Here is a 230686-nt window from a genome sequence, read left to right as displayed (position 1 = left end):
CTCAGTATGCCCAAGATGAAGGCATGCAGTTAATTTGGAACTTGGAACAAGACTTTGTTATCAAGCATCAGTTTCAGTTAGATAACACCATAGCGGGTTCGCTAGCCAAGATAGCAAGCGCGATAGACAGTAGCTTTGAAGGTGAAGTTAAAGCCTACCTATGCGCCGAACAACGCTCTTTGGTAGTAACGGCAGAAGAAACCGACTTCCTTAAAAATCAGTGCGAGCAGGTGGATTAAAAAACAACATTTTCCAGTGTGTTTTAACCTGCTCTCGAATTTCATCCAATTCTTCTGTTTGGTCTGCAAATTTGGAATCAGCCAACGTTAGGTGATGATACTGTTCTCTTAGTTTCAAATACGCTTTTTGTAACCCCTTTGCGGTGCTTGATTCGATAATGCTGTTTTCTACTGCACTTTCCAATATTCGAAGGTTATCGGTGTATTGGGTTAGACCTTTCGTGTCGTGAGAATAGGCTAGCACCCAGTACTGTGTCATAAACTCAATATCGGTAATGCCACCAACACATTGTTTTAAATCTACCTTTTGCTGAGTTTTAGACAGTAAGTGATCACGCATTTTTGTGCGCATTTTACATACATCGTCTGCCAGAGCTGCTTTGTCTCTTGGTTTTGTTAATATGCGCTTGCGTACGTCATTAAACTGATTGAGTAGGGAATGGTCTCCACAAATGGCTCTTGCTCGCACAAGCGCCTGATGCTCCCATGTCCAGGCCTCTTCATTTTGATACTTTTCAAAACCTGTTACATGACAGCATAGCAGGCCGGCATTGCCTGAAGGACGGAGCCTTAAATCGGTTTCGTACAACTGACCAAATAATGTTTTTGTGTTAAGCAAGTGCATAATGCGCTGGGCTAGCTTGATGTAAAACTGCTGGGCCTCAATTTGCTTTTTGCCGTTGGTAGTAATGCTACTTGGCGCGTTGTGCAAAAACACTAAATCTAAATCTGAGCCATAACCTAACTCATAACCGCCTAGCTTACCGTAACCAATTACGCCAAACCCTTTATCGGTTCCCTCTAAGTGAGAGGGCGTGCCGTAGCGTTCGCTCATTTGCATCCAGGCAGCACTGAGAATGTTTTCAAGTATCACTTCTGCCAGCACGGTAAGTTTGTCACTTACATTGGCAATAGGCAGAGAGTCACTAATATCGCTTGCCGCTATTCTTAACTGCTGACAAAGTTTAAACTGACGCCACGCATCCATGAGCAACTCAACATCGTCTTGTTCAATGCGCAACATGGTTTGTCTGAGGTCTTGCTCATACTCTCGCTTGCTGGTAACAATATCGGTATTTTGTTGCCCCAGATATAACGGCGTGAGAAGTTCATCAAGCAAAAGGGGAAAGCGCTTAATTTCTTGTGCTACCCAACCGCTTCGCTCACATAATTTAACCAGTTGTTTAAGTACATCTGGATTTTCTAGCAGCAAGTCGAGGTAAGTTGTACGGCCAGTTATAGCCTCTATAACACCTAATAAACGACTTAAAACCTGAACAGAGTTGTTTGGATGCTGAATAACCAATACATACAATATCTCGGGGAGAAGCTTACTCAGAGTATCCTCTCCACGTTGACCCATTCGATAATTTCGCTGAGTATCTTTAAATTCAACAAGGGTATCGAAAATGCCCATTGCCTCTTTACGAGAAAGATGGTCGCTAAATGCATCTACAAATTCATCGCTTTGAAGCTCTAATTGCCATGCGTCTAAGCAAGCACTAAATAATTCATCTTCTTCACTGTGCGTTTCATGAGACTCTTCCACAAGCTCGTTAAAGTGGCCGTGAATTTGCTCCATTGCTATGTTTAGCTTGGCTAAAAAGTCGTCGTAATGTTTAAAACCTAATACGTTAATGAGCGCTTGTTGCTCCCATTCGCTATCGGGCAGTGTTTGAGTTTGTTTATCTCGGCTTTGTTGCAGCGTATGTTCTATTTTGCGCAAAAATAAATAGTTCTCACTAAGTTGCTCTGTAACGCTACTTTCAACAATGCCTAGCTCGCTAAGGGCATTTAGAGTAGTAAGTAATGACTTACTTTGTAGCTTGGGCTCTCTTCCGCCGTGTATAAGTTGAAAGCTTTGCGCAAAAAACTCAACCTCCCTAATTCCACCGGCCCCCAGCTTAATATTATTGCTTAGCTTTCTGCGCCTGATTTCTGTTGCTATTAATTTTTTCATGTTGCGCAGCGCATCAAGCGTGGTGAAGTCTAAATAACGGCGAAAAGTAAAAGGCTTGAGTATGTCTTTAAGCGTTTGCGTATCGTTAGAACCATCATCATTAATAATGCGTGCTTTAACCATGGCAAACCGTTCCCAGTGTCGCCCTTGGTCTTGGTAGTAATCTTCCATGGCCGCAAAGTGCATGACTAACGGGCCAGAGTCTCCGAAGGGGCGTAAACGCATATCAACGCGATAAACTTGCCCGTGAGTGGTTACCTTATTGAGTGCTTGAATAAGCTTTTGGGCGAGCTTGGTAAAGAACTGCTGGTTTTCAATGCTCTTTCGTCCGCCTTGAGTGTCACCTTTTTCTGGGTAAGCAAATATCAAATCAATGTCGGAGGAGAAGTTTAGCTCCCTGCCTCCTAACTTGCCCATACCCAGTATGTACATTTGCAGCGGGCCATTTTCTCCCATGGGGCTACCATAGCGTTTGCATGCATCTTGGTATAGCCACTTGTAGGCAGCGGTTATAAGGCAATCAGCTAGCGCAGAAACTTGGGCCAAAGATACCGAGATAGTTTGTAGGTTCAGCACATCGGCATAAGTAATTCGCGCCATTTCTTCATTTCTACATTGGCGCAGCGCAACTAATAGCTCGTCTTCTGTTTTAACATTATCCAACCATTCTAAGATACGCTGAGTGTAGAAATCTTCAGCGTTATTGTTGGGTGGGGCAGTAGTTACATTTTCAACACTCTTAAAAGATAAAGACGGTTGTGTAAGAAATTCTGCAAGAAACTCGGAGCTGGCGAGGGCGGTGAGAAGATTGTCCTTATTGCCTTCTAATAATGCAGTTAAATCGTTATTTTCGTTGTTGTTTTCTATTGAAGAAGTGCCACTATGTGACAACAATTGATGCCAGTGTTTTTCAGCTCTTTCAACGTTTGTCATGCTATTTTGTTCGTCTCTTGGCATAATACTCGCATCAACCTTAGGTCAAAATTTATAAATACTCACTTTATCGCGCGTTGAGACCGTGTATTTGAATCATGCAACGCCATATTTAATTACAAACATACACGGTTTGATTGTCAGTCAGCAATACGCAGAAAAATAAAGTGCAAGGAGCAAAGATAGCGTGGAAGCGTTAGTAAAACTAGTACCCTTAACTCGAGAGCTGTTGATTTATCTTGCTATGGATGTAGGCATTGCTCTCGCCTTACTTATGATCATGAAATGGTTAACCGGCGCATTCCGGCGCTTCTCAGTAACTGATGAGCTAGGAGTAAAAGATAACTTTGCATTCGGCATCAGTATTGCCGGGGGCATGCTGTCACTGTGTATTGTACTAAGTTCAGTAGTGGGCCGGCATGTCGGTATGGGTTACCAAGAAGCCGCCATTGGCATGGTTACCTTCGGATTGATAGGTATAGTGCTGGTGAAATTTGGCCGTTTTGCCCACGACAAACTAGTGCTTAATAAAGTCGATACCCCTGAAATGATTGCAGAGCGCAGTGTAAGTGTTGCTCTTGTCGACGCTGCAAGTTTGGTAGCAAGTGCCATCGTGCTTCGCAATATCATGCTGTGGGTAGATGGTAGCGATATGAATGCAATCATCGCCATTGTCACCGGTTTCGCGGTGGTGCTGACCATGTTACTCGTGATGACCCGCATTCTTGAATACAGGTATGCCAGAGATAATCAAAATGATTCGTTCCAAGGGGCTTTAGAAGGTGGGCAAATCGCTTTAGCGGTAGAGCACGCAGGTAATTTGTTAGGCACTGCCATGATAGTCTCTGCGGCAAAAAACTTACTAGTTTACGAGCCTTCGGGCTATGTAAGTAACGTCACTGGCTGGTTAATAGTGAGTGTAGGTTTAACAATTGCGCTTCATCTTTTAGTGTTGGTAAACAAGAAAATTATACTCTATGGCATGAACTTTCGTCAGGAAGTAGACCAGCAGCACAACATTGGTGTGGCAGCCCTTGGCTTTACGCTAAGTATTGGTAACGCAATGATTATAAATGCTGTACTTGGCGGATAGCGCGAAGAGTAGAAGAGGGGCTTGGCTCTTCAGTGCTAGTAAGGGTTAACAAGCCTGTTTGAATAATTTTATTCTTTTGTACTCTACTTAGCTTTTTAATACGGCACTCCAATTTGGCGGCATCGGATTTACTGTTTAATTCAAAAATTGCCCTAAAGGCTAGCGGGCTTTTGCCCTTTAATGCCTTTGCGCCGCCAGGTTTTTCACCTCGATGCTGTGCAATTCTGCGAGCGGGATCCGTAGTAATACCTGTGTAAAGTTGCCCTAGCTTATTTTCTATTAAATACAAAAACCATCTACCCTCTTTATTCACCTCATTTACATCAGGCTCTTCGTGGGTTTTCACGTTAGTTTTGCATGGCTTATCAGACCGACTTGAATCAACGGTTTTACTTCGCTGGTGGGTATTGGTGAACTTGCCTGTTATACTTGTTGTTTCTTTTTCCACAATTTTTTTCAAAATCGAAAGGGTTGTTTTGCCATGATATTACCAGATTTTAGTAAAGCTAATGTGCTTATTGTCGGCGACCTTATGTTAGACAGATACTACAGTGGTGGTACAGGGCGAATATCTCCCGAAGCGCCCGTACCTGTAGTTAACGTTAACAAAACTGAGGATCGCCCCGGAGGCGCAGCGAACGTAGCGGTAAACGTGGCTACCCTGGGTGCAAAAGTGACGCTATTAGGCATGTGTGGTAACGACGAAAATGCCAATATACTCAAAGACCGTCTGCATTCTCACGATATTAACTGTGAGTTTTTCCCAGTTGATGGCTTCGACACCATTACTAAATTGCGAGTGATGAGCAGAAACCAACAGTTGCTGCGTTTAGATTTTGAAAAAAGTTTTTCGGATACTGATAAATCTGATTTAGAACAAGCTTTTGATGATGCCCTAGATGTTTGCGATATCGTTATTTTAAGCGATTACGCAAAAGGGTGTTTAAGTAATCCTCAAGCACTGATTAAAAAAGCATTGGCTAAAGGAAAGCGTGTAGTTGTTGACCCTAAAGGGAGCGACTTTGCTAAATATTCAGGCGCAACATTAATTACACCGAATATGGATGAACTGCAGGGGATCGTTGGTCCTGTGGTATCAGAACGGGAGTTGGTGGAAAAGGCGAGCCAGTTAAAAGACGAACTAAAGCTAGGTGCACTGCTTATTACCCGCTCTGAGGAGGGCATGACGCTTTTTGAAGGGGATAATACTGAATTTCATTTGCCTGCAAAAGCCAAAGAAGTGTATGACGTTACTGGTGCTGGCGATACTGTAGTATCTACCATTGCGGTGGGAATGGCATGTAAGCTCCCTCTTCAAGCCTCATGCGTGTTAGCTAATTTGGCCGCGAGTGTTGTGGTGGGCAAGCTAGGCACATCTACAGTGTCGAATACCGAGCTAGCGTTAGCCCTAGGCGAAGAGTCTGTTCACCTAGATGGCGGCGTAATGAACGAAGACCAATTAGCAATTGCTGTAGAAGCAGCGAAGGCCCGTGGTGAGCGAATTGTTATGACCAATGGCTGCTTCGATATTCTGCACGCTGGACACGTGGCTTATCTCGAAGAAGCATCTCAGTTGGGCGATAGGCTGATTGTTGCTGTGAACACAGATACTTCGGTAACTAAACTAAAAGGCCCTGGCAGACCGGTAAATAATGAAAGCCGAAGAATGGCTGTGCTCGCAGGGTTAAGTGCAGTAGATTGGGTTGTACCTTTTAGTGAAGACACGCCACAGCGTATTATTTCACGCCTATTACCCGATGTATTGGTTAAGGGCGGCGATTACAGTGTTGGCCAAATAGCCGGTGGCACAGAAGTTATGGAAAACGGTGGCGAGGTAAAAGTGCTCAGCTTTGCTGATGGGGTTTCTACTACCGGAATTATTGAGCGAATAACTAAAAATAAGCTGGGCTAGGCCAATCAAAAAGTGTTGTAATAAACACTCAACAGCTAGCTTATCTTAAACGCTAATTTCAAGCGAATTGCAGCCTTAAATAGGCTGCAATGTGTTTTATTAACGGAACAACTACTCGGTATTTTGCATGTACGAAAGTTACTACGGACTTAACTCGAAACCGTTTCAGCTAACACCTGACCCCGCGTTTTTCTTTGCCAGTAAGTGGCACAAGCGCGCTATGTCATATCTTCAATACGGTTTATCGCAGGCAGAAGGTTTTATTGTCATAACCGGTGGTATCGGCACAGGAAAAACAACCGTAGCAAATAGCCTGCTTGAAGAGATTGAAGATGATATCGCCGCTGCGCAAATTGTTACACCTAAGCTTTCGCCCGATGAATTAGTGAAAATGGTGGCGTCTAAGTTCGATATCGCCACCGAAGGTAGAAGCAAAGCCGATATTTTAAAGGCGTTAGAAATATTCCTCTTTGAATTAAACAGGGCAGGGCGCCGAGCATTGCTTCTTGTCGACGAGGCGCAAAACTTGCCGTTAGAGTCTATCGAAGAACTGCGGATGCTAAGTAACTTTCAATTTAACGGAAAGCCGCTTATCCAGAGCTTTTTATTGGGGCAAGAAGAGCTACAGCCTATTTTACGAGCGCCTAATATGGAGCAGTTTAGGCAGCGTATTGTGGCGTCGTGTCATCTTGCTCCACTTACCATTGAAGAGTGTAGAGAGTATATAGAGTATCGATTGCATCATGCTGGTTGGAACGGCTCACAGCTTTTCTCAGATGACGCGTATGAGCGCATTCATATGTTTACCCGAGGCATTCCTCGCAAGGTAAACACGCTGATGGATAGAATAATGCTTTACGGGTTCTTGGAAGAGCTAGAAACGTTCAATGCGGAATCGGTAGACGAAGTCATCGAAGAGGTTAAATCTGAAATGTTTGAGCCCGATAAAACCGGTGCTGAGGTGACTGAGCACATGGGGTTTGCAGACAGCCCAGAAAGCAAAACCATCATGACGCCAAAAGGCAATGTTATCCGCGATACAAAATACTACCTGGATATGCTGGCAGAATTAGTAGACGCGCTAGATGACGCCATATCGCAAAAAGTCAAAATGACTCAGTATGTTGATAAGCTGATGAAGAAGAAGTTTAAGACGTATGTGCGGTTGAAGAGTGATGATGGGAAAGAGTAATAGCGATATTACTCTTTTGAAATCCATCTTATTTAACACTGCGAGTAAGCGAAATATTTAGCTTATAGTTAAAAAAGACACAGCAGATTTACTCAAATACATAGGTAACACCTAGCGTTAAGCGTCTATCGGTAAAGTTAGCACCAAAAAAGCCGTTGCCAATTCCAACGCCGCCACCACCGTTTAGCAGGTCTCCACTTCTATCAACATAGTTTAAGTCTGCGTTTACAGTAAGCGACCTACCGAAGGTTCTTTCTAGACCAAGTGAAGCATTCCAGTTTTCACTGTCACCTCCTTCAAAAGTATCGGAGCGTTGGGTTATGTCTGCATAGTTTACGCTGGCATTAATATTGGTGTAGCTGCCTAGCTGGTAGGCAAGAGTGGAGCCAACGGAATAAGTGCGAGTTAGCCTGTCTTGATCAATAGCATCGTCTTCTGAATATCGAAAAGACATACCAACCGTTACCCGAGAAAAGTCATATCCCATCTGAAAGTTACTGGCTTTTCGAATAATGATGTCGTCGTTAAATTCTAAGTTTTGGGTAGTAATTTGAACAAACTGTTCATCTGCGTTTGGCACATAACTTAAGCTGTTGGGTTGGAAACAACTAGCAATTGAACCAGAGTTAGCAGGGCATACAAACACCCCTAAATTTTCAGGGTTAGCCAACAACCGAGATACGTTGGTTACATCTTCTGAATATCCAAACGCGGTACGAAAATATTTTGAGTTGTAGCTGATGTTTGCCGACGCAGTTTCACCGAAAAAGCGCCTGCCGTAAGTAGCACTCACTTGCGTGCGGGAACTCAATGCCCACTGCATATCGAGACCTATGAATGTTTCATTGTCGTCTTCTTCTAAGTCTGAGTTAGTGGTGTTGGCCGTTACAGAAATAAAGCGATTTTGACTCTGCCGGTACGTAATACCAGCTCCGTAAGAATCAAATTTACGCACGAGGCTTGAAGTGTCTGTTCGTGCTGATATCTGGTTACCTTCGTGATTTGCAGTAACTCTGACAGCCCAGTTTTGTAAAAAGTGAATATCAGCAAACCCAGAGGCGTTACGTGAAATAAACTCTCCCTGATTTGCTTGCGCCCTATCGGTGTTTTGAAAACCGCCGGTTAGGTTCCAAATAAAGTATTTGGCTTCATCACCGTTCGTTAAAGTGCCGGACAATTGATAAGTGTCGTTATTTAATGCAAACCCGTTGTTCAACGCATTGCGTTCAGAAGCAACATCTGAATATGATGCTTGCCCAGTACCGCGGATCCAATCGCCTTGAGATATAGTGGTTGACACTCCAAGTCTATTCGAGCGAGTTTTTGCTAGGGCATCTGCATTTGTAAAAAAATCAGACACTAAAAAGTTACCAGCCTGTGCATTTTGGTAATTTAGCGCTCCTGATGCTTGAAAAACTAACAACTCATCAAATGGTGCCCAGTTAGCGGAGTAGCTGTATTCGCCATAGGTATCTTCGCGACTTAAGTCGTTTTGATCACGTTCTAAATGCGTAAGCTTTCCCTGCCAAAGGCCGTTAAACGTGCGCGACTGGTAAGACGCATTTACGCTCGGGTTTATCGACAGAGTTGTAAAAGAAAAGTTTCCATTTTCTTGTGACTGAACGTCTTGAAACACGCTTTCGGCAAAGGCCGTTGCCGTTACCTCTAAGTTGGCAGTGGCGTTGCCACTAAAGGCAAGGGCTACTGCAGACGATAGAGTAGCCGCCACAAGTTTAACTGGGCGCGTGTTAATTGGTTCGCTCGGCATAATAATATCCATAATATCCGCTTCCATCAGTGTCATTATGCACAGACTTATTAACCACAAAGCCAATGGCCATATCGGGATTCAGCCGCTCGACAGACAGCTTTATATCTGCCATTTTGGCTCGGCCTTCTTCAACTACTACTACCGCTTGCCCAGCAAAATTTGCAAGTATGGCACTTTCATTTATACCGATTAAGGGGGGGGTATCGAAGATTACAACTCTGTCGGGGTACCGATTGGCAAATTCGTCAACAGTGTCATGCATTTTTTGGCTTGCTAATAGTTCAGTAGACAAGTGATGAGATCGACCTGCCGGAATAATTTTTAACTTATCAATGTTAGTTGAATAAAGTACGTCAGACACGTCCTCTACATCACCCTTCAAGTACTCCATTAACCCCTGTCTATTTTCAAGGCCTAAGGTGCGAAGCACATTGGGTTTAAGTACGTCAGCATCTACCAGCAATACGGTTTTATCTTGCTCTGAGGCGATACTCATAGCAAGGTTAGTAGCAGTAAAAGTTTTGCCTTCAGAAGGCCTGCTGCTTGTAACCATAATAATATTGGGGTTGTGCAGAGTTTTAGAGAGCGCCCCAAAGGCATTTGCCAGTAGTTTACGTTTTATTTCGCGATACTCTTCGTTTATCTGCTTCCGCTCACCGTTTAATGAAATATGACCGTTTCTATCCAAACGCTCGAAATCTATATTAAATCCATATTCCTCAGAGGCTATTTTGCTGGTTTTTTCAAAATTATCAGTCTTGCTCGTTTGGCCTTTGACACTATTGTCGTCTTGAATATCTTCAGGGTTTGTAGTTCCCTTACTAGATGAGTGTGAAGTTTCACTCGATAGCACGCTTTTCGCTTCTACAGGCACGTCTCTCGAAACGTCAATTTCTTCAGCGCTTTTGGCTTTTTCAAGTTCGGCAGCTTTGCTTTGCTTCTGTTTTTGAAGTGCCTTCTCAATCGTATTTTTCATTAAATCAGGCCTCCAATTAAATCAATGTTCATCACTTCTGCGGCTATCAAAATACTATACATGGCTAAAATCGCGCCGCTCGACATCAGAAACACGATAAGGCGTGTACGGTTAACTTTCTTAATCTGCGCTATGTTTAGGTGAGTAACAGTTCCCCAAATGGGGTAATCCGACACAGACAACAATTGCTTGGGCCTTATTAAAACCGGGCTTAGTTGACTGATTAAGAAGGCCACGCCAATACCTGAGCCGAAGCCAACAAGCAGAACTGCAGTATAAAATATCAATCTATTAGGGCCTGATGGCCTTTTAGGTAACAGCGGAGGCTCTATTATTCTAAACTGCAAATCTTCTGAAGACACATCAGCACGTCTAGATAAGTCGGCAGACTCCTTTCTTGATAAAAGTTCTTGATATTTCTGCTGGGTAACACTGTAGTCGCGATTAAGTGCAGTCGACTCTGCTTCTATTTGAGGAATTAAATCAACTTTGCTCTCAAGCTCTATAATTTTGCTTTCTAAATCAGACTCTTTTACGCGTAACGATGCTATCTGACTTTCTAGCCTGCTCGCTTCAAGCTTAATCTCTCTATTGAGTTCCGTTAAAGGTTGGCTTCCATCTTCATCCGATTGGCTAAGAAATGCTTTAATTTCTTTTTCCCTTGCATCTTCCAAACTATCAAGTAGCGCCTTCGTTTCCACTACATCTGGATGAAGATCTGTAAATCTAAGTGTAAGCCTGTCTAACTCCTCTTCAAGGGCTCTAATACGTTCGTCGTATCTCGTTCTTAGTACAGGCTCGTCTTGGTTAGTGACATCAAAGTTATCTGTTTGTTTAGCGCTAGTAATCTGTTGCTTTAAAGATGCAGCTTGCTGCTGTGTTTGTTTAATCTGCAGTTGAGTAGTTTCAAGCTCAGTATTCAAGCCCTGTAGTCTTGAATAATAAGTACCAGCTAATGGCAGTATGTCATTATACTGTCTCTTGAAGCTTGCTAATCGCTGCTCTGCTTCACTTAATCTAGACTCATACTCAGCAATTTGCTCGTCTAAAAAGCGACCTGCAGTATCTGTGTCTCTTCGGCTATTACCCAACGAACCTTCAACGAACAAATCCAGCGTCTCTTGCACTACGCGTTGGGCTACAACGGGCTTTTCGTTTGAATACGAAATATTGTAAATATTACTGCGCCCGGTAGATGAAAGGCTAATATTCTTTGTTAGCGAAGTAACGAGGTCCTCAAATTCACTTTCCGTAGCGGTAGTAATATCTAGATCGCTCTCGCGGGCTATTTTTTCAACATTACTCCTGCTCAGCAGTGTTTTTGCCATCATTTGAATTTCTTGATCGGGATTAGTTTGTATAGCAAGACCTCTAAGCAAAGGCTGCAAAACTGAACGAGTATCTACAAATACTTGGGCCTTAGACTGATATGTGTCGGGAAGAGTGGCGACATAAAAAAAGCCGATAGGACATATCAGCCACGAAAATATAATAACGTAACGCTTTTTTATCCAAACCCCTTTTACGTAATCGAGTATTTGGGTTAGCGTTTGTTGTAAATCCTGCATTTTATAATTTGTTCCGTTTACTACTTAAACATCAATAACTAATCGCAGATTAGAACCAAGCTTCAGGAATAATAACAATATCGCCGGGTAGCATATCTACGTTTTCAGTAATGTCACCCTCACGGATCAGGTCATCAATGTTTACCTCGTAAGTTCGCTGCTTACCTTCAACTACACGTACTAATTTGGCGCCATTACCGTTGGCAAATTCAGTAAGCCCACCCACCGCAATCATTAAGTCTAGCAGTGTCATGTGCTCCGTGTAGCTAACAGCGCTAGGGTTAGTGGCTTCACCAATTACACGCACTTGTTCACTAAGTGGACCAGAAAAGTTATTAACGCTTACGGTTACCCTTGGGTTGTTAATATAGGTAGAAAGCTGCTCTTCAATTTGCCTGGCAAGCATAGTGGGAGTTTTGCCAGCTACGTCGATATCTTCAACCAATGAAGTTGTAACCTTGCCGTCGGGCCTAACAATGAACTGCCCCGATACTTCTGGGTTTCGCCAAACAAAAATAGTAAGCGAATCGCCTGGACCAATTAAATATTGATAGTCGTTAACGTCAGTAGTTAACGATGCTCTTGTTGTGGCTTCAGGGAGTACACCGGTGTTACTACAGGCACTTAAGCCTAACAAAACAAAGGGTGTACAGCATGTAAGTAGCGTTTTAATGCGTGACATAAGAGATCATCCTACACTCATTATGGTTAATTATTGCTTTTGGCGTTTACCCTACGGTAAATGTCACTATAATGCCAATATCAATTCTAGTCTATTACTATAAATCCCTTTATGATGGGTGAAATGCTGTAGTTTTTTGGAGGCCAGGGGTGGCAAGCAACAAGCGTAACCAAAGTAAACGTTCAAATATTCTTGTTTTATCTGAAGCATTACTTATTTCTTATATGGGATATATCTCCCATTTTATCCTCACACAAATAGGCATGGCTGAGACTGTTACTGTAGAGAAGCTTATTGTGAACGTGGGCATGCTTACTGTTGCAATCTTACTTTGTTCGCTATCTGTTGGCTTATATGAGGCCAAATTACGCGAAACATTTCGTGGCATAATACGACGCATATTTGTGAGTGTAGGTCTCAGTTACTTTTTAGTAGAAGTAATAAGCCGCGCCTTTTTTGACAACCTTCTTATGAATCCTTATTTCCTACCTGCGGCGGTGGGAGCAATCATCATCACGCTCGTTATTTTCAGGTACTTTACTAACAGACTTGGTTTGCTGGGTTTAGGGAAAGCCAGAATTTTAGTACTTGGTGCCGGCGAACGCGCTTCTATTATCGAAAAGCGCATGCGCAGAGATGTTGATAGAATTGGTTTCGAGTTAGTTGGATTTGTTCCTATTCCTGGGGATAACCGCGAAGAAGGAATACGAAAAGAAAAGTTAATCCACCTCAAAATAGACGACAGCTTTCAGCAATTTATATCCGACAATGAAATAGAAGAAATTGTAATAGCCTGCGACCAACGTCGCGGCACACTACCCGTAGAAGTATTGTTCGACTGCAGGCTACGCGGCATAGAAGTAACAGAACTGCTTGATTTTATGGAGCGTGAGACAGGCCAAATAGTGGTTAATCTTATGTACCCGAGCTGGGTAATCTATTCCAATGGCTTTCAAACCCAAAACTATTTGCGAGATTCTCTCGACTATACGTTTAACGCGTTGCTGGCATTTATAGTGTTCTTTTTTGTTTGGCCGATAATGCTGTTTACGGCTTTAGTTATTTATCTTGATGATGGCAGAAGAACGGGCGTTTCAGTATTTTATAAGCAAGAGCGAGTAGGGCTAAACGGTAAATTGTTTAACATTATAAAGTTTCGCAGTATGCGCCCCGATGCGGAAAAAGACGGCGCTAAATGGGCAAGTAAAAATGATAATCGCGTAACCCGAATTGGTAACTTTATTCGCAAATATCGGGTAGACGAATTGCCTCAGTTACTTAACGTGTTTAAAGGCGAGATGTCTTTCATTGGGCCACGCCCAGAACGACCGCAGTTTGTAGAGCAACTAGTGCGCGAAGTACCGTATTACAACCAACGTCATAACGTGAAGCCTGGCTTGGCAGGGTGGGCGCAACTAAACTACCCCTACGGCGCAAGTGTGGAAGATTCCATGGAGAAGCTTAAGTTCGATTTGTATTACGTAAAGCATCAAAGCTTGTTGCTGGATATTCTTATATTGATACGTACCGTTGAAGTGGTGCTTTTCGGCAAAGGCCGATAAATAAAGGGCGATAAACAATGAAGCTAGATAATCGCCTTAATGCGATGACAGTAGACGTAGAAGATTATTTTCAAGTTTCTGCGTTCGAAGGTGTAGTAGATAAGAAAGACTGGAATTCAATAAGCCTTCGCGTTGGCGATAATACAAATCGTCTTTTAGATTTGTTCGCAGCTAATAATGTAAAAAGTACGTTTTTTACTCTTGGGTGGGTAGCACAGCGCTGCCCCGATGTAATCAAGCGTATAGTGAGAGAAGGGCACGAATTAGCCAGTCATGGTTTAGCGCACCAACGCGCTACAACCATGACAGAAAAGCAGCTGTACGACGATATTAAGCAAAGCAAAGATATTCTTGAAAATATTGGTGGCGTAGCCTTAAAGGGGTACAGAGCCCCCAGCTTTTCCATTAACGATTCTAACATTTGGGCCTACGATATTTTAAAAGACTTAGGCTTTACCTATTCTTCAAGTACTTACCCAATTAGCCACGATTTGTACGGCGTGCCCGAGTGGCCACGCTTTAAATATCAACGAGACAATGGGTTAATAGAAATCCCCATACCTACCATTCGCAAAAAAGACACTAACGTTGGCATTGGTGGGGGTGGGTATTTTAGGCTTTACCCCTACTGGCTATCGAAACGTCGTATTAGCGAATTTATGAAAACGGAAAGTGCACCATACAGCTTTTATTTTCATCCGTGGGAGATAGATGCCCAGCAGCCTAGGTTTGATAACGCGCCGTGGAAGTCGAAGGTTCGTCACTACATTAACCTTTCGAAAATGGAAGGTAAGATAGAAAAACTAATAAAAGACTTCAATTGGGTAACCATGCAAGAAGCCTACGACATTAAATAAGCCATAAAGAATAGATAATAATAAAGCAGGGCAGGGAAATACTCATGAGTAAAAGTAAAGCGCTGAAAGAAAAAGAAAGGGATGGAACTGCACTTACGTTTGCTGAAAATAAAGCGTTTTTTATATCTGGTTTTGCAATATTCTGCCTGTGGGTAGTGTTTAGCTGGCAGGGGCTACGCACTGTAGTTGAAATTTGGTATGGCAATGAAATATTTAATCATGGCTTTTTTATTGTACCCGGTGCTTTTTATCTCATTTATTTAAAACGCAAAACGCTTTTGGCCCAGCCTATTCAAACTTCTCCCCTAGCTTTTATCGTTATCATTCCCGCCTTATTGCTTTACATAATTGGCGTAGCTGGCGACATACAGCTGTTTCTTCATGCTGCTACGTTCACATTACTACCTGCACTTATTTGGTTATTGATAGGTACAAAAGCCGCTAAAACTATTTTATTCCCACTTGTGTTTATGTTGTTTAGCATTCCCATTGGCGAGCAGCTTATTCCCTATCTTCAAGAGATTGCCGCCGATGGCTCTGTGTCGCTGCTTCAACTGACTGGCGTGCCGCTTTATAGAAGCGGTCTATTCATAGAGATACCTCAAGGACGTTTCTTGGTAGCCGAGGCCTGTTCTGGCGTAAGTTTTTTCATCGCCAGTTTTGTGATAGGTAGCTTGTATGCCTACCTAAACTTGGTATCAACAAAACGCAGAATAGCCTTCGTTGCAATATCGTTAATCTTCCCCGTACTGGCAAACATAGTGCGCGTATATGGCATTATTCTTATTGCTTACTGGACAGATATGGAACACGCCGCGGGTGCGGATCACCTTATTTACGGCTGGTTTTTCTTTGCGTTTGTTATTGTGTGTTTGTTGGGTATTGGGGAGTTAATGCGTGAGACTGTTCAATCAGAGCGGCAAGCCTATTCAGCGCCTAAAAAGCCTTCAATAAGTTTTACTATTTTTACAGTTTTATTCGCGTTGTTTATTGTAAGTACGGCTTGGGCAATGAATATAACAAGCGCCAATAATGCAGCGAAGTTACCATCAAAACCACTACTCAATAATCTAAAAGTCGAAAACTGCAGCACCACGTCATGGCAGCCGATTATTGTAAATGCAGATGTAGAAGAGACTATTTATCTAAGTGATACTAATTGTGGTGTTAAAGTTTATGCTGCATGGTTCAGTGAGCAAGATAATGAGTTAGTGAGCGACTTACATCGCATTTTCGACCCTGAGCAGTATTCTCTTAGCCACACCACCAATATGAACAAAAATGGTTCAACGTTCTCTGTTTATCATGTTGTATCTTCAAATGGCGAAAAGCTCAGTATTGTAAGGTGGTATAACGTGGATGATAAGCTATTCACGAGTTCGGTAAAAACCAAAGTACATCAATTGAAGAATGTACTTTTAGGGAATGCCAGTAGCGGAAGAATGTACGTGCTTGCCGCAGAGGGGCATGATGCCGGAGAGTTAGAGAGTGCAATAACAGTTATTGTTAATGGGCTGTGAATAATGCTACCTCAGTTTAGGAGTTAAACTCGTCATGACTAACGCCATATCATATGGGCGCAATATGATAAGCCTAATATTTGCGTTGTTATTGTTAGCATTCGTGGTTTATGGGATAGCTACTTATCCTGCCTATCAAATAGTACTGATAGTTTCAGTTGTGATGTACTTGTTTGCTTTAAGGCTATTTCCGTTCCTTTGGTTATATGTTCTCTTATTCATAACCATAGCGGTTAACTTAGCACCTTGGACTGGCCGATACATCGTAGACGAACTTGATTTTTTTGTTGCCGCCACGGGGATTTATTTTTTACTAATTAATAAAAAGCGTCAAAAAAATACTCGCCACTTTTACATTGCTAGTGGTTTGGTATTCCTCTGCTTATTTACATCTTTTGATTTGAGTTGGTTAGGTGCGTTTAGCCCGATGCACTCAAACTTTTATGTTACACCGTTAAATGGGCTGGTTATTTTCAAAGGCTTGCTTTGGGCATTACTGCTGTCGTGGGTTTTTTATCAACAAAAAGCAGATGAGCCCGAAAAAGCATTAAAGCATTTGTTACTGGCCGCTATGCTGGGTGGCTTTGTGATGTTTGTGGTTATTATGTGGGAAAAACAAGTGCTTGGAACGCTGTTTTCCGGCGCAGACATTTACACCAAGGTGAATACCTTCTTCAACCTGAGCTCAGCTTATCGTACTACAGGCATTATAAGTGGTATGCATACTGGTGGTGAGAGTATCGACGGTATGTATCTGATTTTGCTGCCACTAACACTTGGCGCTTGTTTTTACTTTAAAAATAATGTCGTTCGATTTACTGCAATCGGCGCCGTAGTGGGTGTAATGTACGGTGTGTTAATGGGTTTTACCCGTGCAACTTACGCCGCTAGTTTTATTGCTATTGCCGTGCTGTGCGTTATGTACTTTTTGCAAAAATGGCGCAGTGCTGCTGTATTGGAAACAGGCAGCAATGCTACTAGGCCGTCTGCCAATAATGTGTCTTTAATGATGGTGTTTGGCAATGTAATTAGCTACGCGTTGCTTTTCTACGCTGTTTATCAGTTGCATAAATTCGCCGGTTACTATGCCGAGCTCTCTGCTGGATTTCTATATGCACTCATTCTGCTCTTAAGTACATATCGCCGTGTAAGCACTCTTATTGCATTGCCTATTTTATTATTAGCCTATCTAGGTTTTACTTATATTAACCTCGATAGTTTTCAAAGCAGTCAGTGGGTAGATAAAGATACTGTGTCAGAACTATCACTGTATTTCCATATTGCTTTACCATTGTTAGCTTTTGCTGGTGTGTTTATGTTTAACCGTAAACGGGAAACAGACTTAGCGCGAATTGGAATGGAAACAATTGTTGTGCTACTTGTTAGTGTATTACTCGCAGCGGCTTTCTCAGGTGCTCGAATTAATATACGTGCCGAAACCAGCACAAGCGATTTAAATACTCGTCTTGAGCATTGGCAAGGCATAATCGACAGTGGCAGGTGGAATACCTCTGATATTCTATTCGGGCATGGTTTGGGTACCATGCCCACAAATTACGCGTTATCAGGTGCCGGCGAGCTAGAAAAAATAGGTACGTTTGAGTTTAACAAACAGCAAGAAACGTTAACAATAATCCCTGGTTCAGATCTGCTGTTCTCACAACGGCTGAGTTTAGATAATCAAGGCGCCTATCTGTTTGAAATAGCATACAAGGCAACTGAAGAAGTAAGAGTGGCAGTAGCGTTGTGCAGACGTAACATGATTATTTTTGAGTTTTGGGCCCACGGCTGCGGAAACATAATTAGGCGCACGCTACCTTCAACTGGCGCTGATGAGAGCAAGACCTATTTAATGGGACTCACCGCTACCAAAGACACCTTTTTCGGCTTACCCGGCGCACTTACCATGAAAACAACAGCGGGTAATGTGCCGATAACGATTGAGTCTATTTCGCTACTTAATGCAAATGGCGAGCAACTTCTTAAGAATAATTCGTTCGATTATGGGGGCGACTTCTGGTTCTTTTATTATGATTTTGAGCATTTAGTTTGGCACATTAAAAATTTATATTTGAGTTTTGCGTACCAGTTTGGCGTTATAGGGGCATTATTAATAGGTGCTTTGATTGTGTCGGCTGCTATCGCGTTTAGCTCGAAAAACCAGTTGCTTAGTTTACCCGCAGCCATATTTAGTGCATTTTTAGCCGGGCAGTTTGCTTTTGGCTTATTTGGAGACCCTTTAGATTCATCACGTACCAACATGTGGTTTTTCTTTTTACTCTTTGGTGCGTTACTTCCGTCTCATAAAAGTCCACCTCGACAGATTTAGCCATGCTGAATGCCAATAAGCTCATTAATAGTGCTTTTTTCTCCGTTGCAGCCAAATTACTGGGTAAGACTCTTGGCCTTATAAGTACTGTAATTGTTGCGCGTATTTTAACGCCGGAAGACTTTGGCTTTATTGCTATAGTAAGTATGGCATTATATTTTTTTGATATTCTCTCGCACGCTGCTGGTGAACAATACATTATTCAAAAGGGAAGGGTAGCATTCTACGATTTACATACTGCTTGGACATTGAACTTAGTACTTAAAGTGTTGATAGCAATAGGACTTGTTATAAGTGCAGGCAGTGTTTCTTTATTCTTTGATAAACCTCAGCTAAGCAGTGCGATAATGTTTAGCGCGACTATTCTGCCACTTCAAGCGCTTAAGTCGCATAAAATAATGCTACTTAAACGGCAACTTCGCTTTAAACCTCTATTTTGGCTATCTTTTCTTGAGCGGTTTTTCGCGCTTCCTGTATTAATAACATTGGCTATTTTAGTGGGCGATTACTGGGCATTCCTTATAACCGATGTGATGGTTGCTATGTTTGGTTTGCTGCTTTCGTTTTTCATGCTGAAGGGGATGCCACGCTTAACGTTAAGGTGTGTTGGAAAACAGTGGCGCTTTTCTCAATGGATGCTTGGTAAGCACCTATTAGGCTATGCACGTTCTCAAATAGACACATTGGTAGTTGCAAAAGTATTCAACGCTTCAATGTTGGGTAATTACCACATGGCGCGCGACCTTGCCATGATGCCCGCACATTATATACTCAGCCCCGCTATTGAGCCATTACTCGCCGTGTTAAAAAATGATAGGGCAAACAAACGTGAATTGTTAAACAACGTTGCGTTTGCATTGTTAGTTGTTGTTTCTATTAGCCTTCCTATTCTAGCTGTTTTGGCACTGTATTCGAAACCTATTGTATATGTACTTTTGGGCGAGAAATGGCATATGGCAGCGCAATTACTGCCGGTGCTGTCCATATTGTTTTTTTATTGGTGCATTGTTCAAGTGCTAGATGCCGCTTTAATTGCCCTTGATAAAGTGCAGTTTTTATTTCTGTTTGATTTAGCGTCGTTAATGGTAGTTGCCTTAACGCTAATGATGGGGATTTTTTATAACGCAACGTTATTAGAGCTTGCCTGGTATCGTGCGCTATCTGGCCTGTTCACCGCTTGTGTTTTGTTGATATGGGTATTTATCGGGCATTGGAACTTACTGAAAGCCCTTTTAATGCTGGTTACCATCGTTGTTGCCCTTGCAGCGCTTGCGCTTAGTATGGTTTGGCTTACAGGCTTTAACGAATTTTCTAGTGCTTCTGTATCAATTAGTTATATCTTACAAACTGGTGTTTCTCTGGCTGCATTCTCTTTCATATATACAGCTCTGTTCTTACTATTCCTGACAAAATCGAAGCACTACCATATAGTAAGGCTAAAACAGCTAGTTGCGTTGTATTTACCTACCTCATTAGCACGGAAGTTTTAGATGAAAAAAACAGTAGTTATTCTTTGGATATTCTTATTTTTGCTATTCGGCCCTAACGATGATGCACGAGCAGATGCAGAGGGCAGTATACTTAGCGCAACGTTGGCCAAATCACAAATGATGCAGATCATTACCCCACGACTAGACTGGGCAATGGCGAATAACAATTATGCAGTACAAACGTTTGACGCAGATTGGGAGGTGGTGCCTAACGACTCTATTGCCTTATATCAGCAAGCAAGACAAGTGTATATTTTCGCAAAAGGCTTTGAGGCCACAAACGATAACCGTTACCTCGCTGCAATGATTAAAAGCGCTGATTTTATGATAGACCACATGTATAACGAGTCGACGTCAAACTGGTTTGCTAGCGTTGATAGAGATAATTATCTACAACGCAGCCAATCAAAGGAATATGACACTGCATTTGCGCTTTTCGCCATGGCGCATGCGTACGACGCTTCAAAAGAAAAGCGCTTCTTAGACAAGGCTTTGGCAACATGGATGTTGAGTGATTTGGCGACTGGTTTTTTGCTTGCCAAAAGTAAAGAGAATAGTGATACCGAAAGCACTCACCATAACGAAACATGGTCTACTAACGCATTAATGCACTTGTTTGAGGCATTTCTAGCCTTACATGACGCCACAAAAAGCAGCATTGTTTGGCAGGATATAGAGACAATTGCGAACTTTGTCGCGACTCCTTTAATACAAGATGAAGGCTACATAGCTGAATATTATAAAAACGTTGACCAGCCGCTGGCAATTAGCAATGGTGGTTATGTGGAGTTAGGCCATCAAATAGAGTGGGCGTACTTGTTTCATACTGCGGTGGATAATGGACTTGATACTAGGTACAGGACGCTAGCAAACTCGCTAGTTGAATATGCATTAATGATTGGCTGGAATGAGTCCGAGGGTAGCCTGAGTGGAAGAGCGGATTACAATCATCAATTGATTGAGAAACAACCGGTTTGGTGGGCGCAGGCAGAGTTTATGAAGCTGAATCTTTACCTCCTGAATCAGAGGATTGAAACGGATAGATCTAAATTACTTTTGTCCCGAAGCTATGGTTTTATAGTTAATAATTTTCTTGCTCAAAATACAGGTGGCTGGGTTATACGCGATCGCAAAAACGAAATAAGACCCATTGGATACCATTCCGTGGCAATGTACGATGAAATTAATGATGAATGAAGCTTATTAGGGAAGGGTTTAACCCAATGAAATTTAGTGTTTTTAAAGACAAATTAGTTAGAAAGATTGATGAATCTCGATTAAATAGTGCATTGGAAGGGTATCTAAATTTAGATCCTGTAGAGTCTAACTCGAATGCAGAAGTTACGGTGATGACTCAGTTATATGCAAAAGCTATCTATATGGGTGTTGCTGCTATTCACTCTTTGATACGAAAGTTAGAGTGTTCCGTAAATATTGAGGTTATTGATGATGGAAGCCTGACGAATGAGCACCATGTAATTCTGTTCAACGCGTTCCCTGGTCTGACTATTACAAAAATTGAAAATATAGAACGCTACGGTTGCCCCGCTGGCGGTTGTTGGGAGCGGTTACTTAGAATTCAAGAGCTTACAGATAACTATTATGTAATACAAGTTGATACAGATATTCTAGTTGTAAATGAGATTCCAGAGATTAACGATTGTATTAATGCTAATCGTGCTTTTATTTCGTCTTCACCAGATTGGCCGAAGACGGTTAGCATTGATGAGATAGTGGATTACTCTTCAAAGTCTGGCAGTCAAAATATTCAGTTTGAAGCAGAAAGACAATTGTCAAAAATCACTTCAATAGATTTAGCCCATTATGTGAGGGGGTGTGCAGCGTTTACCGGTTTTCCTAAAGGAGCAGGACTTACAGATAAGCTTTCTAAATTCTCTCAAGAAATGGAATCGATATTGGGAAAGCGATGGCATGAATGGGGAACGGAGCAGTTTGCATGCAATACCATGATAGCGCTGTGTGAAAATCTTAATGTCCTTCCTTGGCCAAAGTATCAGAATTTTTGCTTTCCAGAATTTAGACCATTAATAGAAGGGACTAATTTTAACGAAGAGGTCGCCGTTATCCACTTTATAGGGAGTAACCGCTTTAAATATAATGTATATTTGAATTACGCAAAGAGCTTATTAAACTTGTTGTCGAACAAATAGCCATGGCTGGTGTGGCGTCATATTATTCGTTATATAGTAAACGAACTTCATAACCGCGGCTCATATAAAATAAAGCATATCAAGTTATTATTAATCCTCAGTCTAATTCCCGTAAATTTAGTTACCGGAGAAGTTTTGCACATTGGAGCACCATGAACTTGGAAAATTTATGTCTACCGGTCTCGGTAATCGTTCCACTTTACAACCGAGAGGCTTTTCTTCCTCAACTTTTTAGGACCTTGGAGTCTCAAACATTTAAAGAGTTTGAGGTTATTCTTATTGACGATGGAAGCAGCGATGGCACTCATGCGTGGATAGAAAAACATTTTCGGGAATCTGTTCTGACCTATCAATATGTTTATCAGGATAATGGTGGGCCCTATAAAGCAAGAAACAACGGTTTAAAACACGCAAAAGGTAAATATATCGTCCTATTTGATAGCGACGATGAATGGCCAGATTATCATTTAAAGCAATTTTTTGATGCTATGGAGTCGAACAAAGATATCGACTGGATTTTTGCGAGTATAAAGATAATAGAGCACGAAAGCCGAAATGTATTGCAAGAGTCAAACTTTGTTGACAAACGTGGCAATGAGCACCCTGTCATTTCACTTCAATCTGAAAGTAGGCTCGTTGGGGACAGAGAAATTAAGGTCATTATAGACCCGAGGCTTCCTGAGACGATGATAGAGCATACACTTCCCGGTAGCATGCAATGTTCAATAATCAAAAGATCTGTGTTCGACAGTCATTTGTTTGATGAGAGCTTTAGAACTGCTTACGACCGTTTCTATTGCATGAAGACTGCCATCAAAGGATTTAAGTTTGGGTACCTCAAAAATACTCATCTTATCTATCATGTGCATGACGATAACATTTCTACCGTATCAGCTAATACCCCAGCTGAAAAACTTAAGAAAAGCGCGATAACAATGATTAGGGGATATAGATTAATTGAAAAAGAAGCAGTGAATTCGAAACAAAAAAAAGCAGCAAAAAAGCGTGTTAGCGAAGTTCATGCGTGGGAGCTCTCTATGGCTGAACAATCTTTAGGTGATTACAAGGCAAGTATAAGTGCCATTTGCGTCGCTATAAACAATAGCCCTAAAAATTTTTCGTTTTACAAAACACTGTTTGCAACTTATGTCAAGTTAATCTTATCTAATCTCATCAGTTTTATTAGGGTAGATAAATAATGTATGAAGTTACGATGGATGCAGTAATTCCTCATTATGGCGAATTGACGCAACTATTAAATATATTGGATTGTTTCCAATTGGCTGATAAGCCGATTGGTTTTGGGAAGATAATAGTTGTCGAGAATGGACAAGAAGCAAACGCTTCAAATGTTACCAATTTATATCCTAGCTTAAACATCGTTTATATTTACACAGAAACCGCAGGTCTAACCAATGCGAGAAACATGGGTGTTAAATCTAGCGAGGCTAAGTTCATCTTACTTCTTGATAACGATCTAAGTTTCAGTAAATCTTTTCTCAGCCACTATTACGACGCATTCTCACAGCGCGGGCAAATGTATTTTTATGGTGGGCAGATAGAGCCTGTGTTTGAAAGCAATCCTCACGAGTGGTTACTTGATTACTGTCCTACGTCTGTAAAGGGGTTGTTTTTCGATGAAGATTCAGAAACGAGTAAAGCAGAGTTTTTAGGTGGTAATCACGCCATTTCTAGAAAAGCTATCGAGTTACTTACTAAGGAAAATGGTCAAGTTTACGATGGAGAATCAGCTACCGCTGAATCAGGCGGCATTGGAGAGGAGACGCGCCTTCAGAACTATTTGCTGGCTAAAGGCTTTAAGGGATGGAAAGTGTCAGGGGCTACGGTGCTACACCCCGTTCCAACAAAGTCTTTAACTTATGAATGGGTGTGTAATCGTAGATATCGTGCTGGTGTAACTACTGGATGTACAGAGTTATTGACTCATAAGTCTGTTCCTGTGTGGCTTTCTAAAATATTTTACTCAAACTATATTAAAGAGCAGTTTTTTTTGTTGTTTTCACAGCGACTAGCCCTTCAATATGGCGTCTCTCGGGCTTGGGCTAAAGGTGCTATTGACGCTATTAAGAACAGGACTCCTAGTTAGTGGCTTCATTTCGTTCAGCATTAAAATTTTCTTACTTCGGTGGTTATGCAGTAATAGTATCCCAGCTCTTGACGTCAATGGTTGTAGCTCGATTACTAGAACCTTCAGACTTTGGACTTTATTCAGTTGCAATGGTATTTGCAGTAATAGCCGAGTTAATCAGAAACTTTGGGGTGAGTAATTACATAATAAAAGAGAGGGAACTCACAACTCAAAAGCTCGAGTGTGCACTTTTTCTTTTGATAGTAACGAGTTCGTTTGTTGCTGGGCTGCAATTTTTTATGGCAGTCCCTATTGGCAGCTTTTATAACGAAGAACGTTTGACCGCAGTATTACAATTATTATCGCTTAACCTCGTACTTATTCCTTTTGGTGCTATTACGAAATCTCGTTTAAGGCGAGAATTACGTATGAAAGAACTATCCATTATCGATGTAACTAGCAATTTAGTGGGCTCTCTCGTTACGCTAAGTCTTGCCTATTTGGGGTGGGGGGTGTTTTCACTACCACTAGGATTAATAGCCGTATCGCTTACTTCAGTCTTTATCACATTTTTTTTCCGGTATGGCGATAACCCTAAACGTTTGAGAGTGAAGGGAAGCAAAGATATCTTCTCTTTTTCATCAATAGTTGGACTTACCGGAATCGTAAACCATATTGGGAATAGTTCTCAAGACTGGCTGTTAGGTAAACTTGTTGGAATGGAGAGTGTCGGTTTGTATTCCAGAGGTTCTTCCACTGTAGCGTTGTTTGATCGGTTGGTGTCTAACCCTGTAAATTTATTGATAGCTCCAGTTTTTGCAACTAAAGCAAATTCGGGAGAGGCAATAGTACCCACGTATATTAAGTTGACTTGTATTCAAGCATCAATTGCTTGGCCTTGCTTGATAACGCTAGCATATTTTTCAGAACCAATAATAAACTTACTATACGGCGCGCAATGGTCCCTCGTTTCAGATTTACTGATTTGGATTTGCCTGGCAAAAATTTTGATGACTATTACTCAATATGCGAATGAGATCCTCGTCGGAATAGGTAAGGCTAGAGAAGTTTTCTGTGCGAACTTGCTTATGATGATCGTGAAAATATCAATTTTAATAGCGTGTATTGACTTAGATTTAGTCTATATAGTCATGGCTGTATCGCTGTCTGTTCAAACGATTAGATTATTCACGTATTTATATATTCTCAATCTCTCAATCAAGCTAAATGTTGCCGTGTTAGCAAAAAAGCTTGCGAAAGTAGCTTTTGTTTGTATTTTATCCGTTAGCCCATTATTTCTATATGATAGAAGTGAGGTAACGTTGAGACTGGTTCCTCTACCATTCATTTCTCTTCTGATTTGGTTTTTCTTCTCAAAGGTGATGAAGTTAGATGTTTATCTTGAAATAGACAAAGTAATTGAAAGGATATACTTACGTGAAAACTTTAGAAAATATTTTTCTAAATAACAAAGATAAAAAGCATATATTTGTTCAACCTGGGGGAAATTGGGGGGATCATTTAATATACTTTGGGCTTGAATGTTTGGCTGATAAAATTAATCTTAGATATGAAACATTTAAGATTAATGAGTTTTTTGATTACGCACCTGAACCGAATGAAGTGGTTTATATTCATGGTGGCGGTGCGTTCAACTCTTGGTCGACTGATGCAGGGTTTAGAGCGTTAAAGCACGCGATAAACTCAGATGCATTAGATGTAATCTATGGCCCTTGTACATGTTCACAGGATGTTGAGTTTCTAGAAGGGAAATTTGGCGAAATCATCAACACGAAGCGCAAATTTACTTTGTTCGCGAGAGAGCTAATAACCTATTCAATATTCAACAACTTAAATAGTTTGAAGGGAAGCGCTGAAGTATTGTTAGATAATGATACGGCATTCCATTCGACCAAAAAGGCGTTACAGGCGCTTGCTGGAGAAGAAAAAAATGAATACTCTCTTTATGGTTATAGAAGTGATAAAGAAGATAGCGGTATAACGTTTGTACCGACCCCGCAATTTTTACTCGTGGATCCGCCTGAAATAGCTAAGAGTTTCGCACATTGGGTAAGAATTCATCTGCATGCAAGAGAGATAGTAACTAATAGAACACACTCTTCAATTGTTGGTTCTATCCTTGGGAAGCCCACTACGTTATTTGATAATAGTTACCATAAAAATCGAAGTATATGGAAGCATAACCTTGAAGTTCGTGGGGTGAAATGGATCGAAGCTTCAGAGGCAATTAAGATTGTTGAACCAAAAGGGATAGCTAGGTTTATTCCCAAAAAGTTAAACAATAGTTGGAAAATGAATGCGCTCTTTAGAAGGTTGAGAGGTTTTCCTCAGTGCTAAAATATAATATTTCGACTTATTCAAACAAAAATTTACGAACATATGCTCTAGATACTCTAGGAATGATTTGATGAAATACTGCTTATACGAATATTCTAACTCTGATAACTTGGGCGATGAAATACAAAGCATCGCAGCCAAGCGATTTCTTCCGACAATAGACTACTTCGTCGACAGAGATAATTGGGATTCAAGTAACGTTAAGGAGCCTGCGAGGCTTATTGCTAACGGTTGGTATACACATAACAACGATATGTGGCTACCTTCAAATGAGTTTATTTCTCCGTTGTTTATATCATTCCACATTACGCCCCAAGCGCGTCCGGTTTTTGAGAAAAAGGAGACGTTGGAGTTTCTTCAGCGCCATGGACCTATCGGTTGTCGTGATTTTGAAACTAAAGAGTTTTTGCAGAGTCGAGGTGTGGACGCATACTTTTCTGGCTGCTTAACGCTTACCTTACAAACTCGCGATATACCGAACAAACATAATTCTACTGTATTCATGGATATCCCTGAGCGTCTAGTTTCAAAGATGCCGAGCAAACTGGTAGATAATCAATTAACTGTAAAGCAATACTACGATAAGACTCTACTATTGCTTCAAAAGGTCGACAATAAGTTGGGTACCACATTAGCCCGAAATATCGGTTTTAAACGAGCACAAAAGCTTTTGGATACCTACAAAGGTGCCAGTCTTGTCATAACACAAAGGCTGCATTGTGCTTTACCTTGTACTGCCATTGGGACTCCAGTAGTTTTCCTTGTGCCGCATTACAATGATGCTCGTTATAAAGGTCTTATTTCGCTGACTAATCATATGAGCTATGACGAATTTTTAGAAAATCCATCGAGCATATTAGAGATGAATAACAGAGAGGCGGATAAAGCAAAACTACTAGGTGAAAAGCTTTCTACTATTTGTAATAAATTTATCGCTGATGGCATAAAACCAGAATGCTATGACCTATTGTAGTTTGTGATTGAGTTCTTAAGATAAATCTATTTAAATTATTTTGAATAAAGCATGTAATCGAAATGTATTTACTATTTGGTCTGGGTTGAGATTTATGTTTTTTACGCCATATTTATGCAAATTATGGCGTAGTTAAAGTTTTGGCTACGAAGGCCTTAAAATTTCGCATGATTACTCTTGTTGAGCGCCCGCTCTTTTTTGCATACTGTATAAATCCTCTATCTTTAAGTCTCCCAATATCAATTTTGAACCTTCAATCGTCAGGTGCCCGTTGTCTCTATACAGCCACGTTTCATTCTTTGAAGTGATACACCTACCTTTTTCACAAAATAGCGTTGAGACATCAAAAACGGCACTAACGCTCTCCAGTTCTTTTAAGATGGTTGTTACACCGTTCTGGTGCTTTTGGTAAGTTTCAAAACTAATAGTACAGTCGCCTAGTAGTAATAGAGCAGGCCCATACTCTCTCTCTAAACACTCTCCAATGTTTCTGCCGTCTCTAGGGGGGGGGGATACGAACACAATAGATTTCCCAGCTTTATTTAGTTCATTTATCATAAATTTATATGAGTCAACGAGTACTGAGCTACCAGTTATAATTCTACCATCATTCGCTAGTATATCGTTCTGTAAGTAAAACTCGATTGAGGAACTTAGAACTACGTTTCTGATATTGTCGTTTTTTCTAATAAAATCGAAAGCTAATGTATTGAAGTGAATACAATCTTTAGCCCATTGTTCACTGTAATTCGAGTTGACAATAGCAATATTTAAAAATGGACCGCACATACTTTTCGTTATTTGGGCAATGTTGTTTTTTATGCTGAGCCCAGGCACCAAATGCATGGCGTAACTATCTCCCCAAATAACAGTGTCGAACGATTCACTATTAGTACACTTAATATTCATATTTAATCTGTCATCTATTGCATCTTGGCACTCTTGTGAAAACCCATAATTCAATTCCTTTTGGGTCATAACTCTATTATCAAAATTTTCGTTTATTGGTAGTAAGGTAATTATGATAGGAATAGTTAAAACAAGGACGGTAGCGAAAACGAAGTTCCGTAAGCTCGATAGCTGTAACGGAGCACCTTTGTGACGAAAAGGTGTTTCAACATATTTGTATTGAATTTGACCCAAAAAAATCGAAAAAATTATGATTAAGCAACTCACAAGGAGTGGTGTTTGCCCAACGTAAGCTAAATAGGAGAATGCAAATAAAGGCCAATGAATTAGATAAATAGAGTATGACCAGTCACCAACCTTAATTACCATTCTATTAATAAAGTTTTGCGAGAGCCATAGATCATCGCCTAATAGAATAACAGCCGTACAGCATGCAATGATTAGTGCTTCTATGCTTGGGTGGGAATGCGTTATTTGTAGATAACCTAAGGTCAGTATTATAGAAAGGCAAGCAATCTTAGTACGCGGAGTGACTGCAATTCGTTTATTTAAATACAACCATGCAGTGACTGAACCTGCTAGAAGCTCCCAAGCTCTTGTTGGCAACATATAAAATGACCACTCATATTTGCTGACATCGCTAAAACGCCAAAGAAAGGGTACGTTTTGGTCAGTAGCATTAGACCATGAAAAACACATGTAAATACTGGCCATAAAAACAGATATTAATGCTGCGACTCGAAGCCCTTTGGGAGTTAAAAATAATACTAGAGGCAACAAAAAATAGTATTGTTCTTCGAGAGATAAGGACCATATATGGAGGAGTGGTTTTCCTTCTGCTGCTGCATCAAAGTAACCAGTCTGCGTGGGAAGCACCATATTTGCACTAAATGTTACTGCACCTATCAATTGATAGGAAAAGTCTTTTAGCTGTGAAGCGGTAAGAAAAAGTATACTTAGTAGCGATGTTAATATAAGTGTTACATATAAAGCAGGAAGGAGTCGGTTCACACGTCGTTGATAAAAGTTTAAGAAGCTAAATTTATTCTGCTCTATTTGCTCTAGAATTAATTTAGTGATTAAAAAACCTGATAGAACGAAAAAAATATCTACGCCGAGAAAGCCTTGCGGTAAAAAGTCTAATCCGCTGTGATAAAAAACTACGTAGAGAACGGCAATACCTCTCAAAAATTGAATATCGTTGCGCACATTATCCTTTTTTATCTAATTATATGAACTTAAAAATACAATTCATACATTGAAGTTTATTTAGTTTTCCAATGAGAAAGCTCAATCTGCAGTAACTCTTCAAGTTTTTCAATATCTCCCAAGAACTTGCTTTTGTGAACATTGTTAACTTTCAACTCTTTTTTCCTACCTCCAGTATTATACTTTTCCTTAATTACACTTCCTAACCAACCGGACTTGATATATTCAACTAGTTTAGATAAACCCAATTTTTTAAGAAACTCTTGGGTACGGGGAAATATAATTCTATTCACACGGCTATTCAGAATAGAGGGGGTAAAGCTATCATCAACATCTAAAAAACCATAAACCCTCTTTAAGAATGATCGAGGTTCATTTTGAAGTTCGTCATAAAATGCTAGGTGTATATTGTTGCGAGGGAAAGACTTAAGGATGTGTTCGACAAATGTCGCTTGCATGCTTAGCGTACTAATTATTGGTACTTGCTCCATTGCTTCGTCAAAGGTCATTCCATTGCATTGATTTGTTAGGCTTAATTGATAGTGGGAATAACTTCTCGCTACCGGTTCTCGTAAAATTAATATAATTTTGGTATTCGGCAGGGCAGCAGATATTCGGTCAATAGCTGTTTTAATATGGTAATAATTTGGTGAAAGTTCACCTATTGCTTTATGTTCAGCACCAGCGTCTTCAAAAAATGACGCATAATATTCTATTCCTTTTTCAAAATGACTACTGAAGAAATTTAGCTCTTTTACCTCTGGCACATACACCTCAGGGTGTTCTTTTAGGCATTCATATAACCACGTTGTGCCAGCCCTTTGTACGCCTACACAAATAAAATTAGGAAGGGTCATAGGTTATTCCTTTTTCTTAAACTAGCTTCTTGCTTTGAAGGTTGGTGATCGCTCTTGGATAAATACATATTGAGACAGCAAGCGGAAAGTGCAACGAGCCAATATAATACTTCCGCACGCATTCTATTAATGAATGTCATGCAAACGATAAATGTTACAAAGCCACTAGACAAAGAAAGAACAAATGAACTAGCAATAAAGTCTTTTCGCTTCCACAATTCTTTTCTAACACGAGCGAAAGCTTTGAATGTGTACCATATCATAAGCGTGAAAAACAAAAGGCCAAGAAAACCAGCTTCGGAAAGTGTTTCAAACCATGTCGAATGAACAGCGCGTTGTCGAGACTTTCCAGTGTCGATATGAGTTGGAATATAGTATGTCCCGTAATATTGAAAGGCTCCTGCTCCCGCTCCCAAAGGGTAGTCTTTGGCCATTTCTATTGAGGCAAGCCAGAAAAAGACGCGAGTTGACCCCGTTTCTTGCTCTTCGTTCAGTGTTGATTGCTCTTGAACAGTCATCATTCGATTAATAAAGGTATCGTCTGCTAGCCTGAAGAAGGCACCCACAAAAAGTAGCATACCAAGGAAAATTGTACCTTTTTCCTTGGCTGTGAAAGCTTTATTTCTAAAGCTAATGAATAGAAAATAAGAAACGCCTGCGACAACTCCCAAAAATGCGCCTCTACTATTAATCAATATCAGCGAGTTAAGGGAGAAAACTAATCCAATAGAATATATCCCACGTTGGATTAACGATTTGTGAGCAATAAGCTTGGCTATAAATATCACGATTGTTGGGGCTAGTGCCGCTGCCACTAAATTAGCATCGGGAGCATCTACCATTCCAACACCGGCCACTCGACCTGAGTTATCACGGCCCCAGCCAAATATATAAAAGGCTAAAAGGAAAGCACTGAGAAGATATGTATCGACTATCCAAGAGATATGTTTTTTTTGAGTACATAATTTGACTATGAGAAATGTCACTGCGGCCACTGTAAGCAGTGCATCCATCGCTGAAATATGATATTGAAGATATGGCGCATTAAAATAAGCTGCACAAAAACAAATAATGGTAAGCCACATAAATGCAATTTGAGGGTGTTTAAAGTATTTGTTTGGCCAGTATTTTCCAAACCCGATGAAAAATACGATTAACATTGTTAACACAAGATAAAATTGTGCGCCCAAGAACGGTAAGTAGCTTCCCCACCACTTATTTTGTGGGTTCAAGAAATAATCTAGCTGGTACACCATAAAAATGAGCACTGGGCCATGCCGTAAAGACATTGCCAAGCCCGTTAAAAACGGCAGTAAGTATAGTAGTGCCGATATCACTTGTTAGACTCCAAGCGTTCTATGTTCTGAATTACTTCAGGGCCTTTTATCTCCCAGTCGAACTGCTCTGCATGCTTACGGGCACATAACCCCATTTTTTCGCGCTTTTCATTATCATGCGCTAATAAAACTACATGCTCAACAAGTTCATCTGGTGTACTACAAGTTACGCTAAAGCCAGTTTTGCCGTGCACTAATGTTTCGGGTGTGCCGCCAGACATGCCACCTATAACAGGTATGCCGCAGGCTTGTGCTTCTATCATTACTATTCCAAAGCCTTCAATATTACGCCCTACATCTCTATTGGGCAGAACGAATATGTCTGCTTGCTGATAGCACGCCACCATGTCTTCATCGCTCACGTTGGGCATAAACCTGATGTTATCGTGCAAGTTCAGTTCGTGTGTTAGCTGTTTAAGGTATTCAATACGGGGGCCACTGCCAATAATGGCATACAGCGCATTGGGAACGCTTTTCACAATATCTGCCATGGCCTTAACCATCATATCGTGGCCTTTGCGTTCCTCGAGCCTTGATACAGTCACCAATACAAACCTGTCTGTCCATCCAAGCTTTTCGCGAGTAAATTCACAACGGGGGGCTGGTACGAATGCAGATGTATTCGCCCCAGGATTAACAATACAGCATTTATCTTTTTGAACATCCCAATGTTCAAGCAGCAAGCGATGTGAATTTTTACTATTACAAATGAGAAGGTCTGCTCGCTTAAGCACCGGCCGTAGCATCGCAGTCATGCTTCGGCTAGTCGCACTATTCTCAATATCTTCACCATGTATATAACAGTAATAAGGAATACCTTTGAAAAGCTTGAACAGCATGGCAACAAAGCCTTCAGGAATGCATCGCCCGCAATGAATAGCGGTTACATTGTATTGTTTAATAATCTTTCTAAGTTTTAAAAAAAGTTTTGTGTAGAAAATTAGGCCGCCTAGGGAAAATAACGCCCAATCAGACCAAGACGTGTAGTCAAAAGAAATTCTATGGATATTTAGTTCGGCTTTATTATCAAAAAGTGCGTCACCTTCTGCACTGCCGGCCACCACAACATACTTATCGGCATCTTGACGAGAGTATACCTCCCATAACCAGCGACCGCTTCCGCCATGCATTGGTGGGAATACTTCAGAGAAAACCAACTCTACTTTTTGTTTATCTTTCACGTTAAATTCTCATTGAACCGACGGTATGAGGTAGTTGTATTGAACTCGGAATGCTTCGTTCATTTTTTGTGCACTAAATTGCAATTCAAATTTCTCGATCGCATTTTTACCAAAATTTTCGCGCATTTCATGGTGCTGTGTTAATTGTGATATTGCTGCTGCAAATGCATTCTTGTTATCGTTTTCTGTTACTAGGCCGTTAGTATTGTGAGTGACAACTTCAGCGTTGCCGCCTGCATCGGTTACTACACAAGGTTTGCCTAAGCTCATTGCTTCAAGCAACGTCATTGATGTCCCTTCGCTTAACGACGAAAGTAAAAAAACGTCCATTAGCGCTAAATAGTTTGCAGGCTTGGCAATATAGCCAGTAAAAATAACGTTATCATTAATGCCTAACCTATCTACTTCTTGCAGCAGTGCTTCACGCATTTCCCCGTCACCAACCAGCAGTAGATAAAGGTCGTTTCGGCCTTTTGCGGCATCTGCAAATGCATTAATCATCATAAGCTGATTTTTAATCGGGTCGAACCGTGCAATGGTACCCAGTATTATATCGGTTTCATTAAACCCTAGCTGCGTGCGCAACGCATCTACTTCGTTCTGCTTTACCACTAATGGTTTAATGCCGTTGTAAATCACGTCAATCTTACGGCTAGGAATGAATTCATAGGTAGCCAATGCATCGCTTGTCGCCTTTGAGATGGCGGTTACCTTCGACGTAAAAGAGAGCAATATTGGGTTAACGAGCTTTCTTTTCCAGCTTGTAGAGTCAGGGTAAAAGCGCCCATGTTCCGTAAAAATAACCTTGGTTTTTGTAAAGGCGGCTGCTAATACACCATAAACCCAAGGGGTGTACTGGTGGCAATGCAAAATATCTATGTTGTTTTCTTTAATGTGTTGTCTTATTGCTTTAATTAGCGAAGTATCAAAACCTGGCTTGCGTTCTTGTGTGGTAATGGAAATGCCAGATTTCGCTAACTCTTCACCCCATGGGCCTAAAGAGGCTTCTATGCAATAAATTGACATGCCAATATTGGCGTCGGTGTTGCCCTCTATGATGTTCTTGATCACCATTTCAGTGCCGCCAATGCGCATGTCGTAGGTAACGTGCATTACTTTCATTATGATGCACGCTCTTGTATAACGGCATATCTGTCATACCACATTTGGTACATCAGCATGCTCCACAATACAATGCCGTGGTCTTTCGTACGGCTTTGATGTTCCTGCCAAATAGAATTAATGGCGGCTGTATTAAATACATCGCTTAAACCCTCATTGCATTGAAGCAGTTTTGATTCTGACAATGCTTTTAACTCGCCCCTGAACCATTCATCTAAGGGGGTGCTAAACCCCATTTTTTTTCTATACAGTAAAGTATCGGGAATAAACGGTTTAAACACTTCTTTAAGTAAATACTTCTTTTCCCCATCACGGTATTTTTGTGAAGAGGGGAGGGTAGCGGCAAATTCGGCTACTTGATAATCAAGAATAGGGGCCCGTACTTCTAGAGAGTTTGCCATACTCATTCTGTCTACTTTTACTAAAATATCGCCCGTCATATAGGTTTTAATGTCGGTATACAATATTTTACTTAAATGATCTGGGCCATCGGCTTTGTGATAAGTGTCGATAGTGTAATGGCTAGGATGGTAGCCTTTCAGCTTTTCGGCTACGTCGGGTTTTACCAGGCTATTCCACATTTCGTCGGTAATCATGCTATTGGTGATATAAAAGCCCATAGCAGCGTCGTGGCTCAGGGTAGTTAATAGCGATTTTGCTTTTTTGCCTATTGTGCCTGGTACTTTTCCAGCAATCTTCGCCAAAGTAGGAAATAGGGTTTTGCGCACGCTTTCTGGAAATTTATTGCGTAGCTTATTTTCAATATCGTCAGTAGTATATTTTTCGTACCCTGCAAACATTTCATCGCCACCGTCACCGGCTAGTGCTACGGTTACGGCTTTTCTTGCCAATTCTGATACAAAGTACGTGGGTACGAGCGATGGGTCGGCGAAGGGTTCATCAAAAAAGCTGACGATGTGTTCTAGCCGGTCGGCAACATTTTGATTCACTGTATATTCGTGATGTTCGGTATTGTATTTTTCTGCTATTTCACGGGCAAAGTCCGCCTCGTTAAAGTCTTTGTTATCAAAGCCGATGGTACAGGTTTTTACCGGTGTTTCGCTTGCCTCGCTCATCATGGCAACTACGCCTGAACTGTCTACGCCACCGCTTAAAAAAGCCCCAAGCGGTACGTCGCTTATCATACGCAGTTTGGTTACGTGTTCTAACAGAGCTTTTAGCTGTTGTTTGTTGGCATCTTCGCTAGCTGTGCTGATGTTTTTAAAGCTTAAATCCCAATATTCTGTAATGGTAAATCCATCTTTGTTCAGCACCATGTAGTGGGCAGGTGGCAGTTTATGAATATGCTGAAAAATGCTTTTAGGGTCTGGCACGTATTGGTAGGCAAAAAAGTCGTAAACGGCGTCTAAGCGAATGTCTCGAGGAATATCTTGTAAGGCCAGAATGGCTTTAATTTCTGATCCAAAGGCAAAGCGGCCGTTGTCAGAAAAATAGTAAAGGGGCTTTTTGCCTAATCGGTCTCGGGCAATAAATAGCTCTTGTTTTGTTTTGTCCCACAAGGCAAAGGCAAACATACCGTTCAGCTTTTGAAGGCATTGAATACCTTCGCGGGCATATAGCTCAAGAATAACTTCAGTATCGGTGTGGCTTTTGAAGGCAACGCCTTGCTGCTCAAGTTTTGCCCGTATTTCTAAGAAATTATATATTTCGCCGTTAAACACAATAACTAAGTTACCGTCGGCAGAAAACATGGGTTGGTTGCCCGCCTCTGAAAGATCCAGAATGCTTAAGCGGCGATGACACAAGCCAATGTGCTCATCTAGATAGGTACCGCTGGCATCGGGCCCGCGGTGCAAAATAGCGTGATGCACGTTATGCAGCGCCTTTTCACCACCTTCGTTGTAATTAAATAAACTAAAACCTGCAATGCCACACATGTTCTCTTATTCCCTATAAACTGATATGCGGTCTGATTGCCGAACCAACGGTTACGGTAAACGTAAGAGGAAGCTTTTGCCACATATTTTCTGCAATGGGGCGCAGTTTACCTGGCGATGTAGCCGCTAGCTGCTCTTTTACTAGAGCACCGTGTTGATCAAACTTCTGCCAATTTAACAACTGTGGCTGTGCTCCCCACTGCTTTTTAAATTTGTAGGTGCCTTCTTCGTAGGTAGAGCGGCCGAAATCGAAGGTTTCAATACCTGAATCTGCGCAGTGCCCTAGTAGCGACCAATATAGCAACATGTTTGGAGCCAGTTTATTGTAATCGCGCAGGGTAGAAGCCCATGGAATAGATGCATTGGTAGTATTCTTTATTACCAGGCCGCCACCAATGGGGGTGTTGTCTTTATACACCACGCTAAGAATACAGCTCTCTTCGTAAGCATTGACTATTTGCTCAAACCATTTTTTTGCATGCACAGGCGAGCCCAAGTCACGCATGTTCTTGGTGTATACCGTATAAAAGTCGTTAATTAATGATTGCTTAGTACCCAGCGAAACGGTGAGCCCGTTTTTCTCTGCCTTTCTTATTTGGCTACGAAGCTTAGATTTGAAGCCTGCTAGCAGTTCTTCACTGCTATTTGGTAATGGCAGTAGCATTCTTACTTTCTGATTTTCTAAACTACTAGGCGGTTGTGGCTCATTATTTATGTTACGTATTTCCAGTGCTTTACTGCCGGTTATGGAAAGCTGCTGCGTTAAAAATTGCTGCAGTTGAAGTGCTATATCGAGGTTATCTGTCAACGCATAGCCCACATCACAATATGGCAGAGCGCACAGTTTTTTACCTAAAAAAGGCGTTTTCATTAACACTGCTGGCAATACGCCCACAATTTTTTTTGAACGCTGGTTTATTGCCATAAGGCCTAAAGCCTTATGGCCGTAAGCATGCTTTACAGCATTTAGCCATGCAAATTTATGATAAGCAGAGGCTAGTGAGTGTGCACTTACATAAGTATCCCACGCTGCCACATCTGATAGCGATGCAACCTGAATGACTATTTGATCATCACTGTTGTTATCCACAATGCTGTCCTCGCGGGAGCCGTGTTGTTACAGCCCCTTCTTTTGCCTTAAGTCGCGCGGCGGCCTCGGAAATAGTGCAATACGAAACGTTTGCTTTTGCTTCTAGGTGCGCAAGAAACTGTGCGATGCGAGAGCAAATTAACTCATAGGCATTGTCGACGTTTAATAGCCCAGTAACCCCATCAATTAAGCTAGAACTATGCAAGTACATGTGAATTACATCGTGTTGCTTATCTAAACAGGTATCACTCAGCTCAATCATACTTTTTGTATCAGATAGCTCAGGGCTTAAATATATTTTCTTAAGAATTTTAGTGTGCCAAAGAAGGCCTACTGCTCTTAGTGTAGAGAATGGAGGTTTTGATAAAGTAGAGTGAATTTTATCAGCCTTACTAAAATTTTTTACGTTAAACCCTGCTGTTACCGGCAATTCCATAATGTTTTGCTGTTCACCTGGGGCAAGGGCATTATCAAAACTGGGGTAGTAGGGTGTGCTAGGCGCCCCTTTACAATGAAAAAACGGGTTTTCGTAAAACGGATATACACTGCTGTCTACGGTAATGCCTCTCGAGGTAAGGAGCTCAAGGGTTTTACCCTTCATACCCCAACGGCCGCTTCTAAAGGAACGTGGCGTTACCCCAATTTTTTCATTGATAACCCGGTTTAGCTCATCTAGCTTTTGTACAACTTGCTCTTCCGGCAAATTAATAACATGGGATTCCGCTTCTGTCGTTTTACCAAAGTACGGTGGGTTACACCATGGATGCAAATGCGCACCAACTTCTGCTTGCTTCGTGTTTACAAATTCTCGAAGAATACGGCTACCGTCGTCATTGTTAGCGACTGCATAGTCAACAAAGTAGGTCGGTCTTATCCCAAGTGATTGGCAAAATGCCTGAAACGCAGGAAGCTTTTCTACATTATCTACCGAGCAGTCATGCTGGGGAAATTCATCGTCCCACTGCCATTCTTCTTCCGTGTCTATGGTTAGCACAAATAAAACGTTGGGTTTACCCATGGCGTTTCTCGTTTAACATAGTTGAAAACAAGGCATAGTATTCGTCGGCCATGCGCTGTGCCGAAAAGTGTTCTTGCACAAAGTTACGGGCATTTTGTGCTAGTTGCTGGGCGTAGTCGGTATCGTCTAGCAGGGTTTCCCAGTCTTTTTGTAATTGTTCGGTGTTATGCAAAGGGGTAAGTAAACCGCTTTCTTTGTGGGTAATGAGTTGATCGATGCCCGCAATATCGTAGGCCGACACCGGAATTTCCATGGCGCAGGCTTCCATTAAACAGCGGGGAATGCCTTCTAGGGTGGAGGTCATTACAAACATATCAAAATCGCGAAGCTGTTCTAGTCTGTCATTTCTAAAACCCAAAAATGAGATAGCGTGTTCACTATCAAGGGTATCCGCATACGATTCTAATTTAGGGCGGTCTTCGCCATCACCAAGAAACACCAGTTGAATGTCTTGTCGTTTTTTATACAACGCATCGAAACAGTCGAGTATGGCGGTAATGTTTTTACGGCTTATCATTTGCCCCACAAAACCTATTACCTTTTTACTGTTTTCCGGCTTTGGTTTCTTGGTTACTCTTACAGCCTCAACTTCTGATAAGTCTACGCCATTTTGAATATAAGCAAGCTTGTGCTCGGCAACGTTAAACTTTTTCACGTCTGCCAGTAATTGCTTAGAAAGGGGAACCACTTTATCGGCAAAGCGCATGGCTTGGCAGCCAGCCCAAATAAACAGGCGAAGCTTTAAGTCTGCCGCATTTTCAAAACCGTGGGGCGTAACTACACAGGGGATACCGGCTTTTTTAGCGGCCATAACCCCTAAAATATCCGATTTGTAACCATGGGTGTGAATAATGTCGATATTGTTGTCTTTAATCAGGGTTGCCAGTTTTTTTACCGCGCCTAAATCGAAGCGTCCATGCATAGGAACATGGTGGGTTTTACCAATGGGTTTAAATTGCTTAACAAGCTCTAGGTCTTCCGTGCCCGGCTCTAATGTTACTGCCAGCTCGCTAGTCACATTGCTAGGCATGTGTTTAGACAGCGCCAATACCCAGCGCTCTGCGCCGTAAAACCCTGTAGAACATATAAACTGCAATATTTTCATTATTATTTATGCGAGCTGGTGGTTACCGCGCCGCGTACTCCCAATACTGTTCCTATGGCTCTTGCTGGAAAATACACAAGGTAAAAGCGTAGGCAATTTAAAAAAGAAACTGTGTTGCCTACCAACTTTTTAAGCCTAAATGTATATGCCAGAAGAGGTGCTCCTGCGATTATGCTAAACATAATAGCGAAGTTAGTGTGTGAATACAGCAGGCAAATTAATAAAAATAAAACGCCCAAGGTGAAAGCAAAGGGCACAATAAAACTAGGCAGCTCACGAAGGGGAATGGGCCTGCCGCTTGTTGATGCAATATTGGATTGCCCGCGCCATATTTCTTTTTTAAACATGGGGCTAAAGTCTTTATCTTCCCCTAAGTGCACGTAATGTGTTTCGGACGTGTAGTAAAGGCCGCCATATTCACTCACTTGCCCGGTAAAATAGTAGTCTTCACAGGTGAGCAGGTGTTCTGGAAACCCGCCTACGGTTGCAAACGTGTCTCGGTGTAAAAAGAGATTTCGCCCGGGTAAAAAGTTAACGGTGGTATCAAGCTCGGCGTTACTTAGCGCTGTTCTAATTCGCTCTAAAGGTGGTGCCTGTTCTGAGTTTACTTGCATAGCCGCAACAAGGGCGAGTGAAGGTGTGTGTTGTAGCGTTTGCAGCATGATGGTGGTGTAGTTTGCCGCTAGGCTTACATCGGCATCGAGGAAGGCTAAGTAGGTGCCAGTAGCCTTCGCTGCCCCTATGTTTCTAGAGTGCGAGATGCTTTTAGCATCGTCGTTATGCATTACTGTGAGCGAGAAATGCTGTCGGTATTCGGCTAAGGTTTGCGATACGTTTTCGTTTTGGCTAACAATAATTACTTCAAATTTTTCAGCGTCTAGCGTTTGCTGTTTTATGCTATCCAGCGTTTGTAGCAGCATAGTCTCGCGGCCTTTATGAGGAATTACAAAGCTGACTACTTTATGTATTTGAGTGTTACTTGTACTGCTGCTCATAGGGCTGCTTATATCGCTATTCATGATATTAAACGGGTTGTTGTGGCAATCATGGCTTACCCAACCATTGCTGAAGTTTCGGGAATCGTTTAACCGCTTGGCTGCGCTCTCTGCGCAGCGAAAACTTACGAAGCGTGCGCATAACGAAAGTGGTTAGGCTTTCTGTATTAGCAGAAAACGGTCCGTGGTCATTAGCGCCATGAGCTTTTGAGTTGTGCCCGCGTGAGAGTGTATTCAAAAAATCTGTGGCGGGTGATGCTACTTGTTCGTAGTCATTAAAATTCATATTTTGCATCATAAGGCATAAAAGACGGGTGGTTTCGCTTTCTTCTGAGTTTTGCAGTCTTTCAATAATTTGCTGTTGCAGGCTTTGCTTTTTTTGTTCTAATGCCGGTGCAAGTACTGGCATGTAGGCCTTTGCAAACGCGAATAAGCAAAGTTTGCGCAAGTCTTGGCCTGTCCAGGTTTCGTTGGGAAACTCTAAAATATCGGGCTTGTCTAAATACGCATACTCATGCTCAAGCATGTAAGTTACGTAATGGGTTAATGAATATACCGCATAGGTATAGTCGTAGTCGCTTTGGTTAAGCTGTTCTTTTATTTGAATAAAGCGGCACGCAGCTTGGAAAAAGACAGTATAAAACCAGGTGGATTCAACATTGTGTAGCTGGCGCTGAGCAATGTCATCGCCTGGCGATACCGTGTGCTTAATAATATGGGCACACTTTTTTAGGTCGCTTATATCGTTTAATACCGCGTACCTGTCCATTAGGGCCTGTAGATAATTGCCGGTACCCCTATCGAGAGGGTATTGGCCGGTTTTTACGTTTTTTAATCCTTCTGTACCGGCATTTTTGACTAATAGCAGTGCATTTAGTAGCGTGCCATCGCCCTCGTAATAACCCTCTATCCATCCGCAAATTGTCAGTAAGGCCTGTTTAGAGGTAGTACTGCCGGTTAACAGGTAATGATGCAGTAACCCGTTAGTGTAACAATGCTGCCCACCCGGGCCGCCGCCGCCCGCGTGATCTTCATATACCCCAGTGGGCTGATTTTTGGAGTAGGTTCTGTGTGTGGCCGTATGGGCAGGCACATAATGATCGGTATGCCAAAACAGCCCGCCAGAATATTCAGGTTTATCTAGCGTGGTGTGATACACATCTATGTTTGCTACATGCTTGGCTAAGTTGTCGGCAAGCTCCTTCCAGCGCTGCTCGCCGGTTACTGCCCACTGATACAGCATGCCGCAGAGGGGGTCGTACTGATTATTGTAATGCGACACAAAAAATGGCGTATCAGGTGCCAGAGCTTTTTCATGATCTGCATACAATTCGCCAAAATGCCGCCAGCCGTACTCGTCAATAGCGTCCCGTTTGTGAAAAAATGAATTGTCACCACTTATTCCCTTATCCACCAGTTGCTGAAGCTGTTGAGGCGCATTAAAGGGGGCAAAAGGAAGGCAAGAAGAATGCTGAACCCAGTTTTTGCCAAGTGTCACGTCAAAGGTTGTAAGTGGGCCTGCCGATAATGTTATACGGCGTGTTAATTGCTCACCTGGTTGTAACTCTTGCGGTTCACTGCCTTTTGCGCCCAGTAAGCTCACGAATGTACTATCTTTTGTGACGGTCATTACTGAGGGAAAATGCTGCCAAAACTCTTTCGTTTCAAGCGCAAGGCAGACGCTGTCTTCTAATTCGAATGTGGCGAGCGGTTGGCATTGCTCAGTTTCGTATTCCAATTCGCCATTGCAATAAACGTTAACCCCTTTGTGGGCTAAGTTTACTTCGTCTGCTGCGTTAACGTGCACAGGGCTTTGCCAATGGGCTTTTCCACTAGATGCTTGATGAATGACCGTCTTATTAAAGGGAGCATTAAGTTTCAGTTCATCGTTTACAACTAACGTGCTCGCTTGTTTGTTTACCGCGAGTGACAGTTCATTAATGTAAATTGATGAAGGGTCGCCTAAATCCCATTGCCCATTTGGGTGCAAAGATGCCGCTGGATTCGTTATGGTGATGTCCCTTAGCACGTCACCATCTGCTAAAAAAATTGTGCTTTCAATTTCAACATCCAGCGCTTTGTTTTGTATTTCAAGCTGCCCTTTGTGCTTAATTTTTACTGCTACATTGTGGCAATGGTTTCGTAACACCTCATAACTGAACTCATTAATATGCACAAAGGATAGGGTTTTGTATTTACTATCGCTATGGTGGGTAAACGAGGTTGTAAGTTCGTTATTAAAATTGATAAACCCCGCCCGATTTCGACTTACTGTAACCACCTTGCCGTTTGACAACTGTATTTCTAACTGACTATTCGAATTGATGGGTTTAACTGGGTTAATGTAAGTGGGCTGAGAAGTTGTCGCCAATTTAAGCGAGTATTTTTTCGATTCATGTGACGATAAAGACGTTATACCCGTGATGTACAGCCACTTAACTGAACCATCGTGCCACAAATGCCGCGCTTCTACAGAGGCTTGTACGTAGTCGCCATTTTCATCAATCAGTGCAACTGGATCAGATACCGATAGTTTACCTTGAGGGCAGGGTACACCAACACAGAATGAGCCGCGTTGAGTATGCGCATTCGCGTTATGTAAACTAAAAACATTATACTGCATTGGGCTACTTATATTTCATCCGTGATGGGTAATGTAATATCTTTCCGATACTTTATATTAGTTGTTATGGAATGCCAATGTGTTTGCCTGCTTGTGCATGCGCACAATAGGTTGGAATCGAAACTTCTACTGTCCGTATTTTTGACGAGTTACAGCCTTCGACGTACTATAGCAACGGGAAATAAAAATTTTATTAATGGACGCAAAAATGGCGAAGCCGCACAACATTACTGTCGTATCTCAACGGGTGCCCTATCCGCCGAATAAGGGCGAGAAGCTTCGTACTTATCATCAAATTGAGTTTTTAAGTCAACTGGGGTATCGCGTTGATGTGCTGTGTTTAGGCGAAAGCGAACAAGACCACGCCGATGCCAAAGCGCTTGGTGAAAAGCTGAATATTTCAGTCACCGTATTCCCATTGCCTCACAAAGTTATGCGCTACAGTTGGGCACTGCTTCACCGGCAAGCCATTAGTGTTGGCGCGTTTTATAGCAGCTCGCTTCAAAAGGAAATAAATGCGCGTTTAAAAAGTGGCTGCGACGCACTGCTACTTAGTGCTTCAAGCCTTGGTTATTATGTGTTTAACGCTACTAATTATCACGAGAGAACGTGCGCTCTTTTTATGGATATGATGGATGTAGATTCTGATAAGTGGCGTCAATATGCTTCATCTAGCGCGTTTCCCATGCGCGGGGTGTACACCAGAGAAAGCAAAAAGATTAACGCGTTAGAGGCACGGGCGAATGCTGAGTTTGAGGACACCTTTTTGATTGCCGATGAGGAAGTGCGTTTATTTGCACAAACGGTAAGTGCCCATAAACCTGTTAGCGTATTAGGAAACGGATTGGATTTTTCAGCTTTTTTTCCTGCTACAACGCCGACAACTAGGGTTAACTTCTTATTTACCGGTGTAATGAATTATAAACCTAATGTGGATGCAGTTATGTGGTTCGTTGAACACTGTTGGCCCACCATAAAGCAACGTTTGCCTGGCGCTACTTTTACAGTAGGTGGCATGAACCCCACCAAAGACATAAAGCAGATAGCTGAGCGTGATGAGGCTGTTTATGTGACTGGCTTTGTCGACGACATGTTGCCGTACTTTCATAAGGCCACTGCGTTTGTAGCCCCGTTTAGATTGGCCAGAGGCGTGCAGAATAAAGTGTTGCAGGCTGCTGCATGCAAATTACCTGTAATAACCACCAGTATGGGGGCTGAAGGAATTAGCTATGCGAGCGAGAACACTATGTTCATTGCCGACGACGATGGGGCCTTTACTGATGCATGCGTTAGATGTGTAAAAGAAGCCGACACTGCTCAACAAAAAGCAGCGAGTGCCTTCAATGCACTTCATAACACCTATAGCTGGCAACAACAGTTGCAGCCCCTTAAACAGGCGTTGGAAAAAATATGAAGCCATTTATTAAGCGTTGTGTTTTTTTGTTGCTAGCACTGTTAATCAGTCCAGTAACCATTTCCTACCTACTATTGTCGATGGTTTTAAATAAAGATGCCCTGATAGCAAGCTACAGTCAGTGTTTATCACTGTTACCCGGCAAATTGGGCAGTTACTTACGCAGTGGTTTCTACCGCTTTGTGTTTTCGCATTGTTCGCCAGACGCTGTGATTTCTTTTGGTACGTTGTTTTCGCAGCAAGACACAAGTATTGAGGAGGGCGTTTACATTGGCCCTCAATGCAATATTGGTAAATGCAGTATAGGTAAAAACACACTGCTAGGCAGCGGCGTTCATATTATGAGTGGAAAAGGGCAGCATAACTTTTCAGATCCATCAAAGCCGATCAAAGATCAAGGTGGTATATTTACCAAAGTGGAAATAGGTGAAAACTGCTGGTTGGGAAATGGTGCACTGGTAATGGCTAATGTTGGCAAAGGCAGTGTTGTAGCTGCGGGCGCTGTGGTGGTGGATGATGTGCCCGAAGGCGTTATTGTTGGGGGAAATCCGGCGAGGGTTTTGAGAGACAGTGCCTAATTTTCTTATAAGTGGATAGCACTTTCCCAGTAAGATTATTAAAAATAAACGTTTCTGTGAAGAATGAGACCTCTCTATTTGATAGAGAACTCTTATACCTGCTATTTCCGCCTAAAAAATCGTAAGTTTTAAATCCACGATTAGCGTAATAGTTCATTATTTCGTGATGCATTACATACCCTGCTTTCACCTTATTGTCGTTTCGAAAGTAATTAATGCCAGAGCAGTAAAAAAAAACGGTTTCACTTAGAATTAAGTTAATAGAAAAACCTATGGTTTTGTTACCTGCTACACACTTAATAAGCTCAGCAAAGTGTGGCTTAGTCAAAAGGATACTTTTTTGGTGCTCCATAAATATTGAATTATCAAATCCGCTTCCATTTTCGGTACTTCCCCAGCGCAAACGATGGAGTTCTGCCAACTCTTTAAGTCCCTCCAATATTTCAGTAGGAGTCGAACACTTAAGGATATCAATGTCTCCAAACTCGAGTTTCAATAATTTTTGGCTTCGTTTTATTTGGGTGCGTGAATTCTTACTCATAATTTTACTCGGATATTGAGTAAAAACATCAAGACTTGTTGTAAATCCTTTTGTAATCAGAACGTCAGTGTGGGCTATATACTGCGACTTAGAAAATTGAAGGTAACTATTAGTTTTCATTGACGTTTTAAATCTATGAAACCTCCTTTTTCGTAATTCACTGACGAGTAACTCAAAAAATTCAGTTCTAAATTTTTCTGGGCAAAGCAAGTCGTTGTATTCTATCCAAGCTTGATCTTCAGTTTCAGTACCAGCTTGATTTAGGTAAGCATTATTTATCTTTAAGCCTAGTACTCGTTGTGTATTTGTTCCTATCAATGCAATACCTTTTATGTGATTACCACAATAAAATAATGCTGTTAGTAGGGGACTACTGATATTCCGCAGCCAGCCTTCAATCCAATGAGGAGATAGGAAGGGACTTGAGCAACGTGTATTTAGATACACATCTTCCCATATAGCTAGTTGCTCTTCTAAACGAAGAGATTCTCTCACCACAACAGAATTACTCACCCAGTCTATTCCCTTTCTTTTATAAGAATGCGGCAAATAATGACGCATACTCAATTGTAAAACTACTCTTGTGTGATACCTTAAATTAAATAGATAAAAAGTACTACGATGTATAGTTATCATGCCTATTAGGAAGAGCAAATGAAGTTTCTAAAGTTGTTTATCTTAGTCCCCGCAATTCTAGCATTGGGTTGTGAGCAGGAGAGTGTCGAGTCATATAGACAAGAGGCGGTGGGTTTTATCAAAAATGGAAAAAACAACGAAGGGCTTATCACACTTAAAAACGCACTGCGACTTGATGAGGACAACGACTACTTAAGAGCAATGTCGTCGTTAGTCTATTATCGCTTAGGAGATTATTTAGAAGCAGTGAGCATGATTGAGCGACTTAGTGATCCCAACAAGATAGTTCTACCCTTCAATCCGCAAATAGATGATATTTATCTATTATCTAACTTCCAACTAGAAAATTATGAAGTTGTGTTAACTGAGCTAGAACGAGGCCCAGATAAAGACCTAGAACAGAACGAAGCTGCACTCAAATACCTATCTTTGCTACAGATTAGGAGACCAATCGCTGCGGAGAGTTTTGCAAAAAATTTTATAAGGGACAATCCGAGTGCATCTGATTTTCAATTGTTTTTTAAATCTTTGTCAGAAGTAGATGGCATAAAGCCTGAAGTTCAAACGTCAGTTGCCTTGCTAGAGTCGATAAATGACGAGTTCTTTGAAAAGTGGCCCGTGCTTGGCAAATTATATTTTATGAATAGAAGTTATGAACGTTCTATTGAAGCCTTCGAGCAGTATCTCAAAAAGTTTCCAGGTAACAAACGTGTAAAGATTTATCTCGCGAATTCAAAGGTTCAAACTAAGAGTTATGAAGAAAGCACTACTCTTCTTGAAAAGCTTTCATTAGAAATCGGTAATGCACCTATTATTGATCATATGCTTGCTGAAAATGCTTTCAGGGCAAATAAGTATGATGAAGCTAAAACAGCTACCGAAAAAGCAATCGCTGCAGGTTTCGATAGCCCTATGCTAAAGTATATTCAAGCTGTGTCTTCGTACTATCTTGGTTTATATGAACAGTCTTTCGATTCACTGAAGGCAATTCCAAATATCGTATCAAAAAGTCAGGGCCTTCAAGACCTCGAGACGTTGCTTAGAGTTAGGTTGGGGTACGACATCGAAATTAAAAAAGGCAGTAAGTTACTTAATAGTGAGTTTGGCGAAAACATTGCAATTGCGCTTTTACTTGACGGTCATAAAGATAGAGCTGAAAGGGTTTTGGCTAATACAGAAGAGTTGGCGCAAGGAGAAGTTAGCATTTCAAGGCTAATGGAGCGTGCCGCATTAGAAATGGGGCTCGGAAGAGGAGAAAATACGCTACAACTCTCGAATACCGTCCTTGATCTAGACCCTTCCAACATCGAGGCAAGGCTTCTTCTAGCACACAACTACATTACTGAAAAACGTTACGATACAGCTTCAGATGTAATTAAACAGGGCTTGAGTATCGACAGTGACTATATTCCCTTAATAGAGTTGGCCATAAAAGCATCATTGCTCAATAAAGATTACAATGAGGCAAATTATTACAGCGAAAAATTAAGTAGAATTGAGCCTTTAAGTGAAACAGCATTGTTATTCAGAGTTTCACGACTAATAGAAGAGAACAACTTTGATGGTGCTTCTGAAGCGATTTTAAAATATGTGGAACAGGCAGGTTTGACAATTAATATTGCCGAAACATATTTTGTACTTGCAAAACGAAATCAAAAATGGAGTTCTTTCATTAGGCTATTAGCTAATCGGAGCTTAAAGTTAAGTGACAGGATGAGGTTGCTTTTAGTGCGTGCATATATAGATGACGAACAATTCGACGCTGCTGAAAGTGAACTGAAAAGTATAGGCGCTAAAACTGTTGGCTATTTTGAAGTAAGTGTTGAGTTAGCTAATGCACAAAAAGACAAAGAAAAAGTTCGAAGGCTCCTAAATGAATGGATTTCCAAGGAGCACGCCTCTCCTTTGGCTTATATAACGAAGGTACAATTATTGGATTCTAACAATGATTTTACTGAAGCGCTTCGAACTGCCGCTCTTGGTGTAAAAAGATATCCATCAAACAAACTTCTTCATTTTACTTATGCGGAACTCCTGATCCAAAAAGGTCGCATAAATATTGCGAAGCAGGTTTTAGGCTCGTCAAAATGGAAAGATGACCCAGTATTCACTCTTTTAGATTCAAAAGCCGAGGGAGCGGAACTGCTCAGGATGGGTCAAGAAGATGATGCGTTCGCTTTACTCCTCAATTACTATAAAAACTCTATCAGCCCTCAAAAAGTATCTACTTTGATAAGCCTTGTCGAGGAGTTTAGTAGTAGAGCGGGTGCACTTAGATTTATTGAGAGATTATTAGAATATAGTCCTAACGACTCGCGTGCACTCCATTATCTTGCTGATGCACTTATTTTTATCAACCCAGATAGAGCGGCCAATATTTACAAACAGATAGTCAAAACTGAAACCAATAATATCGAAGCGCTTAATAATCTGGCGTGGTTATTGTCTAGTAACGGAAGTTTAGAAGAAGCTCAAATATACTCTACAAAAGCATTTCAATTAGCATCAAAAAACGTAAGCGTAAGATCGACACACGGAAGAGTGCTTCTTGGGCTTGAAAAGTATGCTGAAGCTGAAAAAATCCTACTCGATATGATTGAGAGAGACAATGTTATGTCGATAGAGGTTCTTCTCTTATACGCTCAGGCTTTGGTTGGTCAAACTAGGGAAGAGGAGGCAATAGCATTTTTAGAGAGTATGGCAAAAAAAGAATTCCCGCCCAATATCACTAATTCGCTAATTCAATACAAGGAAAGTATTGAGAACGTCAATTAAATTCGTCAGACTTTTTTACATAATTCTTTTCGCCTTATAAAAATAGTCTTGATATCAGTAACTTAATTTTTGGCACGCTAATGGCATATCTAAGTTACGAAAATATCGTTTAATGTACGGAGTTACAAAATGAAAAAGTTACTAATCGCAGCGGCGATGCTTGCTACAACTTCTGTAGCGGCAGAGCCAATTCTTCTTCCTGGTGGAGTGAGTGTGCAAAACCCAGCAACTCCGAGCGGCGATACAGGAAACGTTAATAACGGTTTAAACCTGGTGCAATATTATTCTGATTCTTCTGGCTCAATTGTAAATATCAGTGACTTGATTAGCGTCAGCCAAGACATGACTTTTGCTAACACAGATGGCCTAGTTGGATTAAACTTAGAAGGCTTCGGTATAATCAACAACAATGTCGATACTGGCGACCTACTTTGCCCTTCTTGCCAGCTTGTGTTTGAGTTTGGTGGTTTGGAGATAGTAGAAGCAAATGATCGAGGTCCTTTTGATAACGCACTAGATCTGTCGCTAACTGATTCATTCTTTAATGTTTGGTTAGTTGATTCGTTGGGTTTATCGACACCAAGCGCTGAGGCTCTTCTTCGCAACAGTGACGGAACTCTTAACCAAAGCGCGTTAACAAGCTTCATTGATAGCACATCGGACACGTTGTTTTTATCTGGCGCTTTTGTTGATGCCAACTACAATGCCGAAACTGGTGGAACAGTGGGCGGAGTGAACGTTGCTTATTACGGTGGTATTGCGGAAGGCGAATTGACGACAGCAATTGATATCGCAGATGAAGCGCCTGGCGAAGGTATAGCTAACGGCAACATAGTCTCTAACTCGTTAACTAGAGCAGACTTTAACGAGTTCGGTTTCGTGCCGGGTCAAGGTATGGTACCAACGGTTGTAAATTATTTCGACGCGTTCGCGTTTAGCGTTAGTGCTTCTTTCTTTGACTCGAACTTGAGAACTACTGACGTTGCAAGTGGAAATAGTGGCGATTTGACTGCAAACGTCGTCTCAACTCCAGCAACATTAGGCTTATTCGGACTTGCGTTAATGGGTATGGGTCTTGTTCGCAGAAACAAGAAAGCCTAAACGCCACTAAGAGCAAAAGCGCTCCGCGTGGAGCGTTTTAAATAGAATCCCTGCCAGCTATGCTGTTGGGGATTTTTTGTTTGGCGGTTCACACAAGCATTGAATATTAGTACTTCTATAAGAATTTAGTTGATAGCCAATGGATGGCCATTTATTTGTAAAACAACTCAAATAGTTTTGTCGCATTGCTTCATAATCGTGCTCTATCTGTCTGTATAAAAAGTGTTCATATTTTTTACAAATATACTGCCGTGTGCCGTCTGCCTTTGTTTTTATGCTTAAAAAACATTAGCTAAACAACTTGGAACGGCTTATGCAGCTGTCTTATGAGAAGTAAAGAAGATCTTGGGCAAACAGACAAAGGACATAATTATGTCAAATTTAAAATTTTTAAAAACAGGTATCGCCGCATTGTTATGCGGTGCTGCGCTCTCATCACAAGCAGCATTGATTACGTTTGATTTTGATGTTGCAGGCGACAATTCTGGTAAAACCAGCCAGTTTATAGACCCCACTCAGGCTGTTAATGGTAACGGAGTATTTGGCGTCAACGGCTATTTTATAGAAACGTTTGACGCAGCAACTGCGATGAATGGATTTCTCGATGGGACGGAGGGTTTTAACAATCCAGCTGATAGTGCTGGTTGCGCCATCAACTCTACTGGTGCGGGAATAACTGTAGGTGGAACTGGCTCGTTTGAAGTTCGCGCCACTGGAAAAAGTGGCGTTGCGGCGGCTCCTGCAGATGATGAAACTTGCTTCGCCTACACACCAGCAGAAAATGGTATTCTTGGTAGTGTAGAACTTGATTATACAAATTTATTGACTAACGCTGGGAATATACTTAATACAACAGTAGGAATAAATTATTTCGGTTTTTATTGGGGGTCAGTTGATGATTACAACGACTTTTCCTTTTTCAACGGGGACGACCTAATTGTTGAAATAACTGGAGAGTCTTTGCTTGACAAATTGAACGGAAACTCTGGTAATCAGTTAGCCGATAGCTCGAATGTTTATGTAAATGTTGCTTTCGAAGCTGGAGAGTCTTTCACCAAAGTAGTGATTAACAGTACTGGCGTTGCAGGTGAAGTTGATAATATTGTGGTTGGTTTTGATACACCCGTACCGGTATCTGGCCCCTCTACTATCGCGCTCTCTAGTTTAGCACTGCTAGGCATGGCCGGATTACGCCGCCGCAAGATAAAAAGCTAAATCTCGATTTATCATAAAAAAACATCCACTAGTGTGGATGTTTTTTTTGGAATTTTTTAGCTCAAAATTTTTAGTGATTTCTGCTGATGCCAGTTCTTATATCACTTAGCATTTTTGCAAAGCTGGGCGATAGGCTAGTGTTTAGCAGTTTTTGATTGATGTAATAAGGCGCTCGTTTGCCGTGATAATCTACCACGGGCCCAATTTGCTGAAACTTTATGCCTACAAAACCCATACTGCGTGCTAGCCGGGGTTCCATCATCACATACGCATGCTTGATCCCCTGTTCTAAAGCCATACCTGCAGCTGCAAAATAAAGCCCAACAGCGATAAAAGGGAAGCACCTAAGCTCTGTTTCAGAGTAGGACTGCTGATTTATAATACCCACAGCTGCTCCGTCATGGTCGTCCATTTGTCGTCTTCTAAATGCTTTTGGTACTGCAAGACGAGATACTTCACAAATGTCCTCTCTTGCGAAATTCGCTGGGTTTAGCTCTTCATGGGTAATAGAGTTTAAACAGTATTTTTCAATGGGTAATTTTTGGTGTTCTTCAGTAGGCCTAACTATTCTCACAGTGCCCGCATAATTTTGGGAGCTGACGTGCTGAATCAAACAATGCATAGAGAATGCATCAAACTCGTCAAGCTCTAGCCCATCTTCGCGAATAGGTTCAAAAGCTAGCTCTTCGCAGTAAACATTGTGTCTTATTCTGTAAACCTCGTTTTTTAGCTCTTCGCTACTTGCAATGGTGGGTGTGAGGTAAGTAGAAAAGTGCGAGGAAATATAATTAGCTTCTTTGAGTTTACTGTAACCAGAGATGAGTTTACCTAGCCTGTTGTTCTTGCCGACAAGCTCAGACACTCTATCTAAAACGCTCTTTTGTTTCGGGCTACTCATATTTTTATGCAAATTTCCATGTTCACTGCATTACCGTAAGCTTAGCAGATCGTAATAAAATTAATATACAATTAAAGAACTATTAATTAGTCTAATTTACAAATTGCCTTGAAAATAAACTATTAATAATTAAGGGTAAATTTCACCCTAGCCATTAATTCATACATAGCTACTCTCGCGTTTTCTAATGCACTTTGCGATGGCAATGTCAGGTATGGTTCTAAACTGCCTTTACTATGGTAATCAACAGCGAAGAATGTGGTACTAGCTGTGATGCCAGCAAGTTCTCTTTTTAAGCGATAGATATGGGTTGCAGATGAAACTACCCAAATGTTTTTATTCTCGAGATATTGTGTTGCTGATAAGATTTCTTCATGGGTATTTGTACCCTCATTTGTTGTAATCAGATTATTTTTATCGATATTCATTGAGGTAAAGAAGTCATGAGCCACTTCGCTGTAATTTATTGAACTGTCGTGTAGAAAGTTGCCGCCAGTAATAATAATGGGCGCTTGCGATTTATTGTGAAGCCTCACTCCCTCTACGTTTCGTTGCAGTGAGCACTCCGCCCATCGGCTAATTTCAGGCACGTAACCTTGCGTGCTGTAGTAACAAGCAAGTATGAGTATATAATCGGGCTTCTGTAAAGCTTGCTCGTTTCTAGGCTCGGGTTTGTATTCAACAAAATGCAGTAATACATCGCTTGCGTATGGTTGAGACCAAAGTAATACCCAAAATAACGCTACTCTTTTTGTGAATGTTGCGATACGTTGTTTTGAAATGGCTTGAAGTATTAAAGATAGCACTAACAGTATTAATGATAGCTTCAGTGGTGTTATTAGCTGCAGAGCTACAAGTTTGAGAAGTTCCATATCCTTACCAAAACACAATTAATCGGGGTGTTCATAATGTGTGAGACTACGTTATTTATGAAACGTATGCGAATAACAATTCTTTTGTTGATTTTTGGCACATGTCAGGTGGCTTCTAAAGAATTTACGAAAGTTGTTGAAACAGTCACACCGTCAGTTGTTGCAATAGGGTTGTACACACCTTTAGAAAACAGTGGTAATCAGGTTTTAGGTACTGGTTTTGTGGTTGCAGATGGAAAGCGTGCTGTAACTAACTATCATGTGGTGTCCAAAATACTCGATCCTCAAATAGTTCAGCATTACGTTGTGATAACAGGAAAAGGAACAAAAATACAAGCATTTAAAGCAGAGGTTTTAGAAATAGATCCGCTGCACGACTTAGCGCTTCTCGAGTTTGATGGTTCATTACCAAGCGCTATGCTAGCGTCTGACACAATGCTTAAACCTGGCACTGATGTAGCCTTTACCGGGTTTCCTATTGGCGCGGCTTTAGGTATTTACCCTGCAACACACAAAGGTATGGTATCAGCAATAACACCCGACGCTATACCTGCTCAGAACGCCAATCAACTGACTTCTGCTATGCTCAATCGCTTAAATAAACCAGAGATGGTGTATCAGCTAGATGCTACTGCGTATCCTGGAAACTCGGGTAGCCCAGTTTATAGTGTTGAAAAGGGCGAAGTTGTTGGGGTAATTAATAAGGTTTTTGTCAGCCAAGGTAAAGAGTCTGCTCTATCTGCACCTAGCGGTATTAGCTATGCTATTCCGATTAAGCACGTGAATGCCCTTTTGAAAAAACGAAATTTGTAGCGTTGTTTCCAAAAAATTATAGCTAACTGTCTTTAATTTTATATGGGTTATATCTGTCTGGGCTGATGATTCCGTTTGGATCTAACGCGTGAGCGATTTTGCCGGCAGTTTTCCAAAACGTACTATCCGCATTGAGTGCTTGTTGCTGTTTTATGTTAAGGCGATACGGAATGAACCCATGTTTTAACCCTTCTGTGACCAGCGCATCTAAGCAGTCATGTGCATCTTTTGTTGCTTGAGGGTTTTCCTTATCAAACACAATTGGGATGGTACTGTCTGTTGAAATGCCACTCAAGTTTGTAAACGTAATCATTGGTTCAATATTGTACCGAGGTGCAATAGTTCTAATCATATCAACAAACTGTTTCATAGCATCTGCTTTTGCTGGAACTAAAGGGGCGTACCACAGTAAGCCGCATCCGTCTTCTGCAGGGTTCATTATTCGGGTTTTGTCTGGCTTTATCCGAGGGTTTCTCCAATATGCTAAGGGTAACGCAACTTGACTTGGTTTGCCTTGCATAACTTCTATACCAGCCGACAGCTTTTCTAACTGTTCTCTCGCGCTAGATAAAAAAGAAAAGTTTGTATTTTCAGTCACAAATTTGCCCATGCTAACCAGTAAGCTATTTGAGAAAAGAAGCTGGTCTGCTTTTTTAGCTGCAATTCGTTTGACATCTTTTTTGGCTGCCTTCGCTACCGCTTTTGTGCCGTATATAGTGCCCACTATTGTCCATTCTGGAACATCGTATTTTTTAGCAATGCTGTTAACTTGTTCGCTTGTCATGACAGCGTGGTTGCCTGGGCCTTGTGGGTTTTCTGCCACCATGGCGGCCACGCGGCGTTTATCCATTAGATTTATGGAGCCTACAACGCCTTCTAAATTTTGGAAGATATCTTGAACTACGCCGTATGCTGTTTCGAAACTGTCTTTATCAAAAAAGCGCATGTAAAAAGAATCGAAAGCGGGCTTTTTTCTTGCTAAAGCAATGGTTACTTCGGTGACTACCATATTGCCAGATTGAGTGAAAATGCCATCGAGGTAGGGGCCATGCTTCCATTTGAATGTCTTGTCTACATAACACTCTTCACCATTTGAATTTGCGGTATTACTCATCGCTTGTAACGAAGATTCGTAAAAACTCCCATCAGCCAAATAACCTTTTATGGCAGTAACAGCAGTGAAATGATCGGCAATTGGCGTAATCCCATACCCTCGTTCTAGAGCGTTGCCGAGAATACTGGTAGTAGGACCTGCTCCCGTAACTGGCACCATAAAGGGGGCGTTTTGCTCTTGTAAAAAGTAATAAAGCTGTTGTTGAGTAACGCCTGGCTCAATCGTCACTAAGCCATTTTGTTTGTCGAAGTAATTAATGCCGTTAAGTGCAGAAAGGTCGAGCAATACCACGTCGCCATTAATTGTACTTGGCAATGCAGAGCCATAACCCCAATTCTTACCTGTTGCTAGTGGATATATAGAAAAGCGACGTTTTGAACAGTTAGAAACCTTGTTCGCTAGTTCTATCAACGAGTAAATTTGCTCTTTGATAGTAATTTTTACCAGAATATGCGGTACTTCAGAGAATGCTTCAGTATTGCTGGTGGCAAAATTAGTAACAACATGTTCAGCGGAGAGCTGTAGTAAATTTTTGATTTCGACCGAAAGTTGTTCCATAAACGCCTATAACAAACTAAAACCATAGCCTAAAATAAGCATTGAATCATTCAAAAGCAATTGTAAATGCCATTTACTCGTTAGTTTATGCGAGGTATTATCCTGTCTACTTTTTTTACAAAAAAAGAAAGGTGTGCACAATTTTTTTTAAGTCCTTGAATAAAAAATAAAAAAATAGTGGCTCGAAATTTGCTTTCATTCTGTTGGTGAATGCTTGTTTAAGAAAAGGATCTGATAATGACCGACCCAGTTGTAAAAAATAGTCGCAGAACGTTTGTAAAACGCGTTGGTGCTGGCGTAATTTTCAGTTCTTTACCCGCCCAATCTGTGTGGGGTGCATGCAATGCAAGTGGCATTTCAGGTGGGTCTAGAGTTGTAGCGGTCACGTGCACTGTGCCACAAGTCGACGGTGGTTGGTCACCCGGTACATGGCAGAAGTTAACTTTTAAAGCAAGTGGTGTTTCAACTGATACTGCTAGTACTTTCAGTACTATTGCCTCTGTCGATGATGTTAAGAAGAATAATGGTCGTGGTTCTGGTTCTTTTAAAAAGAATTCAACAACTAGTATAGATGATTCAACGGAGACTACAGGCCTTCAGCATGCTCTCCATGCAATCAAGAAAATATTTGGTGACGCTGGTGAGGCAACCAATTTAAGGCGTATCAAAGCCGTTGCCCAGTTTATGCGTGATACAACAGTAGTGTTGGGCGATGGTAATACGGTAGAAATGATTGAATTTAATCTGGAAGACGTTTTCGACAAGACCGTTACGGGCGGGAGCCTAATGGATTTAGCGGCTATGTATCTGAATGCACATTACGGCTTATCTAATTGGGATACGGCGATTAATCCGACAGCTGATAATATTATGGAGGATTTTTGGGGGTCTACAGCCGTTACTTATGCATTGAAAAACAACACTGAGAATAGAGATGGAACGCCACGTTTCCCAATGCCTGATGACTTAGAATTGTCTGATAGTATTACCACACAATACTGGAACGATAATGATTTATCAGTATCACACGGCACATTTTGAAAAATGCTGGAAGGATCTTGGTGAGGTCCGCAAATAGCATGTGCAATGTGAATAGGATCGATATCTTAAAGTGCTAAAGTTACACGACGAAATTATTTATGCATTAATGCCAGATTTTTCTGGCATTATTTTTTTTATTATTGTTTCTGGTGAAACTGTTTTTGTCTCTCATTCGTCGGTAAAATATCTTGTGGTTCGGAATAATAAAGTGGATTGGGAGGCAAGTAACAAGTCAGCCAAAAAGGATCCACTCTTAACAGAGTTGCTAGCAGAACTTAAAAACAGTGGCTTTTTAACAACAATATGCATGTAAATTTAGACACCGGCTTGTATAAGTTTCGGTTTACTGGCGTACCTCGTTTTTTACTCAACCAGTTAACATTGCTCTATGATAGTGGACTTGTAGATTCTTGGAACGAGCCTGTCGATTACACCATCGATTTACTCGGTAGCGGACTGCTTAGGCGGCTTTTTAGAACTCAACGAGTTTTGTCTCTAGACGGTCAACGCATTTTTAACCCAGTACCTGTGATGAAGTGTCTTCCTTCGATGGAATGGGCAATGAATTGGTGCATTGGTAGTTTTGACCATCGACATCTCCTGATCCACTCAGCGGTCGCAGAGAGGGACGGAAAAGCGATATTGTTTCCAGCTTCGCAAGGTTCAGGGAAAAGCACGCTATCGGCATTTATGGGCTTAAAAGGTTGGAATTTATTTTCTGATGAATTGGCTATTGTTGACCTTGAAAGCAATACCGTAAATCCAATCTTTCGTCCTGCGTCACTCAAAAACAAATCCATAGATATAATTAAAGAAGCGGTCCCCCATTCAGTATTTTCTAATACCACGACGGGCACACAAAAGGGGAGTGTCGCTCATTTAAAGACGTCGAACTTTACGCAATTTCAAACATTTGCTCCAAGTAAAATATGTGCTGTCGTTTCTCCGAAGTACAAAGCTAACACCCAGTTAGCAATAAATAAGTTAAATTCAATGCAACTTTTTGCTTTACTTGTCAAAAATAGTTTTAATTATAGTGTTTTGGGCGTGAGTGGCTTTAAAACTATTGAAGAGATAGTGAGGCAGTCTGAAGGTTATAGTGTTAACTATTCAGATTTTGAGCAAATTATTCCTTTCTTGAGTGGGTTGATAGATTGACGTTTTGTATAGAGCCTAATTTTGTTGAACGGTGTTTAGAGGAGCCTACATTACTGTGCAGTCTTGACGATATTCAATGGCAAGACCTTTTTAGGATACTGAGGTACAACGATTTAGTCGCTACTCTTGCAAGCACAATTGCTATCTATGGTGTTCCAATAGAATCAGATTACGCACAAAAGCACCTCATTTCCGCTAGGACGTACAGTAATAGGCAGTCTCAACAAGTAATAAATGAGGCGCATAATTTAACTAGCCTATTAGATGAGATTAAAATCTATCCAACGTTTTTAAAAGGCGCAGCATATTCAATTGCGAAGGATAAAAACGCGCAAGGTCGACTGATGTCAGATGTCGATATATTGGTTACCAAAGCATACTTGCCAGATATTGAAATGAAACTGAAAGAGCATGGCTGGCATGAAAAAGAGGTTTCTGATTACGACGACAATTACTATCGCAAATGGAGTCATGAGCTCCCACCTTACTACCATCATGAATCTGGAACTACGCTGGACATTCACCATACGTTAATTCCTCCCATCACTGGTAAGCGAGTTCCAATAGAGCATATCTTGGATTCTGCTGAGGTTCACGAAGGGCTCTACATCCTCCCTTTAGAGTGGAGGTTACTGCATTGTATAATTCATTTTTTTTACAACGAAGACTACGATAAGCCATTCAGAGACTTTTGGGACATCAAATGTTTGATAGACTTAGCTTTTAATGAAAAAAAACTTGAAAATGTTTTGGAAATAGCAAAGCAATATGGATTTAAGTCTGAATTAGTCTATTGTCTGTTGTTGCTCGAGCTTAAATACGAAAGACCCTATTCAAGGCAGTTAAATGGTTTACTGAGTATAAATTTAAAAGAAAAGCTTTTCGTAAGGTATGTGCTGTCCCATTGTGTGGTTTTAAGGCACAGACTAACTGATACAATTCAAACTAAGGTATGTGCTTTTATTATGTTTATTCGTGGTCACCTTAAAAAAATGCCTTTAAAGATTCTGATACCACATGCAGGTATTAAGTCGTACAGAGGCGTTGTAAGTTTGTTGCTTGGCAAACATCATTTTGATTAGAAGGAAGCTTAATGAAAATTCTAGTCACCGGCGCAGCCGGCTTCATTGGCGCAGCCGTATCTCAATACCTGATTAACCGCGGTGACGAGGTAGTCGGTATTGACAATATTAACGATTACTACGATGTAAATTTAAAACATGCACGGCTAGCCGAAATTAAGTCATCGAGCGCCTCACCTCGTTTTTCGTTTATTGAAATGGGTGTGGAAAACCGCGAAGGTATGGCTGCACTCTTCGAGCAGCAAAAGTTCGATGGCGTTATTCACCTAGCAGCTCAGGCTGGTGTTCGCTACTCTCTTGAAAACCCTAACGCGTATATTGATAGTAATGTCGTTGGCTTTATGAACATTTTAGAGGGATGTCGGCATACCAATATTCCGCACTTGGTTTATGCATCTTCAAGTTCTGTTTACGGCTCAAATAAAGAAATGCCTTTTTCTGAAAAGCATAATGTGGATCATCCGGTTAGTATTTACGCCGCCACCAAAAAAGCTAACGAGTTGATGGCACATACCTATAGCCATTTATATGGCTTAGTGACAACCGGCCTGCGTTTTTTTACTGTATACGGGCCTTGGGGCAGACCAGATATGGCCCCCATGAAGTTTGCCAAAGCAATATCATCAAAAGGAAGTATTGATGTTTACAATTATGGTGAGCATAGACGAGACTTTACATACATAGATGACATTGTTGAGGGTATAGTGAGGTCGTTAGATAGAGTCGACTGCAAAGGTTCTAACACAAATATCTCTGGCGATAAATATGAAGTAATTAATATAGGTGCTCAAACGCCAGTGCATCTTCTTAGCTTTATCGAATTGATGGAAAAAGCGTTTGATAGCACGGTAAGTAAAAACTTGTTGCCTATACAGCCGGGTGATGTACCAGATACCTATGCAGACGTATCTCGATTGACTGAACTGACCGGGTATCAACCTAAGACGTCGATAGAAGAAGGGGTAGAAAAGTTTGCACAGTGGTATAAAAGTTACTATTCAAACTAGGTTATGATCGCCTGTTACTTTGAACATACTCCGCATATTTTATGGGCAAAAACTCCCTAGTCGTAGAATATCCAAGGTCGAAAAGGGCGTTTTTAATCTCTGGCGTGAGTGAAAAATCAACCGCAGATATTTCGCCTGTATTCACGACCACTGTGTTGTGCCAGTAGCGCGCATTTACATACTCCCTCGACATGGCTGTCATGAAAGTGCGTATTAGCATGCCCACATATTGGGGAAGTTGTAATACGCTCTTTTTTATTTCTCTACGTTTTTGCTTGGTGCTTTGTAGTCGAAAGCACACGGAGGGCGTGCCGTCGCCTTGCCAGTCTTCAAAAAGAGCGTCTTCAGACAGTATAGCGCCGTCTACCAGTAGGTATTCTTTAAAAGGCTTAAACGAAAAGATGAGCGGAATAGACATAGAATAGCGAACTGCCTCGGATACTCTCATGTCCGGTGTAGTAGTGCGGTTAAACAGAACCGGCCCGCCGCCATTTACATCGGTCGCTAATATATTCAATGCCATGGGCATATCGTTGAAAGTGGCACCCTCTAGTTGCTCATCAATCCATTCCTGAAATACATCGCCAGATGAAAGACCGCCTTCCCGGAGTAAACGGAAAATAGAGAACGCCGTAAATTGTTTGAAATCGGTATTAAGGGCTAACTCTCGCATTTGCTCAACGGAATAGCCTTTGGCAAACAACGCAGCAACGATGGAGCCTCCCGAGACACCTACCAATGTTGAAAAGCTTATATTCATATCTTGCAGCGCTTTTAATATACCAATGTGCGCACTTAACCGGGTTCCTCCACCAGAAAATATAGGAACGATGTGGGTGCGAGGCGCAGGCTCTGTTGGCATAGGTTTTCTTAGCATACTGGTCTCAGGTTTACTGCAAAATGCATTGTAAAAGTAGGTAATTACAATGAATTATCTAATCATAGTGTAGGCAAGGTAAATAGCCACTAATTGGAAGCAATTATTATCGCCAAGGGCTAGGCTACTCTTGTGTTTTACAACTAAAAAACGGGCGTCCTATGGCGCCCGTCTTTGTAGTTCCCTGCTTTCTTACTCTCGAAAAAACTAGCTAGCCAGTTTAGCTTTCATCTCACGGCGTTTAGCATGCAGTAAAGGCTCGGTATAACCAGATGGTTGTTCTTTCCCTTTAAAAATTAAATCGCTAGCAGCTTGAAAGCCAATAGAGTTTTCTAAGTCTGGCGCCATCGGTATATACTCTGGGTCGCCCGCGTTCTGCTCGTCTACTAACACAGCCATACGAGAGAGCGACTCTTTCACCTGATCAACGCTTACAATGCCGTGCTCTAGCCAATTGGCAATGTGCTGCGAAGAAATACGCAGCGTGGCCCTGTCTTCCATTAAGCCCACATCATTAATGTCAGGCACTTTCGAGCAGCCTACACCTTGATGCACCCAGCGAACAACGTAGCCTAAAATTCCCTGAACATTGTTATCGATTTCACGCTTTATTCCGTCACGAGTTAGGCTTGACGTGTCTTCTAAAAGCGGAATAGTAAGAATGTCACTTAAACCATCGAAGTTTTCATCTAACTGCTTTTGTACATTAAATACGTTTACATCGTGATAATGCAGTGCGTGCAGCGTTGCAGCAGTAGGAGAGGGTACCCATGCCGTATTCGCCCCCGCTTTAAGGTGACCAATTTTGGCCTCCATCATATTTTGCATTTCATCAGGGGTTGGCCACATACCTTTACCTATCTGAGCTTTACCAGATAGTCCGCAGCGCAAGCCAACGGCTACATTTGCCGTTTCGTAGGCTTTAATCCACGGCATGGTTTTCAATGTTGCTTTTTCTGCAAACGGCCCAGCTAGCATAGAGGTGTGTATTTCATCGCCGGTGCGATCTAAAAAGCCAGTATTGATAAACACAACGCGAGATTTTGCCTCGGCAATACAAGCTTGAAGGTTAACGCTGGTTCTGCGCTCTTCATCCATAATGCCCATTTTAAGCGTGTTGCGTGGAACATCAATAATGTCTTCAATACGTTCGAACAATACGTTGGAGAACGCCACTTCTTCTGGCCCGTGCATTTTAGGCTTAACAATATAAACACTACCTTCACGGCTATTTTTAAACTCGCTGTTGCCGAGTAAGTCGTGCTTAGCAATAAGAGAAGTGATAAGCCCGTCCATAATCCCTTCTGGCACTTCTTCACCATCGAACAGCATGGCGTTGTTTGTCATTAAATGACCTACGTTACGAACGAACATCAAGCTTCTACCTGATAACACTAATTCGCTTTGAGATGTTGTCTCCTGAGCCGCATGCTTTGATGGGTGGTATACACGGTCGCTGTGCATTGCTCGAACTATGCTTTTACCACCTTTTGTCATTTCAATGCTTAGTGTGCCTTTCATTAGGCCTAGCCAATTGCTGTAAACCAATGTTTTATCCTCAGCATCTACGGCTGCCACCGAATCTTCGCAGTCCATAATAGTAGTCAAGGCAGCTTCAACCAGTACATCTTTCACATTGGCTGAGTCACTTTCACCAATGGGATGAGTAGGATCTATTTGAATTTCAAAGTGAAGACCATTGTGAGCAAAAAGCAGTGCTGAAGGCGCGTTAATATCACCTTGATAGCCCAGCCATTGTTCTGTGTTAGCCAGTGTAGTGATATCACCGTCTGTTAGGCGAACTGATAGCTTACCCGTTTCTATTTTGTATTCTGCGGCGTCGGCATGACTACCTTTGGCAAGGGGGATCATGCTGTCTAGGTAGGCTTTCGCTTTCGCAACTACTTTAGCGCCGCGCACAGGATTATACGATTTGCCAGGTTCGGCTCCGTCTTCTGTACCTATAACGTCTGTGCCGTATAGAGCATCATATAAGCTTCCCCAACGGGCGTTAACGGCGTTTAGTGCGTAGCGAGCATTGTTGATGGGCACTACCAGTTGTGGCCCCGCCATAGTGGCAATTTCCGCATCTACATTCGCTGTAGTTGCGGTTACGCTTTTGGGTTGCTCTACCAAATACCCAATTTTCTTTAAGAATGCTGTGTATTCGCTTCCCGACGCAGGGTTGCCCGCTTTATGGTAGTCGTCGATGGCAAGCTGGAGCTGTTCACGCTTTTCAAGCAGCGCACGATTTTGAGGTATGAGCTCTGCAAAGAGTGCTTCAGCGCTTTTCCAGAACGTATCTTGCTGCACGCCCGTGCCTACAATGGCCTGCTGATTAATAAAATTATCGAGTTGTTCTGCAACCTGTAGACGGCCGCGAGTGATATATCCTTGCATAACTACCTCTATACGTTGTTTTTTATAGGTAAGTATTCTTACTGCTGTGTTTTTGCCTAGGCTGTTACAGAATAAAGTAGCCAATCGATATTTAACCTAGTTCGATATTTAACTTATCGGTACTTAACTTAATTCAGTACTTGGCTTAGAGCCGAGTTCATCATTGGCGTGTTTCCAAATTGCCCAATAAACTCAGCGAACATTTAAACAGTACATAGCCTAGAGTGTAGTGCGTCTAGAGATAGTTTTTTAATTTATGGTTTGTATCTTTGTCATAATCTGGGTGAATGTTATCGCTTTCCCTATTTCGATGTGCAATTACACGGCATTCATTTCACTGGCAACGTCGCTAATTAACCTGCGCAGCCAAATGTGACCGGCGTCGTGATGAAGCAGAGCGCTCCATGCCATCTTCAATGCAATAGGCGGAATATCAAAAGGAGGCTCTTTAATTACCACGTCCGGATCGTGTTTGAATAACTTCGCTGCTTTACTAGGTAATGTAGCAATAAGCTTTTGTTTTTTCGCAATTTGAAGCGCAGCGTGATAGTGGCGGGTAAACACGCGAATAGCACGCTGTTTTCCTATCTTAGTTAGCTCTGCATCAACCCAGCCTAACTTTTGTACTTCATTAGGATCGATACCTACTCCTACACCGAAGCCTGTTTTACTTACCCAAATATGCTGGGCGTTCAAGTAACTCTCTAAATCGCAGCGTTGCACTAAGGGGTGATCGGCGCTCATTACACAGCTAAACGTGTCGTACCAAACTACTTTCTGATGGAATGAAAGAGGCAGTTCGTCAAAGCGGTTTATTGCCATGTCTACTTTGCCCTGCTCAACATCGTGAAAGGTTACGTCGCTCGGCGTAATTAAATCCAGCGTAATATTAGGCGCTAACTCGGCAAGTCTGCCTACCAGCTCGAGTAAAAGAGTGCTCTCTGCATAGTCACTAGTCATTATGCGGAATGTTCTTTCACTGGTTAGTGGATCGAATTCGGTTTCTGGCTGAATAGAGCTTTCTAAACGTCCTAATACATCTCGTATGATTGGCTGAAGTTCTAGTGCACGTTTAGTGGGCGTCATTCCATCGCTTGTTCTTACCAAGAGCGGATCTTTAAACAGGTCGCGAAGGCGTTTTAAGCCGTTACTCATAGCGGGCTGAGTAATGCTGAGCTGGTTAGCCGCTTTTGTAACGCTGCCCTCACGTAATAAAACGTCTAAGTAAACCAGTAAATTAAGGTCGACCTTCGCTATATTCATAGTTGGAATGCTCTTTATGAAGATGATATTTAAAACGTATTATAAAGGGTTTTACAGCGCTTGTCAGATAAGCGTTTAGTCTTATGCTGCTTTTTACGCTTAAATCTAACTATATGAAATGCTGTTGTTATTTTTTATTGTAATATGAGTTGGCGACAGTTTTTGATTATTTAGCTGGGCAAAGGAGCTTATTTAACGTGTATGTAAATATATATTTCATAAGAGTTATGAATATAGATTTTCTAAACTCATAAAAAAGGGCACCCGAAGGTGCCCAGTAAAGGAAAGGTTGGGAACTTTCCGTTAAACGTCGAACTGGTTCATGGTGTTATCTTCACCCGATGCTTTAAGTGCCGCATCACCAGAGAAGTACTCTTTGTGCGTATCACCTAAATCAGAACCTGCCATCGCTTGGTGTTTAACACACGCAAGGCCTTGGCGAATTTCTTGGCGCTGCACGCCGCGAACGTAAGCTAACATACCATCTTCGCCGAAGTAGCCTTTCGCTAGGTTGTCTGTAGACAAGGCGGTAGTGTGGTAAGTTGGAAGCGTAATAAGGTGGTGGAAAATACCTGCCTCACGTGCTGCATCAGCTTGGAAGCTCTTAATCTTCTCATCAGCAACTGCTGCAAGCTCGGTATCGTCGTATTCCACAGCCATAAGGCCCGCACGGTTGTAAGCAGAAACATCTTTACCTTCTTCGCTCCAAGCATCGAATACTTGCTGGCGGAAGTTAAGTGTCCAGTTGAATGATGGTGAGTTGTTGTAAACTAGTTTCGCATTAGGTACTTGCTCGCGGATAGCGTTAACCATTTCGGCAATTTGACCTACATGTGGCTTTTCAGTTTCAATCCATAGTAAATCTGCACCGTGCTGTAGCGATGTAACACAGTCTAGTACCACGCGGTCGAAACCAGAACCGTCTTTAAATCTGAACAAGCCATTTGGAAGGCGCTCAGGTTTTACTAACTTACCACCTTGTTTAAGCAGAAGGTCGCCTTCGTTAACATCGTCGGCACCGCTTACTTCAGTTGTTTTCAGGAACGCGTTGTACTGTGTAGCTAAATCGCCTTCAGACTGAGACACTGGGATTTTTTGAGTAAGTCCTGCACCAAGTGAATCTGTACGAGCCACAATAACGCCGTCGTCTACACCTAGCTCAAGAAACGCGTAACGTACTGCGTTAATTTTTGCTAAGAAGTCTTCATGAGGAACCGTCACTTTACCGTCTTGGTGACCACACTGTTTGGCATCAGATACTTGGTTTTCAATTTGAATACAGCATGCACCCGCTTCAATCATTTGCTTTGCAAGTAAATAAGTCGCTTCTTCGTTACCAAAGCCTGCATCGATATCGGCAATAATTGGAACAATGTGTGTTTCGTAGTTTTCAATTTCTGCTTGAATAGCAGCCACGTCACCGCCGTTTGCTTTGGCATCGTCTAGTTTGTGGAAAAGGTCGCCTAGTTCTCTTGCGTCAGCCTGGCGTAGGAAAGTGTAAAGCTCTTCGATAAGCGATGAAACGGTAGTTTTTTCATGCATCGACTGGTCTGGAAGAGGTCCAAACTCTGAGCGAAGTGCCGCTACCATCCAGCCAGAAAGGTAAAGGTAGCTTTTACTTGTTGTACCCTGATGCTTTTTAACCGACAACATTTTTTGTTGGCCTACAAAACCATGCCAGCAACCTAAAGACTGTGTGTATTGCGATGAGTCTGCATCGTACTCTTCCATATCTTTACGCATAATTGCGGCAGTGTAGCGAGCGATGTCTAAACCGGTCTTAAAACGGTTTTGAAGCTTCATACGAGCGGCATACTCTGGGTTAATGCCTTCCCATGTGCCTTTTTGTGCTGCTTTCAATGTTGCGAAGTTATCAATATCTTGTTGGTATTGCGACATGAGCGTCTCTCCCGTCTATGTTTATATTTTTTTACGTATAACGCGCTTTTGTCATTCACTATGTGCAAGCTGTAGGGCGTTTCCGCGAGTTCCATTTCATCCTAGTGGGGTTGTGTGAATAATAGAAATATATATTTTGCATTGCGGTCATTTATTTTGTGAATGGGGGCGACATTAGAGGCTATATTAGAGACTATATTAGAGGCTATGTTAGACGCGATAATTGAACTTAGAAAAGCAGGAGCCGCACTTACAAGATTTCGGTATTTTAATTTATCAGGAAGATTCCTATGTTTAACGCTATAGTTAGGGTATATATGGAAAGTTGCGACACTCTAAAAACAAAGTAACAGCAAAGTAATAGCAAATGTCTATTGCGGCTTCAATTTTAGGCATCTTTAAACAGAGTAAAAGTGAGTAGTATGAGCAAAAGTGTATTGTCGTCTGTTGACCAAAGAACCAAGTTAGTTGGTGAAAATAGACTGGAACTATTGATGTTTCAGCTAGGTACACGTCATATATTCGCGATGAACGTTTTTAAGATAAAAGAAGTTATTAATATGCCGAAGCTAAACTCAATGCCGGGCTCTCACGATAACTTACGGGGAGTAATGAATTATAGGGGCAGCGCCATTCCTGTTATCGACCTGCGCCAATCAATAAAAATGCGCGGTGCAGCGACCGATGAAATCGCCAGAAACGTGATTATTACCGAATACAACCGCAGCGTGCAGGGCTTTATCATTGGTCAGGTGAAAAGCATTGTGAATACATCATGGGATACCATTCAGCCCCCGCCAAGTGGCATGGGTAAGTCTAATTATCTTACCGCCATCACGCAGGTGAATGTTGAAGGTAAAAATGAGATGGTGGAGATCATCGATGTAGAGAAGGTGCTAGCTGAGATCATCGATTACGATATCTCTATATCAGAAGAAATACTCGACACCGAAATTGTTAACCACTTTGTTGGCAAGAAAGTATTGATTGTGGATGACTCCAGCACTGCTAGAAAACAAATAAACGATACGCTTTCTCAGTTAGGTATAAGCATTATTGAACGTAAAAACGGTGCTCAAGCGCTTGCGCTGTTGAAGCAGTGGGCCGATGAGGGCAAGAACCCCGTGGATGAGATTCTACTTATGTTCACCGATGCTGAAATGCCAGAAATGGACGGTTACAGGCTTACCGCTGAAGTGAGAAGTGATCCGCGAATGAGTGCTCTTTTTATTGCATTAAATACATCGTTAAGCGGCAGCTTCAACGATGCGATGGTGGAAAAAGTGGGATGCAATCGCTTTATATCTAAATTCCAACCCGACATGTTGGTCGATGTTGCGCAGCAACGCATGCGAGAGTACCTTGCAGAACACGGTGAGTAAGGTTTAGCGTACCAACCGCTGTTTACTCGCAAGTAATCGCTGACTTATCTTAAAGTTTTGTGGTTAATGCCTGTGTGCTTTACAATCTCCTGCTATAAAACATTCTTTCTATCTAGGGCGTGTTCACCTTTGTTGTACGAGTTTTGGGTTAAATGTACAGCAAAGATCAACACGCCCTAGTATCTATTTAAATTATTGCGTAACGGTTTGCGCTTTCAGGTTTTGCTGTAGTCAGTTTTTGCTATGAGCCTCCTGATATGTGCATGTTACTTACTCAGGGAAGCTATTCATGGTTAAAAAAGTTGTTCGTGCGTCGTTAGTAAGCAGCGCCTCTATCGCATTACTCGCTGGATGCACAGTTACTGAGCCAAATAATAATATCGATAAAACGGTGGCAACTAACACTCCCAAAAATATCATTATGGTTGTTGCAGATGGAATGGGCCCTGCGTATACCACTGCTTATCGCAACTTTGTAGATGATAAAAATACCCCTGAAATAGAAAAAGTGGTTTTCGATGATATCTTAGTGGGTAATGCATCTACTCACCCTGCACATGTATCAGGCTATGTTACCGACTCAGCTGCTGCGGCTACAGCGCTGGCCTCCGGCACCAAGTCGTATAATGGCGCTATTGGTGTTGATGTAGAAATGGAGCCAGTAAATTCAGTAATGCACTATGCGAAGGGCTTAGGCATGAGAACCGGTTTGGCGGTTACATCGCAAATAGTTCATGCTACGCCTGCTTCTTACATTGCCCACAATGAAAGCCGCAAAAACTACAACGACATTGCCAACGATTTTTACGACATTAAAGTGAATGGCGAGCCAGTGGCTGACGTCATGTTAGGTGGTGGAACTACCTACTTTAAGCGCGAAGACAGAGATATTCTTGCCCAATTCATCAACGATGGGTATCAGTACGCAGATTCTTATGAAAACCTTGCTGATGTGCCCAAAGGTAGCAACGTAATTGGTTTATTCGCACCGGTTGCATTGCCCGCAGTTCTCGATGATGTGCGAAAAGATCGCCTAGCTTATTTAACTAAGCAGGCTGTTAGGCATCTTGAAAACGATAACGGGTTCTTTTTGCTCGTAGAAGCAAGCCAGGTAGATTGGGCTGGGCATGCCAATGATATTGGCTCTGCAATGGCCGAAATGCATGACTTGGCGCAAACCATAGAGTATTTGCGTGGTTATGTTGAAGATAACCCAGATACGCTTGTTGTGCTCACCGCCGACCACAGTACTGGCGGCCTAACAATTGGAGCTGGAGGCGACTATCGTTGGAGCCCGGAACATTTGCATAAGATGTCGGCATCGGCACGCACAATTGCAAAAGGCATGGTGGATAACGAAATGTCTGCTGAGTACGCAGCTGAAAAGTTAGGGCTTTCTCTTACAAGCGACGAGCTTGCTATGTTGGACAGCGTATCGGATCAAGATGAAGAAACCCGTTACTCTGCTATTAAGTCATTTCTTGACGTGAAAACCAATACAGGGTGGACAACGTCTGGTCACACTGGCGTTGATGTTGAAGTATTTGCGTTCGGTGCGGGATACACATCGTTTATCGGGCAAATAGACAATACTGATATCGCTAAGAAAATATTCGGCCTTTTAGAAGAAAAGTCCGTATCAAAAGCAGCGCCTTAGATTAATTTGAGCACTAGGGCTGATTAGCGTTAACAATGCTACCTGGCCGGCTTTATTGCTCAAACGTAGCGGTAAAGTTGGCGGCACCATTGGCGGCAAAATTGGCTGAATAGGGTTTCTAAATACGTAAAATAGGGAAGACATAACTTGATGAATGACGATATGCGAGCGCTACTTCAAGATATTTATAACGAAGTAGAACCCATGCTTGGTATGGGAAAGGTTGCCGACTATATACCCGCGCTTGCTACCGTTAACCCTCGTCAGTTCGGCATTGCCATATGTGATATTCAAGGGCATATCACATCAATCGGTGATGCCGGAGTTCCCTTTTCCATTCAAAGTATTTCCAAAGTATTTAACTTGGTACTGGCCATTAACCATTACGGCGAGACCATGTGGGATAGAGTTGGGTGCGAGCCCTCGGGCCTTCCATTTAACTCACTGGTGCAGCTTGAGTACGAAAATGGACTGCCAAGAAACCCATTCATTAATGCTGGTGCGCTGGTGGTAAGCGATATGGTGCAGTCGCGGTTTGCGTCGCCGCATATTGCCATGCGCGATTTCGTGCGTCGCTTGTCTTGCAATGGCGAGATAATGGTGAATAAAGTGGTTGCGGAATCTGAGTTTCAACATCGCTCACGCAATGCAGCAATGGCTTACTTAATGAAAGCTTACGGCAATTTTGAAAATGAAGTTGAAGATGTGCTTCACAATTACTTTCACAACTGCGCTTTGGAAATGAGCTGTGAAGACTTAGCTCGCTCAATCAGCTTTCTCGCCAATAGTGGTAAGTCTGCGTGTGCCGACGAACAGGTATTAACGCCTTATCAAACCAAGCAAGTTAATGCATTACTTGCCACAAGCGGCATGTACGATGAAGCCGGAAGTTTTGCCTTTAAAGTAGGTCTGCCGGGTAAAAGTGGCGTAGGTGGCGGCATTGTTGCTGTGGTTCCCGGGCGTTTTACTATCTGCGTATTTTCGCCAGCGCTAAATAGTGTGGGTAATTCGCAGCTTGGCGTAGCAGCATTAACTTCGCTAAGTGAGCGGATTAACTGGTCTATTTATTAGGCGCTACTGCTTTTTTGCAAATTAATATCCAGTTAGTTCCATGAAACCCTTGCCGTCGTGAGTTCCCGAGATTGATACTCGCCCTTCATAGTAGGGAAATAAACTGTGGTTCCACTGCCCAGTTTTAAATGCAGCCACGTTTACCTTAAGCTTTTTACTGGGGATGGAAATCTCCCAAGACGTTGGCACGCTATGTTCAGCTTCATGCTTAGTGTTGTTTTTGTCTGAGGCTTTTTCAGTAACAATTCTCTCTCTTTTTAACGGGCGAATGTGTATATCGTTTTGCTGCAAGGTTTTTGCTTTACCAGTTTTGGTAATGTAAGTTCCCGTTGTATAAATTTCGTTTTGTGTTCTTCTTGTGTCGCTGGCTGTGTTGTTGGCAATTTGGCTGTCGTCTAGCGAGTGCATGCGAAAAGCCATTAGCTTACTCCCGTCATTCAAATGCAGTGAAAACCAATCCCAGCCCATGGCACTGTCGTTAGCAAGATGACTTGTCCATTCATGATCGTACCAACCCAGGCCTTTTACGTTAAATGATTGATTGTTGATAGTAACCGTGCCGTTTGCATCAATAAAAGGCTGGCTATAGTAATAAGAGCGAAGCTGCTCATTTTGTGTTTTTTTGCTATAGCCACTTTCTCCCTGCTTTATAAAAGGTCCGTAAGTTGATAGCGATAACGCCACATCAACCTCTTGGTTAATTGAAAAAGCAAGAGCGGCGGGGAAGGGCGATGCCCCCTCAGATGTCCAAGACCAGTTGTCTATTACAGCGCTAAATGGAGAGGTTTTGACAAAGGCGTTGCCTACTCCTCCTGCGGCCAATCGCTCTTCAAAGTAATGTTTGGTTTTGCTGTGCAAAGAAGCATGCCCCATCCACTGCTGAGGCTCAGACCATGCAGTTTTCACCATGCTATCAGCCGCATTGCTGAAGCGAAATAAAGTGTATTGAAGGCCATATTCGTTATTCTTCTTATCTTCTAACACAAAGGTGAGATACCACCATTCTAATTGGAATTCTGGGTGACTTTTGTGATCTTCTGGCAGTGTCATGGGGCGTGCCTTACTTACAGGCATGTACACATTTTCAGTTTCTTGTGAAAAAGCACCAAAAAACTGCGAGGGCCCTGTGTCGGCTGATTCGGCAGAGCCTTTAGCGGAGTTAGAGCCTTCAGCGAGATAAGAGCCTTCAGCGGAATGAGAGCCGTCAGCGGAGTCAGAGCGTTCGCCAGTGTTATCTGTGCAGGCAGCGCATAGTAGTGTTATCGCAGAAAAAATGACGACACAGGCCCGCTTCACTTGTTTGACAATGTATTGCTTAAGAGCAGATTGCTTAAGAACAGTTTGTTTAGCACTTTGAAAAATCACAGTGGGGTATCCTGACGTAAATCGACTTTAGGTTTCATTCTGCCTAGCGGAAGCGCAATAACTAGGCAGATAATGCCAAGAGACACGGCTACGCTTGTAATAATAACGCCAGCATCAATCGAAAGGGGGTAAACCCAGTTAAAAGCCAGCCTGACGTGGTCAACCAAAATTGACCAACCCAGTTAAGCTACTTTCTTCTGTTTCAATGCTGCCACTTCATACTGATTCGGACTCATATATCCTAAGTATGAATGTAACCGCATCGGATTATAAAACATCGCGATGTACTGCAAGATATCTTGCTGTGCTTCGAGACGGGTTTGATATGACTTCCAATGCACACGTTCTTGTTTCAGTGTACCGAAGAAACTCTCTACCACGGCATTATCCCAACAGTCGCCTTTTCGACTCATGCTGCCAATAAAACCATGGCCTTTCAATAATCGACGATACTGGTCACTTGCATACTGACTTCCTCTGTCAGAATGAACAATCAATCCTGGCTTCGGGCGACGTTGCCAAATCGCCATTGTCAGTGCATCGCAAACAAGCTTGGCCTTCATTCGTGAACCCATACTCCAGCCCACAACCTTCCGCGAGAACAGATCAATAACCACGGCTAAATACAACCAACCTTCACGTGTCCAGACGTAGGTAATATCGCAAACATACGCTTGGTCCGGTGCGTTAACGTCAAACTCACGGTTGAGTACATTGTCGAATACGGGCTTGTCGTGATCACTATTGGTGGTGATTTTATACTTCTTCTTGTATCGAACCTTTACGTTGGCTTCTTTCATTAACTGCCGCGTTTGCTGTCGGCCTACTGGATAACCTAAACAGTTCAATGCTCGCTGCATTCTGCGGCTACCGTATGTATGCTCACTCGCAACATCTATGGCTTCAATCCATTCGAGCATCTCAGCTTTTTCGTTATCCTTCTGCGTCTGCGGCCATTCCTGCTTCTTCATATACCGGTAGAAGCCATTTCTATTCACGCCCAACAGTCGACACATTAAATCGACTGGATAGGTCTTTTTACGTTGCGCGATGAAACGATATTTTATTTCGTTTCCTTGGCGAAAAAGACCGTCGCTTCCTTTAATATGCGCTTTTCCATTTCAAGCTGTTTGACCTGCGCTTTAAGTCGACGGATCTCTTCTTGCTCTGGTGTTAATTTACCGTTGCCCCTAAATGCTTGCCCATCATCATCTTGCTGGTATTCCTTGACCCAGCGACTGATCATCTGATTGTTAACATCTAACATTTTGGCAACATCGGTTCTGCTATGGCCTTGATCAAGCACAAGACTAACCGCATCGAGTTTAAATTCTTTGGTGTAACGCTTTCTTTCAGGCATCTCTTTCTCCAGTTAAGCTGATATTATACTCTTAACTGGACTGGTCAATTCAATTGGACCACGTCAGCCTATTTACCTGAAAAATAAAGACATAGGCGAGGTAAATGCCAAATGGCACCGCAAGTAAGGCGGTTAGTATGCACAAGAAAATATATTGTCCCAGCAAGCTTAACTTTACCCTAGTTTTACTCACACCAAGTGCCCGCAACACAGACAGTGACGAAGCATTGCTTAGCGACAATATGCTCAAAGAGACGGCAAACGCAATGCCGGCCACTAGCAGCGTAGTAATATTAAGCCCGTCAGTTAAGATAAAGGTCTTATCGAAGGTATCCATGGAAAGCCTGAGTAGTTCGTCTCTGGTGAATAAGTTTCCCTGAGCATCCAGTATGTCGGTATTCGATAGGTAAGCTGACATTTCCTCATTATTGTACGAAATTGCAAGCACTCCAGAGAAAGCTTCATCGCCAATAGTAGCCCTGTTGAACTGGGAGAGTGGAAGTAAGATTTGTGAGCGCATGCTGCCATAGTCAGGATAGATACCCAGTACATTAAACGACGGCGTACTACTGAAATAATGGTCATTCGTCATTTTGGAATACGTGTTTCCAGAAGCAATATTTCCAGAGGCAACGTTTTCAGCGGCAATGCTGTTTATTGTAAGCGTATCGCCAATTTCTATATCGTGAGCAAATGCAAGCTGCTGATTTATATAGACACCTTTACCTTTTTCAAATTTTGTCCATGCGTTCTGCACTTCGCTATCTACCACAAATGCCAGCTTCCCCTCGTTATGAGTAGGGTAGCTGCTTATTGATACAGCAAATGCGTTTGCCTTCGAACTTTCAAGTTTATTGCCTGCTAATTTACCCTGAAGTCTTAAAAGGGGCGTGGCTACTGCGCCTTCAGGCAGCGCAATTTCAGAAAGAGGTACGTCTGTGTATAGATACGCTGGTGCATAAAGACGTTGTGTTAACCAGCTCTCTGTTGCCGAGCGAAAGCTGTCGGTCATAACGTTCATTCCAATATTGGCGGTAAGCGCAATGAAAAAGGCACACACTGCCAGTTTTGTGCGAGAGGAAAGTTGAGCCGTGCTGGCAATAATAAAATGCAATACAGGCTTGTGGGTGGGGGTGATAGATATCACCCAGTTTGCCAGCAAGGGCAGCCATAAAATCACCAGCGTACAGCTAACCAGCAGCAACAATGCAACAAATAAAAGAGCATGCAGTGTTGATGACACAAACCATTGGGCAACAAGTAACAGACTTAATCCAGCTAGCGTAATGCTAAGCACAAACCGTTTAGTAAATGCAGGTGCGGCTTTTACATTGTTAACTGAAAGCGCCCCTGAAAGCTGCTTCGCAGGCAGCAGAGCAAAAATACCTAACGCCAAAAAAGTAATGCACACCGATAAAGACAAGGTTGTAAGCAAGCTAACATCGGGTGTTACAAATACCGCGTCGAACAATGAAGAAAATGTTCCGCTAATAATGGGAGACAGCATAGACGCTGCATAAAAACCTAAAGCACATCCTATGGGAACACTCACTAAGCAATATAAAAAGAGCTCTATGAGTAGCCCTATCGTTAAGTACCGGCTTGCTATACCAAGCTGTCTAAGCCTTATTATGTTGGGAAGTCGTGTGCGATACATTAAATTCAATGCGTTTAACACAATAAAAAGTGCCACCACCGCCATAAGCGCTCCCATTGCCCACAGGTTAAGCTTAAAACTGTCGGGCAACGAGCCGGTGTCTTGCTGTGAATTATTCAGCTGCTGCACATTGATGGGCACGGGAATAATGCTTTTTAGATCTTTAATCTGTTCTTTTGATAAAGGCGTTAACGAAATAAACCCTGAAAGTGGCAAGGTTTCTGTAGTGACATCCTGACGATAAAAATCTGCAATAGAAACTAATATGTTGTCTTTAGGTACTGCAGTGCTTATACCTAATCGAAAGCGCGGTGTTGCATGGTTTAATGTTGTCGCCGCGATGTCTGTTTTTGCAATCGACACGTTGTTGCAGGCCAGTTTCGCCATGGTTAAAGGGTGTACGCCTGCTGTTATCGCAGGAGCGACCTGTTCATATTTTAATGTGGAGGCAGTTTGATTAGCTATACCGTTAAACAGGCCGATACCTGAGTTAGCTATATTTTTGGTGCTGTCTCTGCTCTCTCTACCATTTTCGCCATTAGTATTATCAAACGGGTAGCTGTATAACACTTGTGTGTCTATGCCGAGTAAGATGAGTGAGCGCACGGAAGCTTTAGCTCTATCGGCATCGGCTCTATTGGTGTCCGTTCTATTGATATTGTCATCAGACTGCTCACAATAAAAAGGGTACTCTTTTTGAGCGAAGGCAATCAGCTGGGTGGCTCCGCCTATTCTTGCTTTTGCATAGTGGGCCTTGGTGAGGGTATAGCCTTCGCTTGCGGTAACAACACTGCCGCTAAACAGAGAGCTTTGCCCGTTTACAAGTTCACCTTGCGACGCGCCCTCATTAATAAGCAGTACAGTGATAAGCCCAGCGTTGGCTAAAATAATGGCGAACATGATGAGCAATGGCTCCCACGGCCGCACCCGCGACATCGCCAATAGGGTTTTTAGAGTTAGCGCTAATGTTCTTTTCAAGATCATTCCTATGGGCTATTGACTATAGACTATGGCTCCATGGCGTTGTTAATGCTTTGTCTGTATAAAGTTTGCCTGCGTGCAGCCAAAGTGGATTGTCAGCTTTTAGAGCAACATCAGCGCTATGGGTTACTACCAGCAAAGTGGTATTCATTTTACGGCACACGTCGAAAAGTATATCTGAAACCGCCTGGCTGGTGGCCTCATCTAGGTTACCAGTTGGCTCGTCTGCCAGTACCAGTGAAGGTTTGTGCACTAACGCTCTTGCAATAGCGCAGCGTTGCTGTTCGCCGCCGGAGAGCTGCGAGATAGGCTTTTTAGCAAGCTGCAGTATATTTAATTGCTGCATAAGTTCAGTCTGATAGTGCTTGTTATAGTTTCCTTTTAGTCTTGCGGTAAACGCAATATTGTCCCACGCATTGAAGCAATCAAATAAGTTGTAACTTTGAAATACAATTCCCAGCTCGTTTTTTCGAAATTCGTCTACGTATTTACTTTGTAGCGACGCGCTTTTGTTGTTATCAATTTCATGGGCAGGGTCTTTTACAGGCCGTAAACAGTAATCGTTGATAGTAATGTTGCCCGAGGTTGGACTATCAAAGCCGGCAATAAGCGAAAGCAGCGTAGATTTACCGCAGCCAGACGCCCCCTGAATGGTCACAGATTGCCCACTTTCAACAACCAGATCTAGCGCAGAAAGAATAGGGGTACTAACGGTATCGTAGGTTTTAGATAATTTTTCAATTTTTAGCATATGGAGAATGCGCCGCCCGTGCATTTGAGGTCAAACGATATTTAATAAAAAAGCATAGAGGCAAAGCACTGGTGCAGCGCTTTTCAGCCCGCCTCATTTCGAAAGCTTATACGCTTAGATGGTGCTTATGGTGCAATGCTTATTCGCTTTTAAAGAGGTGACTTGAGATGAGGGATAACTTGAGATGAGGGATAGAAGTAACGTTCAAGCCACGGCAAAAGAAATGCCATGGCTTGTTTTAAAGATAGGGGGCCCGCCCTACTGATTAATTGTTACTGATTAATAAAGTTATCTAATTCTTCACCGGTAACTTTTTTTATCTGTGCAAACAGATACCACAAGGCTGCAATTAACAACACCATGCTGGGAATCACAATAACTGGGTAACTAAGTGCAGTCATTCTACCTAGCTCTTCCGTGTAGGCTGTAGTGCCAGGTTCGCTAACCAAAATCATTTTTGCGAGAATATAGTTAAGTGCCGAAGACAAAAAGAAAGAGCTGGCAACAATGTAGGAACTTACTGCCACTTTTTTACTAAATTCAACCTGCTTGCCTTTGGCATCAAGCACCTCGTTTAAGTGCGGCCAATTTATTATTTGGTCGTTAAGAATAAGCATCTTTACCAGCGGTTTTTCACTGTATTGCGTTACTAATACCGCAATGCCTATTACTGCAGGTATCGCTGCTTCTTTTATGGCAATGTATTCTGCTGGAAGTTTTAAAAGGCTGAAACCACCGGTAAGCAATACGCTGATTATCCCTAAGATCGAAAAGCCGTTTACCTTACCCGACTGCTTTAAATCGTAAAGTCCATATCCAATAGGAAAGCTCAGCGCGGCAACAATACTCCATGCCGGTCCTAAATAATCTTCAGAGCTTGCGTAGCTCATCAGTACGACAGGGATAATAATGTTGAAGGCTAGGTTGCCAAAGAACCCCTGATTTTTTTGTGAAGGTTGTTGTACTGCTGACATATTAATCTATAACGTCTAATTTCATGCTTTGATTATACGGAAACTTATTTGCGTGCCCAGTGCCATGCGGCAAATAACCCGCCTAGAAAGCCAAATAAATGATATTCAAAAGAAATAAATTTTGAAGTAGGCAACACGCCTACCAACATTCCACCGTAAAGCGCCGCTACCACAAGAGAAATTAACAAGTATCTAATTTTATTACTGCGAAACCCTGCCAGTACTAAAAAGCCGAAATACCCATATACCATGCCGCTAGCGCCTATGTGAGTTGCACTTCTGCCAAACACCCACACGCCTAACCCGCCTATAAGCAGCGCGCAAAGGGTAGCAATAATAAAGGTGCGTTTACCCCATTGCATAGTAAGCCACATAAACAGCATAAGGGGTAAAAGGTTGGCCATTAAATGTGTGGGCGTGCCGTGCAGAAACGGCGCTGTAAAAATAAAAGGCAAGTGCCCAAGAGAACGGGGAACAACACCAAATGCATTGAGTGAATTGCCCGTAAGAAGGTTTGCTACTTCAATAAGAATTAACAGCGCACCTAGTGTGAGAATAATACGAATCTGCATAGACAGAGACTTCATAGTGAATCCTTTTTATTTATCGTTGCCACGTACCTTTTTACAATTTTTAGCGTGTCTTGCTTGCTTAATGAATCTAGAGTTAGGTAAGCAATACTCAAGCTATGATGCTAAAACGGTGATAACGCTATAAAATAATGTGCGGCAAATAGCGAGATAGGTCTTGGGTAATCGACGATGTATCTTCTCTTACTGAAATACCCGCGGGCATGTCGTCCACCAACCAGCTGCCAATTAACGTATAGTTTTCCCCAAAAGTTGGCAAGGGCTCAAAGGCTTGAATAATAAACCCCTCTTCGCCGTAGGGGCCACTGCTAAGCTCGCTCTCTTTACCGTCTTGGATAATAGAAACATTTGCGCCTTCTCGTGAGTAAAGAGGCTTTTTAATCCATTTACCCTGAGCGGTGGATTTATGGGCTTCATCGCCAAAGTAGGCAGGCAGTAAGTTAGGATGACCTTCGAACATTTTCCACAGCATGGGCAAAAGAGCTTTGTTAGAGAGAACCGATTTCCACGGTGGCTCTAACCAATTTACGTCGGCGTCGCTTAATGCGTCACCAAATTCCTCTCGCAACATGAATTCCCAAGGATAAAGTTTAAAACAGTCGGTAATAGGAGAGTCGTTTAGGTCGGTAAATACGCCGGTGTCAGCAATGCCAATATCTTCAATAAAAACAAAGTCTGTCAGCAACCCAGCTTCAGCGGCGCAATCTTGCAAATATTGTACAGTGCCGCGATCTTCGTCGGTATCTTGGCAGCAAGCCATATGCATTTGCTGGATGTTATAATGCTTGGTAATTTCACGGAACCGGTGAACTAGTTTCTCTTGTAGGCTGTTAAACTGATCAGCATGCCTTGGCAGCTTCCCGCCATTCACGTTTTGTTCAAGCCACAGCCATTGCCAAAAGCCCGATTCATACAAACTGGTAGGGGTGTCGGCGTTATTTTCCAGTAGTTTGGCCGGGCCAGAACCGTTGTAAACTAAATCTAAGCGAGAATATAAGCTAGGATCGGCATTAAACCAGCTAGAGCGAACCAGCTCCCAGTGTTGTTGAGGAATAGCAAAGCGTTGGAGTAGGGCTTCGCTATTTACCACTTCCTCTACAACAGCTAAGCACATTTGGTGAAGTTCGGCTGTAGGATCTTCTATGCCTTTTTCAATTTGATCAATAGAAAATTGATAGTAGGCGCTTTCATCCCAGTAGGGCTCACCGTACATGGTGTGGAAATTAAAGCCAAACTCAGAAGCAAGCTGCTGCCAGTCCTTCCTTGGCTGGCATGGCATTCTAAACATGCTAGCCGCCCCATCCGCCTTTGCGGCTGCTACTGCCCCACGATGATTTAGCGCGTACGCTACTTCCAAAGCCGCCTCTTTTCATTGTGCGGTTCACTGTTGGCTTAGGCTTAAGGGTTTCTTTTCTTACTCGATAGTTGCGTTTGCGAATATCACCGTCGAACACGTAACCGTCTGCCGTTATCCAGCGAGAGCGAAAAGGGGAGTTATAGGAGGATGAGGTATAAAGTGGCTGTGAGTAATACCGATTAGGTGAAAGTAGCGAACTCACCATATAACCAGCCATAAATGGCATAAAAAAACTGCCGCTATTGGTATTTACACTTCTGCACTGGTTGGGCCCGAATTCATACTCACAATCGTATTCTGAGTTGAATCGTGGGCTGGTGCGCATGGCCTCATCAACGGCTGTTTGATATGCAGCTTCACACTTTTCAAGTGCGTCTGGATAATCCTGCTTACAATCGTCTATGGAAGTATAAATTTTTGCTTCTTCACGCTCGGCACCGCATGCAGAAAGTAAAACACTGGCCACACCTAGGGTAAGTGGCTTCACACTAAACGCCTTACGCATGCGATTTAAGTTTATGTGTTTACTTCGCTTTGTTGTGGCCACGGGCTCAGGGTTTTCAGAAGGCTGAGCCGACGTGATTTGACTGTCGGCCTTAATCACATTACTGCGTTGTGTAAATTTTTTATCGATTGAGTCTGTCATTGCTGCCCCCTTAGTAGGTCATGCATGCCGCATTGAGTAGGCCTACAGCAATAGACATACTGGCTAGCATAATGCCTGCCGACACCTCGTTGTTGTTAATGCGCTCAGCGATTTTGGGCATAAAACTAAAACGCAAAATACCAAACGCCAACGACTGAGCAATAACTGCCACTATGGCCCATATGGCAAAATCTACTACCGCAACGGAGTTAGAAGCAGCGCTACCTAGCGCAATCGCAAAACCGATAATCGCGCCGCCATAACCTATTGCAGCTGCGGTATTTTTCTCTTCTTTTACCAACTTCCATTCGTCGTGAGGAGTAACTAATGCGTAAACAAGTTTAAAAATAAACAAGAACACAATAGAAAGGCCAAAGTACAATGCGAAATTGTCTAAGCCCGCGAGCGATTGCATGATTGTATCCATCATAATTCTGTTCCTATCCGTTAATCGTTAAATCTGCTGGTTCAATGTCAATGCCGGTTGAAATAACCAAGCATCTGTCTAAATTATTACCCACTTGTTTTTCCTCACCCACAACAAGCAGTGTCTCAACGCGATCGTTATCTATTGGGCGCTCGTAAAGCATCATAAACTGGTCTGTTTTACTAATGTCACCATCTTCTTCATAGGTGGTCTCTGTTACGGCAACGGGCGGCGACTCGTCGCCAATTGCTCCCCACACCCTTGTAAAAACAGCGCCGTCAATTTCATAGGTAGGCTGACTAATAATATCCGATAGGCATTTGTTCCACTGCGCATCGCTACCAATAGTTTGAGTGTCGTAAAAGTGCCATAATTTCACATCAGTAATGTGATTTTCACTCATGCCACCGTCGAGGATCACCTGCAAAAAAGCATCGTCGTCGGTGTAAAATCGTAAAATGGTACCGCCAGTATCAAGAGGCGCCTCGCCAACAGCCTGTATGAGGTGAGAGCGCGCGGCGCTTTCAATGGTTAGAGACGGTTCTAACAGAGTCATTTTCAGGTTGTCGAGTTCAAACGAACCGCCTAAATACAAGCCCATGACTTCTGGTGTTTTGGGCGCTTCGGGTTGTGTTTTTTTAAATAGTTTACCGAACATAGCAAGCCTCTTAATCTGCGTCTAATGTTAACCAGTCAATGGCATTAATGCGGCTAACTGCAATATAAAACAAGGTGTCTCCCGGGTTGAGTTTTTCATCAAGGGGAGGGTTGACCACCATATCTTTTACCTGCCCACCTGGGGCATAGCCAATAAATATTGCGTCGTGTTTGCGCTTTAAATTAATGAACAGCTTTGCCACCGAAATGGTTGGGCTTGAGGCCGGTATTTTTACTGAGAACTGAGCTTGACCCTCATCAACACTTAATAAGTCGTGATGCAGCATACTCGAGCCAGGGTCAAAAGCTGCTTTTGCTAACATTTCTACCGCTACGCTTGGCGTGCACTCAACCTTCGGACAATGATCTTGTAATAAGCCCACTAAGCTTTCGTCTTCGAAGTAAGCTACTTGATGGGCGCCTGGGTTGCGTCTAGAGCAGTACAGCGCCGTGGTCATGGTTACATCATCTTGCGGGTTATCAATCAAAATCGTGGCGGCTGATGCAACGCAGGCTCGGTCCATATCTTCGTCTTTATTGAAGGAGTCAACTTTGACGAACTCCACTATGCCTGGCATAGGGTTGCTAATATCAGCTTTAACGCAAAGCACAATGTCTGGCCGCGGCACCATGGCGTCGCGCTCTTGAAGCAGTAAGTTAAGCAATAGCATGGTGCGCTGCTCGTTCCAGCCAATGACCAATATATGATTTTCTACAGCTAAGTTAGTCATACCCAATAATCCTTTTCTCCATTGTTCAGACACCCAAGCAGCCATTCTGCCAATTACCATGGCAAAAATACTCAAGCCTAGTGGAATAACGTAAATGGCGACAATTAGTTTACCCGCTGAGGTTACGGGCGAAAGATCGCCATAACCTACGGTTGAGGCAGTAACGGCTAGCCAGTAAAGAAAATCGACATTGCCGATGAGTTCGTTTTCATTTGCAGCATACAGCAGCCAATAGCTGCTGACGGCATAAAATGCTGTAGCACCTAATATGGTGTACCAGCGAGATTCTGCAAAATATTGCAGCATGATTTTGCGCAGTTTTATCCATGGAGACATAAACGAAACAACCCCTGTTATGCGTGCTGCTACTGTGCCCTGAAGCCTTTGATTTGTCTAGGGGATGTTGAACGTTGCTTTAGATTGTCGCAGCGGTCTTTGTGCCGTCTAGACAAGGCGTGTGTTAAGAGTCACGCCCACTAAGTGCTTTTTACTAGCAAAAAAGGGGAGCTGCTAAGCTCCCCTTTGATTTGTTATTACTACTTACCTAAAATTCTAGCAAGCTCATCGTCGGCAGACGTTTTGCCGCCTTTAATGCCAGCTTCGGCAAGACGCTTTTCAAGGTCGCTGCTAGACTCTTCGCTTGCCAGCTCTTCTGCGGCCTGAAGTTCGGCATTGCGCAGTTTCTGTTTGTCCTGAATGCGAGACAAAGATTCCGTCGCTGTCTTCATTTTGCTGTTCGCGCCCATGTGTCTAGATGACACGGCCACTTGAGCCTTTTGCACGCTTTCTGTCGCTTTCACCATATCAACCTGCTGCTCTAAGCGACGAAGATTCGCTTTTGCTTGTTGAATATTGTGCGCCAGTTGTTTCTCCGACTGTTTGAACTGATCTAAGTAAGATTGCTCTTGCGCTCGCTCTTCACTCAACTCTGATACTTTTTGTGCACAATCTAGCGCTAACTGGCGATCGCTATCCACCGCTTTTCGCGCGTGTGCTTCGTATTCAGCAATAGATGCATTGAAGCTCTCTACCTTTTGTTGCGAAAGCTTACACTTAGCAAGAATTTGCGTGCGAGCGTGATCAGACTTGCGTAATTCCTCTTTTGCTTCTCTAATTTCTTGCTCCAGAATTCGAATAGCCTGGCTATCGGCAACAGACTGAGCGGCTTCGGTAGCGCCACCTTTCACAGCGGTAATTAATTTTTTCCACACTGACATATGCTTCTCCTTAAAAGAAAATTTTAGTTAAGGTGAATTTCGTAAGCATCTAAAAACGATGCGACATTCTGAAACAAGGTTTCAACTTCAATAATGATACTTTCGCTTTTTGACTGCGCACTTAATGCGCCAAAAGCGGTGTAGTATTCATCTCCACCTATTGTAGAAATGCCTACCGTGGTGAGTGGAAACACCATATGAGATGACAGAATTTCATGGTCAAGAGCGGCTTTGTCTTTAACTTCAGAAGCGGAAAATAATAGGCTTTCTACTATTATTTGTTCACCGCTTATTGCTAGCCAAGCGTCTATGCCGTCTTGATTTGCAATGAGTAAGCAGTTCTCTTCTCGTGTTACCACAAAGTCATCTACCTCTTTTAATAAGGTTTCGATGCTTTCCAGTTCCCAACTCATAGTGTTCTCCTTAAATGATTGAAGCGATAATGTCGTATGTGAATCAATGTCAGTTGACAGGTTAATACGCCTTTAGCAATTGCTACTGTAACCAGTATTTTTCACATACGCCAACATCTTGACTTGAAGTGTAGATCCTTTGTGCCATAATCGTCAATAACAAAAACACTTCATAAGTGTAAAAAAGTGTGTTTTTGTAAATAATGATTCACAAATGGGTGCAGTTTAGTGGTGTGGTTTAGTGGTGGAGGTGGTTTTGGAGAGCGAACTGAGTGCAAAAAATGCGTGGAGACAAACCGTGGCACGGGTTGTTAAATCAGAAATGTCAGTACGCGGTGTGAAGTATCAAGATTTGAGCCAGCGTCTTGCTGCCATTGGTATAGAGCAAAGCGCTGATAATTTAAGGAATAAAGTGAATAAGGGAATAATGGGAGCAGATTTACTGCTTCAAATACTTTTAGTGTTAAAAGCTAGGCCAATAGATGCCTCGGTTTTAGAAGAGATCCTGACTGACCTTAATGCTTACTGACCTTAGCGCGTAAGTTAGGTAAACTATGCAGCAAAGCAATGAACTAACAATATAAGCTAAAGAGCACGCTTGTTGAGAACGCGAGTAGTTCTCTCGGTGGTTCTCTCGGTAGATCACGCGGCAGATTTCGCAGTAGATAAAGACAGCAGATAAAAAAATACCCAGCAATGCTGGGTATCAAAAGGGAATAAAAAAGATAAAGAATTGTCAGGGAGAACGTCATCACTATCTGACAAGCATCTTAACCGATTAAGATTGATTGTGCTAATTTTGAGCAATGTTGTTAGGTATGTGATTTTATAATGAATTATCCAATCTTATACATTTTTAAATTCTAATAGAGTACGCCGTAACGTTATGAAACTTTCTGATTTTAGCTTTGAACTTCCCGAAAAACTAATAGCAAAATATCCTACTGAACAACGAGCTGCAAGTAGGCTTCTGCGCCTAGACGGTAAAACGGGAGATGTGGCGCACTCAATGTTTGCCGACATGATTGACCTTGTTGAACCCGGTGATCTGTTAGTTTTCAATAATACTCGTGTCATTCCTGCGCGCTTGCTGGGCAAAAAAGAAACGGGTGGACAGGTAGAGGTACTGATTGAGCGTATTACAGGTAACAATTGTGCCCTTGCTCATGTGAGAGCAAGTAAAGCGCCTAAGCCCGGTACTAAGCTGGTGCTAGAAGATAAAGTAAACGTGACGGTTACAGGTCGAGATGATGCGTTGTTTGTTCTGCAATTCGACCATGATGAAACTGTGCTTGAGTTACTCGAAGCTCACGGTCATATGCCGCTACCACCTTACATAGACAGGCCCGATGAAAGCTCAGATAAAGAGCGTTATCAAACGGTGTACAACGAGAAGCCGGGTGCTGTTGCAGCGCCAACAGCGGGTCTTCACTTCGACGATGAAATACTGAATGCACTGAAAGAAAAGGGCGTTAATTTGGTGTTTGTTACTTTGCATGTAGGTGCAGGTACTTTCCAACCCGTGCGTGTGGACGACATAACAGAACACAAAATGCACGCAGAGTATGCAGAGGTGCCTCAGGAAGTTGTAGATGCAGTGCTACAAACAAAAGCCGCCGGTAAAAGGGTTATTGCGGTAGGCACAACGTCGGTACGTTCACTAGAGTCTGCGGCAAAATTCAGCACCGAGCGCAAAGAAGATGATGTTATCGGGCCTTTCTACGACGACACCGAAATCTTTATATATCCTGGCTTTGAGTTTAAGGTGGTCGACGCCATGTTTACCAACTTTCACTTGCCAGAATCTACGCTCATGATGCTTATCAGCGCCTTTGCTTCCAAAGACCATGTTATGAAAGCCTATCAAGAGGCTATTGAGAAGGAATACAGGTTCTTTAGCTACGGTGATTCCATGTTTATAGAAAAAGGCGAATAGCGAAAAGTTCCTTCTTATTCGTTCACTTCAGTAGAAATATAGATACAAGGCATGATCTCATACAAATTGCTGGTATAATCTCGCGCAATTATTTTTATTGTCCAGCGCTCGGTCTGTAATAAGCGTCGAGCTATAACAAGCTTCAATATTATTAAGCGGTAGTAAGTGTAGATATTAAAGCTTTTATATCGGGCGCAGGTTTTTACCAAGCGCACTTTTTGTTGTTGCTAAAAGCAAAAATAGCAAGAACTAAAAAAATGTGAGCTAAGACGGGAAAGTTCTTACATGCAATTTGAGTTAGTAAAAACTGACGGTCGCGCCAGACGCGGTCGTCTTAAATTTGAGCGTGGTGTTGTTGAAACTCCCGCATTTATGCCAGTAGGTACTTACGGTACTGTAAAAGGCATGACGCCAGAAGAGTTAGAAGAAAGCGGCGCGCACATATGTTTGGGAAATACTTTTCACCTGATGTTACGCCCTGGTACCGGTATTATCCGTCAACACGGCGATCTTCATGATTTTATGAATTGGGACAGACCCATTCTTACCGACTCTGGCGGTTTTCAGGTATTCAGCTTAGGCGATCTGCGCAAAATTACCGAAGAAGGCGTTACGTTCCGTTCGCCAATCAACGGTGAAAAAATATTGCTTACGCCAGAAAAGTCTATGGAAGTTCAGGCAGACCTTGGTTCAGACATCGTCATGATTTTTGATGAATGTACGCCTTATCCTGCAACCGAGCAAGAAGCTCGTGTATCTATGGAAATGTCGTTGCGCTGGGCGAAGCGCAGTAAAGATGCTCACGGCGACAACCCTGCTGCTTTATTTGGCATTATCCAAGGCGGTATGTATGAAGGTCTTCGTGATGTGTCGCTTGCCGGGCTTGAGGCAATCGGCTTCGACGGATATGCCATCGGCGGTTTATCAGTAGGTGAGCCTAAAGAAGACATGATCCGCATTATCGACCATACAGCACCAAAAATACCTGAAGATAAGCCTCGTTACCTTATGGGTGTAGGTAAACCTGAAGATTTGGTGGAAGCAGTACGCCGCGGTATCGATATGTTCGACTGCGTTATGCCAACGCGAAATGCACGTAACGGACATTTGTTCGTAAGCGAAGGCGTTATTAAGATCCGCAACGCTAAACATCGCAACGATACATCACCATTAGACGAAAATTGTGACTGTTACACTTGTAAAAATTATTCTCGCTCTTATTTACATCACTTAGATAAGTGTAACGAGATATTAGGTGCGCGACTAAACACTATTCACAATTTGCGTCATTACCAGCGTGTTATGCAAGGCATGCGCGATGCTATTGAAGCAGGCACAATGGATGAATTCGTTCACACCTTCTATGAACAGAAAGGGTTGCCGGTACCGGCGCTTTAATGTTGAAAAACAAAGAAAATATTTAAATAACAACAATACTCGGGGAATTTTATGAGTCTATTTATCTCAAACGCATACGCGCAATCTGCTGGTGGTGCATCTCAAGGCGGTGGCATGGAAATGCTAATTATGTTGGCCGTTTTCGGTTTAATTTTTTACTTTCTTCTTTATCGCCCACAAGCTAAGCGCGTAAAAGAGCACAAAAACTTAGTAGCTTCACTAAGTAAAGGCGACGAAGTGCTTACGCAAGGTGGCCTAGTAGGAAAAATTACTAAGGTAGCCGACGATAAAGACTTTATTGAAGTAGCGCTTAACGAAGCAAGCAACATCGTTGTACAGAAATCTTCAGTGACTGCTGTATTGCCAAAAGGCACAATGAAGTCGCTGTAAGTAACAAACGTCGGCGCCAAGTTGTTGCTTGGCGTTGGCACGAAAGGATTATCCAGTGCTAAACAAAAATTCAATATGGAAAGTGTTAAGTGCGCTTATTGTGGTTGCAATGTGTGCACTTTACGCTCTTCCCAATATTTACGGCGAAGACCACGCCGTTCAAATTTCCGCAGGCCGCGACGCTGTTGTTACTCAATCAATGGTTGAGCAAGTTAAAACTGCGTTGGCTGAAAAGTCGATAACGCCAAAACGCATCGAATTCGAAAATGACCAAATTCTAGTTCGGGTTTCCGATTCAGATACACAGCTTATTGCTCGTGAAACGCTAGAGCGCCTCCTTGGTGACGATTATTTTGTTGCAATGAACCTCGCCCCAGACACGCCAGAATGGCTTGAAAGTCTGGGAGGCACGCCGATGAAGTTAGGTCTAGATCTTCGTGGTGGCGTTCACTTCCTCATGGAAGTTGATATGTCAGAGGTAATCACTAAATCCCTTGAAGATGCAGAAAGCGGATTTAGAACATCACTTCGTGGTGAAGAGATTCGCTACCGCGGTGTAAAACAAGTGGGCAACCATATCGACATTACCTTTCGCGATGAAGATGCGTTAGATAAAGCGAAGTTTTTCCTCCGTAATCAAAGCCGTGACCTTACGTTTGATGAAGTTGGTGAATTGACGTTGCGCGCAACGTTTGCTGAAAGCAAGCTGCAAGAAATTCGTGATAATGCAGTGAAGCAAAACATCACAATTATCCGCAACCGTGTAAACCAATTAGGAGTGGCCGAGCCGCTTGTTCAAAAGCAGGGTGCCGATCGTATTGTGGTTCAATTACCAGGTATTCAAGATACAGCGCGTGCAAAAGAGATTTTGAACGCTACGGCAACGCTTGAGTTTCGTATGTTGGATCAGAAAAACGATGTTCGCGATGCATTAAACGGTCGCGTGCCTCCGGGCTCTCAAATTATTGAAGACCAACAGGGCGTACCGCAGCTATTAGAAAAGCGCATCATGCTTACTGGTAGCCACATTATTGATGCAAACAGCGGTGTAGACGAATACGGCCTACCCAATGTAAACATCTCGCTAGATTCTGAAGGCGGAAACAAAATGTCGCGCTCTACTCGCGGCAACATCGGTAAGCCAATGGCAACTGTTTTCATTGAATATAAAGCCACGGGCGAGCGCAATAAAGAAGACAAGCTTATCTTTGAAAAAGAAGAACAAGTTATCTCTGTTGCCACCATCCGCGCTCAGCTTGGCAGTAAGTTCCAAATTACAGGTTTAGACTCGCCAAAAGAAGCCCGCGACCTTGCGTTACTTCTTCGTGCTGGTGCACTTATCGCGCCTATTCAAATTGTTGAAGAACGCACAGTGGGCCCAAGCTTAGGTAAAGAAAACATTGAACTTGGCACACAGGCCATTGTTTATGGTTTGCTAGCAGTACTTGCCTTTATGCTGGTGTATTACAAAGCCTTCGGTATTGTGGCTAACGTTGCGCTGGTGACTAACTTGGTCATGATTGTGGGCATTATGTCTATGATCCCAGGAGCAACATTAACCCTGCCTGGTATGGCTGGTATTGTACTTACCGTTGGTATGGCGGTAGATGCTAACGTGCTTATATTCGAGCGAATCCGAGAGGAACTGCGAGACGGTCGCAGCCCGCAGCAAGCTATACACCACGGGTACGACAGTGCATTTTCGACTATTTTAGATGCCAACATTACTACCTTCATTGCGGGGCTTATTTTGTTCGCAGTGGGTACAGGTCCAATTAAAGGGTTCTCTATTACGCTTATGATTGGTATTGCCACTTCTATGTTTACCGCTATTTTAGTTACGCGCGTTATTGTTAACGCTGTGTATGGTGGAAAACGTCTAGAGAAATTGGCGATTTAAGGAGCGTAACATGCAATTATTAAAACTATCCGAAACCGTTAATTTCATGCGCCTTCGCATTCCTGCGATGGTGCTATCAACTCTACTTATTTTAGGCTCTATCGTTTCATTAGGCGTTAACAGCTTAAATTGGGGCCTAGATTTCACCGGCGGTACGCTTATTGAAGTGGGTTATGAAGGCAGTGCGAATTTAGAATCTATTCGCGTTCAGCTAAATAACGCCGACTTTGAAGATGCGATTGTACAAAACTTTGGTAGCAGCCAAGACGTGCTAATTCGCATTGCGCCTCGCGAAGGTGTGAAAGCGGTCACTATTGGTAACCAAGTTATAGACGCATTGAGAGCAGACGGTACGGCAGTTGAAATGCGTCGTATCGAATTTGTTGGCCCAAATGTTGGTGAAGAGTTAACAGAGCAGGGCGGGTTAGCTATGCTAGTGGCGCTTATCTGTATATTGGTTTACGTAGCAATGCGCTTCGAATGGCGCTTCGCGCTGGGCTCAGTGTCTGCATTAGCCCACGATGTTATTTTAACGTTAGGCTTGTTTTCAGTACTGCAAATTGAGTTTGATTTGACGGTACTTGCTGCGGTACTTGCGGTTATCGGTTACTCACTCAACGATACTATTGTTGTGTCTGACCGTATTCGTGAAAACTTCCGCAAAATTCGTAAGGGCGAGCCCATTGATATCATCAATATCTCGCTGACTCAAACCTTAAACCGAACAATAATTACCTCACTAACCACAGTTTTAGTGTTGGTTGCTTTGTTCTATAAAGGTGGCGCCTTAATTCACGGTTTTGCTACGGCACTATTATTTGGTGTGGTAGTAGGTACTTACTCATCGGTTTACATTGCAAGCTCTGTTGCTTTAGCACTGGGTATTAGCAAAGAAGACTTAATGCCACCGCAGGTGGAGAAAGAGGGTGCTGACCAAGAGCCGCTGTAAAACGGTTTGGCTTAAATGAAAGTTGGTCCAATTACCAGAGAAAGACAGCGTAGCCTGATAGATTGAAGAATTTTTCTGGCTACGGTTATCAAGAATAAAAAAAAAGGTCGCTGTTTTCACAGCGACCTTTTTTTATTTGTTGCGTTTATGTCTTAAGTGATACTTAAGTAAGACACAGATAATAAGTAAGGTTTACTTAAGATGCTTAACCAGACCTTGAACTACCTTTCCGCTTCCAGCAACGATTTCGCCCTTGTGCAGTGGGTCGTTTCCGCCTTTAAAGTCGGTAACCAAACCGCCTGCTTCACGAACGATAAGCTCGCCCGCAGCGATATCCCAAGATTTAACACCGCGCTCGTAATAACCGTCGTGACGGCCAGCAGCAACGTATGCAAGGTCAAGTGCGGCACTGCCTGCACGACGCAAGTCGCCCACTTCATGGAAAATTTTATTGAGGCTAAGGGCATATTCGCCAAACTGTGATTTGTTTTTAAACGGCAGGCCAGTAGCAATGATGGTTTCGCTTAGGTCGCGAGGCTTAGATGCACGAATTCGGTAACCGTTTAGCTGAGCGCCTTGACCGCGGCTTGCAGTAAATAATTCACTTCGGATAGGATCGAATACAACGGCTTGCTCTAGACGGCCCTTATGAAGAAGCGCGATAGAAACAGCAAAGTGGGGAATGCCTTTCACGAAATTGGCGGTACCATCTAGCGGGTCGATTATCCACTGATAATCAGTGTCCGAACCTAATATCTCTCCTGACTCTTCACCTAAAAAGCAATGATTGGGAAATGACTGCTGAATTTTATAGATAACTGCTTGCTCTGCGTCTTTATCAACTTGAGTAACAAAGTCGTTAAGACCTTTCGACTCAGTTGCAATTTCATTATGTTTCTCAAAACCACGAACAATAACTGTTCCAGCAGCACGCGCAGCACGCACTGCAATATTCAGCATAGGATGCATAGATAAACCACCAATTGTAAAAGACCAATGAAATGAAGAGCTGTATAAAAAATAGCTCACCATTTGCGAAAACGCGCGGAGTTTAACAGAATAGGCATATGATGCAAATGAATTTGCCTCAACTGACTTGATCTTAAACCATTCGCTTTGTCCAAATATCGCCATCTATACCGCCGCTATGCTACACTTCACGGCAATAACGACGTTCCTACGCTCCGTGCTTTTGTAATAACAACTGCGCATAACTGTGTGTGCAATTGCTCTTTTATCATGAAAAGCTTCTAAGCCTAACAAAAGCAAAATAAGGTATAGCGTAAAGAGCGTTAATCACATTTAGTCAGTACGTAGGTATCGTAAGCATGCTTGAGAATATTCGCATCATTTTGGTCAACACTTCACACACAGGAAACATAGGCTCCACGGCACGCGCTATGAAAACCATGGGGCTAAGTAGCCTGTATTTGGTTGACCCTGTTAATGAGCCCGATGGCCAAGCAAGCGCGCTAGCTGCAGGTGCCGGTGATGTGCTGGCTAACGCGAAAATAGTAGGCACGTTAGAAGAAGCTGTGAAAGATTGTGGTTTAGTTGTAGGTACCTCTGCACGCTCTCGCACGCATTCATGGCCTATGTTAGGCCCGCGTGACTGTGGTGAAAAGTTGATTCAGGAGGTGAGTAAGTATCCTGTAGCATTAGTTTTTGGCCGTGAAAACAGCGGGTTAACTAACGAAGAGTTGCAGCAGTGTCATTTTCACATGTGTATTCCGGCTAATCCAGAGTACAGCTCGCTGAACTTAGCTGCAGCGGTGCAAACCCTGTGTTATGAAATCCGCATGGCTTATTTGAATAGAGAAACTTTTCCGGAATTTCAGGAAGAGTACCCTTTGAACGAAGACTTAGAGCGTTTTTACGTGCATTTAGAATCTACGTTGGAGAAAACCTCTTTTATACGCAAAAGCCACCCTGGTGTGGTTATGACCAAGTTACGTCGTTTGTTTAATCGCTCACGTCCTGAATCTCAAGAGCTTAACATTTTGCGCGGAATTTTAGCGTCCATTGAAAAGTCGGTTCAAACAAGTGAACAAGATCCTAATCGTGAGCCCTCGCAAATATTAGCAGACGACGCTGCTGCTAAAACGATAAGTCAGGATGATAATTAGCCAGAAAAGCAATTGGTCAGAATAGCAATCAGTCAGAAAAGCAAAGAGTAAAGCATGTTCAGCCGAATAAAAGATGACATTCAAGGCGTATTTCATCGCGACCCCGCAGCTCGCAATACGTTCGAGGTATTAACTAATTACCCCGGTTTACATGCAGTGTGGCTGCATAGAATTAGTCATAAACTATGGAATGCACAGTGGAAATGGCTAGCTCGAACGCTGTCTACATTTAGTCGTTGGCTTACGGGTATTGAAATACATCCGGGCGCCACGCTCGGTCGTCGCGTTTTTATCGACCATGGCATGGGTGTGGTTATTGGTGAAACAGCAGAAATTGGTGACGATGTTACGCTTTATCACGGAGTAACGCTTGGGGGGACAAGCTGGAAAGCCGGAAAGCGCCACCCAACCCTCAAAAACGGTGCAGTAGTGGGGGCCGGTGCAAAGGTTCTTGGACCAATCACTATTGGCGAAAACGGCAAAGTGGGTTCTAACTCTGTGGTAGTAAAAGATATTCCCGATGGCGCAACCGCGGTGGGTATTCCAGGGCGGATAATTGTTTCCAAGCAAAAAGATGCCAGCGCCTCAATGAACCCTCAGCGAGATAAAATTGCGCAAAAATACGGTTTCGATGCCTATGCTGTAGCGCAAGATAATCCTGACCCTGTTGCAAATGCCATGGGTATTATGCTCGAGCATATGCATCAAATGGACACAAAAGTAGAAGAGATGTGTAAGGTTATTCAATCTCTAGGTGGCGATGTGTGCACAGAAAATCTTCATAACATTAGCGCGGAGGATTTTGCTGATACAGGAATAGAGTTTTCAGAATCGAAAACGAAAGATGGTGAGCATGCGTCTTTTGACCCTGCAATCTAGGGCGTGCTCTTAATCTTTTTAACACCGACTCAATAAACTAAGCTAACCGCAGTTGGTTTACAGTGCCAATAAAAATAGCCAGTGATGCATCGATAACATCGTCAATGCTGGCTTCGTATTGGCTGTTTACCCATACCATTGCACTGTTGATTAAACTGCCTGTTAGCGCCGCGCCAATAAACTGCATTTGAGTGTCTGAAAGCTGCTTTTTGTCGGACACAGGTGAGGTTAAGTAAGACATCATTAATGCGGCAAAGTCGGCGGAGCAACGACTATAAAGTCTATCTACGCGCTCACTCACCCCTAATACTTCAGCATGAGTTATTCTGGCAAACTTTGGATCTGCCATAGATGTAAAAAAACAATTCAGGCCCGGGCGTATACGCTGCGATGGCTCGCTGTACTTGCTTGCTCTTTCAAGCTCTTCCTCTAGTCGAAGACGGAAATCATCCATAAGCTTTTCATAACAGGCTACCAATAAATCTTCTAAGTTAGTGAAGGACTCGTAAAAGTAGCGGTTTGTTAACTCGGTCTGTGCGGTCAACATGCGCATAGTGGTTGACTGAAAACCGACAGTACCAAAAAGTGAAATCCCCGCTTCGATAAAACGCTGTCGGCGCAGCGCAATGCGTTCGGACATTGAAATGCCAGAATATGTGCGTTCTGTGGCTGCTTCACAAGAGATAGATGTATTTTTCATAGCTGACATATTATGCATTGACGACCTCGTTACAACAACATACATTAAAGTGATAACGTTTGTTATCACTTCTTGAGGCGAGCATGCAAAACACAGTGCCAATTTTAGATGTATTGATTGTCGGAGCCGGTATTTCAGGTATCGGTTGCGCTTACCACGTGCAAAATAAGTGTCCGGATTTGACTTACTCCATCATAGAAGCTCGTGCAGACCTTGGTGGAACCTGGGACTTGTTTAAGTACCCTGGTATTCGTTCTGACTCAGACTTGTTCACTTTTGGGTACGACTTCAAGCCGTGGAAAGAGAAAAAGGCAATTGCCGATGGAAGCTCAATAAAAGCTTACGTTGAGCAAACCGCCGACGAAAATGGCATCAGAGAAAACATACGTTTTTTAACGCGCGTTGTGGACTTAGATTGGCACAGTAATAAGCAGTATTGGCTGGTAACGCTGCGTTCAGAAGAAACGGGGCATACCGAGCAGGTAGCCGCTCGATGGGTATTTAATGCGTCAGGTTACTATCGATATGACAAGGGGTATGCGCCTGAATTTAGGGGGCAGTCGAATTTTTCGGGCGACATTATACATCCTCAGCATTGGCCTGAAGATCTGGATTATGAAGGTAAGCGTGTGGTTGTAATTGGCAGCGGTGCCACTGCTGTTACTTTAGTGCCGTCGCTAGCGAAAAGCGCTGCTCATGTGACTATGTTACAGAGAACACCTTCGTATATCTTACCCGTTCCAACTCAAGATCCTGTCGCAAAGTATTTGAGGCCTCTATTTGGTGATGATTTAGCTTTTAAGGCTGCTCGACGCTTTAATATAGCAAAGCAGCGTTGGGTATACGCGTTTTGTCAGCGCTTTCCCAATCGAGCTCGAAAAATTATACGCAATTTAAACGTGAAAATGCTTCCAGAAGGATATCCTGTTGATAAGCATTTTAATCCACCCTACAACCCATGGGAGCAAAGGCTTTGTGCAGTGCCTGGCGGCGACCTTTTTTATGCGATATCAGAGGGTGCGGCGTCGGTTGTCACCGACAACATCAACAATTTCACCCACACAGGTATTCAGCTTGAATCTGGCGACCATATCGATGCAGATTTGATTATCACTGCAACGGGTCTAAATTTGCGTCCCCTAGGTGGCCTAATTCCAAAAATAGATGGAAAGGTGGTTTCGCTTCCTCAATGCGTTACCTACAAAGGAATGTTGCTAAGCGGAGTGCCAAACTTTGCTATCGCCGTGGGATATACATCATCATCGTGGACCCTCAAAATAGGGCTATTGTGCGAGCACTTCACACGACTATCAAATCATATGAAACAGCACGATTATCTGCAATGCACACCTATTGCAGACCAGAATATGGAAACACAACCGTTGCTTAATTTTGGCGCCGGATATATCCAACGTTCAATAGATAAGCTGCCGCGCCAGGGTGTCAGTTTCCCTTGGTCTATGTCGTGGAATTATGCTGAAGATGTAAAGATTTTTCGTAAAGGTAGGGTAGACGACCCGGCGTTAAAGTTTGAGAAAAGCGTTGAGTTAGAAGGCACGGTGAGAGAAGAAGAGTGAAAGAAGTACAGTGAGAGAAGCACAATGAGCTTAGCGCAACACAAAGAACAGTTTATTACATTGCAAAATGGAGATACGTTCTGTTATGCCGAACATGGGCAAGATAAAAATGGCACCGTTTTACTTATTGCGGGGCTTGGGCTTCAATTAGTTTATTGGCCCAGCGCATTGATAGAGCGGCTGGTAGCAAGCGATTTTCGTGTAATTTGCTTTGATAACCGCGATGCAGGTCGTTCTGTAAGAAGCACTACTCCACACCCTAGTGTACTGCAACAATTGCGTGGGAAAGCGCCAAAGGGAGCATACGGGTTAGAGCGCATGGCAGAAGATACTGCGCAACTTTTAGCCGGGCTACATGTTAAAAGCGCTCATATAGTAGGTATGTCGATGGGGGGAATGATTGCGCAGACACTCACAAGTATGTACCCAGACGTTGTTGAGTCAATGACATCCATATTTTCGACAACCGGCAGCAGAAGGGTAGGCCAGCCTTCTTACTCAACGTTATGGCGAATGGCGAGAGCAAAGGCCCCCAGAAGCGAACATGAGGCAATTAAAAATTACCACGCCATGATGACACACATTGGCGATAGCACGGCAGAGGGCGCAATAAGTCAATGGCAGCAGTATGCAAAACTGGCTTGGCAACGAAATGGCTCAAAGAGCGACTCAAAAGCTATGTTTCGACAAATAGGTGCGATCATGAAGTCTGGCGATCGTACCCAATTACTGAACAAAGTGGCAGCTCCCACATTGGTTATTCATGGTGATGTGGACCGGATGGTGCACCCCAGTGGCGGTGCTGCAACAGCGAAGGCTATTGCAGGTGCAAAGCACCAAGTCTTGCGTGGCTTACGTCACCAAATAGATACGATACAAGGCCATCGTATAGCCGATAGTATTTTAGCGCACATTCAATTAAACAAGAGAGCTTAAATAAGCGCCAATAGCATGAGACTTCACGATACTGTTGTGATGCTGATAAGCAATGCTGGTGTAGCGTTAAGCGGCGATTTTGAGCAAGTTAGTGAGACCGATTTTAATTGGCTAAAGAAAATAAAATTTGATGCGCCTGTCAACCTTATGCTTATGATTACGGTAGGTTTTATAGTACGAGAGAAATTGTCAGACATTTTTACACAACATATAAGATTAAATTTACTTAAGCTCTTAACGTCTGAATTGTAAAGCTTTTTATTGTTGGAATAATTTTTGCTTGGTTTGGTGTCTAATAGTAATGTAGTAAAAAGGCTAATTATGAAAAGAACACTTATTGGGTTGGTATCTATTGTCAGTGCGTTAAGCTTCAACGCGAACGCGGACCTTATTTTCTCGACTGACTTTCAAGGTTCAACAGTTGTTGATGAAACACTGACGAATATTAATTGGACGACGGAAGGTGTTTTGTCCCCTGGCGATATTTCTGCTGACTGGCCACTGTTTTCAACTGCGGATTCCAGTAATAAAGTTGGCGTAGACAGAAACCTTCACAATGAAGGGGCCTGGAGTGTTTTTATTGCGATTAACACGTTGAACGAAGGAATTCTTCTCGACTTTTTCAGTCTAGATGCCTTTATTTTCAATAACGCAGGAAACTACCAGGGAGCCAACGCGTCAAGAGATCTAGACTACTCCGTATCGATTCAAAACGCACTTGGAGATATATTGGTATCGACTACCGTTGACAATATTTTTAATGGCAGCGGTACATGGGAAAGAGGCAAACTCGTGATATTTGACCTGAATAATACGTATTTAGGTGCAAATAGTACCTACGAACTAGTTCTCACGGCAAGTGGTCAAGGCCCTGGGAACAATGCAGGCTTTGATAACGTATCACTTGTCGGTCGAGTTCCTGCTCCACAAACGTTCGGTTTAATGGTGATATCGCTTGCCCTATTTGGCTTGAGAGAGTGTCTTAAGCGAAAGTAAAACTTAAAAGGGTAAAATCTGGACACGATTCAGTCTAGAACTAGCTTAGCCCTCTCTTAGCTGTAGAGAGGGCTATTATGATTTGTGTTATGCCTATCCTGACCTAACTTAAGACTCTATTCCACTGTGTCATAGTTTTCAGCTGTCATGTCCTGCACTGGTTGATATCGGTTTGACTGCACACATTACTACCTTTCTGAAAGCATAATTTCCTCTAAAAATGGCAACCGTCTAGTACGCTTTACAGCTTAATTTTTCATTTGGCCTTACTTATTGATAATTACAGAAAATATTAGTTACTTTTTTTCCACTCAATTAGAAACAGAGCATTCCCGCTCTAAATTGAAATTACTATAATACCTGACTAATTTACTAGGTCTTATACTTGACCATTTTAGTCAGGTATGTGAAAATTCCGCCATACAGATAAAGGCGGGAGACAATAATGAAACTTACCTCTAAAGGTCGCTATGCGGTAACCGCAATGCTAGACGTTGCATTACATTCCAAGCGTGGCCCCGTTCCCCTTGCCGATATATCAGAAAGACAAGAAATATCACTTTCCTACTTAGAACAGCTGTTTTCTCGACTGCGCAAAGAGCAGTTGGTAGAAAGCGTACGTGGTCCTGGCGGCGGCTATTTACTGGGTCGCAGCGCTAATGAGATTGCCATAGGTGAAGTGATATCTGCGGTTGACGAATCGATTGACGCTACACGATGTCAAGGTCAAGCAGACTGCCAAGGCGGCGATCGCTGCTTAACACACAGTTTATGGCAAGATTTAAGCGATCGTATTTCTAGCTTCCTACATTCCATCACCCTTGGTGAGTTAATGGAAAAGCATGATGTACGAGAGGTTGCCGGTCGCCAAGACAGTAACAGTTCTCTTCGCAATATAGCTAATGACATTGAAGTCAGCATTAGACTTTAAATAGGCATTTATAAATATGGCATTATCACCCCCTATTTATTTAGATTACGCAGCGACAACCCCCGTCGACCCGCGCGTAGCCGACGCAATGGCAAAGTGCCTAACGTTAGATGGCAACTTTGGTAATCCTGCGTCAAGAAGCTATCGTTTTGGGTGGATGGCTGAAGAAGCTGTTGATATCGCTCGCAATCAAGTTAGCGATGCGCTTAACTGCGATCCAAGGGAAATTGTATTTACCTCCGGTGCTACAGAGTCGAATAATTTAGCGATAAAAGGCGTCGCAGATGGTTATGCATCGAAAGGCAAGCACATCATTACCGTTAATACGGAGCACAAAGCAGTGCTTGATACCTGTGAGTATTTGCAAGCACAGGGCGTTGACGTCACTTATCTTCAGGTAGGCGGCGATGGCCTAGTTAACTTATCGGAGCTAGAGGGCGCAATGAGAGACGACACTATCTTAGTCTCTGTCATGCATGTAAACAACGAACTAGGTGTAACCCAAGACATCGAATCTATTGGAAAACTTTGCCGTCAACATAATGTGTTATTTCATGTGGATGGAGCACAAAGTGTGGGTAAGGTTGCCATAGACCTCAATGAGCTACCGGTAGACCTATTGTCTATGTCGGCACACAAGTTCTACGGGCCGAAGGGCATGGGAGCGCTTTATGTGCGCCGCCGTCCTAAGATTAATCTAGAGGCACAGATTCATGGAGGCGGTCATGAGCGCGGCATGCGTTCGGGCACGCTGGCGACGCACCAAATTGTGGGTATGGGCGAAGCACTCGAATTAGCTAGTCGAGACATGGAAGCTGAAAACGAGCGTATTAAAGCGCTTCGTATCGCATTGTGGAATGGGCTAAGCAAGATTGAGGGCGTATACCTAAACGGCCATGAAGAAAAGCGCATAGCGGGTATTTTAAATGTCAGCTTTGCTGATGTAGATGGCGAAAGTTTGATGATGGGGCTAAATGATATTGCTGTGTCATCTGGCTCAGCATGCACATCGGCAAGTTTAGAGCCTTCGTATGTGCTCAAAGCATTGGGGCGAAGTGATGAACTGGCCCATGCAGGAATTCGATTTAGTGTGGGCCGATTTACGACCCAAGACGACATCGATTACGTAGTAAATAAAGTAACAGATGTAACAAACCGATTGCGGCAAGTGGCGTTAGCTTAAGATTTTTTAAAGCAAGTAGCGCAAAATACGTCGCTGAATATTTGAGTGGAATACTCAGGTATTATATAATACCGCACCAATTTTTAAGGCTGCCACCATTGTAAAATGCTTACTGCACGAGGTTTGTGCGGTGAATTAAGGGAAATTACCAAGACCGTGGGGTAATTTTCCAAGCCAAGGTGAATGGAAGGCTTAGGCAGTAAATGCAGGCAAACAAGCGAGACCCAAACATGAGTGAACAGATCGAACAGGCGTTAGAAAGAAAGTACGATGCTGGTTTTTATTCAGAGATCGAATCGGACACGTTTGAAAGCGGCCTAGATGAGTCGATTATTCGTCGCATTTCCGCAATGAAAAACGAGCCTGAGTGGATGCTCGAATGGCGTCTAAAGGCTTATCATGCATGGCTTGAAATGGAAGAGCCTGATTGGGCCCATGTGGAATACCCAAAAATTGATTTTCAGGCAATTTCTTATTACTCGGCACCAAAGAGTATGGAAGACAAGCCTCAGTCGCTAGATGAAGTCGACCCAGAGCTACTGCGTACTTACGAAAAGTTAGGTATTCCGCTGCACGAACAAGAAATGTTAGCAGGCGTTGCGGTAGATGCAGTATTTGACTCTGTATCAGTGGTCACAACGTTCCGCTCTAAGCTAGAAGAAGCTGGCGTCATTTTCTGCCCAATTTCTGAGGCAATTCAAAAGTATCCAGACCTTGTTAAGAAGTACATTGGGTCAGTAGTACCGCGTACGGACAATTATTTCTCTGCACTAAACTGCGCCGTGTTTACTGACGGTTCATTTGTTTACATTCCAAAGGGTACTCGTTGCCCAATGGAGCTTTCCACCTATTTCCGTATTAACGAAATGAACACCGGTCAGTTTGAGCGTACGTTAATCATCGCCGATGAAGGCAGCCACGTGAGCTACTTAGAAGGTTGTACAGCGCCGCAGCGCGATGAGAATCAGCTGCATGCCGCAGTGGTTGAGTTAGTCGCAATGGACGACGCCACAATCAAATACTCCACGGTTCAAAACTGGTATCCAGGTGATGAGAACGGTAAAGGCGGTATTTACAACTTTGTGACCAAGCGCGGTATTGCACACACCAACGCTAAAATCTCATGGACTCAGGTTGAAACTGGGTCAGCAGTAACGTGGAAGTACCCAAGCTGCATCCTTAAAGGCGACAACAGCGTAGGCGAATTCTACTCTGTAGCACTTACTCGTGGACGCCAGCAGGCCGACACCGGTACGAAGATGATTCACATGGGCAAAAATACGCGCTCAACCATCATCTCAAAAGGAATATCTGCAGGTAAAAGTAACAACGCTTATCGTGGTTTAGTGCAAATGGGGCCTCGTGCAGACGGCGCGCGTAATTTTACCGAGTGCGACTCGCTACTTATTGGCGATAAGTGTGGTGCACATACATTCCCGTATATCGAAAGTCGCAACCCGTCGGCAATAGTTGAGCACGAAGCAACAACATCGAAGGTAAGCGACGAACAATTATTTTTGTGTCGCCAACGAGGTTTAGACACAGAGAAGGCCGTTTCTATGATTGTTAACGGTTTTTGTAAAGAAGTATTCAAAGAGCTGCCAATGGAATTTGCCGTAGAAGCCGGCAAGCTGCTCGAAATTAGTCTTGAAGGTTCAGTGGGGTAATCAATGCTTAGTATAAAGAATTTACATGCCAGCGTAGAAGAGAAAAACATCATTAAAGGTCTTAACTTAGACGTTAAGCCTGGTGAAGTACACGCTATCATGGGCCCCAATGGTGCCGGTAAAAGTACGTTAGGTTATGTGTTGTCAGGTCGTGATGGCTACGAAGTAAGCGAGGGCGACGTAACGCTAAACGGTAAAGATTTGCTAGACCTTGAAGTTGAAGAGCGTGCCCGCGAAGGCTTGTTCTTAGCGTTTCAATACCCAGTAGAAATTCCAGGTGTAAGCAACATGGAATTTATGAAAGAGTCTGTTAATGCGATGCGTGAACAGCGCGGCGAAGAAGCACTTTCTGCTGCTGAGTTTTTAAAGAAAGCAAAAGAAGCCTGCAAGCAGGTGCAGCTGCCATTAGATTTTCTTAAGCGCGGTGTTAACGAAGGTTTCTCTGGTGGAGAGAAGAAACGCAACGAAATCATGCAGATGATTTTGCTAGAGCCGTCATTGTGTATCCTTGATGAATCAGATTCTGGCCTTGATGTAGATGCACTTCAGGTTGTTGCTAATGGTGTAAATAGCCAGCGCGACGGAAAACGTAGCTTTATTGTAGTAACGCACTATCAGCGTTTGCTCGATTACATTAAGCCAGATTTCGTGCACATTCTTGCTGATGGCAAAATTGTGAAGAGCGGTGACGCATCACTCGCCCACGAAGTAGAAAAAGAAGGTTACGCATTCCTAGGGAAGGCGTACGAGGAGGCTGAGGCATGAGTCAATGGCTAGATCAGGTCATTGGCGGGGCGCAGTTCGACGATTATTTAGCGCCCGTGCGTCAACAGGCCTTAACCCAATTAAAAGCCGATGGTTGGCCCGCTCGTCGAAATGAGAGCTGGCGTTTTACGCCGCTTACTTCTGTAGAAAAGCGCGAAGCGAAAACGACAACACAGGCCGACGTTCTGCCGGTACCCGATATCGATAACCTAAATGCTATCGACTTGGTTTTCGTTGACGGCGTATTGATCACGCAAGTGAATACGCTAGATGTGCCTAAAGGCATGACCATTACGTCGCTTAAGCACGACGATAAGGCAACGCAGCAAGCAATATCAAGCATTTACGGGCAAATTAAGCCTACTCGACACATGTTTGGGTTAGTTAACGATGCACTGTGCGAGCACGGTATTTTTATCAGTGTTGATGAAAATACTAAAATCGACACGCCTGTTCGTATTGTTAACATGGCCACGCAAAATGTCGATGCACATACTCGTGTTGTTGTGAAAGTAGCAAAGGGTGCAAGTGCCACTGTTATTGAGCAGGGCGTGGGCGACGTAGACAGTTTAACTACCGCCTTTGCTGAATACGATATTGCTGATGATGCGCATTTGGAGCATTATCGCTTTGCCATGTTCACAGCCGCGGCAAAGCAGCTCGGTGGAAGTCATTTTAAATTGCACAACCGCTCAACGCTAAATTCAACCATGGTAGGCTACGGCAGTGAGTTGTCGCGTTTGGATGTAGACATTCACCACGCTGGTGAGTTTGCTGATGCCAAAATGAATGCGATTTATTTGTTGGCGGAAGGTGAATTATTCGACCTTCACTCAACCATTGAGCATGCAATGCCAAACGGCACTACGGAAGAAAACGCTCGTGGTATCGTGGGTGATAAGTCTCGCGCTGTATTCAACGGTCGAATTCATATTCATCGCGATGCACAAAAAACGCTGGCAGAGCTAAATAATCGCAACTTGTTGCTTTCTCGCCGTGGTGTGATTAACACCAAGCCTGAGTTAGAGATTTATGCTGATGATGTTAAGTGTGCTCACGGTGCTACCGTAGCTGAAATTGACGAAGAAGCGCTCTATTACTTGCTAACTCGCGGTGTACCACGTAGTAAAGCACTGGTAATGCTTAACTTTGGGTTCATCCAAGAACTGGTCAACGATGTACCAAATAGCGCAATTCGCGAGTGGCTACAGCCGTTACTAAGCAAGCGCTTCTCCCAAATGGAGGTTAAATGAGCTTAGACGTTAACGCACTTCGTGCACAGTTTCCTATTCTTTCCAAAACTGTAGATGGGAAGCCTCTGGTATATTTAGATAACGCTGCGACCACGCAAAAGCCGCAGGCGGTTATCGACGCCATTGTCGATTTTTATACTGGCACAAATGCTAACGTTCACCGTGGGGCTCACCATTTATCAGACGAAGCAACTCGTCGCTATGAAAATGCGAGAGCAAGTGTGGCAAGTTTTATCAACGCCAGCGCTCGTGAAGAAGTTATTTGGACTGCGGGTACTACCGAAGCTATTAATATAGTGGCAAATGGGTTATCTCAGCTTTTAGCTGAGGGCGACGAAGTCATGGCTACAGAACTCGAGCACCACGCAAACTTGGTAACATGGCAACAAGCCTGTCGAAAAGCCGGCGCTACGCTCAATATCGTTCCTATTTTTGATAATGGTGAGCTAGACATTGAAGCGTTTGAAAAGCTGCTTTCTGACAAAACAAAGCTAGTTGCATTTCCACATGTTTCTAATGCATTGGGCACAGTGAACCCTATTAAAGTGTTGACTGAAAAAGCAAAACGCGTTGGAGCTTGGGTACTTGTTGATGGTGCGCAAGGTATTGCTCATGGCGGTGTTGATGTTCAAGACATCGACTGCGACTTTTACGTGTTCTCTGGTCATAAACTTTTTGGTCCTACTGGCATCGGTTGCTTGTGGGGTAAAAAAGAAATATTAGAGTCTTGGCCCGTTTGGCAAGTAGGTGGTGAGATGATTAAAGATGTCTCTTACCACGAAGCTACTTGGGGAGCACTGCCGAATAGACTTGAAGCAGGCACGCCTAACATTGCCGGTGCTATTGGTATGGGCGCTGCCGTCGAGTGGTTTAAACAACTCGATATCGAAGCTCTTCACGAGCATGAGACTGCACTTCTAAACTATGCTACTGAGCAAGCCGAAGCCCTTGATGGTATGCGAATTGTGGGTACAGCACCCAACAAAATTGGCGTGCTGAGCTTTTTATTAGATGGCGCTCATCCAGCGGATATTGGTTTTATTCTAGACAGGCAGGGCGTTGCCATTCGTACCGGCGATAACTGCGCTCAGCCTCTAATGAAGCGATTTGGTATTCCAGGTACTGCTCGTGCTTCATTTTCAATTTATAACACGCTTGACGAAGTGGACAGCCTTTTTGCTGCACTTAAGAAAGCAAAAATGATGTTGGCCTAAGGAGGCACCATGAGTGTTGAAACGTTTGTTCCAAGTACACAGCTCATCTCGCTTACTGACAGTGCCGTTAAGCATTTTGAGAGCAAGCTTAAAGATAAGCCAGGTCAGATCATTCGTCTTTCTACAAGAGTGAGTGGCTGCACAGGCTATGCTTATGTGCTGGATTTTGCTGACAGTGCAAAAGACGATGATGAGATTGTTGAAATATCGTCTGTGCTTAATGTGGCTATTGCGGCAGATGCAACAGACCTCTTAAAAAACACTGAAATTGACTACGTTCAAGAAGGTGTAAACGGTGTTATTAAATACAATAACCCAAATGTTGTTGACGAATGCGGTTGTGGCGAAAGCTTCAACGTTGGTTAACTTTGCAAAGACAAAAGAGCACTAGCAGTTTATGAAGCAAAAAATGGTGGTAACTGAGCGCGAATGTAAAGCGCGCTTGGTGCCGGCTGGAAACCCGACAGTCATTCCTGAGGGAGAATTTGTCAGCATAACCCAAGAGCTTGGCGGAAATTTTACCATCACCTGGCGAGGCAATATGTACCGCATAGACGGCACTGACGCTGGCGCCATTGGCCGCAAAGAAATGGTGTTAAGTTTCGAAGAGCCTAGCGATGGTCAGATAAGTAAGCAGCAGGTGTGGGATGCGTTGGAGACTATTTTCGATCCAGAGATCCCCATTAACCTAGTGTCACTTGGCTTAATTTATAAAGTCGACATAGACCAAGACAGCGGTAACGTAAACATTGATATGACGCTGACAGCCCCCGGATGCGGTATGGGCCCAGTTCTGGTTGGTGATGTTGAATATCGCGTTGCCATGGTTCCACATGTCAATGATGTAAACGTAGAGCTTGTATTCGATCCTCCTTGGTCTCGTGACATGATGAGTGAAGAAGCGCAGCTAGAAGCCGGTCTCTTTTTTTAAATACAGGACATAACATGCAATTACCAAGCAGTGAAGAAATTGTAGATGACTTGGCGTTCTTCGATGATTGGGAGCAACGCTACCAGTATATTATCGACTTGGGTAAGTCTATTCCAGGCTTGCCAGAAAACGAAAAGACGCCAAACCGCTTGGTTAAAGGTTGTCAAAGTAGCGTATGGCTAGTTGAGTCTTATGAAGATGGTAAGATCACATTCGACGTAGACAGCGATGCTGTTATTGTTCAAGGCCTATTGGCACTTGTGCTAGCAGCTTACAACAATAAATCTCCCCGAGAGATAACTCAGTTTGATGTCGATGGTTATTTTGAAGCGCTAGATTTAGAGCGCCACATTACGCCCACACGCGGAAACGGATTGCGCGCTATTGTCGGCAAAATACAAGACCTAGCGCAAGCTAATTTGTCGTAAAATAAAAATTGCAGACAAAGATAGCGCTTCTTTAGCGAAAAAATAAAGCGTACATAAAAGTTTAACAGAGATAAATAAACTTCAATGAAAAACTGATTTTACTTTAAATTCAGTGCTTTATTTCGCTCCATACATATAAAGCAACAGGCTGGTTTGGCTAAATCCAAGGCTTTGTTTTGAGGTTTCATAATAGTCACTAGTAAACGCGATAATTATTGCCTATAATTCGCCGCCAAAATTGAAAACACACTTTATTTGTTTGGAGAAAAAACATGGCTCTTGAGCGCACTTTTTCGATTATCAAGCCTGATGCGGTAGCTAAAAACGTAATCGGTGCAATTTACAACCGTTTTGAATCTGCTGGTCTTCGCATTGTTGCTTCTAAGATGATCCACATGAGCAAAGAGCAAGCGGAAGGTTTCTACGCAGAACACAAAGAGCGTCCTTTCTTTGGTGCTTTGGTTGATTTCATGACGTCTGGTCCGGTAATGGTTCAGGTTCTTGAAGGTGAAAACGCTGTTCTTGCAAACCGTGAAATCATGGGTGCTACAAACCCTGCTGATGCTGCTGCTGGAACCCTTCGTTCTGACTACGCTGCATCAATCGACGAAAACGCGGTTCACGGTTCTGATGCACCTGAATCTGCGGCTCGCGAAATTGCATACTTCTTCTCTGAAGAAGAGATTTGTCCACGTACTCGCTAAGTACAGACAAACAAAACCGACACAGAGTAGTTAATACTCGAAAACGAGGCTTCGGCCTCGTTTTTTTATATCTGGAAGAGGGTAAAGATACTCATCACTTTTTATGCAGAGCCATATATGATAGTATTTGCGCAAATTTTAAACACGTAAGCGCCGCTTAACACGCGTTAAAAATATGACTTCTTACTGCATGGCTTTTGTTATAAACGCACGGGTATTATGGTTTATAAAAATTAGCGTTTAAATACAAACGATAGTCTTATAAGCCTCTCTCTTCATTACATTTTTGCAGTAATAGTAATCTAAATTAAGCAGTTCGAGGTCACTTCCTCGCAAGGTAAAAGGGTCATTTTATTCATGGCAAAAACAAACTTATTAAATCTAAATCGCGAAGGCTTGCGCAACTTCTTTAAGGAAAAGGGGGAAAAACCGTTTCGCGCCGATCAGGTGATGAAATGGATATACCAGCACGGCGAAAGCGATTTTGAAAAAATGAGTAATCTCAATAAAAATCTTCGCGCCATGCTGATTGAGAACTGTGAAATAAAAGCTCCTGAAATTGCCTACTTCCAGGAAGCAAGCGATGGCACAATTAAGTTTGCGCTTACTCTTGAGGGCGGCCAAGAAGTCGAGTCTGTTTGGATCCCCGAGGAAGAGCGCGCTACATTATGCGTATCATCTCAAGTAGGCTGCGCCTTAGAATGTACTTTCTGTAGTACCGCGCAACAAGGTTTCAATAGAAACTTGAGCGTCAGTGAGATAATTGGGCAGGTATGGCGAGTCGCAACATTCTTAGGGCTTTCTAAAGATACTAGCCAGCGCCCCATTACCAATGTGGTGATGATGGGCATGGGAGAGCCGCTGCTTAATTTGAAAAACGTAGTGCCGGCAATGGACATTATGTTAGACGATTTCGGTTTCGGACTGTCAAAACGTCGAGTCACTTTGAGTACGTCAGGAGTCGTCCCTGCATTAGACATGCTGGGCGACCAGATTGATGTTGCCTTGGCTATTTCATTGCATGCGCCGAACGACGAGTTGCGTAATGAAATTGTACCTGTGAACAAAAAGTACAATATTGAAGCATTTTTGGCGGGTGTACGTCGCTATTTAGCGAAGTCTAAAGCGAATCAGGGTAGGGTCACCGTAGAATATGTTATGCTCTCCCACATAAACGACAGTACCGAGCAGGCTCACGAACTAGCGAAAGTACTTAAAGATACTCCGAGTAAAATAAACTTAATTCCGTTCAATCCTTACCCGGGTTCTCCCTACACATGCTCGAGTAACTCGCGCATTGATAGGTTTGCCAAGGTGCTGATGGAATACGGCTTTACCACGGTAGTACGAAAGACCCGTGGCGATGATATCGATGCTGCCTGTGGTCAATTAGTAGGCGATGTGGTTGATAGAACGAAAAGAATGTTAAAAAAACAGGTGAAGGGCGAAGCAATTTCGGTAAAAATAGCCCAATAATCATTAGGATATTAGTGTAAGACTATGCCAACTGGATTGCGAATGGGATTTAAACAAAGTGTGCGCGCCACAATTGCTGGCGCATCACTGTTTATCGTAGGCTGCGTAAGTAGCAGCCAGTCGGGTATTAATAGCGCAGATTTCGACGCGGAAGAAGCAGCTAGAACCCGCATGTCGCTGGGTCTTACCTATCTACAAAACAATAATTATACCCAAGCTAAACGCAATCTTGATAAAGCGATAGCGTTCGATCCGCGTTCTGCGGATGTCCAATATGCGATGGCCTACTATTATCAGCTTGTTGGTGAAAATCAGCGAGCTGAAAGCTATTACGAATCAGCGCTCGATCTGGAGCCCAATAACGGCGATATTGCCAACAGCTTTGGCGCATTTAAATGCCAAAATGGGCAGTACGAAAGCGCTAAAGACTTCTTCCTACAGGCTATCGATAATCGCTCTTATTCAAACGCAGCGCAAACTTACGAAAATTTAGCCCTTTGCGCGCAAAGCCAAAATAACATGTCAGATGCTATCGATTACTTTAAAAGCGCTTTGAAGCATCAACCTACCCGAGCAAAGACACTATTTTTACTTTCTGAACTTTATGCAGCTACGGAGCAGTGGAAAGACGCGAAGTCCATACTTAGACGATATGAGAGAGTTGCCAAAGTTTCTCCAGATTCGCTATGGCTCGCTTTTGAGATAGCCAAAGGAGAAGGTGACAAAGCCACTGCAAAAGGCTATGGCGATATGTTGATTTCCCTATTCCCAGACAGCACATTGACAAAACGGTATTTGGCGCAGCGTTCGCAGCTAGATGCTAAAGTGATAAAAACGGTCAAGTCTGTTGGTAAAGATAATACGGTTGAACAAACGGTATTGGTTGTCGAAAGTAGTGATGACGGGCAAAAGGGTGATGAACCTGCGCCTGAAATTACTTCGGGTGAAGTGGTATCAGAGACCGCGTCTGCTTTAAGAGCTGGCGAGGATATACAAAACAAAACCGCCGTTGAAACAACAAAGAGTGAAAGTAGCGGTAAATCAGACGATTTAACTGCGCAATCACCTAAAATCCATGTAGTAAAACCAGCAGAAAACTTATATCGTATTTCGCTATTATACAATATTAGAATGGCGAAGCTGCAAAAGTGGAATAACCTAGGGAATACTGGCGCTATTATTGCTGGTCAAAAACTTTGGTTAGTACCACCGAGTATGCAGGAGGAATAGAGGTTAATGGTGTCAGAAGAAAACGCGAGCAAAGAAGTTCATTCGCAAGAAGAAAAAAGTACGCCAAGCCCAGGAGCCTTTTTAAAAGAGCGTCGCGAAGCGCTGGGTCTTTCACAGCAAGATGTCGCGACAAAATTATTCTTAAAATCGTCACAAATCAATGATTTAGAGAATGATGCTATTGATGAGAAATCGTCGATAACCTTTACCAAGGGTTATGTAAGAAATTATGCAAGGCAGTTGGGGTTACCGTCAGATGAGGTAATTGAAGCCTTCGAGAAGTTTCATAATCAAAGTGAAGTGCCATCTTCTGAAAAGCTGCAGAGTTTTTCAAAGCGTGTTGCAAAACAGACACATGACGATCGCTGGATGATGGTTACCTATATCATTTTATTGCTGATTATTGGCGGTGTAGTGGTGTGGTGGTATCAACAGCCAAGTGACGATTCACCAACTGACGCTTCACTTGTGCAGTCGGTTAAAGATGAAGTTATTGCCTCGGCTCGCTCCCCTGAATCGAGTGATGAGATAGCGGTGACGAATGGTACTGTTGAACTCGATAATGCTTCTGGCACTGCAGGCCAAAGCACCTTTAGTCAAAGTGAGAATGCCCCCCAATCTGAAGAAATAGCCGATCAAAACCCGCAAAACAGCGCCGTTGTGGCCAATGCGCTGGACGATGGTCCAATTAATGCTCCGCCCTCAACAGTTGACGACAGTAATAATTTAACTGCTCTTGTTAGCGATATTACGGAAGACGACAACGTTGAACTGAATTTGGGTGAAGCTGAACAAGACTTAGCCTTTGGTGACGGCCCTTCGGCAGCCCCAATCTCTATGACGTTCACCTTTGGTGAAGATTGCTGGGTAAATATTGAAGACGCCACTGGTGAGGTTATCGCCACTGGCGTAAAGCGACAGGGACGCGTAATGGACATTCAGGGCATCCCGCCTGTTGCAGTTACACTTGGCGCGCCTGATAATGTGCGCATATCAGTTAATGGCGAGCCAGCGAATATCGCGTCATTCCAAAACGGAAAAATTGCTCGCTTCACGCTTCCTTTATAGGTATTTAGATGTTTGCAGAAAGCCCTATTAAACGCAGAAAATCAACGCGCATTAATGTGGGAAACGTTCCCATAGGCGATGGCGCTCCCATTGCTGTTCAGTCAATGACGAATACGCTAACCACGGACGTTGAGGCTACGGTTGCGCAAATAAATCGCATCGTTGCTGTTGGTGGTGACATTGTGCGTGTTTCGGTTCCTACTATGGACGCGGCCGAGGCCTTTAAAGAAATAAAGCGTCGGGTCAATGTGCCCTTAGTTGCAGATATTCACTTCGATTATCGCATAGCGCTGAAGGTTGCCGAGTATGGCGTGGATTGCCTGCGAATTAACCCAGGTAATATTGGCAATATGGAGCGCGTGCGCTCGGTAGTCGATTGTGCGAAAGATAAGAATATCCCCATTCGTATTGGTGTGAATGGGGGGTCTTTAGAAAAAGACTTGCAAGAAAAGTACGGTGAGCCTACGCCAGAGGCGTTAGTTGAATCGGCCATGCGTCATGTTGACATCCTCGATAAGCTAAACTTCGACCAGTTTAAAATTAGCGTTAAGGCTTCTGATGTGTTTTTAGCCGTGGGGGCATATCGCCTTCTCGCTCGACAAATCGATCAACCTCTGCATCTGGGTATTACCGAAGCCGGTGGTCAGCGTGCCGGTGCAGTAAAAAGTGCCGTAGGGCTGGGAATGCTCCTTGCCGAGGGGATAGGCGACACCATCAGAGTGTCGCTTGCTGCCGATCCGGTTGAGGAAATCAAGGTAGGTTTCGATATTCTCAAGTCGTTGCGTATCCGTTCACGGGGTATTAACTTTATTGCATGTCCAAGTTGCTCTCGTCAGGAGTTCGACGTTATCGGAACGGTTAATGCGTTGGAAGAGCGCCTGGAAGATATATTAACACCTATGGATGTGTCTATTATTGGCTGCGTGGTTAACGGTCCCGGCGAGGCGGAAGTCTCTGATTTAGGCCTTACTGGCGCTAGAAACATGAGCGGATTGTATGAGGATGGTAAACGCGTAAAAGAGCGCCTACCTAATGATGACTTAGTAGATAAGTTGGAAGCAAAAATCCGCGCCAAGGCTTCTCGCATCAGCGACCAAAACAAAATTCAGGTATCGGTGAAAGACTAAGCCTGTAACGTTGTTGTTTGTTCCCAAAGCCCCTATAATGCGGGGCTTTTCACTATTTAGCAGTATGAGAATTTCACGTGGCTAAGACTATTCAGGCAATACGAGGCATGAATGACTGCCTTCCGGAAATATCCGGTACATGGCAGAAAGTAGAATCGGTACTTCGCCAAGTCGTTGCGAACTACGGTTATCAGGAAATACGTACCCCTATTGTTGAGAGTACAGATCTCTTCAAGCGTTCTATCGGTGAAGTCACTGATATCGTTGAAAAAGAGATGTATACCTTTGAAGACAGAAATGGCGACAGCTTAACACTTCGTCCAGAGGGCACAGCGAGTTGCGTTCGAGCCGGCAATGAGCACGGACTTTTGTACAATCAGCAGCAGCGCCTTTGGTACATGGGGCCTATGTTTCGCCACGAGCGTCCGCAAAAAGGACGCTATCGCCAATTCCATCAGTTTGGTGTAGAAACCTACGGTATTGATGGTCCGGATATCGATTTAGAAGTTATTTTGCTAAGCGCTCGTTTTTGGAAAGCGTTTGGCATTGAAAAGCACGTTAAGCTTCAAGTTAACACGCTTGGCTCTAATGAAGCACGAGCGGCGTATCGCGATACACTGGTCGAGTTTTTAAAAGCAAGAGAAGACCAACTTGATGAAGACTCAAGACGCCGTTTAGAAACTAATCCTCTTCGCGTACTCGACAGCAAAAATCCGGACGTTCAAGCTGCAATAGCCGATGCGCCGTCTTTAATCGACCATTTAGATGAAGAGTCGAAAGTACACTTTGAAACCTTGTGTGCAAGGCTGAGCGAAGCCGGTATCGCATACGAAGTTAATCCGAGATTAGTTAGAGGTTTAGACTATTACAACCGCACTGTTTTTGAGTGGGTAACCGATAGCTTAGGCGCTCAGGGAACTATTTGTGCAGGTGGACGATACGATGGCTTGGTAGAGCAGCTTGGTGGTAAGGCTACACCGGCGGTTGGCTTTGCTATGGGTATAGAGCGTTTAGTGCTGCTAATCACTACGCTGAGTGAAGAAGCGCAAGACGATAGCTTCGCCGATGTTTATGTAACTGCTATGGGCGATGATACTCAGTCGTATGCCATTGAAGTGGCTGAACACCTAAGAAATATATTGCCCGACGCACGCATCATGATGCATTGTGGCGGCGGGAACTTTAAAAAACAATTAAAGCGCGCGGATAAAACCGGTGCTCGTCTAGCGCTACTTTTAGGCTCGGACGAAATGCAGTCACGCAATGTGGGAGTAAAGCCACTACGCGATGGTCAAGAGCAAGTTACAGTGAGTTTTGATAGCCTTTGCGAAAAAGTATCTGAACTGCTGGGCGAGAAATAAAAAGAGGACATCATGGAACAGTTCGCAACAGAAGAACAACAAGTAGAAGCGATTAAGCGTTTTTGGAAAGAGCATGGCACGGCTATTATTGTCGGTGCAGCACTTGGTTTAGGCGGTCTTTTTGGCTGGCGCCAATATTCAGATATGCAAACTGAAAGCAAAGAAGCCGCTTCAGTCGCCTATCAAAAAGCGGTAGAGAACTTCTCTGAGCAAGGCAACAGCGCTGGCTTAGAGGCGTTCATCGAAGAAAATAAAGATACTGGCTATGCTAGTATTGCAAGTCTTTTGGCAGCGAAAAAAGCAGTTGAGGATGGCGATCTTGATGCGGCAGCATCTCACTTGAATCAAGTGATTACATTTGCTGACAACGCTCAAATGAAAGAGCTAGCATCTGTTCGACTAGCGCGAGTACAAATTGAAATGAACCAGCTTGACGCTGCGTTGTCTACGCTTGGCACGGTTGCAAACGAAGCGTTTTCTGCACAGGTATCGGAATTGAAAGGTGATATCTATAAGCAGCAAGATAAGTTCGACGAAGCTCGTTTAGCATACTCAAGTGCACTAGAAGAAAATGCCAACAATCCGCTTTTGCAGATGAAACTCGATAATCTTGCTGTTGAAGCAGCACAGTAATCGCGCTTTGAAAGGCTGATAAAAATTAAAGAGGTACGCAATTTGTTTCACAATACCAGTGGCCGTAAAGGTCGTTTTGCTCGCGCTGTTACCATGGCGATGGCGGTATCGATTACTCTATCTGGATGTTCAACGGTTTCAGACTGGTTTGCCGATGAAGAAGAACTTGAAATTCGTCGCTTAAAGCCCATTGAAGCGAAGTTTTCGCCAGCCATAGAGTGGGAGCGAGATATTGGCGACGGGGTAAATCATTACTTTTCTCGTCTAACCCCTGTATACGCGTACGACAAACTTTATGCAGCAGACCGTCACGGCAACGTAGTGGCAATGAAGCCAGACTCTGGCGAAGTAGTGTGGGAGAAAAACTTTGCTACATTTCGCTCAGAAGGCATGCTTAGTTCGGTAAGTAATTTGTGGAGCAGTGGCGAAAGCGCTCGTATAGGCGGTATCTTTGTCGCTGATAAGCACCTTTTCGTTGGCACTGAGAACGGATATATCGCAGCCCTTGATGCCGAAACAGGCGATTTGGTGTGGGATGCAAGTGTGCCTGGGGAAATTTTGGCAGCGCCTGCGGCCGATGACGGTATTTTGGTGGTAAACACCGGAGCTGGAAGTTTATTCGGCTTTAATATTCGCACCGGCGAGCAGCTGTGGCGTCATGAAGGTGATACTCCGCCACTAACATTACGCGGTATCTCCGGTCCCATTGCGTCGAATGGCGGTGTCATTGTTGGAGCGCCTACTGGAAAAATCCAGGTGAATCTTATCGACTCTGGTGTACTGGCATGGGAAACCGTTATTTCAACCCCAACAGGCGCAACAGAGCTAGAGCGGATTGTAGATATTGATACTACGCCGGTACTGTATGGCGGAACTATCTATACCGTATCGTACAACGGTACGCTTGCCGCAGTAGAACTGCGCTCTGGTCGTGTCATTTGGAAACGTGAGTATTCATCATTCCGTAACTTGAACATTGACGGCAACCAAATCTTCGTTGTTGATAATACCTCTAACGTTTACGCGTTAGACAGACGAAATGGCGTAGAGCTTTGGTCGCAGGGGCTGCTCAAGCAACGCTCGCTAACAGCAGCTACACCGGTTGGTGAGTATGTAGTTGTTGGTGATAATTGGGGCTATCTACACTGGATAGAAAAAGAGAGTGGAGAAGTTGTAGCTCGCTTGGATGTGGGTGGCGACGATGAAGACGACGCTATCTATGCTGCTCCTATTGTAGTAGAAGACTCTATTGTTGCTGTCACACGTAATGGTGTGGTGGTGTCGGTGAATGTCCCTTAAATTGAACGCTCCCTGAGTAAGTTGTCTTAAAAAACAGTAAACAACCTTACTCGAAAAGCATGACATTTACAGTACTCAAAAAGCGTCGTTTTTAACGGCGCTTTTTGTTTTTAAGTATTTCCCTTTGCTATTTCTTTCTCCTGTTAATCTGAATTGGTATTAACCCCCTTAAAGGGTATAATGCGCCCATTCAAAAACCGCAAGTAGTAAACGAAGCATAAGTGCTGGTATTTTTAGCACGGATAAATTCGTTGTTTAACGCTTGCGGTTTGTGCTTTTTAGCTTTCATGACCTCTAGGATCTGATAAATGTTACCCGTTGTTGCTCTGGTTGGCCGTCCCAATGTGGGAAAGTCGACCTTATTTAATCGTCTTACTAATACTCGCGATGCACTTGTTGCAGACTTTCCCGGCCTTACGCGGGATCGAAAATATGGCCAAGCCAAATTCGAAAGACGTCAATTCATTGTAGTTGATACCGGGGGCATAACAGGAGACGAAGAAGGCATAGATGCTGAAATGGCTCAGCAGTCTCTTCTTGCCATTGAAGAGGCTGACGTTGTGATGTTTTTGGTTGACGCCAGAGCTGGCCTGTTGCCGGCAGACCAAGGTATTGCGGACCATCTTCGTCGCATTAATAAAAAAGTATTCATTGTTGCCAATAAAGTAGACGGCATTGACGGCGACAGTGAAAGCGCTGAGTTTTATAAACTTGGCCTGGGTGAAGTGAAGCAAATTGCTGCCGCTCATGGTAGAGGCGTAAGCCAGTTGTTGCAAGATGGCTTGGCACCTCTTGAATCTGAATTTCCAGATATGGAAATTGTAGAAGAGGTTGAGCATGAAGGAGAAGAGGACGCAGAAGCACAGCGTCAACGGCTTCAAGACTTACCCATTAAGCTCGCTATTGTAGGAAAACCTAACGTTGGTAAGTCAACGCTCACCAATCGCATTTTAGGCGAAGAGCGAGTAGTGGTATACGACGAGCCGGGTACAACTCGCGACAGTATTTATATTCCAATGGAGCGAGATGAGCGCGAATACGTGCTTATCGATACGGCTGGGGTGAGAAAGCGCAAGAAAATTAATGAAGCGGTAGAAAAGTTTTCTATTGTGAAAACCCTTCAGGCTATTGAAGAAGCTAACGTTGTATTGTTGGTAATTGATGCAAGGGAAGGAATTACAGATCAAGACTTAAGCCTACTAGGGTTCGTTTTAAACTCTGGTCGCTCTTTGGTTTTAGCGGTAAACAAGTGGGACGGTTTAAGCACTGATGTTAAAGATGATGTAAAACGGGAAATGGACAGACGCCTAGGCTTTGTTGATTTTGCGCGTATTCACTTTATTTCGGCACTTCACGGTTCTGGCGTGGGAAATTTGTTTGCATCTGTGCAGGAAGCGTATCAAAGCGCGACTAAGCGAATTAATACGTCAATACTAACGCAAATTATGGAAATGGCGCAGGACGACCATCAGCCACCTCTGGTAAGAGGAAGACGCGTGAAGATGAAGTATGCTCACGCGGGTGGGTATAACCCTCCTGTTATTGTTATTCATGGCAACCAAGTTGACGACTTGCCTAACTCCTATAAGCGATTCTTGATGAATTATTTCAGAAAGGCGTTGGAGATCATGGGAACGCCGATAAAAATTGAGTTTAGAGAAGGGAATAACCCCTTTGAAGGTAAGAAGAATAATCTTACCCTTGCTCAGCAAAGAAAACGCCGTCGAATGATGTCGTTTTATAAAGATAAAAAATAGCTGTTTAGATCTAACTACTTTTGCGCTGCATTTGAGCAATTATATTGTGCAGCGCGCTAAAGTAACTCTCTTATGCTCCGCGCTAAAGTAATTCTCTTATGCTTCGCGCTACAGTAACTCTCTTATCTTCGCGCTAAAGTAACTCTCTTATGCTTCGCATAAGTACCGACTCTTTTGGCACATCGACGTTCTGCATAAGTTCGTCGACAAGTGGGTCGGAAAAGTCAGCTGGAAAAGTTGTCGCTATCTTGATTATTTTATCGTGTTTTCTGAATACGTAAGTTGTCGCATAGAGCGTGGGGGATTTTTCTGATTGTGCTGCAATACCCAGCCTCCAGCCGTTTTCCTCTCCTTTAGATTTATAGGGCGCAGCTGGATTAGCAAGAGTTAACGTCAATTCCTGCGCCTTGGCTATCTCACCTGTTTTTTCTAAATCTGCCTTCAACTGCTCATTAAGTAGTAGGTTATTCTCCTTGCTCAACTTATGCGTGAAGGGATATACGATGATATCAAGTAACGCTTCTTCATAAGTGGGGTGAACATATCTTGTGATAGCCCCACTAAAAGGGTCTGCATACAATTGAGTGTCGAGTTTTTTGAATTCGCCCACCGTTTGTGGCACAACAAGTTCACGTTCGTAGTTGCTAGCGTCAAGTGCTTGGTAAAGGTAGCTGGCAGAAAATAAGTTTTGCTTAATTGCGAGGTCTCGCCATTGAGCTACTAATTCAGCGGCATAGTGTGCTTTCCCGTTTTGCGAAATTTTCGGCACATTTACTTGAAGCACGTGTGAAGCTATCTCCATACTGCGCCACTGCAATGTTATTTCCGCTAAGTGTGCATTTTCGTTACTCACATTTGCAATAAGCAGCTGATAGTCACTTTTTTCTTCATAGGGATGTAAAGAAGAGAAGAATGACGATTCCCGGAGCGCGTCAATAAATGTATCTGGCGCAATGATGTCTTCTTGGCATGCACTATTTTCTGCAGCCGATTCTGTTAACGTGTTTTCTTCACACTGCCTTACAACAAGAGACGACGGATAAGTGGAAAATGCAGATACTGGAACGGCTATAACGCTAGAGCTTGAACTCGCGTTAATCAAATCTTGTGTGGCAGCATTTATACCTGAAGCCACAGCTTTAGTACTAGCGGTGTGAGCAAGCAAGGCCAAACAAGTCGTTACCAAACACGCTTGCCTACCCAATGTCATCCCCAATGCCATCCCCAATTTAAGCAGTGTGAGTCGGGATGCTTTTTGCGAAGCACCGGCATTTATCGCTAACTCCTTGCGACACCAATTCATCATTGAATTGGCAACTTAGAAATCATGCCGTATGGACAATACTGTTTAACTATCATGTTGATGAACTATTCTTTCCGAGTTTTAGTTACTGTACTGGTTATTTCACCGTCCGTCACCCGAGTTGTGATTGTATCGCCAGTATTTACCGCTTCAACACTAGTAATGGCAGATTTATTCGCCAACGTAATGCTATAGCCTCTCGCTAACGTAGACAGGGGGCTTACCGATTGAAGTAGAGACGCTCCAGATGCCAGGCGATTTTTCTTATTCCTCAATAGCGCAGTGGTGGCATTAACCAATCTTGTTTGAGCATAGTTGAGGGCACTTTTAGACTGCGTAAGTCGTTGCACTGGGTTATGTGTATTGAGTCTATTTATGAGCGATTGTAGTTTTCTGTCTGCTTTAGCAACATCTTGTTTCATGTGATGAAGCAACTGCATTTGCAAACGGTCTAGCGATTGCCATTGATGCTGTATTTTACTTTGCGGATGTAAGTTTTGTAGGCGCTGGCGCAAAATAGCGAGCTTCTGTTTATTGTGCACTAAAGTGTGCGACAGGACTCTTTTGAGGCGCTCTCGCTGCTGAACTAGCTTTCGGTCTATCTCTAGAGAGTCTTGGCTAAGTAATTCAGCTGCAGCCGATGGAGTAGGGGCACGCAAATCTGCAACAAAGTCAGAAATAGTGAAATCGACCTCATGGCCAACAGCACTCACAATGGGCAATGCACTGTCAGACACTTCGCGAGCTAATGCTTCGTTGTTGAAACACCATAAGTCTTCCAATGAACCACCGCCACGAGTAAGAAGCAAAACATCGACTTCATTTCTTTCGTTTGCTTTTCTTAGTGCATTAATCAATTGGGTAGGAGCTGTTTCTCCCTGTACCATAGAGGGGTACACAATAACTTCGGTTTGTGGGCTTCGCCGTTTTAATACACTAAGTACATCGTGCAGAGCAGCGCCGCTTGATGATGTAATAACGCCTATACGATTTATTTGCGTTGGCAAGCTTCGCTTAGTGGCGGCATCGAACAAGCCTTCGCTGTGAAGTTTCATCTTAAGCGCTTCATAAGCTTGCTTTAACGCACCCTCACCGTCGCTCTCCATATGTTCGACAACTAATTGATAGTCGCCTCTAGCCTCGTAAAGACCCACCGACGCTCTCACTAATATTTTATCGCCTTCTTTCGGGCGCTGACGTACCGAACGGTTAGCACCTTTGAACATGGCTGCTCGCACTTGGGCTTTATTGTCTTTTAACGTGAAGTACCAATGTCCGGATGCCGCACACACAAAATTGGATATTTCAGCGGACAGCCAAATTAGGCCAATTTCGCCCTCAAGTACGGTTCGAGCTAATCGATTTAGCTTGGTGACTGTTAAAATTTGTCGAGATGTTGATGGCGAATTTGTAAACATAAAAAAAATCACTGGGTTTAATACAAATAGAGTTTACCTTAAAACCAAAAAACACTACAATCACGCCGCAATTAACCCTCAACTGAATAGGTGTTGTTGCATGCTACGTATCATCCAAGAAGCCCTTACTTTTGACGATGTGTTGCTAGTTCCTGGCCACTCAACCGTCCTCCCTCATACAGCTAACTTACAAACGCGCCTTACGCGCGGTGTAACTATGAATATCCCTATGGTATCAGCCGCTATGGATACAGTGTCTGAAGCGCCGCTGGCCATTGCTTTGGCTCAAGAAGGTGGTATTGGTTTTATTCACAAAAATATGACGCCTGAAGAGCAAGCAAAGCATGTACTTGAGGTGAAGAAGTATGAAAGTGGCGTTGTATCTGACCCTGTTACCGTAACGAAAGATGCCACCATAGGCGATGTCATTGCGCTATCGAAAAGCAAAGGCTACTCGGGGTTCCCAGTGACAGATGAAGAAAACAACCTGATAGGTATTGTAACAGGTAGGGATCTTCGCTTTGAAAAGCGTCTAGAGCTTCCAATCAGCAATGTAATGACAGGCAAAGATGACCTAGTTACGGTTAAAGAGGGCGCTAGTTCTGACGTAGTGCTCGATTTAATGCATGAACATCGCATCGAAAAAATCCTTGTTGTGGACGACGCGTTCAAGCTTACCGGGCTTATTACAGTAAAAGATTTCCAAAAGGCAGAAAATAAGCCAAATGCGTGTAAAGACTCTTTAGGTCGCTTGCGCGTTGGTGCTGCAGTTAGTGTAGGGCCGGGTACCGATGAGCGTATTGAACTATTGGTCAATGCTGGCGTAGATGTGCTGTTAATTGATACCTCTCATGGTCATTCCCAAGGCGTAATCGACCGCGTGAAGAAGGTACGCAAAGACTACCCCGATGTGCAAATTATTGCTGGAAACGTTGCCACTCGCGAGGGAGCTAAAGCGTTAGCTGATGCGGGCGTAGACGCTGTTAAGGTAGGTATAGGTCCAGGTTCAATCTGTACTACGCGTATTGTTACTGGATGTGGTATGCCACAAATTACAGCAGTAGCAGACGCGGCAGAAGCGCTTGAAGGAACCGGCATTCCTGTTATCGCGGATGGCGGTATTCGCTTCTCTGGTGACATTGCAAAAGCGCTAGCCGCAGGTGCTAGCTGCGTAATGGTAGGCAGCATGTTGGCCGGAACTGAAGAAGCTCCGGGAGAAGTAGAGCTTTTCCAAGGCCGTTATTATAAGTCATATCGCGGTATGGGCTCGTTAGGCGCAATGAATCAAAGCCACGGTTCATCAGATCGCTATTTCCAAGAGTCAAATAATGCTGAAAAGCTGGTTCCCGAGGGAATTGAAGGTCGCGTAGCCTATAAGGGTCCTATCGCGAACATCATTCACCAGCAAATGGGTGGACTTCGTTCAGCAATGGGTTTAACCGGCTGTGCGACTATCGAAGAGCTTAACACCAAAGCTCAATTTGTACGTGTAACATCTGCAGGTATGGGTGAGAGCCACGTTCACGATGTTAGCATTACAAAAGAGGCGCCTAACTACCGTCTAGGTTAAGGCGAGTTACCGTTCAGCGTGGGTAGAGTGTCTGACACAACCACGCTGTAAACCCACCCATGGGAGCTTGGCCTCGGCATCCACGCCTCGGACAGGTTGTTTACAAACACTTTGCCACGCTATATGACGCAATGCGATGCCATACGATGCAATATGGCTTAGTGGTTGAAAAGAGAAAAAAAGGCTTTTTATGAGTTCAGACATACACGCTCAACGCATTCTTATTTTGGATTTTGGCTCGCAATATACACAGCTAATAGCACGTCGTGTTCGCGAAATTGGCGTTTACTGTGAGCTTTGGGCTTGGGATGTAACCGAAGAACAAATTCGCGCATTTAATCCACAGGGTATTATCTTGTCTGGCGGACCAGAGTCGGTAACCGAAGAAGGTTCTCCCCGAGCACCTGATTACGTGTTCGATGCCGGCGTGCCGGTGTTGGGGATTTGCTACGGCATGCAAACCATGGCGCATCAGCTTGGTGGTGGGGTACTTGGTTCAGACAAACGAGAGTTTGGCTATGCACAGGTAGAAGTTATCAAGCCCAGCCCATTACTCGATAAAATTGAAGATGCGATTGGCGACAATGGTGCAGCCCGCCTTGATGTATGGATGAGCCACGGTGATAAAGTTTCAGCTATTCCCGAAGGTTTTGAGACCATCGCGCAAACTGCGTCTTGTCCTCATGCTGCAATGTACAATGAAGAAAAACAGTTCTACGGAGTTCAATTTCATCCGGAGGTGACTCACACTCGTCAAGGTATGCGGTTATTAACGCATTTTGTTATGGATGTGTGTAAGTGCGAAAAACTGTGGACAGCGGGCGCAATCATTGAAGATGCCATTGAGCGCATTAAGCAAAAGGTAGGCGATGACGAAGTTATTTTAGGCCTATCCGGTGGTGTAGATTCATCGGTTACTGCTATGTTGTTGCATCGCGCTATTGGTACAAACCTTACCTGCGTTTTTGTAGACAATGGGCTACTGCGCTTAAACGAAGCTGATCAGGTAATGGAAATGTTTGGCGACCACTTTGGGTTAAACATTATCCGCATAGATGCAGAAGAACGCTTCTTAGCGCGTTTAGAAGGCATTGAAGATCCTGAGCTCAAACGCAAAGCAATTGGCAACGAGTTTGTTCGTGTTTTTGATGAAGAAGCCGGCAAGCTTGCCAATGCTAAGTGGTTAGCTCAGGGCACTATCTATCCTGACGTTATCGAATCTGCTGGCTCAGCCACAGGTAAAGCCCATGTAATTAAATCTCACCATAACGTTGGCGGTTTGCCTGATGATATGGAGTTAGGTCTTGTTGAGCCTCTGCGTGAGTTATTTAAAGATGAAGTACGTAAGATTGGCCTAGAGCTTGGTTTGCCGTACGACATGCTTTACCGTCATCCGTTCCCTGGTCCTGGTTTAGGTGTTCGTGTACTAGGCGAGATAAAGAAAGAGTATTGCGATCTATTACGTCGTGCCGATGCAATCTTTATTGAAGAGCTATACGCCGCAGACTTATACCAAAAAGTGAGTCAAGCATTCACCGTATTCTTACCGGTACGCTCTGTTGGCGTTATGGGCGATGCACGTAAATACGATTGGGTAGTAAGCTTGCGAGCTGTTGAGACCATCGACTTTATGACGGCGCATTGGGCTCACTTACCTTATGACTTCTTAGGTAAAGTGTCTAACCGTATTATCAATGAAATCGATGGTATATCCCGTGTGGTTTATGATATTTCAGGCAAGCCTCCCGCTACGATTGAGTGGGAATAGGGGGGCTAACCAACTAAAAATCGCAGTTGGGTAGCTGCTTCAAAATTTTAATAAAACCGAGAGCCTTGATTATCAAGGCTTTCGGCTTTTAACTGCACTGCAGCGTTACAAACGATTGTTGCTAGTGTGACTTTTCATGCTCAAGAGAAAAAGCCATTACAAAAGAACACCTCGCTTTTGTAAAAACACTAGACGCTAAGTCAAAGTTTATAAATGATTAAGTTGTGTAATGATAGGTAGCGTGATTTGCATAAATGCATGCCTATCCAAGCAAGACGCTTTACTTCACAGCAACATTGTCTGTCAGGTTTGTTTACAAATTAAAGTTTTCCCACTCACCAAATACCAACAAAATGTTGACTTTAAAGTATTTTATATCTTGGCATGAAAATTGCTTTTTTGAGATCAGTGGCCGCCAATCGTTACATTGCTATAAATTAAAGGAACAACTAAAATGATATTAAGAAAGTGTTTATCTACAGTCATTTTCGCTCTAGCGCTGCTCCCCACAGTTGCACACTCAGCGATTATAACGACTTACACTGACAGGAGCACATTTATTGCCGCTTTGAATGGTCTTTCTACCATTGAAGAAGATTTTAACGGCCAAGATTTAAATCTTTTCACGTCAGCGTTCAATCTAGATTTAGGCGACTTTAGCGTCTCTTCTTCTGACGTAGCAAGCGATCAAATCGGTGTAGTTGATAGTGTCGATACAAACGGTAGTTTCTTCACACCGACATTCGCAGATTCTCAAAGCGTAGATGGATCGCGTTTTTTTGGTATTAACGGTAGTGATGGTGGCCCTAGCTTTAACATCAGCTTTAGCACCGAGCGTTTCGTTTTTGGCTTTGATTGGTTAGACGGTGATGTTACTGACTCTTATGCAATGACAGTTTTGGGCCAAGTATTTGAGAGCGCGCCATTTGATAACCGTTTCGTTGACGCTGTTCCTCGAGGCTTTTTCGGAATAATTTCGGATACCGCCTTTGACAATGTTGAATTTTATCAGACTGATGCTGGAGGCTATATTGCTGGATTCGGTGTTGATAACCTAATCACTAGCGGAATTGACATTGTTACATGCTCGCAAGATCCGACTTTACCAGAATGTGCAGCTAACGCTGTGCCTGAACCATCTTCAATGGCTATTATAGGTCTTGGCTTAATAGGCTTGGCGAGTCGCCGTAGAATTAAATTATAAAATAGATAGTTAGTCTGGTGTGTGCGCTAGCAGCACACACCTAGTTTCTCCCCTTTATGCATGTGCGGGTAACGATTCAGAACATTGAATGTAGTAGATAAAGTGACACTGAAATCCATGGCTATCGAAGTCTATATTTCATAACCCGTTCGTATCGTCGTACGAACCCTTGAGCAATTAAAATCGGTACTAGGATTATCGAAGCAACTTAGTGTGGATAATGGCACCGGGTTAATATCGGCTATCTTGACTGATTAGTACCAAGCTAATTATGTTAAGCTAGCCTACATATATCCCGCCACGGTAAGCCTAAACAAAACGGTTTCGTTGAGCGCTCCTATGGTTCATTCTGCAGAGAATTTCTAGATGCATACTTGTTGGAATTATCGGGCAGGTCAGAGAAAAGTCTTGGTATTGGGGACTGGATTATAACGAAGAACGAACCCATGAAAGTCTCGGTAATTGCCACCGTCAACAGACCAAGAAAAACTGGGAAACTTTAATATAGAGTTGTGTGAATTAAGGGAATGTGGACAGGAGTTGTAAAAAACAGGCACAATAAGCAAAGATATCAGCTTAATAAGCCACTTTAGCAAAACGAATCAAAAAGAGCCCAAAGGGCTCTTTTTTCATTTCTACCGCACCTTTCTTTTAAACCATATTTAACTATATTTACGCAAGCGAAGGTTTATAGGCCATGCTGGTTTTAGCTTTAGGTTTTTAGGTACTTATTTTTAAGCCAAAACACTTTCATAAAAAGTAATAGGTATAAAGTGCAAGTAATAAGTATGCTCTGCTATACCTTAAGCGTAACGCAACTGTCATGAAAATATCATCTAATAGTGCTGTTAATCTTTAAGTTAAAGGTCATATCGTGTTCAAGTACACCAGCATAAGCCGTTTGGTCATTACCCCCGTTCTCGCCAGTTTCTTTCTCCTTGTTTTACTCAACGGTGCGTCAATTTTAAAGTCATTCACACTGTTAAATGCTTTTGATGAACTTGAAAATACGCTGGTTCAGTCTGAGCGCGACGTTAACGATGTGCTAAGTACGTTTAAAACACAGGTTCAAGAGTGGAAAAATGTGCTTCTTCGCGGTCATAACCAAGCTGACCGTGAAAAATACTGGGAACGATTTAAAGCTCGAGAGCAGGAAATCACTAAAAAATTTAGTGCGATGCTGCAAAACGACGTAATTAGCGCAAAGGCCAAGACAGAGATACGTCAGTTTCAAAAAGCTCACGGTATTATGGCTACAAAATATCGCGAAGGTTACGAGGCTTTTGTGAATTCTGGATTCGACCCAAAAGTAGGGGATAGTTACGTACGCGGCATCGATAGAGAGCCTGCAAAGCTCTTAGGCAGCATTGCTGATGATATTGCCTCACAGTCAGCTGGCGCTATCAAAACGCTCAAGAGTGATACTCGTAATATGCTGTGGCTTATCCTCATTGCTGCAGTTCTTTTATCAATTGCGTCTCTTAGCTATGTTATTGCGAGATTGCGTTCGCAGGTGATTAAGCCAACAAAGCAAATTGCTACCTGTATCTCAAATTTAGCAAATAGTGATTACGATTATTCACTCAACTATTCAAGTAATCACGAACTAGGCGTGTTAGCTAACTCAGCTCGTGCGTTGCAGAGTAAGCTGAAGTCATCTGTAGAGCAGTTGCAAGATGCGGAAAGGGAAATGAGTGGCGCATTTTCTACTCTAGACAGTGTTAGTCAATCCATTATGGAAGGGGCCAGCGAGCAAAGAGAGACATCTCGCTCTTTAGATACCAGTACTGATAAGTTAAAAGGTATCGTGCAAAACCTTGTGGCGATTACTGACCAAGTTGCCGTTGCAACTAATAATTCTGAGCAAAACGTTGCCAGCTGTTATGAGACGTTCGAAAAAGCTAACGTTGGGTTTAAGCAGCTTGCACAAACGGTTACAGAGTCGAGTGATATTGTAACTGATCTTCAAACACGCAGTACTAATATCCTTAAAGTGGTGAATGTAATTAATGAAATTGCTGATCAAACTAATCTGCTTGCGCTAAATGCTGCGATAGAAGCTGCGAGAGCCGGCGAGCATGGAAGGGGTTTTGCGGTTGTTGCTGACGAGGTAAGAGCGCTTGCAGCTAAAACGCAGCAATCTACCAGAGAAATAAACGATATTTTAAGTAGTTTTGAGTTGGAAGCGAAAACTGCTGTAACCGCCATGACCTCAGGTAAGCAGCTTTCAGACACCAATGCAGCCGAAGCTGAGTCGGCGCTTGAGCGATTAAACACGGTAGTAAGAGACATTCAAGAAACCGCCAGTGTAGTGGTTGCGCTTAATGAAGCCGCGGATGAACAAGAGGCCGTATTGGGCCAGGTAGAGTCTATTATTAGCAATGTTGTGTCTTCGGCTGAGCGTTATCATCAACTAGCACAGCGCGACGATATGTCTCGTTCAATGAAGAATATGTCACACAACGTTGAAAAGGTGGTGAACAGTTTGACCCGCTAAGCGGGCTTTGACAGTATTTAACGTAAGTTATTAAGCTTGTTTAAATACAGTCTGAAGAGAATCAATAGTTTATGATCCCGCTGGTGTTCCATCCTATTTACAGTCAATTATCGCTTCCCGACAGGCATCGGTTTCCAATAGAGAAATACAAGGGGATTAGAGATGAACTAATGAGGCGGGGGATTAGCGCGTCTCAGTTCAGTAAGCCAAACCCAATAGAAAACGATCTTCTAATGCGTTTTTATTCCCCAGAGTATGTTCAGCAGCTCACAACCGGCAACCTTGATAAAAAAGCCATGCGACGCATAGGCTTTCCTTGGTCTGAGCAGCTTATCGAGCGCACAAGAACGGCAGTTGCAGGCACATGCTTAACCGCAAATCTCGCCATCGAAACGGGTAAAGCGCTAAACTTGACCGGTGGGTATCATCACGCTTTTGCAGATTTTGGCTCGGGTTTTTGTTTGTTTAACGATCTTTATCTGGCGGCCAAGGCCATGCAGGCGCACCCGGGTATTGATAATGTTCTGATTATCGATTTAGACGTGCACCAAGGGGATGGCACTGCCAAGCTGGCTGAAAATGACAATGATATTTTTACCTTGTCTCTGCACGGTGAAAAGAATTTTCCACATAGAAAACAGGTTTCTAATATTGATATTGGCTTTGTAAAAGGGGCGGCAGACGATGAGTATTTATCGACATTAGAACAAGCTATTACACTGGCTTTCCGACAGTATCAGCCCGATGCGATAATTTATGATGCCGGCGTTGATGTACACGTTAATGATGATTTAGGCCATCTACACATAACAACGCAAGGGGTGTACGAGCGGGATAAAATGGTATTTGAGTTGGCGCAGCACAAAGGGTTACCTATAGCTGCCGTGATTGGTGGTGGTTACCAGCGCGATATTGACGCGCTGGTAGATGTACATATTCAACTCTATCGAGCTGCAGGGGTTATCGACTAGTCGTTTACCTACAGGAACTTAACCTGAAAACCAAGACCGATACGCTCTTGAGAACGGTTATAATCGATTAATGAATCTCCATAGCCATTAAAGTATTGAATGAGAAGATCGTAACGATCTGACATAGGATAGGTCACGTCTAATTGAATGCTGCCTCGATTATCATTGAAATCTAAGTTGTTTCTCCACAGCGCAAGCATTTTAAATGCGCCAATTTTACGGCCATAACCAAATTCGAATCGCCCGTAAAAATCTTGTATATCTGGATTGTCGTCGCCGCTTGGATCTAAAGGATCTTCTTTTTCATCTTCCGGCACGCGGTACCAGGTCTTTAAATAATAAATATCATCGTCATCGCTAAACACAATTGAGGCAAAAATGCGGTTCCAGCTTCTTGAGCGAAGTCCACTTTGCCCATTAGACATATGGTTGAAGCCTACTTGAAAAGTATTAAACTTATAGCCTAGAACTGAGTAGTCGCCGGTTTTCTGCCAAAAAACTTCAGGCTCGTAGTTGGTTTCTCTAAAGGGTTTCGATACTTCACTGTTATATAACTGCCAAAATGACGTAAGCGTAAATCCAAAATACACGCCATCAAAACCAGTATCTTCCATGTAAAGTGGTAGCTTCATACTTAACTGGAATTTTGCTTCTTTGCTGTCAACGTTTTCTTCCGTAAGATCTTGATTACCCGCCGAATTAGGGTTCTTTATATGAGTAAAAGGGAGAAGGTAATTTTGGCGATGCTGAGTAATAGCAAATACATTATCTAACGCTTCTTTGTCGCCTTCTAAGCGACTATCGAGGGCACTTTGAGTTGTGGTGTCTCGTTTAATAATATCGATAACCTCGATGCCTTCTTCTATAGCGGAAGACAAATCGTTATCTTGCGACGATTCTTCAGACTTGGGTGATTCCGTAGATTGAGAGGTTTGAGGGCTATCTGACTTTTGAGATTCTTGCGCGACAGAAGTAGTGATAACACCGAGTGATAAAACGACTGGTGCTATAAATAACAAAGGCTTTAAAGTCACCTTTTATTCTCCGTGGTGATAGTTACGGTTGATTGAAGTCCAAAACTTGGCCTTCTGCTGATGCAAAGACATGCAGTGGTGATTCTGCAGCTAATACGAAGTCATTACAATGAGAAACCACAAAATCTATATCATCGTCTGTTCTTTCGGGGTCATGACTGTATAGCGCGAGTCGTTTAACGTTACTTGCCATAGCAAGTTTAACAGCTTCTTCTGCCACAGAGTGTCCCCATCCGTTCTTTGCGGGCATATCTGACCCCATGTACTGAGCGTCATGGATTAATAGATCTGCGTTACTGGCAAAGGTAGCAAACGTTTGAAAATCAGTTTCTTTCTTGTAGGGAGGGTAAAGTTCGTTGTCAGTGATGTACGCCACTTTATAGCCATCTGCCTCGATACAATAAGCGCTTCCTTTACCCGGGTGGTTCATAGGAACCCGCTTAATGGTTGCACTTCCAATAGAAAAGACATCTTGCTGAGCATCAAGATGCTGTATTATTATATTTGCATGAAGGGCAGTTCTAGGAACAGGAAACAAAGAGCCTTCCATTTGCCTAAGGATCTGATCAGGCTCATCCAAATTGGTCTGTCCTGGAAAAATATTGATCTCTCTGTCTTTTTGATAAATAGGCGTAAAGAAGGGAAAGCCTTGAATGTGGTCCCAGTGATTATGGCTAAGTAAAATATTAATGGGTGTTGTTTTTTGAATGAGATAGGGGCTGAGCAAGCGGATGCCTGTACCCGAGTCGAGGACGATATCCGTGCCGTCCTCAAGCTCTATATGTACACAGGCTGTATTTCCGCCGTAGCGGACAAAGTCCGCTCCGGGTGTGGGTATCGACCCTCTTACACCGTAAAATGTTAACCGCATATACCCACCCCGTTCTTCAATGTTCGGGCAACGTCAGATGTTAGAGCGCGGCTACGAAATCCTTAGCGGCACTGAGATCTAATAACTGTTTATCGCCAGTTCGTCTATTTTTATATTCAACCTGTTGATTATCCAAGTTTCTTTCGCCAATAACAATACTATGAGGTATGCCAATTAATTCCATGTCATTAAACATAACACCTGGACGTTCCTTTCTATCATCAAAAAGTACGTCTATTCCCAAGCCTGATAGCTCTTCATACAGCTTTTCGGCTGTTTCTTTAATGCGATGTGATTTGTGCATGTTCATGGGAATGATAGCCACTTTGAAAGGAGCGATAGCATCTGGCCACTTTATGCCAAATTTATCGTGATTTTGCTCTATCGCGGCAGCAACAATTCGAGATACACCAATACCGTAACATCCCATTGTTAACGTTTGATGCTTACCTGTTTCGCTTAAAACACCGCAATTCATGGCTTCAGAGTACTTCCTGCCAAGTTGAAAAATATGACCAACTTCAATGCCGCGCTTTATTTCAAGGGTACCTTCACCGTCAGGAGATATATCGCCAGCGACTACGTTACGAATATCAACCGCGTTTATCTCTTCAGGCCAATTTGAATTGATAGCTAATTTGTTTTGCTCACCGGCACCGCAAGTAAAGTCGGCGAGTGCTGCAGCACTTGAATCAACGTAAGTAGGAATGTTCAGGCTGGTTGCATCTGCAAATAAAGGAGAAACACCTAACACTTGTGCCGCTTTTTCAGCAGAAGCTTGAACAAGCGGTGTAGCAACGGTATCAATTTTTTCGGCTTTAATATCGTTTAATGTGTGGTCTCCTCGAAGTACAAGGGCAACCCACTTCTCATCGCTATTTAGAGCAGCGTCAGCGTTGTCTTCACTAGTTTCAGCCCCTTTAACCACGAACACGTTTACCGCATTGCTAGTTGCAATATCAATACTGCCAAGAGCCTCTTCTAAAGTGTGACCAGATACAGGCTTGGTTTCACGTGCAGCGCCAGAGGCAGATGCTTTCTCAGGGGCCGTAGCCGGTGCCATTTCAATATTAGCGGCGTAATTGCTCTTATTAGAAAACGCAATGGCGTCTTCCCCTGACTCTGCTAATACATGGAACTCATGAGAATGATTGCCACCAATTGAACCAGAATCGGCGATAACAGCACGAAAATCTAAACCCAATCGAGAGAATATATTGCTGTAGGCGTCATACATTTTCTGATAAGTGGCTTCTAAACAAGAATCCTCTAAGTGAAAGCTGTACGCATCTTTCATCGTAAATTCGCGGCTACGCATAATGCCGAAGCGAGGACGAACTTCATCGCGAAACTTAGTTTGTATTTGGTACAGGTTAAGCGGTAGCTGCTTATAACTGCTAACTTCGTTGCGAACGAGGGCGGTAATAACTTCTTCGTGAGTGGGGCCTAACACGAAATCGCGCTGGTGGCGGTCTTTTACACGCAACAATTCAGGTCCATATTCTTCCCAACGACCAGATTCTTCCCACAAATCTGCCGGCTGCACGACAGGCATCAGTATTTCGATAGCGCCGGCTTTGTTCATCTCTTCGCGAACAATATTAGCGACCTTATTGAGAACGCGAAGGCCTGAAGGAAGCCAGTTGTATAACCCCGACGCTAGCTTTCTAATCATTCCAGCACGTAACATTAGCTGGTGGCTGATAACCTCTGCATCAGCGGGTGTTTCTTTTTGCGTGGCGAGCAAATATTGACTAGTGCGCATGTAAACCAGTATTCCTGTAAATTAAAATGTGATCTTATCTATTCTAATTAAGTGAGAGCCATTAGGCTATACACTCGTTGCTTTATGTTGAAATAATCTATGTTGAGTGAAGAAAGCTTTTGAAAAAACTGTTGAGAAACGTCTACGGTTTAGACCCATTCTGCGTTTGAGGAATTTTCTTGGAGGAATTTTCTAGATACAGCTGCACAATTAGTTAAAAAGACATATTCACAGGTACTTTCTCGAAAATTTTCATAGCGCAGCAATTTGCGTAACCACAACAGTGCCTTCTTTTAAAATAAAACTAATATCGAAGTTGTATAGCGAGACTTTGTAGGTTTTGTCGTCGTTATCTAAAGGTTGTTTGTAGGCTGGGCGTGGGTCTTGCGCCAATACATCACATACTAATTGTGTAAAGTCACTGTGGCGGCGACTTATCTCTGTAAGTTGAGGCTTTACACTATTCTCAAAAATCACCTCTCGTTGAGGTATAGGTCGAAGTTGGTTAAGGCTATCGGTAGCGGAATCTACACTGTCTGCGTAATGAAGATAAGGTTTTATATCAACCAGGGGAGTACCATTAACAAGGTCTACGCCCTCAACCATGAGTTTCTTTTTCCCATTTATGAGATGCATGCCCTTATTTTTTACAACAGACATGCCTATAGCGTTGGGCCTGTGGGTACTGCGGCTGGCAAAAACGCCCATGGTTGAGTTGCCGCCTAAACGAGGCGCTTTAACCGTGCTTTTCCAGCCTCTGTCTATTGTTTGATGGAAGACAAAAAGTAACCAGAGGTGACTATAGCTATCGATGCCTTTCAGCATATTAGCATCATCAAAGGTGTCCTCAAAGGTAATAATTCCTTTCGCTACACTTAAGTTGGGCTGACGCGGTATTCCAAACTTTTGGTTAAACGGCGTGGAAATAGTGGCAATTTTTTGAATCGTAAACGTGTTTTCTGCCGTCATTTTTCGCAGTCTTTTACTGTGTTATCTGCTTTTATTTTTGACAGCGTTTCAAGAAAGTATGGGCATCCAAGCTCTTTTGCTTTTGCGATATTGTGGGTATAAATTTTTTCTGCGTCATTTTCGTTTTTCATAAAACGAGAAATGTCACGCTCTCTAATGATATGCAAAATAGGGTAGGGTGAGCGGTTAGTGAAATTTTCAGGCGCGTCCGTATCGCTGCCTTCAAACATATAATGAGGGTGAAAACTGGCAAGCTGATATTTACTCGAAAAACCCCAATCGTTTAGCATGGCTTCAGCAATAGCGAGCACATCTAAATACTCATCAAAATCAGCAAAAACACTATTAGACAGAACCATTAATGTGGTCGCAATATAGTCGTCTTTTTCCAGCCGAGATAACTCATCGTAAAGCGCCTCTAATACATCTCCTGTATTGCCTGCTATTGCGCTGCAATGAATCTGGTTAGGAGTTCTCACATAAGAAGCAAACGGGCAAAAGTTGTGGCGAATCACAATGTCATCTACCCATTTCATTGTTGCCTCAATGAAATGGGTATTTTGATCTGCTTGGGCGTTGAGTGAAGGCAAGTTCATAACCGATTAGTTGCCAATTTTTACGAATGGTACTTAACGTAAGCTTCTAACGTGTTTTCGATAAGACTGGCTACTGTCATAGGGCCGACGCCACCCGGAACCGGCGTTATCCAACCCGCACGCTCTTTCGCTTTATCAAATTCGACATCGCCGACTAACGAACCATCACTTACTCGATTAATACCCACATCGATAACAATGGCACCAGGCTTAATCCAGTCACCTGGGATAAAGTTAGGTTTACCTACCGCAACCACAAGAAGGTCTGAACGCTGAACATGGCTCTTTAAATCTTGCGTAAACTTATGACACGTTGTTACCGTACAGCCCGCTAATAATAGTTCTAGGCTCATTGGGCGACCAACAATGTTCGATGCGCCAACAATAACGGCATCTAAACCTTTTACCGGGCGTTTCGTTGATTCAATCATCGTCATAATGCCCTTTGGCGTACAAGGGCGAAGCGCTGGAATACGTTGAGCTAAACGACCGATATTGTATGGGTGAAATCCGTCCACGTCTTTATGAGGGTGAATACGCTCTAGTACTCGTTCGGCGTTAAGCCCCGCAGGAAGCGGAAGCTGAACTAAAATACCGTCTATCTCTTTATCGTCGTTAAGTTCATCCACCAATTTAAGCAGCGTTTCTTCCGACGTATCTGATGGGAGATCGAAAGAGCGAGACACGAAGCCCACTTCCTCACAGGCCTTACGCTTATTCGAAACATATACTTGTGAAGCCGCATCGCTACCTACCAATACCACCGCAAGACCCGGCTGGCGTTTTTTAGCTTGTGTTAAGGAGGTGACGTAAGAAGCTACATGTTGGCGAACTTGTTTGGCAATTAATTTGCCGTCAATAAGGTGAGCGGTCATATTTTCAGTCATAAAGTCATTAATGATTGACCTTTATTGTTTCACAAAACGGGTAACTGAAACCAGAGGAAAGTGTTCTGAGTGAGATGTTTTTCTACATTGAAATACGTTGGAGAACAAAATTTCAGTTAGTATACGTGCATGCTGAGCTTTGTTGTAAGAATTTTGGGCTAAATCTACAGCAAAGATTAATTCCCTTTAGTTTTTATGAATTAATTTAGTTTTCGGTGAACAGTCTTAATTTGGACAATTAAACGAGAAAATATCTTTCGCTCTGGCTAAAAAGCACTCTTTTTGTTCAAAAAAACACAATAATGCGCGCTTTGTGAGCGGTTGTTTTTTTTATTTAAAAAAGTGTTTGACGAGGTGGGGGCAAGTCAGTAATATTCGCACCCCGTAACGGCACAGAGGCAAAACGCTTCGAAAGCAGTTACACAGTCGGTGAGTGGCGCAGCTTGGTAGCGCACTTGTTTTGGGTACAAGGGGTCGCAGGTTCAAATCCTGTCTCACCGACCATTTTCTTGCAATAACCTTTGTGAGAAAACTTGCAATAAGATTCGTCGAGCGCCCGTAGCTCAGCTGGATAGAGCAACGGCCTTCTAAGCCGTGGGTCGCAGGTTCGAATCCTGCCGGGCGCGCCATGCGGGTCAGGTAGGTCCTGACTAAATTGGCAGAATCTTTACGTTTACATGTTTATCAATTCGCATGTAAACTAGCAAACACCTCAGTGGTGGGCGTAGCTCAGTTGGTAGAGCCCCGGATTGTGATTCCGGTTGTCGTGGGTTCAAGTCCCATCGTCCACCCCACTTTTTCGCGGGAGTGGTGGAATTGGTAGACACGCTGGATTTAGGTTCCAGTGCTTCACGGCGTGAGAGTTCAAGTCTCTCCTTCCGCACCATAGTTTCAAGCTTCTTTCAAAAGCTCTTTCAGTATTTACAGTCGGTGAGTGGCGCAGCTTGGTAGCGCACTTGTTTTGGGTACAAGGGGTCGCAGGTTCAAATCCTGTCTCACCGACCACTACTTTTTCCCTATACTTTCAAATTTCAGCGTATTCGCTAATCCGGCAAACGAGCCAAAACTTTCTGTTTTGATGCAATAATTCCACTACCTGTGGGTTATCCAAACAGATCGGCGCTACAAACTTGTGTTTCCCTCTCGACTCTCATCGTGTGCGGCTGTATACTACCGCGTCTTTTTTTAACCAATGCGTTTATTTCAAATTGTGTGTTTTATATATGAATTCTGTTTCTACACTTGAATTCTCACCACTTTGAAACCATAAACGAATTTTAACGACCTCTTCCCCGAGTGATGTGCCTAAAAGCATGGCGGGTGAGTGGATTGAGAACAAAACGCCTTAAAAGGCGTATAGTTGAGGTAATATAATGCAAGTTTCAGTCGAGACGACCCAGGGTTTAGAACGCCGTCTTACTATCACCGTTCCAGCTGACGCGGTTGATTCAGCAGTTAAATCACGCCTACAACAGTTGGCGAAAACACAGCGCATCAACGGCTTCCGCCCAGGAAAAGTGCCAGTAAGCGTAATCAAAAAACGTTTCGGCCAAGCAGTTCGTCAAGAAGTATCTGGCGATGTTATGCAGCAAAACTTCTACCAAGCAGTAATCCAAGAGAAGATTCAACCTGCTGGTATGCCGAAGTTCGATTTGACCACAGACGAAGATGGCAAGGACCTTGAGTTCACGGCGTCTTTCGAAGTTTATCCTGAAGTGGAAGTTAAAGGTTTAGGTGATATTGAGATTGAAAAGCCAGTAGTTGAGATTACTGACGAAGATCTTGATAACATGATGGAAACGCTCCAAAAGCAGCACGCGACTTGGAAAGAAGTTAAGCGCAAAGCGAAGAAAGACGATAAAGTTGTTATCGACTTTGTTGGCACTATTGACGGCGAAGAGTTTGAAGGCGGAAAAGCTGAAGACTTCGCACTAGAATTAGGCCAAGGCCGAATGATTCCTGGCTTTGAAAAGCCACTTGTTGGTGCTAAAGCAGGCGAAGAAGTAACTATTGAAGTGACTTTCCCTGAAGACTACCATGCTGAAAACCTTAAAGGTAAAGACGCGGTATTCCAAGCAACAGTGAAGAAAGTTGAAGGTCAATCTCTTCCTAAAGTAGACGAAGAGTTTGCAACACTGTTTGGTGTAGAGGAAGGCGGTGTTGACGCACTTAAAGCTGAAGTGCGCAAGAATATGCAGCGCGAACTAGACCAAACCTTGAAAGCCAAAGTGAAAGAAGACGTTATTTCTAAGCTTGTTGAAGCCAACGAAATTGAAGTTCCTCAAGCACTTATCGACCAAGAAGTTGATACACTTCGCGAACAGGCAAAACAGCGTTTTAGTCAGCAAGGCGGTGGTCAGAATTTACCAGACCTGCCTGCAGAATTGTTTACTGACAACGCCAAGCGTCGTGTGTCTATTGGTCTTTTACTTGGTGAAGTTATTAAGCAAAACGAGCTTAAAGCAGACGAAGAACGCGTTAAAGAGATGATCGAAACTGCGGCTTCAGCGTACGAAGATCCAAGTGAAGTTGTAGAGTACTACAACAACAACCAAGAGCTAATGCAGCAAATGCAAAACGTTGCGCTTGAAGAGCAAGCTATCGAGTGGGTTCTTGAGCAAGCGAATGTTACTGAAGTAACAAAAGCTTTTGACGAGGTAATGAACAAACAGGCGTAATTTTTTACTGTCTGATTGACATTACTTGTCAGCAACTGCTTAAATGCTCGGAGCCTTCCGAGCATTTTTGTTTTTAACGCTAGATAATAAAGGTAGTTATGACTAACACTCCGTTTGACCCTATGAATGCACTTGTTCCAATGGTAGTAGAGCAGACCTCTAAAGGTGAACGCTCTTACGACATTTATTCTCGCCTATTAAAAGAAAACGTTATTTTCTTAGTGGGGCAAGTTGAAGATCACATGGCCAACCTCATCGTTGCACAAATGTTGTTCTTAGAAGCGGAAAATCCAGAAAAAGACATTTTCCTTTATATCAACTCGCCAGGCGGATCGGTGTCAGCCGGTATGGCAATCTACGATACAATGAATTTTATCAAACCTGACGTAAGCACTGTATGTATGGGGCAAGCGGCAAGTATGGGCGCGTTCCTGCTATCTGCAGGTGCAAAAGGGAAGCGTTATTGCCTACCAAATTCTCGCGTTATGATTCACCAACCACTTGGCGGCTTCCAGGGCCAAGCGTCAGATTTTGAAATACATGCGAAAGAAATACTCTACATTAAAGAGAAATTGAATCGCCTAATGGCTGAGCACACCGGCCAGGACTACGAGAAAGTAGCTAAAGATACGGATCGCGATAACTTCTTAAATGCGTCCGATGCGAAAGAATATGGACTTGTTGACCAAGTTTTAGCAAACCGTTCTGACGTTGCTGCAACAAAGTAGTATAGTTATAGTAAATCTGAGCCAACATTATGTGTGATTTGGTCTAAGGCTCAGGCAAGGCAGAGGCAAAAGTAATGAGTGATAAGCAAAGCGGTGACGGCGATAACAAGCTACTCTACTGCTCATTTTGTGGCAAAAGCCAGCATGAAGTGAGAAAGCTGATAGCGGGGCCGTCCGTATTCATTTGCGACGAGTGTGTTGAGTTATGTAACGATATCATTCGCGAAGAAATAAAGGAAATTGCGCCTAAGCAAAAGCAGGATGCTTTACCTAAACCAGCAGAAATTCACGAGCATTTAAATGATTATGTCATAGGGCAAGATCACGCTAAAAAAGTGCTCTCTGTTGCGGTTTACAACCACTACAAGCGTTTGCGCAACGGCGACGTTCACGACGGTGTAGAGCTTGGTAAAAGTAACATTCTTCTTATAGGGCCTACAGGGAGTGGTAAAACGCTTCTAGCAGAAACGCTTGCTAGGCTATTGGATGTGCCGTTTACCATGGCCGATGCCACAACGTTAACTGAGGCGGGCTACGTAGGTGAAGATGTTGAAAACATTATTCAGAAGCTCCTTCAGAAATGTGATTACGACGTAGAGAAAGCGCAGCGTGGTATTGTCTATATTGATGAAATCGATAAAATTTCACGCAAGTCAGACAACCCGTCTATAACTCGTGATGTGTCGGGCGAGGGTGTACAACAGGCCTTGCTTAAACTTATTGAAGGCACAGTAGCGTCTGTTCCTCCTCAAGGTGGCCGCAAGCATCCTCAGCAAGAGTTTTTGCAGGTTGATACGTCGAAGATCCTGTTTATTTGTGGCGGTGCATTTGCTGGACTTGATAAAGTTATCGAGCAACGTGCTCAGAAGGACACCGGCATTGGTTTTGGCGCAACGGTTAAATCTAAAGAAAACGGCAAGCAAATTAGTGAATTGTTTAAGCAAGTTGAGCCAGAAGATTTGGTCAAATATGGCCTTATTCCAGAGTTTATTGGTCGTCTACCGGTTGTAACCAGCTTAGAAGAGCTTAACGAAGAAGCGCTTATACAGATTCTTCGCGAGCCAAAAAATGCGATTACTAAGCAGTACGGTGCGCTATTCTCTATGGAAGATGTTGAGCTTGAATTCCGTGAAGATGCGCTTAATGCGATTGCAAAAAAAGCAATGGAGCGCAAAACTGGAGCACGTGGTCTTCGCTCAATTGTTGAGGCAGTGTTGCTAGAGACAATGTACGACCTACCTTCTACGGAAGATGTGAGTAAGGTGGTAATTGACGAAACCGTTATCCGCGGCGAGTCTAAGCCTATTTTGATTTACGACAGTAATGAGAAAAAAGCGGCGTCTGAATAATTGCTTTAACACGCAAATATTGTCGCAAACAGAATCCATCAACCTAGTGAGTGTTTTACGGGTTTGATTATTTAAAAAGGTCCTTCGGGGCCTTTTTTGCTTTTAAAGCGTATGTGTTGCTATAGATGTGCGGCATCGTGAATAAGTCTTTGACGCAAACAAATCCTATTTTTGGTCGTTATTTAAGCGAATGCGCCCTAAAAAACTATCCTTTATTCTAGATTTACTATCAAACGGTTGCCATCAGCGCAAAAATCGATAATGGTTGTCAGGTGAACATCTAAAAATTGCGATTTAAAGTGCTTCGATATCAATAATATTTGTATCGGTTTCGTGTAGTTCACGTAGTAAAAATGTCCCGAAAAGAGACATTTGAGAGTAGGGTGTAGGGAATTAACGCACTTTAATAAGTTTTGATTGAACTTTGCCCTTACATCCCCATATAAAACGACATCGGAAAACTAATTGAGAACAAGTATGACAGTTGAGCGTGAAAATCGCATTGAAATTCCTGTGCTTGCCCTGCGGGACGTCGTCGTATACCCGCATATGGTCATACCCCTTTTTGTAGGGCGTGAAAAATCTATCCGTTGCCTAGAAGCGGCAATGGAGAACGACAAACAAATTTTCTTAGTAGCACAAAAAGACGCTGGCGTAGATGAGCCCGAGTCTGATGATATTTATACCGTTGGTACAATAGCGACCATACTGCAGCTATTGAAATTGCCTGATGGCACAGTAAAAGTGCTGGTTGAGGGGAGCGTACGCGGCCAAATCGAAAGCTATAAGCAATCAGAGCCGTACTTTGTTGCCAATGTAGATCAGCTTGATGATGAGAGCATTGAAGAAAGTGAGCAAGAAGTACTTATTCGCTCTGCTGTGTCTCAGTTTGAAGGTTATGTAAAGCTTAACAAAAAAATTCCACCAGAGGTTCTTACTTCGCTAACTGGGATTGAAGACGCTGCTAGGCTAGCTGACACCATGGCTGCGCATATGCCGCTCAAGCTTGCTGAAAAGCAAAAGGTCTTAGAGATGCAGGGCGTTAACGAGCGCCTTGAATACTTAATGGCGTTGATGGAAGGCGAAATCGATCTGCTGCAGGTAGAGAAGAAAATTCGCACACGCGTTAAAAAGCAAATGGAAAAGAGCCAGCGTGAGTACTATTTGAATGAGCAAATGAAAGCCATTCAAAAAGAACTTGGCGAGCTTGACGATGCTCCAGACGAATTTGAGACGCTAGCTAAAAAGATTGCCGACGCGAAGATGCCAAAAGAGGCGGAAGACAAGGCCAAGGCTGAGCTTCAAAAATTGAAGATGATGTCTCCAATGTCTGCTGAGGCTACCGTGCTGCGTAGCTATATCGAGTGGCTTACCAATGTGCCGTGGAATAAACGCTCACCTGTGAAGAAAGACTTAGCGAGAGCGGAAAGTGTTCTTAATGAAGATCACTACGGGTTGGAAAAAGTTAAAGAGCGCATTCTTGAATATCTCGCCGTTCAGCAGCGCGTGAAAAAACTGAAAGGGCCTATTTTGTGTCTTGTTGGGCCTCCTGGTGTAGGTAAAACTTCCCTTGGGCAATCTGTTGCGAAAGCGACTGGCAGAAAGTATGTTCGCATGGCCTTAGGTGGCGTGAGAGACGAAGCTGAAATTCGCGGTCACCGCCGTACTTACATAGGTTCGTTACCTGGTAAACTAGTGCAAAAAATGGCAAAAGTCGGGGTGAAAAACCCATTATTCTTGCTAGATGAAATTGATAAGATTTCGTCGGATATGCGCGGTGACCCCGCCTCAGCGCTTTTAGAAGTACTCGACCCAGAGCAGAACAACAGCTTTAGCGATCATTATTTAGAAGTAGACTACGACCTTTCAGACGTTATGTTCGTGGCAACATCAAACAGTATGAATATTCCCGGTCCATTATTAGATCGTATGGAAGTTATTCGTCTGTCTGGTTACACCGAAGATGAGAAGCTTAACATTGCGAAAAACCATCTTATAGGTAAGCAAATGGAGCGCAATGGCTTAAAGGCGAAAGAACTAGAAATTACCGATTCGGCAGTGATTGGTATGATTCGTTATTATACTCGGGAAGCCGGGGTTCGTAGCCTTGAAAGGGAAGTTTCTAAAGTCTGTCGTAAGGCGGTTAAAGATATTCTACTCAAGAAGAGCAAAGGCAAGGTATCGGTTACTCAAGATAACTTAAAAGATTATCTTGGCGTACAGCGCTTCGACTATGGCAAAGCGGATAAAGACAACCAAATTGGTCAGGTTACCGGTTTGGCGTGGACGCAAGTAGGTGGTGACTTACTGACAATCGAGACAACATCGGTACCTGGTAAAGGTAAAATGACCTCCACCGGTTCCCTTGGCGATGTTATGCAGGAGTCTATCAAAGCGGCTATGACAGTTGTGAGGAGTCGTGCTGATAAACTGCGCATTAACAGCGACTTTTACGAAAAACGCGATATTCATGTGCATGTTCCAGAAGGAGCAACGCCAAAAGATGGACCAAGTGCCGGTATTGCCATGTGCACCGCGTTAGTGTCTTCTCTTACAGGTAACCCTGTGAAGTGTGATGTAGCCATGACTGGTGAGATTACATTGCGTGGCGAAGTATTGGCCATAGGCGGTCTAAAAGAGAAGCTTTTAGCGGCTCACCGAGGTGGTATAAAAACCGTCGTTATTCCAAAAGATAACGAGCGCGATCTAGAAGAAATTCCAGATAACGTGAAAAAAGATTTGTCTATTCACCCAGTACAGTGGATTGATGATGTGCTAGATATTGCACTTCAGGAGCCGGTAGAAAGCTTTGAAGTGGTGAATAAATAGCAAATCTAGTTGGCTGCAATGCTTGATTTTAAAGGGTTGCAGCCGATTATTTTCAATTTTTGATTAAAAAATGTACGTAAAATTAAAGAATTGCTGATTTTTTCCAAATTAGGGCTTTCAAGACTGAAAAGTTGTGTTACCTTAAAATGGTTATCGCTTGAAGCCTTGCCACAAAAGGGATTGCAGCGGTTAATTTTAAAAGTTAATTAATTGTGACAGATGCTTGATGTTAACAATCAAGCTTGTTATAACGTCCAATCATAATTTTGGACAAACAGTATAATAACAATCGAAGGGGATCATAATAGTGAACAAGTCTCAACTTATCGACCAAATCGCTGCTGGTGCAGATATTTCTAAAGCAGCTGCTGGGCGCGCGCTTGACGCATTCACTGACTCAGTAACAGCCGCGCTTAAAGACGGCGACCAAGTAGCACTAGTAGGCTTTGGTACTTTCTCAGTTCGCGAACGTTCAGCTCGCAGTGGCCGTAACCCACAAACTGGTGAGACTATTCAGATTTCAGCTGCGAAAGTTCCATCTTTCAAAGCCGGTAAAGCTCTGAAAGATGCTTGTAACTAAGTTAAAAAATATAGAAAAAGGCGATGGCTGGTCCATCGCCTTTTTTATTTGTCAGTAACATAATCAATAACCCCGCCGCGAATAGGTTTGCTTTTCGGTAAACGTGATAAAACTGTCTTCGGAACACACAGATTAGTTGTTTTAGGTCGTTTATCTTCATCGGCATTAGGTTATAATCATCGCTTATTTACCATCGGTTAATCTTTCTCATAACTAGCTTAAAGAGTTAATCGGGTATCAGTAGTAAGCAACGGAGTTGAAGAATAATCATGCTAGAAAGAATCAGAGAAGGTTCTCAAGGCCCATGGGCGATGGCAATCATTGCGCTAATCGTTTTGAGTTTCGTATTTGCGGGTGTGGGTAGCTACCTTACATCACCAGGCACCTCAGCGGTGGCCACAGTAAATGGCGAAGAAATATCGGCCCAAGAGCTAGACCGTGCCTATCAAAACCAGCGGGCACAAATGGAGTCGCAGTTTGGCGAGAGTGTCGCTCAGCTTTTCTCAAGTGAAGAGTACTTGGCTAACTTCCGCCGTAACGCTTTAGATCGTCTAATTGCCGAGAAGCTTATACAGCAGCAGGCGACGGAACTGGGCCTACGCGTTAGTGACGAGCAAATTAGAGAAACGATTGTTCAAATGCCTGAATTTCAGTTTGGTGGTCAATTTGATAATGAACGCTTCCAAACTATTCTCCGTCAAAATGGTTTTAGCCCCACGGACTTTCGCAATTATCTTCGTATTCAAATGACGCAAAATCAGTTAGCCGCGGCGTTAACAACGTCTGCGTTCTCTCTGGACAGCGAAGTAGAGCTAGCAAATACATTACAACGTCAAACTCGTGATGCAAAATATGCAGTTGTAAGTGCTGATGCTTTTGCTGATAGCGTAGAAGTGAGCGAAGAAGACATCAATGCCTTCTACAACAACAATATTGCCTCTTTTGATACAGAAGAGAAAGTAAAGTTAGCTTACGTGAAGTTGAGCGTAGAAGACCTTAAGAGCAGAGTATCTGTTGATGAAGATGCAGTGCGCACTTACTATGAGAATAACTTAGCGAGCTACGGAAAAGAAGAAGAGCGTCGTGTATCACATATCCTAATTGAGTCAGGTGATGATGTTGATGCCGCAAGAGCAGAAATTGAAGCGCTGAAAGCACAACTTGATGACGGTGCTGATTTTGCCACTTTGGCGTCAGAAAACTCAGATGATACTTTTTCTGCAGAAAACGGTGGTGATCTTGATTTTATAACGCCTGAAATGATGGATGCAGCGTTTGATGAAGCCGCTTTTTCATTAGAAAGTGTGGGTGATATCTCTGATATTGTTGAGACCGATTTTGGTTTTCACATCATTAAGCTGACCGACATCAATGAAGCTCAAACAAAGTCTTTCGAAGAAGTTGCTGGTGACATCCGAGATTCATTGCTTTACGACCAAGCAATGGAAAAGTATTTCGAGCTTCAAAACACATTAGCTGAGATTGCGTTTGAGGTGCCTGATACGTTAGAAGATGCAGCCAATGCTGTAAACCTTCCTGTTCAGGAAACCGCTATGTTTAGCCGCACTTCTGTGCCAGAGAGTGTTAACTCGCCGGCAGTATTAGAGGTTGCTTTCTCTCCAGAGCTAATAGATGAACGTGTAAATAGTGACATCATTGAACTAGATGATGAAAATATTGTTGCCGTTCGTGTAATCGAACACGAGCCTCAACGCACACAGTCTCTTGATGAGGTTAAAGAAAGTATTGAAGCCTCTGTAAAAGCAACAAAAGCGCAAGAAGCAGCGGAGGCATGGGCAAGAAACGTAGCGAGTAAGGTTCGTGCGGGTGATGATGTATCATCGTTATTTTCTGAAAAGTCGGTGTCTTGGGAAACGGCACAAGCTGTAGCTAGAAATAGTAATAACTTGGCATCTGCTGTTGTAGAGACATTGTTTACGCTAGCGCCAGAGGGTGATGGTAGTATCGATGTTGCAACAACAGTAAATGGCGATGTAGCTGTGGTTCAGCTTGAAGGCGTTAACGATGCACCAGTGTTAGAAGCTGAACTAGGCAATAGCTTAAAAGAGCGTTTAGGCCAGATGAACGGTCAGCGTATGTACGAGCAGTATATAGAAGCGCTTCGCTCACAGGCTGAAGTTACTGTCGCTGAAAGCATATAAGCGTGCTGTTCTATTCTGCGCAAAGCTAGATAGTAAAAAGAGCTACATAGTAAAAACAGCGAAATAGTACAAAGCGCGACTAATAGAAACAAGAGGGCACCGAAAGGTGCCCTTTTTATTGGACGTTTAAAAAGGGAGCAGTTTTACTTTTTTTGTTTGCCGATACTTCTTGAGGTGTTCCTTGTGCCACAACGTCACCACCTTCTACTCCTGCACCCGGGCCAATATCTATAATGTAGTCGCTAGCAAACGCTACCTGCATATTATGCTCTACCATAACTACGCTGCTGCCTTCATCGACCAAGGTATTCAAATGTGCCATTAACAAGCTTATGTCAGCTGGATGCAGTCCTGTGGTAGGCTCATCAAGGACATAAAGCGTGTTCTTCTTTTCAACCCGTTTTAATTCGGTTGCTAATTTTATTCTCTGGGCTTCGCCACCAGATAGCTCGGTTGCAGGTTGACCTAACCGTAAATAACCTAGCCCAACTTGCTGCAATGCCTCTAGTGCCCGACAAATAGGTGCTTCGTCGGCAAATATCTCGTGCGCCTCTGCCACACTCAGTGATAAAACATCGGCAATGGAAAGGCCATTCCATGTTACTGATAACGTATCTTCGTCGTATCGTTTTGTATGACAAACTGGGCAGGGGGAGTAAACGCTTGGCATAAACAGAAGCTCTACTGAGACAAAGCCAACACCTTCACAATTCTCGCATCTACCCTTAGTGGTGTTAAATGAAAAGCGGCCAGCGTTATAGCCCAACTGTTTTGCAGAAGCGGTAGCGGCGAATAGTTTTCTCACGTGGTCGAAAAGACCTGTGTATGTTGCCAAGTTAGAGCGAGGCGTTCTGCCGATAGGAGCTTGGTTTACTACGACCAGACGTTTTACCTGCTCCAAGCCACCTGCTATGTGTCCACTAGCAGGCTCGTCTTTGTCACTGTTTAAAAGTGCTGTTTCATCAACGTCTAAATGCGAGTTTTTATCTAAACTCCGATCGGTGCTCTTACCTTTGCCAGCGCTTTCAAGCGCCTGTTTAATTAATTCAACTAGGGCGTGACTGACTAAACTCGATTTACCCGAGCCAGACAACCCAGTTACTGTTGTTATCGTGCCAAGGGGGAACTTGCAGTCCAAACCTTTTAAGTTATTTTTGTAGATATTCTTTAACGAAAGCCAGCCCGTAGGTTTGCGATTGAAGCGGGGAAGGCTGAGGGCGTTATTAAATAAGAATTGCGATGTTTCTGACTCAGTTGCGTTTTTTAACTTTTCTGCTGGGCCGTTAAATACGACTTGGCCTCCACCGTCTCCAGCTTTAGGGCCCACATCTACCACCCAATCTGCATGCTTTATTACACGTACGTTATGCTCTACCAGAAATACAGTATTACCGGCACTAACAAGTTCATCAAAAGCCGTTAAAAGCGCATCAATGTCGTTTGGATGTAGGCCCGAAGACGGCTCATCCATAATGTACACAACGCCGAAAAGTTTAGATTTAATTTGTGTGGCTAAACGCAAACGCTGAAGTTCACCGGCAGACACTGTAGTTGTGCTTCGTTCTAAAGAGAGATAGCCAAGGCCAAGAGCAATAATTGGAGCAAGTCGCGCGAGAATATCGTTAGCGATATTATTCAACACCTTCGCTTTTTCGTTTTGTTGGTTTGCAACGTTTTCGAGCAAGTCAGATAGTCGTGAAGCAACATCACTTAGGGAAAGACGTGAAAACTCAATAATATCTTTGCCACAAAGCGTTACAGAGAGCGACGACTGTTTAAGCTTCTTACCATTGCATTGAGAACAGGTAGCTACGTTCAAATACTCGGCAACACGCTGCTTTATTTTTTCTTTCTGCGAATATTTGAATGTTTCAAGCACATAGCTTTTTGCGCTGACAAACTTTCCCTTATAGCTAGCGGGTTCGTTGTCTTTTAGCGCACGACGAGTTTGCGCCAAGTTATAATTTCCATAAACAGGAACTTGAGGTGACTCGTCGGTAAATAAGATCCACTGACGCGTGTCTGCAGACAGTTCATTCCATGGAATGTCTACATCAATATCCAGTGATAGTAGTACTCTCACCAAATTTTTACCCTGCCATGCACCTGGCCAAGCCGCTATCGCTCCTTCACGAATAGAGAGGTGTGGGTCTGGTACCAGTTTATCTTCGGTAACATCAAAAACTTTGCCTATGCCTTGGCATTTATCGCAAGCGCCTTCGACGGTATTAGGTGAAAACGCATCTGCATAGATGATGTTCTGTCCCTCTGGATATTCACCGGCGCGGGAATATAGCATGCGAAGGCTGTTCGATATGGTAGTGATACTACCTACTGAAGAACGCACTGAAGGAGACCCCCTATGCTGATGAAGTCCAACTGCTGGTGGTAAACCCTCAATACTGTCTACCTCAGGCTTTTCAATCTGATCTATTAGTCGTCGAGCATAGGGTGATACTGAGTCTAGGTAACGATGCTGCGCTTCGGCAAATAGAGTCCCAAATGCGAGAGAAGATTTACCAGACCCAGATATCCCTGTAAAAGCGACAATACAGTTTCTTGGGATATCAACGTCGAGAGATTTTAAATTGTGAACGCGCGCTCCGCGCACTTGCACATTGTCATTTACCGAGCTAGTCATAGCGTGAAAGTGTTCCATCCTTGATTTGCAGTAAAATAAAAAGCCTAGCTATTTGGGCTAGGCTTTCAGGTAAATCAGTTTTTACTCAAAAAGCTATGAGCGGTAATGCTCATTTTGCAAGTCGAAACGATCTAAGTTCATTACTTTATACCAGGCTTTAACAAATGCATTCACAAACTTTTCATGCCCAGTAGATGCTCCGTAAACATCGCAAACCGCTCTTAATTGCAGGTTTGAACCGAACACTAAGTCACAGCGAGTAGCCGACCATTTCTTTTTACCTGTAGCCACGTCTTTACCATTGAACACTTGGTTCTTGTCGTCTACAGGAGCCCATTTGGTGTTGATATCGAGTAGGTTGACAAAGAAGTCATTGCTCAATACACCTGGCGTTTGCGTAAATACGCCGTGCTGAGAGCCGTCGAAATTGGTATCAAGCACCCTAAGACCGCCAACTAGTGCTGTCAACTCTGGCGCAGTCAGGTCTAATAAATGAGCTCTATCGATTAACATACGCTCGCTATCTACCGTACGATCTTCTAACGAACTGCCTGGTTTTATATAATTTCTGAAACCGTCTGCGTGGGGTTCAAGAAACGATATGTTGTGCTCATCGGTTTGTTCTGGCGTTGCATCCATTCTACCGGCGTCGAAAGGCACAATGATTTCGATACCAGCTTCTTCTGCTGCTTTTTCTATCGCAGTGCCACCAGCTAATACTACCAGGTCGGCCAAGGAGACTCGCTTACTTGTTTGCGCATCGTTGAAGGTTTTTTGAATGTCCTCAAGGGTGTGCAGAACACTCTTTAATTGCTTTGGATTATTGACTTCCCAATTAATCATAGGGTCGAGGCGAACTCTTGCACCATTTGCGCCGCCCCTAAGGTCTGTTTTTCTAAACGTAGAGGCCGATGCCCATGCCGCGCTAACAAGAGCAGATATGCTTTGATCGCTGGCCAGAATGCTCGCCTTTAATGCGGCAATATCGTCTTCGTCGATAAGCTCGTGATCGCACTTGGGAATGGGATCTTGCCAGATAAGAGTCTCATCAGGGACATCAGGGCCTAGTAGTCTGTTTTTAGGCCCCATGTCTCTATGAATCAGTTTATACCAGGCTTTCGCAAACGCGTCGTCTAACAATGCTGGCTCAGCTAAAAACTTTTCACATATTTCTTTGTAGGCTGGATCTTTTATCAGGGCTATATCTGTTGTCATCATCATAGGAGGATGGCGAAGTCCTTCCACATGTGCATCTGGAATGAGATCTGCTGCCTCTCCATTTTTAGGGCGCCAAGCCTTACCACCGGCGGGGCTTTCCGTTTGTTCCCATTCAAACTTAAACAAGTTTTTCAGGTACTCATGATCCCAGCGTGTGGGGTTTGATGTCCACGCACCCTCTATACCATTCGTTGTGGTGTATTGGGCATTACCCGTGCCGTTGCTGTTTAACCAACCAAGTCCTTGGCTTTCAATGGGAGCAGCGCTTGGCTCTGGCCCAAGGTGAGATTTGTCAGAGCCACCGTGACTCTTTCCAAATGCGTGCCCACCCGCGATTAAAGCAACGGTTTCTTCATCGTTCATTCCCATTCTGCCAAAGGTGATACGTATTTCTTGGGCTGAAGATACAGGGTCCATATTCCCAAACGGGCCCTCGGGATGAACGTAAATCAATGATTGACGTGATGCTGCAAGCGGATTTTCAAGATCGTAGTCTTCGGTACCGGGCTCGCCTGTCCAGCGTTTGTCTTGAGTGGCCATTTCAGTCTCTGGCCCCCAATAAGTCGCATCGTCAGCTTCCCAGCAGTCAATTCTGCCGCCACCAAAACCAAAGGTTTTAAAGCCCATTTGCTCAAGAGCGAGATTTCCCGTGAGCATGATCAAATCTGCCCACGATATATTGTCGCCGTATTTCAGTTTGATGGGTTGGAGTAAACGGATAGATTTATCAATATTGCCGTTATCTTCCCATGAATAAAGTGGAGCAAAACGCTGAAGGCCTTGTGCAGAGCCACCTCTGCCGTCAAATACACGGTAAGAGCCTGCAGAGTGCCACGCCATGCGGATCATTTGCGGTCCGTAGTTGCCGTAGTCTGCGGGCCAAAAATCTTGAGAGCTAGTTAACAGTTCTAAGATATCTTTTTTTACAGCGTCTAGGTCAAGAGATGCAAAGGCGGCAGGGTAATCAAAATCTTCTCCCAGCGGGTTTGCAGCGGGAGATTGGCTATGCAGCAGCTCAATGGGCAGTTGACCTGGCCACCAATTAGCATTCATAGGTGGAGTGCCTATTGCACCACCAATACGTTTACTTTCTATCGTTTCGTAACCGCCGGCGATGGGGCACTTCATTTTATCAGACATGCAGATTTTCCTTTTATGTTTAGCTCCTTGGGCAATGCCTTAATTGCTTATTGATACCGAGTATTCGTAACAGAGTACATATTAAAGCAAGGGCGGCAATTCAATCTGAAAGCGTAAAAGTAGTCTGCTTAATAGCATCCCGATATAAAACGTCGAGAACCAAGCTTAGCGCTTTATTATTTCAATATTCTCATATACTTGAATAAACCGTTTGTAGAGCCGTATAGTTATTGAACGGCGTCATAAGACGCCTCTTTACACATTGGTACGCCTACCTGTAGGTAAAGTTCATAACGCAACGCTAGGAGCAAATGCATATGCAGTTAAACAGCGCTTGCAAACAAAGCGCTTGCCATGCTCTGAGGCTGTCTTATGCATTGGAAGGATTGAAGTGAAACTTTAAAGCAAGTATTGAAGCTGACACTGAACCGCTTATTGATGTCGTTGACGACGCCGGAAAATATCAGCGATTAAAAACAGCCACATTGCAGCGAAACTGAAACGCCATGCAGTAAAAACGATTGAGGAGGGAGAGTGGCTGCTTCTAATGTGTTAAGAACATCATAAGGGTATAAAACAGCGCTATAACTCCAGACAAAACCAAAATATAGAGAAAGCCCTGTTTGCCTTGTTCCAGAGTGTATTTATTTGCTTGTAAATAACCAAACCATAGTAGTGATAAGATTAATGGAACGAGTACAATTATTTTTATCATGAAAAACCTTTATCTTTCTTACGGCCGTTTACTGGGATGCACGCATTAGACAAATGACGGGTCTAAACGAAACTTCGTCTCTTATACCATATATGGACCCTCTCCGATTGCAAGACACCGTGTTGACTTATTAACGTGATTCATTGCTGCCATATATTCGGCTTTTTCATGAAGTCATTTGACTTCTAGCCTTGATGGTTGTTCGCACCTTGTTGTCTCATCAATCCGGCGGCCTCGAAGGCCATTGGTATAAACTGATTTGAACAAGATGGTTATGAACCGTTAATCATCAGTACATTGTCTTTTTGCAATATGTTGATAGGCTTCCTGTTTTAGATTATTTACTTAACTTTGGTTTGGGTTTCATCGGCTAAGCCGCTGCTTTATTTATCAGTCCCGGCTGATAATCCTGTTGGTAATGCAGCATAGCCCAGGCCATTCTTACCATTTTGTTAGCCAGTGCGACGCACGCCTTGTTAAAGCTCATGCGGGCTAAACATGCCCGACACCACTGACTCACGTTATCGGTTTTATCTCCAATATGGCGCAAGGCGGCTCTGGCTCCGTTAATCATCTGGGTGCGTAAATACGTGTTCCCTCGCTTGCTAATACCTAACAACCTCGGGTTATCTCCCGTTGTATGTTGTTTGGGCACTACACCTAACCAAGCGGCTAAATGTCGGCCGCTATTAAAAGCCTGGCCTTGTCCAATGCCTGCATATAACGCGGTAGCAATCAATGGCCCGATTCCTGTCATGCTCATTAAACGCTCGCATACAGGCTGGCTTTGTGAGAACGCTTTCAACTCCTTGTCCATTTCTTTTATGCGCTCCCGCAGTTCCCGCAAATCATTGAGTAAGCCTTGAAACTGTCGGCGAGCTAGCATACTCAATCCATTGTCAGCCTCTTCCAGGGTAAAAGGCAGTTCTTTCACCAAAGCCGCTACACCCCGTGCATACACAATACCGTATTCGCTCAACAAGCCTCTTATCTGATTACTCAACGCCGTTTGCTGCGCTATCATACGCTCTCTAATCCGATGCATAAGCTGGACATCTTGTTGTTCCTGAGACTTAAACGGCACAAATCGCATCCCTTCGCGTTGTGAAGCCTCGGCTATCGCCTCTGCATCATTGTAATCATGTTTATTGCCTTTTCGGTATGCTACAACGTATTGCGGTGCTATCGCTTTGACTTCATGCCCGGCTTTCGTCAATTCCCTGCACCAGTAATGGCAACTTCCACAGGCTTCCATCACTACAATGCTTGGCTCCAGATGACTAAAATAGGACAACATCTGGTGACGCCTTAACTTCTTCTTTCTGAGCACTCTGCCTGATTGATTCATAAAAACTAAATGAAAAACAGACTTGGCGATATCAAGACCTATTGTTATCTTATTCATGTGACCCTCTTCTTCTTGATAGTGATTTGAATAACTCTATCTTGGCTCATTTGAAGCCTTTATGGGAGGAGAGGGTCCATACCATTAATCTATTGCATTAAATGCCAACATCACAACGTTACAGCCGCATTCATAAATAAGTTTTCATGTTGCCAAACAAAAAGGGCAGTAGGGCCTGCCTAGGCTGTTTCCTTTAACTCTTCATGTTCTAAGTATCTTTTTCGTTTTTTGTCTTTTATTTTCATGGTGTCCACTACCACTAACCCATCTATACAGTCGTTAAAGTCTGGGTCTACGTTAAAGCCGAGAAACGCAACTCCGCCAGTACGGGCAATTTCTGAATACTGTTTGTACAGTGTTGGCACATTCACCCCCATGTTGGCCAGTAGATGTTTTAGTTGGGTGAATTCCACTTTGTAATTGTCACCCTTAAACACATGTGGAGTGTCCTTTCCTACCTGAAAGGGGCGCTTACAGCTAGCATTTCCGAACTTTGGAGGGAAGTACGTGGAGTAAAATTGCACTAGCAAATTTTTTGCTGGCTCAGGATAGGCGTTACTTAGTGAAACTGCACCAAACAAATACCTATATTTTGGGTAGCGACTTAGAAATACACCAATGCCGTACCAGAGATAATCTAAGCTACGCTTACCCCAATAGCGAGGTTGAACAAAGCTTCTTCCCAGTTCTAAACCTTGTTGAAAAAGTGCGTCATTGTTATCGCCGTAATCAAACAGTGTTGCAGAGTAAAGCCCGGTTTCATGGTTAGTTTTAGAGAGTATTTCAGCGTCGCCGAAGCGATATGCACCAACAATTTCCAAATCGTCCGCATCCCACAGCACAAGGTGATAATAGTGTGAGTCATACTGATCGATATCCCGTCGTTTGTTAGTTCCTTCTCCAACGGCTCTAAATGCTATCTCGCGTAGTCGACCTATTTCTCTCATCACGGGAGAGCAGTGTTTATGCTGGTATAAATAAATCGATTTCCCATCAGAGGTTTGACCTAAATGCTCACAGTTTCGAATGGCCTGAGAAAGGACTTTTCTATCTTCGGGCATAGCAATAGGCGCCTGCGTTTCAAAAACACCACTCTTATTACTGCCAATTCGGTAAAGGTGTCGCTTAAACAGTTTTACTTTTTCTTTGATGTTTATTGATGGTCGCTGATAAGACTCAAACGGAATGAGTTCACCGATACGTATTGGCAGGTGTTTGCGTCGCTGCTTGAACATTTCTTTAACCAGCAAAGCAGTGGCGAGGGGTTTATAAATCATCGAAACGCCATAAAATAGTGGGCTGTTTTTGGCGTCGATAAAAACTGGAAGAATAGGGGATTTTACTTGGCGCGCGATGCGCAAAAACCCTGAGTTCCAATGGGTATCACGCACACCCTGAGGACGAAGACGAGATACCTCGCCTGCAGGAAAAATTAATACGGCGCCCTCTTCAGCAAGATGTGAATGTATTGCCGATAAATGTTGCTTGGGCGTGCCGCCTTCCATGTTATTAACCGGTAAAAGCATGTCGTGTAGCGGCGAAATAGCCATAAGCATTTCGTTCGCAACTACTTTTAAATCGTGGCGAACTTCACTTACCAACTTTATTAGTGCTAGGGCATCGAGAGAGCCAATAGGGTGGTTTGCAATAATAACCACTCGCCCTTCATGGGGAATACGCTCTTTTTCAATATCTCTGGTAGAGTAACTAATATTGAAATAGGCTAAAACTTGTTCAACAAAATCGATGTCATGGTAGTGCGGATAGGTTTTTCCAAACTCTTGAATGTCTTTTTCGTGCAGCAGATGGCTAAGGGCAAAAGACAGTGACTTAAACAATAATGGCTTGTTCGCAACTTGAGGGTAATGTTTGGTTAAAACGTCGTTGACAGTAAACATAGTTTCTCTCGTGTTTTTGCAAACGATAACAGTGCAATGTGACGTTTTTGACATACTTTTTTGTCAGTTATTTTACAAAAGCAAACGCACAGATTGTAATAACGAAGAACATTGATATGTGTATTTCTCGTTTACGTGCTCACCTTGAATCTTCTACCTCTATGGCATCGCCCCATGCATTCTCCTCCATTGCAGCAGTTTGTTAGGTAAGCATACATTTTTGAATTTACTGAAAAAGTAAGTAAACTGCGGGATGTAAATAAAATGTTTCGTCAGCAATGCTCAACACGCGCTAGCAATAAGGTTGTTAAAAATTTCGAACATTTAAAGAGCACATAAAAACATAATAAGAGAAAAACAATATGCGTATCGTGGTGACAGGTGGAGCAACAGGTCTGGGAAAATCCCTTGCGATCAAATGGGCAGAGAAGAACGAAAAAATTAAAATTTGCATTGCCTATGTGAACAGTGAGCGAGGTAACGAGACCGTACATGAGTTAACGTCCCTTGGCGCAGACGCATTTTTTATTTCTTGTGATATCACCTCGGATACCGATGTAGGAAAGCTTGCCAGTACACTGCGTACAAAGTGGGAAGGCGTCGACTACGTTTTCAACAACGCCGGTGTTGCTACGGGGGGAAGTTTACTTGATGAAACACTCGAACAATGGCAGTGGGTATGTGATATCAATATGCTGGGAATGGTGCGCGTGAGTAGAGCATTTTTACCTATGATGAAAACTCAAGGGCATGGTTATTTCGTCAATATCGCCTCACAAGCAGGATTGCCCCCGATTCCATATATGGGAAGCTACAACGCAATGAAAGCCGCGGTAGTGGGGTTCTCTGAAACAATGAAGCTTGAGCTAGCACCAGATAATATAAATGTTAGTGTGGTATGCCCAAGTTTTTTCAAAACCAATCTTGATGAGTCGATGCGCAGTTCAAATCCTGCATCGCACACAATGCTCAAAAAGCTTTTTGCAAAAGCTGACCTTAGTAAAGAAGATGTGGCTAATATCGTTTATGAGCAGGTTATGGCCAAACAATTCTTAATTTTGACCCATAAGTTAGGTAAACAGGCATATTTATTGAAAAAACTTCTCCCGTCGATGCGCTACATAAATATGATGCTATCGAAAACAAAAGCAATGAAAAAGGCGATGGCTAAACAAAGCGCGTAATGGATTTTTTTGCATAACGGGTTTTTCGGGCACAGCGCGCTTTCTTGTAATAGCGTGTAGAGCAGCATAAAGCGAATGCCTGAGTAATTTCGAACCAAGCGGAGAGATAATGAATAAGAATGTTGTAGACAAAGCACAAAATGTAAGACAGGGTGAAGAGCTTGATGTTGATGCTGTGAATGCGTGGCTTAAGCAAAATTTATCAGATCAAGTGAAAGCAAGCTGTGATAATTGCTCGTCTCTTCCTTCCGTTACTCAATATTCGGGAGGCGCATCAAATTGGACATATTGTTTAGATTACAAATACACTTCACTGATCCTTCGTAGAGCGCCTGCGGGAACGAAAGCAAAAGGCGCTCACGATATGGGCCGAGAATTCAGACTTCAGCACGCACTCAAGCCTGTCTATCGATATGTTCCAAACATGTATGCCTACTGTGAAGATGAAAGCGTTATTGGCACAGACTTTTATGTGATGGAGAAGTTTACCGGGGTTATACCTCGCAAAAACTTGCCCCGAAATTTAGCTACTACTAAGGCACAAACTGCCCAGTTATGCACGAATGTACTTGATAGTTTAATTGAACTTCACAAGGTGGATTATAAACAGGCCGACTTGTCTCATTTAGGCAAGGGCAGTGGCTATATAGAACGGCAAATAAGCGGGTGGAGTCAGCGTTACAGTAAAGCTAAAACCTGGAACGTACCGTCGGGAAAAAAGGTTATGCATTGGCTTGAAAAAAATATGCCTGACAATGAACGCATTTGCATTACTCATAACGACTTTCGCTTCGACAACGTTGTGCTAAATCCAGATAACTATACAGAAATCATTGGCGTGCTTGACTGGGAGTTGGCAACACTGGGCGACCCGCTAATGGATTTAGGTAATTCACTTGCATATTGGGTAGACGCAGACGATGACTTTCTAGCGCAGTCAACACGGCGTCAGCCAACTCATTTAGAGGGAATGCTAACGCGACAGCAAGTAGTTGCTTATTACTGCAATAAAATGGAAATAGAGATAGACGACTTTACCTTTTATGAAGTTTACGGACTGTTCCGCTTAGCCGGTATTGCCCAGCAAATTTATTATCGTTATCACCACGGTCAAACTAACAACCCGGCGTTTAAACGGTTTTGGATCTTCATTCACTATTTGTTATGGCGTTGCAATAAAGCCATAAAAGCATCAGGAAAAAAATAATGACAACAAGAGAAAATATTCTGATTACCGGCGCAAGCTCTGGACTGGGTAAAGGCATGGCCATCGAATTTGCAAAGAAAGGCCGCAATTTGGCGCTGTGCGCACGGCGTTTTGAAAATCTGGAAACATTGAAAGAAGAGTTGCTAGCGCTTAACCCCAATATCAAAGTGGCAATTCGTTCTTTAGATGTTAATGATCACGATGCAGTGTTTGAGGTGTTCGATGCATTCAAGCAAGACTTAGGATCTCTGGATAGAGTTATTGTTAATGCTGGTATGGGGAAGGGGGCGTCTATCGGTACGGGTTACTTTCACGCAAATAAGCAAACGGCGGTAACCAACTTTGTGTCTGCGCTGGCGCAGTGTGAAGCTGCCATGACCATATTCAGAGAACAAAATAGCGGACATTTAGTGACAATTTCGTCTATCAGCGCAGTGAGAGGTTTTAGGCGAGCGATGACAGTATACGCTGCAACCAAAGCTGGGCTGACGTCTTTGTCTGAGGGAATACGCATGGATGTTATGAATACTCCTATCAAGGTGACGTGTATCCATCCAGGGTTTATTCGCAGCGAAATAAATGAAAAAGTGGAAAAAGTCCCTTTTATTGTCGATACCGATGTTGGCTGTCGCGCAATGGTGAGTGCTATTGAAAAAGAAAAAGCAAACGCCTTTGTACCCGCGTGGCCGTGGGCTGTATTGCATTGGATAATGCGCATTGCGCCTGCAAGTGTCATTAGAAAAATGAGCTAAGAGCGCGTTATGGAAGAGGGGCTATGCGAAAGCGACTTTGGCCTCAAGTTTATTTGCAAAAGCTATAGACATAAAAAAAGCGCCGAAAGGCGCTTTTTAATTGCTAATCGTAAAGATTAACCTAGTGCTTTGATTTGTGCAGCTAGGCGACTCTTATGACGAGCAGCTTTATTTTTGTGAATCAAGCCTTTAGTAGCCATTCTGTCAAGTACTGGAGTAGCAGCAGATAATGCAGCTTGTGCACCTTCTTTATCGCCACGAGCGATAGCAGCAACTACTTTTTTGATGCTTGTACGAGTCATAGAACGACGGCTAGCGTTGTGCTGACGACGCTTTTCGGCTTGGATTGCACGTTTCTTAGCAGACTTAATGTTAGCCAAGGTGTAACTCCCAAATAAATTCATGTCAAAAACGAGGGTGCGGATTGTGCCTACCAATCGCTAAATTGTCAAACGATTTCACGATGTGATTCGTTGGCCATTTTGAAAGCACAATCTATTAAACACAGCCTATTGTAATACAGTAGATGTGCTCAACACGTTGCGCATTCGTCGCGAAAGCTATGCAAAAACATTGCATCCCATAACGGGCGCGGATTATAGCAATAAAATAGATAGAAATGCACAACTATTTTGAATAAATCATTTCACCTGCTATCGCCTTTGGTTATCATGATTTGCTTATTCCCCTCTTTATTGTCCATCGGAAGCAGAAGTGTCACGGAAGTTAATCAAATCTGGCTTAATAGTTAGCATAATGACCCTAGTTTCAAGGGTGTTAGGTCTCGTGAGAGACGTGGTTGTCGCCAGGCTTATGGGAGACGGCGCAGCTGCTGATGTTTTTTTCTTTGCCAATAAAATCCCCAATTTTTTGCGTCGGCTATTTGCAGAAGGTGCGTTTGCTCAAGCATTTATTCCTGTGCTGACAGAAGTACATAACAACGATGATAAAAAAGAACTGCGCGAGTTTGTTGCAAAGGTAAGCGGAACGTTAGGCGGTATTGTATTTTTGGTTTCTATTGTGGGAGTTATTGCATCGCCAGTACTCGCGGCACTTTTTGGTACCGGGTGGTTTGTTGCCTGGCTACAGGGGGATGAGGCCGGTGACAAATTCGAGCTCGCCTCGGCAATGCTGAAAATCACCTTTCCTTATTTGGCGTTTATATCGTTAACCGGGCTATCTGGGGCCATTTTAAATACCCTGAACAAATTTGCCGTTGCAGCATTCACTCCCGTGTTGCTGAACGTATGCATTATTTTGTGCGCAATCTACCTCTCGCCTAGCTTATCTCAGCCTGCGTTTGCATTAGCATGGGGCGTATTCATTGGCGGCATCGTTCAATTTTTATTCCAGCTACCCTTCTTATTTCGAGCTGGGCTACTGGTGAAACCCAAATGGGGTTGGCACGACGAAAATGTTGTAAAGGTAAGAACCTTAATGATACCGGCATTGTTCGGTGTGTCTGTAGGGCAAATAAACTTGTTATTTGACACCTTCATTGCCAGCTTCTTAGTTACAGGTTCTATTAGCTGGCTTTACTATTCAGATAGGTTATTAGAGTTTCCGCTAGGTCTTTTTGGTATAGCCATTGCCACAGTGATATTGCCAACGCTATCGAGAAACCATGTAACAAACAATCCTAAAGCGTTCGCTGCAAATATCGACTGGGCATTTCGAATGGTGTGTTTACTTGGCATTCCAGCTGCTGTAGGCCTTGGTACTATGGCTCGCCCTATCTTGACAGTTATTTTTCAAAGAGGCGCATTTACCGCCGAGACCGCCATAATGGCTTCTTATTCTTTAACAGCGTACTCCTTTGGCTTAATTAGCTTTATGCTTGTTAAAATACTGGCCCCTGGCTTTTATTCCCGTCAAGACACGAAAACGCCCGTGAAATTTGGTATTTGGTGCATGGTGGCGAACATGGTGTTTAATCTTATCTTTGCCGTTCCGTTCGGCTATATCGGTTTAGCTATTGCTACCAGTATGTCAGCTACGCTTAACGCCGCTTTGCTTTACATCACGCTGCGTAAACAAGGAGTATTTGAATTAAGTCGCACGTCATTATTTTTCATTGCGCGTGTTTTACTAGCAAGTGCTGTTATGGGCGTAATAATTTACTATCGCGACAGCGGCTTGGCTTTTTTCGATCTTGCACTTATAGAGCAAATGAAAGACTTAGGTATCACCATATTACTGTCCGTTGGTGGCTTCCTGACTACCATGGTGCTGTTAGGGATGAGGCCTCGTCATTTTAGAAGTGGTGGCGAGTAAGCAGTAGTGAGTAAACATCTCAAAATGGCAATCGTTGTTTGTTATTTATAATCATATTGCAACGTTTCTAACGTCTTTACTGAGCAAGGAAAGTTTTGCCGGCCCTTGTATGCTTGGTATTAGAGGCGGGGTCGGCTATAATCGCGAGCTTTAAATTTCTAGCAGTTAAAAAGGTAGTGGTAAACAGTGGAATTTATCCGCGGGCTAAACAATGTAAAACCCCACCATAAGGGGTGTATTCTAACGATTGGTAAGTTTGATGGCGTCCACAGAGGACATCAGGCTGTACTTGCCAACGTGATGGAAAAAGCGAGCTCGCTGTCGTTACCCGCCACTGTTATGGTATTCGAACCACAGCCTGAAGAAGTGTTTACGCCCGAAAAAGCACCTGCTCGAATAAGTCCGCTGCGTGAGAAATACGAGCTGTTGAGACAGCAGGGGGTTGATAGACTACTTGCTGTACGTTTTAACGCTGAGTTTGCAAAACAAAGCGCCGACACCTTTGTTCACGATTTGCTGGTGGATAAACTTGGCGTTAAATTTTTAGTCGTTGGCGATGATTTTCGTTTTGGCTTTGGTCGCAAGGGCGACTTCACCATGCTTGAGGCAGCTGGCCGTCGTTATGGTTTCGATGTGGTCAGTACGCAAAGTTTTACTATGCATGCTCATCGAATAAGTTCTACTGCGGTGAGAGATGCGCTTGCGCAAAGCGACTTTAGCTTGGCAACAGAGATGTTAGGGCGCCCTTTTGCCGTTCACGGGCGTGTTGTGCATGGTGAAAAGAAAGGCAGAACCATCGGATTCCCCACCGCCAATGTTATGCTTAAGCGGTTTAAAACACCGATTCATGGCGTGTTTGCCGTGCGTGTGGACATTGACGGTAAGCACTATGACGGTGTAGCGAATATCGGCACGCGACCAACCCTTGATGGCGTTCGTAACCAATTGGAAGTACATATTTTTGACCTATCGGCAGATTTGTATGGCAAACCCATAACCGTGCTGCCCATGGCCAAAATTAGAGATGAAATTAAGTTCGCTTCGTTTGAAGCATTAAAAGAACAAATACAGGCAGATGCCGTCAAGGCGCGTCTGTTATTAGCATAGTTAATCGTGATAAAGTCGCAGCGCGCATTTAAATGTAAAAGCAACCAAATGTAAATGCAACCGCATCATATAACGCCTTCGCAGTGTCACAGAGACATTGGATGAAACTTAAGGTAACCGGATAATACAATTTTATGAGTGATTACAAAGCCACATTGAACCTTCCAGAAACTGCGTTTCCCATGCGCGGTAACCTTGCTCAGCGCGAGCCGAAGATGCTTAAAGACTGGCAGGAAAAAGGGGTGTATACCAAGATCCGCGAAGCAAAAAAAGGTAAGAAGCCTTTTATACTTCATGATGGCCCTCCTTACGCGAACGGTAACATTCATATTGGACACGCGGTTAACAAAATTCTAAAAGACATTATTGTAAAGTCAAAAACACTTTCCGATTTTGACTCGCCCTATGTACCTGGATGGGACTGCCACGGTCTACCTATCGAATTAATGGTAGAAAAGAAAGTGGGTAAGCCAGGCAATAAAGTAACAGCCGCAGAGTTTCGTCAAAAATGTCGCGATTACGCACAAAAGCAAATAGATGGTCAAATGGCCGACTTCAAACGTCTTGGTGTGTTTGGTGAGTGGAACAACCCTTACAAAACTATGGACTTTTCTTCTGAAGCCGACATTATTCGAGCGCTCAGCAAAATTGTAGACTCAGGGCATCTTGAAAAAGGGTTTAAGCCTGTTCACTGGTGTACGGACTGTGGCTCGGCACTAGCCGAAGCAGAAGTTGAATACAAAGATAAGGTTTCACCGGCCATTGATGTGAAATTTCCCGTTGCTGACAGCAAGGAAATTGCGGCCGCCTTTGGCGTTGAAGAAAGTGACTTGTTAGCTCACAACGCTGGCGTTGTTATTTGGACAACAACACCTTGGACGTTACCAGCAAATCGTGCAATTAGTTTGAATCCAGAGCTTACTTACACCATTGTGGAAGTTCAGCCGTCGAATGATTGGTATGTAGTGGCTCAAGATCTGCTTGAGAGCTGTATGACGCGTTACGGTGTAGAAGAATTCCGCGAAGTAGCAACATGTACTGGTGATGCTCTTGATAAGCTACAGGTTAATCACCCGTTTCTTGATATCAAAATCCCATTAATTCTGGGCGATCATGTTACTACTGAGTCGGGTACTGGCTGTGTTCATACTGCCCCTGCGCACGGTGTAGACGATTTTAATGTGGGCAAGCAGTACGACATTGAAGTTTACAATCCTGTTGGTAATAACGGTGTGTATCTTGAAAACACGCCGCTATTTGCCGGTCAGTTTGTTTTCAAAGCAAATGAATCTATTATCGAAACGGTTGAAGAGAAGGGGAACCTTGTCCTCAATGTTAAATACGAGCACAGCTATCCCCACTGCTGGCGCCATAAAACGCCTATTATTTTCCGTGCTACCCCTCAGTGGTTTATCAGCATGGACAATAAAGGTCTTCGCGCTGAGTCTTTGGAACAAATAAAACAAACTAAGTGGATCCCTGAGTGGGGTCAAAACCGCATTGAAAAAATGGTAGAAGGGCGACCCGATTGGTGTATTTCTCGCCAGCGTACTTGGGGAGTACCCATTCCTCTATACGTGCATAAGTTAACGGGCGAAGTACACCCACAGTCTTCTGCGTTAATGGAAAAAGTGGCACTGGAAGTAGAGAAAAAAGGTATCCAAGCATGGTGGGACATCGATGACGCCGACCTATTGGGCAGTGACGTTGACCACTATGACAAAGTAACAGACACGCTGGACGTATGGTTTGATTCTGGTGTGACCCATTACTTTGTGGTTGACCGCCGAGAAGACCTACCGGCAAGTGCAGACTTGTACTTAGAGGGGTCGGATCAGCACCGCGGTTGGTTTATGTCCTCTTTAATTTCATCTACTGCAATGCATGGACACGCGCCATATAAAGAAGTTTTAACCCACGGCTTTACCGTTGATGCACACGGCAAGAAAATGTCTAAGTCTTTAGGCAATGTTGTGGCACCTCAAGAAGTCACAAACAAATTGGGGGCTGATATTCTGCGTTTATGGGTAGCGTCTACCGACTATCGCGGTGAAATAGCGGTCTCTGATGAAATTCTCAAACGCGCTGCCGATTCTTATCGCAGGGTACGAAACACCGCGCGCTTTTTATTGGCGAATATGAACGGCTTTAAAGTGGAAGATGCAGTGCCTGAGAGTGAGATGGTTGCACTGGATCGCTGGATTGTGGCAAGAGCGAAAGCTCTGCAAGACGAGCTGTTCGAGTTGTATGAAAGTTACGACCTTCTGGTTGTTACCCAGAAAATAATTCACTTTTGCTCAATTGAGCTTGGCTCTTTCTATCTTGATGTGATTAAAGATCGCCAGTACACAGCGAAATCTGACGGTATCGCCCGTCGTTCATGTCAAACTGCTATGTATCACATCGTTGAGGCACTTGTTCGTTGGATTGCTCCAATTACAAGCTTTACAGCCCAAGAAATTTGGGAAGAGTTACCAGGCGAACGCAGTGAGTTTGTGTTCACTGAGACTTGGTATAACGGTTTTAACGACTTTACTCAAAGTGATACATTCAGTGATTCACTATGGGACGACGTTATTCGAGTGAAAGACGCGGCCAACCAAGCCATGGAAAAAGCCCGTAAAGAGGGGCAATTAGGCGGCTCACTAGAAGCAAGCATTAGCTTATTTGCAACAGATTCGCTGTTCGAAACACTATCAAGCTTTGGTGATGAACTTCGCTTTGTGCTAATCACTTCTGGCGTTTCACTTGAGCGTGTAGAAGCTAAGCCAGAAGGTGCCCAAGAAACTGAAGTTGATGGTTTGTGGTTAAGCGTGAGCAAAGCGAAAGGTGAAAAATGCGTTCGCTGTTGGCATCATCTTGAAGATGTTGGCTCACACGCAGGCCACGAGGAGTTGTGCGGTCGCTGCGTAACGAACATCGATGGTGAAGGGGAAGTCCGCCAGTATGCCTAATATGACGTCGTCAAAAACTGGGCTTTTTCGCGACACGGGTCTTCGCTTTCTGTGGATCAGTGTCGTCGCCTTTGTACTTGATCAGTGGAGCAAGTACGCGGTTTTAGACTCGATGGACTTGTATCAATCGATAGAAGTTCTTCCTTTCTTCAATTTAACGCATGTTCATAATTATGGCGCAGCGTTCAGCTTTTTAAGCAGTGCCGGTGGGTGGCAAAGGTGGTTTTTTACTGCCATAGCGATAGGGATCAGCGTTGTCATTTTATGGTGGCTTAAGCAATCGCCGCGTTCACAAAAACTGCTGCCGGTGGCATTTTCATTTATTTTAGGTGGCGCCTTAGGCAATGTGTATGACCGACTTGTGCATGGCTATGTCATCGATTTTCTCGACTTCTACGTAAACAATTGGCACTGGCCTGCCTTTAATATTGCAGACAGCGCAATTTTTATTGGTGCGGCTTTACTTATCGTAGATATGCTTAAGAATGGCGATAAAAGCGAAGACAAAACACAGGCTGATAACAGCAAAACCTCTCAGCAGTAATCGGATTGAATATGACAGAATCGTTGGTAATAGGTAATGACAGTGAAGTTATTCTTCACTTCGACTTGAAATTGGAAGATGGCTCTGCGGCAGACAGCACCCGCGTAAACAACAAGCCAGCGAAATTAGTGATGGGAGACGGTAGTCTTACACCTAACTTTGAAGCGTGCTTAGTGGGTTTGAAAAAGGGTGATAAAAAAGCCTTTACTTTAGAGGCCAATGACGCCTTTGGTGAGCCAAATCCTAATAATATGCACTACATGGACAGAAGCCGTTTTGGTGCAGACCTCAAAATTGAGGAAGGTATGATTCTGGCTTTTGCGCAGCCGGATGGATCTGAAATACCCGGAATCATTCGCAGCGTCGCAGGAGACTCGGTCACTGTAGATTTTAATCATCCATTGGCGGGGCAAACTGTCATTTTTGATGTCGAAATATTGGATGTTAAACCAGGCACGCACGCCCAAAGCGAGAATTAGAACATGCAAATTCATCTAGCAAACCCAAGGGGTTTTTGTGCTGGTGTAGACCGTGCAATTACCATAGTAGAGCGGGCTCTTGAAATGTTTGAGCCACCCATTTACGTACGTCACGAAGTGGTTCATAACAAGTTTGTTGTTGATGGACTGCGTGAACGCGGTGCTCTTTTTGTGGACGAACTTCACGAGGTGCCAGATGATAGTATCGTTATTTTCTCTGCTCACGGCGTATCGCAGGCCGTACGCAAAGACGCCACATCACGCGGTTTAAAGGTGTTTGATGCTACTTGCCCTCTAGTAACAAAAGTACATATGGAAGTAACGCGAGCGAGTAAAACCGGCACTGAGTGTATTTTAATTGGTCATGCGGGTCACCCTGAAGTTGAAGGCACCATGGGCCAGTACAGCAATGATGATGGCGGGATTTACCTGGTTGAGTCAGAAAGTGACGTTGAAAAGCTAGAAGTTAAAGACCCGTCTAACCTTTATTACTGCAGCCAGACTACTTTATCGGTAGACGACACCGCCGACGTTATTGATGCCTTGAGAGAAAAGTTTCCTGCTATCAAAGGGCCTCGTAAAGATGATATCTGTTACGCAACGCAAAACCGTCAGGATGCAGTGCGAGACCTTGCAACCGATTGCGATGTGCTATTAGTAGTTGGTGCGCAAAATAGCTCAAACTCAAATCGTCTGCGTGAGTTGGCAGAAAAGATAGGGGCGAAAGCGTATTTGATTGCCGACGCGAATTGTATCCAGAAATCGTGGTTGGAGAATGTAAATCACATTGGCGTTACAGCCGGGGCATCAGCTCCCGAGGTTTTGGTTCAAGGCGTCGTCGATCGCCTTAAAGAATGGGGCGCGGTGTCAGCGTCGGAGCGCTCAGGCAGAGAGGAAAATGTTGAGTTCGCTGTTCCTAAGGAGCTGCGCGTAAAGCAGGTAAGCTGATTATTATCTAGCCCTCAAACCTTCAAACAATGCCACAGCCGCAACTACACGATAAACTTAAAACCGCAGCAAAAAGCTGCGGTTTAATTAGATGGTCCGCCTCACCTCTAAGCTAATCTTAGAGTTAGGCAATCAAAGAGGCGAACCATCATGTCTACTATTAAAGTTCTTGGAATCGATTTAGGCAAATCATCTTTTCACGTGATAGGCCGCGACTATTCAGATAATCAAATCATTCGCAAAAAATTTTCCCGCTCGGCACTCATTCACTATCTTCATCAATTAACGCCATGCACAATTGCCTTCGAAGCTTGTGGCGGTGCGCACTGGCTTGGCAGGCAGTGTGAGTTGATGGGGCATACGGTCAAACTAATCCCGCCACAATACGTAAAACCTTTCGTTAAAAGCAATAAGAATGATTTTATTGATGCAGAGGCCATATGCGAAGCATCAATAAGACCGAAAATGCGGTTTGTCAGCGTCAAATCAGAAGAAGCCCAGGTCATTTCAGCTATTCATAAAGCAAGGCATGGTTATGTCAAAGACAGAACAGCCTGCATGTCCCGTATAGGCTCCTTACTGCTGGAGTTTGGCATTGCACTTCCAACAGGCCATAGCGTAATGAAGCAACTGTTTAACTGGCTTTCACAGCAGCGGCAGGTCTTGCCAGGGTTACTTATGGAAGAGCTCATGGAGCTGCACGAATATTACCTGCTCCTTAACAGGAACATTGAGAGACAAGATAAAAAGCTAAAGCAACTGGTTGATACAAACCCGATAGGGCAGCTTCTTAAAACCATCCCAGGTATTGGCGATATGACCGCCAGCCTTTGTATTGCCAACATCAGTAGCGCTACGGATTTTAAAAACGGAAGAAACATGGCTGCATGGTTAGGGTTAGTTCCAGCGCAGTACTCAACTGGCGGTAAACCCAAATTACTGGGGATAAGCAAGCGGGGTAACAAAGAACTCCGAACCTTGTTTATCCATGCCGCCAGGGCGGTTATGTCCAGGCCGGATAAGACCGGAAAGATTTATGGCGAGTGGTTGATAAATTTACGCGCCACCAAGCCATTCAATGTTGTAACCGTTGCCCTGGCCAACAAACTGGCCCGAATAGCATGGGCAGTGATGAAAACAAAAAAAGCATTCAACAGCAAAGCGTTAGCACCGGGTTTGCAATGATAAATATGATGACGAAAACGGTAGAACCACTGGATTAAAACCTGACATAAAAAACAGCTCTCAGAAGCTTTCGGTTTTTTGAGGATAATCCAGCGCGGATCTCATCGTGGAGCGGGTTGCGAAAGCGCCTAAACAGACTCCGAATACATTAGCGCATAACCAACCCCGTTATCGAAATTAATCATTGCAATAACGAGGCGGACCATACATTTTTATGCTTTTGTCTACTGTTAATAAGCTAAAAAGAATGGATAATCATACCAATAACGGTCAAAATTATATGCCGATACTGGACATTAAACCTTTCGTTTTTTGCATCAGCAGGTTAAGGAAAGTATCTATAATGCGTTCGCGTTGAGATATGGCTGGCAACAAGAGCGAAGATGAATCATTAAAAAGACTGTTTGTATTAAATTATACGTTTAAATAATCAAAGATACTTATTTTAGATTCTTTTGGGTCTAAACTGCTTAACTGGCAAAAGTGTAAACGACGACTAGTTGGTTGAGTAAATATGGCATCGCTAAAGGAAACAATGAAGCACGTTAAGGACAACCACATCACCTCTCAAAAAGGCGTAGGATTGATTGAGATCCTTATCACGTTGTTTATTTTAGTGGTGGGTCTGCTAGGTGTTGCCGCTTTGCAGTTTACGGGCTCTTTTGCGAACAAAGATGCAATCAGCAGAACCCAGGCAGAATTAGTCGCAGCGCAAGTAGCTGAGAGACTTAGAGCTGCTGCACGCCCAGCCACGGTAGGTGACGGCATGGTAGTCAATAATGCCTATTTCTCCACATCGTCCTACAATTTTTCTTCGCTCAGCTGTACTGGTTCAACTCAGCCTTATCAGTGTTTTTGCTTGTCTAAACCCGCAGCTGTCCCAAATTGTGAAAATAACGAATGTTCTGAACAACAGATGGCGCAATATGACGGTTGGGCCTTGTCGTGTTCGGCAGTTCAAACTAATCCCCAAACAACAATTTCGGTAGGGTGTAATGATAACAACAGCGCCGATATATATACCTGCAGCGCAGGTTCTCGTATTGAAATTATACTATCGTGGCCAGTATCGTCATCGGGCAACCAAAAGTACACGCTAAACACCCGTTGCAACCCTTCAACAGGCACAAGCAATGCCTGTGTTTTGAAGGATATAACACTATGAATTTGCATTCTGCAAACGGTTTTCAAGGTAACAATATTGTTGCTAAAAATAAGAAGCATGCAGGTTTTTCATTGGTGGAATTAATGATAACCCTCACCTTAGGGCTAATCATTTCTGGCGCAATTATTCAGGTACTAGTAAGCAGCAGCGTAACTAATAAATTGAACCAAGCCGTTTCTCAAGTTCAGGAGTCAGGTCGATTTATAATGAGCCGGCTTTCGAAAGAGTTTTACGAAGTTGGGCGTTACGATTTAATCACTGCAAATATAGATACATCGGTGGATATTGTCGCTGAAGCTGCCTATGTGCAAAACAATGCGGTAGCTCTGGCCGGAGATTTTATCAATAATGCTACTCTCGGCACCGTTCAAACGGGCAGTGGAGGAAGCGACAAGCTAGTCGTTAGCTTACTTGGCGCGACTGACTGTACGGGTAATCGTCACGGGTATCCTGCCGATACAGAATTCCACGTTGTAAATCATTATTTTGTCGTGGGTAGCGAGCTTAAATGCACGGGGTATGACGGCCGCGTATTGCGAGGGCTTAAGTCCCAAACTGTGTCTCCTATTACAGTGACATTGTTAGATAATGTTGAAAGCTTTCAAATACAATTTGGTGTATCGGACGAAATAATGACGTCGCAGGGGCAGGCTATTTCTTATGTTACTGCTGATCAATTAGCCAACATGCGCGCGAATAACCAACTTGTGGTCTCATTGCGTTGGGCACTTATGCTTAAAAGCTATCAAAACGAGGTCAGGCAAACTACCGCACAAAAATTTGCACTACTTAACGAAGCAGCAAAAACCATGGACACCGCACATTATTATCAGGTCTTTTCTAAAACGTTAGCGCTTCGAAATATGAAAAACTTTGTCAGGAGTTCACGATGAAACAGCATGGTTTGGTAATGGTATTCGCGCTCCTAGTACTTCTCTCAATTACGGTACTGGGTGTGAGCGCTGTAACGAGTAGTTTATCTCAGTCAAAAATGGCTATGTCGATGCAGCAAAGCGGTTTGGCTTTTGATGCAGCTGAATCAGCCATAGCCGGCGTGTTTTTTGAATCTGAAGACGAAGTGCTATTAGCAGACGATACGCTAACAGACCCGCTTTCGGAAGCGCGACAGGGAACAATATTCGACCCTGATGTTGATGATATGAGTTGTTTTGATGATGGTGATTGGACCGATAGACACATGACAGCAGGGGGTCTTACTACTGGCAGCAGGCATGTAACGTCGGGAAGCTATCAATCTTCTATGAAGACGAAAAGCTGGTCGAGAACAGCGTTTATTAGAGAGCAAGCATGCCGCGGGTCGAGCAACGTCATTGGCGGTAGTAACGTGAATTGCCATGTTTTTATTATTAGAGGGTGTGGAAAAGTGACAGGGAAACCTACAGTAGTAGCAAACTCGCTTGCCGCTTCGGTTTTTGGTCCGGCATCTCAATAGGTAGCATTATGAAAAAGTTAATAAGTTATTTAACATCAAGCGTTCTGTTTAGTTGTATCGGTTTTTCTGCCCTAGGCGATGACCTGGATATCTACCTGGGCAATGCTGATAGTGCTGTTACTTATAATCCGAACGTGCTCTTTATTATGGATTCTTCGGGAAGTATGGGAAATTACGACGGGACAACTCAATCTCGTATGTTAAGAGTACAGAATGCGCTTAAAAATGCATTAGGATCTGCTACCAACATCAATGCAGGACTGATGCGTTTCTCCGATTACGGCGGACCCATTCTTTACCCGATAAGAGATATCGACGATGCGGTAAGACCTGAAATTGTGCTCTCTACCGGTAAAAACAACAATGATGCCCATGAAATTGACGGCTCAGTAACAACAGAGTCAAATGAACTGATCTTAAGTAAAGGTACTAACACAGTTACATCAGGCTTGCGCTTTGATGGTCTAAAAATTCCCCAGGGAGCAAGCATAGTAAGCGCTAATATCCGTTTTACTTCAGAAGGTTTTGATATAGCTGATACTTCTTTAGTAATATCTGCAGAGGCATCTGCAAGCGGGTCTGAATTCTCTGCTTCTTCAAATAATCTTTCATCCCGTGTTAAAACCGCGACCAATGTAGAATGGACAACAAACAACAGTTTTCCAACATCAGGTGAAGTGGTTACCACGCCGGATATAAGCAATGTTTTGCAAGAGGTGATTAATCTTTCAGATTGGTGCGGTGGAAAAAGCATCAACATACTGATTGAAGGTTCAAGTATTAACCCTCTCAGTGATAGAAAAGCACGAGCGATTGACGAGGGGTTAAGCGGCTCTCCTCAACTTGTCGTATCTTATGACGATACTACCGCTACCGGGTGTACGCAGGGTGAAAGTGTTTATCAAGTGGCGTCTCAAGGAGAGAATTACGAGGAGGACACGAACGGTTATCCTAATACTGGAAGTATTCTGTCTTTCACTAACCAATATAACAGTTATATTGCGGTCCGCTTTAACAACATAAATTTGCCTCAAGGTGCCGAAATTGAAGAGGCATTCATAGAATTCAGTGCTTACGATACAACCACAACATCAAATGCTAGTATGCGAATTCGCGGCGTCGCTCAAGATGACGCAGCATCTTTCCCTAATACAAATGGCAGAAGAAACAGGAACAGAGCGCGCTATACATTAAGAGACCTCCCAAAAACATCGGGCCTGGTTTGGTCAATGCCCAGCTTTTACAGCTATAGTGATTACCGAACCCCCAATATTAGCAGTATGTTAAAGGAAATAGTCGATCGTTCCGGCTGGCGACCGGGGAACGATATGGCATTTGTTTTTGATGATTTCCAAGGATATCGTGGAGCATTTAGCTATTCGGGCGAGGCGTCACTTGCGCCTCGATTAGTCATCAAATACAACGGTGCAGCAACGCCAGGGGCCTCTTTCACTGTGCGTGAACACTTGATGAGTAAAGTGGACGAATTAAGTGCAAATGGTCTTACCCCGATAGTTGATACACTCTATGAAGCAGCCAACTATTATGGCGGCAATGCGGTGGATTACGGGCTGGAGAGAGGTAAAAGTGACGTCAGTAACACGGTAAGAAGGAGCACTCGAGTCAGCCATCGAGCTTCTTATCTTGGAGCAGATCCCATTCGTCCATCGGGATGTTTAGAGGACAACCTTTCCGACAGTGATTGTATAAACGAGCGTATACCGGCAGGTGCTACTTATATTTCGCCCGTATCAGACCTTCAATGTCAAACTAACAACCACATTGTGCTGCTTTCCGACGGTCAGGCAAATAACAATCACAGTGTAAATAAAATACAGACCCTGCTAGGTGAAAGTTGTACCGGCAGTGGCGGTGAAAAATGTGGACTTAATTTAGTACGTAATATCAGTGAAGCAGAGACCTCTGTCATTGGTCCTCGCGTGATAACCCATACCATCGGTTTTGCCGCCAACAGCACGGCGAATAACTTTTTGAATCAACTTGCCGTTCAAAGTGGCGGTGGATTTTATCAAGCAGATAACAGTGAAGATCTGTTAGAAGCTTTTAATACTATTTTGCGTTCTGTGAAGGATATTAATGCGACCTTTGTGTCACCCGGTGTGGCGGTGAACCAATTAAATCGTCTAACTCATCGCGACGAGCTATATTTTGCATTATTTAAGCCTAGCGAGGGTGCAATATGGCCTGGAAACCTGAAGCGCTATCAGTTGAGCGGAGATAAAGTACTAGACAAAAATGGTAACAGTGCTGTTGATAGCGTCACAGGGTTCTTTTCCGAGAACTCTCATAGCTATTGGTCAGTGTTAGCCGACGGCAAAGATGTGCGTGAGGGGGGAGCGGCAAGCAAGCTATTATCAGGAAGAAACCTTTATGTTTTCGATAGTACAGGCGCCATAGTTCGAAGTGCCAATGAACTGCACGAGCGCAATGAATCTATTACTGAGTCGGACTTGGGAATTGCGGATGAAGATGATGCAGAGGCTCTTAGAGATGTGCTTTTAAAATGGGCAAGAGGAGTTGATGTCAAAGACTCTGATGGTGATGGCAGCACAAGCGACTTTGTGCCTAGAATGGGCGACCCTATTCATTCTCAGCCTATTATTGTCAACTACGGTGAAAATGACTCTGCAATATTTGTGGCGACCAATCACGGTATGATTCACTCCTTTGATACTGAGACCGGCGCTGAGAATTTTGCCATTATGCCCAAAGAGCTGTTATCTAATCTTGATCATTTCTACAAAGATCTCTCGTCGTTTAATCATAAATATGGCATAGACGGAGATATGGTTCTGAGAACGGTGGGAAGCAGCACTTACCTCTATGTCGGCATGAGAAGAGGTGGCAGAAATTACTATGTTTTCGACGTTACTCAGAAAACGTCACCGGTACTAAAATACAAGATTGAAGGTGGCGCTGGCGCATTGGCTAAGTTAGGTGAAACGTGGTCAAGACCTACCATAACAAAAGTAAAAATGGGTGGTTCGGTTAAAAACGTTATGATTGTCGGAGGCGGTTATGATAACGCTCAAGATGACAGAATGGTAAGAGCGAGTGACGGCTTCGGAAACGCTGTATTTATATTTGATGCCGATACTGGAGCACTTCTATGGCATGCCAGTAATGAAGGGGCCGATTTAAATATCCCTTCAATGCAATACAGTATTCCAGGGCGAATCTCAGTTATCGATAGAGATAACGATGGTTTAGCCGACCATATGTATGTGAGTGATACGGGTGGCCAACTTTTCCGATTAGATATCTATAACGGTGAGACTGGAGCAGAGTTTATTAAAGGGGCTAGACTGGCTGACTTTGGTGGCGATACAGCAGAGTCGAATCGACGCTTTTACTACGGACCAGATGTCACAGAAATAGCGTTGCGTGATGAACTTTACTATGGTGTTGCCATAGGCAGTGGTTGGCGCGCTTCTCCACTTGATACAGTGGTTGAAGATAATTTTTATATGCTAAAAGACGGTGGAGTTTTCAATCGGGATACCGATGGAGACTACACCTTTATGCCGACCGTGTATGAGAGTGACATGTACAATGCGACGAGTCATGCGTTAACCAGCAGTGTTGAATCGGAGAGAGAAATTGCTGCTCAAGATTTTGCCAATAAATCAGGATGGTATCTGAATTTGACAACTGGAGGAGAAAAAGTTCTTTCCTCACCGCTCATCATTGATTATAAGGTTTTCTTTACAACCTATGTTCCATCTTCTAGCAGTACAAGTGCATGTGCACCTCCTACTGGGAATAGCAGGGCGTACTTAGTGAGTATGTTTAATGGTAATGCACTGACCGACTTAAACATCAACGGCATTCTTGATAATGACGATCGCTCGGCCGATCTGAAGCAAACAGGTATTGCGCCAGAAACTAAGATTTTGATTGAAAATATCATTAGCCCAGTGGTTTGCTTGGGAACAGAATGTGTTTCTGCGGTAATTGAGGTTGATGAAGACGGTAATGATAAAGCGTGTGCTTCTGAGTTTGAATGCTTGGGTCAAAATATTTATGGCAGGTTTGAGCGCATTCAGCGGGGCAGTTGGCATTCTGAAACAGAGCGAGAACAGTGATTGTGAGTAAACAAAGCCAAAAAGGTTTTTCATTAATAGAATTGATGATTGTGGTCACCATTATTGGCATTATTGCTGGTATTGCGTATCCGTCTTACCAGGGCGTTATTGCAGATGGCTATAGAGGGACTGGACAGGCAGATTTGCTTGCATTTGCTGCTGCTATGGAGCGGCATCAAAGTGGTTCATTCAGCTACGAAGGCGCAGGAAGCGGCGGCAGTAATACTGGGGCGCCCGCTATTTTTGCTACTTACTCACCGTCATCTGAAAATGCGGCGAACAAGCGTTATAATTTAACTATTGTTGCTGCTAACGCAACCAGTTATGAACTCAAAGCAACGCCGGTGAGTGGCTCAGGTCAGGCTAGCGATGGCGCATTGTTCTACTTTAGCGATGGACGCAAAGGGTGGGACAAAAATAATAACGGCTCTCTAGATTCGGGAGAGTATTGCTGGTCTTGCTAAAAGTACTGTCTCTATGTGGCAATACAGTTAAGGAGCAGGTTTAATCGGGGTGAGCCTTTGTATATCATCCCAAGTCTGCTCGTATGGCTCAGAAATAATGTTTTCCCGCTGTTTGTTAATTATCATCTGGTGAGACGTTTCTGCACTTTTTAATGCGCTCCACAAAGACTCAGTATGCCCAAAGGCGCTCATCAGCCCCGCCGTAACTGTGAGAAACAAAGCATTTGCGATCAGCACTTCTATCAAAGCACCACCTCCCTGACTGCTAACACTATCACCTGCTTTCGATTGCTTGTTGATTTCGTTCATATTTTACAATGCCTTTTTCAGATTATTAGACCAGCTTCCGGGAATAGACATTATTTTTGCAAGTTTAGGGGCTTTTTGAAGGTTGAGTAGAACTTGCTTGGCGTAACTGTTTGAACCAAATTGTTGAAGCGATATTGGGGTGTTTGAGCATAGTGCACCTTGTATACTTGCTCCGTGTTCTATGGTAACGCTGTGTTTAGTGGTATTGCCTGACAGCATTATTATCATGCCGTAGAAAGGCGTACCTGCGGTAACAAGAACATCTCCATCTTCAACAATAAGCAGCATTGGGGTCGACGCGCTACTGTGATCGACATCGTTATAGTTTAATTCGCAGTTTCCTGTTACCCAGTGCATAGTCGCCTCTTTAAGGTCTACACACTCGTTTGTGGTATTACTAAGTGGAAAATATTTTGCTGTCAGCGTGCTAACACTCCTATTAAACAACCATTGCGTAATGTTTGTATCGGAGGACGTTGACTGAAAAATGCTTGGAATATTAAGTATGGCAGGGTAGTGAAGGAAGCGCTGGCTCACCTCAGTGTCAAAGTGACTATCATGATGGGTAACAGTAACGTCGAATACTTTAAGTGGCTGAGAATTTGCTCCCTCATAGTTACTCGTTAAGATATTATGAGATAGATTTGTGTTGGTCGATTCTATCGAGCTTATTGGCACAACGCGTAGCTGCGAACCTATACGGCGAAGTTCATTTTTTGTTGCGGTATAGCTATCTTTCGCCGTCGATGTGGTACTTTTCATTATCTTATGGCGATTTACGGCCGCACTAATGCTGGCCAAAGTGAACGCAGAAATACCGAGCAGCATTAAAACAGATGCCATAATAAACACGCCACGTTGTTTTTTATCGGTTTTCTGTTTCAGCTTAATGGTAAGTGCGGTCAGTACTTTTCTATTTTTGTCTAACATTCGCCACCTCTACGATAAAAACTTTTGTTGCCTTCACACTCGACATTATTCGACTGGATGCTTTTATGGTTACTGTATAGCTGGCTCCCCATGACGTGAAGGCGGAAGCAGCAACTGAAAAGTCGTCGATTTGAATGTCTTTACTATCGGTAGCATCCTGCCAGTAGGCTTGCTTACAGGTTCGTTTGGCTACGCGATACTCTATGGCTTTGTCTCGAAGTCGAAATCCAAAAAATTCGTTGGGTGAGGTGCTTACTTTACCGTCACTATTTTGGTCATAGGAAAAAGTGATACAGCTATTCGCAGCCTCCTTGCCAAATTGTGAAATAGCTACTGAAGCGAGCGATGTTGAAGGTAGTGCAAGTTGAACGACTTTTGTCTGCTGCAGGTATCCGGCTTTCTCTAGATGTGTTGATATCACGTGTTCAAGGGCGTCAAGCTCTTCTTCAATGGCAATCGCGAATTGCACTTTTAATAAGTTAGAGTAGAAGTAGGCAGTATGCTGGGTCGCAAATACCATTAAAATACCCGCTATACTGATAGCGATGAGTAATTCCACGAGACTAAATCCGTTATATGGCCCCTTTTTTAAAGTGCGGTATTCTGCTCGCTTTGTTTGCTTCCTTTTCACTTTAATCTGTCCCGGGGGTTGTCGACCCGATGCCTGTCGACCCGAGATCTGTCGATCCGAGATCTGTCCATTTTGTTTAGTCTTGCCTTTATACTTAATTATGCTTGCTAGCATTTCGCTACTCCGGCAAGGTGTCCGTAAGAGCATTGCTTTACTCGCCCTAATGCGCTGATCACTACTTTTCCAGAATAAGAGGCGCTATGCACATTTACAGTGGTGTTGTGCCCAAAATCCACTGCACCAAATTTATCAAAGGTAATAAGACGGTTTTTATTGTCAGAGGTCGTCAGCTTGGTTTTAAGGCTTTCAGCGGTAAAAATATGTTCCACGCCATTTACCCTGCAGGCATTTTTAACGGTGCAGTCGCATAAGGACAAATCACTGACTCCAGCGCATTGTCCCGAGTTAATATCTACTATCACCGATATATCAGACTGTGATGATATGGCAGCCACTTTTGCCGATTCGGCGAGCTGTGTCAGATGTCTAAGCGCCTGTTTGAATTCGTTAGCTTCTTGCCATTTAGCGAAGGATGGCAGTGAAAGAGTCAGTACAATGCTTAAAATTGCTAATGCCACCATCAATTCCATTAGCGACATGCCTCTGTGGAGTGTGTTGTGAGAAGCTCTCACGTCTAAAACCGTGCTCAAGATCGGTTATCCCTTTCTAAATGACTTGATAGGTTTAATGTATCGGTGAATGGCGAAGAAGGTAATCTGTACTATGGAAGGGAATTCAAAATGTGATTCTAGGGGCTTTACTTTAGTGGAGCTGTTAATAACGATATCTATTGTGGCGATACTAAGCTTGCTGACAATGCAGACGTTTAAAGAAAGTCAAAGGCTAACGTCTAGGTTTTTGGCCAAAAGTCACATGATAAAGCTTCAGTCTATTCAGTCCCGTCATTGGCTTAGCACTGGTGCATACGTTTCTTTATCTCACTTACCTGATATCGATGCTAGTGGCGTACTTATTAAAGAGGTGGCGAGTACTGCAAGCCATTATGAATTTAAAGCTATACTCACATACTTTGACAAAAAGTCACCTTGCAGTACGCTAATTGTTAATGCCAGCGAGTTACTCCCTAAAGCTTGCTGGAGCAGGTTTTAGATTTTTATCTTTATACTATTTCTTGTCTTATGAACAACTCAGCGCAGTACCAGTTAGGTTTTCCTTTTTTCCGTCTCCGTCGCTGTCAACTGCTACTGATATTCGCCCATAAAGAGATAGCAGAAGCGCAGAGGCATATTCGGTGTTGTTATCTTTCGGGCATAAAGTAATGGTGGCAGCTTGACTAATGCCGCCTTGCTCATCAAAGGTGATAGCACCGGATATACCGTATATAGAGTTTGCACTGTTAAGTGGATCGCTGGTGGTAATGAGTTCTTCAGAGGCGTCTCTTGAGCCATTGAGGTTAGCATCAACGAAGATCATAGTCGCATTTTTCCAGTCGGTTACACAGCTTGTATAGTTCGCTGTAGGGCACATAACAACCCTCGATTGCTCGTCGACTGCGGTAAACCGGGCGCGTTGAGCCACAGCGCTTAAGCTATTTAAATCAGACGTAATTCTGCTTTTGATGAGTATGCTTTGAATGGCAGGAGCCACTGTCGTTAACATAATAGCAACGATAGCGACGGCAATTAAGAGCTCAAGCAGCGTGAGACCCGCTTGCCGAGCGCCTAACGCTAAATCGGGTTGAGTTCGACTATGTTGATTTTGTTGTTTTATCATTACTACTCAAAGCTTATGTTGAAAGTCTGACACTTTTTTAATCCGAAGCATTAAATTTGATGCACAAATGGCGTATTTTTTAGCGTACACTAAAACTCTGCGCAATAGGGTATATGTCGCTCCTATTGCGCATGGTTCGCTATACGTCTTTACGATAACCTAATGACGCTCAATACTATGACACGTGGCCTTTTACGTTGCCACTAACATCTACATTCATATTATCGTAAACTCTCCTACTAAGACGCTTAAAATATACGTGGATATTATGATGCAAAAACAAGCAGTTATTAAAGAGATGCAAGTGCTTCCTGAAATCGATGTTGAATTTGAGGTTGCGAGACGAGTTTCATTTATTAAAAAGCAGTTGCTTACCTCAGGGTTAAATGCCTTAGTATTAGGAATTAGCGGTGGCATAGATTCGTGCACGTTAGGTCGGTTGGCACAACTCGCTGTTAATGAACTAAACCATGAAAATCACGAAAGCTACCAGTTCATAGCGGTAAGACTGCCTTACGACACTCAGGCAGATGAAGACGATGCTCAGCAGTCTATAGACTTTATTGAGCCCACGCATTCAGTTTCGGTAAACGTTCAGCCGGGAGTAGATGCAATACACGCTTCGACAAGCCAAGCATTGGAAGCTGCAGGGTTGTTGCCCGACAGTATTGCCAAACAAGATTTTGTAAAAGGGAACGTGAAAGCGCGTACCCGCATGGTCACTCAGTATGAAATTGCCGGCATGGTAGACGGACTTGTGTTGGGTACAGACCACTCAGCTGAAAATATTACAGGGTTTTACACAAAATATGGTGATGGCGCATGTGACCTTGCACCCTTGTTTGGGCTGAGCAAACGACAAGTTCGCGCTGTAGCTGCTCATTTGGGAGCGCCACATAATATTATTACTAAAGCGCCAACCGCCGATTTAGAGAGTCTTGCGCCGCAGAAAGCCGATGAGTTGGCGCTGGGTATGACCTATGATCAGATTGATGATTTTCTCGAAGGTAAGCCAGTGCCTGCTGAAGTGGAAGAGAAATTGCTTTATATTTATGAACGTACACAACACAAGCGTGTACCCATTCCAACAATTTACGATGAGTTGTAATCATGAAAAAAATCGAAGCTATCATTAAGCCATTTAAAATGGACGATGTCAGGGAAGCCTTAGCTGAAGTCGGTATTGCAGGGATGACAGTAACCGAGGTAAAAGGTTTCGGTAGGCAAAAAGGCCATACGGAGCTCTACCGCGGAGCTGAATACCAAGTTGATTTCCTACCTAAAATCAAGGTTGAGCTAGTGCTCGACGACGAACGCGTTGAGCAAGCCTTAGATGCCATTCAATCAGCAGCTAAAACGGGTAAAATTGGCGACGGCAAAATATTTGTTTATAACGTAGAAAGTGCTGTGCGAATTCGTACCGGTGAGCAAAACGAAGACGCTATATAAGTTTTGAAACTTGTCAAAAATGCACTAAAAAAGGGAGCGAAATAGCTCCCTTTTTTGATATTCAGATTCGCCCACTTTAGTGGTCGTGTCCACAACCTTCTGGTCCGTGTACATGACCGTGTTCGCGCTCTTCTGCGGTAGGTTCACGAATATCAACAACATTAACGTCAAACGTTAGCGGAATACCTGCAAGAGGATGATTTCCGTCAACAACAACTTCGTCATCGGTGGTTTCTATGATAATGACCGATTGCTCGCCCTGAGGTGTTGTTGCACGAAATGACATGCCTACTTCCACTTCTGTGCCTTCGAACATAGAGCGTGGAACTGTTTGTACTAGCTCGTCGATTCTCTCGCCGTATGCTTTTTCCGGTGCAACAGAAACATTGAAGCTTTCGTCTTTTTCTTTGCCAATTAGTGCGTCTTCTAGTCCCTCAATAAGGAAGCGTTGACCGAGTAACACAACTAGCGGTTCCTTTCCTTCAGATGAGTCCAAAGTGGTTCCATCTTCGGTTGAAACAGTGTAGTGAAGTGTAACAACGCTGTCAGAGGTAATAGTCATAAAAAATCCTAAGTTGTCCCGTGAGGGTAAATGAATGTAAATCGGTTGCCGCTGCGCCTATCGACGTTTCTTGACGATATTGCTGGCTTGTTGCTCTATGCTATACGGCAAGGGGTAAGGGTAACAGGTTATAGCGCTATGATCAGCCAAACGGTGTAAATCTTCTTCGGTTGTTTCATTTGATAGCACCGCCATAAACCATGTCTCACCTTCCAGCCTAGCAACACTGATAATTTGGCCAGCCCTTCTCCAGTTATCGCCAAGCTGTTTTTCAACTGTATCGCCCGCTGATAACTCAACGCTTTCTGCAACGTGAAAAGCGTATGCTGCCCGTTTGTTTTTACCCAAGAAGCGAGTTCTTGCAACAACTTCTTGACCCATGTAACAGCCTTTGTCGAAATCTATCGCATTGAGTGCGTGCAAGTTGAGCATTTGCGGGACGTATTCGCCCACAGTATCACCACTAATTTGAGCGTGCGCGTTGGATATTTTTATTGCGTCGTACACGGTGTGTGAATATGAGGCCATGGCGAGCTCAGCTATGTTTTCTCTGAGTTTTTTACTTGCGCTGGCATTCAGTATTACAACATAGCCTGGTTGTTTGGTGTCAGTTTCAAAACACAGGCCTTCTTTGGCTTGATGACTGATAAGAGGCTCAGGAGACTCATCGTTTACGAAAGGAGAGTTAGAAAATAGCGGGCCTAATAAATTCTTTGCCGCTGAACGAGATACAAAATATGCATGCATTTCTTCACTGTTATCGATAATGTCGACTTTAGAAAAAACGCCATACTTATTAAGCTCAGCAAGAGTGCGAGCGCCTGCATCCTTATTTGTCAGTAAAAGGATTTTGGTTCCATAACGGGCAATAAGCCCTGTAGACCATGTTTTACCTTTATTGTCGCAATGCGCATAGTGGCGAACCGTTTTTTCATCTAACGTATTTATATTAACGGTTAATTGGCCCTGTAAGTAGCTATCTGCCTGCTCACCTTCTAGTGAAATGATCATACTGCCGTTTAGCTCTACCGTGTAATCGGTTGGCAGTGAATCTAAGGTAAGTAAGGTATTGGAATGAGACATGGTCAAACTCTTTTATTGCTGTTCGTTATGTCAAGGTATGGCAAAACTCGATTTTATCAAGGGGCGAGCTAAATAAGATTAAAATTCTTAGCGTTAAGTTACTGTTAGTTTTGTTATCAGACCAAAAGAGCAGTGATCCTGGCACGACGCCCGTGGTACTATTTAGGGATAACAAATAAGGTTGAAAAAATTTATGTTTGAACCCAAAAGACTTGCAAGACTAAAGTGGGCATGCCGAAGAGGTATGTTGGAATTAGATGTATTATTGCTTCCCTTTGTAGAGCAAGCGTTCGACGAGCTGACTTATAAAGATCAAGAAACATTTGAACGCTTGCTAACCAGTGACGATCCTGATTTGTACGCATGGTTCATGGGACATCAAAAATGCGAAGACCCTGAATTAGCTGCGATGGTGTCCACTGTCGTAAACCGTGTCAAAGTATAGAATACACGTAACCTTTACGTGTTATAGAACTGCGCTTAATCGGGCCGCCTTAAGCTTAATTTGTCTTGTATGCTTGATGTCGTTGCCCGATGCATTTTCAACATGGATTGATATGGCGACGGTAACTATTTTTGCGTCTGTCGCCTTAGTCTTATGGGTATGTTCGTCGCTTAGACATGATACTAGGTATAGACACCACCAAGAAAGTTTCGATTTTACGTTGACGGATGAGGGGGGCATATACGTTAGCTATGACGATAATGGGGGCCACCGCAGCGTTAACAAAGTCATTAAACAGCATCTCGTGACTTACATCTCCAGCGACACAGAGCTAAACAGTGCCTTTCAAATTCACTGCTCATCTCAATTATATCCATGGGGAATTTGTCTTGAGACGGCTCGTGTCAAAACAAAGTGTTTCAGTCGTAGCCACACGCACTTTGGTTGGATTTTAAAAGGTGAATGTTCCGAGCGGGATTATCGCAGGCTCTGTAGAGCAGTAAATTATGTTAGAAAAAAGGCTTAGGTCAACATGCCCGAGGGACGAAATGTATGCTAAGTGAATATTCAAAAGCGCTATTTAAACGTGTAGACAAGCGTCAACTAATGCAATTTAAGCCGCCTAGACTGCCGCAACGAATTCATACAAAAACTCTGCATATTGATAACAAACACTACAGTAAATATTGTGAGGAAGTTGCGTGGCCCAACAGCGACAAAATGCATCCACTTTATTTACAAATGCTGTCGCTACCGCTTCAAATGCGCTGCTTGCTCGACAAACAAGGCCCTTTTCCTCTATTAGGTTTAATTCACTGTGCCAATGATGTACATGTGATTGAAGACTGTGATTTAAGCGAGCCTTTTGAGTGTCGGGTGAGGTTCAATGACGTACGAGCACATTCTAAAGGCTGGGAAGTAGACATAGTGCTTGATGCATTGCAAAACGGACAATCTGTTTATCGTGCAGTAAGTAGCTATTTGGTAAAAGTGAAAGCCGTACATGTTGCTCCTAAGCCGACTCATACACATCGCAAATTCGGCGAGCAGGGCAGAGATACAACTTCTCAGGTTTTGGAAAACCAGCAGCGAGAACTTATCGCAAAAATTGACGCAACATCAGACACAGGTAGGCGCTACGCTTCTATTTCGGGAGATTACAACCCCATTCATCTATCGACGCTCTCTGCAAAGTTGTTTGGATTTAAGCGCGCAATCGCTCATGGAATGTGGACGTTGGCCTGTGTAGCCTCTCGATTAGGCGATGGCGATGCGTCGCATACGCAAGACATTAAACGAATAGTGTGTACGTTTAAAAAGCCAGTGCTATTGCCAGAAGTGCTGACAATTTATCGACTTCCATCTCATTGTCCATCGGCTGTAAAAGAGAGTGTTCAGTTAGAAGTGAGTAGTATCGACGATACCATCACGCATTTATCTGTCCAAATTGATTATTAATTGATTATTAATTACTGCCTCTGACGCGCCCTAACCAGATTGTTGCTTCGAGCAGGCTATCGGGGTTATCAGAGGCAGTGAGAAATGTCGTTATGACATTCCGCTAAAGCTGCCTTCGGTAATTAACGCACCTACATCTTCACCCGACAACTGTTTCCGCGGCACTAAAACAGTGGGTTTAGGGTTGCTCAGTTGACCAGGGTGGTCTAGGTTAAAATGCAGTCCACGGCTTTCTTTTCTGGCCATAGCGCAACGAACAATAAGTTCAGCAACCGTCACGAGATTTCTCAATTCAAGTAAATTATTACTTACTCTAAAGTGAGAATAATATTCAGTGATTTCTTGTTCGAGCAATTTGATACGGCGCATAGCGCGCTCTAGGCGTTTATCAGTGCGAACGATACCAACGTAGTCCCACATGAACAGTCTGAGTTCGTGCCAGTTATGTTGAATAATGACTTCTTCATCTGAGTTCGACACCTGACTCTCGTCCCATGGCGCAATCACTTCATCACAATCTTGTGTCGGAAGACTACTGATAATATGGTCTGCAGCGGCGCTAGCAAAAACAACGCATTCAAGTAACGAGTTCGACGCCATTCGGTTCGCGCCATGAAGGCCGGTATAGGCTACTTCACCAATGGCGTAAACGTTATTTAAGTCAGTTTTTGCGTTGAAGTCTGTAACAACTCCGCCGCAGCTGTAATGTGCTGCCGGTACCACAGGAATAGGCTCTCGCGTAATGTCGATACCCAGAGAGCGACATTTTCGATAAATATTCGGAAAATGCTTAACGATAAAGTCAGCAGGTTTGTGACTGATATCTAAATACATACAATCTGCGCCAAGTCGCTTCATCTCATAGTCGATGGCGCGCGCTACCACATCTCGTGGGGCAAGGTCACCGCGCTCATCAAATTTATGCATAAACCGAGTACCGTCAGCATGGCAGAGGTTGGCGCCTTCGCCTCGTAATGCCTCAGTAATAAGAAAATTGCGTGCCTGCGGGTGGAATAAACAAGTAGGGTGAAACTGGTTAAATTCCATGTTAGACACTCTACACCCTGCGCGCCACGCCATGGCAATGCCATCGCCGCTCGAAACATCAGGATTAGAGGTGTACTGGTAAACCTTGCTCCCACCCCCAGTTGCTAGAGCGATAAAGGGGGCGCGAATGACTTCTACATGTTCTTGTTGACGGTTCCACACATAGGCGCCAACACAGGTATTCTCTTCTGTTTGTGAAGGAATGAGGTCGATTGCATTATAACGTTCAAAAAAATGAATGTTAGGGTGCGTAGATACAGCGTCGTTTAGGGTTATTTGTAACGCTTCGCCGGTCGCGTCTGCAGCGTGAAGAATACGGCGGTGGCTGTGACCCCCTTCACGAGTAAGGTGAAATTTGTCTTCGCCAGATTCGGTTTTCTCTCTGTCGAAGGGCACGCCATAGCTTATTAACCATTCTAGTGCCTCTTTGGCTCGTTCTGTAGTAAAGCGAACCGCCGGCTCCTCACACAAGCCTCCGCCCGCGTTCAATGTATCGTTAACATGGGCGTCGATAGAATCTTGCTCATCGAATACCGCGGCAATACCGCCTTGTGCGTAGCGAGTAGAGCCTTCGTTTCTGTCGCTTTTACTCAACACAATGACTTGGCAGTGATCTGCGAGCTTTAATGCTAAACTTAAACCAGCCGCGCCGCTCCCGATTATTAACACATCACACCGATGTTCTATGCCATTTGGTGTGGAAGTTAGTGAAGACGATCCAGATTTCATGTATTTTTATATCATTTCAAACGAGCAAAGGTTCGGCAAGTCTAATGGATGAGTGGCAAAACACAATAATTCTTAGGGCGTGAGTAAAGTATTTTTAAAATATTTAATGCTTTATTAGAACTTTTTTTAGAAGAACACGTCTACACACAGGCTTAATAGAGCTATTGTGTATGTGAAGTAGGGAGTAATGGCTCGAATGAGCGAGCAGATAACCGACCAGCAGCTGGTCGAAAGAGTACAACGTGGAGATAAGAACGCATTTAATTTGTTGGTAACACGTTATCAGCACAAAGTTATGCATTTAGTTTCTAGGTACGTGAAAAATACTGGCGACGTAGCAGATGTTACGCAAGAAGCCTTTATTAAAGCGTATCGGGCGTTACCTAATTTTCGTGGAGATAGTGCTTTTTACACGTGGCTTTACCGTATAGCGGTTAATAGCGCGAAAAACTATCTCGTTTCCCAGGGGAGAAAGCCACCTGCTAGTGATGTGGACGCAGAAGAGGCTGACTATTATGAGGGAAGTGATGCGCTTAAAGAGCAATCTACACCAGAGCGCAGTTTACTCTCTGATGAATTAGAGGAAACCCTGTTTAAAGTAGTCGAAAAGCTTCCCGACGATTTGCGAATGGCAATTACGCTGCGTGAAATTGAAGGTCTTAGCTATGAAGAGATAGCAAGTGTTATGTCTTGTCCTGTTGGCACAGTAAGATCTCGCATATTCAGGGCAAGAGAAGCAATAGACAAAGTGATTCAACCGCTGTTAGAAAATTAAATTTAAATAAATTCTAAAAAAGATGAACTTTCTTTTTTCTGAGATGACTAACAGCTGTGTTAGGGTAGTTAACGATCAAATAGATCTGGATATGAATATATGACGCAACAGCAAGAAAAATTGTCCGCATTCATGGATGGTGAAGTAGAAGACGATAAAATCATCGATGCTATAAAGCAAGATGAGGAGCTTCAAGCTAAGTGGCAGAGATACCACGTCATCCGAAGTACAATGCGAAAAGAAGCGAGCGTAGCGCCAGAAATGGACCTTACTGCGAGCATCGCTGCTGCGCTAGATAATGAGCCAGCGATTGTTGCACCAAAAACATCTCGATGGCGCTCTATCCCTGTGCTCGGCAATGTTATTCCATTTGCTGCACAATCTGGACAATTTGCCGTGGCAGCTTCAGTAGCGTTAGCAGTTATTTTAGGGGTTCAGCATTTGAATCAACCGGCGCCGTCTGAACCTTTCACTACTGCCCCAACTGCTGGTCCTCAGGGCGGTCTTGCGCCAGTTAGCCTAGAACAAACTCGAACGTTACCGCGTAACGATATGAACGAAGTGCTGGCTAAAAAACGCAAAATTAATGCGCTTATCGCAGACCACGAGCAGCAAGTAAAATTGAAACAGGTACAGATAGATGAAGAGGAAAAGGTATCTGAGGAACCAGATCGTCCTTAACCACTATCAGTCCAATGAGCATGATTAATTACCCTAAGAGGTCACGCAATTAGTTGTGCGAAAAGTGTTCAATTAATTTCTTCACATACCAGCATTTAGTCGTGCTGGTATGTCTGTTTTAAAGGCAAGGAAAAATGCGCTGTAATCAATCTGTTTTCTTTTTCTTACTCACACTCTCTTTTGTTACGCCATTTTCGTCAAATGCCCAATCAAACTTGCAACCTACGAACCAAGAAAGTGATGAGAGCGCTTCGCCTACAACGTCGGTAGAGTGGCTCAATCGACTCCAGTCACTCATTACTTCAGCAAATTACCAAGTTTCTTTCGTGCAAACGACGGTGGGTAAGGAAACGGTTCCCTATCTGTGGAGACATGCGGTTCTTGATGATGGGACCAAGGTAGAGCAGTTAAATCTGCAAAATGGGCCAGGCAGAGAGCTTATTCGTGTTGACAGTATCGTGAGTGTTTTCGAGCCTGATACCCAGCCATATAGTATCCGTTCGCGTTTCATCAATGGGCCCATTCCAAGCCTTCTATTGCACAACCCAGAGAAGCTGCTGCAAAGCTATGAGTTTGTACTTGTTGGCAGGGCGAGGGTAGCTGGGCGTCCGGCGCAGCAAATACGAGTGGTGAGTCGAGATAACACGCGTTTTGGCTACCAACTTTGGCTAGATGAAGAGTCTGGCATGTTATTAAAACTCAACATGCTCGATTTGCAGGGGGGCGTGCTAGAACAAATTCAAGTGAGTGCGTTCACTATCACGGAAACGCCTTCTGTTTATTTTTCTCGCATCAATCAATCGTCATTACCAGACCCTATAACAATGCCAAGTACACAGTCGCGAGCGCACGGGTGGGAGGTTAACTATTTGCCTGTTGGTATGAGCGAAGTGAAAAGGGATACTCGACGTTTAGCGTTAACTGGACAAGTAGTAGAATACAAAATGTTCAGTGATGGATTAGTAGATGTTTCAGTTTATGTCCAGCCTGCTGAAGATGCGTTAGGTGGCGATATAGCCCTACGTAATGAAGTGAGTACATTTCTTACGTTGAAAGCGGGAAAAGCGCAGGTGACGATACTTGGCGAAATTCCGTTACAAACTGCGAAAGCCATCGCGACATCAATCAGTTCAGTTAATAAAAACAATGATTAAAGAGTCAGCAAGAGTCGTTGCTGTAGAGGGCGACAAAGTGACAGTTGAAGCTGCGATAAAGTCAACATGCAGCAGTTGCCAGGCGCAGAGCGACTGCGGTACCGGCGCAATATCTCGTGCCCTAGCGCCTAAGACGCAGCGGCTAACATTATCTACCCCCATGACGGTGAAAGTGGGGCAAAATGTCACTATTGGTATACCTGAAGCGGGTGTGCTTAGTGCATCGGCATGGCTTTATTTACTGCCCCTAATCTCTTTTATTATTTGCTTCTCACTTGCGTCTTATTTTCTACAGCAAATGAATCTTACGCAGGAATTGTGGGGTGTTTTACCTAGCGTAGTTGCAACGGTTATTGTGTATAAATACATTGCGAAAAAGCTGCGTCGTGTTGAATCATCAAAGTATCAACCCGTGTTACTCAACACTCATTTTGCCGATAATGAGTAACAATGCCCTTAACGTAAGCTTTTATTGCTTTCAACTATTCTAAAGCTCACTTACCGTCCACCTTGTATCAACCTGCTTTCTAACAATCCCTAGCCCGCTCAACCTTATCGCATTTACATCCTTAGTAATCATCACATCAATCTCTTTCCACCTTTCTTCATTAACAGTTCATCTCATCGCATACGCCTTTTAGCAAAATATGCTGTTGCTAATTCGCTTTTCAGCGGATAAATGGGTAAAATCCGCACGCGCCGCGTTTACGTTTTAGCGTGAAGCGAGTGGTATTTTTCGTTTAATGAATTTTTCTGCAGGTAATTTCCAGCATTATGCAACAATCGCACATTCGTAACTTCAGTATTATCGCCCATATTGACCATGGTAAATCGACCTTGTCTGACCGTCTTATTCAGCATTGTGGTGGACTTTCCACCCGTGAAATGGCTGAACAGGTTCTTGACTCCATGGATTTGGAAAAAGAGCGCGGAATTACAATTAAAGCACAAAGCGTAACGCTGGAATACAACGCCAAAGACGGTGAAACTTATCAGTTGAACTTCATTGATACTCCGGGACACGTCGACTTCACTTATGAGGTGTCGCGCTCTTTGGCTGCCTGTGAAGGAGCACTGTTGGTTGTTGATGCAGGTCAGGGCGTAGAAGCTCAAACACTAGCAAATTGTTACACTGCAATTGAAATGGATATGGAAGTGGTTCCGATTTTGAATAAAATCGACTTACCTCAAGCCGATCCTGACCGCGTAGCAGAAGAAATCGAAGATATAGTGGGCATTGACGCACTAGAGGCCGTTCGCTGCTCTGCGAAAACAGGCATTGGTATTGAAGATGTACTTGAAGTTATTGTTAACAAAATCCCGCCGCCAGAGGGAGATAGAGAAAAGCCGCTTAAAGCGCTGATCATAGACTCTTGGTTCGATAACTATCAAGGTGTTGTGTCGCTAGTTCGTATTGTTGAGGGGCAACTCAACAAAAAAGACAAGATACAAATCATGTCGAACGGACAAATTCATCAAGTTGATAAAATTGGTGTATTTACGCCAAAGCCTCTGGATACAGGTATTCTCAGAGCTGGCGAAGTTGGTTTCATCATTGCCGGCATTAAAGATATTCAAGGTGCGCCGGTAGGCGATACCATCACATTAGCCAAAGCGCCTGCTACCGAAATGCTGCCAGGGTTTAAGAAGATCAAACCTCAGGTTTATGCCGGTATCTTCCCAATTAGCTCTGACGACTATGAAGATTTCCGCGATGCGCTTGCGAAGCTAAGCCTGAACGACGCGTCTTTGTTTTATGAGCCAGAAAGTTCAGCAGCGCTTGGATTTGGATTCAGAATTGGTTTCCTTGGCATGCTGCATATGGAAATCATTCAAGAGCGTCTAGAGCGTGAATACGATTTAGGTCTTATCACCACAGCGCCAACAGTAATCTACGAAGTTGAAACCACAAAGGGTGAAACCCTGACGGTGGACAGTCCAGCGAAACTGCCGCCGGTGAATGATATTGCAGAAATTCGAGAGCCTCTAGTCGAAGCGAATATTTTGGTTCCGCAAGAATATCTTGGCAATGTTATTACGCTTTGTGTAGAAAAGCGCGGCATGCAAACAAACATGACCTATCACGGCAAACAAGTTGCAGTGACATACGAGCTTCCTATGGCTGAGGTTGTACTAGATTTCTTCGACCGCTTAAAGTCGACTAGCCGTGGTTTTGCCTCGTTAGATTACAACTTTAAACGCTTCCAAACCTCTGACATGGTGCGTGTGGATATTCTAATAAACGGGGAACGAGTGGATGCGTTAGCGGTTATTACGCACAGAGAAAATTCTCAGGGCCGCGGTCGAGAACTGGTTGAAAAATTACGTGAATTAATACCAAGACAAATGTTTGATATTGCCATTCAGGCAGCTATTGGAAACCATATTGTTGCGCGTAGCACGGTTAAGCAATTACGTAAAAACGTTATTGCTAAGTGTTACGGCGGTGACGTTAGTCGTAAGAAAAAGCTACTTCAAAAGCAAAAGGAAGGTAAGAAGCGCATGAAGCAAGTGGGTAACGTTGAACTGCCACAGGATGCGTTCCTTGCAGTATTGAAGGTAGGTAAATAATGGCGAACTACTTTTCCCTGATTTTAGTGGCGCTAACACTAATTACAGGGCTTATTTGGCTAGTCGATAGCCTAGTGTTTGCGCCAAAGCGCAAAGCTCGATTGCAGGCGGCAGCAACAGCAGAGAACGCGGGGTATGGTGAAGATCCTCAGTTGCCATATATGGTCGATACCGCCCAGCAAATTTTTCCGGTTATTGCGTTTGTATTGGTATTGCGGTCTTTTTTGTATGAACCGTTTCAAATACCTTCAGGCTCAATGATGCCAACGCTGTTAGTAGGGGATTTTATTCTAGTTGAAAAGTTTGCTTATGGCGTGAAAGACCCTGTTTTTCGTAGCAAGCTTATTGAGACTGGTGCTCCAGAGCGCGGTGATGTGGTTGTGTTTAAATATCCTGAAGACACTGGAATTGACTATATAAAACGCGTAGTCGGCATGCCGGGTGATACCGTGGTTTATCAAAATAAGCAGGTATTTATAAAACCTAAATGCACAGATAAAAACAACTGTCCTAAATTAGAGGCTGTTCCACTTTCGTTTCAAGAGCGAGGTGAATTTGTTCAAGATATGGCACAGCTGATGCGCTATACAGAATCCCTTGGTGATATCGAGCATGATATTTTACGCCACCCAATGCGCGATATCTCTCCGGTGAATTTTTACACCCAGCCAGGAACACGCCGCAACGAGTGGATAGTGCCTGAAGGCCATTACTTCGTGTTGGGGGATAATAGAGACAACAGTCGAGATAGCCGCTTTTGGGGCTTCGTACCTGATGAAAATCTAGTGGGTAAAGCCGTCGCTATCTGGGTCTCATTTGAGTTTGAACGTAAACAGGAAGATATGTTGCCTTCGTGGATACCAACAGGCATTCGCTTTGAACGCGTAGGCGGCATTCATTGATGCAAGGAATCGATAAATATCATCGTCTTTATAAGGCGATAGACTATACATTTAACGATGTGGCGTTGCTGAACCAAGCTTTTACTCACAGAAGCGCAGCTAAGCTCCACAACGAGCGTCTGGAGTTTTTGGGAGATGCCATTTTAGGCATGATTATTGGCGAAACCCTTTATAAGCGGTTTCCCGATGTGCCTGAAGGAAAGTTAACCCGAATGCGTTCTACTTTGGTCAAAGGCGATACGCTTGCCGAGTTGGCCAGAGAGGCGAGTATGGGTGAGCTACTGAACTTGGGGCCCGGTGAATTAAAAAGCGGTGGCAATCGCCGAAGCTCTATATTAGCTGATGCCGTTGAAGCACTGCTTGGCGCCATATATCTAGACTCTGGCATGGACGAAGTTCGTGGTGTTATCGACAGACTCTGGGAAACCAGGATCAGCAAACTCGACCCCAATGCCCATCCAAAAGACAATAAAACGCGACTGCAAGAATTTTTACAAGGTCGTAAACTTCCTCTTCCTACCTACGAAGTGCTGTCCATTTCAGGTAAGGACCATGCGCAAGTCTTCCAAGTTAGCTGCAAAGTGGAAAGCTTGGCTGAGCCAGTAAAAGCATCTGGCAATAGCCGCCGTAAGGCCGAACAAGAAGCAGCCCGTCTAACGCTGGAGAAGCTCGATGACTAATATTGATCAAGGTGAACCGCAGACACGCTGTGGTCTAGTTGCCATTGTAGGCCGTCCGAATGTTGGTAAATCCACTTTGCTAAATCGTCTGCTTGGTCAAAAAGTAAGTATTACTTCAAGAAAGCCACAAACCACGAGACACCGCATACTGGGTATCGATACTGACGGTGAGTACCAAGCTATTTATGTTGACACGCCAGGACTTCACCAAGACGAAAAGCGCGCCATTAACCGCTACATGAACCGCGCTGCGTCAAGTTCACTTGCCGAGGTGGGCTTAGTACTGTTTGTGATTGAAGGCGATCGCTGGAATGCCGAAGATGAAATGGTGCTCTCCAAGGTCAAACAGTCTAACCTACCGTGCTATCTCATCGTTAATAAAATGGACAAGGTTGAGAACAGAGAAGGCTTTGTTACCCACTTGCGCATGCTTGGTGAAAAACACAGTTTCGAACATATTGTCCCCATTAGTGCGAAGCAGGGTAAAATGGTTGATGATATTCGCGAGCTCGTGGCTAAATTTTTACCCTCAAGTGAATTCTTTTTCCCTGAGGACTATATTACCGACCGCTCAAGTCGGTTTATGGCCGCAGAAATTATCCGCGAAAAACTAATGCGCTTTACCGGTGACGAATTACCTTATTCAACTACGGTGGAAATAGAGCAGTTCAAAATGGCCGAAAACGGCGTCTATCGAATAAGTGGTCTTATTCTAGTTGAGCGTGAAACACAAAAACGGATGATAATAGGTAAGGGCGGAAAGCATCTAAAAACCATTGGCGAGCATGCACGCAAAGATATGGAAAACCTTTTCGATAATAAAGTGTTTCTAGAACTCTGGGTGAAAGTGAAGCAAGGTTGGGCTGATGACGAGCGTGCTTTGCGCTCACTGGGTTATGGCGATGACAGCAACCTGTAGTATGTGATCCCTTCCTAGCCCTTTTCCGTTTTTAAGGTCTTGTAGATTTTCGTATATGCGCAACCTATTAACGCTTTTTAAAAGTAGTTTTAGCTAGGTTGCGCGGGAGAGACTGATGGCTATATCTGATATGCGTAGGCAATACTCAAAGGGAACCTTGAGCGAGTCTGACTTAACCGACACTCCTTTTCAATTGTTCGATAAGTGGCTTAAAGACGCTATTGACGCAAACATACCTGATCCAACTGCTATGACGGTGGCTACCGTTGATTCAACTGGTCAACCCTCTCAGCGCATAGTATTACTTAAAGATGTAAATAAAAACGGGTTTGTTTTCTTCACAAATTTGGGAAGTCGCAAAGCTCAGGAGCTAGCGTCAAACCCTAAGGTTTCTTGCCATTTTCCATGGTTTTTTATGGAGCGTCAGGTGCGGGTTTGCGGGGTAGTAGAGAAATTGTCAACGACTGAAAATGCGTCCTACTTTTTTTCTCGTCCAAAAGACAGTCAGCTGGCAGCCTATGCGTCCAAACAAAGTAAGCCCATTGGAAGTAAAGAGTTACTACTTACTCAGTTCCAGCAGCTAAAAGATAAATTTGCTAACAAAGAACTGCCAGTGCCCGATTTTTGGGGCGGATTTAGAATAGTGCCGCATCAAATCGAATTCTGGCAAGGTGGTGAAGATAGGCTCCACGACAGAATTGAATACAATGTAGACGAGCAAGGCCAGTGGAATACCCAACGGCTTATGCCTTAATTGGAATACGCGTGATTAGGGGGGAATATGATAGACAGTCATTGCCATCTTAACCTACCCCCCTTATGCGACGACATTCCACACGTATTAGCGACTGCAAAACAAAATGGTTTGAAGAGGCTCATGGTACCGGGGATCACTCCCGAGTCTTGGAGTACATTACGATACTACCAAAATACGTATTCTGATATTTTGCCGATTGATATCGCGATAGGTCTACATCCTTATTTTCTTTTGCAGAATGAGCAGTCATTGTCCGAATCACTGGCTCTGTTAGAAAAGACCATTGATAGTAACGTTCGCGCTATTGGTGAGACAGGGTTAGACGGTCATATCTCTGTATGTATGAAAATGCAGAAGCAAAGCCTTCACGCCCATCTCAATCTTGCAGAAGCGCAAGGCCTGCCAGTTATTCTCCACCATCGTAAGTCTCACCACCTGCTACTTGAAGCACTTAAGTCATCGGTATTTTCAGGCTCTGGCGTGATACATGCATTTTCGGGCAGTATCGATGTGGCAGAACGCTATATCGACAAAGGGTTCTATCTTGGTATTGGCGGAACAATTACCTATGAACGTGCGAAGAAAACGCGAGATACAGTAGCTCATCTTATCCGCTACTATTCTGACAGAATATTACTAGAAACGGATGCACCGGATATGCCGATGTCGGGGAGACAAGGTAAGACCAATATGCCACGCTTTATTACCGATGTGATAGACGCAATGACAGCGCTTAGCGATATCGAGCCATCTGAGCTTATTAATATAACGACAACAAATTACAATCGCCTTTTTAATATTTGAGTGATGACATCCAATAGCCAAGGCCGGAATTTGTAAAAGCCTCTTGTCACGTAAATGCCTACTACCAACGCAATAAATAAAACTATTACCGCAATCACAAACAGCTGAGAGCGAAGCGACAACGGCGCCTCTAACACTTTCTTTGTGTCCATATGTATGTGAAGGTAGCCAACAACTTGCCCTTGCTCGCTAACAATCGATTCAACAAACGTGATAGGCAGCACGTCTTGCGATTGATTAAGACTGACTACACTTTCGGTTTTAGGTAAAGGTGCGAGGTATCGACCTTTTTCATCAAATACTGAGATACCAAGGACATGGGGCTCGTCAGCTAAAACCTTTATTACTGAATTGAGGTTGCCGAGTTGAGGGGCAACAGATGCATTGGCACTCTTGTCGTCATTGGCGTCAGGCTTGCTCATTAACGGTTGTAATAGTTTGCCGTATTGACGGGCGGCACTGTTTCCCGCATAGGCGGTTTGAGCATGCAGCCACTCTTGTTGGTAACGTTGCAGCATAAGCAGTAACGCAACTAATAGAGCAATAACAAGACTAGCCAATAGCGTATGCATCACTCTTTTTATAACGGTGTAAAGAGAGTGGGAATGGTTTACTGATGCAGTTGTTAACGGTGTTTCGGCCTTTGCCAATATAAAATTCCGTAAAAGGATAAATGTATCGATAACAGTAGGATAAATCTTACTAATTTGAAAGACCATATTTTATTACGGCGCCCAATTGGGTAGCATTAGCCCACTTCAATGTTTAAGGAACTCCCAGCCGTGCTCGACACTTTTAAATCTCGTTTAGGCGACAAGGAAAGCGATAGTATCCATTCATCATCAGCGTTAGCCGGTTTAATAAACGGACAGAGTACCGGCGTAGACTTTCACGCGTCTTTAACCATTATAGGTCAAGCATTAACGCCTTATATTGTTGGCAATGTGTTATCTGACATTCAGTCACATTTCGACACGGGTGCGCTTGCGTTCCATCATTTACACCAGCAGCTAGGTGATGATGTGGTAGTGGCAAGAGGTAACCTGTTAAAAGACAACAAGTCCGAATTAAAAGCAATGCTGAGTGCGTTATCTGCAACTTTCAACATAGACATTGGTTTGCAGCTTTCACAGCCATCTTTGTCAAAAGGTGGCTTGTTGGTCATGGACATGGACAGTACAGTTATTGGCATTGAATGTATTGACGAAATTGCAAAGCTAGCTGATGTTGGTAGAGAAGTGGCTGAAGTTACAGAAAAAGCCATGAGGGGAGAGATTGCGTTTAACGAAAGCCTTAACCATCGTGTAGCCTGTTTAGAAGGTGTACCTGTGGAACATCTTCGCAAAATTCGCGACAGCTTGCCGATAATGCCGGGGATCCAAGCCTTACTGAGCGAACTCAAAAAGCATGGATGGAAACTGGCCATCGCGTCGGGTGGTTTTACCTACTTTGCTGATCATTTAAAACAACGACTAGAGCTGGACTTTGCTACCTCAAACACGCTGGAAGTCGACAACGGTCAACTTACTGGGAAGGTAGTTGGAGAAATAGTCAATGCAGATGTGAAAGCAGAGACCGTAAAACAACTTGCTGCAAAATGGAACATCGATAGTGAGCAAACGGTAGCAATGGGAGATGGAGCGAATGATCTCGTTATGATGAAAGAGGCAGCGTTGGGTGTGGCGTGTCATGGCAAGCCTGTGGTCAACGAAAAAGCCGACGTGGCAATTCGAGCCGGTAGTCTTCACTCTTTACTTTACTTTTTAAGCGAATAGTAGCAAGCCGATTTCAGCCATCTAGCTTTGTATGCTGAAATCGGCTTCTCTTAAAGTCAGGCGCTTTGATGCTGAGAGGTGCCTAAGGGCGTTCTATTCTGAGTAATCTCCTCACTGCTAAAGCCGTAGCGAATTAAGACTTCATCAGTAACATCAATTAGATGAGAGCAAGCGGCAATGCTCCACATTTTCTTCTCAAGCTCCCTTGCTCTGTGCATCGCGTACATGGTGACGTAGTTAATTTCTGTTTGTAGCATAGAGAGATCGGGTTTCCCCGTTGTTGTTAACATCACATGGATAGCAATGAACTGCCCTCTATTCATGGCTTCCCTTATGAAGCTCTTTCTTTGCTGATTGTTGTCGAACTTATGAGAATAGCGAGGAATTATAGCCATTCGAGAATCTTTTTGAGAATTGTCGAAAGAAACAAAAAGCTCTTGGCGCAACGGCATATTTTCCAGCTTAACTGTTTTTATACCGCTTTGTACAAACGGCGAGTCTGATTTTCGATCGCGGAATAAGAATTCAAGATTCACTTTTCCTCTTTCTGCATACTGCGTGGTTAGCAAAGTAATTCGTTCATCCTGTTTCCCGATAATACCAGCTTGCGGCGTATACCGTACTCCTTCCCTGCTCATCAGAAATGATAAAGAGGTCGCATTTCTTGCATTTATGCAGCGTAGTGCTTGCCCCATACCTGGAATTTCTTCTTCATCAGACTCAGCTTGAAGGTTGGCTTTGTTTTTCTTTATTAACTCTTCGAAGAAGTTTCGGGCGGTTTTACCTTCCTCTCCTGGTGCTGCTTTCAGGTGTAAGATGTTCTTCTCGATATTGTGATAAACAATGTCGTATTGAAGGTTCATAACATCAAAAGAAGTTGTAATCGATTGAAGGCGCGGAAAAGCCACTTCTACACGATCTTCCAGGCTGCCTCCATATTCTTTGGTTAATTCCACCCGAAGCCCTAAGCCCCTTACAGAAATATCTTCGCTCACGCCTTTGTGAGCAGTGTCCTCGCCGTTAAAGCGCACCTCAATATGCGTACGCAGTCGATAGCGGCTTTCTATGCGTAGTTCCTCATTTTTAAATCGAACAATTTCTATCTTTGAGGGAGCTCGACTACGCGGGTGTCCAAAATTCTTTAAATAGGAAAGGTTTTCACGGTTAAATTTAAAATCGCTGTAAGTTTCTTGTCCCGTCAACGAGGTCACGTCTGTCACATGGGCTAAATAACGCAGATTTTTGAGTCTACCCATTAACCGTGCAGAGGGAGGAGTATTTAGTTTTTTTACTTTACTACCCACAGAATCAGGAATCGAAAGTGGAATATGGGCCTGCTCTGGAGTCATGTCTGTAAGCGTTACCTTAAACACTCGCCAACTCGCTTTTTTCGACCCAAAGCCTAAAAATACCTGTTTTAGTAATTCTTTTTGTTGCAGCTCTTCATAAGATGCCGAGTAAAAATAGACCTTACTATTTTGCAGATGGGTGAAGCTAAAAATAAAACATTCTCTCACCTCGTCTGACTTTCTGAGCAGGTGATGCAAACGTTCTTGAGTCAGTAGAAAGCTCAAGCGACAGGTATTTTCTTCATCTTGCCAGTACTGAATAGTTTCCCGGTTTACTTCATTCATCATGGCAAACCGGGGAACGAGCGTTTCGTTTACCACGTCAATGTAAACCGGCAAAGTAGGGCTTCTGGGTGAAAAGTATTGTTCAGAAATTTTACTGGTGATAGCCTCAATGGTGTTATTCATATTCACTTTATATCGGCGTTTGTTACCGTGTATAAAACTTTCTAAAAAGTTATCGAAGCTTTTATTTGGGTGGTCTACCGCTCTTTGAAAGGCTAGATATTTTACATCGTTTTTTTCGGAAATCTTCACTAATCGATAAGCAATACCGTGCTTTTTATCTAAAGTGAATTCGTTTTCAAGCCCTCTAAAATAAACGAAAAGTAGTTCACCTTTCTCGAAGATAATATCTTTGGGGAGTTTAACTTGTAATCCTTCAAGTGATATATCAACACTGAGGCCCCGCATAGACTCATTGTATTGGTTGAATATCTCCACCGCCACAGCAAAATTCATGCGTTCGGTATTGCGCTGCTGATAATCTAGCAGGTTTACCGTATCTACTTTGAACTGCTCGAGCACCGCAGAACGTTTCCTAGCATCGGGCTGTGCTCTTTCTGCTCTCTCTTGCGCAATTTCTCGCTCTTGCATAAGGCGGAAGTTGTTTTCTGTGCTTTGTACTGCTTCGTATACACCATAGGTGTAACGGCCAAATATTCGAAGTTGTTCTTCGAATTTATCAACAGCGATGTCGTCCATGAAGTGATTTCGACCTTCATGAGTATATTTTTTACACTTGCCATCAACATTGCCACGAAGGTCGATTGTGCGAAGACACGGCTTAGCCAGACGCTTTACTTCCATTTTTATAAGAAAGCGCTTTTCTTTGGGAACATCAGCTGCAACTTGCTGCAATACCTGATTGAACTCAGGCTCATTCACCACAGGCTTCAACTGTTCAATTATGTCTTTATACTGTGCTAAGTCTTGACTCATCTATGCGCAACTTCACTGTTTACTTTTTCATTTTAGTTTTTATCGGCTATGTGTGAAAAGTCCTTAACCTCGCACCCTTGGCCGGCATCCGTCTTTTTCTCGGTTAAGTTCAAGAAAGCCTTGTACTTAAACTAACGCCATTTAATGATAGAATACTCTTTTTAACTTGTGGATAAAACTGGAAAATGGCAAAACGTAAAACTGCCTACGTGTGTTCCGATTGCGGCGCAGAATTTCCTCGGTGGCAGGGACAATGCACAGAGTGCAAAGCGTGGAATACGATAAGCGAATTTGTGGTGGCAAGTGCTAAAACCGCAACTAGACAGGTAAATTCAGGTTACGCTGGGCAAACGGCAGCAAAAGTTGAAAAGCTAAACGCCATCGATCTAGAGGCACTTCCCCGATTCTCATCCGGTTTTAAAGAGTTAGATAGAGTATTAGGTGGCGGTATTGTTCCAGGAGCTGCTATGTTGATCGGCGGGTCTCCTGGAGCCGGAAAAAGTACGCTGCTGCTACAAGTGATGTGTCAGATGGCTAAAACAGAGAAAGCCCTTTACGTCACGGGAGAGGAATCTCTGCAGCAGGTTGCAATGAGGGCAAAGCGCCTTGCTTTGCCTGATGACAACTTAATGATGCTGGCAGAAACCAACGTAGAAACTATCTGCGAGCTGGCCTTGGCTGAAAGCCCAAAAATTATGGTCATCGACTCTATTCAGGTTATGCATGTTGCCGATGTTCAGTCTGCGCCGGGCAGCGTGTCTCAAGTGAGAGAAAGTGCGGCCTATTTAACGCGTTTTGCCAAACAAAACCATATTGCTATGTTTATTGTCGGTCACGTTACTAAAGACGGTAATTTGGCGGGGCCGAAAGTGCTAGAGCACTGTATTGATAGCTCAATGATGCTGGAAGGGGAAAGTGACGGTCGTTACCGCACCCTAAGAAGCCACAAAAACCGTTTTGGTGCTGTTAATGAACTCGGTGTTTTTGCAATGACAGAAAAGGGGCTCAAGGAGGTAAAAAATCCTTCGGCAATCTTTTTAAGTCGTGATGAGAATGAAACGCCGGGCTCTAGTGTGATGGTCATTTGGGAGGGAACTCGGCCTCTTCTCGTAGAGATTCAAGCTTTGGTTGATTACTCGCAAATGTCGAACCCAAGACGAATTGCCGTAGGACTCGATCAAAATCGTTTGTCGATGCTGCTCGCTGTTCTACATCGTCATGGTAATGTTCAAATGAACGACCAAGATGTATTTGTGAACGTAGTTGGTGGGGTAAGAGTAACGGAAACCAGTGCAGATTTAGCTCTTTTACTCGCAATGATTTCCAGTTTTAGAAATCGTCCGCTTCCCAACGATCTCATTGTTTTTGGTGAAGTGGGGTTGGCAGGAGAAATAAGACCTGTTCCCAACGGTACAGAGCGGATCATTGAGGCTACAAAGCATGGCTTCAAACGCGCTATAGTGCCAAAAGCAAATATGCCGAAGCAGACTATGCAGGGGATGAAAGTTATACCTGTTGCTCGGCTTAGCGAAGCACTGAACGCTTTGGAGTGATCGTTATGGAGTGATCGTTATCGAGTGATCTCTGTGGAGTAATCGTTAGATACTGAATAGTGTTACTTCACACTCCAATGTTTTTAACCCGCCTTAGATTCGTGCTGATAAACAGCGTTGACTAGGGCGTTTAAATCCCTCTCTTCAATGCCTTCATCTTCGCTATTTAACGCAATTAGCCGCCTGAGTGCACTTACACAGTTAATGTCCATTCGGGCGACTTTACAGCCCAGAGAAACCAGCGACTGTCGGGTATCTGCATGTCGATAAAGCTGTTCTATGTAAAGTGTAATTTCAGGGCTGTCTTCATTAGCTTGAAATGTTGCCACGTAAGGGTCGTGACTATCAAAAGGGAGTATTGATAAAGCGCTTTCGCTAGCAAGCAGTTTTATCCCTTGCAACGATACATCATGAACAATGACGTGTATTTCTTTTCCTTCGTGGGCGAGTGTTCCTGGAACGTCTAATTCAACCCTCTGGAACTGGCGCTTATCTGTCATACATAAAATCTTAAAAAATACCCTGATACTCTCAGTATTGGTGAATAATGACAGGTTCGCAATGTCACGTGAGAAAAAATGTTTTTGTATTCATGTGCATCGGAGTTTACGTAGTTTCGAAATGGTGTATAGAAAAAGTGGAAGGGGAAAAAAGAGGCCTCCAGTTAAGAAGGCCTCTTTGAAAGCTATTCTTATTTCGCCATACGTTTGTATTTAAGACGGTGAGGCTCTACGACGTCTTTACCAAACTCTTGTTTGAGCCAGGTTTCATAATCGGCATAGTTCCCTTCAAAGAAGTTAATATTCCCCTCATCACGATAGTCCATAATGTGAGTTGCAACCCTATCTAAGAACCATCTATCGTGCGAGATAACCATGGCACAACCCGGAAACTCAAGCAGAGCATTTTCTAATGCTCGGAGTGTTTCCACATCGAGGTCGTTGGTGGGCTCATCGAGTAAAAGCACGTTGCCGCCGGCTTTTAAAAGCTTAGCTAAATGCACACGGTTTCGCTCTCCACCCGATAAGTCTTTGATAAACTTCTGCTGGTCATTGCCTTTGAAGTTAAAGCGGCTGCAATAGGCGCGACTGTTTATCTCGAAGTTGCCAATTCGAATAATATCTTGATCGTCTGAAATTTCCTTCCACACAGTATTTTTTCCATTCATGTGGTCTCGGAACTGTTCGACAGCGGCAATGTTTACGGTGTCACCTAAATCAATCGTTCCCGAGTCAGGTTGTTCTGCCCCCGTTAACATTCTAAATAAGGTAGATTTACCAGCCCCGTTTGGCCCCACAATACCCACAATGGCACCTTTAGGTACGCTAAACGAAAGGTCATCAATGAGAACACGGTCGCCATATGATTTTTTCAAGTTCGACACTTCAATGACTTTATCGCCCAGTCGCTCTCCAGGTGGAATAAAGAGCTCGTTGGTTTCATTTCGCTTTTGGTAATCACTTGTAGACAGTTCCTCAAAGCGAGCCATACGAGCCTTACTTTTTGCATGGCGGCCTTTAGGGTTAGAGCGAACCCACTCTAATTCTTGTTTAATACTCTTTTTGCGGGCCGATTCAACGCGCTCCTCTTGCTCAAGACGACTTTCTTTTTGCTCAAGCCAAGATGAGTAGTTACCTTCCCATGGAATACCTTCACCGCGGTCAAGCTCCAGAATCCATCCAGCAACATTATCCAGGAAATACCTATCATGGGTAATCGCTACAACGGTACCTTCGTAATCGTGTAAGAAGCGCTCAAGCCAGGCTACCGATTCAGCATCCAAGTGGTTCGTCGGTTCATCAAGTAATAGCATTTCAGGTTTTTCCAGCAACAAACGGCATAGTGCAACCCGTCTTCTTTCACCACCCGAAAGTTTGCTTACATCGGCATCCCATGCAGGAAGTCTTAGCGCATCAGCGGCTCGCTCAAGTACATTATCAAGATTATGGCCGTCTTTTGTCTGAATGATTGCTTCTAATTCACCTTGTTCTTTTGCTAAGGCGTCAAAGTCAGCATCTGGGTCTGCATAAGCTGCATAAACTTCGTCTAGACGGGTGAGAGCATGTTTAACATCGGCTACGGCTTCTTCGATGTTGCCACGCACATCTTTAGTCTCGTCTAACTTTGGTTCCTGAGAGAGGTAACCAATTTTCAAACCCGGCTGTGGACGGGCTTCGCCCTCGATCTCGGTATCAATGCCTGCCATTATGCGCAGCAATGTCGATTTACCTGCGCCATTCAAGCCTAGAACTCCGATCTTTGCTCCTGGAAAAAAACTAAGAGAGATATTTTTTAAAATTTGTCGATTCGGTGGCACAATTTTGCCAACGCGGTGCATACTATAAACGTACTGAGCCATGCTCTAACCTCGCTAAAAACGCGGTGAAAATAAAATGATATTGTAATCGCAACACTATAGCTCGCGCCAGTGCGTAAAGCCATTGTATGCGGCAGTTGCGTTTTTTTTGTTCGCTTAATGCATCAAAATCCAATATTGCATCAAAGCATGAAAAGAAATCAGTTAAACTTAGCGAAAAAACGTACCTCCGAACTAGCAAAACGGTTTTTGTTATTTCGAAAGTCGATACGAGTTGAACGAGTTACGGCAACATAAAGTATACAAACGGTCAGAAATTAAATAGGTAATGAAGCGTATGACAACCATTGATAAAGGTCATTATTGTTTAGAAGAACTTGCCAACCACGTAGGTGGGGTTGTTCAGGGAGATAGCGGCATTACTATATCTTCGGTTGCCACACTGTCTGGTGCGCAAAGTCACCAAATCTCTTTCTTGACTAATCCTAAGTACAAGTCGCAGTTGAAAAGCACAAATGCTGGAGCGGTGATTGTTCACGAAAATGTAAAAGAGAGCGTAATCGGGGCGGCGCTTATCGTAGACAATCCACACGTTGCATTTGCTCGCATTGCGCAGTTATTCGACACGACACCCGTGGTAGCAACCGGTATTGCAGATACTGCAAAAGTAGCGTCTTCAGCGCGGATAGGTAGCAATGTAGTGTTAGGCCACAACGTTATTATTGAGGATAACGTTGTGCTTGGTGATGGCGTGAGCATAGGTGCCAATACCGTCGTTGGAAAAGGCGCTCATATTGGAGAGGGAAGTACACTCTATCCAAACGTTACTGTGTATCACGGTGTTGTAATAGGAAAGCGGGTGACTATTCACAGCCAAACCGTTATCGGTTCGTCGGGTTTTGGTTATGCAAACGATAAGGGCGTTTGGTTGCCTATTCCCCAACTCGGTGGTGTGCGCATTGGTGATGACAGTCAGATTGGCGCCAATACTAGTATCGATCGAGGCGCGCTAGACGATACGGTTATAGGTGTTAACGTTATCATAGATAACCAAGTTCAAATTGGTCACAATTGTGTTATTGGTGACCATTCCTGTATTTGCGGTGCTACTGGTATTGCGGGAAGCTGCAACATCGGCCGGCATGTTATTATTGCTGGTGGGGTAGGAATCAATGGCCATATCAGCATTTGCGACAATGTGCAGGTAACAGGTTACACCATGGTGGTACAAGACATTACGCAACCCGGTGTCTATTCATCAGGACAACCAGCACAAACAAACAGAGAATGGCGTAAAAATGCGGTGCGCTTACAAAAGATTGGTAGCCTTTTTGACCGTGTAAAAGCGCTAGAAAAACAGGTCTGATGTGCCTGTAGCCTGCGATTTACGTTAAACCTACGCCATTTAAATTAATTTAGCCATAAAGCGGTATACAAGCATCCGAAAATGACTAGAATATGGCTGCAAAATTATGCAGTCCATATCCGACGCATCATGCCAAAAAATAATCGCAGTTAAGGAGCCCCCATGTTTTCTCGCGAAATGAACATAGCTGACTTTGATCCAGAATTAGCCAAAGCAATGGCAAATGAAGTTGAGCGTCAAGAACATCACATTGAGCTTATTGCCTCTGAGAACTATTGTAGCCCACGTGTGATGGAAGCTCAGGGCTCTCAGCTTACTAACAAGTATGCCGAAGGTTACCCGGGTAAGCGTTACTATGGCGGTTGTGAGCATGTTGACGTAGTTGAGCAACTAGCCATTGATAGAGCTAAACAGCTGTTTGGTGCTGAATACGCGAACGTACAGCCCCATGCAGGTTCTCAGGCAAACACTGCCGTATTTATGGCGTTACTAGATGCTGGTGATACTGTATTAGGTATGAGCCTTTCTGAGGGCGGACACCTTACCCACGGTTCTCACGTTAATTTCTCGGGCAAGACGTACAACGCTGTTCAGTACGGACTAAACAATGAAACGGGCGAAATTGATTACGCGCAAGTAGAAGCTTTGGCGAAAGAGCACAAGCCTAAAATGATCATAGGTGGTTTTTCTGCATACTCAGGCGTTGTTGACTGGGCTAAGTTCAGAGAGATCGCTGATAGCGTAGGCGCATACTTACTTGTCGATATGGCTCACGTTGCAGGCTTGGTTGCCGCGGGTGTATATCCTAACCCATTACCGCATGCACACGTTGTGACCACAACGACACACAAAACCCTTGCGGGTCCTCGTAGCGGTCTTATTCTTTCATCGTGCGGCGACGAAACGCTTTATAAAAAGTTTAATAGCTCGGTATTTCCTGGCAACCAAGGTGGCCCACTTTGCCACGTTATTGCTGCTAAAGCCGTGGCATTTAAAGAAGCACTTGAACCTGAGTTTAAAGTTTACCAGCAGCAGGTTGTTGCAAATGCGAAAGCGATGGTTAAAGTAATGCAAGACCGCGGGTACAAAATTGTTTCTGGCGGTACTGACAACCACCTATTCTTACTAGACCTTATTGATAAAGATATCACTGGTAAAGATGCTGACGCGGCCCTTGGTGCAGCAAATATAACGGTTAATAAAAACTCAGTGCCAAACGACCCTCGCTCTCCGTTTGTAACAAGCGGACTTCGCATTGGTAGCCCAGCTATTACTCGCAGAGGTTTTAAAGAAGAGCAGGCAGAGCAAGTAGCAACGTGGATTTGCGATGTTCTTGATAACATGGGCGATGAGTCTGTTATCAAACGCGTTCAAAGTGAAGTGGTTGCGTTGTGCTCAAAATATCCTGTTTACGCTTAAGTAAATAAGATTGTCTTTTATTGCGTACTTTGGTACTAATGCAGAGATGTTTTAGGCTAAGTACGCAATAATAAAGGATATTCTATGTTTTGCCCTTTTTGCTCAGCGCAAGAGACAAAAGTCATCGATTCTCGGCTAGTTGCAGAAGGGCATCAAGTACGCAGAAGACGCGAATGCGCCCAGTGCCATGAGCGTTTTACTACCTTCGAAAGTGCCGAACTAGTTATGCCCCGCGTGATAAAACGCGATGGTTCGCGGGAGCCTTTTAATGAGGATAAACTGCGGGCTGGTTTACAACGAGCGCTCGAAAAACGCCCCGTCAGTACTGAAAAAGTAGAGCAGTGCATCTTATCCCTTAAATCAGAACTCAGAGCAACTGGTGAACGAGAAGTTGAAAGTGAGCTTCTTGGTACACTCATCATGAAAGCGTTAAAAGAGCTAGATAAAGTAGCTTATGTGCGGTTTGCGTCGGTCTATCGCTCGTTTGAAGACATACGAGAATTCGGTGAAGAAATCGCGAGACTCGGAGACTGACTACAGGACAGCACGTGCAGCATAAAAGCATAAAATCTGATTATTATTGGATGGCGAAAGCCATTCAACTTGCCAAAAAAGGGCTTTACACCACGTCGCCCAATCCCAGAGTAGGCTGTGTTATTGTTAATGGAAACAATCAATGTATTGGCGAAGGCTTTCATATACAGGCCGGAACACCTCACGCTGAAGTACACGCGTTAAAGCAAGCCAGTAAAGCTGGTCGAAACACGCTTAGCAATGCTACAGCTTATGTCACACTTGAACCTTGCAGCCACTATGGTCGTACTCCCCCTTGTGCTGAAGCACTTATAAAGGCCAACATTGGCAAGGTAGTCATTGCAATGACAGATCCTAACCCAAATGTGAGCGGCAATGGGATACGAAAATTGCAGGAAGCAGGAATTGAAGTGGTAAGCGGTGTTATGGCTGCAGAGGCTGCGGCAATTAACCCTGGCTTTATTAAACGCATGCTTACTGGAAAACCTTTCGTCAGAGTTAAGCTCGGTATAAGTTTAGACGGCAAAATAGCGTTAGAAAATGGTGTAAGCCAATGGATAACAGGCCCTGAGGCCCGAAGAGATGTGCAGCGCTATCGCGCCAGTAGTTGTTGTGTGCTTACTGGCTCTGGCACCGTGATAGCTGACGATCCTAGCTTATTGGTACGGGCAAACGAAGCGCAGTTTAGCCACTATCCACTTGAAAGAATTCGTCAACCTACTCGCGTGGTGGTGGATAGTAAAGAGGTAGTTAACTCAGATTATCAGTGTTTGAAGGACGGAAATACAACGCTCATAGCCACCATTAACCCTCACCCTGACACGGCCGCTCGCCACTATTTAACCATCACACCAAAGCAGGGAAGAGTTGATTTAGACGCTCTTATGCAATCACTTGGTGACAAGCAATATAACGAGGTTTGGGTAGAAGCAGGTCCTGGTTTGGCAGGCGCACTATTAGACGCTGGATTAGTTGATGAATTTATTTGTTATCAAGCGCCCATGTTATTGGGAAATAAAGGCATGAGTATGGTGAATCTGCCATCCTATACCTCTATTGAGCAATCTATTTCACTCACGCTTATTGAAAATCGTCAGGTTGGTAACGACATTAAGCTTGTATATCGACCGGACACAGATAGCTCGCGAGATTAAACGCGGCAAAGAGGAAAGCTATGTTTACTGGTATTATTCAAGCTCTGGGTACAATTCAAAAGTTAGATAACCGAGGCAAAGATATTCGGCTAACTGTATCTTCTCAGCATTTAGATATGACTGATGTAGCCCTTGGCGACAGCATTGCAACTAATGGCGTCTGCTTGACGGTAACCGATGCGGGTGATGATTATTATTGCGCTGACGTTTCTACTGAGACTATCAAGTTGACTGGCTTTAAGAATTACAGCGTTGGGTCTACTGTTAACTTAGAAAAAGCGATGCGGCCTACAGACCGTTTCGGCGGTCATATTGTATCTGGCCACGTAGATGGTGTTGGAGAAGTCAGCCAAATTATTAAACACACTGACTATGTTGAAATTTGGGTAAAGGCTCCAGAGGCCATTGCAAAGTATATCGCACATAAAGGAAGCATAACCGTAGACGGCGTGAGTTTAACTGTTAATGAAGTTAATGGTGCCGAATTTATGTTATGGATTATTCCACACACGTTAAAAGAGACAGTACTAGGTACTTATAAGGTAGGTACTGCTGTGAATTTGGAAGTTGACGTCATTGCTCGGTATTTGGAGCGCCTAATGTTAGGTGACAAGGCGGCTGAGCCAGCCGCGAAAGGCATTGATATGGCCTTTCTAGCAGAGAATGGATTTTTAAAAAAATAACCCTACAAGAAGAAAGAATATGGCATTTAATACATCAGAAGAAATAATTGAAGATATCCGTCAAGGCAAGATGGTTATCTTGATGGATGATGAAGATCGTGAAAACGAGGGCGATCTTATAATGGCGGCAGAACACGTTACGCCAGAAGCCATTAACTTTATGGTAACCCATGCTAGAGGTTTAGTGTGCCTTCCAATGACACAAGAACGTTGCCGTAGGCTCAATCTGCCCTTGATGGTTGATAAAAACGAAGCTCAGTTCTCCACCAACTTTACCGTTTCTATTGAAGCGGCTACCGGGGTTACAACGGGTATATCCGCTGCCGACCGCGCCACAACAATAAAGGCCGCTGTAGCCAAAGACGCTAAAGCCACCGATATTGTGCAGCCTGGCCACATTTTTCCTCTTATTGCAAAAGAGGGAGGTGTATTAAATCGAGCGGGTCATACTGAAGCCGGCGTAGACTTACCGCGTTTAGCAGGTCTTGAACCCGCTGGTGTGATTGTTGAAATTTTAAATGAAGACGGCACTATGGCTCGCAGGCCAGAGCTTGAAACGTTTGCCAAAAAGCATGATTTGAAGATTGGAACAATAGCCGACCTTATTGAATATAGAAATCTCAATGAGACAACGATAGAGAAAGTTGCTCAGTGTAGTATGCCTACAGAGTACGGTGACTTCGAACTGCACACATTCAAAGACAGCATCGATAATCAGCTACACTTTGCGTTGAAAAAGGGTGAGGTTTCAGAAAATACGCCTACGCTTGTTCGCGTTCACTTGCACAATACATTTAGTGATCTGCTCGGGTCTACCCGTGGTATTAACCGCTCGATGACATTGTCTCAGGGTATGCAAAAGATAGCCGATGAGGGTGGAGTTCTTGTGTTACTTGGCAAAGACGAACAAATTGAAAATCAAGTGCGTCGCTTTGCTGCAGAAGATAGGGGAGAGCGCCCCGCTGGTGCAGACTGGCAAGGTTCTTCTCGCACAATAGGTGTGGGCAGTCAAATTTTGGCATCGATGGGTGTTCACAAAATGCGGCTGTTAAGTAAACCCATAAAGTATCATGCACTATCAGGTTACGGCTTAGAGGTTGTGGAATACGTTCACGATTAGCCCTGAAGCGCATTGAATAGTCCTTATTTCTAAAAGGCATCGCCGTCATAATTACTTCGGCGGCGAACAAATTTGCTTTTAATTAATATCAACCTTCTTTTCAACGATTGCGCGGTCTGCACAATAAAATTGTTGGGTAAAGAAACAATCGATTTAGTTTAGGCGCAGTTATGGTATACTTCGCGCCGCTTTTTCTCGAGGAATGAAAACATGCAAGTTATTGAAGGTAACATCCGTGCGACGGGTAAAAAATTCGCCATTGTTGTATCACGCTTTAACAGTTTTGTTGTTGAAAGCTTATTAGAAGGTGCACTTGATACCCTAGAGCGTCACGGCGAAGTGAACAGTGATGACATTACGGTTGTAAGAGTACCGGGTGCTTACGAACTACCTATTGTTGCTAAGAAACTTGCCGAGAAAAAATCATTTGACGGCATCATTGCACTAGGCGCGGTTATCCGCGGCGGAACACCACACTTCGACTTTGTAGCTGGTGAATGTAATAAGGGGTTAGCGCAAGTATCATTAGAATACTGCGTGCCTTTGTCATTTGGTGTCATCACAACAGATTCAATAGAACAAGCTATCGAGCGTTCAGGCACTAAAGCGGGCAACAAAGGTGCAGAAGCTGCACTAGGCGCGCTTGAAATGGTTAACGTTATCGATGCCGTTGAAAAGCTTTAAGGTAATTATTTAGTGAAAGTTTCAGCTCGTCGTAAAGCCCGTGAGTTAGCCTTGCAAGGCATTTATTCATGGCAAATGAGTCATAACGATATTCAGCAAGTTGAACTGGCGTTAGCAACCAGTAACGACATGCAGAAGGTCGATATGGCATATTTCCAAGCGCTACTGCGCGGAGTAGCCCATAACGCAAGTAAGTTGGATGCGACGATAAAGCCTTATCTTGGCCGATTACCAGAAGAGTTGGATGCCATTGAAAAAGCGATTCTTCGCATTGCAACACTGGAGCTCACTGAACGCATCGATGTGCCATACCGCGTGATTATTAATGAAGCCATTGAGCTTGCTAAATCATTTGGTGCTGAAGATAGTCATAAATTCATAAATGGTGCACTCGACAAAGCAGTGAAAACACTGCGAAAAGACGAGCGCGATTAACCTATTTCAGTGACACTGGACGTTACTTAAGGTTTTAATAAATACCGTGAAAGAATTCGACCTTATCGGCCGCTACTTTTCTGCTGGCGGCCACAAAAGACGAGACGTAGTTATTGGTATTGGTGATGATTGTGCCGTGACAATGGTACCTGAAAATCAGCAGTTGGCAGTAACTACCGATACGCTTGTAGCAGATGTACATTTTTTAAGAGACGCGCCCGCAAAGTCAGTAGCTTACAAAGCCGTAGCAGCTAATCTTAGCGACCTCGCTGCGATGGGGGCTGAGCCTGCATGGATAAGCCTATCGCTGTCACTTCCTGAAGTAGAAGAAACATGGTTAAGTGATTTCGTTTCAGGTCTGTACGAGCTTACACAATACTACTCGGTTCAGCTCATTGGTGGTGATACTGTAAAAGGCCCCATGGCGATGACTATTACCGCACAAGGTTTTATTCCTCCGGGCTCTGAACTTACCCGCAGCGGTGCTAAACCGGGAGACTGGGTTTACGTCAGCGGAACTTTGGGAGATGCAGGTGCAGGCTTGGATATTCTTCAAGGTAAGCTTGATGTGTCCGGAGAGGCCAGAGATGTTCTCATCAATCGACATTATTTTCCGACTCCGAGAGTTGCTGTAGGTACCGCTATGCGCCGTATTGCATCTTCTTGTATCGATGTATCGGACGGTGTTATTTCGGACCTGAAGCATATTCTTAGCGCTTCTGGCTGTGGTGCTAACATTCATGTCGATCGCCTTCCGTTATCTCGCGCATTAACGAGCGCGGTAACACAAGAAGAAGCGATAGAATACGCGCTCTCTGCAGGCGATGATTATGAGTTGCTTTTCACTGTGTCTGAAGAGCAGCGGGGCAGTCTTGAAACTTCTATCGCCAGCTCTAACGTAAAAGTCACCTGTATTGGGCAACTAACCGGTCATTCAGACAAGTTAATGTTGTATAAAAATGATGAAAAATACGAGCCGAAGCAATCTAGCGGCTACGAACATACGTTTTAGAATGAGCGCTTTTTATGCAGGCTGAGTTTCGTGCAAGAGTGAGTATGAAAAACCCGGTGCACTTTTTGGCTTTAGGGTTTGGCAGCGGTCTTGTTCCGGTTATGCCGGGTACATTTGGTTCGTTAGCCGCGATACCTTTACTTTTACTATGCGCTCAAGTATCCACTCTCTCTTTCATTGCGGTAACGCTAATGGCGTCGGTGATTGGCATTTATCTATGTGGTAAAACTGCTGATGATATGCAAGTGCACGACCATGGCTCTATCGTGTGGGACGAGATAGCAGGCATGTTTGTAACCTTCTTATTTTTGCCAGTCACGGCATCTACCCTTGTCATTGGTTTTTTGTTATTTCGAGTCTTCGACATACTAAAACCGTGGCCTATAGGCATTATTGATAAAAGATTACACGGCGGAACAGGGATTATGTTGGACGATCTGCTTGCCGGCGCTATGGCTTGCGGATGTTTGCACATAGCGATTAATCTTTGGCCTGCGGTGCTTACCCTTTTTTAGAAACGATAATTTAATTTTCAGTATTCTACTTACAGTAAAAAGCCCTCGCTGAAGAGTAACTTCTTCGGCGAGGGCTTTTTTCATGCTTTAAATATTATGCTTTTAATAGCATGCTTTAAAAAATTTGCCAATTTATCAAAACTCAAAAGAGTTAAAATAGTAGTTGCTCAGCGGTTCGTATTATTCCTTCTGCGTCAAGCCCATGCTCTTTATACATTTCTTGCTGTGTACCTTGTAATATGAAGCTATCAGGTAGCCCCAGTATCTTTACGGTTTTCATTATACCTCGTTGTTGAAGGTACTCTAAAACAGCACTACCGGCGCCACCCATAACGCAACCATCTTCAAGCGTTAGCAATACATCGTGATTACTGGCTGCTTGTGCAATGGCGTCGCCATCTATGGGCTTGACAAAACGCATGTCTATCACCGAGGCGTTGAGCTTTTCTGCGGCCTCAAGAGCATGTGGTAGTAGGCAGCCAAAGTTAAGGATCGCAACGCGCTTGGAAGCTTCTGCGGTGCTTTCTTTCAGTACTCGAGCCTTGCCTATTTCCAGCGCTTTCATGGTCTGATCTGGTGTTACGCCCATTCCTGCACCACGGGGGTATCTCACCGCAGCAGGTTGCTGTGCTATATGGCCAGTGTAAAGCATTTGCCTGCACTCATTTTCATCCGAAGGGGCCATAACAATTAAGTTGGGAATACAGCGTAAAAATGCAATGTCGAAAGCACCTTGGTGTGTTGGTCCGTCTGCGCCAACAATGCCAGCCCTATCGATAGCAAAAAGAACCGGTAAGTTTTGAATCGCTACATCGTGTATAAGCTGATCGTAAGCCCGTTGTAAAAATGTAGAGTAAATCGCAACGACAGCGTTGAGACCTTCTTTTGCTAAACCAGCTCCGAAGGTGACCGCATGTTGCTCTGCTATAGCCACATCAAAGTACTGTTCTGGATATTGCTGTGAAAACGCCACCATACCGGAGCCTTCGCGCATGGCCGGAGTTACAGCCATTAACTTTGAGTCTTTAGCGGCCATGTCGCACAACCACTGCCCGAAAATAGCAGAATAGGTAGGAGCTGTGGCTTTAGATTTTGGAAGCGCATTGTCAGCAGGGTTAAACTTGGGAACAGCGTGAAACTTGATAGGATCTTCTTCTGCAACCGCGTAGCCTTTACCTTTTTTGGTCACCACATGCAGTAGTTGAGGGCCTTCAAACTTACGCATGTTGCGAAGAGTGTCAACAACCGCATTCACGTCGTGTCCGTCAATAGGACCTATGTAGTTAAACCCTAGTTCTTCGAAAATGGTGCCTGGCACCACCATGCCTTTCAAGTGTTCCTCGGCACGGCTAGCAAACTCTTTTATTGGCGGCACGTTACTTAGAAGCTTCTTACCACCGTCCCGGATTGAATTAAAAAGATTTCCCGTAAGCAGGCGTGCTAAATGGCTGTTTAGTGCACCAACATTTTCCGAAATAGACATTTCGTTGTCGTTGAGAATAACGACCATGTCTTTCTTGATATCACCCGCGTGATTCATGGCTTCAAAGGCCATGCCCGCAGTCATTGCACCATCGCCGATGACTGATACAATTTTTCTGCCTTTAGCTTCTTTTTCAGCGGCAACAGCCATGCCTAACGCGGCACTTATTGACGTGGATGAATGGCCCACTGCAAAGGTGTCATAATCACTTTCAAGCGGCCATGGAAACGGGTGCAGGCCGTCTTTTTGTCTTATTGTAGACATTTTCTCCGCGCGACCGGTTAGGATTTTATGCGGATATGCCTGATGTCCCACATCCCAAAGAAGACGGTCGAAAGGAGTATTGTATATGTAGTGAAGTGCAACTGTTAATTCCACAGTGCCTAGGCCAGAAGCAAAATGCCCGCTACTTTGGCTCACACAAGTCAGCAGGTATTCGCGAAGTTCATCAGCGAGATCGCGGAGCTTATCTTGTGGTAACTTCCTTAGTTTGTCCGGCGTTTGCGCAAGGGCAAGCGTTGGATAATGTTGGAGATCTAAACTCATTTTTTTATTATCTTTTCAACATGGCGCGTGGCTAATGGTCACGTTTTACCAAAAGCTCGCTAAACGCGATTAAACTATCTGTATTGTAAGGTAAACGGGCTAATGCTTGTAGTGCATTCTCGTGAAGTGTTGCTAACTCATCTTTAGCTCCACTTAACCCCAGTTTTGCAGGAAAAGTGTTTTTGCCGAGTGCTTCATCGGAACCTGCAGGCTTACCTAAACTTTCATTACTACCTTCTACGTCTAAAATATCGTCTTGGACTTGAAATGCGAGCCCGATATTATTGGCAAAGAGCATGAGATCTGTCTCCGCCTCTTTGTCCAATGTGCTGCACACAGTAGCAATCATTTCTACGCAAGCGCGAAGCAGCGCACCTGTTTTGAGCGTATGAAGGGTTTTTAATGCCTCTATGTCTATGGTTTTCCCTGTACTTGCCAAGTCTATTGCCTGGCCTCCACACATACCAAGGTATCCTGCACTTTTCGCCAAAATACTGAGAAGCTTTGCTCTATGGGCGTCGCCGTATTCGCTCATTGGCGAATCGGCTAATATACTAAAACCAAGTGTTTGAAGCGCATCACCTGCTAAAATTGCAGTTGCCTCATCAAAAGCAATGTGGCAAGTGGGCATACCTCGACGTAAATCGTCATCATCCATAGCAGGAAGGTCGTCATGCACAAGCGAGTAGGCATGAACACACTCAATAGCCATACTGATGGCTATTTGATCTTTTTTGGGCACATCTAGCGTGTTGCCTACCACATGAACGAGTAGGGGACGCATTCGCTTTCCACCAGCTAGTAGAGCGTGCCGCATGGCCGCTTTGAGTGACGGAGCGTAATCGGGTAACTCTTCAATTAGTTGTAGCAAGGACGCATCAGTTTGCTGCTTTACTTGCTGATGCAGAGCAGAGAAATTCATTAGGATACCTGTGGCTAACAAGTGAGCAGATTAGGGTTGTTCACTTTCTGGCAGCGATTTTAATACGTCTTCGCCTTGTTCATTTAGAAGAATTTGAACTTTTTGTTCTGCATTTTCGAGAGATTTTTGACCTTGACGAGAGAGCGCTATACCGCGTTCAAACTTTTCCAGCGCTTTGTTAAGCGGAAGGTCGCCATTTTCCATTTCATCGACAATAGATTCCAATTCGGCAAGCGTTTCTTCAAACGATGCAGTGTCCTTTTTTGTTGTCATAAGAGAGCTCAGCTGTAGGCGTCAATAACATAACGCGAACCTTAACGGACGGTTGCACAAGGGTCAAATGGTTTGTCCTCATATTAAGTATATCTCTCTGGTCAGCTAAAACTTTACTGCCTATGGTTAACCTAACGGTGGATTGTTGTTCAAAGTAGAGCTACAACTAATCAAGAACAATTAACCTAAAACAATTTGATAATTGTCACCGAGAAATAAACGGATTAAAAATCTATTTTTGCATAAACGAACTCACATAATTGTGATATTTTTCAACTATGTTGTTTTAGATTTTCTATACTTTGCCGATAGAATCAAAGTATATCAATAGCATTGGCTGCGCATAAATGGGGAAGAGTAAGTGGATTTAGCAACGGTCATAGGTATGTTGGGAGCCATCGGCTTTGTTGTAATGGCAATGTTGATGGGCGGTAGTATGAGTATGTTTATCAACGTACCCTCGCTTCTCATCGTGTTCGGTGGAAGCTTATTTGTCGTGCTATCTCAGTTCACATTAGGCCAATTCTTTGGTGCCGGTAAAATCGCCGGAAAAGCCTTCATGTTTAAAATTGAGCCACCTGAAGAGTTGATTGAGAAGATCGTTGAAATGGCTGACGCTGCCCGCAAAGGAGGCTTTCTAGCCTTGGAAGAGGCCGAAATAAGCAATGAGTTTATGCAAAAGGGTGTGGACATGCTGGTGGATGGTCACGATATTGAGGTAGTTCGAGAAACCCTGTCTAAAGATATCAAGATGACATCGGACCGTCACGAATTCGGTGCAACTATATTTAAAGGTATGGGCGATGTGGCTCCAGCCATGGGCATGATTGGCACGTTAGTTGGTTTGGTAGCTATGTTGTCTAACATGGATGATCCTAAATCTATCGGTCCGGCAATGGCGGTAGCCTTGTTAACAACTTTGTATGGTGCCTTTTTTGCCAATATCGTTTGTTTGCCTATTGCTGTGAAGCTGTCTAACAGAGCGGCAGAAGAGCAGCTCAATCAAAGCCTGATACTAGATGGCATTGTGGGCATTGCTGATGGCCAAAACCCTCGCGTTATCGACGGAATATTAAAGAATTACTTAGCAGCGAGTAAGCGCGGCTCAGGTGAGGAAGAGTAATGGCTGAAGAAGAATGTCCCAAGTGCCCACCCGAAGGCCTTCCTGCGTGGATGGGTACATTTGCCGATTTGATGTCGTTATTAATGTGCTTCTTTGTACTCTTGCTCTCATTTTCAGAAATGGACGTTTTAAAATTTAAGCAAATAGCGGGTTCAATGAAATTTGCTTTCGGGGTTCAAAATAAGATAGAGGTAAAGGACATTCCCAAGGGAACAAGCGTTATTGCTATGGAATTCAGGCCAGGTAAGCCTGATCCCACCCCCATAGAAACTATTCAACAGCAAACCATCGAAATGACTCAGCAAATGCTTGAGTTTCAAGCGGGCGATGAAGACTCTGCTGGGGGGAGGCAGAAACAGCGTGGTGAACAGCGCGGTGGACAGGCTCAACAGACTGCTACGGATTCCTCTTCATCAGCCTCACAAAGCTCTGAACAATCGCAAACGGCTGAGCTAATGAAAAAAGTGGCGCAGCAACTGCAAAAGCAAATATTAGACGGTTCAATAGAAATGGAGTCTTTAGGGCAACAGCTTACTATTCGAATTCGAGAGAACGGTTCATTCTCGGCAGGCTCTGCTTTCCTGCAACCTCAATTCAAGCCGATCATACAAAAAATCGGATTTTTACTTGCAGATGTACCTGGCGAGATAGCAATATCCGGCCATAGTGATGGTCAGCATATTGCTAACGAGCTATACCGTTCAAATTGGGACCTGTCCGCCCAGCGTGCTGTCGCTGTTGCCGAGGCAATGCGAACGGCTCAAGGTTTCGATGAGAGTAGAATGTCGGTGGTTGGGTTGGCAGACACAAAGCCTATTGTAGAAAACGCAACGTCTCCCCAAGACAGAGCGAAGAATCGAAGAGTGGAAATTAATATTAACCAGGGTGAGCCTATGATCTCAAAACCCATTTCCGTAGTTAATGATTAGCTCTAGATACTTGTAAATAGAGGCGACGAATTATTATTTAAACTTGTTATTTAAACTTGGCGTAGCTGAGCGGGCGTTAGCCTAAGTCTTTTAAAAACGCTATCATATAAAAAACGACGCTGCTGCGTCGTTTTTTATTAGTAAGAAACGCTAGTGCTAGCGCGCCAATAAATCTCGGTATTGAGGCTTAGATATAACCAATTGCACCGTACTTATCGTTCTTTCCAAAAAACCACCTTCGCAATATTTCAGATAATAAGTCCACATACGTACAAAGCGCTCATCGTATCCATCCTGCAACAGTTCATCCTTTGCAGCTATGAATGCCTCATACCAGTGATTAAGCGTTTTCGCATAGTCGATGCCAATGTCGTGCAGGTCTCTTATCATCATATCTGAATGCTTTTTAAGGTGAGCGTTCAGCTGATATTGTGATGGTAAAAATCCGCCAGGGAATATGTATTTCTGAATAAAATCTACGCTTTTGGAGTAACTGTCATAGCGTCTGTCGTCAATGGTAATCGACTGTAAAAGCATTAAGCCATTGTCTTTTAACAATGAAGAGCATCTTTCAAAAAAGTTACCCAAGAACGAACGGCCTACCGCTTCAATCATTTCAATAGAAACAAGTTTGTCGTATTTACCTTCAAGTAATCGATAATCCTTTTTTAATAGGGTTACCTTGTCTTCAACTTGCTCTTTTTCTATCCACTCCTGAGCCCAAGCGTATTGCTCTTCAGAGATAGTCGTGGTGGTTACTTTGCATCCGTAGTGTTTTGCGGCATATACCGCTAGGCCGCCCCAGCCAGTGCCAATTTCTAACAGGTGATCATTCTCATCCAGTTTTAGCTTGTCACATATGGTTTTAAGCTTGTGGTTTTGCGCTTCGTTAAGAGATGCATTTGGGTCTGGATAAATAGCAGAAGAGTACATCATAGTGCCATCAAGGAAGCGAGTATAAAGTTTATTACCCAAGTCGTAATGCGCCTCGATGTTCTTCTTTGCTTGGCTTGTGGTGTTTCTGCGGGTGAAATGTTGCAGTTTCATCACCGGCATAGTTAACCATTTAAACTTATTTTCCCACTCGTCAAGTGTGGGTAAGTTACGCGCAAAAATTTGCACTACTGCGGTGACATCATTGCTGTCCCAGTGCCCATCCATGTAGGCCTCACCAGCACCTACGCTGCCGCCAAGCAATAGGCTTCGATATGCTTTTACATCTTTTATATTAACGATAGCTGACAGCTCGTCATGCTCATTGCCAAATGTTGCAATAGTGTCGCCGTTTTCTTGAATGGTTAAACTACCTAGGGGTAGGTGTTTTAAACATTTAAGGAAGAGCGTTCTACAGGTCTTGTCAACAAACGAAACCTCTGACGTAGAGAGTAATACAGATTCACCAAAAGACATTTTTTATTTTTCCTGACTCTTTTCTGGGTGTGTATATAGCGGCGTCTTTTTTAAAAATAATTTAAGCGCTTGCCAATAAATTCCCAATACAGTTTTCATTGTCATACTAGGTATACGCTTCATCACTTTAGTTAGATTCGCATTATCTAAAGTAATTTTGCTCAAATTTATTCCAGCACAGAATTCTTTGTCCTGTCGTACACAATCCATTACCAATGACAGTCTATCTGAAGGCTGCGTAATTCGCCATTTATAGGTCATATCCATTGGGTTAAAAGGAGAGACGTGAAAGGCTTTTTTTGTGTCATCCTGTGTCGCTAAGTCAACTAAATAATAGTGCCTCTCATTCCAGGGGGTATTGCTCACTTCAGCAAGCATGTGAGAGAAGCTTCCGTCATTTTGCCTTAGGTAATAAAAATTAACTGGGCTGAAATACAGCCCCCACATCCTTAGCTGCCCCAGCATAAAAACTTCACCGTTAAGTGCTTTATTACCGTTTAACGACGTCATTTTGTCTAGCACTGCGTCTTTTAGCGGCTTGCTGTCATCATCTAGATAGTCTTGCCGTTTAAACCTTGCTCTGGCCCAACTGCTAATAGAAAAGTGCTTCATGTTTTCAGACAGGGCAGTAAGCTCTTTTTCATCAAGTTTTAGCCAAAACAGATAAATGTCGTATAAAAACTTGTGCTGCGTTGGTTTGAAACGCTCGTGGTAAACGGTACCGCGATAAATTGCACTTTCAGTATCTACAGCTGTCACAATGTCTCACCAAACCGTTTGCAAACGTCAAGCGCACTTACAACACCGTCTTCATGAAACCCGTTGTACCAATACGCCCCGCAAAAATGCAAATTGTCTACACCACAAATTTCGCTTCTGCGGTGCTGTGCTTTAACCATCGTGGCACTGTATTGCGGGTGAGCGTATTGATATTCGCCTAAAATCTGCGTTTTATCTATTTCGCTTGTGTTGTTGAGCGTGACTGAGTAAGTGTTCTTGGCGGAAAGACGCTGCAGAATATTCATGTTGTAAGTAACCGAAGCTGGACGCATTTCTTCGGTCGCATCTTCTTTAAGTCGATAATTCCAGCTGGCCCAAGCAAGTTTGCGTTTTGGAAGCTGGCCCACGTCTTTGTGCATTACAACGTCGTTATCGCCATATGGGATGTTGCCAAGTATATCACGGTGAAGGTCGGTTGGGTTCTCGAGCATAGCTAGTGCTTGGTCGCTGTGACACGCAAAAACCACGTCGTCGAATTTCTCTGTATTCCCGGTTACATCTGTAACAGACCACTTATCGCCAATACGACTGACATTCTTAACACCGCAAGACAATTTTATCTGCGACTTAAACGCTTCAATTAAAGGCGCAATATACTGGCGAGAGCCTCTCTTGATGGTGTACCACTGGGGGCGGTCTGTAATATTGAGCAGTCCATGATTATTGAAAAACTGCAGGAAAAAGGTGAGAGGGAACCCCCGAGTTTGCTCTAAGCTGCTCGACCATATGGCAGCACACATAGGAAGAATGTAATACCGCGCAAAGTCCTCGCTAAGCTCTAATTCATCGATAATATCTTGTAATGTCAGCGCGGAGGTGTCTCTCTTATCTGCAACCATCGCCTTACAGGCTTTATTAAATTTAAGAATATCTCGAACTATTCGCCAAAATTTGGGGCGTAAAATATTTCTGCGTTGGGCAAACAAACTATTGATGGTGTTGCCATTGTATTCTAGATTCGCTTTTTTGCTGGTCACCGAAAAGCTCATCTCAGTTGGTTGATAATCAACGCCTAAAGAATTCATTAGTTTGATGAAATTAGGGTAAGTCCAATCGTTAAAAACGATAAACCCTGTGTCGATGTCGTGGGTTTCACCTTCATCAGTAATGGTTTTTGTTGCCGTGTGTCCACCGATATAGTCGTTTGCTTCATATACGGTAATATCATTTTTCTTATTGAGAAGATGAGCACAGGTGAGACCTGAAATACCTGTACCCACAATTGCTACTTTTTTTGTCATTATTAACGTTCTCTTAAACTACTTATTTTTCGTTGCGCATCGACAGGGACAAACGTGTTTGTAGGCCTGATGGTAATAGATTCATGAATCTTAATATATAGCCAAACATTTTTGGGAAAAAGATAGTACGTTTATTTCCTTCTATTCCTTCGAGCATACTTCTAGCCGCCTCTTCTGCGGTGATCTTCATTGGCATATCGAAGTCATTTTTATCAGTCAGTGGCGTTTCAACGAAGCCCGGCGATACAGCTTGCACCTTTACACCTCTATCGTGTAAGTCTACTTCTAAGCTCTTGGTAAAATAGTGTAATGCCGCTTTGCTGGCGCCGTAGGCTTGTGAGCGAGTGAAGGGAAGGAGTCTAGCCATACTGTCAACAATAACTAATTTATCACCTTTTTTTAATTTATTGACGAAGGCATCTACACAGTTAACCACGCCGAAAAAATTGGGTTCGAAGACACGACGAAACATATCAGCTTCAAACTCCTCAATATCGACGTATTCACATGTACCTGCATTTAAAACTGCAATATCGAACTCCACGTCACTTAGCGCTTTTTTTGTATCTTCGAGGTTAGACACGTCGAATTGACATGGTGAAATGTTTTCGTGTTTTGCAAGACTAGTTAATGCTTCTTCATTTCTGCCACATGCGATTACCTTGTACCCTCTATCGGCTGCATGCTCTGCAAGTGATTTTCCAATACCTGATGTTGCTCCGGTGATTAGCAATGTTTTCATCTGGCGAGCCTCCCTTTGATTTTCTTAATTATAAAACCTAATACGGGTACGTGCTCATACACCATTTCGCCCAAATCGTAATAATCCTTGTGGTAAACAATCATGTTGTTGCTCACCCCAAGCTGAGTAGTGCCATCAAGCGTGATTACCTTTTCGCTACCTTTTAGTACAAGCGTCATTGTCCAATTTGCTATGTGGGTCACACGTGAATTAGACTGGTCATCACGAGCGCATAGAAAAATGTCAGCAATATCAAACTTGCAGCTTTCAGCTTGTTCCAGGAGGTTATTAAAATAGGACTTAACTTCAGTGAGGCCTTGGTGTGTTGTTATCGGGTCTATGAACAAAACATCGGTTGCATAGATACTGGCAAGATCATCGGTAGATATTTTACAAATATCTGTGTAAATCTTACAAAAACGTTGAATAACTTCCATTCTATCTTCCTCACACGCCTCTACGTATATGCGCTTTAGGTAATTAACACGGTGACTTTAAAGCCTATTTTGCGCTTATAAAGTACAACTTATATAGATTTCTTGCGTTGTCTTTTAGAAATTCTGCTCAGCAATTTAATCGAATCTGCAAATGTGAATCATCGTCGTGTAACAATGATGCTTTTTTGTTCTAACCACAACCGCTTGAATTCATTTCATTCTTTTACTGCAGAAAATAAAAGAAAGCTCAACTTTACAAGACAGCGTGCCAATAAGATCACCCACTAAAACCACAGTGTGAAAAATTTTCCGACATGGATCCAATTCATTCCCACTCGCGTAACTCCTTATGTATTCTTGGAAGTGTGGTGTATGAGTAATAAACGTTTTCCCTTGTTCCCTTTATCAGCCCATCTGTTACCGGAAGGTCGCATGGCCTTGCGCATTTTTGAACCGCGGTATGTTCGCATGGTGAAAGAGGCGTGTGCCGAAAACAAAGGCTTTGTTATGTGTATGTTAAATGCAAATGGCGATAAATCGGCTAACGAACACATACATCGAATAGGTACATATGCCACGGTGGTAGACTTTGATATGCTTGACGATGGCTTGCTTGGCATAAAGGTTGCTGGTTCTCACCTAGTTGAGGTGGAAGATATACACGTTGAACACGACGAATTAAGAACGGGTATATGTAATCCAATTGAATCTTGGAATTGTGACCTTTCATCCCAGCAATTAGCGCCTATGGACGAGCGACTTAAAGAAATATTCGGAAATTACGAAGAGCTAGCATCATTGTATGATGAACCAAAATTTGATTGTCCCAATTGGGTATTGAATAGATGGTTGGAGTTGCTTCCCGTAGATGGAGCGCAAAAACAGCATTTTCTACAACAACGAGAATGCACAAATTTGCTCAAGTATCTGTCTACATTGATAGCGTAACCATGCTACCTTTATTACAAAATCGTAACCTAAAATATGCGATTTCACCGAACGTTTTAAGTCAGAAACCCGTAGAATGAAAGCACCAAAACGGAAAGGCGGACGAATACTATGTTAGTTGGAATTCCATTGGAACAAAGCAACAGCACAATCAAACCTAAAGATTGTGCTACCGAAATGTCTGAACACCTTGTAGCGGTTGCTGACGCTCGCTGTAAACGATCATTTTCCCGAGTTTTTAATTATTTTGCTCCACGTCTACGCTCTTATGCCCTAAAGCAAATGGGTAACGAGGCACTAGCTATGGAGTTGGTGCAAGACACAATGTCGAATGTATGGCAAAAAGCACACCTTTTTAATGCAGAGAAAGGGTCGCCATCAACGTGGATTTTTACTATCGCACGAAACATTAGATTTGACATGTTACGAAAGCTACAGAACCGCAAAGAGGATGTTTGCTCTGATGATTTGTGGCCTGTTCTGTGCGAACAGACTGCAGATTTGAATGAAGCCCCTCTTGATGAACAGGTTACACTGGAGCAAATCGGTTATTTATTCGAAGAGTTACCGGTTAAGCAAAAAGCGGTTATTGAAGCAATTTACATAGACGGTAAATCTCAGCAAGAGGTTGCGAATGAACTGTCTATTCCATTGGGAACTGTGAAGTCTAGGACTCGCCTGGCGCTTCAACGTCTAAAAGGTATGCTGAACGACAATGATTAAGTTTCATCCTAGCTCTCAACAACTCAAAGAATTCGTTGAGGGCAGTTTAACGCCCGCGGTCTCTCTGTTAGTGTCGGCTCATTGTGACATGTGTGAGCAATGTCAGCTTCGCGTTGAGAGCGAAACTGAAGAACTAGCAGCAGAGTTGGTGTCTGAAATTGAAGAGAGTTTTGATGAGTCTGCGCAGTTTGGTGATATGCTTTCGCAGATTACCCAATCACCGTCGTCAATTGAGGTTGACGGTAGTTCATCAAGCTACGCCAGTAATCTTGGCGAGCGAACGGTATCGATAGAATTGGACGGTCGCTCATTTAAATTGCCAAGAACTTTGCATCGTTATGTCGATAAAACAGGGAACTGGTCAAGTCTAGTGGGTAAATTGTGGCAAGCTCCTGTGGACTTAGGCAATCAAGGTGTCGCTAATTTTATATTTATGGGTAGTGGAGGAAGCGTTCCCGAGCATACCCACAGAGGCACGGAATATACGTTAGTCATCGATGGTGAATTCAGTGATGGTTTGAGTGACTATGATACTGGAGATTTTATTTTCATGGACGGAAATAAAACACACACACCAAGGTCTGATACTAAAGAGGGATGTTTAGTATTCAGTATTGTTGACCAACCGCTACATTTTACTTCTGGTTTGGCAAGGCTGCTAAATCCATTCAGTCACTTATTTTTTAGGTAACTCTTAGTTTCTGAGTTATTCGGAAGATAAACAAAAAACGCACCTTTTGGTGCGTTTTTTATTGTCTTTTTGGCAGGCTGCCTTTGCGAACGTGGCTTTACTAACGTAGCTTTGCGAACCTAGCTTTCAGAACGTAGGATAAGCAAGCCCCGCGTCTTAGCTGATAAAGTCACTGTCTGGGAAATTGAGTTTAAGCGTTTTCATCGCATTTAATCTTAGGTCGTCCAAGCCAAGCTGTTCGTAACTAGACACCATAATTTCAAGAGCGTCCTTTACTTGTGTAGTATCTGGGAAATGCTCTATGACATAGCGACCGCGATTAGCCGCAGCTACATAAGCTTGTCTTCTCATGTAGAAGCGCGCAATCGCAATCTCATACCTAGCTAGCCGGTCTTTAATATGTAGCATGCGCTTTTTGGCGTCAGCAGCATATTTGCTGTTCGGATACTGCTCTATTAAACGCCTAAAGTCTTCAAACGCTTGGCGAGATTTCGAAGGGTCTCTATCTGAACGGTCTATGGTCAGCAGCTCTTGGAAGAGGTTACTATCTGATTCCATGTTGGTTAGACCGCGCATATAGTATGCATAATCCACGTCAGAGTGATTAGGGTTCAAGCGAATGAAACGGTCGATAGTCGCAAGCGTTTCGTCAATCTTTCCTGACTTGTAATAGCTATAAATAAGGTCGAGTTGAACCTGGTGAGATAACGGTCCAAACGGGTAACGAGAATCTAGTGCACTGAGTGTTTGCGCCGCAGCACTGAAGTTACCCACTTCCATGCTTTCTGATGCTCTCTCATAGAGCTGCTGAGCCCCCATATTAGCAAGCACAATTTTTTCTTCTTCAGATTCTGAAGAGCTACAACCCGCTAGCGTTACCGCAGTACCAAGAAGTACAGGTGCTAAAAGACGAAATGATTTCATAATGATTCTATAATCCTGCTAAACAGTTTCTACAACTTCGCTGTCTGAGCTCATGTGCTAAATAACAACACGATTTTCTTATTCTAACGTACTAACGAAGAGAAAAACTATACAAATTCGCAAACAACGCAGTGTACAGGGTGATTCCTTGTTATAATACCCTTTTTACACGTAATGTTAGGTGTTATGACGCAAGTGCCAAACACAATTCAATTAGAGGCTTCTACAGAAGCCGCACACTTTGGTCTACGGTTAGATCAGACATTAGCCGATTTGTTCCCTGAATATTCACGTTCTAAGTTAAAAACTTGGATCCAAGACGGTAACGTTTCCGTGAATGGCGAAGTAATTACAGTGCCACGCCATAAAATGCAAATAGATGAAGTCATTACTGTTCAAGCAGAAATGGAAGTTCAGGTAAACAGCGTAGCTCAAGATATCGCTCTGGATATTGTTTTTGAAGATGAGCATATTCTAGTAATCAATAAGCCGGCCGACTTAGTAGTTCACCCTGGAGCAGGCAATCCTAGCGGTACAGTGCTCAACGCCTTGCTTAATCACGTTCCTGATATAGACCGCGTGCCAAGAGCCGGAATTGTACATCGGCTAGATAAAGATACCACCGGCTTAATGGTAGTAGCCAAAACTGTACCCGCTCAAACTCATTTAGTGGATCAGCTTCAGCGCAGAGAAATGAGCAGAGAGTACGAGGCCATTGCTATGGGAACAATGGTTGCTGGTGGAGTGGTTGATGAGCCAATAGGACGTCATGCAACGAAACGCACGCATATGGCGGTTAGAGAAGATGGCAAGCCAGCAATAACGCACTTTCGCGTCATTGAGAAATTTCGAGCATACACGCATTTGCGTTTGAAGCTGGAGACTGGGCGTACTCACCAAATACGTGTCCATATGGCGCATCTCAAGCATCCACTGTTAGGCGATCAAACATATGGTGGAAGACCCAGATTACCCAAAGGGGCTTCTAACGCCTTTATAGATACCCTTAGAGGGTTTCAGCGTCAGGCACTTCATGCTGCTCAGTTATCTTTGTTTCACCCAGAAAGTGAAGAGTGGATGACATGGAAAGCGCCACTGCCCAGAGATATGCAAGATTTATTGGAAGCGGTAAGGCAAGATACAAAAGAAAATCCTGAAGATATGATTTAAATGCATGCTTTCAAAAACTGACCTTATTACACCAGCGTGGTCATGCCCTGATAATGTTGTAGCTTATACCTCTACGCGAAATGGGGGCATAAGCCGCGGTATATATGAGGGCCTCAATGTTGGGGCTCATGTTGGTGACGATTTAGCGGTGGTAAAACAAAACCGCTCAAAGCTGCCACACAGCTCAAAAATAACCTGGCTTGAACAAGTGCACGGATGCACCGTTGCTACTCTTCCAACTACAGCGATAACGGCTGATGCCGCATATACAGATAAACCTGAACAATTTTGTGCGGTTATGACCGCAGATTGTGTGCCCATCCTGCTTTGCGATACAGCAGGTAGTGAGGTGGCGGCCGTGCACGCTGGTTGGAAAGGATTAGATATAAAAATCATTGCTGAGACATTGCGCTGCTTTTCGAATTCTCCAAGCAGTATTATGGCGTGGATTGGTCCAGCTATTTGTAACAAGTGCTACGAAGTAGACAGTGGCGTGGCATTTCGATTTTCGCAATATGACGGTGTTGTAACACCCAGTAAAAACTCCGATAAGTACTATTTAAATTTACCGCTAATCGCACAATTACAGCTTAATAGTCTTGGTGTGAACCAAGTAACACAAAGCTGCCTGTGCACTTATTGTGAAAGCCATATGTTTTACTCCCACCGCAAAGCTACGCATGATAATGCCAAAGGCACAGGTCGAATTGTGAGCGCTATTGGTTTTCGATAACATTGCGCTGAATCAAGTTTTTTATCATCTTTAGCAATAGTTACTTGAATCGTCATTCATAAGCTCCCATTAATAGAATATAAACAAATTTTCATTTAAAGGTTGAGGTTATGAGATTAGATAGATTTACCAGCAAGTTTCAGCTCGCTATATCCGATGCTCAATCACTCGCATTGGGTCGAGACCATCAATACATTGAACCAGTACACTTAATGACTGCCATGCTGAATCAGCAAGGTGGCTCTGTACGTCCTTTACTTGATCAGGCAAAAATTAATGTTAACGCATTGCGCTCTGCATTGAGCCAGGCCATAGAGCGCCTACCGCGAATTGAGGGTATTGGTGGTGAAGTGCAGTTGGGTAAGGACAGTATTGTCTTACTCAACTTGTGCGACAAAATTGCGCAACAACGTAAAGATGACTACATCACGTCTGAGATATTTGTCGTTGCAGCGATAGACGATAAGGGGCGACTCGGTGAAATACTTAGAAGCCTAAATGTAACTAAGGATATCGTTGAAGCCGCTATTGATGATATGCGTGGGGGGCAAACGGTAACCGACCCCAATGCAGAAGACGTACGCCAAGCACTAGAGAAGTTTACAACTGACCTAACAGAAAGAGCAGAGCAGGGTAAATTAGATCCAGTGATAGGCAGAGACGACGAAATCCGCCGAACAGTACAAGTGCTACAACGACGGACAAAGAATAACCCGGTACTCATTGGTGAGCCTGGCGTAGGTAAAACCGCTATTGTCGAAGGCTTGGCTCAGCGTATTATAAATGGCGAAGTGCCAGAGGGCTTAAAAAATAAACGAGTATTGTCTCTAGATATGGGAGCTCTCATTGCTGGGGCCAAATATCGTGGTGAATTTGAAGAGCGTTTAAAAGCTGTACTTAATGAATTGTCGAAGGAAGAAGGTCGCGTCATCCTTTTCATAGACGAACTTCATACTATGGTTGGGGCAGGCAAGGGTGATGGTGCTATGGATGCAGGGAATATGCTCAAACCCGCACTTGCTCGAGGCGAGCTTCATTGTGTTGGCGCTACAACATTAAATGAGTATCGTCAGTACATAGAAAAAGATGCAGCTCTTGAACGCCGGTTCCAGAAAGTACTTGTTGAAGAGCCAAGTGTAGAGGATACCATCGCTATTTTGCGGGGGCTTAAAGAGCGCTACGAGCTTCACCATTCAGTAGACATTACCGACCCAGCCATTGTAGCAGCAGCAAGTCTGTCTCACAGATACATCAGTGATCGCCAACTACCTGACAAAGCCATTGATTTAATTGATGAGGCGGCATCGAGTATTCGCCTTCAAATTGACTCAAAACCAGAAGATATGGATAGGTTGGAACGCCGAATTATTCAGTTAAAGCTAGAGGAGCAAGCGTTAGCGAAAGAGACCGACGACGCCAGTCACAAGCGTCTTGAAATGATTGAGCTAGAGCGTGAGCAGGCAGAAACTAAATATGCTGATTTTGAAAAGGTCTGGCTAGACGAAAAAGACGCTATGCAGGGCACTCAGACCATAAAGTCTGAGTTAGAGCAAGCGAAGTTAGACTTAGAAATTGCTCGCCGAGCTTCAGATCTCAATAGAATGTCTGAACTTCAGTATGGACGTATCCCTGAGTTGGAGTCTAAATTAGAGCAGGCTGCAGAGAATGAAACTCGCGAAACTAAGCTGGTGAAAAATAAAGTCACCGATGCTGAAATTGCCGATGTACTCTCTCGTTGGACAGGTATCCCTGTGTCTAAAATGCTGGAGGGAGAGCGTGACAAATTACTTCGTATGGAAGATGTGTTGCACAAACGTGTAGTGGGGCAGCAAGAGGCAGTGAATGCGGTATCAAATGCTATTCGCCGTACACGTGCCGGGCTCGCTGATCCTAACCGGCCTATCGGGTCTTTCCTTTTCTTAGGCCCAACAGGGGTTGGTAAAACCGAACTTTGCAAAACGTTGGCTGGCTTTATGTTCGATACCGAAGACGCGATGATCCGTATCGATATGTCTGAATTTATGGAAAAGCATTCAGTTTCACGACTCGTTGGTGCGCCTCCAGGTTATGTAGGCTACGAGGAAGGCGGATACCTAACTGAGGCTGTTCGTCGCAAGCCGTACTCAGTCATTTTGCTTGATGAGGTGGAAAAAGCACACCCAGATGTATTTAATATTCTGCTGCAAGTTCTTGATGATGGGCGTTTGACTGACGGGCAGGGACGTACTGTAGACTTCAAAAATACCGTAGTGATAATGACGTCAAACCTTGGTTCTGATGTTATTCAAGACAAGCACGATGAAAGTCAGTACGACGAAATGAAATCACTAGTATTGAATGTGGTTGGTCAGCACTTCCGCCCAGAGTTCATAAACCGTGTGGATGACATTGTAGTATTTCACCCGCTGGGTAAAGAGCAAATTAAGGCAATTGCTAAGATACAGCTCGCATCGCTACGTGCTAGGCTTGCAGATAAAGGTTATAAGCTCACGCTATCTGGCAGGGCAATGGATAAACTTGCAGAAGCAGGTTTTGATCCTGTCTTTGGTGCAAGACCGCTCAAGCGAGCTATTCAAATGCAAATTGAAAATCCGCTGGCGCAACAGTTGTTAAGCGGTGCTTTACTGCCAGAGTCGACAGTGAGAATAGATGCAGACAATGAAAAACTGTTTATCGTAAGCGAGTAGGAAACAGAAGGGAGAATGTTCTGCTATTCGTTTAAGTGTTACCCCGTGCGGTTCGCGAGCGATAAGATACATTTATAGCCACGGTGCTAGGTAACAAACTATAGATACGATTAAGCGGGTGTCGCGAGGCACCCGCTTTTTTGTTTGCCCAGCGAAGCTGGCAAACCCGTCAGGTTGAAAGAAACCTGAATCACCCTGACTGAGGGGAAGATAATCCGAATGGCAAGGGCGCTGTTGGCCAACGATAGGGTCTGAAGGAAGCCATAGGAAGTTAGAGGTACACAACGAAAGTGAACCTGATTCGGCAAGGCAGGTGGGTAAGCGTGCAAAATAGCGCGAAGCCCGATACTCAGTCAGACCTGTTTTGTGTTTGAGGGTGGAATTTCTAACAGGGAGCCATAACGTGGTTACCAGAACAGTAACTGGGGAAGCCTGGCATTGGATCCAATCAAATGGTTGGACGTATCGTTCAAGGAGTGATCCAAGAATGTTGCGAGTGTGAGGTGGCAGATGAACCCGTAGTAGTGAGTAAGGCTAGGCCGATGAAAGCCAGTAATGGTGTGGAGGGTAAAACCAAGCCGACTATCAGCATTGTGTTTGATAGGATCTATTTTAGCCAAAAGCTTAAATGGATTGCGAAGGGGGGAAGCAGACTTTAAGACTCTGATGAGTTGTGAGTTTTTTTATCATTGATACACAAGCCGCCAGATCAGCGGGACAAGTCGAATCGGTGCGCTAGGAATAGTGATGTCTGGTGAGACAGGCCGTATATGGGAAGTAATTGTAGTCAAATTTGGTAGATTGCCTCAGTGCTAGAACGCCAAACCCTGCAATGAAAGTTACCACAATGTTAGAAAATGAACGATGTCCATAGGGCGCACGATACTAGATTGCAAATTAGCATTGTGTCACTTAGCAAGTGATATGAAGTATGCAGGAGCCGTATACGAGGCCCGTACGTACGGTTCTGTGAGATGTATGGACTCCCTTCCCTGAAAGGGGTACGGTCTTAATTGTCAAATTAGCCAAAGGGGTCCATACATGATTAAGAATACAATTATTGCAATTGACCTTGCAAAGCATTCCTTTCAGGTTTGCAAGTTCAACAGTGACGGAAAAATTGATTATAACAAAGCAATGAGTCGTAAAGCATTGATAGCACTTCTGGGAAACCATGTGTCAGCGTTAGTGGCAATGGAAGCCTGTGGTGGCTCGAATTACTGGGCGCGTTTAGCGAGGCGGCATGGTCATCAAGTAAAAATCATTCATCCTCGCGCAGTAAAAGGGCTGCAATTAAAGCAAAAAACAGATAAAAATGACGCCTACGCTATCGGTATTGCGGCTCAATTACCTCATATAAACTCTTGTGGCATCATGGAGGAAGATGAACAGGGTCTTCAGGCCCTGGAGCGGGTGCGAATGCTGCAGTTGGAGCAAAGGACGGCGTTGGCAAACCAGATACGAGGACTGTTGACGGAATTCGGGATTGTGATAGCAAAGGGGTTAAATCATTTAGTCACTGCGCTGCCTGACATTTTAGAAGATGCAGAAAACGGCTTGCCGATGAATTATCGTCAGGCTTTGGCTGCGCAGTCACAAATGTTACAACTCTATACGACTCAAATAGAAAGTTATGACAGGCTCATAGCAGAACACACGCGGCATAATCCTGTTTGCCAGAAATTAAGTAAACTCGAAGGCGTAGGCCCTTTGATTGCTTTGGGGTTAACCGTTCGATTGGGAAATGCGACAGAGTTCAATACAGGCCGGGATGCATCAGCATGCATAGGTTTGACACCGAAGCAGCATTCGACCGGCGGTAAAGAGCGATTGGGACATATTTCTAAAAACTGTGCAGATAAAAGATTGCGAAGTTTGCTCTATCAGGGAGCAATGTCGGTAGTGAATAAAGCAGTATCCAGAGAGCCTAAGACTGTGAAAGAGCAGTGGCTGAAGGCGTTAGTTGACCGAAGGGGAAAGAAGGTTGCTGCCATCGCGTTAGCAAATAAAACGGTGAGAACCGCTGTTGCTCTAATAAAGAATAATGACGATTACAATCCGATACTGTTAGCAGCCTAAGAGTTAGTAAATCAACAAATTGCGAAAATAAATGGTAAGACCAACCAGCAGAATTCAGCCAGTCCTCTCAAGTGACTAAACACTGTGTGTGAGAATTGAACTGTTGGTGCGTATACATCGAAGGGCAGGAGTAGCTCTCCATTTAAAGCCCGTATATAAGAGCGCATCTACTACTAATTTTTCAAAAGATGTTGATTACTTCAGGGAGTCCATATAAGAGGGATGAGGCGCAAGCCTCACCCTACTCGATGTTTGCAATTTTAGTTGGGCTAAATCCCCTCAAAGATTATGATGATTAATGGTATAAGAAAACTAGCAATATACATAAGCGTTTAATAGCTAGACACAAGTGGCTGAAGATCTAAGTGACTGAAATAGTAGTAGGGCAGCAAGAGAAAATGCAGGTGGAAACAATCAAAATTATTGAGCAGTTTAAGCGCGTTTTAGGTGACGGTGCTGTCTCGCATTCGCGTAAAAGAACTAAGCATTATCGAACGGGCTGGCGTTCTGGAAAAGGCGAGGCGCTCGCTGTCTTATTCCCTCAAACGTTAATGGAATACTGGGAAGTGCTCAAAGTATGTGTGGCTGAAAACTGTATTATCATCATGCAGGCTGCTAATACGGGGTTGACCGAGGGTTCTACGCCAAGTGGCGACGACTATGACAGGCCAGTGGTAATTATTAACACTTTAGCGATGAATGAGATAGTACTGCTTAATGAGGGAAAGCAGGCTTTAAGCTTCCCAGGTGCCACGCTTCACAAGCTTGAGAAAATGCTAGGACCCATGGGGCGAGCGCCGCATTCTGTTATTGGTTCCTCTTGCTTAGGCGCCTCAATTATCGGCGGGGTTGCGAACAATTCGGGCGGTGCATTGGTTAAACGCGGGCCGGCTTATACCGAACTCTCGCTATTTGCCAAAGTAAATAGTGAGGGTAATTTAACCCTTGTTAATCATTTAGGTATCGATTTAGGAAGCTCACCCGAAGATATAATTCAAAACCTCTCTTCAGGTCGTTTTTCTAAAGACGAGTTGCAATGGGATAAAAAAGCCTCGGCCAGTGACTATGAGAAAAGAGTAAGAGACACAAGTGCGGATACGCCAAGCCGATTTAACGCTGATACAACACGCCTTTATGAAGCAAGCGGATGTGCGGGCAAAATCGCTGTTTTTGCGGTAATCGTAGATACGTTTGAGGTGCCTGACGAAGAGCAAACTTTTTACGTGGGAACCAATGACCCTAATGTCTTGACGCGCATAAGACGAGATTTTTTGGAGCAGTTTTCCCAGCTACCTGAGGTAGGGGAGTATTTGCACAGAGATATGTTTAATATTGCAGAAAAGTATGGCAAAGATACGTGCCTGAGTATCCATCATTTGGGTACCGATGCACTTCCAAAACTTTTCGCAATGAAGGGACGTATTGACGCCGTTCTGAATAAATCGCCCTTGTTTCCAAGCAACCTCACAGACAAAGTAATGCAGTTTGTAGGCGGCTTATTTCCTGCGTTTCTACCTCGTTCGTTAACTAATTTCAGAGATAAATACGAGCATCATCTTATTATTAAAATGAGTAACCAAGGCGTTCAAGAGGCCAAAGATTATTTAAGCCGGTTATTTGATGAAGAGGGGAACGGGGAATTTATTATTTGTAATAAAGAAGAAGCGGCAAGGGCATTTTTACTCAGGTTTGCAGCAGCTGGAGCAGCCGTTCGTTATCAAACGCTTCACGCACATGATGTGGGAGAAGTGTTAGCGCT

At 43.5% G+C, this 230686-nt stretch carries 200 protein-coding genes, 5 tRNA genes and 1 pseudogene (2 of these 206 cut by a window edge); 130 read left to right on the top strand and 76 right to left on the bottom strand.

Annotated features, from left to right (window positions below):
- A protein-coding gene (locus CW735_RS13890; RefSeq protein WP_100972716.1) for a TcpQ domain-containing protein crosses the window boundary here: on the top strand, positions 1-239 show its 3' portion. The gene continues 376 nt to the left of window position 1, outside the view; only the last 239 of its 615 coding nucleotides appear in the window; its start codon lies beyond the left edge, outside the window; its stop codon occupies positions 237-239.
- On the opposite strand, the gene glnE is transcribed toward CW735_RS13890, so the two are convergent.
- Positions 211-3156 (bottom strand): bifunctional [glutamate--ammonia ligase]-adenylyl-L-tyrosine phosphorylase/[glutamate--ammonia-ligase] adenylyltransferase, encoded by a 2946-nt coding sequence (gene glnE, locus CW735_RS13885; protein WP_100972713.1) that lies wholly within the window; start codon positions 3154-3156, stop codon positions 211-213. The two genes, CW735_RS13890 and glnE, sit on opposite strands and share 29 nt — an antisense overlap.
- A 163-nt stretch (positions 3157-3319) precedes the next feature.
- Here glnE and CW735_RS13880 point away from each other — a divergent pair, with 163 nt between their 5' ends.
- Positions 3320-4225: a DUF350 domain-containing protein gene (locus CW735_RS13880; protein ID WP_100972711.1), complete on the top strand. Its 906-nt coding sequence runs from the start codon at positions 3320-3322 to the stop codon at positions 4223-4225.
- Here CW735_RS13880 and CW735_RS13875 read toward each other — a convergent pair.
- Positions 4200-4673 carry a GIY-YIG nuclease family protein gene (locus CW735_RS13875; RefSeq protein ID WP_232368290.1) on the bottom strand — a complete coding sequence of 158 codons (474 nt, stop codon included), beginning with the start codon at positions 4671-4673 and terminating at the stop codon, positions 4200-4202. The genes CW735_RS13880 and CW735_RS13875 overlap by 26 nt on opposite strands.
- A 33-nt stretch (positions 4674-4706) precedes the next feature.
- On the opposite strand from CW735_RS13875, the gene hldE reads away from it, so the two are divergent.
- Positions 4707-6137, top strand: a complete 1431-nt coding sequence (gene hldE, locus CW735_RS13870; RefSeq protein ID WP_100972709.1) for a bifunctional D-glycero-beta-D-manno-heptose-7-phosphate kinase/D-glycero-beta-D-manno-heptose 1-phosphate adenylyltransferase HldE — start codon at positions 4707-4709, stop codon at positions 6135-6137.
- Positions 6138-6264: 127 nt separating this feature from the next.
- On the top strand, positions 6265-7329 hold the full coding sequence (locus CW735_RS13865) for an XrtA/PEP-CTERM system-associated ATPase (RefSeq protein WP_100972707.1): 1065 nt from the start codon (positions 6265-6267) through the stop codon (positions 7327-7329).
- 88 nt (positions 7330-7417) lie between these two features.
- Here CW735_RS13865 and CW735_RS13860 read toward each other — a convergent pair whose 3' ends face one another.
- From CW735_RS13860 to CW735_RS13845, 4 genes are read right to left on the bottom strand one after another with little or no spacing between them, the layout of a single operon-like run.
- The gene (locus CW735_RS13860) at positions 7418-9109 is read right to left on the bottom strand and encodes a TIGR03016 family PEP-CTERM system-associated outer membrane protein (RefSeq protein ID WP_232368289.1); all 1692 of its coding nucleotides are present in this window, start codon (positions 9107-9109) and stop codon (positions 7418-7420) included.
- On the bottom strand, positions 9078-10076 hold the full coding sequence (locus tag CW735_RS13855) for an XrtA-associated tyrosine autokinase (protein ID WP_100972705.1): 999 nt from the start codon (positions 10074-10076) through the stop codon (positions 9078-9080). Before CW735_RS13855 ends, CW735_RS13860 begins: the two co-directional genes overlap by 32 nt.
- Positions 10076-11644, bottom strand: a complete 1569-nt coding sequence (locus CW735_RS13850; protein WP_100972703.1) for an XrtA system polysaccharide chain length determinant — start codon at positions 11642-11644, stop codon at positions 10076-10078. The genes CW735_RS13855 and CW735_RS13850 overlap by 1 nt, the downstream gene beginning before the upstream one ends.
- Before the next feature lie 49 nt (positions 11645-11693).
- Entirely contained in the window at positions 11694-12326 is a 633-nt protein-coding gene (locus tag CW735_RS13845; RefSeq protein WP_071980227.1) for an XrtA/PEP-CTERM system exopolysaccharide export protein, read from the bottom strand.
- Between the two features lie 149 nt (positions 12327-12475).
- Here CW735_RS13845 and CW735_RS13840 point away from each other — a divergent pair, with 149 nt between their 5' ends.
- From CW735_RS13840 to CW735_RS13785, 12 genes are all read left to right on the top strand, one after another.
- Complete coding sequence (locus tag CW735_RS13840) at positions 12476-13888, top strand: TIGR03013 family XrtA/PEP-CTERM system glycosyltransferase (RefSeq protein ID WP_071980226.1); 1413 nt, start codon at positions 12476-12478, stop codon at positions 13886-13888.
- Positions 13889-13905: 17 nt separating this feature from the next.
- Positions 13906-14745, top strand: a complete 840-nt coding sequence (locus CW735_RS13835) for an XrtA system polysaccharide deacetylase (protein ID WP_100972701.1) — start codon at positions 13906-13908, stop codon at positions 14743-14745.
- Positions 14746-14789: 44 nt separating this feature from the next.
- Complete coding sequence (gene xrtA, locus CW735_RS13830) at positions 14790-16265, top strand: exosortase A (protein ID WP_100972699.1); 1476 nt, start codon at positions 14790-14792, stop codon at positions 16263-16265.
- A gap of 34 nt (positions 16266-16299) precedes the next feature.
- Complete coding sequence (locus CW735_RS13825; protein WP_100972697.1) at positions 16300-18594, top strand: hypothetical protein; 2295 nt, start codon at positions 16300-16302, stop codon at positions 18592-18594.
- A gap of 2 nt (positions 18595-18596) precedes the next feature.
- Positions 18597-20084 carry an oligosaccharide flippase family protein gene (locus tag CW735_RS13820; RefSeq protein WP_100972695.1) on the top strand — a complete coding sequence of 496 codons (1488 nt, stop codon included), beginning with the start codon at positions 18597-18599 and terminating at the stop codon, positions 20082-20084.
- The gene (locus CW735_RS13815; RefSeq protein ID WP_100972693.1) at positions 20085-21281 is read left to right on the top strand and encodes an AGE family epimerase/isomerase; all 1197 of its coding nucleotides are present in this window, start codon (positions 20085-20087) and stop codon (positions 21279-21281) included.
- 26 nt (positions 21282-21307) lie between these two features.
- The gene (locus tag CW735_RS13810; protein WP_100972691.1) at positions 21308-22255 is read left to right on the top strand and encodes a hypothetical protein; all 948 of its coding nucleotides are present in this window, start codon (positions 21308-21310) and stop codon (positions 22253-22255) included.
- A gap of 152 nt (positions 22256-22407) precedes the next feature.
- Entirely contained in the window at positions 22408-23454 is a 1047-nt protein-coding gene (locus CW735_RS13805; RefSeq protein ID WP_100972689.1) for a glycosyltransferase family 2 protein, read from the top strand.
- Entirely contained in the window at positions 23454-24362 is a 909-nt protein-coding gene (locus tag CW735_RS13800) for a glycosyltransferase family 2 protein (RefSeq protein ID WP_100972687.1), read from the top strand. Before CW735_RS13805 ends, CW735_RS13800 begins: the two co-directional genes overlap by 1 nt.
- Entirely contained in the window at positions 24362-25813 is a 1452-nt protein-coding gene (locus tag CW735_RS13795) for an oligosaccharide flippase family protein (protein ID WP_100972685.1), read from the top strand. The genes CW735_RS13800 and CW735_RS13795 overlap by 1 nt, the downstream gene beginning before the upstream one ends.
- Positions 25782-26702 carry a polysaccharide pyruvyl transferase family protein gene (locus CW735_RS13790; RefSeq protein ID WP_100972683.1) on the top strand — a complete coding sequence of 307 codons (921 nt, stop codon included), beginning with the start codon at positions 25782-25784 and terminating at the stop codon, positions 26700-26702. Before CW735_RS13795 ends, CW735_RS13790 begins: the two co-directional genes overlap by 32 nt.
- A 70-nt stretch (positions 26703-26772) precedes the next feature.
- Positions 26773-27675 (top strand): polysaccharide pyruvyl transferase family protein, encoded by a 903-nt coding sequence (locus CW735_RS13785; protein WP_100972680.1) that lies wholly within the window; start codon positions 26773-26775, stop codon positions 27673-27675.
- A 171-nt stretch (positions 27676-27846) separates the two neighbouring features.
- Here the strand turns inward: CW735_RS13785 and CW735_RS13780 are convergent, their stop codons facing one another.
- From CW735_RS13780 to CW735_RS13730, 11 genes are read right to left on the bottom strand one after another with little or no spacing between them, the layout of a single operon-like run.
- Positions 27847-29793 carry an acyltransferase family protein gene (locus tag CW735_RS13780; protein WP_157812699.1) on the bottom strand — a complete coding sequence of 649 codons (1947 nt, stop codon included), beginning with the start codon at positions 29791-29793 and terminating at the stop codon, positions 27847-27849.
- A 56-nt stretch (positions 29794-29849) separates the two neighbouring features.
- Positions 29850-30650, bottom strand: a complete 801-nt coding sequence (locus CW735_RS13775; protein WP_100972676.1) for a sulfotransferase family protein — start codon at positions 30648-30650, stop codon at positions 29850-29852.
- A complete protein-coding gene (locus tag CW735_RS13770; protein ID WP_100972674.1) occupies positions 30647-31987 on the bottom strand; it encodes an O-antigen ligase family protein in 1341 nt (446 codons plus the stop codon). Before CW735_RS13770 ends, CW735_RS13775 begins: the two co-directional genes overlap by 4 nt.
- On the bottom strand, positions 31984-33168 hold the full coding sequence (locus CW735_RS13765) for a glycosyltransferase family 4 protein (RefSeq protein ID WP_100972672.1): 1185 nt from the start codon (positions 33166-33168) through the stop codon (positions 31984-31986). The genes CW735_RS13770 and CW735_RS13765 overlap by 4 nt, the downstream gene beginning before the upstream one ends.
- Before the next feature lie 9 nt (positions 33169-33177).
- A complete protein-coding gene (locus tag CW735_RS13760) occupies positions 33178-34290 on the bottom strand; it encodes a glycosyltransferase (protein ID WP_100972670.1) in 1113 nt (370 codons plus the stop codon).
- Positions 34290-36188 (bottom strand): asparagine synthase (glutamine-hydrolyzing), encoded by a 1899-nt coding sequence (gene asnB, locus CW735_RS13755; protein WP_100972668.1) that lies wholly within the window; start codon positions 36186-36188, stop codon positions 34290-34292. Before asnB ends, CW735_RS13760 begins: the two co-directional genes overlap by 1 nt.
- A gap of 13 nt (positions 36189-36201) precedes the next feature.
- Positions 36202-37278, bottom strand: coding sequence for a GNAT family N-acetyltransferase (locus tag CW735_RS13750; protein ID WP_232368288.1), 1077 nt, complete (start codon positions 37276-37278; stop codon positions 36202-36204).
- The gene (locus tag CW735_RS13745) at positions 37271-38296 is read right to left on the bottom strand and encodes a polysaccharide deacetylase family protein (RefSeq protein ID WP_100972666.1); all 1026 of its coding nucleotides are present in this window, start codon (positions 38294-38296) and stop codon (positions 37271-37273) included. Before CW735_RS13745 ends, CW735_RS13750 begins: the two co-directional genes overlap by 8 nt.
- Complete coding sequence (locus CW735_RS13740; protein ID WP_100972664.1) at positions 38289-39401, bottom strand: glycosyltransferase; 1113 nt, start codon at positions 39399-39401, stop codon at positions 38289-38291. The genes CW735_RS13745 and CW735_RS13740 overlap by 8 nt, the downstream gene beginning before the upstream one ends.
- Before the next feature lie 2 nt (positions 39402-39403).
- Entirely contained in the window at positions 39404-40396 is a 993-nt protein-coding gene (locus CW735_RS13735) for a glycosyltransferase (RefSeq protein WP_232368287.1), read from the bottom strand.
- A gap of 49 nt (positions 40397-40445) precedes the next feature.
- Entirely contained in the window at positions 40446-43019 is a 2574-nt protein-coding gene (locus CW735_RS13730; RefSeq protein ID WP_100972662.1) for a hypothetical protein, read from the bottom strand.
- 208 nt (positions 43020-43227) lie between these two features.
- Between CW735_RS13730 and CW735_RS13725 the strand changes: the two genes are divergently transcribed.
- Both CW735_RS13725 and CW735_RS13720 read left to right on the top strand, forming a co-directional pair.
- Entirely contained in the window at positions 43228-44433 is a 1206-nt protein-coding gene (locus tag CW735_RS13725) for a glycosyltransferase (protein ID WP_100973270.1), read from the top strand.
- Positions 44430-45011 carry an acetyltransferase gene (locus CW735_RS13720; RefSeq protein ID WP_100972660.1) on the top strand — a complete coding sequence of 194 codons (582 nt, stop codon included), beginning with the start codon at positions 44430-44432 and terminating at the stop codon, positions 45009-45011. The genes CW735_RS13725 and CW735_RS13720 overlap by 4 nt, the downstream gene beginning before the upstream one ends.
- Here CW735_RS13720 and CW735_RS13715 read toward each other — a convergent pair.
- Positions 44965-46065, bottom strand: a complete 1101-nt coding sequence (locus CW735_RS13715) for a GNAT family N-acetyltransferase (protein ID WP_157812698.1) — start codon at positions 46063-46065, stop codon at positions 44965-44967. The two genes, CW735_RS13720 and CW735_RS13715, sit on opposite strands and share 47 nt — an antisense overlap.
- Positions 46066-46206: 141 nt before the next feature.
- On the opposite strand from CW735_RS13715, the gene CW735_RS13710 reads away from it, so the two are divergent.
- From CW735_RS13710 to CW735_RS13700, 3 genes are all read left to right on the top strand, one after another.
- Positions 46207-48963, top strand: coding sequence for a hypothetical protein (locus tag CW735_RS13710; RefSeq protein ID WP_071980204.1), 2757 nt, complete (start codon positions 46207-46209; stop codon positions 48961-48963).
- A 129-nt stretch (positions 48964-49092) separates the two neighbouring features.
- Entirely contained in the window at positions 49093-50064 is a 972-nt protein-coding gene (locus CW735_RS13705; protein ID WP_071980203.1) for a PEP-CTERM sorting domain-containing protein, read from the top strand.
- A gap of 372 nt (positions 50065-50436) precedes the next feature.
- Positions 50437-51279 carry an Npun_F0296 family exosortase-dependent surface protein gene (locus CW735_RS13700; protein ID WP_071980202.1) on the top strand — a complete coding sequence of 281 codons (843 nt, stop codon included), beginning with the start codon at positions 50437-50439 and terminating at the stop codon, positions 51277-51279.
- A 70-nt stretch (positions 51280-51349) separates the two neighbouring features.
- Here the strand turns inward: CW735_RS13700 and CW735_RS13695 are convergent, their stop codons facing one another.
- The gene (locus CW735_RS13695; protein ID WP_100972656.1) at positions 51350-52177 is read right to left on the bottom strand and encodes a PEP-CTERM/exosortase system-associated acyltransferase; all 828 of its coding nucleotides are present in this window, start codon (positions 52175-52177) and stop codon (positions 51350-51352) included.
- A gap of 122 nt (positions 52178-52299) precedes the next feature.
- On the bottom strand, positions 52300-53049 hold the full coding sequence (locus tag CW735_RS13690; protein ID WP_100972654.1) for a YdcF family protein: 750 nt from the start codon (positions 53047-53049) through the stop codon (positions 52300-52302).
- A gap of 36 nt (positions 53050-53085) precedes the next feature.
- On the opposite strand from CW735_RS13690, the gene CW735_RS13685 reads away from it, so the two are divergent.
- A complete protein-coding gene (locus tag CW735_RS13685; protein ID WP_071980199.1) occupies positions 53086-53862 on the top strand; it encodes a S1 family peptidase in 777 nt (258 codons plus the stop codon).
- Between the two features lie 22 nt (positions 53863-53884).
- Here the strand turns inward: CW735_RS13685 and CW735_RS13680 are convergent, their stop codons facing one another.
- A complete protein-coding gene (locus CW735_RS13680) occupies positions 53885-55534 on the bottom strand; it encodes an FAD-binding oxidoreductase (RefSeq protein ID WP_100972652.1) in 1650 nt (549 codons plus the stop codon).
- Between the two features lie 237 nt (positions 55535-55771).
- Between CW735_RS13680 and CW735_RS13675 the strand changes: the two genes are divergently transcribed.
- The 5 genes from CW735_RS13675 (at position 55772) to CW735_RS13655 (ending at position 59822) form a co-directional block, all read left to right on the top strand.
- Complete coding sequence (locus CW735_RS13675; protein WP_100972650.1) at positions 55772-56575, top strand: hypothetical protein; 804 nt, start codon at positions 55772-55774, stop codon at positions 56573-56575.
- A 70-nt stretch (positions 56576-56645) separates the two neighbouring features.
- A complete protein-coding gene (locus CW735_RS13670; protein WP_100972648.1) occupies positions 56646-56888 on the top strand; it encodes a hypothetical protein in 243 nt (80 codons plus the stop codon).
- Positions 56879-57733, top strand: coding sequence for an HprK-related kinase A (locus tag CW735_RS13665; protein WP_100972646.1), 855 nt, complete (start codon positions 56879-56881; stop codon positions 57731-57733). Before CW735_RS13670 ends, CW735_RS13665 begins: the two co-directional genes overlap by 10 nt.
- The gene (locus tag CW735_RS13660) at positions 57730-58815 is read left to right on the top strand and encodes a nucleotidyltransferase family protein (protein ID WP_100972644.1); all 1086 of its coding nucleotides are present in this window, start codon (positions 57730-57732) and stop codon (positions 58813-58815) included. The genes CW735_RS13665 and CW735_RS13660 overlap by 4 nt, the downstream gene beginning before the upstream one ends.
- 11 nt (positions 58816-58826) lie before the next feature.
- Positions 58827-59822: an NAD-dependent epimerase gene (locus CW735_RS13655; protein ID WP_100972642.1), complete on the top strand. Its 996-nt coding sequence runs from the start codon at positions 58827-58829 to the stop codon at positions 59820-59822.
- 1 nt (position 59823) lies between these two features.
- Here CW735_RS13655 and CW735_RS13650 read toward each other — a convergent pair whose 3' ends face one another.
- The 4 genes from CW735_RS13650 to CW735_RS13635 all read right to left on the bottom strand — a co-directional run bounded on the left by CW735_RS13650 (position 59824) and on the right by CW735_RS13635 (position 66261).
- Positions 59824-60684 carry a patatin-like phospholipase family protein gene (locus CW735_RS13650; RefSeq protein WP_232368286.1) on the bottom strand — a complete coding sequence of 287 codons (861 nt, stop codon included), beginning with the start codon at positions 60682-60684 and terminating at the stop codon, positions 59824-59826.
- Positions 60685-60906: 222 nt separating this feature from the next.
- Positions 60907-63099, bottom strand: a complete 2193-nt coding sequence (locus tag CW735_RS13645; protein ID WP_100972638.1) for a malate synthase G — start codon at positions 63097-63099, stop codon at positions 60907-60909.
- Between the two features lie 318 nt (positions 63100-63417).
- Positions 63418-64362, bottom strand: coding sequence for a LysR family transcriptional regulator (locus CW735_RS13640; RefSeq protein ID WP_071980190.1), 945 nt, complete (start codon positions 64360-64362; stop codon positions 63418-63420).
- Between the two features lie 303 nt (positions 64363-64665).
- Positions 64666-66261: an isocitrate lyase gene (locus tag CW735_RS13635; protein WP_100972636.1), complete on the bottom strand. Its 1596-nt coding sequence runs from the start codon at positions 66259-66261 to the stop codon at positions 64666-64668.
- Between the two features lie 422 nt (positions 66262-66683).
- On the opposite strand from CW735_RS13635, the gene CW735_RS13630 reads away from it, so the two are divergent.
- The 3 genes from CW735_RS13630 to glsB all read left to right on the top strand — a co-directional run bounded on the left by CW735_RS13630 (position 66684) and on the right by glsB (position 70371).
- Entirely contained in the window at positions 66684-67643 is a 960-nt protein-coding gene (locus tag CW735_RS13630) for a chemotaxis protein CheV (RefSeq protein ID WP_100972634.1), read from the top strand.
- A gap of 289 nt (positions 67644-67932) precedes the next feature.
- Positions 67933-69300 carry an alkaline phosphatase gene (locus CW735_RS13625; protein ID WP_100972632.1) on the top strand — a complete coding sequence of 456 codons (1368 nt, stop codon included), beginning with the start codon at positions 67933-67935 and terminating at the stop codon, positions 69298-69300.
- A gap of 162 nt (positions 69301-69462) precedes the next feature.
- A complete protein-coding gene (gene glsB / locus CW735_RS13620; RefSeq protein WP_071981317.1) occupies positions 69463-70371 on the top strand; it encodes a glutaminase B in 909 nt (302 codons plus the stop codon).
- A gap of 21 nt (positions 70372-70392) precedes the next feature.
- On the opposite strand, the gene CW735_RS13615 is transcribed toward glsB, so the two are convergent.
- The 14 genes from CW735_RS13615 to CW735_RS13555 form a co-directional block, all read right to left on the bottom strand.
- A complete protein-coding gene (locus CW735_RS13615) occupies positions 70393-71736 on the bottom strand; it encodes a lipocalin-like domain-containing protein (protein WP_232368285.1) in 1344 nt (447 codons plus the stop codon).
- On the bottom strand, positions 71733-71903 hold the full coding sequence (locus tag CW735_RS19590; protein ID WP_157812697.1) for a hypothetical protein: 171 nt from the start codon (positions 71901-71903) through the stop codon (positions 71733-71735). The genes CW735_RS13615 and CW735_RS19590 overlap by 4 nt, the downstream gene beginning before the upstream one ends.
- Positions 71904-71918: 15 nt before the next feature.
- A protein-coding gene (locus CW735_RS13610) for an IS3 family transposase (RefSeq protein ID WP_100970927.1) occupies positions 71919-73096 on the bottom strand; the annotation gives its coding sequence in 2 pieces (ribosomal slippage) (positions 71919-72847 and positions 72847-73096; 1179 coding nt in all).
- Positions 73097-73145: 49 nt separating this feature from the next.
- A complete protein-coding gene (locus tag CW735_RS13605; RefSeq protein ID WP_198520973.1) occupies positions 73146-75731 on the bottom strand; it encodes an ABC transporter permease in 2586 nt (861 codons plus the stop codon).
- 22 nt (positions 75732-75753) lie between these two features.
- Positions 75754-76485, bottom strand: a complete 732-nt coding sequence (locus tag CW735_RS13600) for an ABC transporter ATP-binding protein (RefSeq protein WP_100972628.1) — start codon at positions 76483-76485, stop codon at positions 75754-75756.
- 272 nt (positions 76486-76757) lie between these two features.
- The gene (locus CW735_RS13595; protein WP_100972626.1) at positions 76758-77459 is read right to left on the bottom strand and encodes a VC0807 family protein; all 702 of its coding nucleotides are present in this window, start codon (positions 77457-77459) and stop codon (positions 76758-76760) included.
- Between the two features lie 44 nt (positions 77460-77503).
- Positions 77504-78046, bottom strand: a complete 543-nt coding sequence (locus CW735_RS13590; RefSeq protein WP_100972624.1) for a rhomboid family intramembrane serine protease — start codon at positions 78044-78046, stop codon at positions 77504-77506.
- A gap of 124 nt (positions 78047-78170) precedes the next feature.
- Positions 78171-79337, bottom strand: a complete 1167-nt coding sequence (locus CW735_RS13585) for a glutathionylspermidine synthase family protein (protein WP_100972622.1) — start codon at positions 79335-79337, stop codon at positions 78171-78173.
- 1 nt (position 79338) lies between these two features.
- Complete coding sequence (locus CW735_RS13580) at positions 79339-79911, bottom strand: DUF1190 family protein (RefSeq protein WP_071981315.1); 573 nt, start codon at positions 79909-79911, stop codon at positions 79339-79341.
- Between the two features lie 151 nt (positions 79912-80062).
- Entirely contained in the window at positions 80063-80479 is a 417-nt protein-coding gene (locus tag CW735_RS13575) for a DUF350 domain-containing protein (RefSeq protein ID WP_071981314.1), read from the bottom strand.
- Positions 80480-80492: 13 nt separating this feature from the next.
- Complete coding sequence (locus CW735_RS13570; RefSeq protein WP_100972618.1) at positions 80493-81137, bottom strand: YjfK family protein; 645 nt, start codon at positions 81135-81137, stop codon at positions 80493-80495.
- A 10-nt stretch (positions 81138-81147) separates the two neighbouring features.
- Complete coding sequence (locus CW735_RS13565) at positions 81148-82203, bottom strand: potassium channel protein (protein WP_198520972.1); 1056 nt, start codon at positions 82201-82203, stop codon at positions 81148-81150.
- A gap of 200 nt (positions 82204-82403) precedes the next feature.
- Positions 82404-83084, bottom strand: coding sequence for a PspA/IM30 family protein (locus CW735_RS13560; protein ID WP_071980180.1), 681 nt, complete (start codon positions 83082-83084; stop codon positions 82404-82406).
- A gap of 23 nt (positions 83085-83107) precedes the next feature.
- A complete protein-coding gene (locus CW735_RS13555) occupies positions 83108-83497 on the bottom strand; it encodes a DUF2170 family protein (protein WP_071980179.1) in 390 nt (129 codons plus the stop codon).
- 322 nt (positions 83498-83819) lie between these two features.
- On the opposite strand from CW735_RS13555, the gene CW735_RS13550 reads away from it, so the two are divergent.
- From CW735_RS13550 to secF, 6 genes are all read left to right on the top strand, one after another.
- A complete protein-coding gene (locus CW735_RS13550) occupies positions 83820-84026 on the top strand; it encodes a DUF6471 domain-containing protein (protein WP_232230647.1) in 207 nt (68 codons plus the stop codon).
- 357 nt (positions 84027-84383) lie between these two features.
- Positions 84384-85433 (top strand): tRNA preQ1(34) S-adenosylmethionine ribosyltransferase-isomerase QueA, encoded by a 1050-nt coding sequence (gene queA / locus CW735_RS13545; protein WP_100972616.1) that lies wholly within the window; start codon positions 84384-84386, stop codon positions 85431-85433.
- Between the two features lie 285 nt (positions 85434-85718).
- On the top strand, positions 85719-86831 hold the full coding sequence (tgt, locus tag CW735_RS13540; RefSeq protein WP_071980177.1) for a tRNA guanosine(34) transglycosylase Tgt: 1113 nt from the start codon (positions 85719-85721) through the stop codon (positions 86829-86831).
- A gap of 51 nt (positions 86832-86882) precedes the next feature.
- On the top strand, positions 86883-87221 hold the full coding sequence (gene yajC, locus CW735_RS13535) for a preprotein translocase subunit YajC (RefSeq protein WP_071980176.1): 339 nt from the start codon (positions 86883-86885) through the stop codon (positions 87219-87221).
- 55 nt (positions 87222-87276) lie between these two features.
- Complete coding sequence (gene secD, locus CW735_RS13530; RefSeq protein WP_071980175.1) at positions 87277-89121, top strand: protein translocase subunit SecD; 1845 nt, start codon at positions 87277-87279, stop codon at positions 89119-89121.
- A gap of 10 nt (positions 89122-89131) precedes the next feature.
- Positions 89132-90070, top strand: coding sequence for a protein translocase subunit SecF (gene secF / locus CW735_RS13525; RefSeq protein WP_100972614.1), 939 nt, complete (start codon positions 89132-89134; stop codon positions 90068-90070).
- Between the two features lie 192 nt (positions 90071-90262).
- Here secF and suhB read toward each other — a convergent pair whose 3' ends face one another.
- A complete protein-coding gene (suhB, locus tag CW735_RS13520; RefSeq protein ID WP_100973267.1) occupies positions 90263-91039 on the bottom strand; it encodes an inositol-1-monophosphatase in 777 nt (258 codons plus the stop codon).
- 359 nt (positions 91040-91398) lie between these two features.
- On the opposite strand from suhB, the gene trmJ reads away from it, so the two are divergent.
- Positions 91399-92196, top strand: coding sequence for a tRNA (cytosine(32)/uridine(32)-2'-O)-methyltransferase TrmJ (gene trmJ, locus CW735_RS13515; RefSeq protein ID WP_100972612.1), 798 nt, complete (start codon positions 91399-91401; stop codon positions 92194-92196).
- Positions 92197-92250: 54 nt separating this feature from the next.
- Positions 92251-93075 carry a serine O-acetyltransferase gene (gene cysE / locus CW735_RS13510; protein ID WP_071980171.1) on the top strand — a complete coding sequence of 275 codons (825 nt, stop codon included), beginning with the start codon at positions 92251-92253 and terminating at the stop codon, positions 93073-93075.
- A gap of 37 nt (positions 93076-93112) precedes the next feature.
- Here cysE and CW735_RS13505 read toward each other — a convergent pair whose 3' ends face one another.
- Positions 93113-93793, bottom strand: coding sequence for a TetR/AcrR family transcriptional regulator (locus CW735_RS13505; RefSeq protein ID WP_071980170.1), 681 nt, complete (start codon positions 93791-93793; stop codon positions 93113-93115).
- A 65-nt stretch (positions 93794-93858) separates the two neighbouring features.
- On the opposite strand from CW735_RS13505, the gene CW735_RS13500 reads away from it, so the two are divergent.
- From CW735_RS13500 to der, 21 genes are all read left to right on the top strand, one after another.
- The gene (locus tag CW735_RS13500) at positions 93859-95352 is read left to right on the top strand and encodes a flavin-containing monooxygenase (protein ID WP_100972610.1); all 1494 of its coding nucleotides are present in this window, start codon (positions 93859-93861) and stop codon (positions 95350-95352) included.
- Between the two features lie 24 nt (positions 95353-95376).
- On the top strand, positions 95377-96288 hold the full coding sequence (locus CW735_RS13495) for an alpha/beta fold hydrolase (RefSeq protein ID WP_100972608.1): 912 nt from the start codon (positions 95377-95379) through the stop codon (positions 96286-96288).
- A gap of 321 nt (positions 96289-96609) precedes the next feature.
- A complete protein-coding gene (locus CW735_RS13485; protein WP_100972604.1) occupies positions 96610-97284 on the top strand; it encodes a hypothetical protein in 675 nt (224 codons plus the stop codon).
- A 445-nt stretch (positions 97285-97729) separates the two neighbouring features.
- Positions 97730-98215, top strand: a complete 486-nt coding sequence (gene iscR, locus CW735_RS13480) for a Fe-S cluster assembly transcriptional regulator IscR (protein ID WP_071980165.1) — start codon at positions 97730-97732, stop codon at positions 98213-98215.
- A gap of 16 nt (positions 98216-98231) precedes the next feature.
- Positions 98232-99398: an IscS subfamily cysteine desulfurase gene (locus tag CW735_RS13475; protein WP_100972602.1), complete on the top strand. Its 1167-nt coding sequence runs from the start codon at positions 98232-98234 to the stop codon at positions 99396-99398.
- Between the two features lie 230 nt (positions 99399-99628).
- Entirely contained in the window at positions 99629-101065 is a 1437-nt protein-coding gene (gene sufB, locus CW735_RS13470; protein ID WP_032097237.1) for a Fe-S cluster assembly protein SufB, read from the top strand.
- Positions 101066-101068: 3 nt separating this feature from the next.
- Positions 101069-101830, top strand: a complete 762-nt coding sequence (sufC, locus tag CW735_RS13465) for a Fe-S cluster assembly ATPase SufC (protein WP_100972600.1) — start codon at positions 101069-101071, stop codon at positions 101828-101830.
- Complete coding sequence (gene sufD, locus CW735_RS13460; protein WP_100972598.1) at positions 101827-103083, top strand: Fe-S cluster assembly protein SufD; 1257 nt, start codon at positions 101827-101829, stop codon at positions 103081-103083. The genes sufC and sufD overlap by 4 nt, the downstream gene beginning before the upstream one ends.
- Positions 103080-104297, top strand: coding sequence for an aminotransferase class V-fold PLP-dependent enzyme (locus CW735_RS13455; RefSeq protein WP_071980161.1), 1218 nt, complete (start codon positions 103080-103082; stop codon positions 104295-104297). Before sufD ends, CW735_RS13455 begins: the two co-directional genes overlap by 4 nt.
- Before the next feature lie 9 nt (positions 104298-104306).
- Positions 104307-104663, top strand: coding sequence for a HesB/IscA family protein (locus tag CW735_RS13450; RefSeq protein WP_071980160.1), 357 nt, complete (start codon positions 104307-104309; stop codon positions 104661-104663).
- Between the two features lie 31 nt (positions 104664-104694).
- Entirely contained in the window at positions 104695-105228 is a 534-nt protein-coding gene (sufT, locus tag CW735_RS13445; protein ID WP_071980159.1) for a putative Fe-S cluster assembly protein SufT, read from the top strand.
- Positions 105229-105242: 14 nt separating this feature from the next.
- Entirely contained in the window at positions 105243-105656 is a 414-nt protein-coding gene (locus CW735_RS13440) for a SufE family protein (protein ID WP_100972596.1), read from the top strand.
- Between the two features lie 272 nt (positions 105657-105928).
- Positions 105929-106360, top strand: coding sequence for a nucleoside-diphosphate kinase (ndk, locus tag CW735_RS13435; protein WP_012519000.1), 432 nt, complete (start codon positions 105929-105931; stop codon positions 106358-106360).
- 357 nt (positions 106361-106717) lie between these two features.
- Entirely contained in the window at positions 106718-107836 is a 1119-nt protein-coding gene (locus CW735_RS13430; RefSeq protein ID WP_071980157.1) for a bifunctional tRNA (adenosine(37)-C2)-methyltransferase TrmG/ribosomal RNA large subunit methyltransferase RlmN, read from the top strand.
- 42 nt (positions 107837-107878) lie between these two features.
- On the top strand, positions 107879-109066 hold the full coding sequence (gene pilW / locus CW735_RS13425) for a type IV pilus biogenesis/stability protein PilW (protein WP_100972594.1): 1188 nt from the start codon (positions 107879-107881) through the stop codon (positions 109064-109066).
- 6 nt (positions 109067-109072) lie between these two features.
- The gene (locus tag CW735_RS13420) at positions 109073-110134 is read left to right on the top strand and encodes a RodZ domain-containing protein (protein ID WP_100972592.1); all 1062 of its coding nucleotides are present in this window, start codon (positions 109073-109075) and stop codon (positions 110132-110134) included.
- A gap of 8 nt (positions 110135-110142) precedes the next feature.
- On the top strand, positions 110143-111261 hold the full coding sequence (gene ispG, locus CW735_RS13415) for a flavodoxin-dependent (E)-4-hydroxy-3-methylbut-2-enyl-diphosphate synthase (protein ID WP_100972590.1): 1119 nt from the start codon (positions 110143-110145) through the stop codon (positions 111259-111261).
- Positions 111262-111338: 77 nt separating this feature from the next.
- A complete protein-coding gene (gene hisS, locus CW735_RS13410; protein ID WP_071980154.1) occupies positions 111339-112622 on the top strand; it encodes a histidine--tRNA ligase in 1284 nt (427 codons plus the stop codon).
- Between the two features lie 12 nt (positions 112623-112634).
- A complete protein-coding gene (locus CW735_RS13405) occupies positions 112635-113255 on the top strand; it encodes a YfgM family protein (RefSeq protein WP_071980153.1) in 621 nt (206 codons plus the stop codon).
- A gap of 42 nt (positions 113256-113297) precedes the next feature.
- Positions 113298-114554: an outer membrane protein assembly factor BamB gene (gene bamB, locus CW735_RS13400; protein WP_100972588.1), complete on the top strand. Its 1257-nt coding sequence runs from the start codon at positions 113298-113300 to the stop codon at positions 114552-114554.
- A 308-nt stretch (positions 114555-114862) separates the two neighbouring features.
- Positions 114863-116311 carry a ribosome biogenesis GTPase Der gene (gene der / locus CW735_RS13395; protein ID WP_071980148.1) on the top strand — a complete coding sequence of 483 codons (1449 nt, stop codon included), beginning with the start codon at positions 114863-114865 and terminating at the stop codon, positions 116309-116311.
- A 133-nt stretch (positions 116312-116444) separates the two neighbouring features.
- Here the strand turns inward: der and CW735_RS13390 are convergent, their stop codons facing one another.
- A complete protein-coding gene (locus CW735_RS13390) occupies positions 116445-117617 on the bottom strand; it encodes a hypothetical protein (RefSeq protein WP_157812696.1) in 1173 nt (390 codons plus the stop codon).
- Positions 117618-117679: 62 nt separating this feature from the next.
- Complete coding sequence (gene xseA / locus CW735_RS13385) at positions 117680-119032, bottom strand: exodeoxyribonuclease VII large subunit (protein ID WP_100972584.1); 1353 nt, start codon at positions 119030-119032, stop codon at positions 117680-117682.
- Between the two features lie 100 nt (positions 119033-119132).
- On the opposite strand from xseA, the gene guaB reads away from it, so the two are divergent.
- The 6 genes and pseudogenes from guaB to CW735_RS13360 all read left to right on the top strand — a co-directional run bounded on the left by guaB (position 119133) and on the right by CW735_RS13360 (position 127042).
- Complete coding sequence (guaB, locus tag CW735_RS13380) at positions 119133-120602, top strand: IMP dehydrogenase (protein WP_071980145.1); 1470 nt, start codon at positions 119133-119135, stop codon at positions 120600-120602.
- A gap of 190 nt (positions 120603-120792) precedes the next feature.
- A complete protein-coding gene (guaA, locus tag CW735_RS13375; RefSeq protein ID WP_071980144.1) occupies positions 120793-122370 on the top strand; it encodes a glutamine-hydrolyzing GMP synthase in 1578 nt (525 codons plus the stop codon).
- Between the two features lie 454 nt (positions 122371-122824).
- On the top strand, positions 122825-123574 hold the full coding sequence (locus CW735_RS13370) for a PEP-CTERM sorting domain-containing protein (RefSeq protein ID WP_071980143.1): 750 nt from the start codon (positions 122825-122827) through the stop codon (positions 123572-123574).
- 72 nt (positions 123575-123646) lie between these two features.
- Positions 123647-124082, top strand: a pseudogene (locus CW735_RS19935) (integrase core domain-containing protein); the annotation flags it as partial.
- A 366-nt stretch (positions 124083-124448) separates the two neighbouring features.
- Positions 124449-126071, top strand: coding sequence for a methyl-accepting chemotaxis protein (locus tag CW735_RS13365; RefSeq protein WP_100972582.1), 1623 nt, complete (start codon positions 124449-124451; stop codon positions 126069-126071).
- Between the two features lie 71 nt (positions 126072-126142).
- The gene (locus tag CW735_RS13360; RefSeq protein WP_071980141.1) at positions 126143-127042 is read left to right on the top strand and encodes a histone deacetylase family protein; all 900 of its coding nucleotides are present in this window, start codon (positions 126143-126145) and stop codon (positions 127040-127042) included.
- Positions 127043-127050: 8 nt separating this feature from the next.
- Here the strand turns inward: CW735_RS13360 and CW735_RS13355 are convergent, their stop codons facing one another.
- The 6 genes from CW735_RS13355 to folD all read right to left on the bottom strand — a co-directional run bounded on the left by CW735_RS13355 (position 127051) and on the right by folD (position 133152).
- Positions 127051-127920: a phospholipase A gene (locus CW735_RS13355; protein ID WP_239059331.1), complete on the bottom strand. Its 870-nt coding sequence runs from the start codon at positions 127918-127920 to the stop codon at positions 127051-127053.
- A gap of 178 nt (positions 127921-128098) precedes the next feature.
- The gene (locus CW735_RS13350) at positions 128099-128947 is read right to left on the bottom strand and encodes an MBL fold metallo-hydrolase (protein WP_100972580.1); all 849 of its coding nucleotides are present in this window, start codon (positions 128945-128947) and stop codon (positions 128099-128101) included.
- A gap of 40 nt (positions 128948-128987) precedes the next feature.
- On the bottom strand, positions 128988-130712 hold the full coding sequence (locus tag CW735_RS13345; protein WP_100972578.1) for a proline--tRNA ligase: 1725 nt from the start codon (positions 130710-130712) through the stop codon (positions 128988-128990).
- A 252-nt stretch (positions 130713-130964) separates the two neighbouring features.
- Positions 130965-131681 (bottom strand): tRNA (N6-threonylcarbamoyladenosine(37)-N6)-methyltransferase TrmO, encoded by a 717-nt coding sequence (gene tsaA, locus CW735_RS13340; protein WP_100972576.1) that lies wholly within the window; start codon positions 131679-131681, stop codon positions 130965-130967.
- Positions 131678-132277, bottom strand: a complete 600-nt coding sequence (locus CW735_RS13335; protein ID WP_100972574.1) for a DUF1415 domain-containing protein — start codon at positions 132275-132277, stop codon at positions 131678-131680. The genes tsaA and CW735_RS13335 overlap by 4 nt, the downstream gene beginning before the upstream one ends.
- 20 nt (positions 132278-132297) lie before the next feature.
- Positions 132298-133152 (bottom strand): bifunctional methylenetetrahydrofolate dehydrogenase/methenyltetrahydrofolate cyclohydrolase FolD, encoded by an 855-nt coding sequence (folD, locus tag CW735_RS13330; RefSeq protein WP_100973265.1) that lies wholly within the window; start codon positions 133150-133152, stop codon positions 132298-132300.
- Between the two features lie 439 nt (positions 133153-133591).
- On the opposite strand from folD, the gene CW735_RS13325 reads away from it, so the two are divergent.
- The 11 genes from CW735_RS13325 to CW735_RS13275 all read left to right on the top strand — a co-directional run bounded on the left by CW735_RS13325 (position 133592) and on the right by CW735_RS13275 (position 143490).
- A tRNA-Pro gene (locus CW735_RS13325) sits at positions 133592-133668 on the top strand.
- A 48-nt stretch (positions 133669-133716) separates the two neighbouring features.
- A tRNA-Arg gene (locus CW735_RS13320) sits at positions 133717-133793 on the top strand.
- Between the two features lie 89 nt (positions 133794-133882).
- Positions 133883-133958: transfer RNA gene (locus tag CW735_RS13315), tRNA-His, on the top strand.
- Positions 133959-133965: 7 nt separating this feature from the next.
- Positions 133966-134050, top strand: a tRNA-Leu gene (locus CW735_RS13310).
- A 42-nt stretch (positions 134051-134092) separates the two neighbouring features.
- Positions 134093-134169 (top strand) — tRNA-Pro (locus CW735_RS13305).
- Between the two features lie 368 nt (positions 134170-134537).
- Complete coding sequence (gene tig / locus CW735_RS13300; protein WP_100972572.1) at positions 134538-135842, top strand: trigger factor; 1305 nt, start codon at positions 134538-134540, stop codon at positions 135840-135842.
- Positions 135843-135940: 98 nt separating this feature from the next.
- On the top strand, positions 135941-136570 hold the full coding sequence (gene clpP, locus CW735_RS13295) for an ATP-dependent Clp endopeptidase proteolytic subunit ClpP (protein ID WP_071980133.1): 630 nt from the start codon (positions 135941-135943) through the stop codon (positions 136568-136570).
- 74 nt (positions 136571-136644) lie between these two features.
- Entirely contained in the window at positions 136645-137919 is a 1275-nt protein-coding gene (gene clpX, locus CW735_RS13290) for an ATP-dependent protease ATP-binding subunit ClpX (protein ID WP_071980132.1), read from the top strand.
- Between the two features lie 477 nt (positions 137920-138396).
- On the top strand, positions 138397-140748 hold the full coding sequence (gene lon, locus CW735_RS13285; RefSeq protein WP_071980131.1) for an endopeptidase La: 2352 nt from the start codon (positions 138397-138399) through the stop codon (positions 140746-140748).
- Positions 140749-141055: 307 nt separating this feature from the next.
- Entirely contained in the window at positions 141056-141328 is a 273-nt protein-coding gene (gene hupB / locus CW735_RS13280; RefSeq protein ID WP_012518978.1) for a nucleoid-associated protein HU-beta, read from the top strand.
- Positions 141329-141597: 269 nt separating this feature from the next.
- Entirely contained in the window at positions 141598-143490 is a 1893-nt protein-coding gene (locus CW735_RS13275; protein WP_100972570.1) for a SurA N-terminal domain-containing protein, read from the top strand.
- A gap of 115 nt (positions 143491-143605) precedes the next feature.
- On the opposite strand, the gene CW735_RS13270 is transcribed toward CW735_RS13275, so the two are convergent.
- From CW735_RS13270 to CW735_RS13255, 4 genes are all read right to left on the bottom strand, one after another.
- On the bottom strand, positions 143606-146131 hold the full coding sequence (locus tag CW735_RS13270; protein WP_100972568.1) for an excinuclease ABC subunit UvrA: 2526 nt from the start codon (positions 146129-146131) through the stop codon (positions 143606-143608).
- A 93-nt stretch (positions 146132-146224) separates the two neighbouring features.
- On the bottom strand, positions 146225-148402 hold the full coding sequence (katG, locus tag CW735_RS13265) for a catalase/peroxidase HPI (RefSeq protein WP_442855914.1): 2178 nt from the start codon (positions 148400-148402) through the stop codon (positions 146225-146227).
- Between the two features lie 1172 nt (positions 148403-149574).
- On the bottom strand, positions 149575-150609 hold the full coding sequence (locus CW735_RS13260; RefSeq protein WP_100970735.1) for an IS110 family transposase: 1035 nt from the start codon (positions 150607-150609) through the stop codon (positions 149575-149577).
- A 179-nt stretch (positions 150610-150788) separates the two neighbouring features.
- Positions 150789-152507 (bottom strand): GNAT family N-acyltransferase, encoded by a 1719-nt coding sequence (locus CW735_RS13255; protein ID WP_100972566.1) that lies wholly within the window; start codon positions 152505-152507, stop codon positions 150789-150791.
- A gap of 362 nt (positions 152508-152869) precedes the next feature.
- On the opposite strand from CW735_RS13255, the gene CW735_RS13250 reads away from it, so the two are divergent.
- The 3 genes from CW735_RS13250 (at position 152870) to CW735_RS13240 (ending at position 155650) form a co-directional block, all read left to right on the top strand.
- Entirely contained in the window at positions 152870-153691 is an 822-nt protein-coding gene (locus tag CW735_RS13250; RefSeq protein ID WP_100972564.1) for an SDR family oxidoreductase, read from the top strand.
- A gap of 109 nt (positions 153692-153800) precedes the next feature.
- A complete protein-coding gene (locus CW735_RS13245; RefSeq protein WP_071980125.1) occupies positions 153801-154898 on the top strand; it encodes a phosphotransferase family protein in 1098 nt (365 codons plus the stop codon).
- Positions 154898-155650 carry an SDR family oxidoreductase gene (locus tag CW735_RS13240; RefSeq protein WP_071980124.1) on the top strand — a complete coding sequence of 251 codons (753 nt, stop codon included), beginning with the start codon at positions 154898-154900 and terminating at the stop codon, positions 155648-155650. The genes CW735_RS13245 and CW735_RS13240 overlap by 1 nt, the downstream gene beginning before the upstream one ends.
- A gap of 116 nt (positions 155651-155766) precedes the next feature.
- Here CW735_RS13240 and rpsT read toward each other — a convergent pair whose 3' ends face one another.
- A complete protein-coding gene (gene rpsT, locus CW735_RS13235; RefSeq protein ID WP_071981307.1) occupies positions 155767-156030 on the bottom strand; it encodes a 30S ribosomal protein S20 in 264 nt (87 codons plus the stop codon).
- A 334-nt stretch (positions 156031-156364) separates the two neighbouring features.
- Here rpsT and murJ point away from each other — a divergent pair, with 334 nt between their 5' ends.
- The 12 genes from murJ to CW735_RS13175 all read left to right on the top strand — a co-directional run bounded on the left by murJ (position 156365) and on the right by CW735_RS13175 (position 172329).
- The gene (gene murJ / locus CW735_RS13230; protein WP_071980123.1) at positions 156365-157924 is read left to right on the top strand and encodes a murein biosynthesis integral membrane protein MurJ; all 1560 of its coding nucleotides are present in this window, start codon (positions 156365-156367) and stop codon (positions 157922-157924) included.
- 186 nt (positions 157925-158110) lie between these two features.
- Positions 158111-159031: a bifunctional riboflavin kinase/FAD synthetase gene (gene ribF / locus CW735_RS13225; protein ID WP_071980122.1), complete on the top strand. Its 921-nt coding sequence runs from the start codon at positions 158111-158113 to the stop codon at positions 159029-159031.
- Positions 159032-159165: 134 nt separating this feature from the next.
- The gene (ileS, locus tag CW735_RS13220) at positions 159166-161985 is read left to right on the top strand and encodes an isoleucine--tRNA ligase (RefSeq protein ID WP_100972562.1); all 2820 of its coding nucleotides are present in this window, start codon (positions 159166-159168) and stop codon (positions 161983-161985) included.
- The gene (lspA, locus tag CW735_RS13215) at positions 161978-162529 is read left to right on the top strand and encodes a signal peptidase II (RefSeq protein WP_100972560.1); all 552 of its coding nucleotides are present in this window, start codon (positions 161978-161980) and stop codon (positions 162527-162529) included. The genes ileS and lspA overlap by 8 nt, the downstream gene beginning before the upstream one ends.
- An 11-nt stretch (positions 162530-162540) precedes the next feature.
- Positions 162541-163008 carry an FKBP-type peptidyl-prolyl cis-trans isomerase gene (gene fkpB, locus CW735_RS13210; RefSeq protein ID WP_100972558.1) on the top strand — a complete coding sequence of 156 codons (468 nt, stop codon included), beginning with the start codon at positions 162541-162543 and terminating at the stop codon, positions 163006-163008.
- 3 nt (positions 163009-163011) lie between these two features.
- Positions 163012-163956 carry a 4-hydroxy-3-methylbut-2-enyl diphosphate reductase gene (ispH, locus tag CW735_RS13205; RefSeq protein WP_100972548.1) on the top strand — a complete coding sequence of 315 codons (945 nt, stop codon included), beginning with the start codon at positions 163012-163014 and terminating at the stop codon, positions 163954-163956.
- Between the two features lie 150 nt (positions 163957-164106).
- A complete protein-coding gene (locus CW735_RS13200) occupies positions 164107-165141 on the top strand; it encodes an IS110 family transposase (protein WP_100970746.1) in 1035 nt (344 codons plus the stop codon).
- A 535-nt stretch (positions 165142-165676) separates the two neighbouring features.
- Positions 165677-166306, top strand: coding sequence for a pilus assembly protein PilV (locus CW735_RS13195; RefSeq protein WP_071980118.1), 630 nt, complete (start codon positions 165677-165679; stop codon positions 166304-166306).
- Between the two features lie 83 nt (positions 166307-166389).
- Positions 166390-167199, top strand: a complete 810-nt coding sequence (locus CW735_RS13190) for a PilW family protein (protein WP_332310107.1) — start codon at positions 166390-166392, stop codon at positions 167197-167199.
- Entirely contained in the window at positions 167196-167759 is a 564-nt protein-coding gene (locus tag CW735_RS13185) for a pilus assembly PilX family protein (protein ID WP_071980116.1), read from the top strand. Before CW735_RS13190 ends, CW735_RS13185 begins: the two co-directional genes overlap by 4 nt.
- An 8-nt stretch (positions 167760-167767) precedes the next feature.
- Positions 167768-171865 carry a PilC/PilY family type IV pilus protein gene (locus tag CW735_RS13180; RefSeq protein WP_100972544.1) on the top strand — a complete coding sequence of 1366 codons (4098 nt, stop codon included), beginning with the start codon at positions 167768-167770 and terminating at the stop codon, positions 171863-171865.
- A gap of 44 nt (positions 171866-171909) precedes the next feature.
- A complete protein-coding gene (locus CW735_RS13175; protein ID WP_203565695.1) occupies positions 171910-172329 on the top strand; it encodes a type IV pilin protein in 420 nt (139 codons plus the stop codon).
- 27 nt (positions 172330-172356) lie between these two features.
- Here the strand turns inward: CW735_RS13175 and CW735_RS13170 are convergent, their stop codons facing one another.
- The 4 genes from CW735_RS13170 to CW735_RS13155 all read right to left on the bottom strand — a co-directional run bounded on the left by CW735_RS13170 (position 172357) and on the right by CW735_RS13155 (position 174849).
- Positions 172357-172638, bottom strand: coding sequence for a hypothetical protein (locus CW735_RS13170; RefSeq protein WP_071980114.1), 282 nt, complete (start codon positions 172636-172638; stop codon positions 172357-172359).
- 3 nt (positions 172639-172641) lie between these two features.
- Positions 172642-173568, bottom strand: coding sequence for a hypothetical protein (locus CW735_RS13165; RefSeq protein WP_157812695.1), 927 nt, complete (start codon positions 173566-173568; stop codon positions 172642-172644).
- Positions 173552-174127, bottom strand: coding sequence for a potassium:proton antiporter (locus tag CW735_RS13160; RefSeq protein WP_157812694.1), 576 nt, complete (start codon positions 174125-174127; stop codon positions 173552-173554). The genes CW735_RS13165 and CW735_RS13160 overlap by 17 nt, the downstream gene beginning before the upstream one ends.
- Positions 174128-174306: 179 nt before the next feature.
- Positions 174307-174849, bottom strand: coding sequence for a pilus assembly FimT family protein (locus CW735_RS13155; RefSeq protein WP_157812693.1), 543 nt, complete (start codon positions 174847-174849; stop codon positions 174307-174309).
- 49 nt (positions 174850-174898) lie between these two features.
- Here CW735_RS13155 and CW735_RS20150 point away from each other — a divergent pair, with 49 nt between their 5' ends.
- On the top strand, positions 174899-175309 hold the full coding sequence (locus CW735_RS20150; protein WP_100972536.1) for a type IV pilin protein: 411 nt from the start codon (positions 174899-174901) through the stop codon (positions 175307-175309).
- Between the two features lie 27 nt (positions 175310-175336).
- On the opposite strand, the gene CW735_RS13145 is transcribed toward CW735_RS20150, so the two are convergent.
- Positions 175337-175933: a GspH/FimT family pseudopilin gene (locus CW735_RS13145; RefSeq protein ID WP_100972534.1), complete on the bottom strand. Its 597-nt coding sequence runs from the start codon at positions 175931-175933 to the stop codon at positions 175337-175339.
- A 271-nt stretch (positions 175934-176204) separates the two neighbouring features.
- On the opposite strand from CW735_RS13145, the gene nadE reads away from it, so the two are divergent.
- Both nadE and CW735_RS13135 read left to right on the top strand, forming a co-directional pair.
- The gene (nadE, locus tag CW735_RS13140) at positions 176205-177041 is read left to right on the top strand and encodes an ammonia-dependent NAD(+) synthetase (RefSeq protein WP_071981303.1); all 837 of its coding nucleotides are present in this window, start codon (positions 176205-176207) and stop codon (positions 177039-177041) included.
- Between the two features lie 2 nt (positions 177042-177043).
- Positions 177044-177382 (top strand): P-II family nitrogen regulator, encoded by a 339-nt coding sequence (locus CW735_RS13135; protein ID WP_032096901.1) that lies wholly within the window; start codon positions 177044-177046, stop codon positions 177380-177382.
- 76 nt (positions 177383-177458) lie between these two features.
- Here CW735_RS13135 and CW735_RS13130 read toward each other — a convergent pair whose 3' ends face one another.
- Both CW735_RS13130 and ygfZ read right to left on the bottom strand, forming a co-directional pair.
- On the bottom strand, positions 177459-177944 hold the full coding sequence (locus CW735_RS13130) for an FKBP-type peptidyl-prolyl cis-trans isomerase (protein ID WP_071980109.1): 486 nt from the start codon (positions 177942-177944) through the stop codon (positions 177459-177461).
- Positions 177945-178001: 57 nt separating this feature from the next.
- Positions 178002-179027, bottom strand: coding sequence for a CAF17-like 4Fe-4S cluster assembly/insertion protein YgfZ (gene ygfZ / locus CW735_RS13125; RefSeq protein ID WP_100972532.1), 1026 nt, complete (start codon positions 179025-179027; stop codon positions 178002-178004).
- 193 nt (positions 179028-179220) lie between these two features.
- Here ygfZ and CW735_RS13120 point away from each other — a divergent pair, with 193 nt between their 5' ends.
- The 3 genes from CW735_RS13120 (at position 179221) to CW735_RS13115 (ending at position 180930) form a co-directional block, all read left to right on the top strand.
- The gene (locus tag CW735_RS13120) at positions 179221-179472 is read left to right on the top strand and encodes an FAD assembly factor SdhE (protein ID WP_071980107.1); all 252 of its coding nucleotides are present in this window, start codon (positions 179221-179223) and stop codon (positions 179470-179472) included.
- Positions 179473-179548: 76 nt separating this feature from the next.
- On the top strand, positions 179549-179998 hold the full coding sequence (locus tag CW735_RS20145; protein WP_442857492.1) for a hypothetical protein: 450 nt from the start codon (positions 179549-179551) through the stop codon (positions 179996-179998).
- Between the two features lie 26 nt (positions 179999-180024).
- Positions 180025-180930: a MaoC family dehydratase gene (locus CW735_RS13115; protein WP_100972530.1), complete on the top strand. Its 906-nt coding sequence runs from the start codon at positions 180025-180027 to the stop codon at positions 180928-180930.
- Between the two features lie 90 nt (positions 180931-181020).
- Here the strand turns inward: CW735_RS13115 and nadB are convergent, their stop codons facing one another.
- The gene (nadB, locus tag CW735_RS13110; protein WP_100972528.1) at positions 181021-182706 is read right to left on the bottom strand and encodes an L-aspartate oxidase; all 1686 of its coding nucleotides are present in this window, start codon (positions 182704-182706) and stop codon (positions 181021-181023) included.
- A gap of 196 nt (positions 182707-182902) precedes the next feature.
- Between nadB and rpoE the strand changes: the two genes are divergently transcribed.
- From rpoE to CW735_RS13060, 10 genes are all read left to right on the top strand, one after another.
- On the top strand, positions 182903-183481 hold the full coding sequence (gene rpoE, locus CW735_RS13105) for an RNA polymerase sigma factor RpoE (protein ID WP_071980104.1): 579 nt from the start codon (positions 182903-182905) through the stop codon (positions 183479-183481).
- Positions 183482-183580: 99 nt separating this feature from the next.
- Positions 183581-184162: a sigma-E factor negative regulatory protein gene (locus CW735_RS13100; protein ID WP_071980103.1), complete on the top strand. Its 582-nt coding sequence runs from the start codon at positions 183581-183583 to the stop codon at positions 184160-184162.
- Positions 184163-184296: 134 nt separating this feature from the next.
- Complete coding sequence (locus CW735_RS13095) at positions 184297-185316, top strand: MucB/RseB C-terminal domain-containing protein (protein ID WP_071980102.1); 1020 nt, start codon at positions 184297-184299, stop codon at positions 185314-185316.
- Positions 185309-185764 carry a SoxR reducing system RseC family protein gene (locus tag CW735_RS13090; RefSeq protein ID WP_071980101.1) on the top strand — a complete coding sequence of 152 codons (456 nt, stop codon included), beginning with the start codon at positions 185309-185311 and terminating at the stop codon, positions 185762-185764. The genes CW735_RS13095 and CW735_RS13090 overlap by 8 nt, the downstream gene beginning before the upstream one ends.
- Before the next feature lie 326 nt (positions 185765-186090).
- A complete protein-coding gene (gene lepA / locus CW735_RS13085) occupies positions 186091-187887 on the top strand; it encodes a translation elongation factor 4 (protein ID WP_071980100.1) in 1797 nt (598 codons plus the stop codon).
- On the top strand, positions 187887-188789 hold the full coding sequence (lepB, locus tag CW735_RS13080; RefSeq protein ID WP_071980099.1) for a signal peptidase I: 903 nt from the start codon (positions 187887-187889) through the stop codon (positions 188787-188789). Before lepA ends, lepB begins: the two co-directional genes overlap by 1 nt.
- Entirely contained in the window at positions 188789-189469 is a 681-nt protein-coding gene (gene rnc, locus CW735_RS13075; protein ID WP_100972526.1) for a ribonuclease III, read from the top strand. Before lepB ends, rnc begins: the two co-directional genes overlap by 1 nt.
- Positions 189462-190388, top strand: a complete 927-nt coding sequence (gene era / locus CW735_RS13070) for a GTPase Era (protein WP_100972524.1) — start codon at positions 189462-189464, stop codon at positions 190386-190388. Before rnc ends, era begins: the two co-directional genes overlap by 8 nt.
- A gap of 115 nt (positions 190389-190503) precedes the next feature.
- Positions 190504-191142 (top strand): pyridoxamine 5'-phosphate oxidase, encoded by a 639-nt coding sequence (pdxH, locus tag CW735_RS13065; protein WP_100972522.1) that lies wholly within the window; start codon positions 190504-190506, stop codon positions 191140-191142.
- A gap of 27 nt (positions 191143-191169) precedes the next feature.
- Entirely contained in the window at positions 191170-191949 is a 780-nt protein-coding gene (locus CW735_RS13060) for a TatD family hydrolase (RefSeq protein WP_100972520.1), read from the top strand.
- Here CW735_RS13060 and CW735_RS13055 read toward each other — a convergent pair.
- Entirely contained in the window at positions 191925-192599 is a 675-nt protein-coding gene (locus CW735_RS13055; RefSeq protein ID WP_198520971.1) for a hypothetical protein, read from the bottom strand. The two genes, CW735_RS13060 and CW735_RS13055, sit on opposite strands and share 25 nt — an antisense overlap.
- Positions 192600-192731: 132 nt before the next feature.
- Between CW735_RS13055 and serB the strand changes: the two genes are divergently transcribed.
- The gene (gene serB, locus CW735_RS13050) at positions 192732-193724 is read left to right on the top strand and encodes a phosphoserine phosphatase SerB (RefSeq protein WP_232368283.1); all 993 of its coding nucleotides are present in this window, start codon (positions 192732-192734) and stop codon (positions 193722-193724) included.
- 56 nt (positions 193725-193780) lie between these two features.
- Here serB and CW735_RS13045 read toward each other — a convergent pair whose 3' ends face one another.
- Positions 193781-196294, bottom strand: coding sequence for a PilZ domain-containing protein (locus CW735_RS13045; protein ID WP_071980093.1), 2514 nt, complete (start codon positions 196292-196294; stop codon positions 193781-193783).
- A 185-nt stretch (positions 196295-196479) separates the two neighbouring features.
- Between CW735_RS13045 and radA the strand changes: the two genes are divergently transcribed.
- Positions 196480-197847: a DNA repair protein RadA gene (radA, locus tag CW735_RS13040; RefSeq protein ID WP_100972516.1), complete on the top strand. Its 1368-nt coding sequence runs from the start codon at positions 196480-196482 to the stop codon at positions 197845-197847.
- Positions 197848-197930: 83 nt separating this feature from the next.
- Here radA and CW735_RS13035 read toward each other — a convergent pair whose 3' ends face one another.
- Positions 197931-198347, bottom strand: coding sequence for a PilZ domain-containing protein (locus tag CW735_RS13035; protein WP_071980091.1), 417 nt, complete (start codon positions 198345-198347; stop codon positions 197931-197933).
- 191 nt (positions 198348-198538) lie between these two features.
- Complete coding sequence (gene ettA / locus CW735_RS13030; RefSeq protein ID WP_071980090.1) at positions 198539-200206, bottom strand: energy-dependent translational throttle protein EttA; 1668 nt, start codon at positions 200204-200206, stop codon at positions 198539-198541.
- 295 nt (positions 200207-200501) lie between these two features.
- Here ettA and lpxD point away from each other — a divergent pair, with 295 nt between their 5' ends.
- From lpxD to CW735_RS12980, 10 genes are all read left to right on the top strand, one after another.
- Positions 200502-201530: a UDP-3-O-(3-hydroxymyristoyl)glucosamine N-acyltransferase gene (gene lpxD, locus CW735_RS13025; protein ID WP_100972514.1), complete on the top strand. Its 1029-nt coding sequence runs from the start codon at positions 200502-200504 to the stop codon at positions 201528-201530.
- 162 nt (positions 201531-201692) lie between these two features.
- Complete coding sequence (gene glyA / locus CW735_RS13020; protein ID WP_071980088.1) at positions 201693-202949, top strand: serine hydroxymethyltransferase; 1257 nt, start codon at positions 201693-201695, stop codon at positions 202947-202949.
- A gap of 84 nt (positions 202950-203033) precedes the next feature.
- On the top strand, positions 203034-203483 hold the full coding sequence (gene nrdR / locus CW735_RS13015; RefSeq protein WP_071980087.1) for a transcriptional regulator NrdR: 450 nt from the start codon (positions 203034-203036) through the stop codon (positions 203481-203483).
- A gap of 50 nt (positions 203484-203533) precedes the next feature.
- Positions 203534-204637: a bifunctional diaminohydroxyphosphoribosylaminopyrimidine deaminase/5-amino-6-(5-phosphoribosylamino)uracil reductase RibD gene (ribD, locus tag CW735_RS13010; protein ID WP_442857512.1), complete on the top strand. Its 1104-nt coding sequence runs from the start codon at positions 203534-203536 to the stop codon at positions 204635-204637.
- A gap of 20 nt (positions 204638-204657) precedes the next feature.
- On the top strand, positions 204658-205320 hold the full coding sequence (locus CW735_RS13005) for a riboflavin synthase (RefSeq protein ID WP_071980086.1): 663 nt from the start codon (positions 204658-204660) through the stop codon (positions 205318-205320).
- A gap of 19 nt (positions 205321-205339) precedes the next feature.
- Positions 205340-206440: a bifunctional 3,4-dihydroxy-2-butanone-4-phosphate synthase/GTP cyclohydrolase II gene (gene ribBA / locus CW735_RS13000; RefSeq protein ID WP_071980085.1), complete on the top strand. Its 1101-nt coding sequence runs from the start codon at positions 205340-205342 to the stop codon at positions 206438-206440.
- A gap of 210 nt (positions 206441-206650) precedes the next feature.
- A complete protein-coding gene (ribH, locus tag CW735_RS12995; protein WP_071980084.1) occupies positions 206651-207124 on the top strand; it encodes a 6,7-dimethyl-8-ribityllumazine synthase in 474 nt (157 codons plus the stop codon).
- Positions 207125-207136: 12 nt separating this feature from the next.
- Positions 207137-207559, top strand: a complete 423-nt coding sequence (gene nusB, locus CW735_RS12990; protein ID WP_071980083.1) for a transcription antitermination factor NusB — start codon at positions 207137-207139, stop codon at positions 207557-207559.
- Between the two features lie 46 nt (positions 207560-207605).
- The gene (thiL, locus tag CW735_RS12985; protein ID WP_071980082.1) at positions 207606-208571 is read left to right on the top strand and encodes a thiamine-phosphate kinase; all 966 of its coding nucleotides are present in this window, start codon (positions 207606-207608) and stop codon (positions 208569-208571) included.
- A gap of 14 nt (positions 208572-208585) precedes the next feature.
- On the top strand, positions 208586-209086 hold the full coding sequence (locus CW735_RS12980) for a phosphatidylglycerophosphatase A family protein (protein WP_071980081.1): 501 nt from the start codon (positions 208586-208588) through the stop codon (positions 209084-209086).
- A gap of 151 nt (positions 209087-209237) precedes the next feature.
- On the opposite strand, the gene dxs is transcribed toward CW735_RS12980, so the two are convergent.
- Genes dxs through xseB form a run of 3 tightly spaced genes read right to left on the bottom strand, consistent with a single transcriptional unit; the run spans position 209238 to position 212310 of the window.
- Positions 209238-211115, bottom strand: coding sequence for a 1-deoxy-D-xylulose-5-phosphate synthase (dxs, locus tag CW735_RS12975; RefSeq protein ID WP_071980080.1), 1878 nt, complete (start codon positions 211113-211115; stop codon positions 209238-209240).
- Between the two features lie 31 nt (positions 211116-211146).
- A complete protein-coding gene (locus CW735_RS12970; RefSeq protein WP_071980079.1) occupies positions 211147-212037 on the bottom strand; it encodes a farnesyl diphosphate synthase in 891 nt (296 codons plus the stop codon).
- Between the two features lie 30 nt (positions 212038-212067).
- Positions 212068-212310: an exodeoxyribonuclease VII small subunit gene (gene xseB, locus CW735_RS12965; protein WP_071980078.1), complete on the bottom strand. Its 243-nt coding sequence runs from the start codon at positions 212308-212310 to the stop codon at positions 212068-212070.
- Between the two features lie 361 nt (positions 212311-212671).
- Between xseB and pomA the strand changes: the two genes are divergently transcribed.
- Both pomA and CW735_RS12955 read left to right on the top strand, forming a co-directional pair.
- Entirely contained in the window at positions 212672-213433 is a 762-nt protein-coding gene (gene pomA / locus CW735_RS12960; RefSeq protein WP_071980077.1) for a flagellar motor protein PomA, read from the top strand.
- Positions 213433-214362, top strand: coding sequence for a flagellar motor protein MotB (locus CW735_RS12955; RefSeq protein ID WP_071980076.1), 930 nt, complete (start codon positions 213433-213435; stop codon positions 214360-214362). The genes pomA and CW735_RS12955 overlap by 1 nt, the downstream gene beginning before the upstream one ends.
- 156 nt (positions 214363-214518) lie before the next feature.
- On the opposite strand, the gene CW735_RS12950 is transcribed toward CW735_RS12955, so the two are convergent.
- Genes CW735_RS12950 through CW735_RS12930 form a run of 5 tightly spaced genes read right to left on the bottom strand, consistent with a single transcriptional unit; the run spans position 214519 to position 218972 of the window.
- Positions 214519-215772, bottom strand: a complete 1254-nt coding sequence (locus CW735_RS12950; RefSeq protein WP_100972510.1) for an SAM-dependent methyltransferase — start codon at positions 215770-215772, stop codon at positions 214519-214521.
- Between the two features lie 3 nt (positions 215773-215775).
- Positions 215776-216531 carry a DUF1365 domain-containing protein gene (locus CW735_RS12945; RefSeq protein ID WP_071980074.1) on the bottom strand — a complete coding sequence of 252 codons (756 nt, stop codon included), beginning with the start codon at positions 216529-216531 and terminating at the stop codon, positions 215776-215778.
- On the bottom strand, positions 216528-217793 hold the full coding sequence (locus tag CW735_RS12940) for an NAD(P)/FAD-dependent oxidoreductase (RefSeq protein WP_071980073.1): 1266 nt from the start codon (positions 217791-217793) through the stop codon (positions 216528-216530). The genes CW735_RS12945 and CW735_RS12940 overlap by 4 nt, the downstream gene beginning before the upstream one ends.
- Before the next feature lie 22 nt (positions 217794-217815).
- Positions 217816-218535: an SDR family NAD(P)-dependent oxidoreductase gene (locus tag CW735_RS12935; RefSeq protein ID WP_100972508.1), complete on the bottom strand. Its 720-nt coding sequence runs from the start codon at positions 218533-218535 to the stop codon at positions 217816-217818.
- The gene (locus tag CW735_RS12930; protein ID WP_071980071.1) at positions 218532-218972 is read right to left on the bottom strand and encodes a nuclear transport factor 2 family protein; all 441 of its coding nucleotides are present in this window, start codon (positions 218970-218972) and stop codon (positions 218532-218534) included. Before CW735_RS12930 ends, CW735_RS12935 begins: the two co-directional genes overlap by 4 nt.
- Positions 218973-219344: 372 nt before the next feature.
- Between CW735_RS12930 and CW735_RS12925 the strand changes: the two genes are divergently transcribed.
- From CW735_RS12925 to CW735_RS12915, 3 genes are all read left to right on the top strand, one after another.
- Positions 219345-219920 (top strand): LON peptidase substrate-binding domain-containing protein, encoded by a 576-nt coding sequence (locus CW735_RS12925; RefSeq protein ID WP_071980070.1) that lies wholly within the window; start codon positions 219345-219347, stop codon positions 219918-219920.
- A 111-nt stretch (positions 219921-220031) separates the two neighbouring features.
- Positions 220032-220643, top strand: a complete 612-nt coding sequence (locus CW735_RS12920) for a sigma-70 family RNA polymerase sigma factor (RefSeq protein ID WP_071980069.1) — start codon at positions 220032-220034, stop codon at positions 220641-220643.
- On the top strand, positions 220636-221334 hold the full coding sequence (locus CW735_RS12915) for a ChrR family anti-sigma-E factor (protein ID WP_071980068.1): 699 nt from the start codon (positions 220636-220638) through the stop codon (positions 221332-221334). Before CW735_RS12920 ends, CW735_RS12915 begins: the two co-directional genes overlap by 8 nt.
- Positions 221335-221490: 156 nt before the next feature.
- Here CW735_RS12915 and CW735_RS12910 read toward each other — a convergent pair whose 3' ends face one another.
- The gene (locus CW735_RS12910) at positions 221491-222258 is read right to left on the bottom strand and encodes an outer membrane protein assembly factor BamD (protein ID WP_071980067.1); all 768 of its coding nucleotides are present in this window, start codon (positions 222256-222258) and stop codon (positions 221491-221493) included.
- Positions 222259-222444: 186 nt separating this feature from the next.
- Here CW735_RS12910 and rluD point away from each other — a divergent pair, with 186 nt between their 5' ends.
- The 3 genes from rluD to clpB all read left to right on the top strand — a co-directional run bounded on the left by rluD (position 222445) and on the right by clpB (position 226848).
- Complete coding sequence (rluD, locus tag CW735_RS12905) at positions 222445-223428, top strand: 23S rRNA pseudouridine(1911/1915/1917) synthase RluD (RefSeq protein WP_071981300.1); 984 nt, start codon at positions 222445-222447, stop codon at positions 223426-223428.
- A 4-nt stretch (positions 223429-223432) separates the two neighbouring features.
- Positions 223433-224161, top strand: coding sequence for a peptidoglycan editing factor PgeF (gene pgeF / locus CW735_RS12900; protein ID WP_071980066.1), 729 nt, complete (start codon positions 223433-223435; stop codon positions 224159-224161).
- Between the two features lie 110 nt (positions 224162-224271).
- Positions 224272-226848: an ATP-dependent chaperone ClpB gene (clpB, locus tag CW735_RS12895; protein ID WP_071980065.1), complete on the top strand. Its 2577-nt coding sequence runs from the start codon at positions 224272-224274 to the stop codon at positions 226846-226848.
- A gap of 72 nt (positions 226849-226920) precedes the next feature.
- Here clpB and CW735_RS12890 read toward each other — a convergent pair whose 3' ends face one another.
- Complete coding sequence (locus CW735_RS12890; protein ID WP_157812691.1) at positions 226921-227133, bottom strand: hypothetical protein; 213 nt, start codon at positions 227131-227133, stop codon at positions 226921-226923.
- 167 nt (positions 227134-227300) lie between these two features.
- On the opposite strand from CW735_RS12890, the gene CW735_RS12885 reads away from it, so the two are divergent.
- The 3 genes from CW735_RS12885 to dld form a co-directional block, all read left to right on the top strand.
- Complete coding sequence (locus CW735_RS12885) at positions 227301-227507, top strand: hypothetical protein (RefSeq protein WP_015068459.1); 207 nt, start codon at positions 227301-227303, stop codon at positions 227505-227507.
- A gap of 382 nt (positions 227508-227889) precedes the next feature.
- Positions 227890-228927 (top strand): IS110 family transposase, encoded by a 1038-nt coding sequence (locus CW735_RS12880; protein ID WP_100970721.1) that lies wholly within the window; start codon positions 227890-227892, stop codon positions 228925-228927.
- A gap of 398 nt (positions 228928-229325) precedes the next feature.
- A protein-coding gene (gene dld / locus CW735_RS12875; protein WP_442857511.1) for a D-lactate dehydrogenase crosses the window boundary here: on the top strand, positions 229326-230686 show its 5' portion. It continues 346 nt past the right edge of the window; 1361 of the gene's 1707 nt are visible here — the first part of the coding sequence; it begins with the start codon at positions 229326-229328; its stop codon lies beyond the right edge, outside the window.

This window comes from Alteromonas sp. MB-3u-76 (assembly GCF_002831605.1).
Taxonomy (GTDB): domain Bacteria; phylum Pseudomonadota; class Gammaproteobacteria; order Enterobacterales; family Alteromonadaceae; genus Alteromonas; species Alteromonas hispanica.
This window is presented reverse-complemented; position numbering and strand designations above follow the sequence as displayed.

Excerpts from the sequence above, each read along its gene's own strand:
- xseB (WP_071980078.1), bottom strand. The coding sequence starts at position 212,310 with ATGACAACAAAAAAGGACACTGCATCGTTTGAAGAAACGCTTGCCGAA.
- CW735_RS13475 (WP_100972602.1), top strand. The coding sequence starts at position 98,232 with ATGGCATTATCACCCCCTATTTATTTAGATTACGCAGCGACAACCCCC.
- CW735_RS13185 (WP_071980116.1), top strand. The coding sequence starts at position 167,196 with ATGAAACAGCATGGTTTGGTAATGGTATTCGCGCTCCTAGTACTTCTC.
- radA (WP_100972516.1), top strand. The coding sequence starts at position 196,480 with ATGGCAAAACGTAAAACTGCCTACGTGTGTTCCGATTGCGGCGCAGAA.
- CW735_RS13835 (WP_100972701.1), top strand. The coding sequence starts at position 13,906 with ATGAAGCTAGATAATCGCCTTAATGCGATGACAGTAGACGTAGAAGAT.
- lspA (WP_100972560.1), top strand. The coding sequence starts at position 161,978 with ATGCCTAATATGACGTCGTCAAAAACTGGGCTTTTTCGCGACACGGGT.
- CW735_RS13190 (WP_332310107.1), top strand. The coding sequence starts at position 166,390 with ATGATAACCCTCACCTTAGGGCTAATCATTTCTGGCGCAATTATTCAG.
- ispH (WP_100972548.1), top strand. The coding sequence starts at position 163,012 with ATGCAAATTCATCTAGCAAACCCAAGGGGTTTTTGTGCTGGTGTAGAC.
- nadB (WP_100972528.1), bottom strand. The coding sequence starts at position 182,706 with ATGAAATCTGGATCGTCTTCACTAACTTCCACACCAAATGGCATAGAA.
- CW735_RS12940 (WP_071980073.1), bottom strand. The coding sequence starts at position 217,793 with ATGACAAAAAAAGTAGCAATTGTGGGTACAGGTATTTCAGGTCTCACC.
- CW735_RS13005 (WP_071980086.1), top strand. The coding sequence starts at position 204,658 with ATGTTTACTGGTATTATTCAAGCTCTGGGTACAATTCAAAAGTTAGAT.
- CW735_RS13815 (WP_100972693.1), top strand. The coding sequence starts at position 20,085 with ATGAAAAAAACAGTAGTTATTCTTTGGATATTCTTATTTTTGCTATTC.
- CW735_RS12980 (WP_071980081.1), top strand. The coding sequence starts at position 208,586 with ATGCAGGCTGAGTTTCGTGCAAGAGTGAGTATGAAAAACCCGGTGCAC.
- CW735_RS13650 (WP_232368286.1), bottom strand. The coding sequence starts at position 60,684 with ATGCCAACAGAGCCTGCGCCTCGCACCCACATCGTTCCTATATTTTCT.
- CW735_RS13805 (WP_100972689.1), top strand. The coding sequence starts at position 22,408 with ATGAACTTGGAAAATTTATGTCTACCGGTCTCGGTAATCGTTCCACTT.
- CW735_RS13485 (WP_100972604.1), top strand. The coding sequence starts at position 96,610 with ATGAAAAGAACACTTATTGGGTTGGTATCTATTGTCAGTGCGTTAAGC.
- CW735_RS13710 (WP_071980204.1), top strand. The coding sequence starts at position 46,207 with ATGAAGTTTCTAAAGTTGTTTATCTTAGTCCCCGCAATTCTAGCATTG.
- CW735_RS13505 (WP_071980170.1), bottom strand. The coding sequence starts at position 93,793 with ATGCATAATATGTCAGCTATGAAAAATACATCTATCTCTTGTGAAGCA.
- yajC (WP_071980176.1), top strand. The coding sequence starts at position 86,883 with ATGAGTCTATTTATCTCAAACGCATACGCGCAATCTGCTGGTGGTGCA.
- tsaA (WP_100972576.1), bottom strand. The coding sequence starts at position 131,681 with ATGACGGCAGAAAACACGTTTACGATTCAAAAAATTGCCACTATTTCC.
- asnB (WP_100972668.1), bottom strand. The coding sequence starts at position 36,188 with ATGTGTGGCATTGCAGGTTTTAGTTTATTTAATTACAACGAAGGTGGT.
- glyA (WP_071980088.1), top strand. The coding sequence starts at position 201,693 with ATGTTTTCTCGCGAAATGAACATAGCTGACTTTGATCCAGAATTAGCC.
- glnE (WP_100972713.1), bottom strand. The coding sequence starts at position 3,156 with ATGCCAAGAGACGAACAAAATAGCATGACAAACGTTGAAAGAGCTGAA.
- CW735_RS13635 (WP_100972636.1), bottom strand. The coding sequence starts at position 66,261 with ATGTCGCAATACCAACAAGATATTGATAACTTCGCAACATTGAAAGCA.
- CW735_RS13745 (WP_100972666.1), bottom strand. The coding sequence starts at position 38,296 with ATGGGTAAACCCAACGTTTTATTTGTGCTAACCATAGACACGGAAGAA.
- sufB (WP_032097237.1), top strand. The coding sequence starts at position 99,629 with ATGAGTGAACAGATCGAACAGGCGTTAGAAAGAAAGTACGATGCTGGT.
- pgeF (WP_071980066.1), top strand. The coding sequence starts at position 223,433 with ATGCTTTCAAAAACTGACCTTATTACACCAGCGTGGTCATGCCCTGAT.
- CW735_RS13675 (WP_100972650.1), top strand. The coding sequence starts at position 55,772 with ATGACCGACCCAGTTGTAAAAAATAGTCGCAGAACGTTTGTAAAACGC.
- CW735_RS13035 (WP_071980091.1), bottom strand. The coding sequence starts at position 198,347 with ATGACAGATAAGCGCCAGTTCCAGAGGGTTGAATTAGACGTTCCAGGA.
- CW735_RS13200 (WP_100970746.1), top strand. The coding sequence starts at position 164,107 with ATGTCTACTATTAAAGTTCTTGGAATCGATTTAGGCAAATCATCTTTT.
- CW735_RS13695 (WP_100972656.1), bottom strand. The coding sequence starts at position 52,177 with ATGAGTAGCCCGAAACAAAAGAGCGTTTTAGATAGAGTGTCTGAGCTT.
- CW735_RS13860 (WP_232368289.1), bottom strand. The coding sequence starts at position 9,109 with ATGGATATTATTATGCCGAGCGAACCAATTAACACGCGCCCAGTTAAA.
- CW735_RS13440 (WP_100972596.1), top strand. The coding sequence starts at position 105,243 with ATGCAATTACCAAGCAGTGAAGAAATTGTAGATGACTTGGCGTTCTTC.
- CW735_RS13865 (WP_100972707.1), top strand. The coding sequence starts at position 6,265 with ATGTACGAAAGTTACTACGGACTTAACTCGAAACCGTTTCAGCTAACA.
- CW735_RS13595 (WP_100972626.1), bottom strand. The coding sequence starts at position 77,459 with ATGTCAGCAGTACAACAACCTTCACAAAAAAATCAGGGGTTCTTTGGC.
- CW735_RS12920 (WP_071980069.1), top strand. The coding sequence starts at position 220,032 with ATGTTAGTTGGAATTCCATTGGAACAAAGCAACAGCACAATCAAACCT.
- CW735_RS13135 (WP_032096901.1), top strand. The coding sequence starts at position 177,044 with ATGAAAAAAATCGAAGCTATCATTAAGCCATTTAAAATGGACGATGTC.
- rnc (WP_100972526.1), top strand. The coding sequence starts at position 188,789 with ATGCAAGGAATCGATAAATATCATCGTCTTTATAAGGCGATAGACTAT.
- CW735_RS13275 (WP_100972570.1), top strand. The coding sequence starts at position 141,598 with ATGCTAGAAAGAATCAGAGAAGGTTCTCAAGGCCCATGGGCGATGGCA.
- CW735_RS13690 (WP_100972654.1), bottom strand. The coding sequence starts at position 53,049 with ATGGAACTTCTCAAACTTGTAGCTCTGCAGCTAATAACACCACTGAAG.
- CW735_RS13705 (WP_071980203.1), top strand. The coding sequence starts at position 49,093 with ATGAAAAAGTTACTAATCGCAGCGGCGATGCTTGCTACAACTTCTGTA.
- CW735_RS13640 (WP_071980190.1), bottom strand. The coding sequence starts at position 64,362 with ATGAATATAGCGAAGGTCGACCTTAATTTACTGGTTTACTTAGACGTT.
- lepB (WP_071980099.1), top strand. The coding sequence starts at position 187,887 with ATGGCGAACTACTTTTCCCTGATTTTAGTGGCGCTAACACTAATTACA.
- CW735_RS13700 (WP_071980202.1), top strand. The coding sequence starts at position 50,437 with ATGTCAAATTTAAAATTTTTAAAAACAGGTATCGCCGCATTGTTATGC.
- CW735_RS13120 (WP_071980107.1), top strand. The coding sequence starts at position 179,221 with ATGTTTGAACCCAAAAGACTTGCAAGACTAAAGTGGGCATGCCGAAGA.
- CW735_RS13655 (WP_100972642.1), top strand. The coding sequence starts at position 58,827 with ATGAAAATTCTAGTCACCGGCGCAGCCGGCTTCATTGGCGCAGCCGTA.
- pdxH (WP_100972522.1), top strand. The coding sequence starts at position 190,504 with ATGGCTATATCTGATATGCGTAGGCAATACTCAAAGGGAACCTTGAGC.
- CW735_RS13645 (WP_100972638.1), bottom strand. The coding sequence starts at position 63,099 with ATGCAAGGATATATCACTCGCGGCCGTCTACAGGTTGCAGAACAACTC.
- CW735_RS13405 (WP_071980153.1), top strand. The coding sequence starts at position 112,635 with ATGGAACAGTTCGCAACAGAAGAACAACAAGTAGAAGCGATTAAGCGT.
- CW735_RS13500 (WP_100972610.1), top strand. The coding sequence starts at position 93,859 with ATGCAAAACACAGTGCCAATTTTAGATGTATTGATTGTCGGAGCCGGT.
- CW735_RS12915 (WP_071980068.1), top strand. The coding sequence starts at position 220,636 with ATGATTAAGTTTCATCCTAGCTCTCAACAACTCAAAGAATTCGTTGAG.
- CW735_RS13045 (WP_071980093.1), bottom strand. The coding sequence starts at position 196,294 with ATGAGTCAAGACTTAGCACAGTATAAAGACATAATTGAACAGTTGAAG.
- CW735_RS13820 (WP_100972695.1), top strand. The coding sequence starts at position 18,597 with ATGCTGAATGCCAATAAGCTCATTAATAGTGCTTTTTTCTCCGTTGCA.
- xseA (WP_100972584.1), bottom strand. The coding sequence starts at position 119,032 with ATGTTTACAAATTCGCCATCAACATCTCGACAAATTTTAACAGTCACC.
- glsB (WP_071981317.1), top strand. The coding sequence starts at position 69,463 with ATGCGAGCGCTACTTCAAGATATTTATAACGAAGTAGAACCCATGCTT.
- CW735_RS13270 (WP_100972568.1), bottom strand. The coding sequence starts at position 146,131 with ATGACTAGCTCGGTAAATGACAATGTGCAAGTGCGCGGAGCGCGCGTT.
- pilW (WP_100972594.1), top strand. The coding sequence starts at position 107,879 with ATGGGATTTAAACAAAGTGTGCGCGCCACAATTGCTGGCGCATCACTG.
- CW735_RS12910 (WP_071980067.1), bottom strand. The coding sequence starts at position 222,258 with ATGAAATCATTTCGTCTTTTAGCACCTGTACTTCTTGGTACTGCGGTA.
- CW735_RS13195 (WP_071980118.1), top strand. The coding sequence starts at position 165,677 with ATGAAGCACGTTAAGGACAACCACATCACCTCTCAAAAAGGCGTAGGA.
- CW735_RS13370 (WP_071980143.1), top strand. The coding sequence starts at position 122,825 with ATGATATTAAGAAAGTGTTTATCTACAGTCATTTTCGCTCTAGCGCTG.
- ispG (WP_100972590.1), top strand. The coding sequence starts at position 110,143 with ATGTTTGCAGAAAGCCCTATTAAACGCAGAAAATCAACGCGCATTAAT.
- CW735_RS12930 (WP_071980071.1), bottom strand. The coding sequence starts at position 218,972 with ATGGAAGTTATTCAACGTTTTTGTAAGATTTACACAGATATTTGTAAA.
- rpoE (WP_071980104.1), top strand. The coding sequence starts at position 182,903 with ATGAGCGAGCAGATAACCGACCAGCAGCTGGTCGAAAGAGTACAACGT.
- suhB (WP_100973267.1), bottom strand. The coding sequence starts at position 91,039 with ATGCATCCTATGCTGAATATTGCAGTGCGTGCTGCGCGTGCTGCTGGA.
- lon (WP_071980131.1), top strand. The coding sequence starts at position 138,397 with ATGACAGTTGAGCGTGAAAATCGCATTGAAATTCCTGTGCTTGCCCTG.
- CW735_RS13550 (WP_232230647.1), top strand. The coding sequence starts at position 83,820 with ATGTCAGTACGCGGTGTGAAGTATCAAGATTTGAGCCAGCGTCTTGCT.
- CW735_RS13180 (WP_100972544.1), top strand. The coding sequence starts at position 167,768 with ATGAAAAAGTTAATAAGTTATTTAACATCAAGCGTTCTGTTTAGTTGT.
- CW735_RS13240 (WP_071980124.1), top strand. The coding sequence starts at position 154,898 with ATGACAACAAGAGAAAATATTCTGATTACCGGCGCAAGCTCTGGACTG.
- CW735_RS13170 (WP_071980114.1), bottom strand. The coding sequence starts at position 172,638 with ATGAACGAAATCAACAAGCAATCGAAAGCAGGTGATAGTGTTAGCAGT.
- CW735_RS13455 (WP_071980161.1), top strand. The coding sequence starts at position 103,080 with ATGAGCTTAGACGTTAACGCACTTCGTGCACAGTTTCCTATTCTTTCC.
- CW735_RS13855 (WP_100972705.1), bottom strand. The coding sequence starts at position 10,076 with ATGAAAAATACGATTGAGAAGGCACTTCAAAAACAGAAGCAAAGCAAA.
- clpX (WP_071980132.1), top strand. The coding sequence starts at position 136,645 with ATGAGTGATAAGCAAAGCGGTGACGGCGATAACAAGCTACTCTACTGC.
- CW735_RS13630 (WP_100972634.1), top strand. The coding sequence starts at position 66,684 with ATGAGCAAAAGTGTATTGTCGTCTGTTGACCAAAGAACCAAGTTAGTT.
- CW735_RS12935 (WP_100972508.1), bottom strand. The coding sequence starts at position 218,535 with ATGAAAACATTGCTAATCACCGGAGCAACATCAGGTATTGGAAAATCA.
- cysE (WP_071980171.1), top strand. The coding sequence starts at position 92,251 with ATGTTCAGCCGAATAAAAGATGACATTCAAGGCGTATTTCATCGCGAC.
- lepA (WP_071980100.1), top strand. The coding sequence starts at position 186,091 with ATGCAACAATCGCACATTCGTAACTTCAGTATTATCGCCCATATTGAC.
- nrdR (WP_071980087.1), top strand. The coding sequence starts at position 203,034 with ATGTTTTGCCCTTTTTGCTCAGCGCAAGAGACAAAAGTCATCGATTCT.
- CW735_RS13570 (WP_100972618.1), bottom strand. The coding sequence starts at position 81,137 with ATGTTCGGTAAACTATTTAAAAAAACACAACCCGAAGCGCCCAAAACA.
- CW735_RS12950 (WP_100972510.1), bottom strand. The coding sequence starts at position 215,772 with ATGTCTTTTGGTGAATCTGTATTACTCTCTACGTCAGAGGTTTCGTTT.
- CW735_RS13335 (WP_100972574.1), bottom strand. The coding sequence starts at position 132,277 with ATGAACTTGCCTTCACTCAACGCCCAAGCAGATCAAAATACCCATTTC.
- ndk (WP_012519000.1), top strand. The coding sequence starts at position 105,929 with ATGGCTCTTGAGCGCACTTTTTCGATTATCAAGCCTGATGCGGTAGCT.
- CW735_RS13590 (WP_100972624.1), bottom strand. The coding sequence starts at position 78,046 with ATGAAGTCTCTGTCTATGCAGATTCGTATTATTCTCACACTAGGTGCG.
- sufC (WP_100972600.1), top strand. The coding sequence starts at position 101,069 with ATGCTTAGTATAAAGAATTTACATGCCAGCGTAGAAGAGAAAAACATC.
- CW735_RS13260 (WP_100970735.1), bottom strand. The coding sequence starts at position 150,609 with ATGAATAAGATAACAATAGGTCTTGATATCGCCAAGTCTGTTTTTCAT.
- CW735_RS13145 (WP_100972534.1), bottom strand. The coding sequence starts at position 175,933 with ATGATAAAACAACAAAATCAACATAGTCGAACTCAACCCGATTTAGCG.
- hldE (WP_100972709.1), top strand. The coding sequence starts at position 4,707 with ATGATATTACCAGATTTTAGTAAAGCTAATGTGCTTATTGTCGGCGAC.
- folD (WP_100973265.1), bottom strand. The coding sequence starts at position 133,152 with ATGACCGCTCACCTTATTGACGGCAAATTAATTGCCAAACAAGTTCGC.
- CW735_RS13250 (WP_100972564.1), top strand. The coding sequence starts at position 152,870 with ATGCGTATCGTGGTGACAGGTGGAGCAACAGGTCTGGGAAAATCCCTT.
- ribD (WP_442857512.1), top strand. The coding sequence starts at position 203,534 with ATGGCGAAAGCCATTCAACTTGCCAAAAAAGGGCTTTACACCACGTCG.
- CW735_RS13350 (WP_100972580.1), bottom strand. The coding sequence starts at position 128,947 with ATGCGGTTAACATTTTACGGTGTAAGAGGGTCGATACCCACACCCGGA.
- ileS (WP_100972562.1), top strand. The coding sequence starts at position 159,166 with ATGAGTGATTACAAAGCCACATTGAACCTTCCAGAAACTGCGTTTCCC.
- CW735_RS13450 (WP_071980160.1), top strand. The coding sequence starts at position 104,307 with ATGAGTGTTGAAACGTTTGTTCCAAGTACACAGCTCATCTCGCTTACT.
- fkpB (WP_100972558.1), top strand. The coding sequence starts at position 162,541 with ATGACAGAATCGTTGGTAATAGGTAATGACAGTGAAGTTATTCTTCAC.
- CW735_RS13720 (WP_100972660.1), top strand. The coding sequence starts at position 44,430 with ATGAAGCCATTTATTAAGCGTTGTGTTTTTTTGTTGCTAGCACTGTTA.
- queA (WP_100972616.1), top strand. The coding sequence starts at position 84,384 with ATGAAACTTTCTGATTTTAGCTTTGAACTTCCCGAAAAACTAATAGCA.
- CW735_RS13175 (WP_203565695.1), top strand. The coding sequence starts at position 171,910 with ATGATTGTGGTCACCATTATTGGCATTATTGCTGGTATTGCGTATCCG.
- CW735_RS13555 (WP_071980179.1), bottom strand. The coding sequence starts at position 83,497 with ATGAGTTGGGAACTGGAAAGCATCGAAACCTTATTAAAAGAGGTAGAT.
- secF (WP_100972614.1), top strand. The coding sequence starts at position 89,132 with ATGCAATTATTAAAACTATCCGAAACCGTTAATTTCATGCGCCTTCGC.
- CW735_RS13625 (WP_100972632.1), top strand. The coding sequence starts at position 67,933 with ATGGTTAAAAAAGTTGTTCGTGCGTCGTTAGTAAGCAGCGCCTCTATC.
- CW735_RS13390 (WP_157812696.1), bottom strand. The coding sequence starts at position 117,617 with ATGATGAATTGGTGTCGCAAGGAGTTAGCGATAAATGCCGGTGCTTCG.
- CW735_RS13585 (WP_100972622.1), bottom strand. The coding sequence starts at position 79,337 with ATGTTTAGAATGCCATGCCAGCCAAGGAAGGACTGGCAGCAGCTTGCT.
- era (WP_100972524.1), top strand. The coding sequence starts at position 189,462 with ATGACTAATATTGATCAAGGTGAACCGCAGACACGCTGTGGTCTAGTT.
- CW735_RS13685 (WP_071980199.1), top strand. The coding sequence starts at position 53,086 with ATGTGTGAGACTACGTTATTTATGAAACGTATGCGAATAACAATTCTT.
- CW735_RS13580 (WP_071981315.1), bottom strand. The coding sequence starts at position 79,911 with ATGCGTAAGGCGTTTAGTGTGAAGCCACTTACCCTAGGTGTGGCCAGT.
- CW735_RS13565 (WP_198520972.1), bottom strand. The coding sequence starts at position 82,203 with ATGTCTCCATGGATAAAACTGCGCAAAATCATGCTGCAATATTTTGCA.
- CW735_RS13165 (WP_157812695.1), bottom strand. The coding sequence starts at position 173,568 with ATGTTAGACAAAAATAGAAAAGTACTGACCGCACTTACCATTAAGCTG.
- CW735_RS13680 (WP_100972652.1), bottom strand. The coding sequence starts at position 55,534 with ATGGAACAACTTTCGGTCGAAATCAAAAATTTACTACAGCTCTCCGCT.
- CW735_RS13850 (WP_100972703.1), bottom strand. The coding sequence starts at position 11,644 with ATGCAGGATTTACAACAAACGCTAACCCAAATACTCGATTACGTAAAA.
- clpB (WP_071980065.1), top strand. The coding sequence starts at position 224,272 with ATGAGATTAGATAGATTTACCAGCAAGTTTCAGCTCGCTATATCCGAT.
- dxs (WP_071980080.1), bottom strand. The coding sequence starts at position 211,115 with ATGAGTTTAGATCTCCAACATTATCCAACGCTTGCCCTTGCGCAAACG.
- CW735_RS13060 (WP_100972520.1), top strand. The coding sequence starts at position 191,170 with ATGATAGACAGTCATTGCCATCTTAACCTACCCCCCTTATGCGACGAC.
- nadE (WP_071981303.1), top strand. The coding sequence starts at position 176,205 with ATGCAAAAACAAGCAGTTATTAAAGAGATGCAAGTGCTTCCTGAAATC.
- lpxD (WP_100972514.1), top strand. The coding sequence starts at position 200,502 with ATGACAACCATTGATAAAGGTCATTATTGTTTAGAAGAACTTGCCAAC.
- CW735_RS13130 (WP_071980109.1), bottom strand. The coding sequence starts at position 177,944 with ATGACTATTACCTCTGACAGCGTTGTTACACTTCACTACACTGTTTCA.
- CW735_RS13255 (WP_100972566.1), bottom strand. The coding sequence starts at position 152,507 with ATGTTTACTGTCAACGACGTTTTAACCAAACATTACCCTCAAGTTGCG.
- CW735_RS13735 (WP_232368287.1), bottom strand. The coding sequence starts at position 40,396 with ATGAGCAGCAGTACAAGTAACACTCAAATACATAAAGTAGTCAGCTTT.
- CW735_RS13775 (WP_100972676.1), bottom strand. The coding sequence starts at position 30,650 with ATGACCCTTCCTAATTTTATTTGTGTAGGCGTACAAAGGGCTGGCACA.
- sufT (WP_071980159.1), top strand. The coding sequence starts at position 104,695 with ATGAAGCAAAAAATGGTGGTAACTGAGCGCGAATGTAAAGCGCGCTTG.
- CW735_RS12925 (WP_071980070.1), top strand. The coding sequence starts at position 219,345 with ATGAGTAATAAACGTTTTCCCTTGTTCCCTTTATCAGCCCATCTGTTA.
- CW735_RS13575 (WP_071981314.1), bottom strand. The coding sequence starts at position 80,479 with ATGGATACAATCATGCAATCGCTCGCGGGCTTAGACAATTTCGCATTG.
- guaA (WP_071980144.1), top strand. The coding sequence starts at position 120,793 with ATGAGTTCAGACATACACGCTCAACGCATTCTTATTTTGGATTTTGGC.
- xrtA (WP_100972699.1), top strand. The coding sequence starts at position 14,790 with ATGAGTAAAAGTAAAGCGCTGAAAGAAAAAGAAAGGGATGGAACTGCA.
- CW735_RS13420 (WP_100972592.1), top strand. The coding sequence starts at position 109,073 with ATGGTGTCAGAAGAAAACGCGAGCAAAGAAGTTCATTCGCAAGAAGAA.
- tig (WP_100972572.1), top strand. The coding sequence starts at position 134,538 with ATGCAAGTTTCAGTCGAGACGACCCAGGGTTTAGAACGCCGTCTTACT.
- CW735_RS13360 (WP_071980141.1), top strand. The coding sequence starts at position 126,143 with ATGATCCCGCTGGTGTTCCATCCTATTTACAGTCAATTATCGCTTCCC.
- katG (WP_442855914.1), bottom strand. The coding sequence starts at position 148,402 with ATGAATGCTAATTGGTGGCCAGGTCAACTGCCCATTGAGCTGCTGCAT.
- CW735_RS20150 (WP_100972536.1), top strand. The coding sequence starts at position 174,899 with ATGGCGAAGAAGGTAATCTGTACTATGGAAGGGAATTCAAAATGTGAT.
- CW735_RS13730 (WP_100972662.1), bottom strand. The coding sequence starts at position 43,019 with ATGCAGTATAATGTTTTTAGTTTACATAACGCGAATGCGCATACTCAA.
- CW735_RS13725 (WP_100973270.1), top strand. The coding sequence starts at position 43,228 with ATGGCGAAGCCGCACAACATTACTGTCGTATCTCAACGGGTGCCCTAT.
- CW735_RS12885 (WP_015068459.1), top strand. The coding sequence starts at position 227,301 with ATGGTTGGACGTATCGTTCAAGGAGTGATCCAAGAATGTTGCGAGTGT.
- CW735_RS13785 (WP_100972680.1), top strand. The coding sequence starts at position 26,773 with ATGAAATACTGCTTATACGAATATTCTAACTCTGATAACTTGGGCGAT.
- rluD (WP_071981300.1), top strand. The coding sequence starts at position 222,445 with ATGACGCAAGTGCCAAACACAATTCAATTAGAGGCTTCTACAGAAGCC.
- CW735_RS13810 (WP_100972691.1), top strand. The coding sequence starts at position 21,308 with ATGAAATTTAGTGTTTTTAAAGACAAATTAGTTAGAAAGATTGATGAA.
- CW735_RS13740 (WP_100972664.1), bottom strand. The coding sequence starts at position 39,401 with ATGAAAATATTGCAGTTTATATGTTCTACAGGGTTTTACGGCGCAGAG.
- guaB (WP_071980145.1), top strand. The coding sequence starts at position 119,133 with ATGCTACGTATCATCCAAGAAGCCCTTACTTTTGACGATGTGTTGCTA.
- tgt (WP_071980177.1), top strand. The coding sequence starts at position 85,719 with ATGCAATTTGAGTTAGTAAAAACTGACGGTCGCGCCAGACGCGGTCGT.
- CW735_RS13245 (WP_071980125.1), top strand. The coding sequence starts at position 153,801 with ATGAATAAGAATGTTGTAGACAAAGCACAAAATGTAAGACAGGGTGAA.
- CW735_RS13800 (WP_100972687.1), top strand. The coding sequence starts at position 23,454 with ATGTATGAAGTTACGATGGATGCAGTAATTCCTCATTATGGCGAATTG.
- ettA (WP_071980090.1), bottom strand. The coding sequence starts at position 200,206 with ATGGCTCAGTACGTTTATAGTATGCACCGCGTTGGCAAAATTGTGCCA.
- CW735_RS13100 (WP_071980103.1), top strand. The coding sequence starts at position 183,581 with ATGACGCAACAGCAAGAAAAATTGTCCGCATTCATGGATGGTGAAGTA.
- trmJ (WP_100972612.1), top strand. The coding sequence starts at position 91,399 with ATGCTTGAGAATATTCGCATCATTTTGGTCAACACTTCACACACAGGA.
- ribBA (WP_071980085.1), top strand. The coding sequence starts at position 205,340 with ATGGCATTTAATACATCAGAAGAAATAATTGAAGATATCCGTCAAGGC.
- CW735_RS13430 (WP_071980157.1), top strand. The coding sequence starts at position 106,718 with ATGGCAAAAACAAACTTATTAAATCTAAATCGCGAAGGCTTGCGCAAC.
- CW735_RS13495 (WP_100972608.1), top strand. The coding sequence starts at position 95,377 with ATGAGCTTAGCGCAACACAAAGAACAGTTTATTACATTGCAAAATGGA.
- CW735_RS13600 (WP_100972628.1), bottom strand. The coding sequence starts at position 76,485 with ATGCTAAAAATTGAAAAATTATCTAAAACCTACGATACCGTTAGTACC.
- ribH (WP_071980084.1), top strand. The coding sequence starts at position 206,651 with ATGCAAGTTATTGAAGGTAACATCCGTGCGACGGGTAAAAAATTCGCC.
- CW735_RS12955 (WP_071980076.1), top strand. The coding sequence starts at position 213,433 with ATGGCTGAAGAAGAATGTCCCAAGTGCCCACCCGAAGGCCTTCCTGCG.
- CW735_RS13825 (WP_100972697.1), top strand. The coding sequence starts at position 16,300 with ATGACTAACGCCATATCATATGGGCGCAATATGATAAGCCTAATATTT.
- ygfZ (WP_100972532.1), bottom strand. The coding sequence starts at position 179,027 with ATGTCTCATTCCAATACCTTACTTACCTTAGATTCACTGCCAACCGAT.
- clpP (WP_071980133.1), top strand. The coding sequence starts at position 135,941 with ATGACTAACACTCCGTTTGACCCTATGAATGCACTTGTTCCAATGGTA.
- CW735_RS13095 (WP_071980102.1), top strand. The coding sequence starts at position 184,297 with ATGCGCTGTAATCAATCTGTTTTCTTTTTCTTACTCACACTCTCTTTT.
- iscR (WP_071980165.1), top strand. The coding sequence starts at position 97,730 with ATGAAACTTACCTCTAAAGGTCGCTATGCGGTAACCGCAATGCTAGAC.
- CW735_RS13845 (WP_071980227.1), bottom strand. The coding sequence starts at position 12,326 with ATGTCACGCATTAAAACGCTACTTACATGCTGTACACCCTTTGTTTTG.
- CW735_RS13760 (WP_100972670.1), bottom strand. The coding sequence starts at position 34,290 with ATGAAAGTAATGCACGTTACCTACGACATGCGCATTGGCGGCACTGAA.
- CW735_RS12970 (WP_071980079.1), bottom strand. The coding sequence starts at position 212,037 with ATGAATTTCTCTGCTCTGCATCAGCAAGTAAAGCAGCAAACTGATGCG.
- CW735_RS20145 (WP_442857492.1), top strand. The coding sequence starts at position 179,549 with ATGTCGTTGCCCGATGCATTTTCAACATGGATTGATATGGCGACGGTA.
- CW735_RS13090 (WP_071980101.1), top strand. The coding sequence starts at position 185,309 with ATGATTAAAGAGTCAGCAAGAGTCGTTGCTGTAGAGGGCGACAAAGTG.
- sufD (WP_100972598.1), top strand. The coding sequence starts at position 101,827 with ATGAGTCAATGGCTAGATCAGGTCATTGGCGGGGCGCAGTTCGACGAT.
- CW735_RS13665 (WP_100972646.1), top strand. The coding sequence starts at position 56,879 with ATGCATGTAAATTTAGACACCGGCTTGTATAAGTTTCGGTTTACTGGC.
- CW735_RS13560 (WP_071980180.1), bottom strand. The coding sequence starts at position 83,084 with ATGTCAGTGTGGAAAAAATTAATTACCGCTGTGAAAGGTGGCGCTACC.
- der (WP_071980148.1), top strand. The coding sequence starts at position 114,863 with ATGTTACCCGTTGTTGCTCTGGTTGGCCGTCCCAATGTGGGAAAGTCG.
- CW735_RS13115 (WP_100972530.1), top strand. The coding sequence starts at position 180,025 with ATGCTAAGTGAATATTCAAAAGCGCTATTTAAACGTGTAGACAAGCGT.
- CW735_RS12880 (WP_100970721.1), top strand. The coding sequence starts at position 227,890 with ATGATTAAGAATACAATTATTGCAATTGACCTTGCAAAGCATTCCTTT.
- CW735_RS13345 (WP_100972578.1), bottom strand. The coding sequence starts at position 130,712 with ATGCGCACTAGTCAATATTTGCTCGCCACGCAAAAAGAAACACCCGCT.